This window comes from Amycolatopsis melonis (assembly GCF_040064235.1).
Classification (GTDB): Bacteria; Actinomycetota; Actinomycetes; order Mycobacteriales; family Pseudonocardiaceae; genus Amycolatopsis; species Amycolatopsis melonis.
Map to the genome: position 1 here is coordinate 56,058 of NZ_JBDZYD010000015.1, position 220,355 is coordinate 276,412.

195 protein-coding genes, 2 tRNA genes, 3 pseudogenes and 1 riboswitch (1 of these 201 only partly in view) are annotated in these 220,355 nt (G+C 71.4%); of the genes and pseudogenes, 99 read left to right on the forward strand and 101 right to left on the reverse strand.

The features are described from left to right. Positions 1-1,377: the 5' portion of a carotenoid oxygenase family protein gene (locus ABJI51_RS34980; RefSeq protein WP_348955375.1), read on the reverse strand. 96 nt of this gene lie to the left of the window's left edge; the window shows 1,377 of its 1,473 coding nt (coding positions 1-1,377); it begins with the start codon at positions 1,375-1,377; the stop codon falls past the left edge of the window. Positions 1,378-1,503: 126 nt separating this feature from the next. Between ABJI51_RS34980 and ABJI51_RS34985 the strand changes: the two genes are divergently transcribed. Next, positions 1,504-2,460, forward strand: a complete 957-nt coding sequence (locus ABJI51_RS34985) for a winged helix-turn-helix transcriptional regulator (RefSeq protein ID WP_348955376.1) — start codon at positions 1,504-1,506, stop codon at positions 2,458-2,460. Between the two features lie 71 nt (positions 2,461-2,531). Then, on the forward strand, positions 2,532-2,717 hold the full coding sequence (locus tag ABJI51_RS34990) for a DUF5302 domain-containing protein (protein WP_348955377.1): 186 nt from the start codon (positions 2,532-2,534) through the stop codon (positions 2,715-2,717). Positions 2,718-2,776: 59 nt separating this feature from the next. Here the strand turns inward: ABJI51_RS34990 and ABJI51_RS34995 are convergent, their stop codons facing one another. Continuing rightward, entirely contained in the window at positions 2,777-3,706 is a 930-nt protein-coding gene (locus tag ABJI51_RS34995; protein WP_348955378.1) for an MBL fold metallo-hydrolase, read from the reverse strand. A gap of 84 nt (positions 3,707-3,790) precedes the next feature. On the opposite strand from ABJI51_RS34995, the gene ABJI51_RS35000 reads away from it, so the two are divergent. Continuing rightward, on the forward strand, positions 3,791-4,738 hold the full coding sequence (locus ABJI51_RS35000) for a LysR family transcriptional regulator (RefSeq protein WP_348955379.1): 948 nt from the start codon (positions 3,791-3,793) through the stop codon (positions 4,736-4,738). On the opposite strand, the gene ABJI51_RS35005 is transcribed toward ABJI51_RS35000, so the two are convergent. The 5 genes from ABJI51_RS35005 to ABJI51_RS35025 form a co-directional block, all read right to left on the reverse strand. Then, positions 4,723-5,526, reverse strand: a complete 804-nt coding sequence (locus ABJI51_RS35005; protein ID WP_348955380.1) for a serine hydrolase — start codon at positions 5,524-5,526, stop codon at positions 4,723-4,725. The two genes, ABJI51_RS35000 and ABJI51_RS35005, sit on opposite strands and share 16 nt — an antisense overlap. Beyond that, positions 5,523-6,596: a Glu/Leu/Phe/Val dehydrogenase dimerization domain-containing protein gene (locus tag ABJI51_RS35010; RefSeq protein WP_348955381.1), complete on the reverse strand. Its 1,074-nt coding sequence runs from the start codon at positions 6,594-6,596 to the stop codon at positions 5,523-5,525. Before ABJI51_RS35010 ends, ABJI51_RS35005 begins: the two co-directional genes overlap by 4 nt. A gap of 166 nt (positions 6,597-6,762) precedes the next feature. Next, positions 6,763-7,956, reverse strand: coding sequence for a kynureninase (locus ABJI51_RS35015; RefSeq protein WP_348955382.1), 1,194 nt, complete (start codon positions 7,954-7,956; stop codon positions 6,763-6,765). After that, a complete protein-coding gene (locus ABJI51_RS35020) occupies positions 7,953-8,747 on the reverse strand; it encodes a tryptophan 2,3-dioxygenase (protein WP_348955383.1) in 795 nt (264 codons plus the stop codon). Before ABJI51_RS35020 ends, ABJI51_RS35015 begins: the two co-directional genes overlap by 4 nt. Beyond that, the gene (locus tag ABJI51_RS35025; protein ID WP_348955384.1) at positions 8,744-9,559 is read right to left on the reverse strand and encodes a PaaX family transcriptional regulator; all 816 of its coding nucleotides are present in this window, start codon (positions 9,557-9,559) and stop codon (positions 8,744-8,746) included. Before ABJI51_RS35025 ends, ABJI51_RS35020 begins: the two co-directional genes overlap by 4 nt. A gap of 48 nt (positions 9,560-9,607) precedes the next feature. On the opposite strand from ABJI51_RS35025, the gene ABJI51_RS35030 reads away from it, so the two are divergent. The 5 genes from ABJI51_RS35030 (at position 9,608) to ABJI51_RS35050 (ending at position 14,886) form a co-directional block, all read left to right on the forward strand. Continuing rightward, entirely contained in the window at positions 9,608-10,360 is a 753-nt protein-coding gene (locus ABJI51_RS35030; RefSeq protein WP_348955385.1) for a creatininase family protein, read from the forward strand. Continuing rightward, a complete protein-coding gene (locus ABJI51_RS35035; protein ID WP_348955386.1) occupies positions 10,353-11,873 on the forward strand; it encodes a benzoate-CoA ligase family protein in 1,521 nt (506 codons plus the stop codon). Before ABJI51_RS35030 ends, ABJI51_RS35035 begins: the two co-directional genes overlap by 8 nt. Then, entirely contained in the window at positions 11,870-12,562 is a 693-nt protein-coding gene (locus ABJI51_RS35040) for an SDR family NAD(P)-dependent oxidoreductase (protein ID WP_348955387.1), read from the forward strand. Before ABJI51_RS35035 ends, ABJI51_RS35040 begins: the two co-directional genes overlap by 4 nt. Beyond that, positions 12,559-13,386, forward strand: coding sequence for an enoyl-CoA hydratase family protein (locus tag ABJI51_RS35045; RefSeq protein ID WP_348955388.1), 828 nt, complete (start codon positions 12,559-12,561; stop codon positions 13,384-13,386). Before ABJI51_RS35040 ends, ABJI51_RS35045 begins: the two co-directional genes overlap by 4 nt. A gap of 273 nt (positions 13,387-13,659) precedes the next feature. Then, on the forward strand, positions 13,660-14,886 hold the full coding sequence (locus ABJI51_RS35050; RefSeq protein WP_348955389.1) for an HNH endonuclease signature motif containing protein: 1,227 nt from the start codon (positions 13,660-13,662) through the stop codon (positions 14,884-14,886). Between the two features lie 426 nt (positions 14,887-15,312). Here the strand turns inward: ABJI51_RS35050 and ABJI51_RS35055 are convergent, their stop codons facing one another. The 5 genes from ABJI51_RS35055 to ABJI51_RS35075 are packed head-to-tail and all read right to left on the reverse strand — an operon-like array spanning position 15,313 to position 19,078. Further along, positions 15,313-15,684, reverse strand: a complete 372-nt coding sequence (locus ABJI51_RS35055; protein WP_348955390.1) for a VOC family protein — start codon at positions 15,682-15,684, stop codon at positions 15,313-15,315. Then, complete coding sequence (locus tag ABJI51_RS35060; RefSeq protein WP_348955391.1) at positions 15,678-16,589, reverse strand: SMP-30/gluconolactonase/LRE family protein; 912 nt, start codon at positions 16,587-16,589, stop codon at positions 15,678-15,680. Before ABJI51_RS35060 ends, ABJI51_RS35055 begins: the two co-directional genes overlap by 7 nt. Positions 16,590-16,599: 10 nt before the next feature. Next, positions 16,600-17,256 carry a histidine phosphatase family protein gene (locus ABJI51_RS35065; RefSeq protein ID WP_348955392.1) on the reverse strand — a complete coding sequence of 219 codons (657 nt, stop codon included), beginning with the start codon at positions 17,254-17,256 and terminating at the stop codon, positions 16,600-16,602. After that, the gene (locus tag ABJI51_RS35070) at positions 17,256-18,329 is read right to left on the reverse strand and encodes a phosphotransferase family protein (protein ID WP_431605692.1); all 1,074 of its coding nucleotides are present in this window, start codon (positions 18,327-18,329) and stop codon (positions 17,256-17,258) included. The genes ABJI51_RS35065 and ABJI51_RS35070 overlap by 1 nt, the downstream gene beginning before the upstream one ends. Continuing rightward, positions 18,326-19,078 (reverse strand): SDR family oxidoreductase, encoded by a 753-nt coding sequence (locus ABJI51_RS35075; protein WP_348955393.1) that lies wholly within the window; start codon positions 19,076-19,078, stop codon positions 18,326-18,328. Before ABJI51_RS35075 ends, ABJI51_RS35070 begins: the two co-directional genes overlap by 4 nt. Before the next feature lie 374 nt (positions 19,079-19,452). Between ABJI51_RS35075 and ABJI51_RS35080 the strand changes: the two genes are divergently transcribed. After that, positions 19,453-20,382, forward strand: coding sequence for a hypothetical protein (locus ABJI51_RS35080; RefSeq protein ID WP_348955394.1), 930 nt, complete (start codon positions 19,453-19,455; stop codon positions 20,380-20,382). Between the two features lie 6 nt (positions 20,383-20,388). Here ABJI51_RS35080 and ABJI51_RS35085 read toward each other — a convergent pair whose 3' ends face one another. Further along, on the reverse strand, positions 20,389-22,023 hold the full coding sequence (locus ABJI51_RS35085; protein WP_348955395.1) for an acyl-CoA synthetase: 1,635 nt from the start codon (positions 22,021-22,023) through the stop codon (positions 20,389-20,391). 166 nt (positions 22,024-22,189) lie between these two features. Here ABJI51_RS35085 and ABJI51_RS35090 point away from each other — a divergent pair, with 166 nt between their 5' ends. Next, positions 22,190-23,878, forward strand: a complete 1,689-nt coding sequence (locus ABJI51_RS35090; protein ID WP_348955396.1) for a bifunctional 3'-5' exonuclease/DNA polymerase — start codon at positions 22,190-22,192, stop codon at positions 23,876-23,878. Positions 23,879-23,917: 39 nt separating this feature from the next. Here the strand turns inward: ABJI51_RS35090 and ABJI51_RS35095 are convergent, their stop codons facing one another. The 4 genes from ABJI51_RS35095 to ABJI51_RS35110 form a co-directional block, all read right to left on the reverse strand. Next, positions 23,918-25,690 carry a sialidase family protein gene (locus tag ABJI51_RS35095; protein WP_348955397.1) on the reverse strand — a complete coding sequence of 591 codons (1,773 nt, stop codon included), beginning with the start codon at positions 25,688-25,690 and terminating at the stop codon, positions 23,918-23,920. Between the two features lie 114 nt (positions 25,691-25,804). Further along, entirely contained in the window at positions 25,805-29,647 is a 3,843-nt protein-coding gene (hrpA, locus tag ABJI51_RS35100; RefSeq protein WP_431605696.1) for an ATP-dependent RNA helicase HrpA, read from the reverse strand. A gap of 168 nt (positions 29,648-29,815) precedes the next feature. Next, positions 29,816-29,938 (reverse strand): hypothetical protein, encoded by a 123-nt coding sequence (locus ABJI51_RS35105; RefSeq protein ID WP_348955399.1) that lies wholly within the window; start codon positions 29,936-29,938, stop codon positions 29,816-29,818. A 20-nt stretch (positions 29,939-29,958) separates the two neighbouring features. Beyond that, positions 29,959-31,122 (reverse strand): lactate 2-monooxygenase, encoded by a 1,164-nt coding sequence (locus ABJI51_RS35110; RefSeq protein ID WP_348955400.1) that lies wholly within the window; start codon positions 31,120-31,122, stop codon positions 29,959-29,961. An 85-nt stretch (positions 31,123-31,207) separates the two neighbouring features. On the opposite strand from ABJI51_RS35110, the gene ABJI51_RS35115 reads away from it, so the two are divergent. Further along, positions 31,208-32,368, forward strand: coding sequence for a saccharopine dehydrogenase family protein (locus tag ABJI51_RS35115; protein ID WP_348955401.1), 1,161 nt, complete (start codon positions 31,208-31,210; stop codon positions 32,366-32,368). A 1-nt stretch (position 32,369) separates the two neighbouring features. On the opposite strand, the gene ABJI51_RS35120 is transcribed toward ABJI51_RS35115, so the two are convergent. Next, positions 32,370-33,209 (reverse strand): SDR family oxidoreductase, encoded by an 840-nt coding sequence (locus tag ABJI51_RS35120; protein WP_348955402.1) that lies wholly within the window; start codon positions 33,207-33,209, stop codon positions 32,370-32,372. Next, positions 33,196-34,668 carry a flavin-containing monooxygenase gene (locus tag ABJI51_RS35125; RefSeq protein WP_348955403.1) on the reverse strand — a complete coding sequence of 491 codons (1,473 nt, stop codon included), beginning with the start codon at positions 34,666-34,668 and terminating at the stop codon, positions 33,196-33,198. The genes ABJI51_RS35120 and ABJI51_RS35125 overlap by 14 nt, the downstream gene beginning before the upstream one ends. A 66-nt stretch (positions 34,669-34,734) precedes the next feature. On the opposite strand from ABJI51_RS35125, the gene ABJI51_RS35130 reads away from it, so the two are divergent. The 3 genes from ABJI51_RS35130 to ABJI51_RS35140 all read left to right on the forward strand — a co-directional run bounded on the left by ABJI51_RS35130 (position 34,735) and on the right by ABJI51_RS35140 (position 37,027). After that, complete coding sequence (locus ABJI51_RS35130; RefSeq protein ID WP_348955404.1) at positions 34,735-35,325, forward strand: TetR/AcrR family transcriptional regulator; 591 nt, start codon at positions 34,735-34,737, stop codon at positions 35,323-35,325. Between the two features lie 230 nt (positions 35,326-35,555). Then, positions 35,556-36,383: a chitosanase gene (locus ABJI51_RS35135; RefSeq protein WP_348955405.1), complete on the forward strand. Its 828-nt coding sequence runs from the start codon at positions 35,556-35,558 to the stop codon at positions 36,381-36,383. A 56-nt stretch (positions 36,384-36,439) separates the two neighbouring features. After that, positions 36,440-37,027 carry a L,D-transpeptidase family protein gene (locus tag ABJI51_RS35140; protein WP_348955406.1) on the forward strand — a complete coding sequence of 196 codons (588 nt, stop codon included), beginning with the start codon at positions 36,440-36,442 and terminating at the stop codon, positions 37,025-37,027. Here ABJI51_RS35140 and ABJI51_RS35145 read toward each other — a convergent pair. The 3 genes from ABJI51_RS35145 to ABJI51_RS35155 are packed head-to-tail and all read right to left on the reverse strand — an operon-like array spanning position 37,017 to position 39,166. Beyond that, positions 37,017-38,003, reverse strand: a complete 987-nt coding sequence (locus tag ABJI51_RS35145) for a PHP domain-containing protein (protein WP_348955407.1) — start codon at positions 38,001-38,003, stop codon at positions 37,017-37,019. The two genes, ABJI51_RS35140 and ABJI51_RS35145, sit on opposite strands and share 11 nt — an antisense overlap. A 9-nt stretch (positions 38,004-38,012) precedes the next feature. Continuing rightward, positions 38,013-38,516 (reverse strand): metallophosphoesterase family protein, encoded by a 504-nt coding sequence (locus tag ABJI51_RS35150; protein WP_348955408.1) that lies wholly within the window; start codon positions 38,514-38,516, stop codon positions 38,013-38,015. Continuing rightward, a complete protein-coding gene (locus ABJI51_RS35155) occupies positions 38,513-39,166 on the reverse strand; it encodes a GntR family transcriptional regulator (RefSeq protein ID WP_348955409.1) in 654 nt (217 codons plus the stop codon). Before ABJI51_RS35155 ends, ABJI51_RS35150 begins: the two co-directional genes overlap by 4 nt. A 77-nt stretch (positions 39,167-39,243) precedes the next feature. On the opposite strand from ABJI51_RS35155, the gene araD reads away from it, so the two are divergent. The 3 genes from araD (at position 39,244) to ABJI51_RS35170 (ending at position 44,117) form a co-directional block, all read left to right on the forward strand. Then, entirely contained in the window at positions 39,244-40,956 is a 1,713-nt protein-coding gene (araD, locus tag ABJI51_RS35160) for an L-arabinonate dehydratase (RefSeq protein WP_348955410.1), read from the forward strand. 121 nt (positions 40,957-41,077) lie between these two features. Further along, a complete protein-coding gene (locus ABJI51_RS35165) occupies positions 41,078-42,862 on the forward strand; it encodes a VanW family protein (protein ID WP_348955411.1) in 1,785 nt (594 codons plus the stop codon). A 55-nt stretch (positions 42,863-42,917) separates the two neighbouring features. Then, positions 42,918-44,117, forward strand: coding sequence for an MFS transporter (locus ABJI51_RS35170; protein WP_348955412.1), 1,200 nt, complete (start codon positions 42,918-42,920; stop codon positions 44,115-44,117). A gap of 35 nt (positions 44,118-44,152) precedes the next feature. Here ABJI51_RS35170 and ABJI51_RS35175 read toward each other — a convergent pair whose 3' ends face one another. Beyond that, a complete protein-coding gene (locus tag ABJI51_RS35175; RefSeq protein ID WP_348955413.1) occupies positions 44,153-44,542 on the reverse strand; it encodes a hypothetical protein in 390 nt (129 codons plus the stop codon). 207 nt (positions 44,543-44,749) lie between these two features. Here ABJI51_RS35175 and ABJI51_RS35180 point away from each other — a divergent pair, with 207 nt between their 5' ends. After that, positions 44,750-46,024, forward strand: a complete 1,275-nt coding sequence (locus tag ABJI51_RS35180) for a diguanylate cyclase (RefSeq protein ID WP_348955414.1) — start codon at positions 44,750-44,752, stop codon at positions 46,022-46,024. Positions 46,025-46,068: 44 nt separating this feature from the next. Here ABJI51_RS35180 and ABJI51_RS35185 read toward each other — a convergent pair whose 3' ends face one another. Next, a complete protein-coding gene (locus ABJI51_RS35185; protein WP_348955415.1) occupies positions 46,069-47,421 on the reverse strand; it encodes a TrpB-like pyridoxal phosphate-dependent enzyme in 1,353 nt (450 codons plus the stop codon). Between the two features lie 92 nt (positions 47,422-47,513). On the opposite strand from ABJI51_RS35185, the pseudogene ABJI51_RS35190 reads away from it, so the two are divergent. Beyond that, positions 47,514-48,193 (forward strand): annotated as a pseudogene (locus tag ABJI51_RS35190) (dienelactone hydrolase family protein). Here the strand turns inward: ABJI51_RS35190 and ABJI51_RS35195 are convergent. Next, positions 48,180-48,986, reverse strand: a complete 807-nt coding sequence (locus ABJI51_RS35195) for an alpha/beta fold hydrolase (protein WP_348955416.1) — start codon at positions 48,984-48,986, stop codon at positions 48,180-48,182. The pseudogene ABJI51_RS35190 and the gene ABJI51_RS35195 sit on opposite strands and share 14 nt — an antisense overlap. Positions 48,987-49,182: 196 nt before the next feature. On the opposite strand from ABJI51_RS35195, the gene ABJI51_RS35200 reads away from it, so the two are divergent. Continuing rightward, positions 49,183-49,704 carry a DUF3313 domain-containing protein gene (locus ABJI51_RS35200; RefSeq protein WP_348955417.1) on the forward strand — a complete coding sequence of 174 codons (522 nt, stop codon included), beginning with the start codon at positions 49,183-49,185 and terminating at the stop codon, positions 49,702-49,704. Between the two features lie 6 nt (positions 49,705-49,710). Next, on the forward strand, positions 49,711-50,739 hold the full coding sequence (locus tag ABJI51_RS35205) for a hypothetical protein (RefSeq protein ID WP_348955418.1): 1,029 nt from the start codon (positions 49,711-49,713) through the stop codon (positions 50,737-50,739). Positions 50,740-50,742: 3 nt separating this feature from the next. Here the strand turns inward: ABJI51_RS35205 and ABJI51_RS35210 are convergent, their stop codons facing one another. Next, positions 50,743-51,309: a CGNR zinc finger domain-containing protein gene (locus ABJI51_RS35210; RefSeq protein ID WP_348955419.1), complete on the reverse strand. Its 567-nt coding sequence runs from the start codon at positions 51,307-51,309 to the stop codon at positions 50,743-50,745. A gap of 93 nt (positions 51,310-51,402) precedes the next feature. On the opposite strand from ABJI51_RS35210, the gene ABJI51_RS35215 reads away from it, so the two are divergent. Continuing rightward, positions 51,403-52,620 (forward strand): epoxide hydrolase family protein, encoded by a 1,218-nt coding sequence (locus ABJI51_RS35215; RefSeq protein WP_348955420.1) that lies wholly within the window; start codon positions 51,403-51,405, stop codon positions 52,618-52,620. Here the strand turns inward: ABJI51_RS35215 and ABJI51_RS35220 are convergent. Continuing rightward, entirely contained in the window at positions 52,562-53,647 is a 1,086-nt protein-coding gene (locus tag ABJI51_RS35220) for a DUF5937 family protein (protein ID WP_348955421.1), read from the reverse strand. The genes ABJI51_RS35215 and ABJI51_RS35220 overlap by 59 nt on opposite strands. Positions 53,648-53,930: 283 nt before the next feature. Here ABJI51_RS35220 and ABJI51_RS35225 point away from each other — a divergent pair, with 283 nt between their 5' ends. Beyond that, on the forward strand, positions 53,931-55,385 hold the full coding sequence (locus ABJI51_RS35225; RefSeq protein ID WP_348955422.1) for a non-reducing end alpha-L-arabinofuranosidase family hydrolase: 1,455 nt from the start codon (positions 53,931-53,933) through the stop codon (positions 55,383-55,385). A gap of 38 nt (positions 55,386-55,423) precedes the next feature. On the opposite strand, the gene ABJI51_RS35230 is transcribed toward ABJI51_RS35225, so the two are convergent. The 7 genes from ABJI51_RS35230 to ABJI51_RS35260 all read right to left on the reverse strand — a co-directional run bounded on the left by ABJI51_RS35230 (position 55,424) and on the right by ABJI51_RS35260 (position 61,216). After that, the gene (locus tag ABJI51_RS35230; protein ID WP_348955423.1) at positions 55,424-56,068 is read right to left on the reverse strand and encodes a hypothetical protein; all 645 of its coding nucleotides are present in this window, start codon (positions 56,066-56,068) and stop codon (positions 55,424-55,426) included. Next, the gene (locus ABJI51_RS35235; protein ID WP_348955424.1) at positions 56,058-56,387 is read right to left on the reverse strand and encodes a hypothetical protein; all 330 of its coding nucleotides are present in this window, start codon (positions 56,385-56,387) and stop codon (positions 56,058-56,060) included. The genes ABJI51_RS35230 and ABJI51_RS35235 overlap by 11 nt, the downstream gene beginning before the upstream one ends. A gap of 67 nt (positions 56,388-56,454) precedes the next feature. Next, the gene (locus ABJI51_RS35240; RefSeq protein ID WP_348955425.1) at positions 56,455-56,793 is read right to left on the reverse strand and encodes a hypothetical protein; all 339 of its coding nucleotides are present in this window, start codon (positions 56,791-56,793) and stop codon (positions 56,455-56,457) included. Positions 56,794-56,844: 51 nt separating this feature from the next. Continuing rightward, complete coding sequence (locus ABJI51_RS35245) at positions 56,845-58,041, reverse strand: vWA domain-containing protein (protein WP_348955426.1); 1,197 nt, start codon at positions 58,039-58,041, stop codon at positions 56,845-56,847. Further along, on the reverse strand, positions 58,041-59,213 hold the full coding sequence (locus ABJI51_RS35250) for an AAA family ATPase (protein WP_348955427.1): 1,173 nt from the start codon (positions 59,211-59,213) through the stop codon (positions 58,041-58,043). The genes ABJI51_RS35245 and ABJI51_RS35250 overlap by 1 nt, the downstream gene beginning before the upstream one ends. Positions 59,214-59,254: 41 nt before the next feature. Further along, complete coding sequence (locus ABJI51_RS35255; protein WP_348955428.1) at positions 59,255-60,532, reverse strand: hypothetical protein; 1,278 nt, start codon at positions 60,530-60,532, stop codon at positions 59,255-59,257. Between the two features lie 6 nt (positions 60,533-60,538). Next, positions 60,539-61,216 carry a hypothetical protein gene (locus ABJI51_RS35260; protein WP_348955429.1) on the reverse strand — a complete coding sequence of 226 codons (678 nt, stop codon included), beginning with the start codon at positions 61,214-61,216 and terminating at the stop codon, positions 60,539-60,541. A gap of 106 nt (positions 61,217-61,322) precedes the next feature. On the opposite strand from ABJI51_RS35260, the gene ABJI51_RS35265 reads away from it, so the two are divergent. Next, complete coding sequence (locus ABJI51_RS35265; RefSeq protein ID WP_348955430.1) at positions 61,323-61,997, forward strand: TetR/AcrR family transcriptional regulator C-terminal domain-containing protein; 675 nt, start codon at positions 61,323-61,325, stop codon at positions 61,995-61,997. A 1-nt stretch (position 61,998) separates the two neighbouring features. Here ABJI51_RS35265 and ABJI51_RS35270 read toward each other — a convergent pair whose 3' ends face one another. Both ABJI51_RS35270 and ABJI51_RS35275 read right to left on the reverse strand, forming a co-directional pair. Further along, complete coding sequence (locus ABJI51_RS35270) at positions 61,999-62,658, reverse strand: maleylpyruvate isomerase family mycothiol-dependent enzyme (protein WP_348955431.1); 660 nt, start codon at positions 62,656-62,658, stop codon at positions 61,999-62,001. Positions 62,659-62,680: 22 nt separating this feature from the next. Further along, entirely contained in the window at positions 62,681-63,031 is a 351-nt protein-coding gene (locus ABJI51_RS35275; RefSeq protein ID WP_348955432.1) for a VOC family protein, read from the reverse strand. Positions 63,032-63,104: 73 nt separating this feature from the next. Between ABJI51_RS35275 and ABJI51_RS35280 the strand changes: the two genes are divergently transcribed. After that, on the forward strand, positions 63,105-64,136 hold the full coding sequence (locus ABJI51_RS35280) for a sigma-70 family RNA polymerase sigma factor (RefSeq protein WP_348955433.1): 1,032 nt from the start codon (positions 63,105-63,107) through the stop codon (positions 64,134-64,136). Positions 64,137-64,236: 100 nt separating this feature from the next. Here ABJI51_RS35280 and ABJI51_RS35285 read toward each other — a convergent pair whose 3' ends face one another. The 3 genes from ABJI51_RS35285 to ABJI51_RS35295 form a co-directional block, all read right to left on the reverse strand. After that, positions 64,237-65,496, reverse strand: coding sequence for a vanadium-dependent haloperoxidase (locus tag ABJI51_RS35285; RefSeq protein WP_348955434.1), 1,260 nt, complete (start codon positions 65,494-65,496; stop codon positions 64,237-64,239). A gap of 110 nt (positions 65,497-65,606) precedes the next feature. Continuing rightward, positions 65,607-65,825 carry a translation initiation factor IF-1 gene (gene infA / locus ABJI51_RS35290; RefSeq protein WP_348955435.1) on the reverse strand — a complete coding sequence of 73 codons (219 nt, stop codon included), beginning with the start codon at positions 65,823-65,825 and terminating at the stop codon, positions 65,607-65,609. Next, positions 65,825-66,553, reverse strand: coding sequence for a GNAT family N-acetyltransferase (locus ABJI51_RS35295; RefSeq protein ID WP_348955436.1), 729 nt, complete (start codon positions 66,551-66,553; stop codon positions 65,825-65,827). Before ABJI51_RS35295 ends, infA begins: the two co-directional genes overlap by 1 nt. 251 nt (positions 66,554-66,804) lie before the next feature. Between ABJI51_RS35295 and ABJI51_RS35300 the strand changes: the two genes are divergently transcribed. Then, a complete protein-coding gene (locus ABJI51_RS35300) occupies positions 66,805-67,431 on the forward strand; it encodes a VOC family protein (RefSeq protein ID WP_348955437.1) in 627 nt (208 codons plus the stop codon). Here the strand turns inward: ABJI51_RS35300 and pdxR are convergent, their stop codons facing one another. Further along, positions 67,432-68,838, reverse strand: a complete 1,407-nt coding sequence (pdxR, locus tag ABJI51_RS35305; protein ID WP_348955438.1) for a MocR-like pyridoxine biosynthesis transcription factor PdxR — start codon at positions 68,836-68,838, stop codon at positions 67,432-67,434. A 48-nt stretch (positions 68,839-68,886) separates the two neighbouring features. Between pdxR and ABJI51_RS35310 the strand changes: the two genes are divergently transcribed. Together ABJI51_RS35310 and ABJI51_RS35315 are read left to right on the forward strand one after the other, a co-directional pair. Further along, positions 68,887-70,026 (forward strand): MFS transporter, encoded by a 1,140-nt coding sequence (locus tag ABJI51_RS35310; protein ID WP_348955439.1) that lies wholly within the window; start codon positions 68,887-68,889, stop codon positions 70,024-70,026. Positions 70,027-70,083: 57 nt separating this feature from the next. Further along, positions 70,084-70,878: a PIG-L family deacetylase gene (locus tag ABJI51_RS35315; protein WP_348955440.1), complete on the forward strand. Its 795-nt coding sequence runs from the start codon at positions 70,084-70,086 to the stop codon at positions 70,876-70,878. 441 nt (positions 70,879-71,319) lie between these two features. Here the strand turns inward: ABJI51_RS35315 and ABJI51_RS35320 are convergent, their stop codons facing one another. Next, complete coding sequence (locus tag ABJI51_RS35320; RefSeq protein ID WP_348955441.1) at positions 71,320-71,718, reverse strand: RidA family protein; 399 nt, start codon at positions 71,716-71,718, stop codon at positions 71,320-71,322. Positions 71,719-71,765: 47 nt separating this feature from the next. On the opposite strand from ABJI51_RS35320, the gene mtnA reads away from it, so the two are divergent. Next, a complete protein-coding gene (mtnA, locus tag ABJI51_RS35325) occupies positions 71,766-72,743 on the forward strand; it encodes an S-methyl-5-thioribose-1-phosphate isomerase (RefSeq protein WP_348955442.1) in 978 nt (325 codons plus the stop codon). Further along, positions 72,740-73,135: a hypothetical protein gene (locus tag ABJI51_RS35330; protein ID WP_348955443.1), complete on the forward strand. Its 396-nt coding sequence runs from the start codon at positions 72,740-72,742 to the stop codon at positions 73,133-73,135. The genes mtnA and ABJI51_RS35330 overlap by 4 nt, the downstream gene beginning before the upstream one ends. Here the strand turns inward: ABJI51_RS35330 and ABJI51_RS35335 are convergent. Then, positions 73,132-73,356 (reverse strand): ferredoxin, encoded by a 225-nt coding sequence (locus ABJI51_RS35335; RefSeq protein WP_348955444.1) that lies wholly within the window; start codon positions 73,354-73,356, stop codon positions 73,132-73,134. The genes ABJI51_RS35330 and ABJI51_RS35335 overlap by 4 nt on opposite strands. Next, a complete protein-coding gene (locus tag ABJI51_RS35340) occupies positions 73,350-74,528 on the reverse strand; it encodes a cytochrome P450 (RefSeq protein WP_348955445.1) in 1,179 nt (392 codons plus the stop codon). Before ABJI51_RS35340 ends, ABJI51_RS35335 begins: the two co-directional genes overlap by 7 nt. 112 nt (positions 74,529-74,640) lie before the next feature. Between ABJI51_RS35340 and ABJI51_RS35345 the strand changes: the two genes are divergently transcribed. Genes ABJI51_RS35345 through ABJI51_RS35360 form a run of 4 tightly spaced genes read left to right on the forward strand, consistent with a single transcriptional unit; the run spans position 74,641 to position 77,163 of the window. Next, the gene (locus tag ABJI51_RS35345; RefSeq protein ID WP_348955446.1) at positions 74,641-75,150 is read left to right on the forward strand and encodes a PadR family transcriptional regulator; all 510 of its coding nucleotides are present in this window, start codon (positions 74,641-74,643) and stop codon (positions 75,148-75,150) included. Beyond that, a complete protein-coding gene (locus ABJI51_RS35350; RefSeq protein ID WP_348955447.1) occupies positions 75,147-76,361 on the forward strand; it encodes a cytochrome P450 in 1,215 nt (404 codons plus the stop codon). The genes ABJI51_RS35345 and ABJI51_RS35350 overlap by 4 nt, the downstream gene beginning before the upstream one ends. Next, a complete protein-coding gene (locus ABJI51_RS35355) occupies positions 76,358-76,558 on the forward strand; it encodes a ferredoxin (RefSeq protein ID WP_431605693.1) in 201 nt (66 codons plus the stop codon). Before ABJI51_RS35350 ends, ABJI51_RS35355 begins: the two co-directional genes overlap by 4 nt. 41 nt (positions 76,559-76,599) lie before the next feature. Continuing rightward, positions 76,600-77,163, forward strand: coding sequence for a TetR/AcrR family transcriptional regulator (locus tag ABJI51_RS35360; protein WP_348955448.1), 564 nt, complete (start codon positions 76,600-76,602; stop codon positions 77,161-77,163). Between the two features lie 3 nt (positions 77,164-77,166). On the opposite strand, the gene ABJI51_RS35365 is transcribed toward ABJI51_RS35360, so the two are convergent. Next, entirely contained in the window at positions 77,167-79,902 is a 2,736-nt protein-coding gene (locus tag ABJI51_RS35365) for an FAD-binding and (Fe-S)-binding domain-containing protein (RefSeq protein WP_348955449.1), read from the reverse strand. 32 nt (positions 79,903-79,934) lie between these two features. Here ABJI51_RS35365 and ABJI51_RS35370 point away from each other — a divergent pair, with 32 nt between their 5' ends. Further along, a complete protein-coding gene (locus ABJI51_RS35370; RefSeq protein ID WP_348955450.1) occupies positions 79,935-80,762 on the forward strand; it encodes a PHP domain-containing protein in 828 nt (275 codons plus the stop codon). Positions 80,763-80,769: 7 nt separating this feature from the next. On the opposite strand, the gene ABJI51_RS35375 is transcribed toward ABJI51_RS35370, so the two are convergent. Next, positions 80,770-81,777: a Glu/Leu/Phe/Val dehydrogenase dimerization domain-containing protein gene (locus ABJI51_RS35375; protein ID WP_348955451.1), complete on the reverse strand. Its 1,008-nt coding sequence runs from the start codon at positions 81,775-81,777 to the stop codon at positions 80,770-80,772. Positions 81,778-81,857: 80 nt separating this feature from the next. Here ABJI51_RS35375 and ABJI51_RS35380 point away from each other — a divergent pair, with 80 nt between their 5' ends. From ABJI51_RS35380 to ABJI51_RS35390, 3 genes are all read left to right on the forward strand, one after another. After that, the gene (locus ABJI51_RS35380) at positions 81,858-82,313 is read left to right on the forward strand and encodes an Lrp/AsnC family transcriptional regulator (protein WP_348955602.1); all 456 of its coding nucleotides are present in this window, start codon (positions 81,858-81,860) and stop codon (positions 82,311-82,313) included. Positions 82,314-82,441: 128 nt separating this feature from the next. Further along, positions 82,442-82,714 carry a hypothetical protein gene (locus ABJI51_RS35385; protein ID WP_348955452.1) on the forward strand — a complete coding sequence of 91 codons (273 nt, stop codon included), beginning with the start codon at positions 82,442-82,444 and terminating at the stop codon, positions 82,712-82,714. Positions 82,715-82,754: 40 nt separating this feature from the next. Continuing rightward, positions 82,755-83,327, forward strand: coding sequence for a GNAT family N-acetyltransferase (locus ABJI51_RS35390; protein WP_348955453.1), 573 nt, complete (start codon positions 82,755-82,757; stop codon positions 83,325-83,327). A gap of 9 nt (positions 83,328-83,336) precedes the next feature. Here ABJI51_RS35390 and ABJI51_RS35395 read toward each other — a convergent pair whose 3' ends face one another. Next, positions 83,337-86,039, reverse strand: coding sequence for a GH92 family glycosyl hydrolase (locus tag ABJI51_RS35395; RefSeq protein WP_348955454.1), 2,703 nt, complete (start codon positions 86,037-86,039; stop codon positions 83,337-83,339). Positions 86,040-86,399: 360 nt separating this feature from the next. Further along, positions 86,400-87,029: a YigZ family protein gene (locus ABJI51_RS35400; protein WP_348955455.1), complete on the reverse strand. Its 630-nt coding sequence runs from the start codon at positions 87,027-87,029 to the stop codon at positions 86,400-86,402. Between the two features lie 498 nt (positions 87,030-87,527). On the opposite strand from ABJI51_RS35400, the gene gltB reads away from it, so the two are divergent. Continuing rightward, complete coding sequence (gene gltB / locus ABJI51_RS35405; RefSeq protein ID WP_348955456.1) at positions 87,528-92,099, forward strand: glutamate synthase large subunit; 4,572 nt, start codon at positions 87,528-87,530, stop codon at positions 92,097-92,099. Beyond that, positions 92,092-93,543: a glutamate synthase subunit beta gene (locus ABJI51_RS35410; protein WP_348955457.1), complete on the forward strand. Its 1,452-nt coding sequence runs from the start codon at positions 92,092-92,094 to the stop codon at positions 93,541-93,543. The genes gltB and ABJI51_RS35410 overlap by 8 nt, the downstream gene beginning before the upstream one ends. A gap of 58 nt (positions 93,544-93,601) precedes the next feature. Here the strand turns inward: ABJI51_RS35410 and ABJI51_RS35415 are convergent, their stop codons facing one another. After that, positions 93,602-94,474 carry an SDR family oxidoreductase gene (locus ABJI51_RS35415; protein ID WP_348955458.1) on the reverse strand — a complete coding sequence of 291 codons (873 nt, stop codon included), beginning with the start codon at positions 94,472-94,474 and terminating at the stop codon, positions 93,602-93,604. Positions 94,475-94,557: 83 nt separating this feature from the next. Here ABJI51_RS35415 and ABJI51_RS35420 point away from each other — a divergent pair, with 83 nt between their 5' ends. After that, on the forward strand, positions 94,558-95,130 hold the full coding sequence (locus ABJI51_RS35420; protein WP_348955459.1) for a TetR/AcrR family transcriptional regulator: 573 nt from the start codon (positions 94,558-94,560) through the stop codon (positions 95,128-95,130). A gap of 4 nt (positions 95,131-95,134) precedes the next feature. On the opposite strand, the gene ABJI51_RS35425 is transcribed toward ABJI51_RS35420, so the two are convergent. Next, the gene (locus ABJI51_RS35425) at positions 95,135-95,998 is read right to left on the reverse strand and encodes an NAD(P)-dependent oxidoreductase (RefSeq protein ID WP_348955460.1); all 864 of its coding nucleotides are present in this window, start codon (positions 95,996-95,998) and stop codon (positions 95,135-95,137) included. A gap of 214 nt (positions 95,999-96,212) precedes the next feature. Between ABJI51_RS35425 and ABJI51_RS35430 the strand changes: the two genes are divergently transcribed. Then, a complete protein-coding gene (locus ABJI51_RS35430; protein WP_431605697.1) occupies positions 96,213-97,100 on the forward strand; it encodes a helix-turn-helix domain-containing protein in 888 nt (295 codons plus the stop codon). On the opposite strand, the gene ABJI51_RS35435 is transcribed toward ABJI51_RS35430, so the two are convergent. Together ABJI51_RS35435 and ABJI51_RS35440 are read right to left on the reverse strand one after the other, a co-directional pair. Continuing rightward, positions 97,097-97,321 (reverse strand): hypothetical protein, encoded by a 225-nt coding sequence (locus ABJI51_RS35435; RefSeq protein ID WP_348955462.1) that lies wholly within the window; start codon positions 97,319-97,321, stop codon positions 97,097-97,099. The genes ABJI51_RS35430 and ABJI51_RS35435 overlap by 4 nt on opposite strands. Positions 97,322-97,410: 89 nt before the next feature. Further along, on the reverse strand, positions 97,411-98,397 hold the full coding sequence (locus ABJI51_RS35440; protein ID WP_348955463.1) for an ArsR/SmtB family transcription factor: 987 nt from the start codon (positions 98,395-98,397) through the stop codon (positions 97,411-97,413). 268 nt (positions 98,398-98,665) lie between these two features. Here ABJI51_RS35440 and ABJI51_RS35445 point away from each other — a divergent pair, with 268 nt between their 5' ends. Beyond that, entirely contained in the window at positions 98,666-99,298 is a 633-nt protein-coding gene (locus ABJI51_RS35445; RefSeq protein ID WP_348955464.1) for an RICIN domain-containing protein, read from the forward strand. A 220-nt stretch (positions 99,299-99,518) separates the two neighbouring features. Next, positions 99,519-100,916, forward strand: coding sequence for a Dyp-type peroxidase (locus tag ABJI51_RS35450; protein ID WP_348955465.1), 1,398 nt, complete (start codon positions 99,519-99,521; stop codon positions 100,914-100,916). A gap of 39 nt (positions 100,917-100,955) precedes the next feature. On the opposite strand, the gene ABJI51_RS35455 is transcribed toward ABJI51_RS35450, so the two are convergent. Continuing rightward, complete coding sequence (locus ABJI51_RS35455) at positions 100,956-101,855, reverse strand: ROK family protein (protein ID WP_348955603.1); 900 nt, start codon at positions 101,853-101,855, stop codon at positions 100,956-100,958. A gap of 194 nt (positions 101,856-102,049) precedes the next feature. On the opposite strand from ABJI51_RS35455, the gene ABJI51_RS35460 reads away from it, so the two are divergent. Continuing rightward, on the forward strand, positions 102,050-102,259 hold the full coding sequence (locus ABJI51_RS35460; protein ID WP_348955466.1) for a CbtB domain-containing protein: 210 nt from the start codon (positions 102,050-102,052) through the stop codon (positions 102,257-102,259). A gap of 19 nt (positions 102,260-102,278) precedes the next feature. After that, positions 102,279-103,025 (forward strand): CbtA family protein, encoded by a 747-nt coding sequence (locus ABJI51_RS35465; RefSeq protein ID WP_348955467.1) that lies wholly within the window; start codon positions 102,279-102,281, stop codon positions 103,023-103,025. 3 nt (positions 103,026-103,028) lie between these two features. Here the strand turns inward: ABJI51_RS35465 and ABJI51_RS35470 are convergent, their stop codons facing one another. Together ABJI51_RS35470 and ABJI51_RS35475 are read right to left on the reverse strand one after the other, a co-directional pair. After that, the gene (locus tag ABJI51_RS35470; protein ID WP_348955468.1) at positions 103,029-104,510 is read right to left on the reverse strand and encodes a cobyric acid synthase; all 1,482 of its coding nucleotides are present in this window, start codon (positions 104,508-104,510) and stop codon (positions 103,029-103,031) included. Between the two features lie 341 nt (positions 104,511-104,851). Then, positions 104,852-105,778, reverse strand: a pseudogene (locus tag ABJI51_RS35475) (cobalamin biosynthesis protein); the annotation flags it as partial. A gap of 36 nt (positions 105,779-105,814) precedes the next feature. Between ABJI51_RS35475 and ABJI51_RS35480 the strand changes: the two are divergent. From ABJI51_RS35480 to ABJI51_RS35505, 6 genes are all read left to right on the forward strand, one after another. Next, positions 105,815-106,417 (forward strand): bifunctional adenosylcobinamide kinase/adenosylcobinamide-phosphate guanylyltransferase, encoded by a 603-nt coding sequence (locus ABJI51_RS35480; protein ID WP_348955469.1) that lies wholly within the window; start codon positions 105,815-105,817, stop codon positions 106,415-106,417. A 12-nt stretch (positions 106,418-106,429) separates the two neighbouring features. Then, positions 106,430-107,443, forward strand: a complete 1,014-nt coding sequence (cobT, locus tag ABJI51_RS35485) for a nicotinate-nucleotide--dimethylbenzimidazole phosphoribosyltransferase (RefSeq protein WP_348955470.1) — start codon at positions 106,430-106,432, stop codon at positions 107,441-107,443. A gap of 256 nt (positions 107,444-107,699) precedes the next feature. Then, entirely contained in the window at positions 107,700-108,419 is a 720-nt protein-coding gene (locus ABJI51_RS35490; protein ID WP_348955604.1) for an adenosylcobinamide-GDP ribazoletransferase, read from the forward strand. A gap of 14 nt (positions 108,420-108,433) precedes the next feature. After that, positions 108,434-108,931, forward strand: coding sequence for an RNA polymerase sigma factor (locus ABJI51_RS35495; RefSeq protein ID WP_348955471.1), 498 nt, complete (start codon positions 108,434-108,436; stop codon positions 108,929-108,931). Beyond that, on the forward strand, positions 108,928-109,404 hold the full coding sequence (locus ABJI51_RS35500) for a hypothetical protein (protein WP_348955472.1): 477 nt from the start codon (positions 108,928-108,930) through the stop codon (positions 109,402-109,404). Before ABJI51_RS35495 ends, ABJI51_RS35500 begins: the two co-directional genes overlap by 4 nt. 36 nt (positions 109,405-109,440) lie before the next feature. Further along, the gene (locus ABJI51_RS35505; RefSeq protein ID WP_348955473.1) at positions 109,441-110,127 is read left to right on the forward strand and encodes a helix-turn-helix transcriptional regulator; all 687 of its coding nucleotides are present in this window, start codon (positions 109,441-109,443) and stop codon (positions 110,125-110,127) included. Here ABJI51_RS35505 and ABJI51_RS35510 read toward each other — a convergent pair. The 5 genes from ABJI51_RS35510 to ABJI51_RS35530 form a co-directional block, all read right to left on the reverse strand. Next, positions 110,111-110,467 (reverse strand): VOC family protein, encoded by a 357-nt coding sequence (locus tag ABJI51_RS35510; protein ID WP_348955474.1) that lies wholly within the window; start codon positions 110,465-110,467, stop codon positions 110,111-110,113. The genes ABJI51_RS35505 and ABJI51_RS35510 overlap by 17 nt on opposite strands. Positions 110,468-110,552: 85 nt before the next feature. After that, complete coding sequence (gene cobC / locus ABJI51_RS35515; protein WP_348955475.1) at positions 110,553-111,569, reverse strand: Rv2231c family histidinol phosphate aminotransferase CobC; 1,017 nt, start codon at positions 111,567-111,569, stop codon at positions 110,553-110,555. Continuing rightward, positions 111,562-112,893: a cobyrinic acid a,c-diamide synthase CobB gene (locus ABJI51_RS35520; protein WP_431605694.1), complete on the reverse strand. Its 1,332-nt coding sequence runs from the start codon at positions 112,891-112,893 to the stop codon at positions 111,562-111,564. The genes cobC and ABJI51_RS35520 overlap by 8 nt, the downstream gene beginning before the upstream one ends. Beyond that, positions 112,887-113,501 (reverse strand): cob(I)yrinic acid a,c-diamide adenosyltransferase, encoded by a 615-nt coding sequence (gene cobO / locus ABJI51_RS35525; protein WP_348955477.1) that lies wholly within the window; start codon positions 113,499-113,501, stop codon positions 112,887-112,889. The genes ABJI51_RS35520 and cobO overlap by 7 nt, the downstream gene beginning before the upstream one ends. Continuing rightward, positions 113,501-115,459 (reverse strand): putative cobaltochelatase, encoded by a 1,959-nt coding sequence (locus tag ABJI51_RS35530; protein WP_348955478.1) that lies wholly within the window; start codon positions 115,457-115,459, stop codon positions 113,501-113,503. Before ABJI51_RS35530 ends, cobO begins: the two co-directional genes overlap by 1 nt. A 67-nt stretch (positions 115,460-115,526) precedes the next feature. On the opposite strand from ABJI51_RS35530, the gene cbiE reads away from it, so the two are divergent. From cbiE to ABJI51_RS35560, 6 genes are all read left to right on the forward strand, one after another. Continuing rightward, positions 115,527-116,678, forward strand: coding sequence for a precorrin-6y C5,15-methyltransferase (decarboxylating) subunit CbiE (gene cbiE, locus ABJI51_RS35535; protein WP_348955479.1), 1,152 nt, complete (start codon positions 115,527-115,529; stop codon positions 116,676-116,678). Positions 116,679-117,234: 556 nt separating this feature from the next. Then, a complete protein-coding gene (cobM, locus tag ABJI51_RS35540) occupies positions 117,235-117,996 on the forward strand; it encodes a precorrin-4 C(11)-methyltransferase (RefSeq protein WP_348955480.1) in 762 nt (253 codons plus the stop codon). Then, positions 117,993-119,009, forward strand: coding sequence for a Gfo/Idh/MocA family protein (locus ABJI51_RS35545; RefSeq protein WP_348955481.1), 1,017 nt, complete (start codon positions 117,993-117,995; stop codon positions 119,007-119,009). The genes cobM and ABJI51_RS35545 overlap by 4 nt, the downstream gene beginning before the upstream one ends. Continuing rightward, a complete protein-coding gene (locus tag ABJI51_RS35550; RefSeq protein WP_348955605.1) occupies positions 119,006-119,725 on the forward strand; it encodes a cobalt-precorrin-6A reductase in 720 nt (239 codons plus the stop codon). Before ABJI51_RS35545 ends, ABJI51_RS35550 begins: the two co-directional genes overlap by 4 nt. Then, positions 119,722-120,381, forward strand: coding sequence for a 5,6-dimethylbenzimidazole synthase (gene bluB / locus ABJI51_RS35555; RefSeq protein WP_348955482.1), 660 nt, complete (start codon positions 119,722-119,724; stop codon positions 120,379-120,381). The genes ABJI51_RS35550 and bluB overlap by 4 nt, the downstream gene beginning before the upstream one ends. An 18-nt stretch (positions 120,382-120,399) precedes the next feature. Continuing rightward, complete coding sequence (locus tag ABJI51_RS35560; protein WP_348955483.1) at positions 120,400-123,489, forward strand: arabinosyltransferase domain-containing protein; 3,090 nt, start codon at positions 120,400-120,402, stop codon at positions 123,487-123,489. 34 nt (positions 123,490-123,523) lie between these two features. Here ABJI51_RS35560 and ABJI51_RS35565 read toward each other — a convergent pair whose 3' ends face one another. Further along, positions 123,524-127,189 (reverse strand): nSTAND1 domain-containing NTPase, encoded by a 3,666-nt coding sequence (locus ABJI51_RS35565; protein WP_348955484.1) that lies wholly within the window; start codon positions 127,187-127,189, stop codon positions 123,524-123,526. An 82-nt stretch (positions 127,190-127,271) separates the two neighbouring features. On the opposite strand from ABJI51_RS35565, the gene ABJI51_RS35570 reads away from it, so the two are divergent. Together ABJI51_RS35570 and ABJI51_RS35575 are read left to right on the forward strand one after the other, a co-directional pair. Then, positions 127,272-127,874, forward strand: a complete 603-nt coding sequence (locus ABJI51_RS35570; RefSeq protein WP_348955485.1) for a LuxR C-terminal-related transcriptional regulator — start codon at positions 127,272-127,274, stop codon at positions 127,872-127,874. A 179-nt stretch (positions 127,875-128,053) separates the two neighbouring features. Continuing rightward, the gene (locus tag ABJI51_RS35575; protein WP_348955486.1) at positions 128,054-130,030 is read left to right on the forward strand and encodes a S53 family peptidase; all 1,977 of its coding nucleotides are present in this window, start codon (positions 128,054-128,056) and stop codon (positions 130,028-130,030) included. Here ABJI51_RS35575 and ABJI51_RS35580 read toward each other — a convergent pair. The 4 genes from ABJI51_RS35580 to ABJI51_RS35595 are packed head-to-tail and all read right to left on the reverse strand — an operon-like array spanning position 130,027 to position 133,472. After that, on the reverse strand, positions 130,027-131,517 hold the full coding sequence (locus ABJI51_RS35580; RefSeq protein WP_348955488.1) for a precorrin-2 C(20)-methyltransferase: 1,491 nt from the start codon (positions 131,515-131,517) through the stop codon (positions 130,027-130,029). The two genes, ABJI51_RS35575 and ABJI51_RS35580, sit on opposite strands and share 4 nt — an antisense overlap. Beyond that, positions 131,514-132,137 carry a precorrin-8X methylmutase gene (locus tag ABJI51_RS35585; protein WP_348955606.1) on the reverse strand — a complete coding sequence of 208 codons (624 nt, stop codon included), beginning with the start codon at positions 132,135-132,137 and terminating at the stop codon, positions 131,514-131,516. Before ABJI51_RS35585 ends, ABJI51_RS35580 begins: the two co-directional genes overlap by 4 nt. Beyond that, complete coding sequence (locus ABJI51_RS35590; protein ID WP_348955489.1) at positions 132,134-133,207, reverse strand: precorrin-3B synthase; 1,074 nt, start codon at positions 133,205-133,207, stop codon at positions 132,134-132,136. The genes ABJI51_RS35585 and ABJI51_RS35590 overlap by 4 nt, the downstream gene beginning before the upstream one ends. 4 nt (positions 133,208-133,211) lie before the next feature. After that, a complete protein-coding gene (locus ABJI51_RS35595; RefSeq protein WP_348955490.1) occupies positions 133,212-133,472 on the reverse strand; it encodes a DUF6191 domain-containing protein in 261 nt (86 codons plus the stop codon). A gap of 167 nt (positions 133,473-133,639) precedes the next feature. Between ABJI51_RS35595 and ABJI51_RS35600 the strand changes: the two genes are divergently transcribed. Genes ABJI51_RS35600 through ABJI51_RS35610 form a run of 3 tightly spaced genes read left to right on the forward strand, consistent with a single transcriptional unit; the run spans position 133,640 to position 135,656 of the window. Further along, complete coding sequence (locus ABJI51_RS35600) at positions 133,640-134,566, forward strand: ABC transporter ATP-binding protein (RefSeq protein WP_348955491.1); 927 nt, start codon at positions 133,640-133,642, stop codon at positions 134,564-134,566. Continuing rightward, positions 134,563-135,414, forward strand: a complete 852-nt coding sequence (locus tag ABJI51_RS35605) for an ABC transporter permease (RefSeq protein ID WP_348955492.1) — start codon at positions 134,563-134,565, stop codon at positions 135,412-135,414. Before ABJI51_RS35600 ends, ABJI51_RS35605 begins: the two co-directional genes overlap by 4 nt. A 2-nt stretch (positions 135,415-135,416) precedes the next feature. Then, positions 135,417-135,656 (forward strand): helix-turn-helix transcriptional regulator, encoded by a 240-nt coding sequence (locus ABJI51_RS35610; RefSeq protein ID WP_348955493.1) that lies wholly within the window; start codon positions 135,417-135,419, stop codon positions 135,654-135,656. A 299-nt stretch (positions 135,657-135,955) separates the two neighbouring features. Here the strand turns inward: ABJI51_RS35610 and ABJI51_RS35615 are convergent, their stop codons facing one another. After that, the gene (locus ABJI51_RS35615) at positions 135,956-136,870 is read right to left on the reverse strand and encodes a hypothetical protein (RefSeq protein ID WP_348955494.1); all 915 of its coding nucleotides are present in this window, start codon (positions 136,868-136,870) and stop codon (positions 135,956-135,958) included. Positions 136,871-137,092: 222 nt separating this feature from the next. Between ABJI51_RS35615 and ABJI51_RS35620 the strand changes: the two genes are divergently transcribed. The 9 genes from ABJI51_RS35620 to ABJI51_RS35660 all read left to right on the forward strand — a co-directional run bounded on the left by ABJI51_RS35620 (position 137,093) and on the right by ABJI51_RS35660 (position 151,448). Next, on the forward strand, positions 137,093-139,996 hold the full coding sequence (locus ABJI51_RS35620) for a HAMP domain-containing protein (RefSeq protein WP_348955495.1): 2,904 nt from the start codon (positions 137,093-137,095) through the stop codon (positions 139,994-139,996). A gap of 1 nt (position 139,997) precedes the next feature. Next, positions 139,998-141,176: a poly-gamma-glutamate synthase PgsB gene (pgsB, locus tag ABJI51_RS35625; RefSeq protein WP_348955496.1), complete on the forward strand. Its 1,179-nt coding sequence runs from the start codon at positions 139,998-140,000 to the stop codon at positions 141,174-141,176. Then, positions 141,176-141,658 carry a poly-gamma-glutamate biosynthesis protein PgsC/CapC gene (locus ABJI51_RS35630; RefSeq protein WP_348955497.1) on the forward strand — a complete coding sequence of 161 codons (483 nt, stop codon included), beginning with the start codon at positions 141,176-141,178 and terminating at the stop codon, positions 141,656-141,658. Before pgsB ends, ABJI51_RS35630 begins: the two co-directional genes overlap by 1 nt. Positions 141,659-141,665: 7 nt before the next feature. After that, positions 141,666-142,673 carry an NlpC/P60 family protein gene (locus ABJI51_RS35635; protein WP_348955498.1) on the forward strand — a complete coding sequence of 336 codons (1,008 nt, stop codon included), beginning with the start codon at positions 141,666-141,668 and terminating at the stop codon, positions 142,671-142,673. A gap of 78 nt (positions 142,674-142,751) precedes the next feature. Further along, a riboswitch (cobalamin riboswitch) is annotated at positions 142,752-142,824 on the forward strand. A 49-nt stretch (positions 142,825-142,873) separates the two neighbouring features. After that, positions 142,874-146,437, forward strand: coding sequence for a cobaltochelatase subunit CobN (cobN, locus tag ABJI51_RS35640; RefSeq protein ID WP_348955499.1), 3,564 nt, complete (start codon positions 142,874-142,876; stop codon positions 146,435-146,437). 44 nt (positions 146,438-146,481) lie between these two features. Next, the gene (locus tag ABJI51_RS35645; RefSeq protein ID WP_348955500.1) at positions 146,482-148,332 is read left to right on the forward strand and encodes an ArnT family glycosyltransferase; all 1,851 of its coding nucleotides are present in this window, start codon (positions 146,482-146,484) and stop codon (positions 148,330-148,332) included. 35 nt (positions 148,333-148,367) lie between these two features. Next, positions 148,368-149,024 (forward strand): response regulator transcription factor, encoded by a 657-nt coding sequence (locus tag ABJI51_RS35650; RefSeq protein ID WP_348955501.1) that lies wholly within the window; start codon positions 148,368-148,370, stop codon positions 149,022-149,024. Further along, positions 149,021-150,103 (forward strand): sensor histidine kinase, encoded by a 1,083-nt coding sequence (locus ABJI51_RS35655; protein WP_348955502.1) that lies wholly within the window; start codon positions 149,021-149,023, stop codon positions 150,101-150,103. The genes ABJI51_RS35650 and ABJI51_RS35655 overlap by 4 nt, the downstream gene beginning before the upstream one ends. Positions 150,104-150,245: 142 nt before the next feature. Then, entirely contained in the window at positions 150,246-151,448 is a 1,203-nt protein-coding gene (locus ABJI51_RS35660; protein ID WP_348955503.1) for a carbohydrate-binding protein, read from the forward strand. A gap of 12 nt (positions 151,449-151,460) precedes the next feature. On the opposite strand, the gene ABJI51_RS35665 is transcribed toward ABJI51_RS35660, so the two are convergent. Continuing rightward, positions 151,461-152,552, reverse strand: a complete 1,092-nt coding sequence (locus tag ABJI51_RS35665) for a dihydrofolate reductase family protein (protein WP_348955504.1) — start codon at positions 152,550-152,552, stop codon at positions 151,461-151,463. Between the two features lie 88 nt (positions 152,553-152,640). Between ABJI51_RS35665 and ABJI51_RS35670 the strand changes: the two genes are divergently transcribed. Further along, positions 152,641-152,892 carry a hypothetical protein gene (locus ABJI51_RS35670; RefSeq protein ID WP_348955505.1) on the forward strand — a complete coding sequence of 84 codons (252 nt, stop codon included), beginning with the start codon at positions 152,641-152,643 and terminating at the stop codon, positions 152,890-152,892. A 64-nt stretch (positions 152,893-152,956) separates the two neighbouring features. On the opposite strand, the gene ABJI51_RS35675 is transcribed toward ABJI51_RS35670, so the two are convergent. From ABJI51_RS35675 to ABJI51_RS35685, 3 genes are all read right to left on the reverse strand, one after another. Beyond that, positions 152,957-154,189: an aldehyde dehydrogenase family protein gene (locus ABJI51_RS35675; protein ID WP_348955506.1), complete on the reverse strand. Its 1,233-nt coding sequence runs from the start codon at positions 154,187-154,189 to the stop codon at positions 152,957-152,959. 54 nt (positions 154,190-154,243) lie between these two features. After that, entirely contained in the window at positions 154,244-155,038 is a 795-nt protein-coding gene (locus ABJI51_RS35680; protein WP_348955507.1) for a M50 family metallopeptidase, read from the reverse strand. A 442-nt stretch (positions 155,039-155,480) separates the two neighbouring features. Then, positions 155,481-156,392 (reverse strand): DNA-3-methyladenine glycosylase family protein, encoded by a 912-nt coding sequence (locus ABJI51_RS35685; protein WP_348955508.1) that lies wholly within the window; start codon positions 156,390-156,392, stop codon positions 155,481-155,483. Between the two features lie 148 nt (positions 156,393-156,540). Between ABJI51_RS35685 and ABJI51_RS35690 the strand changes: the two genes are divergently transcribed. The 3 genes from ABJI51_RS35690 (at position 156,541) to ABJI51_RS35700 (ending at position 160,124) form a co-directional block, all read left to right on the forward strand. Further along, entirely contained in the window at positions 156,541-157,299 is a 759-nt protein-coding gene (locus tag ABJI51_RS35690) for a class I SAM-dependent methyltransferase (RefSeq protein WP_348955509.1), read from the forward strand. Positions 157,300-157,338: 39 nt separating this feature from the next. Beyond that, entirely contained in the window at positions 157,339-158,658 is a 1,320-nt protein-coding gene (locus ABJI51_RS35695; RefSeq protein ID WP_348955510.1) for a M20 family metallopeptidase, read from the forward strand. A gap of 482 nt (positions 158,659-159,140) precedes the next feature. Beyond that, on the forward strand, positions 159,141-160,124 hold the full coding sequence (locus ABJI51_RS35700) for a S1C family serine protease (RefSeq protein ID WP_431605698.1): 984 nt from the start codon (positions 159,141-159,143) through the stop codon (positions 160,122-160,124). Between the two features lie 113 nt (positions 160,125-160,237). Here the strand turns inward: ABJI51_RS35700 and ABJI51_RS35705 are convergent, their stop codons facing one another. Together ABJI51_RS35705 and ABJI51_RS35710 are read right to left on the reverse strand one after the other, a co-directional pair. Further along, on the reverse strand, positions 160,238-160,615 hold the full coding sequence (locus ABJI51_RS35705) for a DUF3224 domain-containing protein (RefSeq protein ID WP_348955512.1): 378 nt from the start codon (positions 160,613-160,615) through the stop codon (positions 160,238-160,240). 69 nt (positions 160,616-160,684) lie between these two features. Next, positions 160,685-162,229, reverse strand: coding sequence for a helicase HerA-like domain-containing protein (locus tag ABJI51_RS35710; protein ID WP_348955513.1), 1,545 nt, complete (start codon positions 162,227-162,229; stop codon positions 160,685-160,687). A 114-nt stretch (positions 162,230-162,343) separates the two neighbouring features. On the opposite strand from ABJI51_RS35710, the gene orn reads away from it, so the two are divergent. The 3 genes from orn to proP all read left to right on the forward strand — a co-directional run bounded on the left by orn (position 162,344) and on the right by proP (position 164,735). After that, complete coding sequence (gene orn, locus ABJI51_RS35715) at positions 162,344-162,952, forward strand: oligoribonuclease (protein WP_348955514.1); 609 nt, start codon at positions 162,344-162,346, stop codon at positions 162,950-162,952. 76 nt (positions 162,953-163,028) lie between these two features. Then, positions 163,029-163,104: transfer RNA gene (locus ABJI51_RS35720), tRNA-His, on the forward strand. A gap of 224 nt (positions 163,105-163,328) precedes the next feature. After that, positions 163,329-164,735 carry a glycine betaine/L-proline transporter ProP gene (gene proP, locus ABJI51_RS35725; protein WP_348955607.1) on the forward strand — a complete coding sequence of 469 codons (1,407 nt, stop codon included), beginning with the start codon at positions 163,329-163,331 and terminating at the stop codon, positions 164,733-164,735. Here proP and ABJI51_RS35730 read toward each other — a convergent pair. Then, positions 164,732-165,919, reverse strand: a complete 1,188-nt coding sequence (locus ABJI51_RS35730; protein ID WP_348955515.1) for an Ig-like domain-containing protein — start codon at positions 165,917-165,919, stop codon at positions 164,732-164,734. The two genes, proP and ABJI51_RS35730, sit on opposite strands and share 4 nt — an antisense overlap. Before the next feature lie 166 nt (positions 165,920-166,085). Here ABJI51_RS35730 and ABJI51_RS35735 point away from each other — a divergent pair. Beyond that, positions 166,086-166,158, forward strand: a tRNA-Lys gene (locus tag ABJI51_RS35735). Positions 166,159-166,388: 230 nt separating this feature from the next. Here ABJI51_RS35735 and ABJI51_RS35740 read toward each other — a convergent pair. The 4 genes from ABJI51_RS35740 to ABJI51_RS35755 all read right to left on the reverse strand — a co-directional run bounded on the left by ABJI51_RS35740 (position 166,389) and on the right by ABJI51_RS35755 (position 168,844). After that, positions 166,389-166,643 carry a hypothetical protein gene (locus tag ABJI51_RS35740; protein WP_348955516.1) on the reverse strand — a complete coding sequence of 85 codons (255 nt, stop codon included), beginning with the start codon at positions 166,641-166,643 and terminating at the stop codon, positions 166,389-166,391. A 261-nt stretch (positions 166,644-166,904) separates the two neighbouring features. Continuing rightward, complete coding sequence (locus ABJI51_RS35745) at positions 166,905-167,111, reverse strand: hypothetical protein (protein WP_348955517.1); 207 nt, start codon at positions 167,109-167,111, stop codon at positions 166,905-166,907. A 1-nt stretch (position 167,112) separates the two neighbouring features. Further along, positions 167,113-167,406 (reverse strand): hypothetical protein, encoded by a 294-nt coding sequence (locus ABJI51_RS35750; protein ID WP_348955518.1) that lies wholly within the window; start codon positions 167,404-167,406, stop codon positions 167,113-167,115. A 628-nt stretch (positions 167,407-168,034) separates the two neighbouring features. After that, positions 168,035-168,844 (reverse strand): DNA-methyltransferase, encoded by an 810-nt coding sequence (locus tag ABJI51_RS35755; RefSeq protein WP_348955519.1) that lies wholly within the window; start codon positions 168,842-168,844, stop codon positions 168,035-168,037. 700 nt (positions 168,845-169,544) lie between these two features. Between ABJI51_RS35755 and ABJI51_RS35760 the strand changes: the two genes are divergently transcribed. Beyond that, a complete protein-coding gene (locus tag ABJI51_RS35760) occupies positions 169,545-170,585 on the forward strand; it encodes an MmcQ/YjbR family DNA-binding protein (RefSeq protein ID WP_348955520.1) in 1,041 nt (346 codons plus the stop codon). A 62-nt stretch (positions 170,586-170,647) separates the two neighbouring features. Further along, positions 170,648-171,382: pseudogene (locus ABJI51_RS35765) on the forward strand (AAA family ATPase); the annotation flags it as partial. A gap of 187 nt (positions 171,383-171,569) precedes the next feature. On the opposite strand, the gene ABJI51_RS35770 reads toward ABJI51_RS35765, so the two are convergent. Continuing rightward, positions 171,570-172,733, reverse strand: coding sequence for a HigA family addiction module antitoxin (locus ABJI51_RS35770; protein ID WP_348955521.1), 1,164 nt, complete (start codon positions 172,731-172,733; stop codon positions 171,570-171,572). Beyond that, a complete protein-coding gene (locus ABJI51_RS35775) occupies positions 172,730-173,110 on the reverse strand; it encodes a hypothetical protein (protein WP_348955522.1) in 381 nt (126 codons plus the stop codon). Before ABJI51_RS35775 ends, ABJI51_RS35770 begins: the two co-directional genes overlap by 4 nt. 163 nt (positions 173,111-173,273) lie before the next feature. Between ABJI51_RS35775 and ABJI51_RS35780 the strand changes: the two genes are divergently transcribed. The 4 genes from ABJI51_RS35780 to ABJI51_RS35795 all read left to right on the forward strand — a co-directional run bounded on the left by ABJI51_RS35780 (position 173,274) and on the right by ABJI51_RS35795 (position 177,043). Then, positions 173,274-174,272 carry a CBASS oligonucleotide cyclase gene (locus ABJI51_RS35780; protein WP_348955523.1) on the forward strand — a complete coding sequence of 333 codons (999 nt, stop codon included), beginning with the start codon at positions 173,274-173,276 and terminating at the stop codon, positions 174,270-174,272. Further along, positions 174,269-174,793, forward strand: coding sequence for an HORMA-1 domain-containing protein (locus ABJI51_RS35785; RefSeq protein WP_348955524.1), 525 nt, complete (start codon positions 174,269-174,271; stop codon positions 174,791-174,793). Before ABJI51_RS35780 ends, ABJI51_RS35785 begins: the two co-directional genes overlap by 4 nt. A 15-nt stretch (positions 174,794-174,808) precedes the next feature. Beyond that, positions 174,809-175,729: an AAA family ATPase gene (locus ABJI51_RS35790; protein WP_348955525.1), complete on the forward strand. Its 921-nt coding sequence runs from the start codon at positions 174,809-174,811 to the stop codon at positions 175,727-175,729. A gap of 72 nt (positions 175,730-175,801) precedes the next feature. Beyond that, entirely contained in the window at positions 175,802-177,043 is a 1,242-nt protein-coding gene (locus ABJI51_RS35795) for an SAVED domain-containing protein (protein ID WP_348955526.1), read from the forward strand. Positions 177,044-177,126: 83 nt separating this feature from the next. Here ABJI51_RS35795 and ABJI51_RS35800 read toward each other — a convergent pair whose 3' ends face one another. Both ABJI51_RS35800 and ABJI51_RS35805 read right to left on the reverse strand, forming a co-directional pair. Further along, positions 177,127-177,462, reverse strand: coding sequence for an ATP-binding protein (locus ABJI51_RS35800; RefSeq protein ID WP_348955608.1), 336 nt, complete (start codon positions 177,460-177,462; stop codon positions 177,127-177,129). A gap of 261 nt (positions 177,463-177,723) precedes the next feature. Beyond that, positions 177,724-178,347: an ATP-binding protein gene (locus ABJI51_RS35805; protein WP_348955527.1), complete on the reverse strand. Its 624-nt coding sequence runs from the start codon at positions 178,345-178,347 to the stop codon at positions 177,724-177,726. Here ABJI51_RS35805 and ABJI51_RS35810 point away from each other — a divergent pair. Next, entirely contained in the window at positions 178,310-178,729 is a 420-nt protein-coding gene (locus tag ABJI51_RS35810) for an MmyB family transcriptional regulator (protein WP_348955528.1), read from the forward strand. The genes ABJI51_RS35805 and ABJI51_RS35810 overlap by 38 nt on opposite strands. Positions 178,730-178,783: 54 nt before the next feature. On the opposite strand, the gene ABJI51_RS35815 is transcribed toward ABJI51_RS35810, so the two are convergent. Both ABJI51_RS35815 and ABJI51_RS35820 read right to left on the reverse strand, forming a co-directional pair. Then, complete coding sequence (locus ABJI51_RS35815) at positions 178,784-179,686, reverse strand: NADP-dependent oxidoreductase (protein WP_348955529.1); 903 nt, start codon at positions 179,684-179,686, stop codon at positions 178,784-178,786. After that, positions 179,683-180,564: an NmrA/HSCARG family protein gene (locus tag ABJI51_RS35820; RefSeq protein ID WP_348955531.1), complete on the reverse strand. Its 882-nt coding sequence runs from the start codon at positions 180,562-180,564 to the stop codon at positions 179,683-179,685. The genes ABJI51_RS35815 and ABJI51_RS35820 overlap by 4 nt, the downstream gene beginning before the upstream one ends. 92 nt (positions 180,565-180,656) lie before the next feature. Between ABJI51_RS35820 and ABJI51_RS35825 the strand changes: the two genes are divergently transcribed. Next, positions 180,657-181,430, forward strand: a complete 774-nt coding sequence (locus ABJI51_RS35825) for a helix-turn-helix transcriptional regulator (protein WP_348955532.1) — start codon at positions 180,657-180,659, stop codon at positions 181,428-181,430. A 638-nt stretch (positions 181,431-182,068) separates the two neighbouring features. On the opposite strand, the gene ABJI51_RS35830 is transcribed toward ABJI51_RS35825, so the two are convergent. From ABJI51_RS35830 to ABJI51_RS35850, 5 genes are all read right to left on the reverse strand, one after another. Further along, positions 182,069-183,661 (reverse strand): glycoside hydrolase family 28 protein, encoded by a 1,593-nt coding sequence (locus tag ABJI51_RS35830; protein ID WP_348955533.1) that lies wholly within the window; start codon positions 183,659-183,661, stop codon positions 182,069-182,071. Further along, positions 183,658-184,653, reverse strand: coding sequence for a LacI family DNA-binding transcriptional regulator (locus ABJI51_RS35835; RefSeq protein WP_348955534.1), 996 nt, complete (start codon positions 184,651-184,653; stop codon positions 183,658-183,660). Before ABJI51_RS35835 ends, ABJI51_RS35830 begins: the two co-directional genes overlap by 4 nt. A 476-nt stretch (positions 184,654-185,129) precedes the next feature. Then, positions 185,130-186,170, reverse strand: coding sequence for an amidohydrolase family protein (locus ABJI51_RS35840; RefSeq protein ID WP_348955535.1), 1,041 nt, complete (start codon positions 186,168-186,170; stop codon positions 185,130-185,132). A gap of 14 nt (positions 186,171-186,184) precedes the next feature. Next, positions 186,185-186,895: a TetR/AcrR family transcriptional regulator gene (locus ABJI51_RS35845; RefSeq protein ID WP_348955536.1), complete on the reverse strand. Its 711-nt coding sequence runs from the start codon at positions 186,893-186,895 to the stop codon at positions 186,185-186,187. Further along, a complete protein-coding gene (locus ABJI51_RS35850) occupies positions 186,879-188,132 on the reverse strand; it encodes an FAD-dependent monooxygenase (RefSeq protein ID WP_348955537.1) in 1,254 nt (417 codons plus the stop codon). Before ABJI51_RS35850 ends, ABJI51_RS35845 begins: the two co-directional genes overlap by 17 nt. A 216-nt stretch (positions 188,133-188,348) precedes the next feature. Here ABJI51_RS35850 and ABJI51_RS35855 point away from each other — a divergent pair, with 216 nt between their 5' ends. Then, on the forward strand, positions 188,349-189,008 hold the full coding sequence (locus ABJI51_RS35855; protein WP_348955538.1) for a G1 family glutamic endopeptidase: 660 nt from the start codon (positions 188,349-188,351) through the stop codon (positions 189,006-189,008). A 39-nt stretch (positions 189,009-189,047) separates the two neighbouring features. Here the strand turns inward: ABJI51_RS35855 and ABJI51_RS35860 are convergent, their stop codons facing one another. The 7 genes from ABJI51_RS35860 to ABJI51_RS35890 form a co-directional block, all read right to left on the reverse strand. Continuing rightward, positions 189,048-189,857: a family 3 encapsulin nanocompartment shell protein gene (locus ABJI51_RS35860; protein WP_348955539.1), complete on the reverse strand. Its 810-nt coding sequence runs from the start codon at positions 189,855-189,857 to the stop codon at positions 189,048-189,050. Beyond that, a complete protein-coding gene (locus ABJI51_RS35865) occupies positions 189,854-191,098 on the reverse strand; it encodes a DegT/DnrJ/EryC1/StrS family aminotransferase (protein ID WP_348955540.1) in 1,245 nt (414 codons plus the stop codon). Before ABJI51_RS35865 ends, ABJI51_RS35860 begins: the two co-directional genes overlap by 4 nt. Positions 191,099-191,123: 25 nt before the next feature. Continuing rightward, on the reverse strand, positions 191,124-191,894 hold the full coding sequence (locus ABJI51_RS35870) for an SDR family oxidoreductase (RefSeq protein WP_348955541.1): 771 nt from the start codon (positions 191,892-191,894) through the stop codon (positions 191,124-191,126). Beyond that, the gene (locus ABJI51_RS35875) at positions 191,894-192,784 is read right to left on the reverse strand and encodes a sulfotransferase (protein WP_348955542.1); all 891 of its coding nucleotides are present in this window, start codon (positions 192,782-192,784) and stop codon (positions 191,894-191,896) included. Before ABJI51_RS35875 ends, ABJI51_RS35870 begins: the two co-directional genes overlap by 1 nt. 2 nt (positions 192,785-192,786) lie before the next feature. Further along, complete coding sequence (locus tag ABJI51_RS35880) at positions 192,787-193,968, reverse strand: radical SAM protein (protein WP_348955543.1); 1,182 nt, start codon at positions 193,966-193,968, stop codon at positions 192,787-192,789. Between the two features lie 195 nt (positions 193,969-194,163). Further along, positions 194,164-195,639 (reverse strand): MFS transporter, encoded by a 1,476-nt coding sequence (locus tag ABJI51_RS35885; protein WP_348955544.1) that lies wholly within the window; start codon positions 195,637-195,639, stop codon positions 194,164-194,166. Continuing rightward, a complete protein-coding gene (locus ABJI51_RS35890) occupies positions 195,636-197,273 on the reverse strand; it encodes an AMP-binding protein (protein WP_348955545.1) in 1,638 nt (545 codons plus the stop codon). The genes ABJI51_RS35885 and ABJI51_RS35890 overlap by 4 nt, the downstream gene beginning before the upstream one ends. A gap of 196 nt (positions 197,274-197,469) precedes the next feature. On the opposite strand from ABJI51_RS35890, the gene ABJI51_RS35895 reads away from it, so the two are divergent. Both ABJI51_RS35895 and cysC read left to right on the forward strand, forming a co-directional pair. Then, complete coding sequence (locus ABJI51_RS35895) at positions 197,470-198,402, forward strand: ATP-grasp domain-containing protein (protein WP_348955546.1); 933 nt, start codon at positions 197,470-197,472, stop codon at positions 198,400-198,402. 1 nt (position 198,403) lies between these two features. Continuing rightward, positions 198,404-198,940, forward strand: coding sequence for an adenylyl-sulfate kinase (cysC, locus tag ABJI51_RS35900; RefSeq protein ID WP_348955547.1), 537 nt, complete (start codon positions 198,404-198,406; stop codon positions 198,938-198,940). 69 nt (positions 198,941-199,009) lie between these two features. On the opposite strand, the gene ABJI51_RS35905 is transcribed toward cysC, so the two are convergent. From ABJI51_RS35905 to ABJI51_RS35935, 7 genes are all read right to left on the reverse strand, one after another. Beyond that, complete coding sequence (locus ABJI51_RS35905) at positions 199,010-200,371, reverse strand: glycoside hydrolase family 10 protein (RefSeq protein ID WP_348955548.1); 1,362 nt, start codon at positions 200,369-200,371, stop codon at positions 199,010-199,012. Positions 200,372-200,771: 400 nt separating this feature from the next. Next, complete coding sequence (locus ABJI51_RS35910) at positions 200,772-201,122, reverse strand: UBP-type zinc finger domain-containing protein (protein ID WP_348955549.1); 351 nt, start codon at positions 201,120-201,122, stop codon at positions 200,772-200,774. 50 nt (positions 201,123-201,172) lie between these two features. After that, entirely contained in the window at positions 201,173-202,963 is a 1,791-nt protein-coding gene (locus ABJI51_RS35915) for an RICIN domain-containing protein (protein WP_348955550.1), read from the reverse strand. A 196-nt stretch (positions 202,964-203,159) separates the two neighbouring features. Then, entirely contained in the window at positions 203,160-204,602 is a 1,443-nt protein-coding gene (locus ABJI51_RS35920; protein ID WP_348955551.1) for an arabinofuranosidase catalytic domain-containing protein, read from the reverse strand. A gap of 28 nt (positions 204,603-204,630) precedes the next feature. Continuing rightward, positions 204,631-205,659 carry a LacI family DNA-binding transcriptional regulator gene (locus ABJI51_RS35925; protein WP_348955552.1) on the reverse strand — a complete coding sequence of 343 codons (1,029 nt, stop codon included), beginning with the start codon at positions 205,657-205,659 and terminating at the stop codon, positions 204,631-204,633. Positions 205,660-205,751: 92 nt separating this feature from the next. Then, on the reverse strand, positions 205,752-207,125 hold the full coding sequence (locus ABJI51_RS35930) for an RICIN domain-containing protein (RefSeq protein WP_348955553.1): 1,374 nt from the start codon (positions 207,123-207,125) through the stop codon (positions 205,752-205,754). 177 nt (positions 207,126-207,302) lie between these two features. After that, positions 207,303-208,046: a FadR/GntR family transcriptional regulator gene (locus ABJI51_RS35935; RefSeq protein WP_348955554.1), complete on the reverse strand. Its 744-nt coding sequence runs from the start codon at positions 208,044-208,046 to the stop codon at positions 207,303-207,305. Between the two features lie 314 nt (positions 208,047-208,360). On the opposite strand from ABJI51_RS35935, the gene ABJI51_RS35940 reads away from it, so the two are divergent. The 8 genes from ABJI51_RS35940 to ABJI51_RS35975 are packed head-to-tail and all read left to right on the forward strand — an operon-like array spanning position 208,361 to position 220,310. Further along, on the forward strand, positions 208,361-209,701 hold the full coding sequence (locus ABJI51_RS35940) for an ABC transporter substrate-binding protein (RefSeq protein ID WP_348955555.1): 1,341 nt from the start codon (positions 208,361-208,363) through the stop codon (positions 209,699-209,701). After that, positions 209,698-210,582 carry a carbohydrate ABC transporter permease gene (locus ABJI51_RS35945; protein ID WP_348955556.1) on the forward strand — a complete coding sequence of 295 codons (885 nt, stop codon included), beginning with the start codon at positions 209,698-209,700 and terminating at the stop codon, positions 210,580-210,582. The genes ABJI51_RS35940 and ABJI51_RS35945 overlap by 4 nt, the downstream gene beginning before the upstream one ends. Then, positions 210,572-211,441, forward strand: coding sequence for a carbohydrate ABC transporter permease (locus ABJI51_RS35950; RefSeq protein ID WP_348955557.1), 870 nt, complete (start codon positions 210,572-210,574; stop codon positions 211,439-211,441). Before ABJI51_RS35945 ends, ABJI51_RS35950 begins: the two co-directional genes overlap by 11 nt. 28 nt (positions 211,442-211,469) lie before the next feature. Further along, complete coding sequence (locus ABJI51_RS35955) at positions 211,470-213,383, forward strand: DUF8034 domain-containing protein (protein WP_348955558.1); 1,914 nt, start codon at positions 211,470-211,472, stop codon at positions 213,381-213,383. Between the two features lie 16 nt (positions 213,384-213,399). Next, positions 213,400-215,745 (forward strand): RICIN domain-containing protein, encoded by a 2,346-nt coding sequence (locus ABJI51_RS35960; protein ID WP_348955559.1) that lies wholly within the window; start codon positions 213,400-213,402, stop codon positions 215,743-215,745. Positions 215,746-215,756: 11 nt separating this feature from the next. Further along, the gene (locus ABJI51_RS35965; protein WP_348955560.1) at positions 215,757-217,232 is read left to right on the forward strand and encodes an arabinofuranosidase catalytic domain-containing protein; all 1,476 of its coding nucleotides are present in this window, start codon (positions 215,757-215,759) and stop codon (positions 217,230-217,232) included. Positions 217,233-217,243: 11 nt separating this feature from the next. Next, positions 217,244-219,214 (forward strand): alpha-L-fucosidase, encoded by a 1,971-nt coding sequence (locus ABJI51_RS35970; protein ID WP_348955561.1) that lies wholly within the window; start codon positions 217,244-217,246, stop codon positions 219,212-219,214. A 10-nt stretch (positions 219,215-219,224) separates the two neighbouring features. Further along, the gene (locus ABJI51_RS35975) at positions 219,225-220,310 is read left to right on the forward strand and encodes an RICIN domain-containing protein (protein WP_348955562.1); all 1,086 of its coding nucleotides are present in this window, start codon (positions 219,225-219,227) and stop codon (positions 220,308-220,310) included. Positions 220,311-220,355 lie beyond the last annotated feature (45 nt).

The following is a 220,355-nucleotide window of genomic DNA, read 5'->3' on the forward strand; positions in this document are numbered from 1 at the left end:
GGCAGCGAGGTCGGTGGCGTCGAAGATGTCCAGTTCCGAGCGGCCCTCCCGCTCGTCCTGCACGAACGTCACCAGATACCCGTCCGCCGAATCGACGGGTGCTCCTTCGCGGGGTGCGAACGGAGCCTCGCTGCCCCACCGGCCGGGACCGAACCGGTATTCGGTCTTGACGCCGGCAAGATTGTCGTAGCGCACCAGCCCGTCGAACTTCAGCGTCGACTCGGGCGAGATGTGCACCGTGTAGGAGTACCGGTTCCGCCTGCCGACGCCGCGGGCGTCGACGGTCGGGAACTCGGTGTTGTCGTCGTCGAGCGGCGCCTCGCGGCACGCTCCGGTCCGCAGGTTGAAGCGGTAGCGGTGCAGGGACGCGTCCAGCCGCAGGTAGGACAGCATCTTCGCGAGCGGGGTCCGTGCGTCGGCGCGGGGTTGCGGGCGCTGCACGCGGCAGACGTCCAGGACGACTTCCTCGCCCTGCTCCCAGGCGTTGACGACGTGGTAGATGTAGCACGGGCTCGCTTCGAACCAGCGGATCTGGCTACCGTCTCCGTAGCGTGGCAGGACGCCGAACCGGCTCGGCATCGCGCGGTCGAAGTGCAGCTTGTGCCGCCCCTGTTTCGCCGCCTCCACGTCCTGGACCAGCGGCAGGTCCATCAGCACGGCGTAGTGCTCGGTGATGGCCATGTCGTGCGGCAGGCGCGGGCCGGGCAGCTCGATCTCGGTGCTGGTCGCGACGCGGCCGTCGGCGCTGATCACGCCGTAACGCAGGTACGGCGGGCGCGGGCCGTAGTCGAACCAGAACAGCTCGCCGGTCGCCTCGTCCACCTTCGGGTGGGCCATCATGTCGCCGACCAGCGTGCCGAGGAAGTCCTCGGCACCCAGCGTCTCCAGCGAAAGCGGGTCGACCGCGTACGGCGAGCCGCAGAGATACCAGGTCGCGAGGATCCGGCCGCGGTGGAAGACCAGGTCGGTGTTGGCGTTGTCCTTGAGGTTCAGGCCGTGGGCGTTGCCGAAGGGGTTGCCCTTCGGGTTCTCCATCACGCCGGTCCAGAGTGCCTTGCCCGCCGCGGACTCCGCTTCGAAGGCCCTGGTGCGGATCCAGCGGTTGCGGTAGCGGGCCCTGCCGTTCTCCAGGTGGACGGCGTGGATCATGCCGTCGCCGTCGAACCAGTGGTAACGGCCCTGCGGGGCGAACCGCGGGTTCGGGCCGTTGCGCAGGTAGACGCCGTTGAGGTCCTTGGGGATTTCGCCGATGACCTGCAGGTCCGCGGCGTCGATCTCGGTGCCGACGGGGGCGTAGACGCCGAGCAGGTACGGGTTGGCCTCGGCCGTGTCCGCCGCACTGGCCACCATCAGCGGCTGGTCGGAGGTGCTGGTCATGAGGCTGCTCCCTGGCTGCGCGGGCTGATGGAGACGAGACTATGATTTGTGTACCCAGGTGTCAATAGGCTTCTTTTGGTGTAGTCAGGTACGCTGGCGCCGCTGAGCAACGAGGGGAATGAACGGGTGACCGAAGCGACCGCACCCCGGATCCGGCCCGCGGGCGATCCGCTGCGGAGAGCACTGGAGCTGGTCGGCGACCAGTGGACGCTGCTCATCCTGCAGAGCCTGTTCCTGCGCTTCCGGCGCTACGAGGAACTGCGCCTGCGGCTGGGGATTTCCCCGACCGCGCTGTCGGGACGGCTGCGGGACATGGTGAACGCGGGCATGCTCACCCGCGTGCCGTACCGCGACGCCCGGCGCACGCGGCACGAGTACCGGCTCACCGAGCGCGGCCTGGAGCTGTGGCCGCTGCTGATCTGCATCTGGGCGTGGGAGCGCGAGTGGGTCGAAGGCCGCCGCGAGGTGCTGCCGACGCTGATCCACCTCGACTGCGAGCTGGCTACATCAGCGCCCCTCGGCTGCGCGGCCTGCGGGCGCCGCGTCGACGCCCGGGACGTCCGCGCCGAGCGCCTCGACAGCACCGGCGTCGCGGCCGCGACGGCGTCCAAGCGCTTCCGCCGCAAGGACGCGGATTCCCTGGCAGGCGACCCGCTGATGTTCTTCCCCGACACGATGGAGCTGCTCGGCGACCGCTGGTCGACCGGGCTGCTGGTGTCGGCGCTGCTGGGCTGCCGGCACTTCTCGGAGTTCGAACGCGAGCTGGGCATCGGCCCGAGCGTGCTGTCGGCCCGGCTGAGCAAGCTGGTCGAGGTCGGCGTGCTGCGCACGGGCACGGCGAAGACCCGCACCGACGCCCGCGACTACCGCCTGACGGCCAAGGGGCTGGCGTTCTTCCCGGCGCTGGCGTTCATCGCGGAGTGGTCGCGCGGGTTCGAGGTGGCGGGCCAGGAGCCGGACATCACGCTCCACCACGTCGAATGCGGCAACCGCCTGAGGCCGATGCTGCTGTGCGACCACTGCGGCCGCCCGCTGACCCGCACATCCGTGCAGTTCGGCGGCGTGCCGTCCCCGAAACGCTGAAATCGACTCGCCAACCGGGAGCGCGGCTGGAAGGCTGGAGTGGTCACACGTCGTCGTTTTCGGAGGTAGTCATGAGTGAACCGGACCCGTCGCCCAGCGGCGAGGAGGACGACGTCAAGCGCAAGTTCCGCGAGGCACTGGAGCGCAAGCAGGCCCACGCGCGGGCGGGTGCCTCCCACGAGAACGGCGGCGGCAAGAACCAGCACGCCCACGGCCCGGCGGCGAACAAGCGGACCTTCCGCCGCAAGAGCGGCTGAGCCTCCCGGCAACGTCCGTGAAGGCCACCTCGACTTCCTCGAGGTGGCCTTCACGCACTTCAAGGGGTGAACGAGCCCAGGTGGTCCAGCACCACGAACCGGCTGGCCGGGCTCGCCGCGGTGACCGCCTTGCGCAGCGGTTCCAGCCCGCCCGCGTCCTTCACCTGCCCCAGCGGCAGGTCGAAGTCGTCCCAATGGGTGGCCGCCACGTATCGCGGGTGGCCCAGCGTCCGCAGCAGGCGCGGGACGTAGTCCGTCACCTTCGCGCCGCCCGGTGGGACCAGCAGCACGTCCGGCCGCAGGCCCGCCAGCTCCGCCTCGACGTAGTTCGACCCGCCGAGGTCCAGCACGCTCGCCCCGCCCCCGGACACCAGGTACGCCAGCGTGCCTCCCTCCACCAGGTCCTCGATGACACGCGGCCGGTCGCGGCGGGACAGCGGACGCGTGCCCGGGAACGGCACCTGGGCCCGGCTGCCGGTGGCCGAATGCAGGGAGCGCAGCACCCGGATCGAGTAGCCGTCGAACGTCAGGTCCTCGCCGCCAGTGGCGATCGCCAGCTGGTCCTCCGGTGCGCCCAGTGCCGCCATGAGACTCAAATGCGTCTCGGTGCCGATGACCGTCGCTCCCGTGCGCTTCGCCAGGTAGGGGACGTCGGCGAGGTGGTCGTAGTGGCCGTGCGTCACCAGGATGTGGTCCGCGCGCAGGTCCCCGTGGTCGAGGTGGTGGTCGATCAGCGCCCGGTCGACCGACAGCGGCGTGCGCGGGTCCGCGCCCGCCGGGGTGTAGGTGCCCGTCTTGAAGCGGGTCAGCCACGGATCGATGAGGATCGTCTTCGTGCCGGCGCGGATCTCCCAGCCGTTGTTTCCCCACCAGCGCAACGTCATCTGTGACGGCGCGGGTGCCGCCGAGGCGACCGGGACCCCGGCGAGGATCGACGCCGCGGCCGCGCCCGCGCCGAACAGGCCGCGCCTGCTGATTCCTGTGTCCATGCCGGACACCCGACCACGGGCCGGGCCGCGCTGTCCAAGATCGGTCCGTCGGCATGTCGATATCGGGACGGCTATCGTCGCAGCGTGGACCATCTCCGTTCGCTGCGGTACTTCCTCGTCGTCGCCGAAGAACTCCACTTCGGCCGCGCCGCCGAGCGGCTCGGGATCGCGCAGCCGCCGCTGAGCCAGCGCGTGAAGCGGCTCGAAGCCGAGCTGGGCGCGAAGCTGTTCGACCGCGGCCGCCGCGTCACGCTCACCGAAGCCGGCGAAGTGCTCCGCACCGAAGCACGCGACCTGCTCTCCCGCTGGGAACGCATGACGGCGCTCGTCGCGAAGGCCGACCGCGGCGAGCTGGACGCCCTGCGCGCGGGCGTCCCGCCGGAGCTGCCCGGCCGGCTGCTCGCCGCGATCCTCACCGAGTTCGCCGCGCGGCACCCGGCCGTCCGGCTCGACCTGCAGGAGCTGACCACCGCCGAGCAGACGCGGCTGCTGGCCGACCGCCAGCTCGACGCGGGACTGCTGCAGCTGCCGGTGGACGTCATCGGCCTCGACCTCGGCCCGGCGATCGACACCCCGCTGGGCGTGGTGCTCCCCCGCGATTCCCCGCTGGCACGCCGCGCGCGGCTCGCGCTGGCCGACCTCGCGGGCGAAGGCCTGGTGCACGCGCCGCGCGCCGCCGCGCCGGGCAGTTACGACGCGCTGCTGCGGACGTGCTGGGACCACGGGTTCCGCCCGGCGTCGATCCGGCACGCCCGCAACCCGGAGTTCGTGCTGGGCCTGGTGCTGGCCGGGCACGGCGTGGCGTTCGAGCCGGACGTCCGCAAGGAGCCGCGGGTGGTCTGGCGGCCGCTGGAGGGCGAGGTGCTGCGCGCGCGGACGGCGTTCGCGTGGCCGTCGTCGAGCCCGCACCCGCAGGCGGCGAGCCTGGCCGAGATCGCCGCGGGAGTGCTGCGGGACGACGGCGTCTCGCGGCTCGTTCCACCGGACCCGGGCGGCGCGAGGCCGTGGGACGTCTTCTACGACCGCAGCTGATCGACCGCCGCGCGCGCCGCGTCGCCGATCGCCCGGTCGATGTCCGGGCGCCGCAACGTCTCCGCCCCGCCGACCGTGAAGACCGCGATCGCGTAGGCGTCGCCGTCCGGATAGGTCGCGACGCCGATTTCGTTGCGGATTCCCGGCATCGTGCCCGTCTTGCCCGCCACCGCCACCTCCGGCGGGAACCCCGCGGCCAGCCGGTGCCAGCTGACCTGCGCCGCCATCCACGCCAGCACCTGGGCGCCGGGACCGGGGTCGTGCCACATCGCCGACAGCAGCGTCGTCATCTCGCGCGGCGTCGTCGACGACGTCCGCAGCGGGTCCAGCGCCCGCAGCGGCCGCCCGGCCCCGGTGTCCTCGATGATCGTGCGCAGCAGCTCCCGCGGCGGGCCGAGGACGGACGTCCGTGTCAGGCCCAGCTCCGCCAGCAGGGACCGGACGTTCTCCACGCCGACCCGGTCGAACAGCAGGTCCGCGGCCGTGTTGTCGGACACCGAAAGCGCCAGCAGCGCCGCGTCGCGCAGGCTGTACTCGGCGTCGTCGGCGAAGCCCGCCGAGCCGGTGCCGCCGAGGCGGTCCGCCGCGGACGCCCGAACCCGGTCGGTCGGGTCGAGCTGCCCGGCCGTCACCTGACGCGCGAACTCCAGCGCCAGCGGCACCTTCACCACCGACGCCAGGACCACGGGCGCGTCGGCGTCCACCCCGATCGCGTCGGCCGAACCGAGACGGCGGGCGTGCAGGAAGCCCCGCACGCCCGCCGCCGCGAAGATCTCCTCGAGACTCACACGGTCATGATGGACCGCAGCCGCCCGACCTCCGCCATGCGCCGCTCGGCCAGCCGGTCGGCCGCCGTCGCCGGGGGCACGCCCTCGGTGTCGGCCAGCGCGTAGACCGCCTTCGTCGTGTCGTAGATGGCCGTGGTCTTGCGCTTCGCGCGCGCGAAGTCGAAGCCGTGACGCTCGTCGTCGACCTGGATCACGCCGCCCGCGTTGACCAGGTAGTCCGGCGCGTACAGGATGCCGCGGTCGGCGAGCTGCTTGTCGATGCCGGCGTGCGCGAGCTGGTTGTTCGCCGCGCCGCAGACGATCCGGGCGCCCAGCACCGGCACGGTCTCGTCGTTCAGCACGCCACCGAGGGCGCACGGCGCGAAGACGTCCAGTTCCGTGCGCAGCAGGGTGTCCACATCGGACACGACGCGGACGCCGGGGTGCGCCGCGCGGGTGCGCTCGATCGCCGGGGCGTGGACGTCGGTGATCGTCACCTCGGCGCCCGCCTCCACGAGGTGCCCGACGAGGATGTGCCCGACCTTGCCGACGCCGGCCACGCCGACGCGCTTGCCCGCCAGGTCCGGGCTGCCCCAGACGTGCTCGGCCGAGGCCCGCATGCCCTGGAAGACGCCGAACGCGGTGAGCACGGACGAGTCGCCCGCCCCGCCGTCCTCGGGCGAGCGGCCGGTCACGAACCGGCACTCGCGGGCCACGATGTCCATGTCCTGCACGTACGTGCCCACGTCGCACGCCGTGATGTAGCGGCCGCCCAGGGACTGCACGAAGCGCCCGTACGCGCGCAGCAGCGCTTCGGACTTGAGCGTCTTCGGGTCGCCGATGATGACGGCCTTGCCGCCGCCGAGGTCGAGCCCGGCCAGCGCGTTCTTGTACGCCATGCCCTTGGACAGCGCGAGCACGTCGTCGAGCGCGTCCGCTTCGGTGGCGTAGGGGTGGAAACGCGTCCCGCCCAGAGCGGGGCCGAGCGCGGTGGAGTAGATGCCGATGATGGCCTTGAGGCCACTGGCCTGGTCGTGGCAGTACACGACCTGTTCGTGCCCGGTGCCCCGGGCGAACACTCCGTCGGTCACGGTGGTGACTCCTTTGTCTCCCGCGCCCGGTTTCGTGGCCGGGACGCGCTCCAAGGTTTCCGGGAAGGCGGGGCGGAGGTCGTCCGCCCGAGTGCTTTTCCCGCCGACCAACCTAGATCCCTTCCGTCCGCCGGACCAGTGCAGGTCCCGCGATACGGACGGGTAGTCAGCCGCGGACCACCTTGCCCAGCGTCGCCATGGCGGTCTCCAGCTGGGTGTCGGAGAGGTACGGCGCCGGCCCGAAGCGCAGGTGGGCGCCCCGGCTGTCGGTGCGGACGCCGTGGGCGGCCAGCGCCTCCTGCAGCCCGGCGGCGTCGGCGCAGCGCAGCGAGAGGAAGCCGCCGATCATGCCCAGCGGGGTCTCGCGGTCGCGGGTGACGACGTCCTCGGGCAGCTTCAGGTCGTCGAACACCGCCGCGAGCAGGCCCACCTGGTGCTGCGACACCTGGCGCAGGAACTCCGGGGTCAGCCCCTGCTCGGCGAAGAACCGCTGGACCCGGACGCCGCGGTAGTGGCTGGCCGGGTCGTAGGTGGCGCCGGCGAACCGGTCGCCGCCGGTCGCGTACGGCACCGCGCCGGGGTGCCGCTCGTCGGCGAGCGCGCCGAACTCGGCGAACCAGCCGGTGATGACCGGCCGCAGCTCCTGGGCGTGCGCGGGCAGCCGCAGGAAGCAGTTCCCCTCGCCGAGCTGCAGGTACTTGTAGCCGCCGCCGAGCACCCAGGCGTTGGTGAGCCCGAGGTCGTGCAGCGCGAACGGCACGACGCCGAGCGCGTGGTAGGCGTCGACGACCAGCTCGATGGACTTGCCGCGGCAGACGTCGGCCAGGTGCGCCAGCCCGGGCACCAGCCTCGACGTCTCGAACAGCACCGCCGACACGAGCACGGCGGCGGTGTTGCCGTCGACTTCGGCGGCGACGCGCTCGGCCAGCGTGGGCACCGGGTCCAGCGGCACCCGCACGACCTCGACGCCCTCCTCCTCCAGCCGGGCCAGCTGACGGCGGAGGGTGTGGAACTCGCCGTCGGTGGTGACCAGGCGTGGCCTGCGCGGCAGCTCCATCGCCGACAGGAACCGCAGCACCAGGTCGTGCGTGCTCGCGCCGAGCGCGTACTCGCCGTGCGGGTCACCGAGCAGCAGGCGGAAGCCCGCGCGCAGCTCGTCGGCCTTCGCGAAGGCACGTTCCCACTTCTCGTCGACGTCGCGCGCGGCGTCCGCGAAGGACTCGAGCAGACCCTCCTCGGCGACGTCCGGCCACGCCTGGTGCGAATGCCCCGACAGCAGCAGGCGCTCGCGCACCGCGAAGCGGGAATAGTGCGGCGCCAGTGCGTTGTCGTCCGCGCGCAGATCGTCCAAGGTGGTCACAGTCGGCTCCGTACTGCCCAGAGATCCGGGAACATCGGCTGGAAGAGCGTGGTGCGCAAGTACGCGGCGCCGGATGAGCCTCCTGTCCCGGTCTTGTCGCCGATGGTGCGTTCGACCATCTTCACGTGCCGGTAGCGCCACTCCTGCATCCCTTCGTCGAGATCGACCAGACATTCCGCGACGACCGACGGTCCGCCGTCGTCGCTGTACACGTCCAGCAATATCGCCTGCAGGGCCGGCGACGGCTCCACCGGTCGAGTGACGTCTCGATCACACTCGACGGAATAGCCAGAAGCCTTGAGATACGCGAGAAAAGAGTCGAACAACGACGGCCGCGTCATCGCTTCGGCAATGCGTTTCCGCTGCTCGCCGCCTTCGGGATAGTGCGCGAAGACCCGCTCGTCGCGTCGTCCCAGCACCGCTTCCAGCTCGCGGAACTGGGCCGACTGGAAGCCGCTCGAAGCGTCCAAACGGGCGCGGAAGCTGGTGAACTGGCTCGGTGTCATGGTTTCCAGCACGTCGATCTGCGCGACGGCGACCTTGAGGATGGTCAGGATCCGGCGCAGCGTGCGGATGGAGTGCGCGGTGTTGCCCGCTTCGAGGTTGCGCTGCAGGAATTCCGCCTCGTGCAGGATCTGCTTGAACCACAGTTCGTACACCTGGTGGATCACGATGAACAGCAGCTCGTCGTGTTCGTCGGACCGCATGCGCTGGGCGTTGAGCACTTCGTCCAGCGCGAGGTACGAGGTGTAGCTCAAGGCTTCCTGCGTTGCCTGACTGGGTTCGGTCATCCTCGGGTCACCTCGTCGAAATGGCGCTGCGCGGGGTCCGCGAGCGCGGTGTACAGATCGTGGAACAACTCGACCGCGGCCGCCCGGCGTTCCGGTGCGGGCACCAGGCCGGCGGGCAGTTCCGGGTCGAGCGAGGGGAACAGGCGGAAGGTGTGCACCAGCCGCGTGCGCACCTCGAAGGCTTCGGCGTCCGAGACGTCCTTGCCCGCGTACCCGCCGAACTGGCCGACGAACGCGGCGTACCGCGCGGCCAGGTCGTCGAGGTCCCACGCCCGGCCGGCGAACCGGCGGACGTCCAGCGCGGCCGACGGACGCCCGAGCAGCAGCCCGGCGTGCTCGGTGACGTCCAGTTCGCCGAGCAGGGCGACGACCTCGGCCTCGCGGTCGTGCGGGGCGATCCAGGTGCCGTCCTGGTACGGCCCGAACCCGAGGAACCGCAGCCGCCGGACCAGGCGTTCCCTGGCCTGGCGGCGGCTCTCCGGGATGCTCTGCCACAGCACGGTCCACTCGCCGGCAGCACGCTCACGGCGGCCGAGGGAGAAGATCCGGCGATCGCCGTCGGCGAGCAGCGCGACCGTGCGCCGGGTCAGCGAGTAGTGCACCGTCCGGCCTTCGCGGTGCCGCTGCAGCAGGCCGCGGCGCACCAGGCGGGTCAGCGCGATCCGCGCGGCGCCGTCGGAGAAGCCCAGCTCGGCGAGCACCGCGACCAGGCCGCCCGACCACACCCGGCGGGTCTCGCGCGGGTGCACGTAGCTGCCCAGCAACGTCACGACCAGCTCCTGAGGGCCGGTTTCGAAGGCGTCTGCGGGCATGCGGGCAACTCTATACACCTCAGGCCGCTGCGGTGTAGCTTGAGTTGCGTGACGTACTTCGCGGACCTCACCTCGCCGCAGGTCGCCGCGCTGGCTTCGGGCGGGCGCGTGCCGGTGCTGCTGCTCCCGCTGGGCGCGATCGAGCCACACGGCCCGCACGCGCCGCTGGGCACGGACCCGCTGATCTCCCGCGGCATGTGCGAGCGCGCGGCTTCCCGCCTGGCCGCCGACGACGAAGTCCACGTCCTGGTCCTGCCCGAGGTCCCCTACGGCGTGACGCGGTTCGCGGCCGGGTTCGCCGGCGGCGTCCACATCGGCGAGGAGACCCTGCACTCGCTGATCGTGGACATCGGCGCGGCGCTGATCGGCCAGCGGCTCCGCCGGATCCTGCTGGTCAACAACCACTTCGAGCCCGCGCACCTGGTCACGCTGCGCCGCGCGGCGGAGACGCTCAACTTCGCCTACGACGGCCGCGTCGCACTGCTCGACCTGGTCCGGCGGCGGCACGCGCAGCGGCTCACCGACGAGTTCCGTTCGGGCGAGTGCCACGCCGGGCGGTACGAGACGTCGCTGGTGCTGGCCGACCGGCCGGAACTGGTCGACCAGCCGCTGATGCGGACGTTGCCGCACGTGCCGGTCAGCCTCGCCGCCGCGCCGTCCGAAACGGACTTCCGGCAGCTGGGAATGCCCGACGCCTACTGCGGCGCCCCGGCCGAGGCGACCGCCGAAGAAGGCGACGAGACGTTCTCGACCCTGACCGACCTGCTGGTGGAAGCGATCCGGGAGCTGGCCCGTGAGTGAGCCGTTCAACCTCGCCACGTACTTCCTCGACCGGCACGTGACCTCGGGGCGGGGCGACCGGACCGCCCTGCTCGTCGGCGACCGCAGGATCAGCTACGCGGAACTGGCACGGCTGGCGAACCGGATCGGGAACGTGCTGCTCGACGCCGGTGTCCGAAGAGGACAGCGGGTGCTGCTGGCGCTGAGCGACGGCGACGAGTTCGTCGCGACCTGGTACGGCGCGCAGAAGATCGGCGCGGTCACCGCCGAGGTCTATCCGTTCCTGCAGCCCAAGGACTACGCCTACTACCTCGGGTACACCGAGGCCGTCGCCGTGATCGCGGACGCCGTCACGCTGCCCGCGTTGCGCTCTGCGGGTGCTTCCGGGTTGCTCGTCACCGGCGTCCCCGAAGACGAGCTGCTGCCGGGCGAGCGTCCACTTCGGACGTTGGCTGACGCCGCGCCGGACACGTTGGAAGCGGCACCGACCACAGTGGACGACGTCGGGATCTGGAAGTTCACCACCGGCAGCACCGGCGCGCCCAAGGCGTGCGTGCATCCGTTGCGCAGCCCGCTGGAAAGCTTCGAGCGGTACGCCGTGCAGGTGCTGGGACTGCGGGAGGACGACACTGTCCTGGCCGTGCCGAAGCTCTTCTTCGGCTACGCACGCGATCTGGTGGCGTTGTTCCCGTTCGGCGTCGGCGCGGCCGGGATCGCGTTCCCCGAACGCAGCACCGCGGACCTGATGTTCGAGCTGATCGCCCGCTACCGGCCGACCGTGCTGGTCAACGTGCCGACGATGATGAGCGCGATGGTCGCCCACCCGGCCGCGGCGGAGCAGGACCTGAGCTGTCTGCGAATGACGACGTCGGCGGGCGAGGCGCTGCCTTCGGAGCTGCACCGGAAGTGGGACGCGACGTTCGGCGTGCCGGTGGTGGACGGGATCGGCTCGTCCGAGGCGTACCACATCTATTTGTCGAACCGGCCCGGTTCCGCGCGCGTCGGCACGCTCGGCACGCCGGTTCCCGGCTACACCGCGCAGGTCGTCGACGAACTCGGGAACCCGTTGCCGGACGGGGAAATCGGGCCGCTGCGGGTGACCGGGCCGACGATCGCGCTGGAGTACTTCGGCGACCCGGAGAAGTCCGCGCGGACGTTCGACGGCGACACGCTGACCTCGGGCGACCTGTTCAGCCGTTCACCGGACGGCTACTTCCGCCACCACGGCCGCGCGGACGCGCTGCTGAAGGTCGGCGGCGTGTTCGTCGCGCCGGGCGAGATCGAGGACTGCCTGCTCGGGCACGCCGACGTGGTGGACTGCGCGGTGGTCGGGCACGACGTGGACGGCCTGGTCGTGCCGCGCGCGTACGTCGTGCTGCGATCCGGCGCCTCGATGACCGCCGCGCAGCTGCAGGAGCACGCGAAAGCCCACCTGGCCAAGCACAAGTACCCCCGCGAGGTGGTCTTCATGACGGAACTTCCCCGCACGGCCAACGGAAAGCTCGACCGGCGCGCACTGGCGGGCCGCGCATGAGCCGCCTGGTCGTGGTCACCGGCGGCACGCGCGGCATCGGCGCGGCGATCGCGGACCGGTTCCGCTCACAGGGCGACACGGTGCTCGCGCCCGGCCGGGCCGAGTGCGACGTCACCGACGAGGACGCCGTCGCGGCCTACTTCGCGTCGGCGGGCCCGGTGGACGTCCTGGTGAACAACGCCGGGATTTCGTCCAGTGCCCCGGTTTCCCGCACCTCACTGGACGACTGGCGGGCGCAGTTCGAGGTGAACGCGACCGGCGCTTTCCTCTGCACGCGCGCGGTCTTGCCCGGAATGCGCTCCCGCGACAGCGGCCGGATCGTGACAGTGGCTTCGACCGCTTCGCACGTCGGCTACCGTTACACGGCAGGGTATACGGCGTCCAAGCACGCGGCGGTGGGTTTCATGCGTGCGGTGGCGGCGGAGCTGGCTGGCACGGGTGTCACGGCGAACGCGGTGTGCCCGGCGTTCGTCCGCACGGACATGACGGCGTCCTCGGTGGCGCGGATCGTGTCGCGCTCGGGACGGTCCACTTCGGACGCGGAGGCGGCGCTGGCGGCGGCGTCCCCGCTGGGCCGGCTGCTGGAGCCGGCGGAAGTGGCGTTCGCGGTGACTTTCCTGGCGGCCCCGGAGGCCGCCGCGATCAACGGCCAGACCCTCGTACTCGACGGCGGAGGAATCCAGTCATGAGCCCGTTCCGCGCAACCGCCCCGCTGACGAAGGAGTGGGAGCACTTCGGTTTCGAGGTGTCCGACGGGGTGGCGACGGTGACGTTCACCCGCCCGGACAAGCTGAACGCGCTGACGTTCGACGTCTACGCGGACCTGCGCGACCTGGTGCTGGAGCTGCCCCAGCACGAGGACGTCCGGGTATTGGTGATCACCGGCCAGGGCCGCGGGTTCTGTTCCGGCGGCGACGTCGAGGAGATCATCGGCGAGCTGCAGAAGTTCGAGACGGCCCGGCTGCTGGAGTTCACGCGCATGACGGGCGCGGTGGTGAAGGCGCTGAGGGAGTGCCCCCTGCCGGTGATCGCGGCGGTCAACGGCGTGGCGGCGGGCGCGGGTTCGGTGATCGCCCTGGCAAGCGACTTCCGGCTGCTGGCGGAGTCGGCGAAGTTCGCGTTCCTGTTCACGAAGGTGGGCTTGGCCGGGGCCGACATGGGATCGGCGTATCTGTTGCCGCGCCTGGTGGGTTTGGGCCGGGCAACGGAGCTGTTGATCCTGGGCGACAAGATTTCGTCTTCGCGGGCCGCGGAAATCGGTCTGGCGTCCCAGGTGGTCCCGGACGCGGAGCTGCCTTCCGCGACGACGGCGTTGGCACGACGGCTGGCGGACGGCCCGGCTTTGGCTTATGCGACAACGAAGGTGCTGCTGACGCGCGAGCTGGACATGGACCTGGGAAGCGCGATCGAGCTGGAGGCGATCACGCAGGCGTTGCTGATGACGGCGAAGGACCACAAGGAGTTCTACGCCGCGTGGACGGCAGGGCGGGAGCCTCGCTGGACGGGCCGGTAGGGACTCCACGAAGCCGCGTTCGCCGATGATGCCGGCGGGCGTAGGCAGTGGACCTGGTGGTCCGGCGCTCGGGCATGGCGGCCTTGCCCGCCGATACCCGGCTCCGCCGCGCCGTCGGCTGCCGGTCAGAGCCACAGAGGGAGGCCGTCCTGGCTTTCAGCCGCTGACATGTTCGCCAGAACTGGTTGTCTTGGCCTTACATCCCCGTTGGTCCATTGTGGACTACCCGATCGTGTGATGATGTTCGAACGCGTGTTCGGCTAACGTGGGGGCATGGCCGACACCGGGCAGACCTCAGCAGCGTGGCAGCTCTCCGACGAGCAGCTCGCCACAGCACTGTGCGCTGCCGAGAAATCTCTCCGGGCCGCGTACGCCCGGCACCTGGACCTGGTGGCCGAGGCCGAGCGGCGAGGCCTGGGACGTGCCTCCGGCTGCCGGGACACCGCAGGATTCCTGGTCAGTGCTTCGCGTCTGTCCTGGGATGACGCCCGGACCCGGGTTGTCCTGGCCACCACGGAATTCGCTGGAGTACGGGCCGCCCTGGCCGCTGGGGACATCAGCCCCGATCACGCGCTGGAGATCGTCAAGGTCCTGCGGCAGGCTCCCGCCACGCTGTCGGTGGGACGGCTGGCCTCGGATGAGGTGACGTTGCTGGAGCTGGCACGGCAGGCGATCCCGTCGACTGTGCGGAAAGCCGGGCAGCGTCTGCTGGCCTACTGGGACCTCGACAGCAAAGAACCCACGGCTCGGGAGCACGAGCTGGCCCGGCCACGACGGGAATTCCGCTACTGCTGGACCCGCGACGGACGGATGAAGTTCTCCGGCGAATTCGACCCCGAAACCGGCCGCCTCGCCGAAGACCTCTTCATCCCCCTGGCCAAACCCGACCCGGCGGACGAGCACGGCAACCCCGACCCCCGCACCCTGTCCCAGCGGCAGGGAGACGCGGTCGCGGCGATCTTCGACCTCGCCGCCCGCGCCGACAGCCTCCCCGTCAAAGCCGGGGAACGCGCCGTCGCCACCGTGACGATCCGCCATGAGGACCTGCTGCGCGACTCCGGGCTGGTCACCCTCGACGACGGCCGGGCTGTGCCGGTCTCGCAGCTACGGCGGTGGCTGTGCGACGCCAAGATCTACCCCGCCGTCCTCGGCGGCGAAGGCCAGGTCCTCGACCTCGGCAGATCCGCCCGCACCGCCACCCCCGCCCAGCGACGAGCCCTCGCCATCCGGGACCGGGGCTGCACCCGCCCGGGCTGCCCACGGGGCCCGAAATGGACCACACCCCATCACGTGATCTTCTGGGCCACCCAAGGCGGCAAAACCAACATCAACGACCTCGCCCTCGTCTGCGAACGCTGCCACCAGCTCATCCACCACGGAGGCTGGGACATCCAAATCCACCACGGGGTCGTGTACTGGGTGCCCCCGGCCTGGGTCGATCCCCAGCGAAGACCCATCCGCAACACCGCCCACGACCCACCCCAACACCAAGCAGCCTGACCGGCCGGGACGGCCGAGACACCAACCGGTGCCTCGGCCACCCGGCATGCCTACAGTTTGGTGTCGAATTCCAGCATGGCGCTGTTGACAACATCGGGCCGCGAAGGCCAGCGGCGGGCCACCCTTTTGCCCTGCGCCCCTGGTCTCGCTGGGCAGCGTCGCTCAACAGGGCCGGAGAATGTTGTTCACAGCATCCGGCCCCAGCCGGGGGCAAGAACTCCCCCGCCTCGATCGCTCGCGTCGGCAGATTGCGTTCCTGATCCCGCCGGTGCGAGGTAGCGCTCGTGGAAACTCTCGGCCATGCCGCGGGCGTTCCCGGACGAGCGCTCGTCACCGGTGCCTCCCCTGGCCCGGAGCTGGTCCTCGCCCGCTAACTGATCCAGCGTGCCGCTCGGCACGGCCCATCCGTCCCGCCGGTCGTCGCAGTCACGGCACCACTTCGGCGAGGCCGATCAGGTTGCCCTCACTGTCGCGGAACCACGTCGCCCGCTCGCCCCGGCCCTTGCTCGGGTAGTTGCCCTCGATCTCGACGACGTCACTCTCGAACACGACCCCGCGTTCCTGCAACGCCGACACCGTCGCGTCGAGGTCGTCCACATAGAACGCCACCTGGGTGAAGGACCCGTCGGAGACCCCGGTCGACGCGTACAGGCAGAACACGCCCGACGCGCCTTCGTACCTCAGGCCGCCTTCGCGTTCCTCGACCGGCTCCAAGCCCAGCTTCTCGCGATACCAGCGCCGGGCCCGGTCGAGGTCCTGGGTCGGCAGGCGGGCTTCGAACCGAAACCTGGTCAGCACGACGTCACCGCCACCGCGTTCTCCTCCAGCGACCCGAAGTACAGCTTCCCCTGCCACTCCCGGACCCCCACGAGCATGTGGAATCCGGGGATCTCGCCGCGGAAGGAGCGGGACACCGTTCCGTCCGCCGCCACTCCCAGCACCCCCACCTCGCGGCCCGGCCTTGGCTGGAGTGACGTCGGCAGCGCACGGATTCCCGCGCGCAGGAACGGCGGCAGCCGGCGGGCCACGTCCAGCGCCGCCACCCGGGGCGATGCCTGGGTGATCCAGATCAGCCCGTCCGTTCCGGTCGAGATGTTGTCCGGGAAGCCCCACAGGTCGTCGGCCAAGACGTCGGTGCGACCGTCCGAAAGCCACACGCGGGATACCCGGAACGCGCCCGTTTCCGCCACCGCCACGAACGACTCGTCCGGGGCCAGTGCCACGCCGTTCGCGAACTGGAGGCCGTCGCGCAGCAGGTCGATCGTGCCGTCCGGGGACCTGCGCAGCAGGCGGCCGCCCGCCGTCTGCTCGATCAGGTCGTCGCGCCAGTTGTCGATGCCGAAGCGGCGGGACGAATCCGTGAAGTACACCGTCCCGTCCGAGGCCACCGCCGCGTTGTTGCAGAACACGAAGTCCAGTCCCAGCGCCGACGTCGCCAGCACCGACGGCGTGCCGCCCGCCAGCGGCACCACCAGCAGGCCCGCCCGCGCGTCGCAGATCAGCAGCTCGTCCTCGCCGTACAGCTCCAGGCCCAGCGGGCGGCCGCCCGTGTCGGCGATGACGTCGATCCGGCGCCCGTCCGGAGACAGGCGCAGGATCCGGCCGTCGTCGACGCCGGTGTAGATCCGGCCTTCGCCGTCGACCACGACGTCCTCCGGGCCGTGGCCGTTGACCGGCAGGAGCGTGACCTCGCCGAACCGCATCGGGTGCCTCCTAGCGATAGGTGAGCAGCTGGGCCGCGTCGGCCTCGAAGTGCGGGTGCTCGTTGAACGACAGCAGGGTGACGCCGCCGCGGCCGGACACCAGCTTCGTGATCCCGCCGTTGACCGTGACGCGGTTGAGCTTGAGCAGCCCGGCTTCGGGCGTGCCCATCAGCAGGCCGCAGATCGTGGCTATCACGCCGCCGGAGGTGAACACGACCGCGTGCTCGCCCTTGCCCAGCGACGCGACCAGATCGGCGAGCGCGTTCCGGCAGCGGGCGAGGAACGACGGCCACGTCTCCGCGCACGGCCCGGCGGCCCCCGCCGACGTCCACGCCGTCAGCGCCGCGTCGAGCACCCCCTGGTACGCCCGGGAATCCTCCTGCGGCGCGCCGCCGGCGTGGTACCGGGCGATGTCGACGTGGTCGTACTCGTTCCAGCGTGGGTCCTCGACCACCGGGACGTCGGTGCCGAGCACCTTCAGCGCCGTCGCCGCGGTGTCGCGCTGCCGCGCCAGCGTGCCCGACAGGATCCGGCTGAAGGACACCTCGCGCCGCAGCAGTTCCGCACCGACCACAGTGGACTGCTCGAAGCCGCGCGGGGACAGCGCGTCGTAGTCGGCCGCGCCGAACGACGCCTGCCCGTGCCGGACCAGGTAGATCGCGCCCACTACGGCCGCCCCTTCGCGATGATCGCGCGGCAGCGCCGGTCCAGGTAGCCGACGAACTGCCAGAAGTCCTTGAACGCCGGGTTGCGCGTGGCGCCGTCGCGGTAGCGGCGGTACAGCTGCTGGAGCACCGCGGCGAGCCGGAACAGCCCGTAGACCTCGTAGAACCGCCAGTCGCCGATGTCGAGGCCGGTCTTCTCGGCGTAGCGCGCGACGAACTCCTCGCGCGTGAACATGCCGGGCAGGTGCGTCGGCTGGCGGCGGCTCGCGTGCATGGCGTCGTCGTCATCGGCCTGCACCCAGTAGGCCAGCATGCTGCCCAGCTCCATCAGCGGGTCGCCGAGCGTGGCCAGCTCCCAGTCGAGGACGCCGGTGATGTTCAGCGTGCGCGGGCCGTCGAGCACCAGGTTGTCGAGCCGGTAGTCGTTGTGGATCAGGCAGATCTTCACTTCGGCGGGCTGGTTGTCCGCCAGCCAGGTGCGCACCTCGGCGAAGTCGCCGACGTCGTCCGTGCGCGCCGCGACGTACCGCTGCGACCACCCGCGGATCTGCCGCTCGACGTAGCCGGTCCCCTTGCCGAGATCGGTCAGCCCGGCCCGTTCGACGTCGACGGCGTGCAGGTCCACCAGCCGGTCGACGACCCTGCCGGACAGCTCGCGGGCCTGCTCCGCGGTCAGCGTCATGCCGTCGGGCAGGTCGCCGCGCAGGATCAGGCCGTCGAGCTTCTCCATGACGTAGAAGTCGCCGCCGAGCACCGCGGGGTCGTCGCCGAACGCGACCATCCGCGGCACGTACGGGAACACCGGCGCCAGCGCGTGCTGCACGCGGTACTCGCGGCGCATGTCGTGCGCCGAGGCGGCCTTGTGGCCCGCGGGCGGGCGGCGCAGGATCAGCTCGCGATCGGGGTAGGTCAGCAGGTACGTCAGGTTCGACGCGCCGCCGGGGAACTGCCGGACCTGCGGCGGCTCGTCCCCCAGCCCCTCGACCTTCCCGCACAGCCAGGCGTGTACGGCGGCCGAGTCGAAGGCGTCCTCCGTTCGGACCTCTACAGTGCTGTTGATGACGCTGCTGTTCATGCGAACTTCCGCAGCAGGCCACCGGGGACGAGGCGCATGACGACGCTCAGCGGCACCCACGGCCACGCCGGGACGTAAGCGCGGGCAGGCTCCGCCTCGATTGCCTTGGCCAGCGCTTTCGCGCCGTGTTCGGCCTTGGCCAGCAACGGGTTCCGGCCCGCCCGGTCGTTCATCTCCGACTCGATGTAGCCGGGCCGCACGTCGGTGACGGCGATGCCCTTCGGCTTCAGCTCGATCCGGGCGCCGTCGACGAATGCCGAGATCCCGGCTTTCGACGCGGCGTACGCGGTCAGGTTGCCCGGGAAGCCGCGCAGCGCGCTGAACGACGAGATCACCGCGAGGTGCCCGGCGCCCTGGGCCCGGAAGATGCCGGCGGCGGCCTCGATCTGCGCCGCGGCGGCGACGAAGTTGACTTCGAGGGTCTGGCGGTTGGCGTCGAACCGGCCCTTGCCGACCGGCTGCCCCTTTCCGAGCCCGGCGTTCACAATCACCCGGTCGAGGGAGCCCAGGTCGGCGCGGAACTCCTCGAAGACGGCGAACACGCGGTCGTGGTCGGTGACGTCCAGGGTGCGCGTGACGACCTTGATCCCGGGGTGCGCCGCGGTCAGCTCGGCGGCGAGCTTCTCCAGCCGCTCGGTCCGCCGCGCGCACAGCGCCAGGTTGCGCCCCTTCGCCGCGAACTGCCGGGCCATGCCTTCGCCCAGGCCACTGCTGGCACCGGTGATCAGGATGTTCTTCCGGAGCGTCATGCCCGGGATGCTACCCGGAGGTACTACCCGGCAGTAATAAAGAGCCGGTGGCCCGGCGCTGGGGGCGTCGCCGGGCCACCGGTCATCGCGCGGCCACACCGGCCGGTCGCACAACGCGGCCGGGTGAACCGGAGCCGGAACCGTTTTCACGGCCGGTACCGCCCGCACCCGGATGGGCCGTGAGGGGAGGCGGGGCCACCGGCGCGGGCAAGTCATACAAGCGCGTCCGCCCAGGCCGGGGCAATGGTTCACAGTTGCCAGTACTAGCCCGTTCGCCCGAGTGATCTCGGCGAACAGGCCCGCTGAGGACGGCCGGGATGCTGCTAACGTGCTCGTGTCGGAGCGTCGGGGGACGGCACGGGGCGGAATCAGCAATGGCGGGCAGCACGGCGGGTGACGGCCGGGAGGGTGAGCGCACCGCATTCGCGACGCAGCTGCGTGCGGCCATTGCCGGCAGCGGGTTGTCGCTCGACCGGATCCAGGCGCGGCTGCGGGCCCGCGGCGTCGTCGTCAGCGTCACCGCGCTCAGCTACTGGCAGTCGGGCAAGCGCCAGCCGGAACGCCAGAGCTCGCTTTCGGCGGTCCGCACGCTCGAAGAGATCCTCGGCGTGCCCGCCGGGTCCCTGCTCGGCCTGCTGCCGCCACCCCGGCCGCGTGGCGGCGCCGGACGGCGGCACGGCGGCGGGGAAACCCTGGCGTTCCCGCGCGAGGTGCTCCAGCCGCTGCTGGACAAGGTGGGCGCGCCGCACGCACTCGACCGCGCGCACCCGCTGAAGCTGGTCGGCCTGCACGACCTGTGCGAGATCGCCGCGGACGGCGGCCAGCGCGCGGTGACGGCGCGGGCGGTGCTCCAGTCGGCCGCCGACGGCCAGGACCGCTGGCTGCTGGTCTACACCCAGGACGACCCGGCGGCGGGCCCGCCGCAGCTGCACGCGGTGCGCAACTGCCGGGTCGGCCGCTGCGAGGTCGACGAGGCGCACGGCCTCATCGTCGCGGAACTGGTCTTCGACCAGCCGATCGACCGGGGCGAGACGCACCTGATCGAGTACACGCTGACCAACAGCGGGCCGCCGTACCCGGAGTGCCGCAACACCCACTATCGCGAGTTCCGCCGCCAGGTGCGCGAGTACCTGCTGGAGGTCCGCTTCGATCCCGGCTCGGCACCGGAGCGCTGCTGGCAGTACTCCCGCAACGGCACGACGGGCACGGTCAGCCGCCGCCGGCTCAGGCTCGACGGCGAGGGTGGCGTGCACGCGGTGGCCCTGGACTTCGGCCCCGGTGTGTTCGGCATCGACTGGGACTGAGAGCGCTCAGGACAGCTTGGTGCGCAACACCTTCCCGGTGGCGTTGCGCGGCAGCTCGTCGAGGAACTCGACGTCCCGTGGCACCTTGTACCGCGCCAGGTTCGCCTTGACGTACTCGCGGACCTCGTCGGCGTCCAGCGAGGACCCCTCGGCCCGCACCACGAACGCCTTCAGCCGCTGCCCGAACTCCGGGTCCTCGACGCCGATCACCGCCGCCTCGATCACGTCCTCGCGCTCGACCAGGAGGTTCTCCACCTCGATCGGGAACACGTTCTCGCCGCCGGAGACGATCATCTCGTCGTCGCGGCCGTCGATGAACAGCAGGCCGTCTTCGTCGAAGTGGCCGACGTCGCCGCTGGAGAGCAGGCCGTCGATGATCTCCTTGTGGCGGCCGTCGGTGTAGCCGCCGAAGCTGAGCCCGCTGCCGACGAACACCCGGCCGGTCACGTTCGGCTCGGTGATCCTGCGGCCCTTTTCGTCGTACAGCGCCACCTTGCAGCCGACCGGCGGGCGGCCGACCGTGCCGGGGGCCTTCGCCCAGTCCTCCGGCGTCGCGACGGTCGCCACGGCCACCTCGGTCGAGCCGTAGAGGTTGTGCACCACCGGGCCGAACGCCTCGGTGGCCCGGTTGCCGAGGTCCGGCGACAGCGCCGAGCCTGCCACGAAGATGATCCGCAGCGACGACGTGTCGTACTTTTCGCGGACCCCCTTCGGCAGGTCGACGATGCGCTGCAGCATGGTCGGCACCAGCACGAGCGCGGTGCAGCGGTGCTCGGCCACGCCGCGCAGCGCCTCCTCGGGGCTGAACTTCCGGCGCATCACGACCTTCGAGCCGAGCGCGAAGGACAGGATGAACTGCGAGAGCCCGGTGCCGTGGAACAGCGGCGCGCCCATGTACGTGGCCTCGTTGGCGCGCAAGGGGATCCGGTCGAGGAACTGCGCCGACGCCAGTGCCGAGGTGTGCGGCCGCGGCGCGCCCTTCGGCGTGCCGGTCGTGCCGCTCGTCAGCAGCACGAAACCGCCCGGCTTGGCCGGCGCGGGCCACGGCCGGTCGTCGGTGCTGGCGATGATCTCGCTGAGCACCGGCACGTCCCGGTCGGTCAGGTCGCTGCCGGGCTCCACCCAGGCGAGGTAGCGGTCGACGTCTTCGCCGATCGCGTCGAGCAGGCCGGTGAACTCCTGGTCGTACACCAGCGCCGAGACGCCTTCGCGCTTGGCGACGTCGGCCAGCTGCGGCTTCGCGAAGCCGGTGTTCATCAGCAGCAGGCGGACGCCGAGCTTGCCCGACGCGGCCATCGTGAGCACCAGGCCGCGGTGGTCGCGGCAGAGCGCGGCGACGACCTGGCCGGGTTCGATCCCGCGCTCCGACCACGCCCTGGCCAGCGCGTTCGACTGGTCGTCCAGCTGCTTGTAGGTGAGCGGGCCCAGCTCGTCGACGATGCCGACGGCGGTCGGGTCGCGGCGGGCGGAGATGTGGTTCGCGCCGGCGAACGGGCCGAACTTCCGCAGCGCGACCAGCGAGCGGAGGCCCTCGTCGACCCGGGGGAAGGGCACGAGGCCCGCCCGCCGCATCACGTCGACGCTGCGCACCGTCTCGGTCACCTTGTCCGCCACCTGCGTGGCGAGCTCGGCCAGGCTCATCCAAGCACCTCCGTTGCTGCGGGAAGAGTGCCCACGCCGACGGCGGGCGTACCGGCGGTATGGGAGCTACTGGAGAGTAAACCAACCTGCGCCGAACGCACCAGCCACGCGTGCTCCCGAACTTGCCGGCCACAAAACTGTCGGTGCCGATCGGCACAATGTCTTCGTGCTGGTGATCGCGGGGCGGGAGGAGGACGGGAGCTTCACGGTGCATGCCCGTGACCAGGCGGTGACGGGCCTGGACGAGGCGGGTTTCGTGGCACGGGCGCGCGAGCTGGAGGCGTCGCTCGAGCCGCGGTGGGTGTTCCCCTCGGTCGAGACGACGTACCCGGTGCTGCTGGCGGGCGGGCTGCGGGTGCGCCGGTGTCACGACCTCGCGCTGGCGGAGGGGCTGCTGCTGGCGTACGAGGGCCGCGAGGAGCAGTCGCGGAGCCTGCGCGCGGCCTGGGCCAGGGCGAACGGCGAGGAGCCCCCGCCGGACACGGCGGCGGTCGAGCTGGCGCAGCCGACGTTGTTCGAGACGCGCGTGCCGACGCTGCCCGAGGGCGTGACGGTCGTCACGGCGGTCCGGCGGGTGCTCGCGGAGCAGGAGCGGCGGGTCGCCGCGGCCGAGCACCCGGACCGGCTGCGGCTGCTGCTGGCCGCGGAGTCGGCGAGCGCGCTGGCCGCGGCGGAGATGTCGGCCGACGGGCTGCCGTGGCGGGCGGACGTGCACGAGGCGCTGCTGGCGTCGCGGCTGGGCCCACGGGTGCCGCCGGGGCAGCGGCCGAAGGCGCTGGTCGAGCTGGCGGCGAAGATCAGCGAGGCCTTCGGCGGGCGGCCGGTCAACCCGGACTCGCCACCGAGCGTGGTCCGGGCGCTGGCCCGCGAGGGCATCGAGGTCCCGGCGGCGCGGAAGTACCTGCTGAAGGGCATCGACCACCCCGCGGTCGCGCCGCTGCTGGAGTACAAGGAGCTGGCGCGGCTGTTCACCGCGAACGGCTGGGCGTGGCTCGACGAGTGGGTGTCCGGCGGGCGGTTCCGGCCGCACTACGTCGTCGGCGGGGTCGTGTCCGGGCGGTGGGCCAGCCGCGGTGGCGGGGCACTCCAGATCCCGAAGGTGCTGCGCACCTGCGTCCGGGCGGATCCGGGCTGGAAGCTGGTGGTGGCGGACGCGGCCCAGCTGGAGCCGCGGGTGCTCACGGCACTGTCGGGCGACCGGCGCCTGGCCGACGTCGCGGCGGCGACGGACCTGTACGCGCGCCTGGGTGAGGCGCTGTTCTCGGGCGCCCGCTGGGTCCCGGCGGCGAACGACGACCGCGACGACCGTGCCCGCGCGAAGATCGCGATGCTGTCGGCCATGTACGGCGGCACGTCCGGTGAGGCGGGGCCGCTGCTGGGCCTGCTGCGCCAGCGTTTCCCGGACGCGGTGTCCTATGTGGAGCGTGCGGCGCAGGCGGGTGAGCGCGGCGAGCGCGTCCGGTCACGGCTGGGCCGGACGTCCCCGGCGCCGTCGGCGGCGTGGCGCGCCCTGACGGGCGGCCTCGCCTCGGACGAAGCCGCCGAGCTGAAGGCCCGCCGCGCCTCGCGCGGCTGGGGCCGCTTCACGCGGAACTTCGTGGTCCAGGCGAGCGCGGCCGACATGACGGCGGTGATGCTCGCGACGCTCCGCCGGCGCCTCCCGGCCCCGGCTCACCTGGTGTTCTTCCAGCACGACGAGGTCATCGTGCACACCCCGGCCGAGCTGGCAGGCGAGGTGTCGGCCGCGATCACCGACAGCGTGACGGAGGCGGCGAGAATGCTGTTCGGCCCGGCCTGCCCGGTCCGCTTCCCGATGCAGACGGCCGCGGTCGACAGCTACGCCGACGCGAAGTGACCCGTGCCGGCCGCTCCCCCGGCCGGCACGGGCCGTGCATCACGGGAACATCGGCAGGGTCTGCGTTCCGACGTCCTGGTTCGGCAGGGTGCGGCCCGGGTTGCCGCGGAAGTCGGTCCAGCACGGGTGGAGCCGGAAGTCGGCGCCGACCGCTGCCGCGGTGTAGTCGCCGATGAACACGCCCTGCAGTTCCTTGCCCGTCACCGCGCCGGTCGAGACGAACTGGACCTGCGGGTTCGCCGTCTGCGTCGTGATGCGCCGGATCGGTGCCGCGCCCACGGCGCCGCCCCAGCCGGTCGCGTACGCGTAGTCGAGCCCGATGCCGCCCGGGTCGTACGCACGCGTGTAGAACGTCACCACCACGCGTCCGGCCAGCGCCGCGACCGCCGGGAACACCTCGTCGGCGCCCGTGCCGATCTTCACCGGCGCCGACCAGCCGTGCCGTCCGTCGGAGCCGCTGAGGAACGCGTCGCCGTTCGTCTTCACCGAGTCGCCGTCGCGGTAGACGCCGTTGCGGTCGTCGGCCCAGGTCACCCACAGGTGGTCGGTGACCCGGTCGTAGGTCAGCTGCGGGAAGCTGTTGACCCGGAAGTTCTCGCCGGTCAGCGCGTTGTTGGCGACGTCTTCGTCGACCGGGAAGTCGAAGTCGAGCGCCACCTCCGTGTGCCGGAACGTCCGGCCGCCGTCGCGCGAGGTCGCCACGACGACCGCGTCGTGGTCGGCAGGCTGGTCGCACGCGGCCGTCGCGCAGACCGACGTCTCGTAGGCGATCTGGAGCGTCCCGTCGCGGGTGACCACCGGGTTCGAGCCGCTGCCGAACGGCGTGATCCCGCCGTGGAAACCGGTCAGCGACGGCGAAACGCGGCGCATCGGCGACCACGTCCGGCCGGAGTCGGTCGACTTCGACAGCACGATCGGCGACTCGGTGAACTGGCCGTCGGCGTCGTAGGTGAACTGCGTCCAGGTTACGTAGACCTCGCCGGTCACCGGGTCGGCGGCAATCCATTCCTTGTCGTTGAAGATGTTCGTCGGTGTCGGCGTGCCCGCCGGGGTCACGCCGTCGAGGTGCAGGATCGCCGGGTCGCCGAAGCTGCGCCCACCGTCGTGGGACACGGACACGGCGATCCCGCTGGCGAGCTGCTGGTCGTCCGGCACGGCGGCCCGGCTGAACACCAGCGTCGCGTAGTAGACGGTGTTGTGCGGCCCGAACGCGACGGCCGGATCCCCGGCGGCGTCCATATAGGACAGTGGCGCGGCGGCGCCGGTCGGGTAGTCCAGGTGCGGCAGCTGGACGTTCGTCCAGGTCCGCCCGCCGTCGAACGAGGTGTAGGCGAAACCGCCGGAGTCGTTGCGCGACTCGCGGGTGTTGTACAGCCGGTAGTCGTTGGCGCCGGCGACGATGTTGCGCGGGTTCTCCGGGTTGACGGCGATGGTGGTTTCGTTCTGGGCAGTGCTGCAGCCGGTCTGGCTGCCGGTCGGGACGATGGTGTCCCCGTCGATGACGTCGGTGTTCGGCGCGAGCGGCCGGTAGGGGTTCGGCTTGCCGATGTAGGTCTGGCAGAGCGCGGACAGCGCGGGATCGTCGCCGTCCTCCTCTTCCTCCTCGGCAAAGCGTTCCTTGAGCAGCGGATTGGGAACGTCGTGCCGCGGCTCGCCGTCGATCTTGTGCTTGCCATGCCCGGAATCCACGGGCGGCGGCGAACCCCCGGCCGAGGCATACGCGGCGGGCGCGAGCACACCGGTGAACGGCAGCAGAAGCGCAGCGCAGGCAATGGCGATTCTTCGCTTGGCGGACGAAACACCCAAGGACATCGGACGGTCCTTTCCCAGGAGGGTCTCCAGCCGCCCCAGGCTTGACGCCCGCCCGTCCCCGGTCAACCGACGGAAGTTCGAAGCCGGACATACCGGCACCACCGCCGCATAACGTCAGGCGAGGGCGTCGTCGATGGCCTTCGTGATCCGCTTCAGCGACACCGGATGCGCTGTTCCCAGCGTCTGGGCGAAGAACGAAACCCGCAGTTCCTCGATCATCCACCGGACTTCGTTCAACGCCGGTGACGACGTGCCCGGCGGCAGCGTCGCCAGTGCGTCCGCGTACTCCCCGGTGATCCACGCGATGTCCGCCGTGCGCTGGAGGTCGCGGGTCGGCTCGGTCGGCAGTTTCTCCAGCCTCCGCGAGATCCCTTGCAGGTAGCGCACCACGTGCCGCAGCCGTGAAGCGCCCGTGGCCGTCACGAAACCCGGGTAGACCAGGCCGTCGAGCTGGGCGCGGATGTCCGACAGTGACTCCGCCGGGCCGCGGGCCGAGGTCAGCTGGACCTCGACGTCGTTCGCCGCGCGGAGGATCTTCTCCACCTCCGTCAGGACGTCCAGGATTGCCGGGTTCAGGCCTTCGCGGACCTTGGCCAGCAACGCCTGGAAGCCCGCTTCGTCCCAGGCCGGGCCGCCTGCCGCCGTCATCAGGGCGTCCACCGCGCAGTCGACGCAGTCCTCCAGCAGCGCCGCGACGCTGCCGTGCGGGTTGCGGTTGAGCACCAGCTTCGACGAGTTCGACAGCGAACGGGTGATGAACTTCATCGGCGAGTTCAGGTTCAGCCGCAGCATCCGCCGCGTGCCCGCCCACATCGCGTGCCGCTGCTCGGCCGGGGTGTCCAGCAGCCGGACCGCCACCGTCGCGCCCTCGTCGACCAGTGCCGGGTACGCCTTGACGTCGTGGCCGCGCTGCGTCGACTCGAACACCTTCGGCAGGGAACCGAACGACGGCTTCGTCAGCCCTGCCTTCTCCAGCGTGTTGGCCGCCTTCGAGATCGTCGCGCGGACCTTCGGAGCCAGCTTGCGTTGCAGCGCCTCGATGTCCTTGCCCTCGGCCACCTTCCGGCCGCGCTCGTCGACCACCCGGAACGTCATCTTCAGGTGCTCCGGCACCGACGACAGGTCCCAGTCCGCGTACGGCACCGTCACGCCGCGCAGCGCGCGCAGCTCGCGGCCCAGCACCTCCAGCAGCGGACCGTCCGAAGGGGACACTCGCGAAAGGACTTCACGGGCGGTGTCCGGGGCCGGGACGAAGTTGCGGCGCAACGCCTTCGGCAGCGACTTGATCAGCTGCGTCACCAGCTCGGCGCGCAGGCCCGGCACCTGCCAGTCGAACCCGTCGGGGGTGACCTGGTTCAGCACCGGCAGCGGGACGTGCATCGTGACGCCGTCGGCGTCCGCGCCCGGCTCGAACTGGTAGGTCAGCTTGAAGACCTGTGTGCCCTGGGTCCACGAGTCCGGGTAGTCCGACTCGAGGACACCACCCGCGGACTCGTTGATGAGCATGGACTTTTCGAACGACAGCAGGTCCGGGTCCGCGCGCTGCGCCTTCTTCCACCAGCTGTCGAAGTGCCGCACGGACACCACATCCGCCGGGACGCGGGCGTCGTAGAACTCGTACAGCGTCTGGTCGTCGACCAGGATGTCGCGCCGCCGGGCCCGGTTTTCCAGGTCCTCGACCTCTTCCAGCAGCGCCCGGTTCTCGGCGAAGAACTTGTGCCGGGTCTGCCAGTCCCCCTCGACCAGCGCGTGCCGGATGAACAGCGCGCGCGACAGCTCCTGGTCGATCCGGCCGTAGTTGACGCGGCGGTCGGCGACCAGCGGGACGCCGTAGAGCGTCACCTTCTCCGTCGCCATCACCGCACCCTGCTTGCGTTCCCAGTGCGGTTCGGAATAACTGCGCTTGACGACGTGCTGGGCCAGCGGCTCGACCCACTCGGGCTCGATGCGGGCGTTGACCCGCGCCCACAGCCGCGACGTCTCGACCAGCTCGGCCGACATCACCCAGCGCGGCTGCTTCTTGAACAGCGCCGAGCCGGGGAAGATGCCGAACCGGGCGCCGCGCGCGCCCAGGTAGTCGCCCTTCGCCGGGTCCTTGAGCCCGATGTGCGACAGCAGCCCGACGATCAGCGACGTGTGCACGCGCTGCGGGTCGGCCGGTGTCGTGTTCAGCGAGATGCCGAGCGGTTTCGCCAGCTGGCGCAGCTGGCTGAAGATGTCCTGCCATTCGCGCAGCCGCAGGTAGTTCAGGTACTCGGTGCGGCACATCCGGCGGAACTGGTTGCCGGACAACGCCTTCTGCTGCTCGGCGACGTACTCCCACAGGTTCAGGTAGGCGAGGAAGTCCGACGTCGGGTCGGCGAACCGCGCGTGCTGGGCGTCCGCCGCCTGCTGCTTGTCCGCGGGCCGCTCGCGTGGGTCCTGAATGGACAGTGCGGCGGCGATGATCATGACTTCGCGGACGCAGCCGTTCTTCGCCGCCTCCAGGACCATCCGGCCCATCCGCGGGTCGACCGGCAGCTGCGCGAGCTTGCGGCCAACGTCGGTCAGGCTGCGGTCGGTCACGCTGCGGTCGGACCCGGTGCTGGCGAACGCGCCCAGCTCCTGGAGCAGGCCGATGCCGTCGCTGACCTGGCGGCGGTCGGGCGGCTCGACGAACGGGAACGCCGCGATGTCGCCGAGGCCGAGCGAGGTCATCTGCAGGATGACCGACGCGAGGTTGGTCCGCAGGATCTCCGGATCGGTGAACTCGGGGCGGCTTTCGAAGTCCTCTTCGGAATAGAGCCGGATGCAGATGCCGTCGGACGTGCGGCCGCAGCGGCCCTTGCGCTGGTTCGCCGACGCCTGCGACACCGGTTCGATCGGCAGCCGCTGCACCTTGGTGCGGTGGCTGTAGCGGGAGATCCGCGCCGTGCCCGGGTCGACGACGTACTTGATGCCCGGCACGGTCAGCGACGTCTCGGCGACGTTCGTCGCGAGCACCACGCGGCGCCCGGTGTGCCGCTGGAACACGCGTTGCTGGTCGGCCGCCGACAGCCGCGCGTACAGCGGCAGGACCTCGGTGTTGCGCAGGTCGGCGCGGTTGAGCGCGTCGGCGGTGTCGCGGATTTCGCGTTCGCCGGAAAGGAAGACGAGGATGTCGCCGGGTCCTTCGGCGCACAGCTCCTCGACGGCGTCGAGGATGCCCTGGGTCTGGTCGCGCTCGTCGTCGCCATCGGGATCGTCGGGGTCGACGAGCGGGCGGTAGCGCACCTCGACCGGGTAGGTCCGGCCGGAGACCTCGACGATCGGCGCGTCGTCGAAGTGCTTCGAGAAGCGTTCCGGGTCGATCGTCGCCGAGGTGATGATGACCTTGAGGTCGGGGCGGCGCGGCAGCAGCTGCTTGAGGTAGCCGAGGATGAAGTCGATGTTGAGGCTGCGCTCGTGGGCCTCGTCGATGATCAGCGTGTCGTACTGGCGCAGCGAGCGGTCGGTCTGGATCTCGGCGAGCAGGATGCCGTCGGTCATCAGCTTGACCAGCGTGTCCTGGCCGGACTGGTCGGTGAACCGCACCTTGTAGCCGACGGTCTCGCCCAGCTCGGTCTTCAGTTCACTGGCGATCCGGTCGGCGACGGTGCGGGCAGCCAGCCGCCGCGGCTGGGTGTGCCCGATCTGGCCGCGGATGCCGCGGCCGAGTTCGAGGCAGATCTTCGGCAGCTGCGTGGTCTTGCCCGACCCGGTCTCCCCCGCGACGATGACGACCTGGTGCCGTTCGATGGCGGCCGCGATCTCGTCCTTGAGCTTGCTGACCGGCAGCTCTTCGGGATAGTCGATCTTGGGCACGCTGGCACGCCGCGCCTGCACCCGCAGCTCGGCGGCGTCGATGTCGGCGGCGATCTGCTGCAGGACGGCATCGCGGTTGCGGGCCTTGCGGGCACCGTCGAGCCGCCGGCGCAGCCGCAGCTCGTCGCGCGGCATCAGCTCGGGCAGGCGCGCACGCAGCGCGGCGAAGGGGGATGGCGTGGACATTCTCGGACCAAGGATAGCCGTGCGTGACGAACCGGGCTCCCGAATATCCGGCTTGCGTGACCGGGCGCACCTCCGGGGCGGCCCGAGCGCCCCAAGGCCACCTTGGGGCGCTGGGGCTCAGCTCTGGCCGGGCTGCTGCGGCGGCTGGCCCTGGACGGGCTGCTGCGGCTGCGGCGCCGCCTTGGCCCGGCCGGTGAGCACCGCGACGGCGATCAGCGCGAGGCCGGCGACGCCCAGCACGGAAATTCCGATTCGTTACCTCACGCCCGCTGCAGCGACTCCGGTCCCAGATCGGCCAGGCGGCGGTGCCCGGACAACCCCATCGTCAGGTCGAAGTCCGCCAGCAGGCTGCGCAGCACGTGCCGGACGCCTTCCTCGCCCGCGTGGGCCAGGCCGTACACCCACGGGCGTCCCACCAGTACCGCGCGGGCTCCGAGGGCCAGGGCCTTGAGGACGTCCGCTCCCGTGCGGATGCCCGAGTCGAACAGCACCTCCATGCGGTCGCCCACCGCCGACACGATGCCCGGCAACGCCTCCAGTGCCCCGATTGCGCCGTCCACCTGGCGGCCTCCGTGGTTGGACACCACGATTCCGTCCATGCCCGCCTCCGCCGCGCGGCGGGCGTCCGCCACGTGCTGGATTCCCTTCAGGACGATCGGGCCGTCCCAGTGCTCGCGCAGGAACGGCAGCTGGTCCCACGTGCGGTCCGTTCCGGTCACCAGGCCGATCCAGCGCAGGATCGCCATCGTCGGGTCCTCCTCCGGCGTCTTCTCCAGCAGGCCGCGGAACACCGGGTCGGTGAACGGGACCGCGCAGCCGTCGCCGCGCAGGAACGGCAGGTACGCCTGGTCCAGGTCGGACGGCCGCCACGCCAGGGTCCACGTGTCCAGCGTGACCACCAGTGCCGTGTAGCCCGCCTTCTTCGCCCGGTCCAGCAGGCTCGCGCACACGTCCGTGTCGCCCGGCCAGTACAGCTGGAACCAGCGCGGACCCTCGCCATTCGCCGCGGCGACGTCTTCGATGCTCGTCGACGACGCCGTCGACAGGATGAACGGCAGGCCCAGTGACGCCGCCGCGCGCGCCGTCGCCGGCTCGGCGTCCGGGTGGACGATCGACTGGACGCCCACCGGGGCGACGGCCACCGGGGCGGGCAGGCGGGTGCCGAGCACCGTCGTGGCCAGGTCGCGGTCGGTCGCGCCGGTCAGCATGCGGGGCACGATGCGCCAGCGGTCGAACGCCTCGCGGTTGGCGCGCGCGGTCGCGCCCGACCCCGCCGCGCCCGCGACGTAGGAGAACGGCCCGGCCGCCATGATCTCGCGGGCCGAGGACTCCAGCTTCGTCGCGTCGGTCGAGCACGGCGGCAGCTGACCACCGAGTCCCTGCAGGTAGAGCTCGTTCTGGTAGCTGCCGAAGCGTTCGGTCACGGGTGCCTCCTCGCCGTCGAGGGGGACTGTACCCGCCGGTAGCCACACCCGGCACGGGATGTGACCGGCGGGTAACCTGAGCGACATGCGCACCTATGACGTGGTCCTGTTCGGCGCCACCGGGTTCACCGGCGGCCTGACCGCCGAGTACCTGGCGCAGCACGCGCCCGCGGGCCTGCGCTGGGCGCTGGCCGGGCGCAACCGCGGCAAGCTCGAAGCCGTCCGGGCGCGGCTGGCGGCGATCGACGACCGGCTCGGCACGCTCGACCTGCTCGTCGCCGACTCCGGCGACCCGGCTTCGCTGCGGGCGGTCGCGGAAGCCACGAAGGTCGTGATCACCACCGTCGGCCCGTACCTGACGCAGGGCGAGCCGCTGGTCGCCGCGTGCGCCGAGGCGGGCACCGACTACGTCGACCTCACCGGCGAGTCCGAGTTCGTCGACCGGATGTACCTCGCGCACGACCGGCGTGCCCGCGAGACCGGCGCGCGGCTGGTGCACGCGTGCGGGTTCGACTCGATCCCGCACGACCTCGGCGTGTGGTTCACCGTGCAGCAGCTGCCCGAAGGCGTGCCGCTGCAGGTGGACGGCTATGTCCGGGCCAGCGGGATGCCTTCGGGCGGCACGTTCCTCAGCGTCCTGACGATCCTGTCGCGGCTGCCGGCCGGTGCCCGCGTGGCCCGCGAGCGCGCGGCGGCCGAGCCGCGGCCCGCCGGACGGTTCACGAGGGCGCCGCTCGGCCGCCCGCACCGCGTTGCCGGGGCGGGCTGGTGGGCGGTGCCGCTGCCGACGATCGACCCCGAGGTCGTCCGCCGGTCGGCCGCCGCGTCGGAGCGCTACGGCCCGGACTTCACCTACCGGCACTTCGCCGCGGTGAAGCACCTGCCGGTGCTGGCGGGCGGCGCGCTCGGGCTCGGCGCGCTGTTCGCGGCGGCGCAGGTGCCGCCGGCCCGGCGCGGGCTGTCCCGGCTGCTGGCGCCCGGCAACGGCCCGAGCCCGCAGCGGCGCGCCCGGTCGTGGTTCTCGGTGCGGTTCGTCGGCGAGGGCGGTGGCTCGCGCGTGGTGACGGAGGTGTCCGGCGGCGACCCGGGCTACGACGAGACGGCGAAGATGCTGGCGGAGTCGGCACTCTGCCTGGCGCTGGACGACCTGCCGGAGACGGCGGGCCAGGTGACCCCGGCGACGGCGATGGGTGGCGCGCTCGTCGACCGGCTTACCAAGGCAGGCCTGCGGTTCGCGACGCTCTGAATCACTTGACCTGCGCCGAAATCCGCCTGACGTAGGCCGCACGGGCCACCGGGTCCAGCTCCCGCAGTGCCCGGTCGTCGCCGAGCAGGCGGCGCGCGAACGTCAGCACCGGCTCCGGCGTCACCGCCGCGAGCAGGTCCCAGCCGGCGAGCCAGCGCGGCACCGCCGTTTCCGCGCGGCGGGTGCGCAGTGTGCCGGCGATGGCGCGGGCGACGTCCTCGGGGTCCACTGTGGGCAGTGCGCCGCCCAGCCGGACGCCGGAGGCCAGCTCCGTGCGGACCGCGCCGGGCAGGACCGCGCTGACGCTCACCCCGGTCGCCGCGTACTCGCGCCGCACCGCCGCCGTCAGGCCGACCGCGGCGAACTTGCTCGCGTTGTACACCGCCATGCCCGGCAGCGGGATCTTGCCCGCCATCGACGCGACGTTGACGACGTGCCCGCGGCCGCGGCCGATCATCCCCGGCAGCACCGACCGCAGGCCGTGGACCAGGCCCTGCACGTTGACCTCCAGGGTGGTCCGCCCGACCGCGTCCGGCTCTTCGAGGAAGTCGCCGAGCGGCATCACGCCCGCGTTGTTGACCAGGACGTCGATCCGCCCGAACCGCTCGGTCACCGCCGCGGTGAACGCGTCGAAGGACGCGCGGACGGTGACGTCGAGCGGGAACGCGTGCACGCCGGGCACCTGCCCGGCGGGGGCGTGGTCGAGGTCGCCGACGCAGACCGTCGCGCCCCGCGCGGCGAACTCGGCGGCCGTGGCACGGCCGATGCCGCGCGCGCCGCCGGTGACGGCGACGACCGCGCCGCGCACGCCGATCGCCGGGTAGCGGTCACCGGTGCGCATGCACCCTCCCGATCTCGTAGTCGGCTTCGGCGAAGGACCCCACCTGCGCCCGCAGCCGCCCGGTGGAGAACGGCCAGCTGAAACTGTTGCGGCCGTTGCCGTCGGTGTAGTAGCTGGAGCAGCCGCCGGACTGGTAGACCGTGCCCGGCAGGGCCGCCTGGACCTCGGCGTTGAACGCCGCCTGGACCTCGGGCCGGACCGACAGCGACGCCCAGCCCGAACGCAGGGTGCGGGTCACCGCGGCGACGGTGTGCCGCAGCTGTGCCTCCAGGATCATGAACGCCGAGCTGTGCCCGGTGCCGAGGCTCGGGCCGAGCAGCAGGTAGAGGTTGGGGAAGCCGGCGACCGTCGTGCCGAGGTAGGCCTGCGGGCTGCCCTGCCAGTGGTCGTCGAGGCTGCGGCCGTCGGCGTCGAACACGCGCGCCGACACCGGCATGTCGAGGATGTGGAAGCCGGTGCCGAAGATGATCGCGTCGACCTCGGCCGACGTCCCGTCGGCGCCGAGCACGCGATGGCCTTCGACCGCCCGCACCGCGGTCGGATGAACGTCCACAGTGGACGCCGTAAGGGAGCGGTAGTACGTATTCGACATCAGCAGGCGCTTGCAGCCGAGTGTGTAGTCCGGCGTCAACGCCGCCCGCAGCGCGGGATCCCGGACCGCCAGGCGCAGGTGTGCCAGGCCGATCTTCTGCACCTGCCGCAGCAGCCACGGATGCCGGAAGCCGAAGCCGAGCGTCTCCATCGCGCCGTATTCCGCGCTGCGCAACGCCCGCTGCAGGGCCGGGAACCGCCGGAGCAGGAACCGTTCGACGCCCGGGACGGGGTGGTCCGGCTTCGGCAGCACCCACTGCGCGGTGCGCTGGAACAGGTGCAGGCGGCCGACGCGCGGCACGATCTCGGGGACGAACTGCACCGCGGACGCGCCGGTGCCGACCACCGCGACGCGCTTGCCGGTCAGGTCGTAGCCGTGGTTCCAGCGCGAGGAGTGGAAGACCTCGCCGGGAAAGTCCTTCAGCCCGGGCAGATCCGGGATCTTCGGCTCGTGCCACGGCCCGGTGCCCGCGACGAGGATCCGGGCGGAGTAGGGCCCCTGCGACGTCTCCAGCTCCCACCGGGACTCCCCGGCGTTCCACTGCGCACGCGTCACCTCGACGCCATACCGGATCTTGCCGGTGACGCCGAAGCGCTCGGCCGTGTCCTGCAGGTAGGCCCGGATCTCGGCCTGGCCGGCGAACGCCCGCGACCACTGCGGGTTGGGCGCGAAGGAGTACGAGTACAGCGCGGACGGGACGTCGCAGGCGCAGCCGGGATAGGTGTTGTCGCGCCAGGTCCCGCCGAGTGTGCCCGCCTTCTCCAGCACGGCGAGGTCGTCGACGCCGGACTGGCTGAGCCGGATGGCGGCACCCAGCCCCGACGCCCCGGCACCGATGACGAGGACCGCGAAGTGGCGTTGTTCCATTCTCGGAGACTAACAGTATTCGAATACCATCGGTACCCCAATCTCCGGGGTCGCTAGAGTTGCCCCATGGCCCGACTCACCCGCGCGGAAAGCCAGGCGCGCACGCGCGAACAGCTCGTCGAGACCGCCAAGCAGCTGTTCCTGCGCGACGGCTACTCGGTGACCTCGCTGGAGAAGGTCGCGGACGAGGCCGGGTACTCGAAGGGCGCGGTGTACTCGAACTTCCGCAACAAGGACGAGCTGTGCCTTGCCGTGCTCGACCGCATCCACGACGAGCAGGTCGCGCTGGTGGCGCAGGCACTCGAGGGCGCGGACGGGATCGACGGGCTGCTCGCGGCGTTCCAGACGTGGGCCGAGCGCAGCATCGGCGACGAGGCCTGGACGGCACTGGAGGTCGAGTTCGCCACGAACGCCCGGCGCAACCCGCACGTGCGCGCCGAGCTGGCGGACCGCGACAAGGCCATCCGCGACGCCATCGCGGGCCTGCTCACCGGGTACGCCGAGCGGTTCGGGATCACGCTGCCGATGCCTGCCGACGACGCCGCGACGGCGCTACTCAGCCTGGGCATCGGGCTCGGCGTGCAGCGCGCGATCGACCCGACGATCCCGGTGAGCGTGCTGCCGGACGTCATCCGCCTCTTCGCGGGCATCCGCTGACCGCACGCTGCGCCGGGCCCAGCCCCGGAATTCACTACATCCGCCGCCCCGGCCCAAGGCAACGTCCTTTCCGGACTCATCGCGGTGGTCTGGACCGTTCACGGACCTGAACGCTTTTCGCCTCTTGCCGAGCTTGCTGACCCTTCGCTACCGTGTCGCTACGCCGCAGCTCCACCCACACCACCGAAAACCCGCCGTGGACTTCCATGGCGTACGGGAAGGGTCTCCCCATGAGCAAGAAGTTGCGGCCGGTTCTCCTCGGCGCGGCCGCGGTCGCCGCCCTCGCGATCGGCACCCCCGCCTTCTCCGCCGCCGCACCCGCGCCGCTGAGCGCGTCCGTGCGCGCCACCGGGGACCTGGCGGCCCCGGCCAAGAAGGAAATCGCGATGAAGCTCGTGTCCAGCGCGGAAAACTCGTCGCTGGACTGGAAGGCGCAGTACAAGTACATCGAGGACATCGGCGACGGCCGCGGCTACACCGCGGGCATCATCGGGTTCTGTTCCGGCACCGGGGACATGCTCGAACTGGTCGAGGCCTACACCGACGCCGTGCCGGACAACCCGCTGGCGAAGTTCCTTCCCGCGCTGCGCAAGGTGAACGGCACCGACTCGCACGCCGGCCTCGGCACGCCGTTCGTCAACGCCTGGAAGCAGGCCGCGGCGACCAGCGCGTTCCAGACGGCGCAGAACAACGAGCGCGACCGCGTCTACTTCAACCCGGCCGTGAACCAGGGCAAGTCCGACGGCCTGAGCACGCTCGGCCAGTTCATCTACTACGACGCCATCGTCATGCACGGCCCCGGCACCAGCACCGACAGCTTCGGCGGCATCCGCCGGACGGCGATGCAGAAGGCGAAGACCCCGGCACAGGGCGGCAACGAAACGACCTACCTCAAGGCGTTCCTCGACGCCCGCAAGGTCGTCATGAAGAAGGAAGAGGCGCACGCCGACACCTCGCGCGTCGACACCGAGCAGCTGAAGTTCCTCAACGAGGGCAACTTCGACCTGCACACCCCGCTGAAGTGGAAGGTGTACGGAGACTCGTACACGATCAACTGAAACCACGATCAACTGAAACCACCCGCGCCGCGCGTGGCGCCGTTACGCTTTCCGGCATGCCCAGGAAAGCATCCGGCGCCACGCCGTCCGCGGGCCAGGTGGTCCGCGTGGTCGCCGACCGGGCGGGCGCGGCCACCGCCGTCCTCACCACCTGGGAGCGCACCGGCGCCGGCTGGATCCGCGCGCACGGCCCGATCCCCGCGTACGTCGGGAAGAACGGCGTCGGGCAGGCGAGCGAGTCGACGTCCCGCACCCCGGCGGGGGTCTGGCCGCTGACCGAGGCGTTCGGCACCGAACCGGCGCGGACGCGGCTGCCCTACCGCACGGTCACCACCTCGGACTGGTGGGTCTCCGACGTGCGGTCCCCGTACTACAACACGCACTACTCGTGCGCGCCCGGCACGTGCCCGTTCGACGAGGCCGCCGGCGAGAACCTCGGCGAGGCGGGCCCGGTCTACGCACACGCCGTCGTCATCGACTACAACCGCACGCCAGTCGTGCCGGGCGCGGGCTCGGCGTTCTTCCTGCACGTCACCAACGGGCAGCCGACCGCGGGCTGCGTCGCGATCCCCGGCGCGGACCTCGCGGCGATCCTGCGCTGGCTCGACCCGGCCCGGCACCCGGTCATCGAGATCAGCGGCTGAGCAGCTCGTCGGCCGTGCGCGTGTTGATGATCCGCTCCGGCCCGATGCCCGCCTCGATCGCGCGCTCGCAGCCGTAGCCCAGCCAGTCCAGCTGGCCGGGCGCGTGCGCGTCGCTGTCGATGGCGAACTCGCAGCCGATCTCCGCGGCCAGCCGCAGCAGCCGCATCGGCGGGTCCAGCCGTTCCGGGCGCGAGTTGATCTCCACCGCCACGCCGCTCTCGCGGCACGCCGTGAACACCTTTTCGGCGTCGAACTCCGACTCCGGGCGGCCGCGCCCGACGACCAGCCGCCCGGTGCAGTGGCCCAGGACGCGCACGTGCGGGTTGCGGACCGCGGCGAGCATCCGGCGGGTCATGTCGCGCGCGGGCATCCGCAGCTTCGAGTGCACGCTCGCGACCACGAAGTCCAGCTGCCCCAGCAGTTCCTCCTCCTGGTCGAGGGAGCCGTCGTCGAGGATGTCGACCTCGATGCCGTGCAGCAGCCGGAACGGCGCCATCAGCTCGTTGGCCTTGGCGACGATCTGCATCTGCGTCCGCAGCCGGTCCGGCGACAGCCCGTTCGCCACGGTCAGCCGCGGCGAGTGGTCGGTCAGCACCATCCACTCGTGCCCGACGTCCCGGCCCGCGACGGCCATCTCGCCGATCGGGCTGCCGCCGTCCGACCAGTCCGAATGGGTGTGGCAATCACCCTTGAGCGCCGACCGCAGCGGCTCGCCGTCCGGCAGCTTCTTCTCGACGAGCTTGCCCCGGTACGCCGGTTCGCGCCCGGCCAGCACGTCCTCGATGACCCCGGCGGTGGCCTTCCCGATGCCGGGCAACGACGTCAGCGTGCCGTTCTCGGCCAGCCGGGCCAGCTGCTCGGCACCGGTCTTGTCGACGGTCGCGGCCGCGTTCCGGAACGCCCGCACGCGGTAGGTCGGCTCCCCCGCGCGTTCGAGCTGGAACGCGATCTCCCGCAACGCCCATGCCGGATCCATGGGACCTGTCTACCCCCTCGGGGGCAGTCGATGCAGCTCGACGCCGGTCAGCGTGCCGTTTTCGATCCGGCACGTCTGGTACGTGCAGTACGGCTGACGGCGGCGGTCGGTCGGCGAACCCGGGTTGAGCAGCCGCAGCCCGGCCGGGGTGACCGTGTCCCACGGGATGTGGCTGTGCCCGAAGACGAGCACGTCGGTGTCCGGGAACTGTGTGTCGCACCGCCGCTCGCGGCCCTGCTTGGCGCCGGTTTCGTGGATCACGGCCAGCCGGACGCCGTCCAGCTCCGCCCGCGCGATCTCCGGCAGCCGCGCCCGCAGCGGCGGGCCGTCGTTGTTGCCGTACACGCCGATCAGCCGCTTGCTGCGCGCCTCCAGCTCGTCGAGCAGGGCGACGTCGACCCAGTCGCCGGCGTGCACGACGACGTCGGCGGCCGCGACCTCCGCCCACACCTGCGCCGGCAGCTCGCGCGCCCGGGCGGGCAGGTGCGTGTCGGAGATCAGCAGCAGCTTCATCCGATGGCCTGCAGCACCCGGTCGAGGAACCCGCCGATGTGCTCCTTGAGCAGCGCCGCGGCGCCCTCGGCGTCGCCCTTCTTCGCCGCGGCGAGCACCGCCTTGTGCTCGGCCTGCTCCTTCTTCCAGCTGGGGCTGGCCTCCCAGCCGACGACGCTGATCAGCGCCGCGCGGTCCTTGAGGTCGTCGAGGATGCTGATCATCAGCGGGTTGCCGCAGCCGCGGTAGAGGGCGCGGTGGAACCGGCGGTTGAGCAGGCTCAGCGCGGCCTGGTCCTTGTCCGCGATCGCGGTGGCCGCCTCCTTGAGCGCCTCCGTCGCGTCGTCGAGCAGGGCCGGGTCACGCTGCTCGACCGTCCGCCGGACCGCCTCCGGTTCGAGGACCATCCGCACGTCGTAGACCGACTTCGCCAGCTCGGCGTCGACCTTCACCACCGAAGCGCCCTTGTACGGGCTGAACGTCACCAGGCCGGAGTTGGACAGCACCTTGAGCGCCTCGCGCACCGGCGTCTTCGACACGCCGAGCCGCGCGGCCAGCTCCGCTTCGACCAGCGGCTGGCCGGGCAGCAGCTCGCGGGTCAGGATGCCGCGGCGGATCTCCTCCAGGACCACTTCGGTCCGCGAGGCGGGCAGGCTGAACGTCCCGGTCATGGCGTGCTCCTCGGTCGGGCTCGGAGCCCATTGAACCAGGCCCCGCAGATCATATATCAGATGCCATACTGGATTCCATGAAGCGACCCGAGGAGCTTCGCAGCCACCGGTGGTACGGCGGCGGCGAACTGCGCAACTTCAGCCACCGCGCCCGCAGCCGCCAGCTCGGCTACAACCCCGAAGAGCACCTCGGCAAGCCCGTCATCGGCATTCTCAACACGTGGTCGGACATCAATCCGTGCCACATGCACCTGCGCGAACGCGCCGAGCAGGTCAAGCGCGGCGTGTGGCAGGCGGGCGGCTTCCCGCTGGAGTTCCCCGTCGCGACGCTGTCGGAGACCTACCAGAAGCCGACGCCGATGCTCTACCGCAACCTGCTGGCCATGGAGACCGAGGAGATCCTGCGGTCCTACCCGATCGACGGCGCGGTCCTGATGGGTGGCTGTGACAAGACCACCCCGGCGCTGCTGATGGGCGCGGCCAGCGCCGGCCTGCCCGCGATCTTCGTCCCGGCCGGGCCGATGCTGCGCGGGCACTGGCGCGACGAGGTCCTCGGCAGCGGCACCGACATGTGGAAGTACTGGGACGACCGGCGGGCCGGGCTGATCGGCGACGCGGAGCTGTCCGAACTGGAACGCGGGCTGGCCCGCTCCCCGGGGCACTGCATGACGATGGGGACGGCCTCGACCATGACCTCGGCCGCCGAAGTGCTCGGCCTGACCCTGCCGGGCGCCGCGTCGATCCCCGCGGTCGACTCGGCCCACCACCGGATGGCCGCGGCGAGCGGCGCGCGGATCGTCGGCATGGTGTGGGAGGACCTCACCATCACGCAGGTGCTGGACAAGCGCGCGTACGAAGACGCGATCACCACCGTGCTCGCCCTCGGCGGCTCGACCAACGCCGTGATCCACCTGATCGCGATGGCGGGCCGCAGCGGCATCCCGGTGTCCCTCGCCGACTTCGACACGATCGCCCGGCGCGTCCCGGTGCTGGCGAACATCCGGCCCGGCGGCGACTGGCTGATGGAGGACTTCTACTACGCGGGCGGCCTGCCCGGCCTGCTCTCCCGGCTGACCGACCTGCTCCACCCGGAGCGGCTCACCGTCACCGGCCGCACGCTGGGCGAGAACCTCGCGCAGGCACGCGTGCACAACGACGACGTCATCCGGCCGCGCGGCAACCCGGTCGCCGCCGAGGGCGGGGTGGCGGTCCTGCACGGAAACCTGGCGCCGTCGGGCGCGGTGATCAAGCACCTCGCCGCCGAGCCGCACCTGCTCACCCACACCGGCCCGGCGGTGGTGTTCGACAACTACGCGGACCTGAAGAAGCGTATCGAGAATCCGGCGATCACCGCGGACTCGGTCCTGGTGCTGCGTGGTTCCGGCCCGCTCGGCGGCCCCGGCATGCCGGAGTACGGGATGCTGCCGATCCCCGCGCACCTGCTCGAACAGGGTGTCCGCGACATGGTCCGGATCTCCGACGCGCGGATGAGCGGCACGAGCTACGGCGCGTGCGTGCTGCACGTGGCCCCCGAGTCGCATGTGGGCGGCCCGCTGGCGCTGGTCCGCGACGGCGACCTGATCACGCTGGACGTGCCGTCGCGGACCCTGCGGCTGGAGGTGTCCGATGCGGAGCTGGCGCGGCGGCGTGCGGAGTGGACACCGCCGGCGCCGCGGTTCGAGCGTGGGTATGGCGCGCTCTACAGCGAACACATCACCCAGGCCGACGAAGGCTGCGACTTCGGCTTCCTGGCCCGCGCGGGCCACAATCCGGAGCCCGACGCGGGGTGAGCTTCACCGATCCGTGACCGGTTCCTCCCCCGTTAGGGCGAGTGATCCGGCTTGTCCGGGTGCCCCGTACGCTGGGCCCCGTCACCGGCGCGACCCGGCGCCGCGTTGAAGGGGTGGAGAGTTGCCGTACGAACCGCGCTGGCCCGAGTCACACGGTGAGCAGACGGACGTCCTGCCGGTCGTCCGGCCCGAACCGGATCCGGCGGGCACACCCCCGAAGCGGCGGAACCTGCGCACGGCGGGCTGGATCGCGGGCGGCGTCTTCGGCCTGCTCGTCGCGATCTACGGCGTCGACCTGCTGGTCAGCCAGGGCAGCGTCCCGCGCGGGGTGACCGTGGCCGGTGTCGACGTCGGCGGCATGGACCGCGACGCCGCCGAGCAGGAGCTGCGCGGCCGGATCGAGCCGCGGCTCACGCGGCCGCTGGCCGTCACCGCGGGCGACGTCCAGGGCTCGCTCTCCCCGACGCTCGCCGGGCTGCACCTGGACTGGGCCCAGACCCTCGACCAGGCAGGCGAGCAGCCGCTGAACCCGTTCACGCGCCTGGCTTCGCTGTTCTCCAGCCGCGAGGTCGGCGTCGTCAGCCACGCCGAGGACGCCAAGCTCGCCGCCGCACTCGACGCGCTGCGCGGCCAGGTCGACCGCGATCCGGTCGAGGGCACCGTGAAGTTCGAGGGCGCGAACCCGGTCGCCGTGCCACCGAAGGCCGGGCAGAAGCTCGACGTCCCTGGCGCGACCGCCGCCGTCCTCGCGAACTGGGCGCACGGGCAGACCCTGGCGCTGCCGGTGACCAGCACGCCGGTGCGCACCACGCCCGAGGGCGTCCGGGCCGCGCTGGACGGGTTCGCGCGGCCCGCCGTCTCCGGCCCGCTGCTGGTCAAGGGCGAGGGCAAGAACGCCACCGTGCCGCCGGAGGCGATCGCCGCGGCCATCACCTTCGAGCCCGCCGAGGGCGGCGGGCTGACCCCGAAGATCGACAACGCCAAGATCGCCGAATCCGCCGGTCCGCAGCTGAAGTCCACCGAGAAGGAGGGCAAGGACGCGACCGTCGTCTTCGAAGGCGGCAAGCCCGCGGTCGACCCGTCCACCGACGGCCGGACCATCGACTGGGACCCCAGCCTCAAGCCGCTGCCCGACGTGCTGAAGAAGACCGACGGCCGCGAGGTGCCCGCGATCTACAAGGACAGCCCGGCGAAGGTCACCACCGAGCAGGCGAACCAGCTGGGCATCAAGGAGGTCGTCGGCGAGTTCACCACCGGCGGCTTCGCACCCGAGTCCGGCGTCAACATCCGCGTCGTCGCGCAGAAGGTCAACGGCGCGATCGTCAAGCCCGGGGAAACGTTCAGCCTCAACGGGTTCACCGGCCCGCGCGGCAAGGCGCAGGGATACGTCGAGGCAGGCGTGATCAAGGAGGGCGCGCCCGGCCGCGAGGTCGGCGGCGGCATCTCGCAGTTCGCGACCACGCTGTACAACGCGGCGTACTTCGCGGGCATGAAGGACGCCGGCCACAAGGAACACAGCTACTACATCAGCCGCTACCCCGCCGCGCGCGAGGCGACGGTGTTCCAGAACCCGGACGGCGCCAGCGTCATCGACCTCAAGTTCACCAACGACTCGCCGACCGGCATCGCGATCCAGACCATCTGGACGCCGTCGTCGATCACCGTGAAGCTGTGGGGCACCAAGCGCTACACCGTCGAGTCGATCCCCGGCGCCCAGGTCAACCAGACCGAACCGCAGGCAAAACCGGGCCCGGCGGAGAACTGCCACGCCTCGAACGGCGCGCCCGGGTTCACCACGACCGACACCCGCGTGATCAAGGACGCCGCGACCGGCCGCGAGATCAGCCGCTCGACCCGGACGGTCCACTACAACCCGCAGCCGAAAATCACCTGCGGCACCGAGTAAAGCACCTCCGAACGGCCGTTCACGGTGGGCGTCCGCGCCGGTACCGTGAGTGCCCATGACGGCACGGGCAGTCGGCTTCCGCGACGTCCTCGCGGTGACGGAGTTCCGCGCGCTGTTCTCGGCGCAGCTGGTCACGGTCACCGGTGACCAGCTGGCCAGGGTCGCGCTGTCGATCCTGGTGTACGACCGCACGAACTCGGCGGGCTGGGCCGCGCTGACGTACGCGCTGACGTTCCTGCCCGACCTCGTCGGCGGGCCGCTGCTGTCGGGGCTGGCCGACCGGCACCCGCCGCGGACGGTGATGATCGCCGCCGACGTCCTGCGCGCGGCCGCGGTGGCCGTCATGGCGCTGCCCGGCCTCCCGCTGCTCGCGGTGGCGGCCCTGCTGGTCGGCGTCCAGCTGGTCAACCCGGTGTGGAACTCGGCGCGGGCCGCGCTGCTGCCGCAGGTGCTGCCCGGCGAGACGTTCGTGCCGGGGATGGGCCTGCTGATGATGCTCGTGCAGGCGGGACAGGTCGCCGGGTTCGCGCTGGGCGGGCTGCTCGTGGCGGTCACCGGCACCGGCGGCGCCCTACTCGCGGACGCGGCCAGTTTCGCGGTGTCGGCGGCGTTCCTGTTCGGCGGGGTGCGGCCGCGGCCGCCGCGCGCCGACCCCGGGATCCGCTGGTGGCAGCACGTGCGCGCGGGCTGGACGGTGGTCGTCGGCGACCGGCGGCGGCTCGCGCTGGTCGCACTCGGGTGCGTGTCCGGGATCTACATCGCCGGCGAGGCGATCGCCGCGCCGTACGCCGCCGAACTGGGCGGCGGCGCGGTCGTGGTCGGCCTGCTGCTCGGGACGTTCGCGCTGGGCAACGTCCTCGGGATGGCCGCGCTGTCGCGGATCCCGCCGTCCCGGCGGGCGCGGCTGCTCGGCCCGCTGGCCGTGCTGGCGTGCGCGGCGCTGCTGGGCTGCGCGCTGCGGCCGAACCTCGAAGGGACGCTGACGCTGTTCACGCTGTGCGGGGTGGCCAGTGCGTACAACCTCGTCGCGAACACGACGTTCGTGCAGCTGACGCCGGACGCCCAGCGGGCGCAGGCGTTCGGCTTCGCGCTGACCGCGCTCCGGGTGTCGCAGGGCGTGGGCGTGGTGCTCGCCGGGCTGGCGGCCGAACGCTTCGCCCCGCACGGTGTCGTCGCGGCCGCGGGCGCGATCGGCGTCGGGGCCGCGCTGGGCGCGACCGTGTTGTGGCGGCGGGCGCAACCGGACTCCCGGTGACCGGCATCGTCGCGACGCCGGTCACCGGGCACCGGTCAGGACCGCGTCCAGTCGGTCGGGATCTGCCGCGGGGTCCAGTCCGTCGGCATCTCGCGGACGGTCCAGTCCGTCGGGCACTGTGGCAGCGGTCCGGCGACGCCGGGACGGGTCCACTCGGTCGGCATCTCGCGGGGGGTCCAGTCGGTGGGGGCCTGCCGCGGGGTCCAGTCGGTCGGGCACTGCGGCAGCGGTCCGGCGACGCCGGGGCGGGTCCACTCGGTCGGCATCTCGCGGGCGGTCCAGTCGGTGGGGATCTGCCGCGGGGTCCAGTCGGTGGGGATCGCGCGGGTCCAGTCGGTCGGCAGCTGCCGGGTCCAGTCGGTGGGCCGCTGCGCGCGGCGGCGGCGGGACGGGACGGCGGTGCCGGTGGGCAGGAAGTGCGTCATGATTTCTCCTGTTCCTAACGGGTTGGCACGGTGGGTGACCGGACCGTAGCCTGACCGGCCTAGTGACACACCGCGTTCATTCGATTACAGTGACGAATTCCGCGAAGAGTTTCCGTTCCGGGAAGAGGGCGTTTCGTGGGATTGTCCGGGTCCCGAGGGCGAATGCCCAGCTCAGAACCTCCACGATCGGGTATCCGTACGTGGCCGATGTGGAAGCTGTCCGCTCCGGTGCTCGGCTACGTTCTCATTGTCGACGCACTGGCGCTGGTCGTGGTCTTCGCGACGGCGCGGCTGGTGCCGGTCACCACCCAGTCGCTGGCCTGGTGCGGCCTGATCCTGGCAGGCGAGATCGTGCATCTCGAAGCGGCGCAACGCATCGAGCGCATCCGCGAGCTGGCCGCCGACGGCCGTCCGCACATGCACCTGCAGTCGATCTGGATCTTCGCCGGGCTGCTCCTGCTGCCCCCGCCGCTCGCCACGCTGGTCATCGTCGTCAGTTACGCCCATTCCTGGGTCCGCGTCTACCAACGCCGCGGTGTCATTCACCGGAAAGTGTTCTCCGGCGCGACGGTGATCCTCGCCTGCGCCGCCGCGGGCGCCGTGCTGTGGACCGGCACCGGGCGGCTCGCGCCGTTCCTGCCGTCACTGGACGGCTTCGGCGGGATGACCGCGCTGCTGGCGTCCGGGATCGTCTACTTCGGCCTCAACTACGTGCTGGTCATCCTCGCGATCCTGATGAGCAACCCGGGCAAGCCGCCGCGGCAGGCGTTCGGCAACCCGTCCGACGTGCTGATCGTGCTGGCCGCGGTCGGCGTCGGCTGCGGCATCGCGCTGGTGATGACGGTCCGGCCGTGGCTGCTGCCGGTGCTCATGGTGACGCCGGTGGCGCTCCACATCGGCCTGCTGCTGCCGCAGTTCCAGGCGGCCGCGCGCACCGACTCCAAGACCGCGCTGCTGGCCCCGGAGTTCTGGGTCCAGCTGGCCCGCAGCGAGCTGGCCCGCGCCGCGGAGCTGTCCTCGACCGCGGGCGTGCTGATGATCGACATCGACCACTTCAAGGCCATCGACGACGGCAACGGCCACCTGGCGGGCGACGAGGTACTGCGCGCGGTGGCGGCGGCAATCCAGGGCTCGGTCCGCGGCGGCGACTACGTCGGCCGCTTCGGCGGCGACGAGTTCGTGGTCCTCCTCCCGGGCGCGACGACCACGGAGATCACGGCCATCGCCGACCGCATCCGCACGGCGATCGCCCGCGTCGAGGTCCCGGTCCCGGTGATCCGCCCGGGCAAGCCGGAGGTGATCGCCGGCCTGACGGCCTCGATCGGTGCGGCGGTCTACCCGGAAACGGCCACGGAGTACACGATCCTCCTGCAGGCAGCCGACGACGCGGTCTTCGAGGCCAAGGCAGGCGGCCGCGACCGCGTCGTCCTCGCCACGGCCCGCACGGAACTGACCCGCCCCGAAATCCCCGACGTCCTCTGACCTTCGCGCGCGCCTCCGGTCAGCGGTCGACCACTCGACGCTCCTTACGGCAGGGTCGCGAGGGAATCGGCCAGGGTCGCGTCGGACAGGTCGTCGTCCACCATGTCCCCGGCCAGGTAGGCGCCGTAGGCGGGCAGGTCGAGGTGCGCGTGGCCGCACAACGCCGTGAGGATCACCTTCTCCTCCCCGGTTTCCTTGCAGCGCAACGCTTCCCGGATGCAGGCCGCGAGCGCGTGGGTCGGCTCCGGTGCCGGGATGATGCCCTCCGCACGCGCGAACCGCACGCCCGCCGCGAAGCACTCCTGCTGGCCGATGGCCACCGCCTCGATCAGGCCCAGCTCGTAGATGTGCGAAATGAGCGGGGACATCCCGTGGTAGCGCAGGCCGCCCGCGTGGATCGGGTCGGGGATGAAGCCGTGGCCGAGCGTGTGCATCTTCAGCAACGGCGTCAGCCCGGCCGTGTCGCCGAAGTCGTAGGCGTACCTCCCGCGCGTCAGCGACGGGCACGCGGCCGGCTCGACCGCGCGGATCACCGGGTTCATCCGGCCGGCCAGCTTCTCGCGCAGGAACGGGAACGCGAGCCCGCCGAAGTTCGAGCCGCCGCCCGTGCAGCCGACCAGGACGTCCGGGGTGTCGCCGGCCAGCTCGAACTGCTTGAGCGCCTCCTCGCCGATGACCGTCTGGTGCAGCAGCACGTGGTTGAGCACACTGCCCAGCGCGTACCGCGTGTTCGGGTCCTGCGCCGCCTGCTCGACCGCCTCGCTGATCGCGATGCCGAGGCTGCCGGTCGAATCCGGGTGCTCGGCGAGGATCGCCTTGCCGGACTCGGTCAGCCCGGACGGGCTCGGGTGCACCGTCGCGCCGAACGTCTCCATCATCAGCTTGCGGTAGGGCTTCTGGTCGTAGGACGCCCGCACCTGCCAGACCTCGCACTCCAGCCCGAACTGCGCGCAGGCGAACGCGAGCGCGCTGCCCCACTGGCCGGCGCCGGTCTCGGTGGTCAGCCGCGTGACGCCTTCGGCCGCGTTGTAGAACGCCTGCGGCACAGCGGTGTTCGGCTTGTGCGAGCCGACCGGGCTGACGCCCTCGTACTTGTAGTAGATCCGGGCCGGGGTGCCCAGCGCCTTCTCCAGCCGGCGCGCGCGGAACAGCGGCGACGGGCGCCAGAGCCGGTAGACCTCCCGGACTTCCTCGGGAATGTCGACATAGCGCTCCGCGGTCACCTCCTGCGCGATGAGCGCCTGCGGGAACAGCGGGGCGAGGTCGTCCGGGCCGACGGGCTCGCGGGTGCCGGGGTGCAGCGGCGGCGGTGGCGGCTCGGGCAGGTCGGGGACGACGTTGTACCACCGGGCCGGGAGATCGGCTTCGTCCAGGACGTACTTGGTCTTCTCGGCCATCGGACCTCCTTGGTCGGCATCCTCAACGTAGGCCGCCATCGGCTCCGGAGCCAGTACGGTGACCGGGTGGAAACTGCGGAAAGGACGTACCGATGACCGTTCCCCTCCCGATCTGGCACCCGCCGTCCGGCCGCGGCCCGGGCCTGGTGGTGATCCAGGAGATCTTCGGCCTGGACGACTACCTGCGCTCGGTCGCCGCGGACCTCGCCGAGGCCGGGTATGTGGTGGTGGTTCCGGAGCTGTTCCACCGGATCGCGCCGGGCTGGTCGTCCACCCACGACGAAGAAGGCGTCGCCGCGTCGATGAAGGTGGCGTCCGGGTTCGATCCGGCGCAGGGGCTGGCCGACGTCCTGGCCGCCGTGGCGCACCTGCGGAGCCTGCCGTCGGTGACGGGCGGCGTCGGCGTGCTCGGCTTCTGCCTGGGCGGCTCACTGGCCTTCGTGGCGGCGGCCGAGGGCGACCCGGACACGGCGGTGTCGTTCTACGGCTCGACGGTGGCGGCATCGATCGCGGACCTCGGCCGGGTCACGTGCCCGATCCAGTTCCACTTCGGCGGCCAGGACCCGTACATCCCGCGTTCGGACGTGGCGGTGGTCGAGGCCGCGGTGGCCACGCACCCGGGCGCGGAGATCCACGTGCAGGAGGAGGCAGGCCACGCTTTCCACAACCACGTGGCCCCGATGTTCCACCACCCCGAAGCCGCGGCGCGGGCATGGAGCTGACCACGGACTTCCTGCGGCGAACGCTCCCGGCGGAGGTCACGCGGCCGTGAGGAACTCGCCGAGCACGCGAGCGATCCGGCCGGGAGCGTTCTCGGTCGGAATGTGAGCCGCCCCCGGGATGCGCACCAGCGTCGTGTGCGGCATCTCCGCGGCGAACTTCTCGGCGAACGTCACCCTCTCGAAGCGATCGTCCTCACCCCACACCAGCAGCTTCGGCACCGGGGACCGCTGCAGTGCCGGCACGAGGTCGAGCGTGTAGCGGCTTGCGGCCGCGCGTGCCATGGCCAGCCAGGAGCGGCGGGCCCGCGGCTCGGCCCACGGGTCCACGTACTCGGCCACCCGCTGCTCGGTCGCGGCGCCGGCCAGGTCCGTCGTCGCCGCCTGGCGGCGGGCGGCGAGGAAGTTCTCCTGGTCCGGCGGTGCGGCGAGCAGCCGGGCCACGTGGGGTGCCGGCCATGAGTCGTACAGGACCGAGTTGACCAGGGCCAGCCGGGAGACTTCCAGGCCGCCGCGCGCGAGGAGGTGCTGGGCCACCGCGCCGCCGATGTCGTGCCCGGCCACCGCGACCGGGCCGGACAGCCCAGCCGCGGCGGCGAACCGTGGCACCCACGCGGCCAGGGCCGGGACCGTCGCCGTCTCCGGGGTCAGCTCACCTCCCGAGCGGCCCATCCCGGGGAAGTCGACCGCCAGGGGACGCAGTCCCGCCGCCGCGAGGCCGTCGAGCACCGGCAGCCACACGCGGCTCCAGTACGTCCCGTGCAGCAACAGCACCGCCGGGCCGTCGCCGCCCGCGGTCAGGTAGCTGATCGGTTCGCCGTCGACCTCGATCGTCTTCCGCTCCATGGGGCCCACTGTGCCCCGGGGAACCGCGGGCTGCCGAGTGCCGGATCGGACACCTGGGGGTACATTCCGGCCATCGGCCGCGGAGGAAAATAACCGACCCGCTTTCCGAAATGGCAAAACAACGCTGTAACGGCATTCTTCCCGACGTCGATGTAGCAGGCATTCCGCATCTGCCCCCGACGCAAGGTTGACTCAGTTGAGCCGAGAAATGGTCTCCGCCAAGAATGGCCGGGTCGTCTTCGGGAGCGCCGTTTCCCAGCTCGCCGAGTCACTCAATCCGCTGGGGGCGGCCGCCCGTGCCGTCGCCGAGGTTTCGGCCTGTATCACCGAGATGGGCAGGCTCAAGGTGGAAAGCAAGCGGATCGACGCCGACAGCGGAGAGCGGCTGACCGCGCTGGCCGACCGCCGGGAAGCGGTCGGCGCGACACTGCGGGAAATGCGCAACAGCGGGAAACTGGCCGGGCTCAGCGCCCGCGGCCTGCTGGAATGCATCGGCAAGGAACAGCAGTTCCTCGTCCAGACCACTTCGTTCGACGAACAGCAGCTGCACGCGAATCTGGTCGAGGTCCTCGGCAAACTGCTGGTGAACGAAACCGCGTCGGGGCGGGCGGGGCTGAGCGACCACATCGACAAGGTGCTCAACGGTTCCGGGGCACCGGACGCCGGCCGCCCACGCGGCGGCAGGCAGCAGGGACGCGGCAACGGCCGCCGGAAGTAGGGCCGCGTGAGCCGCCGGAAGTCCGGCTGCGGTTTCTGGTTCCTGGCCTGGACGTTCGGGCTTCCGTTCGCTGCGGGCGCGGTCGCGGCGGTGGTGATGGCGCTGACCGCGCCGGTCATCGTGCCCTACCTGTTCACCGCGGAGCCCGCCCAGTTCGCCGAGCACCAGGCGGGCTGGTGGGGCTTTTTCGGCGCCGCCCCGTTCGTGGCTCTGCTGCTGGTTGCCCGCAGCGCTCCCAAAAGACGGCGGAGGCGGCGCCCGCCGACCACCCGGCAACGGTGGCTCGCGGTCCGGCGGCTGCTGGTCAAGGCCGGAGTCCTGCTGCTGGTCACCGACCTCACCGCGCTGGTCCTCCTGCTCAACGGCAACGTCGCCCACGGCCCGAACGCGGCCCAGCAGACGGCCGTCCTGTTCGGCGGCAGCGGGATTGCCGCCGCGGTCACGCTGTTCGCGCTGCGCCTGTGGGACCGGTGGTTCCCGCCCGGGGAGCGCGTCAAGCCGGTCAGCATGGCCGAAGTGCAGGCGGCCACGGTCAAGGCCGAGCAGACGCTGCAGAAGGTCCGCGCGAACAACGAGCACGTCAGCCGGCTGGCCGCGGCCGTCGAGCAGCAGCTGCAGTCGGCGAGGGCGACCCTCGACTTCGCGGGCCTGTGCGAGCTGCACTGGGAGTCGCGGGGCTGCGCCGACAACGCCTACCAGTACTACGACATGAGCCGCGACGTGGCGCGCGGCCTGTCCGGCATCGTCGTGCGTGCCCGGGCCACCGTGACCATGCGGGTGCGGACCGAGGTCGACCCGGTCACCGGACGGCGGCGGCGCCCGAACCGGGCGGCGATGACCGCCGCGGCCACGAGCCTGGCGCGGACCCGGGCGCGTATCGGCGACGAGGTGAGCCAGGGCCGGACGATGGTCCGGAACCTCAACCTCAGGACGGCCGACCTCAAGTACTCGATCAGGGACAACTGCGGTGCCCGCGGCCAGCGGTGGTACGAGGAGCTGGCGGCGCGGACCGAAGCCCGCCGCCAGGCCGCCTGACCGTCACTGCCCGCCGGCCGCCTTCCTGGCGTTGAAGCGGGCCTTCTTCTGCCGGTTTCCGCAGGTGTTCATGTCGCACCAGCGGCGGGTTCGGCTCTGGCTGGTGTCGAAGAACGCGGCCCGGCAGGTCGGGGACGCGCACAGGGCCAGCCTGCCGTCCCGTTCGCCGGAGACGATGTCGATCGCGTCGGCGGCGATCACGCCCAGCGCGTCCTCCACGCGGGCCGGCGAGCTGAGCTGCCACCGCCGTTCGCCTTCGGGCGTCAGGACGGCCGCGGCCCGCCCCTGGACGCTGCGGTCGTTGATGATCCGGACCGCGGACGCGGGCAGGGGGTCCCCCACCGCCGCCGCGGTCGCCACGGCGTGGATCGCTTCCCGCAGTTCCCGCGCGAGGTCCAGCTGGGCCGGCGTGCAGGACGCCACGCCGAGGCCGTAGATGGCCAGCCAGTCGACGAACCGCTGCGGCGTCGGAATGCGCTCCACCTCGGTGCCGTGCCGCTCCGACAGGGTCCCGGTGAAGCTGGTCGCCAGCACGCTGCCGAGGCGGAAGTCGGGGTGTCCGGCGGGCATGGAACCAGCTTAGCAGGTTGCTACCGGTCGCCCGGCCGTGTTAGAACCGTCTTAGCCGGTTCACCGACGACGACCAGGAGGCGGCGACATCCCATGAACCGTCCGACCAGCGACGTACACGAATTCCAGGCCCACGCATCCGACGCCGACCTCGAGGATCTGCGCGCCCGGTTGGCCGCGGCGCGGCTGCCGGAGCCCGAGACCGTCCGCGGCGCGCCGCCCGGGCCCGGCCGGTGGGCGCAGGGCGTTCCGCTCGCCGACCTCGCCGACGTCGTGGATTACTGGCGCACCGGCTACGACTGGCGGGCGTTCGAGGCGCGGCTCGACCGGATCGGCCAGTTCCGCACGACCATCGACGGGCTCGGCATCCACTTCCTGCACCGCCGGTCCCCGCGGGCGGACGCCACTCCCCTGCTCATGACGCACGGCTGGCCGGGCAGCGTCGCCGAATTCGCCGACGTCGTCGACGCGCTGGCCGATCCGGAAGACGCGGCCGCGCCGGCGTTCCACGTCGTGGCCCCGTCGCTGCCCGGCTTCGGATACAGCGACAAGCCGGCCACCACCGGGTGGGGCATCGAAAAGATCGCGGCCGCGTGGGTGGAATTGATGGAACGGCTGGGCTATTCCCGGTTCCTCGCCCACGGCGGCGACTGGGGTGGCGTGATCACCACCGTGCTCGGCGGCCGGTTCCCGGCGCACGTGCTCGGCATCCACACGACGACGGCGGAGGCACCGCCCGGGCTGCCGCTGGACGGGCTGACCGCGGCCGAGCGTGCCTGGGCCGAGCGGACCCGCGATTTCTGGCGCAACCGCGCGGCCTATGCGAAGCAGCAGGCCGCCCGGCCGCAGACCATCGGCTACTCGCTCGTCGACTCACCGGCCGGGCTGCTCGCCTGGATCCTGGACAAGTTCGCGGAATGGAGCGACACCGACGACAGCCCGTTCGAGACGATTTCCCGCGACCGGATTCTCGACGACGTCACCCTGTACTGGCTGACGCGGACCGGCGCGTCGGCGGCGCGGATCTATTACGAAAGCCACAGTTCGCTCGATCCCGAACTCCGGGTGGACGTTCCGGCGGCGGTGACCGTTTATCCGCGGGACATCGAATTGTGCCCGCGGCCATGGGCACAGGAACGGTTCCGCCAGATCGTCCGGTGGAACGTGCCGGAAACCGGCGGGCATTTCCCGTCGCTGGAAGTGCCGGAGTATTTCGTCCGGGATCTGCGGGAAGGTCTCGCGGCCGTGCTGCTCAGCGCAGGACGGCTGCCAGCAGGTCGGTCCCCAGCGCCGTCAGCGCGGGCAAGCTGACGCTGTAGCGGACGTAACGCCCCTCGCGCCGGGTCGTGAGCAGGCCCGCCCGCCGGAGGACGGCGAGGTGCCGCGAGACCTCCGGGGCGCTCAGCGCCCAGGCGTGGGCCAGTTCCCCGGTGGTGTGCGGGCCGCGGACCAGGGTGCGCAGCAGCCGCAGCCGGACCGGGTGCGCGAGTGCCTCCAGCCGCAGCGTGACCGTCTCCAGCGCCACCGGCTCGGCCGGGTCCGGCTCGGCGACGGGGTACTGCAGCACCGGCTGCCACCCGGGTGCGTGGACCGCCACCAGGTGCGGGCGGCCGAAGACGCTGGGCAGGAAGGTGACGCCGGCGCCCTGGGCGGCGGTCGCGTTGTCCTGCAGCTTGTCGACGACGATGCTGCGGCCGTCCGGCGCCAGGGAGACGGCGCCGGAGACCGACGCGAGCGCCGCCCCGGCGCCCTGGCGCTCGAGCAGGTCGTGCTTCCGGCGCAGGTCGGCGGCGAGCTGCCCGGCGACCCCCTTCCAGGCGGCGTCGAAGAAGGCGGCGGCGCACTCTTCGAGGGTCTGCCGCACCCGCGCCCGCACGGCCGCGGGGTCCGCGAGCAGCCGTTCGGCGAAGGCCTCTTGGAGCGCGCCGCGGGCCTGGGCGAGGTCCAGGGCCCGCTCGCGCGCCGCGGCGTCGGCGAGCGGGGACGGCGCGCCGAAGTGCACGCGGTTGCTGCCGCACGTGGTGACGAGCGCGGCGGTCACGTAGGTTTCGTCGTCGAGGCGGTCGACGTCGTCCAGCTCCTCGGCGAGTGTGGGCCGGGGCCGGGCAGGGACGAGGAAGTCGGCCCGCGAGGAACGCCAGAGGAACTCCGCCTCGCGGAGCCGTTCGGCCAGCTCGGGCCGCAGCCCGGCCCGGACGTCCGCGGCCCAGCCCGCCAGCTGCGGGTGATGGTCCGGCTCGGCGAGCACGTGCAGCATCGCGGTCAGCTCGGCCAGCGGGGACGCGGCGAACCGCAGCCTCTCCGGCGGCAGCCCGGTGATGTCGATCCTCAGCGTCACCCCGTCATTCTCGCCGCCCCGGCGGCGCGGCGGGCCGCGGCCCCATCGGTGTTCTCCGCAGCCGCGATTTCCTCGCGGCGAACACACGCTGTTGTCGAATGAATTCGACAACAGCGGCCCGCGATTCCACCCCGTTGACTGCGGCTGCCGGATTGGTTACATTTTCAACAGCTTGTCTCCATCCCCGAAATCAACCATCCCCGCTTTCTGCGGGACGAATTTTTCCGCAGACATGCATGTTAGCGCTAACACTCGTACGGCATCGACGCCGAAGGAGCACTGCATGAGGTCATTGAGTCAAGCCCCCCGCGCACTGATCGCCCTGCTGACGGCCGTCCTCGCGGCCACCGCGGCGGTCGTGCTCGACGCCGGCGCGGCGTCGGCGGCGACCGTCGACACGAATGCGTGGTACGTGCTGGTCAACCGCAACAGCGGCAAGGCGATGGACGTCGCCGGCGCGTCCACCGCCGACGGGACGGCGATCACCCAGTGGTCGCGGCACGACGGCGCCAACCAGCAGTGGCAGTTCGTCGCCTCCGGCAACGGCTACTACCGGCTGAAGTCGAAGAACTCCGGCAAGGTCCTCGACGTCGCCGGCTGGTCGACCGCCGACGGCGCGAAGGTCCAGCAGTGGACCGACCTCAACGGGACCAACCAGCAGTTCAGCCTCGCCGACTCCGACGGCGGCTACGTCCGGCTGCTCAACCGCAACAGCGGCAAGGCCGTGGAGGTCACCGGCGCGTCGACCGCCGACGGCGCGGCCGTCGTCCAGTACGGCGACTGGAAGGGCGCCAACCAGCAGTGGCAGCTCGTCCGGGTGGGGGACAGCAGCTCGTGCTCGCTGCCGTCGACGTACCGCTGGTCCTCGACCGGCCCGCTGGCGACCCCGAAGGCGGGCTGGCTCGCACTCAAGGACTTCAGCAACGTCGTCTACAACGGCAAGCACCTGGTCTACGGGTCGACGACCGACACGTCGGGCGCGTACGGCTCGATGAACTTCGGCACCTTCACGAACTGGTCCGACATGGCCTCGGCCAGCCAGAACAAGATGGACATCGGCACCGTCGCGCCCACGCTGCTCTACTTCGCCCCGAAGAACATCTGGGTGCTCGCCTACCAGTGGGGGCCGACCACGTTCAGCTACCGGACGACGAGCGACCCGACCAACGCGAACGGCTGGTCGGCACCGCAGCCGCTGTTCACCGGCCAGCTGCCCGAGGGCGGGGCGCTGGACCAGACCCTCATCGGTGACGGCCAGAACATGTACCTGTTCTTCGCCGGCGACAACGGCAACATCTACCGGGCGAGCATGCCGCTGGCGAACTTCCCGGGCAGTTTCGGCTCGAACTACACGACGATCATGAGCGACACGAGGGAGAACCTCTTCGAAGCGGTCGAGGTGTACAAGGTCCAGGGCCAGAACCAGTACCTGATGCTGGTCGAGGCGATGGGGAAGAACGGCCGGTACTTCCGCTCGTTCACCGCGTCCAGCCTCGGCGGCTCGTGGACCCCGCAGGCGGCCACGGAGAGCAACCCGTTCGCGGGCAAGGCCAACAGCGGCGCGACGTGGAGCAACGACATCAGCCACGGTGACCTGGTCCGGACCAACCCGGACCAGACCAAGACGGTCGACCCCTGCAACCTGCAGCTGCTCTACCAGGGGCGTGACCCGAGCTCCGACGGCACCGACTACAACCACCTGCCCTGGCGGCCGGCGGTGCTGACCCTGCAGCGCTGATCCCGGGCCGCCGCCCGCACCCGGTGCGGGCGGCGGCCCTATCCGGCGTCGCCGCGGGCCGTGCCAGGAAGGAACACCCGCGTCACCCGCCTGACCAGCTCGTCCTCGGACATCCCGACGTCGACCTCGATGACGGGCAGGCCGAGCCGCCGCGTTTCGCCGCGGAGCCGGTCGGTGAACATCCGGTCGCGTTCGAGCAGGTTCTGGCTGGCCCGCGCCGGATCACCGGTCCGGCGCGGGATGTCCCAGCCCCGGCGGTCGAACGCCGCCCGGCGGAACTCCGGGGTCGGCAGCAGCCACACGGCCTGGCCCGGCTCGGTGAGCAGCGGCTCGACCAGCGACGGCAGCAGCCGGAACCCCTCGGCGATGACGCCGGGTTCCGTAGGCAGGGCCGCCAGGTCCTCGACGATCAGCTCGAAACCTTCGCCCCGGAACCACGGGAACGTCTCGAGCATGGTTTCCGGAGACCGCCGCACCCAGCGTTCGTCCATGCTCATGTCCAGAAACCGGGCCAGATATGGCGCATCCGCACGCGAACTGCGGGCGACGTGACCCGCCATCGCGTCATCGGTCGAGTACACGCGCATGCCCCGCTCGGCGGCGAGGCGCCGGGCGACGGTCGTCTTGCCCGCGCCGCTCCCGCCGCCGATCCAGCGGACGTGCCGCAGGCGGTCAGTCGCCATCGAGATGCAGCTCGTGTGCCTCGCGCGCCGCACATTCCCGCGCCAGGCCGAGGACCCGCCGCAGGAGATCCTTCACCGCCCGGTCGCCCGCCGCGGCGCACTCGGCGTCCACCTCGGCGATGAACTGCGGCATGTCGGCCCTGGTCAGGACGAGCGAGCGGTAGGGATCCACCCGGCCGAGCATCGGCTGCCGGCTGGCGGCACACACCTGGGCGAACCGGTCCTGCGGATCCAGCACGACGTCCACCGGGTGCAGCCGGCGGCCCTTCGGGCTGGTGCCCCGCTGCCGCACCGCCATCAGCACGACGTCGACGCCCACGTCCGTCCCCGGTTCCCGGTGATCATTCCGAACCCCGAGCCTACCGCCGGGTCCGTGCCGCGGCGACCTAGGCGCGCTCGGCACCGTCGTGGAAGACCTCGCGGAGGACTCTCGCCGCGGCGTCGCCGTCCAGCCAGCGCAGCCCGAACTGCTCGCCGTACCAGTCGAGCCGGGCCGCCGCGAGTTCCTCCTGGGCGCTCGCGGTCCCCGGATCGGCACGGTCCTCGTACCGCCAGTGATCCGGCTCCCCCGGGTCGGGCCGCGCGAAAACCATGTCGACGTAAGTGATCCGGCTCGTGACCATCTCCGGAACGGTGACGTGGAGGTAGCCTGCGAACCGGGTCCCGCCGAGGACCTCGGCGATCCGGCCGTCGAACGCGAAGCCGTCCGTCGTGTGCTGCGTCATCGTCACCTTTCTCGCGGCCCGACAGTAACTCCCTCGCCGTGGCGTCGTGGCTCAGCCCACCGTCACCACCCGTGCCCAGTCCGGAGGCCTGTCCCGCCGGTAACGCGGGTCGTCCTCGTCCACCGGACGGGCGAACAGCCCCACGACCGTCCGCGCCGGCGGTCTCGCCTCGGGCCAAGGGGTCTGGCCATCGGTCAGCGCCACGAGCACGTCCGGGCGGGGACTGCTGCGCACCGCTTCGGCGAAGCCCGTGCGCAGATCCGTGCCGCCGCCACCCACCAGCGGGATTCCCTCGGCGCGGCACAGCTGGTGCGTGACGTGCGCGGCGGCGTCGCAGGGAAGCACCGAAACCAGATCACGGCGGCCGCCGACCGCTCGGACGATGGCGGCCGTCTCGAGGAGGGCGCTGCCCAGCTCGGTGTCGCTCACCGAGCCGGAGGTGTCGACGATCACGCGGACGCGGGGCGGGCGGCGTCGCAGGCTCGGCAGGACGACTCCGGGCAGGCCCGCCGATCTGCGGGACGGCCTGCCGTAGGTGTAGTCCTCGCCGGCGCCGGACATCGCCGACCGCAGCGCCGCACCCAGCAGCTCGCGCCACGGCTGCGGCGGATGGAAGGCCTCCTCCGCCCAGCGCCGCCAGCCCAGCGGGACGTCGCCCGGCTGCCCGGTGATGCCTTCGGCGACCCGGAACCGGACCGCGTCCCGTTCCTGCGCGCTGAGCCCGTGCGCGCCGTCCTCGCCGAGGTCCCAGTCGCGCCGGAGCCCGTCGGCGCCGCTGCCGCAGTCCAGCCAGGCGAAGCCGTCGGTGCCGGGCCCGAGCCGGAACTGACGCAGGTAGTCCTCCATCAGCTGTCCCCCGCGCAGCCTGAGCAGCGCCGGGTGGACCGCGTCCCGGGGCCGGGGCAGCCCGTCGTCGAACACGTCGTCGTTGATTTCGCAGTCCGCCGCGATGTTCATCCGCAGCCGCTCCCCCGGTCCGGACAGCCCGTGCGCCGCGGCGAACCGGTCGCTGCGCCCGTGATGGTCGCGCAGCAGGTGGGACACCTCGTGCACCCAGACCCCGGCCAGCTCCGGCAGCGGCGTTCGGTCCACAAAGGACGGTGAGACGTAACACCGCCAGTGCCGGTCCACGGCCATCGTCGGGACACGCGGCGATGCCACGGTGTGCAGGGCGAACAACGCCGTCGCCAGGTACGGCCGGTGCCGCACCGCGTACAGCCGGGCGGCGAAGAGCTTCTCCTCGTCCATCAGGACGCCACCGGTTCGGCCCGCCGCGCCACCGCCACCGCGCCGGACAGCCGGTCGATCGCCGACGGCACCGGCCAGTCGTCGCGGCGCAGCGCGGCGAGCGTGGCCGCCGGGACGACGACCAGGTCCGGTGCGCCGGTTTCCAGCGCCCGCACGAGCAGCGACCACGCCGCGTCCCACCGGGACCGCTCCGGCTGACGGCGCACCGCCTCCACGACGCCGTCGAGCACGGTCTGGCGCAGGTCGCCGCGCTCGGGCAGGACCGCCGCCTGCGGGTCGGCGAGCAGCGTCTCCGGATCCGGCAGGTCCATCCGGTCCATCGCGGCCAGCAGTTCCAGGCCCGGCCCGTCGCCGACCGTGCCGCGCACCAGCAGGGACAGCACGTCCCGGGAGGTGTCCGCCGCGGTCGCGAACGCAACCAGCCGCAGGGCCATCTCCCAGCTGCGGGGCGACGGCCAGGGACCGCCGCGGCGTGCTTCGGTCGCCGGGAGCCGGTGCACGAGACCCGGCCGGGCGGTCAGCAGGCCGCACACCGTGCGGCGGGCGAACGTCACCGCGCCGGGCAGCCGGTCCGGGTCCAGCCGGGGCAGTGTCGCCTTCGGCCACGTCCCGCCCAGTCCCCGCACGACGACGTCGTGGTCGTGTGTCCACTGTAGATGGACGAACCGGTTCGCCAGCGGCGGGCTCAGTTCCCAGCCGTCGGCCGCGGAGGAACGCGGATTGGCCGCGGCCACGATCCGGATCCCCGGCGGCAGCCGCAGGGCGCCGACCCGCCGTTCGAGCACGACGCGCAGCAGCGCGGCCTGGACGGCAGGCGGCGCGGTGGACAGCTCGTCCAGGAACAGCAGCCCGCGGCCGGTCCTGGCCAGGCGCACGGCCCAGTCCGGCGGGGCCATCGGGACGCCCTGCTCCGCCGGATCGTCGCCGACCACCGGCAGCCCGGCGAAGTCGGACGGCTCGTGCACGCTCGCGATCACCGTGGTCAGCGGCAGGTCGAGGGCCTCCGCGAGCCGGTTCAGCGCCGCGGTCTTGCCGATGCCCGGCTCGCCCCACAGCAGCACCGGAAGATCGGCGGACACGGCCAGCGTCAGGGCCGCCAGCTGGTCGTCGGCACGCGGCTCGGTGGTCGTTTCGTGCAGCAGGGCGAGCAGGTCGGCGGCGACGTCAAGCATGACAGAAGACAGTTTCGATCACCTCGGGGTCGGGTCAGGGGTCAGCGAAGGGTTGCGTGGCGCGGGCGTGCCCGCAGGCCGCGACGGCGACTGTCGCGTGTGGACGGTGCAGGCGCGGTGCCCGCCAGCCCGGACCGGTACAGGCCGTGCGCGACCCGGCGGCGTACCGCCCGTTCCAGTTCGTCGCGCAAGGAGCCGTTGCGCAGCAAGGCATCCGGGCCGAGCAGCGCTTCGACGGCGGCGAGGGCACCGTCGGTGTCACCGTGGTCCAGCCGGGCCCGCACGTCCGGCAGATTCGCCGGCTGCCGGTGCGCCTCGTCGATCGCCCGCAGGCAGGGCAGTTCGGTGCCGCCGAACGCGCCGAGCAGCTGCTCGCGCCGGATCTCGCCGGGGTCGTGGTCCAGCGGTGCGAGCACCCCGTCCACCACGCCGATCCGGTGCGTGGCACCTCGGCATTCGACGAGACGCGAAACCGTTGGGCCAGCAGGGTTTTTGTCGCACCGGTCGAGTTGCAGCGCTGCCGCGACGAGCGGGTGCAGCCGACCGGCGTCGATCAGCCCGGCGTGGAGCAGCTGCAAGTCGGGCAGGACCCAGGTCGCGGCGTCGGGCAGGACCGGCAGCGCGCGGCCGCCGATCACCGCACCGGGTGTGCCCAGGTGCAGGACCAGCCGATGTCGGCGGGTGAGCCGCACGGTGACGGCGTCGCCGTCACATCCGTCCGCACGCAACAAAAGTGCCGCCTCGGCCTGCCAGCGGTCCACAGCGCACGGACCCCGTCGGGAGCCGGACCGCTCCCGCAGTTCCCCGGTTCTGCGTGCGTCCCACAGGTGACGGTGCAGATCGAGGCGGTACCGCCGATCGGGCCGAGGATGCGGATGCCGCGCCGCCGCGGGTTCGCGCCGCGACGGCGTCCACAGAGTGAGGCTGATCCGCTGACCGGCGTCCGCCCACGCCGGCGGCGTCCGGGCGACGAGGTGGGCTTCGTCGCCGTCCGCCGGGCGGTACCGGGCCAGGGAGACGGTGAGCCCCGGCCGCAGCAGGCCGTCGGGAGCGATTCTGGGAAAATGCCAGCGAAGCAGGTCGGGAGCGAGATGTCGCAGATCGGCGCGGACCTGCGCGGCCAGCTCACTGCCGCGGGCACACCGCACGGCTCGCAGGTCCAGCTCAACGTCGACCCGCGCGGCAGCACAGGCCCCGGCCCAGTCCCCCACCACCCGGCGAGCGGTCGCGGATTCGATCATCGACGGCGGCACGGCGAACTTGCGCACGCGCGCCCAGAGAAGCAGACGGGATTCTTCGTTCGCGGTGAAGGAGTGCATCAGCACTCACCTTTGGCGAACGAGACCCCCGATCCGTGTGAGTAGGTAGTCATCGCGGCCAGCGTAGCAGGATCGCCACAGCGAAACACCCAAGCCGATCAGGGCCACGCCGACCGGAACGGCCATCGGGCGGTTGAACGACTCCGGCAGGACCGCCAGCGCAACCGTGGCGACAGTGCCCACGGCGAGCAGCGCCGCGGCCCAGCGGGCGAGCACGCGCGCCCGGAAAAGGGCGATCCCGAACAGGCATCCGCCTGCGAGATAACCGATCGAGCTGGCGATGAAGACGACCTGCATCCCGCCGATCCCCTGCTTTGCGGTGCCGCCGGAAGCGACCGCGAGAAGGTCCGCGACATAGCCGGGCTCCGTGTGCGCCAGCGCGGGCAGCACCGCCGCGGCGACGACCTCGGTGCTCAGCATCAGCAGATAGCCCGCCGCGAACAACACGTAACCGAGAAACCCCGGAATTCCCGTCTGCCGGACCTGACGCAGATACATGCCGGTGATCCCGGCGAGCGCCAGCGCGGCCATGACCGCCTTCGCCGTGCTGCGGACGATCCAGCCGGTCGTGGTGACGGCCGGGACTTCCATGGCGGGATGGCCGATCTGGACCGCGATGAACAGGGTCCCCGCGAGCACGGCGGAGATTCCGGCCGCCTGCCAAAGCCGTCTTGTGGCGTTCATGTCCGTACCCTTCCCCAGGAGGTGTACGGCGTACACCTCTGCCGCACGCCAAGCTAGGCGTACGATGTACACCTGTCAAGGGCGGACCCCGGAAAGGGAACGAGCGATGCCGGACACCGGCCGGGAACGGCTCAACCGGGCCAAAGTGCTGCGCGCCGCCGTCGAGCTGGCGGACGAGGGCGGCTTCGAGGCGCTGACCATGCGCGGGCTCGCGGCCCGGCTCGGCGTCGTGCCGATGGCGCTCTACAAGCACGTCGCCGACAAGCGCGAACTGCTCGACGGCATGGTCGACCTGGTCTTCGCCGAGGTCGAGCTGCCTGACGGCGACGACTGGCGGACCGCACTGCGGACCCGTGCCTCGTCGCTGCGGCAGGCCCTGCTGGCACACCCGTGGGCAGTCGGCCGGATGGAGACGGGGACCCCCGGACCGGCGAACCTGCGCCACCACAACGCCGTGCTGCAGTGCCTGCGCCGGGACGCGGGTTTCCCCTTCCGCATGGCCGTGCACGCCTACAACCTGATGGACGCCTACGTCTACGGGTTCGCCCTCCAGGAGAAGACCCTGGCAGGCGACATCCCCGCGGAGGCGGCCCGCCGCCGGGAAACCGTCGGCGACGTGACCAAGTATCCCTACCTCGTCGAAGTGGTCACGGAACTGGCGAAGACGGGGTTCGCCTTCGCCGACGAGTTCGAGTTCGGGCTCGACCTTATCCTCGACGGCCTCGGCCGCGTGCCGTCCGGGCGGACGCCGGACGACGTCCGGCCCGGACGGGCACGGTGAGTCAGGCCATCCGGTCGCGCAGCAGCGCCACCCCGTCGCCTTCGAGGTCGTCGAGGTAGCTCGCGCGGCCGGTCATCGCCATGATCAGGGCCACGGTCGGGCCGGACACGCGGGGCCCGGACCCGGTCTCGAAGGGCCCGTCGGTGGCCACCAGCCGCAGGCCGTGCACGCGGCCCTTGGCCAGGACGACCATGTCGGAGCCACGGTAGTAGTCCGCGACCGTGGTCAGGGTGGTGATCGGATAGTCACGGTGGATGCCGAGCGGACGGCGGATGTCCTCGCCGTGCACGATCGTCTCCCCGAGCATCGCCACGGCAGGCAGCGGCGGCTTGGTCGTGCTCGTGACCACCCGGCGGAACCGCGCGAGCGTGTCGGCCGGGGTGTCGCCCAGCTGCTCGGCCAGCCGCATCGCGACCTGCCGGTCGAAGTCGAACCGGCAGCGGATCACCCCGGCCATCCACCGCACCGCGTTGAGGCTGGCGCCCGCGGTGAGATGCGCCAGCACCTCGCGGACGGTCAGCCCTGCGCACAGCGACGGCGTGGCCCACTCCCGGTCGGTGCACCCGGCGAGGTCGGCGGCGAGAGCGGCCCGTTCGGCGTGGATGAGCGGCCACGTCCCGGCCGCGGCGGGACGGCGCGTGGCCGGTTCCGGCTGCTTCATGGCGGTGCCTCCTGTGCTGCGGTCAGCGGCTGATCAGGCCGACGCGGTTGCCGTCGAGGTCGGTGAACACGGCGATGCGGCTGTCGGGCGTGTCGACCGGGGCCAGGACGCGGGTGCCGCCGAGCTCTTCGGCGCGGGCGAGCGCGGCGTCCACGTCGTCGACGGGGAAGTAGGCGACGAACCCGGTGTACGGGCTGTCCGGCCCGGACTGGCCGATCCCGCCTGCCGGACGGCCGCCGTCGTCGCCGACCAGGGCGTAGGTCTCGTCGAGGACGATGGCGGGCCAGCCGAACAGGTCCTGGTAGAAGCGGCGGGCCCGTGCGGCGTCGGGGGTGGAGATGTCGAACCAGGCGGGTCGGTGCGGCGGGGTCATCAGCGGCCTCCAAAGGGTGGGTGACGTGGTCGTTCACCGGTGAGACCGCGGCCGTGGGGCAGAATCGTCGCTTGTGGACGAAGTTTTTTCCGGACCGGCCGACGGCGCCGACCTGGCTCGCGCCCGGGACGGGGACGACGCCGCCTTCACCCGCCTGATGACGCCGTTGCGCCCGGAGCTGCACGCGCACTGCTACCGGATGCTCGGCTCGGTCCACGACGCCGACGACGCGGTGCAGGAGGCGCTGCTGCGCGCGTGGCGGGGGCTGGCCAGGTTCGAGGGCCGCAGCTCACTGCGCACCTGGCTCTACACCGTGGCCACCCGCACCTGCCTCGACCTGCTCGACGCCCGGGGAAAGCGGGCGCTGCCGGTCGATCTGGGACCGGCCAGCGAGCGAGCGGTCCTCGACCAGCTGCCCCGCACCGACGTGGCGTGGCTCGGACCGTATCCCGACGCCGGGCTCCCCCACGGCCCGGCGGAGCCGGAAACCCGCTATCAGCAACGCGAAGCCGTCGAGCTGGCGTTCGTCGCGGCGTGCCAGCACCTGCCCGGCAACCAGCGGGCGGCGCTGCTGCTGTTCGACGTCCTGGGCTTCTCGGCGGCCGACATCGCCGGGATGATGGCCACCTCGACCACCTCGGTGAACTCCGCGCTGGCCCGCGCACGCCGGATCGTCGCGCAGAAGGTCCCCGCCCGCACCCAGCAGCAGACGCTGCGCACGCTCGGCGACACCCGCCTGCGCGGCCTGGTGACGGGATTCGCCGACGCGCTGGACCGCGGCGACGCCGACGCACTGGTCACGCTGCTCACCGAGGACGTCACCTGGTCGATGCCGCCGCTGCCGCACTGGTACCGCGGCCGCACGGCGGTCACCGAGTTCGCCGTGGCCGTGCCCATGACGCTCTGCCCGAGCTGGCGCTACCGGCTGACCACCGCGAACGGCCAGCCGGCCATCGCCTTCTACGTCGGGGCGGACGCGGCAGGCCCGCACGAGGCGTGGTCGATCACGGTCCTGACCGTGCGCGACGAGCGGATCGCCGAAATCACGTCGTTCCTCGGCGCCGAGCACTTCGCGGCGTTCGGGCTGCCTGGTTCGCTCAGATGAGGTAGAGCCACCACTTCTGGCTCGCGGGGCAGCTTCCGCCAGCCGGTGGTCCCCATGGGAATGGGCGCAGAACCCGGCGGCCATCTGCTTCAGCATCGGCTCACTGTGCCAGGCAACGCGGCCGCAGAAAATGCTCCGTCAGGTAGGTGCCGACCGCCGTGCCGAGGGTGGTGCCGTCGATGTCCGCGGAGCGGAAGTGGATGCCTGCCCAAATCCGGGCGCCGACCACTTCCGCGGTCGCCTGCGAGAACCTCGCGAAGTGGCGCGTCGTGCCGCTGTCGACGCTGTAGGCGCTGAACGGGACGTCGTCGCGGCCGAAGAACGACCGGTACGCCGTCATCTGCGCCGCCGTGCGGCATGTGTGGCCGGACGGGTAGTCCGGGTTCGGCGGCGTGACCACCAGTGGCGTCCAGGCGGGGTCGGCCGTGGTGGCCGGGTTGCCGTCGGTGGCGGCCGACCGGATGGCCGTGACCGGCCGCCAGAAGTGCCAGAACTCCTTGTCGTTGGCGCAGGCGATCGCGCCGTCCGTGCCGGCGAAGTCCGCCAGTGCGTAGAGCCTGGCCGTTTCCAGCACGCCGAGCCGCTGGGTGAGCGCCAGGTCGCGCTTCATGCCCCAGCTGACCGAACGCCGGTCGTGCCACCACAGCGCCGCGTCGGTCTGGTCGGCCGTGCGGGCCGTGCTCGTCGCCGAGCCGAGCCGCTTGACCTCGGCGAAATCGCGGGCGTACGCGCGGCTCGTGACCGGCGGCGGCCCGGGCGTGCGGAACATCGCCGCGTCCGGGATCGTGAACGGCTTCAGGAAACCGACCCAGGCACCCGAGTTCTCGAAGTCCGGCGGGGTCGGGCGGTACTGACCCGGCTCGGTGCCGACGGTCCACGGCCGCGGGTCGAAGGCGCCGTCGTGCTCGCGCGCCGTGATCATGGCGGCGGCCGCCTCGCCGCCGACCCGGATGCCGCCGCGCTTCGCCGGTCCGTCCGGGATGCCGGCAAGCCACTCGTCGTACTGCTTGCGCAGTCTTTCCTGCTGGGCCGGGAAGATCGCGGCCAGCACCCGGTAGGCGGCCGTGCCGACGGCGCTGCCGGCCGACTCGCGGCCGTCGGCTCGCGGCGCGACGAGGTAGGGCTGGTACGGCGTGCCGGCGATGGCGTTCACCGCGTCGTAGACCGCGCCGCTGACCATCGCGAACCCGCGCCCGGCGACCTGCGGCGGTGCCTGGTGCGCGACGTCCCAGATCGCGGTCTGCGCGTTGAGATCCCAGACGACGACCGCGTTCGGCGCCGTGGCCGCGGCGGATGCCGGGGTGAGCGGCGCGGCGAGAACGAGAGCGCCGAAGACGGCGAGAGTGCGTGTCCTGATCATCGTCAACCCCAAGGCTTGCCGGATCGTGTCGACACCGCCACGCACCGTATCGCAGCCCGAGTCGCCGGGGCAACACGCCGCCGGGTCCGCGGACCCGGCGGCGCGCGGCGCTAGGTCCGGTACCGGAACAGGATCCGGCCCCGCCCGAGGTCGTACGGGCTCAGTTCGACCAGCACCCGGTCGAACGGCACGATCCTGATGAAGTTCTTCCGGATCTTGCCGCTGACGTGCGCGAGCACCTTGTGCCCGTTTTCCAGCTCGACCCGGAACATCGCGTTGCGGAGGCACTCGACGACGGTGCCCTCGACTTCGATTCCGCCCGATGGCATCAGCGCATCACCAGCTCGACGCTGCTGCCCGTCCGCCGGGCGCCGGCGCCTTCGAACAGCGCGATCGCGGCGACGTTGCCGTCGGTCACCTCGGCCGAAGCCGCAGGAATTCCCTTGTCGTGCAACGTCTTCAGCACGTGCGCGAGCAACGCGCGGCCGATTCCGCGACGCCGTGCCGACGTCCGCACCGCCAGCAGCCCGATCCGGGGCTGCCGGGTCACCGCCGCCAGCCGGAGCAGGGCCGCGTACTGACCGTCCACAATGGCCACTGTGCAGTTCGCCGGGTCCGGCGGTCCGGGCAGGATTTCCGCCGGACGGCCGAGCACCGGGTCGGTTTCCGTGCGCAGCAGCCGATCCAGTGCCCGCAGCGGCGCTTCGGACGGCGTTTCGAGCGTCACGCCGGGTGGGAGCGGCGCCGGATCGGGCCGCGCGGGAACGAGGTACTCCCATTCGCGGCGGCCGGTCGTGAAACCGGCCCGCTGCCAGCGGTCCACGAGATCGGTGTCCGCTTCGTCGACCACGGTGTGGAGCGGTTTCGGCAGCGCGGGCAGCATGGCCGCGGCCAGCTGGCCGAAAACCGCGCTCTGCCAGGCATCGACACTGAGGAACAGCCGCCCGTCGGGCCGGCGTGTCACCTCGCCGCGGCCGACGACGCGGTCGTCGTCCACAGCATGCCACTGCTGCTGCGCGACCCGCGTCACCACCGCGGTGGTTTGTCCAGGATTCAAGGATGTCGCCTTCCGGATTGCCTCAACGGCGCTCCCGGCGACCCTCCGTCAGCCGCCCGACCGTGACGACGAGGGGAGCACCCACATCGAAACAGCGTTCATGGGGCTCACCTCCTCGGGCCGGGTCACAGTCTCGCGGAAGGCTAGCAGGCCGCTGCCGGTCCGGCCCAGCCGTTTTCCGAAGCCGCCGCGAGCGGACCGGTCAGGAATCGAGAAGCGCCGCCCGGCACCCCGAACCTAGCGTTACCGGCATGACGAACATCGAAGCCATCACCCTGGAAGTCCCCGACCCCGCCGCCGCCGAGCGCTTCTACGCCGAGGCCTTCGGGCTCACCACCCAGCTGCGGTTCCGGGCCGCACAGGAGCCGTCCACCGGCTTCCGCGGGTTCACCCTCTCCCTCACCGTGGCGCAGCCCGCCGACGTCGACTCCCTGATCGCGACCGCGCTGGCCGCCGGGGCGACGACGATCAAGCCCGCCACGAAGTCCCTGTGGGGCTACGGCGGTGTCGTGCAGGCGCCGGACGGGACGATCTGGAAGCTCGCGACGTCCGCGAAGAAGAACACCGGCCCGGCCACCCGCGAAATCGGCGCGATCGTGCTGCTGCTCGGCGCCGCCGACGTGGCCGCGAGCAGGAAGTTCTACCTCGACCGCGGGATGGCCGTGGCGAAGAGCTTCGGCCGCATGTACGTCGAGTTCGACGCCGGGACGAGCCCGGTCAAGCTCGCGCTGTACCGGCGCAAGGCACTGGCCAAGGACGCCGGCGTCGCCCCCGAAGGCTCGGGCTCGCACCGGATCGCGGTCGGCGGCAGCGGTGCGCCGTTCACCGACCCCGACGGGTTCGCCTGGGAGACGGCCGCCGCGGCGGCGCACTCCTGATCAGCCACGCAGCAGGTCGGCGACGGCGGCGATACCCGGTTCGATCGCGTGGTCGGGGGTGTCGCCGAAGCCGAGGACCAGCCGCGGCGGCCGGGGTCCCGGTGCGCTGTGCATCGGGGCCACGCCGTACAGCCCGACGCCCCGCTCCCGCGCGCGTTCGATCACCTGCTCCTCGTCGCTGCCCGGTGGCAGGTGCACGATCGCGTGGAAGCCGGCGGCCAGCCCGGTGACGCGGAGGCCGGGCGCGTGCGCGGCCAGGGCGGCGACGAGCGTCCGGCGCCGGGCGGCGTACACCGCGCGGACCCGGCGCAGGTGCCGGTCGTAGCGCCCGGATTCGACGAGCAGGGCGAGCGCCAGCTGGTCGAGGCCGGGGCTGCCGCGGTCGGCGACGAGCTTTTCCCGCGCCAGCACGGGAACCAGCCGTTCGGGCGCGACCAGCCAGCCCAGGCGCAGGGCGGGCGCGAGTGACTTGCTGACGGTGCCGAGGGAGACGACACGGCCGGGGTCGAGGCCCTGCAGCGAGCCGACCGGCGCGCGGTCGTACCGGAATTCGGCGTCGTAGTCGTCCTCGATGAGGATGCCGTCGCGCTCCCGGGCCCAGGCGATCAGCTCGCGGCGGCGGTGCCCGGCCAGCACCACGCCCGTCGGCCACTGGTGGGCCGGGGTCACCAGCACGGCCCGCGCCCCGGTGCGGTCGAGCGCGGCGACGTCCAGGCCGTCCTCGTCGACCGGGACGGGCACGACGGCCAGGCCTGCCGCGGTCGCCTGATCGGTCGTCGACCGGATGCCGCCGGGATCCTCGACGGCCAGCGTGCCGACGCCTTCGGCGGCCAGTGCCCGCAGCACCAGCCCGAGTGCCTGTGCCATGCCGGTGCACACGACGACGTGGGCGTCGGTGGCCGCGATCGCGCGCACCCGGCGCAGGTAGGCGGCGATGACCTCGCGCACCCGCCGGTCGCCCGCCGGGTCGCCGTAGCCGAACGCGGTGTTCGGCGCGGTGCGGCAGACCTCGCGCACGGCCCACGCCCAGTCTTCGCGCGGTGCCAGGCGGAGATCGGGGACGCCGTGGCGGAAGTCGGCGATCGCGGGGCGCGCCGGCGCGAGCGCGGGCACCCGCGGCGGGCCGGCCGGGCGGGCGACCGCCGCCACCCGGGTCGCCGAGCCGGGACGGCTGGTCAGGTAGCCCTCGGCCTGCAGCTGGGCGTAGCAGTCCTGGACCAGGCCACGCGACAGGCCGAGCGCGCGGGCGAGTTCCCGGGACGAGGGCAGCCGCTCGCCACCCGCCAGCCTGCCGCCGCAGATCGCGTCGCGCAGCTGGTTCTCCAGCTGCGCCCGCAGCCCGGTCCCGCTGTCCCGGTCGATCGTCAGCAGCACCTCCGGCCCCGAACCGGCCCACTCCACCGCCACGGAACCGGACCTTACCGGTGGGCCGGCCGGCTCCTAGCGTCCTGGGACATGACCTCCGGCCTGCGGGTCCGCCCCGCACTCGTGTCCCGCGCGCTGCTCGTGCGGTTCGTCTCGATCATCGGCTCGTCGATCGGCTTCTTCCTGCCGCTGTCGGTGGTTCCGTTGTTCGCGAAGCAGGCGGGCTCGGAGACCGGCGCCGGGCTGACGACGGTCGCGCTGCTGCTGGCCACGGTGGCCGCCGAGCTGGTGACACCGCGGCTCGTCGGCCGGATCGGGTACCGGTGGGCACTGGCCACCGGGCTCGTCCTGCTCGGTGTGCCGACCCTGGTGCTCACGGTGAGCGACGACCTGGCGGTGATCGTCGCGGTGAGTGTGGTGCGCGGCATCGGCTACGCGATCGCCGTCGTGGCCGGCGGGGCCGTCACCGCCCTGCTGATCCCGGCGGAGCGGCGCGGGGAAGGGCTCGCGCTCGTCGGGATCGTGGGCGGGGTCCCCAGCCTGCTCGCCCTGCCTGCCGGGGTGTGGGCGGCCGCGCACTGGGGTTACGCGCCGGTGTTCGTGGTGACGGCCGTGGCCACGCTCGCGGCGCTGCTGTCCGTGCCGGGCCTGCCGCGGCACGCGGAAACCGCCGCGGGCGGGGACGGCGTCGTCGCCGGCCTGCGCGACCCCGTGCTGGCCCGGCCCGCGGCGCTGTTCGCGGTGGCGGCCGCGGCAATCGGGGTCCTGGTCACCTTCCTGCCGCTCGCCACGGCGGACCGGCCTGCCTGGATCGCCGCGAGCGCGTTGCTCGCCCAGCCGGCGGCGGCCACCGCGACCCGCTGGTTCGCCGGACGGCTCGGCGACCGCCACGGCCCGGCCACGCTCCTGGTGCCCGGGCTGCTGCTGACCGCCGCGGGCACGGCGGCCATCGCCCTCACCGGCACCCCGGCCGCGGTGATCGGCGGCGCGCTGGTGTCCGGAGCCGGGTTCGGCGTCCTCCAGAACGCGACCCTGACCCTGATGTACGCCCGCGCGGCGGCCGGCGGCGAGGGCGCGGTGAGCGCCATCTGGAACGCCGCCTACGACCTCGGGATGGCGGCGGGCGCGCTCGCCGCGGGACTGGTCGTCGTCCCGGCCGGGTATCCCGCGACGTTCGTCCTGACGGCCGTGGCGCTCCTGCCCGCGCTGGTGCTGGCCCGCCGTTCGTGAGCGGCTGCGCACGCAGGCGGGCGGTTTTTGTCGGTGGTGCCCGGTACCGTCGCGGACATGGCAACACTGGTCACCTTCCACGCCCACCCGGACGACGAGTGCCTCCGCACCGCGGGCGTCATGCGCAAGGCCGTCGAAGAGGGGCACCGGGTCGTGCTCGTCGTCGCCACCAAGGGCGAGGTCGGCGAAGTCCCCGAAGGCTTCCTCGCCGAAGGCGAAAAACTGGAGGACCGGCGCGTCCAGGAGTCCTACGCGGCGGCCGAGGTGCTCGGCGTCGCCCGCGTCGAGTTCCTGGGCTACCGCGACTCCGGGATGATGGGCGAACCGACGAACGACGACCCGGCATGCTTCTGGCGCGCCGACGTCGAAAAGGCGGCCGAGCAGCTGGCGGCGATCCTGCGCGAGGAGTCGGCGGCGGTGCTGACGGTCTACGACGACAACGGCGACTACGGCCACCCGGACCACATCCAGGTCCACCGCGTCGGCATGCGCGCGGCCGAGCTGGCCGGAACCCCCCGCGTCTACCAGGCAACGTTCAACCGCGAGTTCATGCAACGCGGCTTCGAAGCGGCGGTCGAGCAGGGCCTGATCCCCCCGGAGGCGGCCCCGAAACCCCCGGAGAACGTCGAGTTCGGCAAGCCGGAAGCCGAGATCACGGCGGCGGTCGACGTGTCGAAGTACGCGCCGGTCAAGCGCGCGGCCATGCGGTGTCACCCGAGCCAGATCAGCGAGGACATGTTCATGCTGGCCATGCCGGACGACGCGTTCACGTTCGCCTTCGGCACCGAGTGGTTCATCCGCGCGGGCCAGGGCCCGGGAATCACGGAGACAGACCTGATGGCCGGCCTCTGAACCCCGATACCCCGCCAATCACACGTGATGCCCCTCCAGTCACGCGAGATTCCCCTCCAATCACACGTGATGCCCCTCCAGTCACGCGAGATCCGGCTCCAATCACGTGAGATCCGCCTTCAGTCACACGAGTTCCGGCTCCAATCACGCCAGTCCCGGCTCCGATCACGCGAGTCGGTCATCCGAGTACGCGAGTCGGCCGGCTGGGTACACGAGGTCGCCGGTCGGGGTACACCTGCGCTCGGTGACCAGGCCCGGAACTCGCGTGACCAGCCACGGAACTCGCGTGATCGGGGACGTAACTCACGTGATCAGGGACGTAACTCACGTGATCGGGGACGTAACTCGCGTGATCGGGGACGTAACTCGCGTGACTGGGCGGGCATCTCGCGTGACTGGGCGGGCATCTTGCGTGATTGGTGGGGTATCACGGGCCGGGTGTCAGGCGAGGGCGGCTGTTACGTCCAGCTCGACCAGCTGGTCCGGGAAGCCGAGCCGAGCCACCCCCAGCAACGTGCTTGCCGACGTGAAGGCCGCGCCGATTTCCGAGGCCGTCAGGCGGTTCCAGACCGCCGAGAGCGTCTCGCGGTCGTCCGTTGCCACGTAGATCACCGTGCGGACCACGTCCGACGGCGTTGCGCCCGCGGCCGCCAAAGCCGTTGCCGTGTTGGCCACCACCTGGTCCGTCTGGGTGAGGACGTCGCCGGGGACGATCGTGCCGTCGGGGCGTAGCGGGCACTGGCCTGCCAGGTAGACCGTGCGGCCCGGGGCGGTGATCGTCACGTGGTGGTAGCCCGGTGGCGTGTGCATTCCGGGCGGGTTCTGCCGTTCAATGGTCACGTGCCCATCTTCACCGGCCGGGCAAGCGGAAAACCCAGGGAGGACACGTGCGCAGGACCATCGACTGGGCCGACGGCGCGATCGTCATCATCGACCAGACCGCGCTGCCTGCCGAGTTCCGGCTGCTCGAGCTGCGGACCGTCGACGAACTCGTCGACGCCGTCAAGCGGCTCGCCGTGCGGGGTGCGCCCGCGCTCGGCGCCGCCGGGGCACTCGGGGTCGCGCTGGCCGCGCGGATGGGCGGGGACGTCCGCGCGGACGCCGAGGTGATCGCCCACGCCCGGCCGACCGCCGTCAACCTCGCCTGGGGTGTCGAACGCGCGCTCGCCAAGCTCGACGAGGGCGCCGACGCCGTGCTCGCCGAAGCGCTGGCCGTGCTGACCGAAGACGAAGAACTCAACAAGACCGCCTCCCGGCACGCCGCCGACGTCGTGCTGGCCGAGTGCCCACGCCGTCCGCTGCGGCTGCTCAGCCACTGCAACGCCGGGCAGCTCGCGACCGTCGGCTGGGGCAGTGCCCTCGGGGTCGTCTGGCACCTGCACGAACGCGGTCTCGTCGAGGAAGTGCTCGTCGACGAGACGCGTCCGCTCCTGCAGGGTGCCCGGCTGACGGCCTGGGAACTCGCGCAGGCGAACGTCCCCTACCGCGTCCAGCCGGACAGCGCGGCCGCCGCCGCGATGGCGCGCGGGATGGTCGACTGCGTGCTCGTCGGCGCCGACCGGATCGCCGCGAACGGCGACGTCGCCAACAAGATCGGCACCTACGGGCTGGCCATCGCGGCCCGGCACCACGGCGTGCCGTTCGTCGTCGTCGCGCCTTCGTCCACAGTGGACACCAAGCTCGCGGACGGCGCGGGGATCGCCATCGAGGAACGCGACGCCCGCGAACTCACCGAATACGCCGGCGTCCCGGTCACGCCGCCGGGCGCGCACGCCTTCAACCCCGCGTTCGACGTCACGCCGTACGACCTGGTCACGGCCGTGGTCACCGAGCAGGGCCGGTGGACACCCGGGGAGAACCGATGAAGCGCCTGGTCGGGTTCTGGTCGCGGCGGAGAACCGCCACCCTGCCGGATGGCACCTACCGGCTCCGGAAAAGCGGGGAGGGGAAGTTCGAGCTGGGTCCCCTTTCGGCGGCCGAGGAGGCAGAAGCAGACGGCACGTTCCACTACTGGGCCATCGTGGACCGGAACTACCCGGTGACGGCGCCGTGGACCCTGGTGCGCCAGCAGGGGTACCGCGACGAACGGGAGTGCTTCAACGGCCACGTGTGGAGCCGGACCGACATCATGAACCGGATCAGGTGGGGCCGCGAAGACCGCGAGGCCGTGCTCGTCTCGGCCGAGCAGGCCGAACAGATCACGAGGTTCCTGGTCGAACGCTGGGAGTCCGTCCAGGAACCCCGGACCCACCCCTAGGGACGCGGGCCGATCTCGCGGCCGCCGTCGGTCACCGTGATCGCCATCGCCGGGCACGAGTCCGCCGCGTCGAGGACCGTTTCGTCCGCCTCGACCGTCGGTGTTGCCGGGTGTGCCACCGCGCCGTCGAGCACGAACACCTCCGGCAGCAGCGCCGCGCACATGCCCGAACCGATGCAGGTGTGCTCGTCGATCTCCACTTGCCAGCTCATGGTCACCATCCGATCGGCACCGACCGCGGTCCGCGGACGATCATCTGCGTCTTCCACACGATATCGCCGGCCAGGTGCAGCCCGGGCAGCTCGGTGACCAGCGCGCGCAGCGCCTCCTGCAGCTCCAGCCGGGCCAGCGGCGCGCCGAGGCAGTGGTGGACGCCGTGGCCGAAGCCGAGGTGGTGGTTTTCCGGGCGGTCGAAGCGCAGCTTGTCGGCGTCGTCGAACTGCAGCCCGTCGCGGTTGGCCGCGCCGACCGCCACCAGCACCGGCTCGCCCGCCCGCACCAGCACGTCGCCGACCTGGACGTCTTCGGTGGCGTAGCGCGGGAACGCGGCCCCGGCGCCCAGCGGCACGAAGCGCATCAGCTCCTCGACCGCGGCAGGCACCAGGTCCGGGTCGGCGCACAGCCGCTCCCAGTGCTCGTGCTGCTCCAGCAGGGCGTAGACGAAGTTCGGGATCTGGCTGGCGGTCGTCTCGTGCCCGGCGACGAGGATGCCGACGCACAGGTCGACCAGCTCCAGCTCGGTCAGCCGGTCCCGGACGTCGCGGGCCTCGATGAGCGCCGTCATCAGGTCGTCCCGCGGCTGCGCCCGGTGCTGGGCGATCAGCCCGCGCATGTAGTCCCGCAGCTCTTCGCGATTGCGCTCGAACTCTTCCATGGTCAGCCCGCTGGTCGACAGCGCCGCGTCGCTCCACGCGCGGAACTTCGGCCGGTCGGCGACCGGGACGCCGAGCAGCTCGCAGATCACCGCGACCGGGATCGGCAGCGCGTAGGCGTCGACGAGGTCGGCGGGCGGGCCTGCCGCCTTCATGTCCGCGATCAGCTCCGCCGCGAGCGTGGCGACGCGTGGCCGCAGCTGCTCGACGCGGCGCATGGTGAACGCCTTCGCGACCAGCGTGCGCAGCCGCGTGTGGTCCGGCGGGTCCATCTGCAGGATGCCGCCCTCCTGCACGGCAGGCGAGGTGCGCGGCGCGTCCTTCTCCTTCTCCATCGCGCGGGAGAACCGGCGGTCGCCCAGCACCAGCCGGGCGTCGGCGTAGCGGGTGGCCAGCCACGCCGGCTCCCCGTAGGGCATCTTCACCCGGACCATGCCCTCGGCTTCCCGGGCGGCGGCATAGGCCTCGTTGAGATCGAGTCCCGCGTCTTCGTTGAAGGGGTAGGTCAGCGGTGCGGTCATGTGAGAACCCCCGGCAGTTGTAAGCAGCTGCTTACAACGCTACACACCTTTCCGCCTGGATGTCACCCTGCGCCATTGCCCTGTCACGAAGACCTAGGTTACGGTGACCTAGGTGTGGATCGAGATCCTCTTGCTGTCGAAGCTGGCCGCCGAGCCGATGCACGGGTACGAACTGCGCAAGGCGGTGGAGGCGTCGACGGGCCACACCCTGTCGAACAACTCGCTGTACCCGACGCTGCGGCGCTTCGTCGACGCGGGCGCGGTGAGCCGCAGCGCCGAGGAACAGGAGGCCAAGCCGCCGCGGCACGTCTACACGATCACCGACGTCGGGCGGGAGCTGCTCCACGATCTGCTCGCCGACTTCCCGGCCGACCTGGCGCTCAACGAACCCGAGTTCCTGGCGCGCGTCGGGAACTTCGCGTGGCTGCGCGAGGAGGAACGCGCGCGGGTGCTCGAAACCCGCGAGCGGGCGCTCACCGACGAGCACGCCCGCCTCACCGCGCTCGCCGCCGGGCAGGCCGATCCCTGGAGCCGCGCCGCACTGCGGCACGTCCTGGGCAAGTTCGACGCCGAACTCCGCTGGCTCGCCGAGCTGAAAACCGATCCGAGGGAAGGCGCATGACCACCACCGAAGAGACCCCACGGCTGCCCTTCGCCCGCGCCAACGCGCTGGCGATCGCCCCGGAGTACGCAGAGCTGCGGCGGCAGGCGCCGGTGACCCGCGTGCTCACCCCCGCCGGCGATCCGGCGTGGCTGGTCACCTCCTACGAGGAGGCCAAGGAAGTCTTCCGTGACCGCCGCTTCGGGCGTTCCCACCCCGAGCCGGAACGGGCGTCGCGGATCTCCTACGCCGCGGTGCAGGACGGCCCGAGCGGCGACTTCGAGAACGAAGAGCGCGAGCACAAGCGGATGCGGCGGATGCTCGCGCCCGCGTTCTCCGCGCCACGCATGCGTGCCCTGGGCGACCGCATCGCGGAGCTGACCGACCGCTGCCTCGACGACATGCAGGCCGCGCGCGAGGCGAACCCCGGCGAGCCGGTCGACCTGACCGACTTCCTCGCGTTTCCGCTGCCGGTGCTGGTGATCTGCGAACTGCTCGGCGTGCCCTACGCCGACCGCGCGCACTTCCGCGGGCTGTCCGAGCGGATCGCGGTGATGGACGGCGGCGACGACGCGCAGGCGGCGATGGCGGAGTTCATGGCCTACATGACGAAGCTGGCCGACGCCAAGCGCGCCGACCCGCAGCCCGACGTCATCTCCGACATGGTCGCGGTCCAGGCCGACGACCCGACGTTCACCGACGAGGACCTCGCCCGGATGGGGGCGGGCCTGCTGTTCGCCGGCCACGAGACGACGTCGACGCGGATCGCGATGGGCACGTTGTTCCTGCTCAGCGACACCGCGCGCCGCGACCGCTTCGCCGCCGACCCCGAGGGCCAGGTCGACCGGACCGTCGAGGAGATCCTGCGGCTGACCGCCACCAGCGGCACCGGCCTGCTGCGCTACGCCCACGAGGACGTCGAGGTCGCCGGGACGCGGATCCGGCGCGGCGACGCGGTGCTCATCTCCAGCGACGCGGCCAACCGCGACGCGTCGGTGTTCGCCGACCCCGACGAGTTCGACCCGGACCGGACGCCGAACGTGCACCTGGCCTTCGGCACCGGCGCGCACGTCTGCATCGGCGCCAACCTGGCCCGCACCGAGCTGCGGACGGTGTTCCCGAAGCTGTTCCGCCGCTTCCCCGGCCTGCGGCTGGCCGTCGGGATCGACGAGGTCCCGGTGCGCGTCAACCGCGTGGCAGGCGGCGTCGAGCGCGTCCCGGTGGAGTGGTGAGCGTGAAGATCAGCGTCGACACCGGAAGCTGCGTCTCGTCCGGGCAGTGCGTGCTGCTCGCGCCCGGGACGTTCGACCAGGACGAGGAGGACGGCACGGTCGTCCTGCTCGCCGAAGAGCCGTCCGACGGGGAGGAGGCGGTCCGGCAGGCCGAGCTGACCTGCCCGGCCGCCGCGATCCGCCTGTCCGGCACGTAGGCCGCCGCGCCCGCGTCCCGCACCCCGGTTAACCTGCTCCGATGACGGAACAGCCCGGCCGGAAGCGGGACGCGGCCGCGACGCGGCAGGCGTTGCTGGACGCCGGCGCGAAGCTGTTCGCCGAGCGCGGCTTCGACCGGACGACCGTGCGGGACATCGCCGAGCTGGCCGGGGTCAACCAGGCACTGCTGTTCCGCTACTTCGGCAGCAAGGAAGCGCTGTTCGAGCAGGTCATCGCCCGGTCGAGCCGCGAGCACCTCGACCGCCACCCGCCGGAGCGGCTGCTCAGCGCGTCCCTGCGCAGCATGCTCGAACCCGGCGGCGACCGGAACCGTGCGCTGGAGACGTACCTGCGCTCCTCGGGCAGCGGCGACGTCGGCGCCGTGCTGCGTGAGGAGGTCGGCGCGGAGTACGCCCGGATGCTGGCCACGCTCACCGACGCCCCGGACGCCGAGCTGCGCGCGGACCTCGCGCTGGCCTGGCTGATGGGCATCGGCGTGGTCCGCGAGATCACCGGCAAGCAACCCCTGGCCGGCGCCGACCCGGACGCCATCGTGAGCCTCGTGCTCACCGCGATCCGGACGCTCCTGGAGCGCGCCGAATAGCGGTCACGGCAGGGCACGCCGCAGGAGTTCGGCCAGGTGGACCGCCTCGCGTCCCGACTCCTGGGCGATCTGCGTCCGGCAGCTGAAGCCGTCGGACACCACCACCGTTTCCGGGGCCGCCGCGCGGATCGCCGGGAGCAGCCGGTCCTCCGCCACCGCCTTCGAAACGGCGTAGTGGCCGCGCTCGAAGCCGAAGTTCCCGGCCAGGCCGCAACATCCGGCGTCCAGCGTCGTGTTCCGGACGCCCGCCGCCGCCAGCGCGGACTCGTCCGCGGCGAAGCCCAGCACCGCGTGCTGGTGGCAGTGCACCTGCGTGATCGCGTCGACGTCCAGCGCCGCGAACGGGATCGGGGCCCTGGCCAGGAGTTCGGCGAAGGTGAACGTCCGGGACGCCAGCAGCTCGGCCCGCGCGTCGCCCGGCATCAGCGCGGGCAGGTCGCCGCGGAACAACGCCGTGCAGCTCGGCTCCAGCCCGGCGACCTCGCAGCCGTCCGCCAGGTACGGCGCCAGCACGTCCAGGGTCCGGTCCAGGACGCGGCGCGCCACGCCGAGCTGGCCGGTCGACACCCACGTCAGTCCACAACAGACTCCGCGGTCCGGCAGCACGACGTCGTACCCCGCGGCCGTCAGGACCTCGTAGGCCGCGTCGAGCACCGAAGGCGTCAGGTAGTTGTTGAACGAATCCGGCCACAGCACCACCCGGCGCTCCCCCGTCGCCCGGCGCCGCAGATCCTTCCGCGACTTCGTGAACGGCTTAGGCGCGAACGACGGCAGCGAACGTTCGGCAGCGATCCCGCCGAGGCGTTTCACCAGGCGGGCCAGGGAAGACTGCCCGACGGCGTTGGCCAGGCGCGGCAGCCGGGCGCTGAGCCGCAGCCACAGCGGCAGCCAGCCCATCGAGTAGTGCGACGCCGGGCGCAGCCGCCGCCGGTAGTGCTGGTGCAGGAACTCCGCCTTGTACGTCGCCATGTCGACGTCGACCGGGCAGTCGGACAGGCAGCCCTTGCAGGACAGGCACAGGTCGAGCGCGTCGCGCACCTCTTCCGAGCGCCAGCCGTCCGTGACGACCTCGCCGTTGATCATCTCGGCCAGCAGGTGCGCCCGGCCCCGCGTCGAGTGCCGCTCCTCGCGCGTGGCCCGGTAGCTCGGGCACATCACGCCGCCGCCGCTGGTGTTGCGGCACTTGCCGACGCCGACGCAGCGGCGCATCGCCTGGCCGAAACTCCCGCGGTCTTCGGGATAGCCGAGGAACACAGCGTCCTCAATGGACGGAGGCGCCGTCCGGACACGCAGGTTCGCGTCGATCGGCCGCGGTGCCACGAGGATGCCCGGGTTCATCCGCCCGGCCGGGTCGAAGATCGCCTTGAACCGCGCGAAGACGTCCAGCATCTCCGGGCTGTACATCCGGGACAGCAGCTCCGAGCGTGCCTGGCCGTCGCCGTGCTCGCCGGACAGCGACCCGCCGTGCGCCGCGACCAGGTCCGCGGCCTCCTCCAGGAACCGCCGGAAGTCCGCGATCCCCGACGGCGACAGCAGGTCGAAGTCCAGCCGCAGGTGCAGGCAGCCTTCGCCGTAGTGGCCGTAGACGACGCTGCGGCGGCCGTGCGCGCGCATGAGGTCCTTGAACTCGCGCAGGTACGCGCCGAGCCGCTCGGGCGGGACCGCCGCGTCCTCCCAGCCGGGCCAGGCTTCCGAGCCGTCGGCCAGGCGCGTCGCCAGCCCGGCGCCCTCCTCGCGGATGCGCCACAGCCGCCGTTGCGCCGCCGGGTCGTCCAGGATCGTGAAGCCGGTGAGGTCGAGCGACGCGGCCAGCTCGCGGGCCCGCCCGGCGGGGTCGTCGCCGGCCAGCTCGACGAACAGCCACGCGCCGCCGGGCGGCAGGTCGCCCGCGCGGCCGGGCAGCATCGCGACCAGCTCGGCGTCCACGCCTTCGACGGTCAGCGGCGACCACGGCAGGATCGACGGCACCGCGTCGGCGGCCGCGATGTCGGACGGGAAACCCAGCACCGCCAGCACCCGCCGCCGCGGCAGCTCGGCCAGCTCGACGGTCGCTTCGAGCACCGTGACGCAGGTGCCTTCCGAGCCGACGAGTGCCTTGGCCACGTCGAACCCGTTCTCCGGCAGCAGGTGTTCCAGGCCGTAACCGGAAACGCGGCGCGGCCACGTCGAAAGTTCCTTGCGCAGCAACGCCAGGTTGTCCCGGACCAGCGCACGCAGCTCGTCGAAGATCCGGCCTTCGGCAGGCTCGTCGCGCCCGACGCGCAGCCGGGTGCCGTCGTAGAGCAGCACGTCCAGCGAGCGGACGACGTCGGCCGTGCGTCCCCACGCCACCGAGTGCGAGCCGCACGCGTTGTTGCCGATCATGCCGCCGAGCGTGCACCGGCTGTGCGTCGACGGGTCGGGCCCGAACCGCAGCCCGTGCGGGGCGGCGACCGCCTGCAGGTCGTCCAGCACCGTGCCGGGCAGCACCCGCGCGAGCCGCGCCTTTGGGTCGAGCGAGAGCACCCCGCCGAGGTGGCGCGAGGTGTCGATCACCAGGCCGGGCCCGCACGCGTTGCCCGCGACGCTCGTGCCGCCGCCGCGCGCGATCACCGGCAGGTCGCGGGCGCGGGCCTCGGCGACCGCGGCCACGACGTCGTCGGCGGTCCGCGGCAGCACCACGCCGCGGGGCACGTGGCGGTAGTTGGACGCGTCGGTGGTGTACAGCGCGAGCGTGGCGGCGTCGGTGAGGATCTCCACGCCGCCCATTGTGGCGTGCGACGATCCGCGGCATGACGATCGACCTGCACACGCACAGCACGGCTTCGGACGGCACGACCCCGCCAGCGCGGCTGCCGGAGCTGGCCGCCGAGGCGGGGCTGACCGTGATCGCGCTGACCGACCACGACACCTTCGCCGGGCTGGCGGCGGCGTCCCAGGCTGCTTCGGACGTGGAAGTCGTCCCCGGCGTCGAGATCTCCTGCCGCCTCGACGATGCCGAGGTGCACCTGCTCGGCTACTTCGCCGATCCCGCGAACGCGCCGCTGACGACCGAGCTGGAGCTGATCAGGACCGACCGGGACCGCCGCGGGGTGCGGATGGTCGAGCGGTGCCGTGAGCTGGGCGCGCCGATCACGCTGGAGCAGGTCCGCTCGATCGCCGCCGGCGCGGCACTGGCCCGCCCGCACATCGCGGCGGCGCTGGTGGCCGCGGGCGTGGTCGCCGACCCGGCCGCGGCGTTCACCCACGACTGGCTCGCCGACGGCGGCCGCGCCGACGTCCCGAAGCACGTGTTGTCCACTGTGGACGCCATCGCGCTGCTGCGCGCGGCAGGCGGGGTGGCGGTGCTGGCCCACCCACGTTCGGTGAAGCGCCGCGCGGCCGTCTCCGACGTGCAGCTGGCCCGGCTCGCCGAAGCCGGGCTCACCGGGGTCGAAGCGGATCACCCGGAGCACCCGCCGGAGGTCCGGGCCGAGCTGCGCGCGGTGGCCGCGGAGCTGGGCCTGGTGACCACGGGGTCCAGCGACTTCCACGGCGACCGCAAGCCGGTCCGCCTCGGCGAGTTCACCACCTCCCCCGAGGCGTTCGCTGCCCTGCGTGCGGCCGCCGGAAGTCCGTGAGGGCCGGCTACGCCAGCCGCGCGCGCACCAGCGCGTCCGCCTCCCGCAGCGGCGTGGTCCCGTTGGCCTCCGCCGCGCGGAGGAGGTCCGTGACGGTCTGCTCGATCGCCTCGACGCGGGCCAGCGCGGCGTCGTGGTCCAGGCCCTCCGCTTCCCGCGACAGCGTGTACAGAATGCCGCCCGCACTGGCGACGTAGTCCGGGATCCACCGGATGCCGCGGGCGGCCAGGTCGTCGGCGACCGTCTCGTCGGTGAGCTGGTTGTTCGCCGGGCCGACGACGAGCGGTACCTCCAGGCGGGCGGCCGTCTCCGGGTCGAGCACGCCGCCGACCGCCGCCGGGATCAGCACGTCGGCAGGCAGGACCAGGGCTTTCTCCGGCTCGGCCCAGCCCAGCCCCGCCGCCTCGGCGGCCGCCCGTTTGGCCGGGTCGACGTCGGAGACGACCACCTCGGCCCCGGCCGTCCGCAGGTGCGCCGCGAGGTGCGCGCCGACCGCGCCGTACCCGCTGATCATCACGCGGCGCCCCGCCAGGTCCGCCGGGTCCGCCGCCCGGAGCGCGGCCAGCACGCCGAGTGCCGTCGGGCCGCTGGAGGAACCGGTTCCGCCCGCGGATTCCGGGACGCAGAACGCGTACGGCGAGGCCTCGCGGAGCACCAGCATGTCCGCCGGGCCGGTGCCGACGTCCGGGCCTGCCCGGTACCGGCCGTCCAGCTCGGCGACGAGGTCGGCGTGGTCGAGCAGGACGGCCCGGCGCTCCTCCGGCGTGAGCACCTGCCCCGGCGCCAGTGCGATGACGCTCTTGCCGCCGCCGAACGCCAGCCCGGCGGCGGCGCACTTCGCCGTCATGGCGGCCGACAGGCGCAGGACGTCGCCGACGGCCTGCTCCAGGTTCGCGTAGGCCTTCATCCGGCAGCCGCCGACGGCCGGGCCGAGGCGGGTCGAGTGGACGGCGACCATCGTGGTGACGCCGGATCGACGGCCACGGCGGGCGATGAGTTCCTCATGTGCGGTCATGACGACCGAAGCTAGGGTGATCGACGGCGGACAACGTCGTCTGCCGAACGAAATTCGGCACAAGCGAGGAGACCGGGATGCTGGACGAACTTGATTCGGCGATCGTGCGGCAGCTGCAGGAGGACGCGCGGCAGACCAACCGGGACATCGCGCGCAAGGTCGGCATCGCGCCGTCGACGTGCCTGGAACGCATCCGGCTGCTGCGCGACCGCGGCGTCATCCGCGGCTACCACGCCGACATCGACCTGGCGAGCCTCAACCGCGGCGTCCGTGCGCTCGTCACGGCGCAGGTGCGGCCGCTGAGCCGGGCGGTGATCGACACGTTCCAGCGCTCGATCGCGCAGCTGCCGGAGGTGCTGTCGGTGTACGTGACCGCGGGCAGCGACGATTTCCTGATCGAAGTGACCACACCGGACATCGACGCACTGCACGCATTCCTCACCGACCGGCTGGCGTTGCGCCGGGAGATCGTCGGCTTCCGGACGTCGATCGTTTTCCGTCACCTGCGCAAGACCACGCTTGAACCGCTGGTTTAGGGGTATCCCGTAAAGGCAGGAGACTTCACCCCTAGGTGTACCCCCGAAATACCCGGGTTCGCATCCTCGGAGGCGGAAACTGTCGGTGGTGAGGCGTCTAATGAGCTCGACGGGAAGGAGGCGCCGCCATGATCACCGAACTGAACCACCGTGAGCGGGCCACGTTGAGAGCCGTGGCCGGGGGTCACGCCGAGATCAGCTGCAGCTGCGAGCCGGACCTGTTCATCGACGGCCTGGCCTGCTGCGACCAGACGACTGCACACCGGCTGGCCCGGCTCGGCCTGATCGCCCCGGCCTGCCCGGGCAAGTGCGGCGAGCGCGTGCCCGCGGTCCTCACCGAGGCCGGCTCGGCTGCACTGGATTCGGCTGCACTGGGTGAGGTCCTCGCCGTCGCCGCGTAATCACGTTGCCACGACCGAGGGACACTGCCAGCATCACCGGATGCACGTATTCCTCGAAACCGAGCGGATGATCCTCCGCCGGTTCGCCGAGAACGACGCCGACGCACTGTTCGCTCTCTACGACGACCCGGCCGTGATGAAGTACCTCAATGGGGGACAGCCGGCGGACCGCACGGAGATCGTGGAGAAGGATCTCCCCGCGTTCCTCGGTTACTACGAGCGTTTCCCCGGTTACGGGTTCTGGGCGGCGATCGAGAAGCGGACCGGCGATTTCCTGGGGTGGTTCCATTTCCGGCCGCGGCCGGAGGATCCGGTCGACGAACCGGAACTGGGGTACCGGCTGCACCAGTCCGCGTGGGGCAAGGGCTACGGCACCGAAGGCTCGGCGGCGCTGCTGGAGAAGGGCTTCACCGAACTGGGGGTCAAGCGCGTCACGGCGGCCACCATGGCGGTGAACCGGCGCTCGCGCCGCGTGATGGAGAAACTGGGGATGACGTTCGTCCGCTCGTACTTCGAGGAGTTCCCCGAGCACGAGCGGGCCCCGGGCAGCGAGCACGGCGAAGTCGAGTACGCCATCACCCGCGAGGAGTGGGCCGCGGCCCGGGGCTCCTGAGCCCTCCGCTCAGCGGTGGACCTCGAACTCGTAGATCCGGGCCGCGCCGTTGCCGTCGTTCGCCGGGGTGGTCACGTTCAGCTTCACGTACCGGGCCGACCGGGTCGCGATCGGGTGATACGTGCGGCTGGCCCGGGAACCGGTCACCGAGACGACCGTCGTCCACGTCGAGCCGTCGGGCGACGTCTGGATCGTGAACGCGCCGGTGTTCCAGCCCGTGGTCTCACCGCCGAGCCCGGCGTGCTCGACGACGAACGAGGACACGTTCTGCGCGGACCCGAGGTCCACCTGGAGGTACTTCGTGGTGGCCAGGGTGCAGAACTTGCTGTTGTTCGCCAGGCTCCCGTCGACCGCGCCGGCCGGACCCTCGGCGGAGTTGCACGGCGCCGAGCCGGTTGCCGCCTTGCCCTGGGCGAGGTTCGGGCCGAGGTCCGGCGCGGCCGGCGGTGGCGTGAACCCGTCGTTGTACGACGGCGGGACGTCCGACGCGCTCGTGCCCCACGACCCCGGTGCCGAGCCCATCGTGTAGTCCAGGGCCGACGCGCCCGCGATGTCGCCGTAGCGGATCCACGACTTCGTCGTCGCCACGCCGTTGACGCTCACGCTCTGCACGTACTGCGCGCCCTGTCCGGCGCCCGTGCCGGTGATCCGGATCGTCCCGCCCGGGCGGACGATCGACGCCGCCGGGAAGAGCGGGCCGTGCAGGGCCAGCACGTCCGCGCCCGGCGTCGCCGGGTACATCCCCAGCGCGGCGAAGACGTACCACGCCGACGTCGCGCCGAGGTCGTCGTTGCCGGGCAGGCCGCCCGGGCCGGTGGTGAACGACTCGTTCATCACGCGCCGCACCGCGGAACTGGTGCCCTGCGGGTGGGCGGCGTAGTTGTATGCCCACGGCACGCCGTGCTCCGGCTCGTTGCCGATGTAGAAGTACGGCTGGGTCAGCCCACCGTTGAGCTGCGTGAAGTGGTGGTCCAGCCGCTGGATCGCGGCCTGCGCACCGCCCATCAGGTTGATCACGCCCTGGTAGTTGTAGGGCACCATCCACGTGTACTGCGACGGGTTGCCTTCGGTGTAGCCGCTGTTGCTCGACGGCACGACCGGCCACGCCCAGCTGCCGTCGCTGCCGCGCGGCTGGACGTAGCCGGAGTCGGTGCCGAACACGTTGCGCCACCACTGGGCGCGCTGCATGTACGTGCCGTACTTCGTGGTGTCCCCGAGCGCCTTCGCGAACTGCGCCACCGCGAAGTCCGACGCGGAGTACTCGAGCGAGTCCGACGGGTCCTCGTAGATGTAGTGACGGCTGAGGTAGCCGCTTTCCCGGCCGCGGATGGCCTGGCCCTGCGTGGTGCCGCCGTTCGAACTCTTGTCCATCAGCGTCAGCGCCGCCGCGGTGTCGAAGCCGCGGACGCCGAAGGCGTACATGCTCGCCACGATGATCGGGCCGGGATCGCCGGTCATGACGAAGTGCTCGTTGCTGTTGTGCGACCACTTCGGCAGCAGCCCGCCCTGCTGCCCGTCCAGCACCATGGACTTCGCGATGTCACTCGCCTCGTCCGGGGCGAGCAGGCCGATCAGCGCGGCCCACGACCGGTAGATGTCCCAGCCCGAGTAGTTCTGGTACACGGTGTGCGACGCGGTGTGGACCGCCTGGTCGAACCCGCGGTACTGGCCGTTCGTGTCGCTGGCGATGTTCGGGTTCTGGAAGACGTGGTACAGCGCCGTGTAGAACTTCTGCAGGTCCGCCGTCGCCCCGCCGGTCACCTGGACGCGGTTGAGGACGCTGTTCCAGCTCGTGTCGGCCGCGGCGCGGACGCCCGCGAAGTCGAAGCCGGGGTTCTCGGCGGCGAGGTTCGCCTGCGCGTTGGCCAGGCTGACGAAGGAGATCCCGATCTTCGCCTGCACCACGGCGTTGCTCGAAGTGTCGAAGGTGACGTACCCGCCGGAGTTGGTGCCGCTGGTGCTCGCCGATCCGGCGTTGACGGTGCCGCCGAGCCAGGTGCCGAACCCGCTGGGCGCGCGGTCGAACTGGATGACGTAGAAGATCTGGTAGGTCTTCGACGAGCCGCAGAAGCCGCCACCGGTCACCGAACCGGTGAGCTGGCTGCCGTTGATGCTGATGCTGCCGCTGCGGTTGCCGGTGGCGCTGCGGCTGGTGTTGACCAGCAGCCGCGCGGACGTCGTGTTCGGGTAGGTCAGCTTCATGAAGCCGGACCGCTTCGTGGCCGACAGCTCGACGGTCGTGTTGTAGGTGTCGAGCCGGTTCCTGTAGTAACCGGGCGCGGCGGATTCGTTCGCCTTGGTGTAGCGGCCGGCGTACCCGGTCCAGCCGGTGCCCGGCGACGTGCCGATCGCGCCGGTGATCGGCAGCAGGCCGAGGTCCTCGTTGTTGGCGCAGCCGGCGCCGTTGAAGTGGGTGAGGCTGAATTCCTCGATGCTGCTGTCGCTGTAGCGGTAACCGGACGGCGACGCGGTCGGGGTGTCCGGGCTGAACTGCACCATCCCGAACGGCACGACGGCACCGGGATACGTGCTGCCGCCGGCACCGCCGGGCACCGGGTTGGGCGAGTTGCTGTTGTCCGTGCCGATGAAGGGATTCACGTACTGCGTGAGGGCGAGCGCCGCGGCGCCGGCGGGCGGCGGCGCGGTGAGCCCGGCGCCGAGGAAGACCGCGGCGAGCGCGGCCGCGCGAAGCCTGGACAGTGGTCTGGACATGACCATTCCTCTCCGTGCCGCGTGTTCCGCCGGGCGACAACGTTGTCAGCCGAGATGACAACGTTGTCAACTCGGCGCGAGCCGCGCGGGCAACGTTGGTGGCCGGAACTCGGTGGCACGCATGCTCCCACGCCCGCCCCGTCCCCAACACCACCGAAAGTTCCTTACGTCCCAACCGAATCCGGCACCGGACCACGCACCCCCCGTGGACCACCCACCGGAACGAAACCCGTAACTCGCGTGACGGAACCCGTAACCCGCGTGATCAGAGCCGGATCTCGCGAGTTCCGCCCTCAGTCACGCGAGTTACGGCTCCAGTCACGCGAGTTACGGGTTCCGTCACGCGAGTTACGGCTTGGGTCAGGGGACCTGGATCCAGGTTTCGCCGAGTTCCGTTGTCGCCGCTTCGCCGTTGGTCAGGTCGGCAAGCCAGCCAGCGAACGTCTCGGCCTGGCCCGGGGCCAGGCCGATCTCGAAGCGGGCCTGCTCGTCGAAACGGGTGGCGTGGAGCAAGTACGGAGACGACCGCAGGTCGTTCTCCAGCCGTCCCGCGCGGTCGTAGCTCACCGCCACCTCGACCAGGCTGAGACGCCGGTGTTCTAGTACACCAACAACTTCCAGAGCGTCCGAAACGGACTGACCGTACGCGCGGATCAGCCCGCCCGCGCCCAGCAGCACCCCGCCGAAGTAGCGGGTCACCACCGCGACCGTGTCGGTCACTTCCCGGCGGCGCAGTACTTCCAGCATCGGCGTGCCCGCGGTGCCCGCCGGTTCGCCGTCGTCGCTGGACCGTTGCGTTCGCCCGTCCGGCCCCAGAACGAAGGCGTGACAGTGGTGGCGTGCACCCGGATCCGCGCGGCGGCGGGCCGCGATGAACTCGCGCGCGGCCTCTTCCGACGTCACCGGAGCGAGCGCGCAGAGGAAGCGGGAGCGCTTCACCTCGATCTCGTGGACACCGGATCGAGCCACGGAGAGATAACGATCAGTCATCGGACGAGTCCGCCATGCACTCAGCTTCTCACCCCCGCGCCGCGCGGCGACACGCGCCCCGGACCACTTGGGACAGACGTTTCCGCAGGTCATCAGGGCTGCATACCGACGAGCGGGAGACCCAGCCCGGCATATGGGACTACCCTGGAAGCCGTCAACGTAAGCGTGGCGTTTCCCACCCGGACGCAACGACGTATGTCGATTACAGCGAATTCACACTATCGTCATAAGACCCGGCGAACCCGGGAGTAACACCGCGCGCTCCGGCCGGCCCCCCACCACAGTGGCCGTTCCGTGCGCCTGCAGGACCCGACATGTTCGGCTGCCCAGCGTTGTGCGGCCTCCCAGATGACCGCGTTCCGGACGCCATGCCCGGAGCGGCATCAACTGTTCTCGACTGACCATCGCGGTACCGGACCACTTCGTTAACCGGTTCAGCTTCGAACCACTCGATGGAGTGAGTACCGGTCGCGCCAACGCCTTGGGAGGCGGCCAGCCGTGACCCACCGTGCCAGTTCCCTTCCCCGTCGCGGGGAGCAGCTCAGCAACGCCGAGGCCGAGGGCCTCTACCGGAGCGAATACGAACACGACGCCTGCGGTGTCGCCTTCGTCGCCGACCTGACCGGACGACGCGATCATGCGATCGTCGCCAAGGCACTGGTCGCGTTGCGCAACCTGGAACATCGCGGGGCGCGGGGTGCCGAACCGGACACCGGCGACGGCGCCGGCCTGCTGATCCAGATCCCGGACGAGTTCTACCGCGAGGTCGTGGACTTCACCCTCCCCGAGCCCGGGACGTACGCCGTCGGCACGGCTTTCCTGCCCCAGGACGAAAAGCGCCGCGGGCGGGCCATGACGACCATCGAGCGCATCGCCGCCGAGGAGGACATGCGGGTCCTCGGCTGGCGCGAGCTGCCGGTGCACACCGAGCACTGCGGGCCGACCGCGGCCGAGACCATGCCGCACTTCACGCAGCTGTTCCTCACCGCGCGCCGCCCGAAGCCGGAACATTCGGACCCGCTGCACATCGAGCGCAGCGCCTTCTGCGTCCGCAAGCGCGCCGAGCACGAACTGGCCGAGGACGACGTGTACTTCCCGTCGCTGTCCTCGCGCACGATCGTCTACAAAGGAATGCTCACCGAGGGCCAGGTCGAGCGGTTCTTCGCCGACCTGACCGACGAGCGCGTCACCAGCGCCATCGGCCTGGTGCACTCCCGCTTCTCCACCAACACGTTCCCGTCGTGGCCGCTGGCGCACCCGTACCGGTACGTCGCGCACAACGGCGAGATCAACACCCTGCGCGGCAACCGCAACTGGATGGACGCCCGCGAGGCGCTGCTGGAGACCGACCTGATCCCGGGCGACCTCAAGCGGATCTACCCGGTGATCACCCGCGGCGCCAGCGACTCGGCGTCCTTCGACGAGGTGCTGGAGCTGCTCCACCTCGGCGGCCGCTCGCTGCCCCACGCCGTCCTGATGATGATCCCGGAGGCCTGGGAGAACCACCAGGAGATGGACCCGGCGCGGCGGGCGTTCTACGAGTTCCACTCGACGCTGATGGAGCCGTGGGACGGCCCGGCGCTCGTCGCCTTCACCGACGGCACGCAGATCGGCGCGGTGCTGGACCGCAACGGCCTGCGTCCCGGCCGGTACTGGGTGACCGACGACGGCCTCGTGGTGCTCGCCTCCGAGGTCGGCGTGCTGGACATCGACCCGGCGACGATCGTCCGGAAGGGACGCCTCGAACCCGGACGGATGTTCCTCGTGGACACCGCCGAGGGCCGGATCGTCGAGGACGACGAGGTCAAGAACGAGCTGGCGACCGCGCACCCGTACGACGAATGGGTCGAGGCCGGGCTCGTGCACCTCGAAGACCTGCCCGAGCGCGACCGCGAGGTCCCGCTGCACGCCGCGCTCGTCCGCCGCCAGCAGGCGTTCGGCTACACCGAGGAAGAGCTCGAAGCCATCCTCGAGCCGATGGCCCGCACCGGCGCGGAGCCGATCGGCTCGATGGGCAACGACTCGCCGCTCGCCCCGCTGTCGAGCCGGCCGCGGCTGCTGTTCGACTACTTCATCCAGCTGTTCGCCCAGGTCACCAACCCGCCGCTGGACGCCATCCGCGAGGAGCTGGTGACGGCGCTGGGCACGCAGATCGGCGCCGAGCCGAACCTGCTGGAGGGCAACGCGGCCAGCTGCCGCCGGATCGTGCTGCCGTTCCCGGTGCTCGACAACGACCAGTTCGCCAAGCTGGTGCACGTCAACGACGACGGCGACCTGCCGGAGTTCCAGGCGGTCACGGTGCTCGGGCGCTACAACGTCCACGGCGGCGGCGACGCGCTCGTCAAGCGGCTCGACGAGATCCGCGCCGAGGTCTCCGAAGCGATCGAGGACGGCGCGCGGCTGATCGTGCTGTCCGACCGCGGCGTCGACGAGAACCACGCGCCGATCCCCTCGCTGCTGCTGACCGGCGCGGTGCACCACCACCTCGTCCGCGAGAAGACGCGCACGCAGGTCGGCCTCATCGTCGAGGCGGGCGACGCGCGCGAGGTGCACCACATCGCGCTGCTGATCGGCTACGGCGTCGCCGCGGTGAACCCGTACCTGGCGATGGCGACCGTCGAGGAAATGGCGCACCAGGGCCTGATCCCGGGCGTGACGCCGAAGCAGGCGACGCAGAACCTGATCAAGGCGCTCGGCAAGGGCGTCCGCAAGACGATGTCCAAGATGGGCGTTTCGACGGTCGCGTCCTACACCGGCGCGCAGATCTTCGAGGCGATCGGGCTCGGCGAAGAGGTCATCGAGAACTGCTTCACCGGCACGACGTCCCGCCTCGGCGGCGTCGGCTTCGACACGCTCGCCGACGAAGTCGCGAAGCGGCACAAGTACGCGTTCCCGGCCGACGGCGTCCGGGCCGCCCACCGCGAGCTGGAGACCGGCGCGGACTACCAGTGGCGCCGCGAAGGCGAGCCGCACCTGTTCAACCCGCAGACGGTGTTCAAGCTCCAGCACTCCACGCGGTCGGGCAAGTACGAGATCTTCAAGGAGTACACGAAGGCCGTCGACGACCAGGCCGAGAAGCTGCTGACGCTGCGCGGGCTGTTCGACTTCAAGTACGGCAAGCGTGCGCCGGTGCCGATCGAGGAGGTCGAGCCGGTCTCGGAGATCGTCAAGCGGTTCGCCACCGGCGCCATCTCCTACGGCTCGATCTCCATGGAGATGCACCAGACGCTGGCCATCGCGATGAACCGCCTCGGCGGCAAGTCCAACACCGGTGAGGGCGGCGAAGACCCCGAGCGGCTGTACGACCCCGAGCGGCGGTCCGCGGTGAAGCAGGTCGCGTCCGGCCGGTTCGGCGTCACGAGCGAGTACCTCGTCAACGCCGACGACATCCAGATCAAGATGGCGCAGGGCGCGAAGCCCGGCGAAGGCGGGCAGCTGCCCGGCGCGAAGGTGTACCCGTGGATCGCGAAGACGCGGTTCTCCACACCGGGTGTCGGCCTGATTTCGCCGCCGCCGCACCACGACATCTACTCGATCGAGGACCTGGCGCAGCTGATCCACGACCTCAAGAACGCCAACCCGAACGCGCGCATCCACGTGAAGCTCGTGTCCGAGGTCGGCGTCGGGACGGTCGCCGCGGGCGTGTCCAAGGCGCACGCCGACGTCGTGCTCATCTCCGGCCACGACGGCGGGACCGGCGCGTCGCCGCTGTCGTCGATCAAGCACGCGGGCGGCCCGTGGGAGCTGGGCCTGGCCGAGACGCAGCAGACGCTGCTGGCCAACCGGCTGCGCGACCGGATCGTGGTGCAGACCGACGGCCAGCTCAAGACCGGCCGCGACGTCGTCATCGCGGCGCTGCTCGGTGCCGAGGAGTTCGGCTTCGCGACCGCGCCGCTGGTGGTGTCCGGCTGCATCATGATGCGCGTCTGTCACCTCGACACGTGTCCCGTCGGCGTCGCGACGCAGAACCCGAAGCTGCGCGAGAAGTTCAGCGGCAAGGCCGAATACGTCGTCAACTTCTTCGAGTTCATCGCCCAGGAGGTCCGGGAGTACCTGGCGGAGCTGGGTTTCCGGTCCATCGCCGAGGCCGTCGGCCACGCCGAGTTCCTCGACAAGCGCCGGGCGATCGAGCACTGGAAGGCCTCGGGGCTGGACCTGTCGCCGATCTTCCACGTGCCCGAGACGGCGCCTGCCGGGCTGCGGCTGCAGCAGACGAAGCAGGACCACGGCCTGGAGAAGGCCCTGGACAACACGCTGATCCAGCTGGCCGAAGGCGCGCTGAACTCCGGGGACAAGGTGCGGCTGGAACTGCCCGTCCGCAACGTGAACCGGACCGTCGGCACCATGCTCGGCTCGGAGCTGACCAAGCGGTGGGGCGGCGAAGGCCTGCCGGACGACACCATCGACGTCACCTTCACCGGCACCGCGGGCCAGTCCTTCGGCGCGTTCGTGCCCAAGGGCATCACGCTGCGGCTGTTCGGCGACGGCAACGACTACGTCGGCAAGGGCCTCTCCGGCGGGCGGCTGATCGTGCGGCCGCCGCGCGAGGCGACCTACGTCGCGGAAGAGCAGATCATCGCGGGCAACGTCATCGCCTACGGCGCGACGAGCGGCGAGATCTTCATCCGCGGCAAGGTCGGCGAGCGGTTCTGCGTGCGCAACTCCGGCGCGCTGGCCGTCGTCGAAGGCGTCGGCGACCACGGCGGCGAGTACATGACCGGCGGCCGGATGGTCGTGCTCGGCCCGATCGGGCGCAACTTCGCGGCAGGCATGTCCGGCGGCATCGCCTACGTGCTGGACCTGCCCGCGCACCGCGTCAACCCGGAGATGGTCGACCTCGACCCGCTCGACGCCGACGACGTCGACTTCCTCCGGGAAACGCTGGAAAAGCACTACAACGAAACGGAATCCGCGGTCGCGCGGGAACTGCTGGCCGACTGGGACGCGGGCGTCGACCGCTTCGGGAAGGTCATGCCGAAGGACTACAAGCGCGTGCTCGCCGCCCAGGTGCAGGCCGAGCGCGACGGGCGCGACGTGAACGAGGCGATCATGGAGGCCGCACATGGCTGACCCCAAGGGCTTTCTGACCACCACCCGCGAAGAGCCGAAGCGGCGTCCGGTCGACCTGCGGCTGCTGGACTGGCGCGAGGTCTACGAGGACTTCGCCACCACGAAGCTGGAGAAGCAGGCCGGCCGCTGCATGGACTGCGGCATCCCGTTCTGTCACCAGGGCTGCCCGCTCGGGAACCTCATCCCCGAGTGGAACACCCTGGTGTGGCGCGACGACTGGCGCGACGCGATCGAGCGGCTGCACGCGACCAACAACTTCCCGGAGTTCACCGGCACGCTGTGCCCGGCGCCCTGCGAAACCGCGTGCGTGCTCGGGATCAACGACGACCCGGTGACGATCAAGCGCGTCGAGATCTCCATCGTCGACCGCGCCTTCGCGGAAGGCTGGGTAACCCCGCAGCCCCCGGTGGCGAAGACCGGCAAGAAGGTCGCGGTCGTGGGCTCCGGCCCGTCGGGACTCGCCGCGGCGCAGCAGCTCACGCGCGCGGGCCACAGCGTCGTGGTCCTCGAACGGGCCGACAAGATCGGCGGGCTGCTGCGCTACGGCATCCCCGAGTTCAAGATGGAGAAGTTCCGCCTCGACCGCCGTCTCGCGCAGATGGAGGCCGAAGGCACGGAGTTCCGGACGTCGGTGAACGTCGGCGTGGACATCTCCGCGGCGGAACTGACTTCTTCGTACGACGCGGTCGTTCTGGCCGGTGGCGCCACCGACTGGCGCGACCTGCCGATCCCCGGCCGCGAGCTGGACGGCATCCACCAGGCCATGGAGTTCCTCCCGCCTGCCAACCGGGTCGCCGCGGGCGAGCTGGAGAAGTCGCCGTTCGACGCTTCCGGTCTGGACGTCGTCGTCATCGGCGGCGGCGACACGGGCGCGGACTGCGTCGGGACGTCGCACCGCCAGGGCGCGCGGTCGGTGACGCAGCTGGAGATCATGCCGAAGCCGCCGCAGGCGCGCTCGGACGCCCACCCGTGGCCGACGTACCCGATGATCTACCGGGTGTCCTCGGCGCACGAAGAGGGCGGCGAGCGGCTGTACTCGGTGAACACGCAGGAGTTCCTGGGCGACGACAACGGCCGGGTGCGCGCGCTGAAGCTGGTCGAGGTCCGCAACGAGGGCGGCAAGTTCGTGCCGGTCCCGGGCACCGAACGCGAGCTGCCCGCGCAGCTGGTGCTGCTGGCGATGGGCTTCCTCGGCCCACAGAAGCAGGGCCTGCTGGAGGACCTCGGCGTCGAGCTGGACGCGCGTGGCAACGTCGCGCGCGACAAGACGTTCAAGACGAGCCTGGACAACGTGTTCGTGGCGGGCGACATGGGCCGCGGCCAGTCCCTGATCGTGTGGGCGATCGCGGAGGGCCGCAGCGCCGCGGCCGGCGTCGACGCCTACCTGACCGGCCGCGACATCCTGCCGTCCCCGATCGCGCCGACGGACCGGCCGATCGCGTGAGACCCGGCGACGGCGGAGGTGTCATCGTCGCCACCTCCGCCGTCGCTGTCCCCGCCGCTCAGTCGTAGTAGCCCTTTTCGAGGTCGTCCAGCAGGCTCGGGCCGGTCGGCCGCCAGCCGAGTGCCGCCTGCGTCTCCGCGCTGGACGCCGGCTGGTCGAGCGCCACCAGGCCGCCGAGGAAGCCGAGTTCCGCCGCGGTCACGGACTCGACCGGGAGGCCGAGCCGCCGTCCGAGCACCTCGGCGACGTCGCGGATCCGCACGCCTTCGTCGCCCACCGCGTGCAGCACCGACCCCGCCGGGGCCTGCTCCAGCGCCAGCCGGAACAGGTGGGCGGCGTCCACGACGTGCACGGCGGGCCAGCGCTGGCTGCCGTCGCCGACGTACGCCGCGACGCCCTTTTCCCGTCCGAGTGCGGCCAGCCGGGCGATGAGCCCGTGGGCGTCGCCCTCGCCGTGGACCGAGCGCGGCAGCCGGACGAGGGACGCGCGCACCCCGCGTCCGGCGGATTGCAGGACGGCCCTGGCGATGTCTCCCCGGCCGGCGACCGGGCCCGCGAAGACCGAGTCGTCCCGTTCGGTCGCCGGGCGTCCGGGCACCATCGGCGTGCCCGAGGCGGCGACGAAGGGCTTGCCGTCCAGGACCGAAGTCAGGGCCTCGACGGCGGCCGCGTCGGTCCGGATCGCCGCCTCGATCCGGTCGAAGTCGTGCCCGAAGGCGAGGTGGACGACGCCGTCGGCGCTTTCGGCGCCGTGTTTCAGGACCGCGACGTCGCTGACGTCGCCGCGGAGGACTTCGGCCCCCATCGCCGCGACGACGCCTGCCGCGTCGTCCGACCTGGCGAGCCCGACGACCTCGTGGCCCGCGTCGACGAGTTCGGGTACGAGGGCGCGGCCGATCCAGCCGGACGCGCCGGTGACGAACACCCGCATGAGCTTCTCCGTTCGTGATGACACCTGGTGTCATCACCATAGCACCGTGATGACACCAGGTGTCATCGCCTAGGCTGGGGAGCATGAGCCGCTGGGAGCCGAACACGCGCGAGCGTCTGCTCGACGCCGCGCTCGACCTGTTCGGCGAGCGCGGGTACGACGACGTCACGGTCGCCGAGATCGCGGAGCGGGCCGGGCTGACGAAGCGGACGTTCTTCCGGCACTTCAGCGACAAGCGCGAAGTGCTCTTCGCGGGACAGGAGCCGCTCAGCCGGATCCTGGCCGAGACGATCGCGGGTGCCCCCGCGGCCGCGACCCCGATCGAGGCGATCGCGGCCGCGCTGACGGCCGCCGCGGAGGCCTTCGGGCCGGAACGGCGGGAGCGCGGGCGACAGGTCCAGTCCGTCGTCTCCGGGCACAGCGACCTGCGGGAACGCGAGCTGCTCAAGCACGCGACGCTCACCGGCGCGATGGCCGGAGCCCTGCGCGAGCGCGGCGTCGCGGACCCGGCGGCGAGCCTCGCGGCCGAGATCGGCGGCCTCGCCTTCTCGACCGGCTTCCACCGGTGGATCGCGCCGGGCAGCGACCGGGCCTTCGCCGAGCTGGTCCGCGAGGCCCTGGACGAACTGGTGGCGGCGACCGCCACCCTCGGCTGAGGCCCTACTTCGAAGCGAGCACCTCGATCAGGCTCGCGAAGCTGTCCGAGCCGTGCCCGGCGGCGCTTGCTTGCTCCATTGTGGACTTCAGCAGTTCCGGCAGCGCGTTGTCCACGCCACGGGCCGCGGCCGCGTCGATCAGGTGCCCGATGACCGAGATCTGCACGTCGACGGTGGCGTCGTCGCCCGGATACCGCCCCTCGTCGACCTGCGCCGCGTACCGCGTCAGGAACCGGTTCACCGTGGCCAGCCAGCGGATCGCCACCGGGGTGAACTCGGCCGCCGTCGCCTTCTCGGCCCCGACGAGCGCGGTGGCGTGCAGCCAGCCCGCCATCGCCGACCACATCAGGCCCAGCAGTGCCGCGTCGTACAGCGACGCCCGGCCGGGCTCGGTGCCGAGGTACACCGGGTCGCCCAGGGTCGCCAGCGTGGCTTCCTGCGCGTCGAAGACCGGACGCGGGCCGCTGTACAGGAACATCACGCCGGGATCGCCGACGCCCTCGGGCGTGGTCATGATCGCGCCGTCGAGGTAGTCGGCGCCCCGCGCGCCGAACCACTCCGCCGCGTCCTGCGCCTGCTCCGGGGAACCGGACGTCAGGTTGACGAACGCCTTGCCCCGCACCGCTTCCGCGTCCGGCTCCAGCAGGGCGCGCAGCACGTCGTAGTCGAGGACGCACGCGACGACCAGCGGGCTCGCCGCGATCGCCTCGGCCGGCGTGGCCGCGAGCCGGGCGCCTCGCCCGGCCAGGGGTGCGGCCTTCTCCGCCGTGCGGTTCCAGACGGTCACCGGGTGACCGCGGTCCAGCAGGGCACCGGCCAGCGCGGAACCCATGTTCCCCAGGCCGAGAACGGTCACAGACTGCTTCATTTTTTTCCTTGCTCCTTGCGGGTTTCCGATCGGCTGCCGCAAGGTTCGCAGCGCGGGCGGCCCCCGGCCAGTGACACCACTGCCGGGTACCACCAAGTTCCTGCCATACGATCGGCGCATGAGTGCCGGCTCCGTCGCCCTGGTCGTGCCCGCGGTGATCGGGCTGCAGTCGTGGGACCTCTACGAGGTGAGCATCGCGGCCACGGTGTTCGGGATGCCGCAGCCCGACCTCGCCGATCCGTGGTACGACCTGCGGCTGTGCAGTGCCGGTCCGGCGGAACCGGGCGCGCCCGGCCTGGCCTTCCGGACGACCTGCGGGCTGGACGGCCTCGCCGGCGCGGACACGGTGATCGTGCCTTCGGTCCCGGACGCGTGCGTGGAGGACGGCGCGCCGGTGTCCCCCGACCTGGTCGAGGCCCTGCGCAGCGCGTACGAGGGCGGCGCGCGGATGGTGTCCCTGTGCAGCGGCGCCTTCGCGCTCGCCGCGGCCGGGCTGCTCGACGGCCGCCGCGCGACCGCGCACTGGATGCACACCGCGCAGCTCGCCGAGCGGCACCCGCAGGTGCAGGTGGACGACTCAGTGCTCTACGTCGACGACGGCGACGTGCTGACCAGCGCCGGGATGACCGCCGGGCTCGACCTCTGCCTGCACCTGGTCCGCCGTGACCTCGGCGCGCACGTCGCCAACCAGCTGGCGCGCCGGATGGTGGTCCCCGCCCACCGGCCCGGCGGCCAGGCGCAGTTCGTCGACCTGTCGGTGCCCGAGACCGACGCCGACGGCCTGGCGCCGGTGCTGGACTGGGCGCGCGCCCACCTCGACCGCCCCCTGACGATCGACGACCTGGCCCGCCGCGCGGCGATGAGCCCGCGCACCTTCTACCGGCAGCTGCGGCGCGCCACCGGGACGACCCCGCTGCAGTGGCTGCTCACCCAGCGCCTGGGCCGGGCGCAGGCGCTCCTGGAGTCGACGGACATCCCGGTGGAGAAGGTCGCGGCGCTGAGCGGCCTCGGCACGGCGAACAACCTGCGCCACCACTTCCTCAAGCAGGTCGGGGTGTCCCCCGGCGACTACCGGCGGGCGTTCCCCCGCGCCGGGAGCTAGCGGACGCGGAGCAGCTCCCCGACCGACATCCCGCACGTCCCGGCCGGGCCACCCTCGGGCGCCGGCGTGGCGAAGTGGAAGCCGTGCGTGATGATGCGCGCGTAGACGTGGTCGACGGCGGCACGGACGTTGAACCAGAAGCCGAGGTCGTCCGAGCTGCCGCCGGCGAGCGGCTCCAGCTCGGCGGACTTCGCGTTGGCGGCGGACTCGATGGGGCTCATGCACGCTCCCGGGTGGGCTTCGATCGGGCAGGCCACGCTAACAGCGACCCTCCGGTGTGGACATCCACCGAAATGAGGAGGCCTGCGCTCTAGCTGTCGAGCAGGGCGCTGCCGAGCGGGGTGAGCGAGTGCAGCACCGTGTTGCGTTCCCGGTGCGTGATGATCAGCCCGGCCCGCCGGAGCACCGTCGTGTGCTTGCTGACCGCCGAGGGCGTGACGCCCAGCCGTGCCGCCAGCTCGGACGTCGAACAGCCGACCGCGAGGATCGTCAGCGCCGCCGCGCGGGTCGGGCCCAGCAGGTCCGCCAGTGCGTTGGCCGGCGTCTTGCGCGCTCCGCGGTCGAAGCCCGCCGGGTGCGCGGCGTGGCGGACGCACGGGTAGTGCAGCCGGGGCACGCCGCCCGGCGACGGCGGGACCAGTGCCGGGTCCACCGAGAAGTACGTCGGGACCAGCAGCAGGCCCGTGCCTTCCGAGGAGAGCGTCCCGCACACCCGGTCGTCGGTCTCCAGGACCGGGGCCGTCCAGCGCACCTTCGGGCGCAGGCCGGTCAGCAGCGCGTCGACCCCGCCGTGGAGCAGCACCTGCGTGCGCATCCCGAGGTCGGCGTCCACCTGCGCGCTGACGACGTCCCAGCCCGGCGCGAGCGCCAGGTCGTGGTAGTCCTGCAGCGCCTGGACCAGCCGCGGCAGGCCGGCGGTGTCGCCGTCGGCGAGCGCGGCCGCCCAGCCGGGCAGATCACGGTCGGCAGGCGCGGTCCGCAGTGCCGTCTTGAGGGTCACCGGACCGGTCTTCAGCACCGCCGCGAGCCCGGACTCCAGGTCGTAGCGGCCTGCCGCGGGCAGCAGGAACTCCGGGATCGGCGCGTCCGGGCGGCACAGCCACATCAGCACCGCCGCCGAGTCGCCGAGGCCCTGCCAGACCCGGTGGCGCCACCGGTTGAACGCCGCCGACGCCGCGTTCCGGCCGCCGTCGCGCCGCTGCAGCACCTGCAGGCTCGCGGCGAGCTCGCCCATCGGGTCGGCCGCGGCCGCGAGCCCGACGCGGACGAGGTCCGGCAACGTCAGCTCGATACGCACGGTTCCCCCGGGGTCGTCTGCCCCTCCATCGGGTGAAGATCTCGTTCCGTTACACACCTGACCTGCGTCTTTGCCTCTCCCGGAAATCTTCTCGACGGGGACCGGGCGGCACTGAATGATGGCTGCAGAGACCGCTTTCGGGGGTTTGACGGTCTCGGCGAGGGGGAACCGCCGGCACGACCACGCGCCGGGTCCGCTGAGGCCCGGGGACGGTTGGCGCCTGCCCGCTCCCTTCGTCGTCACGGGTGGACCGAAGATAAGGGGAACGATGACGAAGATGAAGCGCCTCATGGTGACCGTCGCCGCCACGGCGGGCCTGCTCGGCCTGATCGCCGTGCCGCAGGCAGGCGCGGCTCCCGCCGACGGCAAGGGCGTCAGCGTCTCGACGCTGTCCGGCGGGATCAAGCTGCGGCCGGCGAAGGTCGGGGCCGCGCACCGCTCGACCGCCGGGGTCGCCGGCGCGCAGGTCGCCGAGGCCGACGCGTACCTGATCGAGTCGGCCGCCTTCGGGCGCTGCTGGGACGCCGACCTGAACACGATCGGCGCCAACGGCACGAAGATGCAGCTGTGGGACTGTGACGTGTACGCCGCGAACCAGGCGTTCTACGTGACCCGGAACCCGGAGGGCTTCCTCCGCTTCCAGAACGTGCAGAGCGGCCGGTACCTCGACGCCGACCTGAACTCGATCGGCAAGAACGGCACCAAGGTCCAGCTGTGGGACTACATCGCCGGTGGCAAGAACCAGTGGTGGGCCGACACCGTCAACGCCGAGGGCTACCTGCGCCTGCAGAGCGGCGCGAGCACCCGTTACCTGACCGCCGAGGGCTCGGTGGGCGGCAACGGCACGCGCCTGCAGCTGTGGGACTTCATCGCGGGCGGCAAGACCCAGTGGTGGTCCTGACCCGGTGAACCGGTGAAAGGCGGGCCCCGGCCGGGGCCCGCCTTTTCGTTTTCCGGAGAGATTTCGCGCTCAACTTAATCTTTCGTGTGAATCCGCCGGACGGGTGGCATCTGCGGCCCTACCCACTGCACTCTGTATTCAGGGGACACGACCGGCCGAGGGGGATTCGTCCGGTCGTGCGTACCGCCGCCACGGCGGTTTCACACGGGAGGGGACCCGGATGAGTGTCGATCTGTCCACCACGCTGTCCTGGACCACGGCGGCCGGCGACGCCGCCACGATGCTCGGCGAACTGCAGCCGAACATCCTCAAGGCCCATGTCCGCGACCATCTTTCCGCGCTGTTCCTCGGTTTCGGGGACGCGGGCGAGGCGCGGGCGTTCCTCGTCGCGGTCACCGGGAAGATGAAGTCCGCCAAGGCTCACCTGGACGAGGTGGGTGCGTTCAAGACCGCGGGCACCGGGGGAACGCCGTACGTCGGCGTCGGGCTCACCGCGGCCGGGTACCGCGCCCTCGGCGTCGAGAACTTCCCGCAGGACGAGGCCTTCCTGCGCGGGATGACGGCGGCGGCGACGCGGCGGAAGCTGAACGACCCGCCGCGGTCGACGTTCGATCCGGGCTACCGCGGCGAAATCCACGCCGTCGTCCTCGTCGGCGACGCGACCGACAAGGCGATGACCGCGCGGCGCAACGAAATCCTCGGCCTGCTGCCGGACTCGGTGACGGTGCTGGCGGAGGAAACCGGGCTCGGCCGGGTCAACGCGCGCGGCGAGGGCATCGAGCACTTCGGGTACGTCGACGGCCGCAGCCAGCCGTTGTTCCTCACCGAAGACGTCGACGCGGAAAAGAACAACACCGACGGCATCAACGTGTGGAACCCGGCGGCACCGCTCGCGCAGGTGCTGGTGCCGGACACCGCGGCGCCGGATCCGGGCGTGCACTTCGGCAGTTATTTCGTTTTCCGCAAACTGGAACAGAACGTGCGGCGGTTCAAGCAGGCCGAAGCGGATCTGGCCGACACGCTCGGCCTGACCGGCGAGGACCGCGAGCGCGCCGGGGCGATGATCATCGGCCGGTTCGAGGACGGCACGCCGCTGACCACGCAGCGCGAGGACGGCGCGGAAAGCCCGGTGTCGAACAACTTCACCTACGACAGCGACCGCGCGGCGCTGAAGTGCCCGTTCCAGGCCCACATCCGCAAGACGAACCCGCGGGGCTCGGGCGGCGCCGAGGACCCGGCGGCCGAGCGGCTGCACCTGATGGCCCGCCGCGGCGTCACCTACGGTGAGCGCCCGGACGACCCGAACGCCGACCTGCCGCCCGCGGCCAGGCCGAGCGGCGGCGTCGGGCTGCTGTTCATGGCGTTCAACTCGGTGCTGGACAACCAGTTCGAGTTCACGCAGGCGCTGTGGGCGGACAACCCGGGCTTTCCGATCGTCGACGGCGTCACGCCGGGCCTGGACCCGGTGATCGGCCAGGGCGAGCGCGGGACGTCGGACTACACGGTGGAATGGGGCGGCCCGTCGCAGCGGACGGCCGAGCCGGTGCCGCAGTCGGTGACGCTGCGGGGTGGCGAGTACTTCTTCATGCCGTCACTGGCTTTCCTGCGTTCGCTCTGACCACCGGTGGCCCGGTCGAGCCGACCGGGCCACCCACCGTCACAGCTGTGCCAGCCGGTCCAGTGCCAGCAGCCCAGCTCCCAGCCGCCCTGCTTCGTCGCCCAGCTTCGCCACCCTCAGCTCCGGCATCCGCTGGAACGTCAGGTGCGCCGCCAGCCACTCCCGCACCGGCTCCAGCACGTAGTCGGCCGCGGTGAACAGGCCGCCGCCCAGGACGATCACCTCCGGGCCCAGCAGCGTCAGCAGCGTGCGGATGCCGTGGCCGAGGCCGTCGAGCGCGTCCTGCACCACCGCCACCGCCACCTCGTCGCCGCGGCGGGCCAGCTCCACCACCTCGCGCGCGCCGTCGGCCGGGCGGCCGGTGCGCTCGGTGTAGCGGCGGGCGATCGCCGCCGCCGACGAGATCGCCTCCAGGCAGCCCGTCGCGCCGCAGCCGCACTTGCCGGGGTGGCCCACGTCGATGTGCCCGACCTCGCCCGCCAGCCCGTGCGCGCGGTGGATCCGCCCGTCGAGCAGCAGCGCGGCGGCGATCCCGGTGCCGACCGGGATGAACGCCGCGTTCGTCGCGCCCTGCCCGGCGCCGACGCGGAACTCGGCGATGCCGCCCGCGGTGACGTCGTGGCCGAACGCCACCGGCAGCCCGAGCCGGTCCTCCAGCAGCTCGCCGAACGGGACGTCGCGCCAGTCGAGGTTGGCCGAGAAGTGGCAGATCCGGGTCTGCTCGTCGACGATCCCCGGCACCACGACCCCGGCCGCCGCCGGCGCGCCGGTGCCCGCCTGCTCCGCCAGCGCGGCCACGATGTCCACGACCTGCGCGGCCAGCGCCGTGCCGTCCGCGCTGCGTGCCGTCTCCGCGCGCAGCGCCGCCTGGGGCCGCAGCCGCTCATCGAGCAACGCCGCCTTGATCGTCGTCCCGCCCACGTCGAGGGCGGCCACCATTCGAGTCACCGCGGCATTGTCACATTGACGCGGCCGGAACGGCGGACCTACGCTCAACCGGCCAGACGAGGAGATTCCGGAACGCGGTGCAAGTCCGCGCGGTCGCGCCACTGTGACCCCCGCCAGGGGGAAGCCAGACCCGGACCCTCGTGACCGACCCCGATGAGGCCGCGAAAGCCCGAGGAGGCCACACCATGACCCAGACGGCAGCTCCCGCCGTTCCGCTCCCGATCCGGATCCCGGTCCGCGAGATCCTCCCCTGGGCAGGGTTCGTGGTGCTGCTCGCCCTGATCGCGCTGTACTTCGTCAGCGCCGAGCAGGGCGCCACCGCGGTGTTCGCGAACATGTACGTCCACGAGTTCGTGCACGACGGCCGGCACCTGCTGGCCTTCCCCTGCCACTGATCGGCGGGCACGCGCTCCCATGATGAAGACCCTGCTGGTCCGCGGCATGCTCGCGGGCCTGATCGCCGGCGTGCTCGCGTTCGGGTTCGCCTACGCCTTCGGCGAGCCGTCGGTGAACACCGCCATCGGGCTCGAGGAGTCCGGCGGTCACACCCATTCCCACGACGCTCCGGCGGCCGAGCACCACGAAGAAGAGGAACTGGTCCCCCGGGACATCCAGAGCACCCTCGGCCTGCTCACCGGCGTGCTGGTCTACGGCGTCGCGATCGGCGGGCTGCTCTCGCTCGCGTTCGCGTTCGCCCAGGGCCGCCTCGGTGCGCTGCGCCCGCGCGTGACGGCGTTGCTGCTCACCGGCGGCGCGTTCGCCGTGGTGTTCCTGGTGCCGTTCCTCAAGTATCCGGCCAACCCGCCCGCAGTGGGCCAGCCGGGGACGATCGGTTCCCGGACCGAGCTGTACTTCGGGTTCGTCGCGGTTTCGCTCCTCGCGGGCATCCTCGCGACGGTCTTCGGCCGCAAGCTCGCCGACCGCTTCGGGGCGTGGACCGGCTTCCTGCTCGCCGCGGCGGGCTACCTCGTCGTGATCGGCGTGGTGGCGTGGCTGATGCCGGTGGTCGACGAGGTCCCGGCGACGTTCCCGGCGTCGACGCTGTGGAGCTTCCGCACGGCGTCGGTCGGCACCCAGGTGACGTTGTGGCTGGCGCTGGGCCTGACGTTCGGCGCGTTCGCGGAGAAGGCACTGAACCGCCGGACGGCCGTCGCCGCCTGACGGTCAGGGTGCCCCGGGCGGAACGAACGGAAGCCCGCCGGGGGCGCCTGCCTCCACCAGCCCGAGCAACGCCGTCGTGTCGAGGTGTTCGCCGACGGCGTCCGCGAGCTTGTCGAGCATTTCTTCCCGCAGGTCGCCGAACCCCGGCGCGTCCGGAGCCGGGGCCCACCGGGTCCCGGCCTGGGCGGCCGCTTCGGTGAGCCACGCGCGGCGGAAGGCGTCGTTCTCGAAGGCGCCGTGCCACATCGTGCCCCACAGCGCCCCGGCCCGCACACCGTCCAGAAAGGACTCGTGCGGCCCGTCCACCGTCACCGAGCCGTGGTGGATCTCGTAGGCGCCGACCCGGGTGCCGCGCCATTCACCAACAGGGCGAGCCAGCACCTTCTCCGCGGCGAACGTCACCCGGGCAGGCAGCAACCCGAGCCCTGGCACCGTCCCCACCCCGGATTCGACGTCGTCCACAATGGACTCGGCAAGCATCTGGTAGCCCCCGCAGATGCCAAGCACCGGCCGCCCAGCGGCGGCCCGGGCCACCACAGCGACGTCGAGGCCACGTTCCCGCAGCCAGGCAAGATCCCCGACGGTGGCCCGCGACCCGGGAAGCACGACAATATCGGCCGCGGCAACCACATCGGGATCGGCGGTGAGCGTCACGGTGACGCCGGGTTCGGCGGCAAGGGCGTCGACATCGGTGGCGTTGGAGGCCCGCGGAAACCGCACAACGGCCACCCGCAGCCCAGCGCCATGGGCCTCCCGCCGCCAGCCCGCGGCGGCAAGAGCGTCCTCGGAGTCGATCCACACACGGTCGAGCCAGGGCAGAACACCGAGCACGGGCCGCCCGGTGACCTTCTCGAGACTGTCGAGGCCAGGCCGCAGCAGCCCGACGTCGCCACGGAACTTGTTGACAATCCAGCCGGCAACAAGCGCCTGGTCCTCGGCGGAAAGCAGCGCAAGGGTGCCGAACATGGCGGCCAGCACCCCACCGCGGTCGATATCGCCGACGACCACGACGGGCAGCCCGAACCGCCGCGCAAGCCCCATGTTGACATAGTCGCCACCACGAAGGTTGATCTCGGCAGGACTGCCGGCGCCTTCACAGACGACAACGTCATATCGAGCACTGAGGTCCTCTAAGGCACCAAAGGCAATCTCGGCAAGCCCGGCCCGCCCGGTGGCGTACTCCCCGGCTTCGAGGGTGCCAAAGGGTTTCCCGAGCGCAACAACATGACTGCGCCGATCACTGCCGGGCTTGAGCAAAACGGGATTCATGGCAGCCTCGGGCTCAACCCCGGCAGCCCGAGCCTGCACCCACTGAGCCCGCCCAATCTCGGCACCATCGCGGCAGACCATGGAGTTGTTGGACATGTTCTGAGCCTTGAAGGGAGCAACACGAACCCCCCGCCGAGCAAGCCACCGGCAAATCCCAGCGGTAACAAGACTCTTCCCGGCATCGGAAGTCGTCCCGGCAACCAGCAGGCCCCTCATCGGACACCCCGCAGGTTGTCCACAACCACCTCGGGAAAGGCGGAGTTGTCCACAGATCGCCGAACGGCGGTTTTCGCTGGTGGGGAGCCGGTAGACTGGGCTGGGGACGCCCCCCAGGGAGTGGCGGGGGCTGCTTTGGGGGCTGGGGCTTTCGTGGCGAGGGTTGCAGCGGGGAAGGTTTCGGCCGCTGTGGCTGCGGGAATCGCTGACCTGACGGAAGCCGCTGACCTGGCCGAAGTCGCTACAGCCGGAGCCGCAGCCGCCGCTGCAGCGGGCGCCGCAGCAGCTGCGCCCGCAGGAACCACCGACCCGGCCGAAGCCGCTACAGCAGGAGTCGCAGCGGCTATGGCGGCAGCGAAGGCGACTGCCGCCGCGCCGACCAGGCGGGACAGCCGGACCGCTCGCCTCAGGTCGGTTGGCTGCGGGTCGCGTCCTTCGCCCAGGCGGGCTCGGCTTTCGAGTTCGCCGCCGTAGCTGTTCGTTCCGCCGAGGCGGATGTGCAGTGCTCCCGCGAAGGCCGCCTCCACCTGGCCCGCGTTCGGGCTCGGGTGGCGTCCGCCGTCGCGGCGCCAGATCCGCCATGCCTCTCGCGTCCGGCCGCCCGCCAGTGGGGCGCACGCCGCTGCGAGCACTCCGCCGATCCGCGACGGCACCAGGTTCGCCACGTCGTCCGCCCGTGCCGCCGCCCAGCCGAAGTTGCGGTAGCGCGGTGAGCGGTAGCCCACCATGGCGTCCAGCGTGTTGAGCGCCCGGTAGCCGAGCAGGCCCGGCAGTCCGGCGACCGCGCCCCAGAACAGCGGGGCGACCACGGCGTCCGACGTGTTCTCGGCGATCGACTCGGTCGCCGCGCGGGTCAGCTCGGCCGAGCCGAGCGTCGTCGCGTCGCGCGCGCAGAGGTGCGAGAGCCGCGTACGCGCCGAAGGCACGTCGCCCGCTTCGAGCAGCCGGGCCATCTCGGTGCCTTCGGCGGCGAGGCCGCGTCCGCCGAGCACTACCCACGTACAGACGGCCGTCGCGCCGAAGCGCGCGAAGGGGCGTCGCCGCGTCGCCGCCTGAAGCGCGACGCCGAGTCCTACGGCCGCGCCGGCGCACAACGCCGCGTACGCGGCTCCGCGCGGCTTCGAATCGGCCCAGAGGCGGCGTTCGAGGCGGGCTGCGGCTGTCCCGAACACGGCCACCGGATGCCCCTGTCGGGGGTCACCGAACAGGGCGTCGGCGACATATCCGGTCACGAGTCCGGCCGTGGTTGTCCCTAGACGGAGTGGCACGTGGCGAACCGTAGCGCGTGCACCAGAATGCCGGGTATGACCAAGCTGACGCACCGGCTCGCCGGGTATCTCGAGACCCTGGCGCGGGCACTACGCCGGTACGGACGCGACGAAGGCAAGGTGCTGGTCCTCGGCGGGGTCCGCTCGGGGAAGTCACGGCACGCCGAGCGGCTCGTCGCCCGCCACCCGCACCTTCTCTACGTCGCGCCCGGCCTGCCCGCGGGCGAGGACGATCCCGAATGGGCCGCGCGGGTGGCCGCGCACCAGGCGCGGCGGCCGGCGCACTGGAAGACCGTCGAGACCACCGACCTGTCCGGCATCCTGCGCACGGCCACCGAGCCGCTGCTGATCGACTGCCTCGGCACCTGGCTCTCGCGCGTGCTCGACGACGTCGGCGCGTGGCGGCAGAAGCCGGGCTGGGAGCACCGGCTGGACGACCGCCTGGAGGACTTCCTGGCCGCGTGGGCCGCGGCGCGGGTGCCGGTGGTCGCGGTCAGCAACGAGGTCGGCAGCGGTGTGGTGCCCGCAACGTCGTCCGGGCGGCTGTTCCGTGATGTGCTGGGCGCACTCAACAACCGGGTGTCCGCCGACGCCGACCGGGTCGTGCTGGTCGTCGCGGGCCGGGCGCTCGACCTGTAGCTGGAGGCGCCCGTGTTCGACGTACCCGTGCCCGATCCTGCCGCCCGCGCCGCCGCGCTGGAGCGGCTCGACGGCCTGGTCAAGCCGCTCGGCGCGCTGGGCAGGCTGGAGGAGATCGCCGCCTGGCTGGCCGCGGCGCACGGCAGCGTGCCGCCGCGCCCGCTCGACGACGTCCGCGTCGTCGTCTTCGCGGGCGACCACGGCGTGTCGGCGCTCTCGGCGTATCCGCGCGAGGTGACCGCGGCGATGGTGCGGGTGTTCCTGGCCGGGAAGAGCGGCGTGAACGTGCTGGCCGCGCAGGTCGGCGCGAAGGTGCGGGTGGCCGACATCGGCGTCGACTGGGACGGCGCCGACGTGCCTGCGGCGGTCACGGCCCACAAGATCCGCCGCGGGTCGGGCTCGATCGACGTCGAGGACGCGCTCCTGCCGGGCGAGGCGCAGGCGGCCTTTGAGGCGGGCCGCGCGATCGCGCTCGAGGAAGCCGGCGCGGACGTGCTGATCCCGGGCGACATGGGCATCGGCAACACGGCGGTGTGCGCGGCGGTGGTCGCGGCCTCGCTGAACCTGCCGGCGGCCGAGGTGGTCGGCACAGGGACGGGTGTCGACGCGGCGGGCCTGGAGCGCAAGACGGCGGCGGTGTCGGCGGCCCTGGCGAGGGCGGCGGGCCGCACGGAGGACCCGTTCGAGCGGCTGACGGCCCTGGGCAGCACGTGCCTGGCGGCCACGGCGGGCTTCCTGGTCCAGGCGGCGGTCAGCGGAACCCCGGTGGTCCTCGACGGCGTGTTCTCTGGAGCGGCGGCCCTGGTGGCGCGCGACATCGCCCCCGGGGCGGAGCGGTGGTGGCTGGCCGGGCACCGCTCGACGGAGCCCTCACAGGCGTACGCGTTGAAGGCGCTCGGCCTGGAGCCGATCCTCGACTTCGGTCTCCGGCTGGGCGAAGGCAGCGGCGCGGTGCAGGCGATCCCGACCCTGCGGGCGGCGCGGGCGATCCTCGCGGAAATGGGCCTGCTGGCCGACCTGACATGACCGGCGCAGCCCCCGCCACTCCCTGGGGGGCGTCCCCTGGTCCAGTCTATCGGGACTCCGGGCCGGGAAACCGCCGTTCGGCGATCTGTGGACAACTCGGGCTTCGCCGGGCTGTCTGTGGACAACTGGCTTGGAGTGCTCAGCGGGAGCGCTCCAAGGTGGCTTTTGGTGCGCTCAACGCGACCAAGGCCGCCTTCGGTGCGTTGGGCGCGACCGCCTTGGGGTGGCTGTGAACCGCTGGGTAGATGGCGTGCGGCTGGCCGTCGGGACGCTGACCACCGTTCCAGTTCCGGCGCCGCGGGTTATCGACCGGCGGGTTGCGGGATGGGCCATGGTGCTCGGGCCCCTTGCCGCCTTTCCGCTTGCGGTCGCCGCCGGGCTTGTCGTTGGCGGTGGGCAGGCTTTGCAGCTGCCCGGTCTTGCCGTCGCGGGTCTTGCTCTCGGGGTCGTTGCGCTCGGTAGCCGGGGGTTGCACCTTGACGGGCTTGCCGACACCGCCGATGGACTCGGTGCCTCCTATGACCGGGGCAAGGCCCTCGACGTCATGCGGCGTGGTGATTCCGGGCCCACCGGGGTCGCCACCCTCGTGCTTGTCCTGCTCGTGCAGGCCGGTGCGCTCACCGGTGTGCCCAATGGGTTCGCCGCCGGTGCTGCTGTCCTCATCGGACGGTGCACGCTCTCGATGTCCTGTGCCCGCGGTGTTCCGTCGGCGCGGCCGGAAGGGCTTGGGGCCACCGTCGCGGGGTCGGTTCCTCGCGCCGCCGCGGTTGCCGTTGGAGTGGGCGCCGCCGGGCTTGCCGTTCTGCTGCCCGGGTTGCCTTGGTGGCGTGGGCCGCTAGCGGTTGTCCTTGCCTATGCTGCCGCCGCGGTGTTGCTGGGACGGTGCGTCAAGCGGCTCGGTGGCGTCACCGGCGACACCCTCGGGGCCGGGGTCGAGGTCGCCGTCGCAGCTGCTCTGCTCGTGTTGTCAACCTAGGCGCGGCGCCGGGCGTGTACCAGGAAAAGGGGGTCATCCTGGGCACCGACCTGGCGGAACTGTTCCGCACCCACCGGCCCGGCCTGGTCCGGCTGGCCGTCCTGCTGCTCGGCGACCGCGGGCTCGCCGAGGACGTCGTACAGGACGCCTTCGTCGCGCTCTTCCGGCGCTGGCCGCTCGACGACCCGGCGGGCGCCGGCGGCTACCTGCGCGTCTCGGTCGTCAACGGGGCCCGCTCCGCGCACCGGCGCGCGGCACTGCGGCTGCGGCACCGGACCGGCGACCGCGACGACGCGCCACCCGCCGACACCGGCGCCCTGCTCGGCGAAGAACACCGGGAGGTACTGGCCGCCGTGCAACGGCTGCCGCGGCGGCAACGCGAAGTGCTCGTGCTCCGCTACTGGTCCGGTCTGTCCGAAGCCGAGATCGCCGAAACGCTCGGCGTCTCGCGGGGCACCGTCAAGACCTGCGCGTCCCGCGCACTGGCGAAACTGGAAGGAGAACTCCGGTGACCGACCTCGAGAACCGCCTGCGACGCGCCTTCCATGCCCTGGCCGACACCGTCGACGTCGAGCCCGCCCCGCTCCCGGTCCCCCGGCGCCGCCTGGCCGTGCCGCTGGCAGCCGCGGCCGCGACGGTACTCGTGGCGGGCACGATCGCCGTCCTCGCCAGCCGGTCCGAACCGGCGCCTGCGCCGCCTGCCACGCCGCCCACACCCACCGCCACCCCGGTGACCCTGCCGGGCTTCGCGCTCCTGACGCACTGCGGCGTCGACGAAGCGAGGATCGGCACGAGGTACTACGAGGCCGTCACACCGCTGATCGGCCCGGCGCACAGCGCGCCGCCGGGCTGGGACAACCCATACCAGCACGGCACCATGACGCTCGATTCGCCGGACTCCGCGGTGTTCCGCGACGACCGCGGTCACGAGGTCCGCTTCCGCGTCCGCGACGGCGCGACCGCGTTCAAGCAGCTCTGCGAATAGCCGGAACTGTCGTACCCCCTTCCTAGAGTGATCCGCGTGAACCGGACCGACCGTCTTTACGCCCTCGTCGAAGAACTCCGAGCCGTCGCGCCGCGACCGCGCAGTGCGCGGTGGCTGGCCGACCGGTTCGAGGTCAGCGTGCGCACCGTCGAACGGGACATCAGTGCCCTGCAGCAGTCTGGCGTGCCGATCTACGCCGAATCCGGCCGCACCGGCGGGTACTGCCTCGACCCGGCTCACACCATGCCGCCGGTCAACCTGACGCCCGGGGAAGCCGTCGCGATGACGCTCGCGCTGCGCCGGATGCGGGGCACGCCGTTCCGTGCGGAAGCGGCTTCGGCGGCGCGCAAGCTCGTCGCGGCGATGCGCCCGGAGGACGCCGCCGCGGCCCAGGACCTCGCTGCCCGCATCCACCTGCTCGACGAAGGCACCGTCCCGCCCACGCCGCGACTGCTCGGCATCCGCCGTGTCCTGCGCATCGGGTACGCCGACCGCAACGGCGCCGTCACCCGGCGGGACGTCGAGCCGCTCGGCTACGTCGGCAAGCCCGACCACTGGTACCTCGTGGCGTGGTGCCGGCTGCGCCAGGGCGTCCGCGTCTTCCGCACCGACCGGATCACCTCCGTCACGGTGACCGCCGAGCTGCCCGCGCCCCGCCCGCTGCGCCGCGAGGACCTCGAGATCCCGTACGGCCTCGTCGAGCAGCTCAACTTGGCGGGGTGAACACGGAGAAGTGGTTGCCCGCCGGGTCGCGCAGGTGCGCGAAGGTGACACCGACGGGATTCACCACCGGCCCGCGGTGCACCCGGCCCCCAGCGGCTTCGGCGCGCCGGCACGCGGCCTCGACGTCGTCGACCAGCACGCTGAAGATCGCATAGTCCTCCGTGCCCGCGAAGAGCCCGCCGCGCGAGCCGCCGGTGTTGATCACCCGGTAGGCCGGGTCGGTGCTCGCCGCCTCGTCCTGGACGGTCTTCCAGCCGAAGACGTCGCCGTAGAAGCGTTCCGCGGCCGCCGGGTCGGCGGCGCCGATCTCGAACCACGCGACGTCGTTGATTCCGGGCATGAGCGGGCTCCTTTCGCTGTCACACCGGGCGTTTCCCGGCTGCCGCCCAGTCTCGGCGGTCACCGCGACAACCCCCTGTCGGTGTTTAGCGAACTTTCCGGAACGCGGTGAGGAACGCGTCCGTCGTGGCCCGGTCCCGGACCGCCAGCCGCAGGTGATCCGGGCCGAGGCCCGGGAACGTGTCCCCCCGGCGCACCGCGAAACCGGCTTCCCGCAGGCGGGAACGCAGCGCCGCGCCGCCCGGCACCCGGATCAGCACGAACGGCCCGCGGGGCTCACCCAGCACGGTGACGCCCTCGGCGGCCAGGCCGGACACGAGATACTCGCGGTCGGCTTCGGCCGCGACCGCCAGCTTCTCCGCCTCCTCCAAAGCGGACGGACGGCAGCACGCCACCGTCGCGACTCCGGCCAAAGTGGACACCGACCACGGCACCTGGACCGCCCGCAGCCGCGCGACGACATCCGGATCGGCGAGCACATATCCCGCCCGAAGCCCGGCCAGTCCCCACGTCTTCGTCAGGCTGCGCAGCACCACGACACCGGGATGCCCGGACGCCAGGCTCTCGGCTTCGCCGGGGACCGCGTCCAGGAACGCCTCATCGACGACCAGCAGCCGCCCGGGCCGGGCCAGCGCCAGCACCGACGCGGCCGGGTGCAGCACCGACGTCGGATTGGTCGGATTGCCGACGAACACCAGGTCGGCGCCGGACGGCACCCGCGCGGGGTCGAGCACGAAACCGTCCTCTTCGGACAGGATCACCCGCTCGACCGCATGCCCGGCGGACCGCAGCGCGGCCTCCGGTTCGGTGAACTGCGGATGCACGACCACCGCGTGACGCGGCCGGAAAGCCGACGCCAGCAAGGTGAACGCCTCCGCCGCACCCGCCGTGACCAGCACTTCCGCCGGCGACCGCCCATGCCGTGCCGCCACTGCCCCGGTCGCCTCGGCCGACGACGGATACGCGGCCAGAGAGTCCAAAGAGGACGCCAGCTCGTCGCGCAACCACGCGGGCGGCCGCGGCAGCCGGACGTTCACCGCGAGGTCCACCAGTCCCGGCCCGACCTCACGGTCACCGTGATGGTGCAGGTCGTAGTCACCCACGGGCGCGGACCCGCGCGGCGAACCGGTGAGCCAGCTCCGGATATCCGGCCCAGTGGACGTGCAGGTAGGACGCGTGCAGCGTCGGCGACGCGAAGCCGTCCAGCTGCCGTTCCCAGCCCCACGCGGCCGAAGTGCCGTGCGACGGCGTCACCTCGGTCCGGTGGAACTCGTGCCCGGTGACGCGCTGACCTGCCGTGGCCAGCAGGTTGTCCTCGACGGCGACCGCACGCCGGTAGCCGAGCTTGCCGCGGGCGGTCATCTTCGCGTCCGCCGGCACCGCGCCGACCATCGGCACGCCGTCGAGCGACTGGCACAGGTACAGCAGGCCCGCGCATTCCGCGCTGACCGGCATCCCGTCCGCGATCGCCGAGGCGACGGCCGTCCGCAACGCCGTGTTCGCCGACAGCTCGGCCGCGTGCACCTCGGGGAATCCGCCGCCGAAGTACAACCCGGCACACCCCTCGGGCAATGCCTCGTCGCGCAACGGGTCGACGTCCACAACCTCGACCCCGCAGGCGGCCAGCAGTTCAATGTTCTCAGTATAGCGGAAGGTGAAGGCCGGGCCACCGGCCGCCGCGACGGTCACCGGCGGACCGTCCACACCGGACGGTTCCCAGACCGGAACGGACAACGGCGGCGCCGCCGACGCGATCCGGACGATCGCGTCGAGATCGACGCCTTCCCCTACCCACGACGCCAGCTCGGGCAGCACGCGACGCGCGTCCGACGCCCGTTCCGCCGCCGGGACGAGCCCGAGATGACGGCTGGGAGCGTGGATCTCTTCGTTGCGGTACAACGCACCCAGCAACGGGACGCCGGTGGCTTCCAGCGCCGAGGCGATCTCGTCGAGGTGCCGCTGCGAGCCGAGCTTGTTGAGGATGACCCCGGCCAGCCGCACGCGGTTGTCGTAGTGGGCGAAGCCGAGCACGGTCGCGGCGACGCTGCGCGAGGCGGCCGAAGCGTCCACCACCAGCACCACCGGCGCGTCGAGCAGCCGCGCCACGTGCGCGGTCGAGGCGTAGCCTTCGGTGCCCAGCGCGCCGTCGAACAGGCCCATCACGCCTTCGATGACGGCGACGTCGGCGCCGCGGGAACCGTGCCGCAGCAAGGGAACCAGCCGCTCTTCGCCCTGCAGGAAGGGGTCCAGGTTGCGGGCCGGGCGGCCGGTCGCCAGCGCGTGATAACTTGGGTCGATGAAGTCGGGGCCGACCTTGTGCCCGGACACCCGGTGCCCGGCCGCGCGTAGGGCCGCCATCAGCCCGGCGGCAATCGTGGTCTTGCCGTGCCCGGACCCGGGCGCGGCGATCACCACGCGCGCTACCACTCGATCCCCCGCTGGCCCTTCTGGCCGCTGTCCATCGGGTGCTTGACCTTGGTCATCTCGGCGACCAGGTCGGCGGCCTCGACCAGCTCCGGCGGCGCGTACCGGCCGGTGATGACGACGTGCTGGTGCCCGGGCCGGGAGACCAAAGTGGACACGACGTCGCCGACGTCGAGCCAGCCCCACTTGAGCAGGTAGGAGAACTCGTCGAGGACGTAGAAGTCGTGCGTCTCGGCGGCGAGACGGCGCTTGATCTCCGCCCAGCCCTCGCGGGCGTTCTCCGCGTGGTCGTCCTCGGTGCCGGACTTGCGCGCCCAGCTCCAGCCCTCGCCCATCTTGTGCCATTCGACCGGTCCGCCCTGGCCGGTGTCCTCGTGCAGCTTGCCGAGCGCGCGGAACGCGGCTTCCTCGCCGACGCGCCACTTCGCCGACTTGACGAACTGGAACACGCCGATCGACCAGCCCTGGTTCCACGCGCGCAGTGCCATGCCGAACGCGGCCGTCGACTTGCCCTTCATCTCACCGGTGTGCACGGCGAGCAGCGGCCGGTTGCGGCGCTGGCGCGTGGTGAGGCCGTCCTGCGGCACCACCGAAGGTTTTCCCTGCGGCATCAGGCAGCCCTCCCCGTGCGCGTGCGGACGGCGTTCGCCAGCGACTCGGCGGCGACCTCGCCCAGCGGCACGTGCTCGGCGCCGAGGTGGGCGGCCAGGTCGGCGGCCAGGCCGAGCCGCATCTTGCCGCTTTCGCAGTCCATCACGATCGTCGTGACGCCGTTGAGCAGCCCGGCCGCGGCCTGGGCGCGCGCGACGGCGTCCGGGCCGCTGGTGGCGCGGCCGTCGGTGACCACGACCAGCAGCGGGCGGCGCCGCGGGTCGCGAATCTCCTCGACGCGCAGCACACGCGCGGCCTCTAGCAGTCCTTCGGCGAGCGGGGTCCGGCCGCCGGTCGGGAGGCCTTCGAGCCGGGACGCGGCCGCGTCGACACTGATCGTCGGCGGCAGCGCGAGTTCGGCGGCGTTGCCGCGGAAGGTGACCAGGCCCACCTTGTCGCGGCGCTGGTAGGCGTCGAGCAGCAGCGACAGGACCGCGGACTTGACCTCGCGCATCCGCGCCTTGGCACCCATCGAGCCGGACGCGTCGACGCAGAACAGCACCAGGTTGCCTTCACGGCCTTCGCGTAGAGCGAACCGCAGGTCTTCGGGCCGCAGCTTCAGCCCGGCACCGGCGCGGCCGCGGGCTTTCTGGTGCGGCGCAGCGGCTTTGACGGTCGCGACCAGGTGCGGCCGCCCTTCGCGGACGCTCGCGGGCTGGACGCCGACGGTGCGTCCGCTGTCGGTGATCGCCCGCGACCGGCGGCCGCGCTCACCCTCGCCCATGCCCTTGACGCGGAAGACGCGGGCCTTGAACGTCTCCCCGGCGCCGACGGTCTTCTGCTGCCCGCCGTTCTGGCTCTGCTGCGGCGCGCCTTCGCTTCCCTGAGGGACGTCCGGAGGGATGTCCTGGGGAGCTTCTTGCGGCGCCGAGCCCGAGCCGGGGCCGTCGTCCTCGGGACCGGGCTCCGGCGGCTGGGCGTCCTGTAGGGCCTGTTCCAGCTGCTCTTCGGAGATTCCCGGCGCGTCGAAGGGATTCCGGCGGCGCCGGTGCGGCAGGGCGAGCCGTGCGGCGACGCGGACGTCGTCGGTGGTCACCTCGTCGCGGCCGGCCCAGGCGGCGTGCGCGACCGCGGTGCGGGCGGTGACGATGTCCGCGCGCATGCCGTCGACCTCGAACGACGCGCAGACTTCGGCGATCTGGCGCAGTGCTTCGTCGGGGAGCTTGACCGCGGGCAGAAGCCGTTGCGCCGCTTCGATGTCCGCGGCCAGCCGGGCGTCCTCGTCGGCGTACTGCGCGGCGAAACCGTCGGGGTCGGCCTCGTAGGCGAGCCGTCGGCGGACGACCTCGACGCGCTGGTCCGGGTCGCGGCTGGAGGCGACCTCGACGGTCAGCCCGAACCGGTCCAGCAGCTGTGGCCGCAGCTCGCCCTCTTCCGGGTTCATGGTGCCGATCAGCACGAACCGGGCCGCGTGCGACACCGAGACGCCTTCGCGTTCGACGGTCGCGCGGCCCATCGCGGCGGCGTCGAGCAGGGTGTCGACGAGGTGGTCGTGCAGCAGGTTGACCTCGTCGACGTAGAGCAGCCCGCGGTGCGCGGCGGCCAGCAGGCCCGGCTGGAAGTCCGTGACGCCCTCGGCGAGCGCGCGTTCCAGGTGCAGGCTGCCGATGACGCGGTCTTCGGCGGCACCAACGGGAAGTTCGACGAGCTTGGCGGGCCGGCGGTGGCTCTTCGCGCCGTCGTGCGGGCCGTCCGGGCAGAGCGGGTCGGGAGCCGCGGGATCACAGGAGAAACGGCAGCCGTCCACGACGTCGACGCCCGGCAGCAGGCCCGCCAGCGCGCGCACCATGGTCGACTTAGCCGTGCCCTTCTCGCCGCGCACCAGCACTCCGCCGACGGCGGGCGAGATCGCGGACAGGACCAGCGCCAGGCGCAGGTCCGGCAGTCCGACGACGGCGGTGAACGGGTACGGCTTCAACAGCACTCCTCCGGTCGGCGACCGGCCGATCATCGCACAGCGCGCGCCTCGCTTAGGGTGGGAAATCGTGCGCGAAAAATCACCTCTGACCGTCGTCGGGATCGGCGCCGACGGCTGGTCCGGGCTGTCGGAGCAGGCCAGGGCCGCGGTGCTCGCCGCCGACGTCGTGCTGGGTGCGCCGCGGCAGCTGGGCTACCTGCCGGAGGGCGTCCGCGGCGAGCCGTGGCCGACGCCGCTGCTGCCCGCGCTGGACGCCGTCATCGCCGAGCACGACGGGGCCCGGATCTGTGTCCTGGCCAGCGGAGATCCGTTTTTGTCGGGGGTCGGCAGTACGCTCGTGGCACATGGATATGAGGTCGAGGCGCTGCCCGCCCTCTCTTCGGTGACACTGGCCCGGGCACGGCTGGGGTGGTCCGCCGAGGAGACCGAGGTGGTCACTCTCGTCGGCCGGTCGTCGGCCCGCGTCGCCCGGGTCCTGGCGCCACGCCGGCGAGTGCTCGTCCTGGGTGCCGACGCGACGGCTCTGCGCTCCCTGCTCACCGTGCGGGGTTATGGCGAGAGCGAGCTGATCGCGCTGGAAAACCTGGGCGGGCCCGACGAGCGCGTCTCCGACGGCTGGACCGGCGATCCCGGTCCGCTGACGGTCTTCGCGCTGGAGTGCGCGGGCCCGGCGATGCCCCTGATCGGCATCCCGGACGACGTGTACGCCCACGACGGGCAGCTGACCAAACGCGACCTTCGAGTGTCGGCGCTGGCCCGCCTCGCGCCGAGTCCCGGCGAACTGTTGTGGGACGTCGGCGCGGGCGCGGGCAGCGTCGGCATCGAATGGTCGCGGATGCACGAACTGAACCGCGCGATCGCGATCGAGCGCTCCGCGGAGCGGGCCGAACGGATCGGGCGGAATGCCCTGGACCTGGGAGTACCGGAACTGGAGGTGGTGACCGGGGAAGCACCGGATGCGCTGAGCGCGCTGCCTGCGCCGGACGCGATCTTCGTCGGAGGAGGCGTCACGGCGCCGGGCGTACTGGACGCGTGCCTGGCGACGGGCGCGCGGGTGGTGGCGCACGGCGTGACGCTGGAGGCCGAGCAGGTCCTGGCGCGCGCGTACGAGTCGCACGGCGGTGAGCTGGTGCGGATCGGCGTCGAGCGGGCGGCCCCGCTGGGCGGGTTCACCGGCTGGACGCCGGCGCGGGTCGTGACGCAGTGGAGCAGCCGATGACCGCGGTGGCGGGCGCCCACCCCGGGTGCGCTGTGCACCACACGCACGCCGTGGCTGCGGTGGCGGGCACCCGTCCCGGGCGCGGTGTGCACCACAGGCACGCCGTGGCTGCGGTGGCAAGCGCCCGCGCCGGGCGCGATGTGCACCACACACGCGCCGTGGCTGCAGTGGCGGACGCCCGCCCCGGGCACGGTCTGGGCCACACACGCGCCGTGACCGCGGTGGCGGACGCCCGCCCCGGGCACGGTGTGCACCACACACACGCCGTAACCGCGGTGGCGGGCACCCGCCGCGGGCACGGTCTGCGCCACACACGCGCCACGGCTGCGGTGGCAGGCGCCCGCCCCGGGCGCGGTGTACGCCACACGCACGCCGCGACCGCAGTGGCGGGCACCCGCCCCGGCTGCGGCGTGCGCCACACGCGCGCCGTGGCTGTCGTGGGTGTGGCCTGTGGCGTGGTTGGCTTGCGCCGCTTGGGTGCCGTGGTGCGGCCCGGCTTTGCCGGGGCGGCCGCGGGCCTGGGCGCCGCCGACCGCAGCCGTTCCGGGAGTAGCCGATGACCGTGCACTTCGTCGGCGCCGGGCCCGGCGCCGCGGACCTCATCACCGTGCGCGGCCGGGACCTGTTGGCCCGTTGCGGCGTCTGTCTCTACCCGGGCAGCATGACGCCCACGGACCTGCTCGCCTACTGCGCGCCCGACGCCGAGCTGGTCGACACCGCGAACCTCAGCCTCGAGCAGATCGTGGCCAAGCTCGTGGCGGCGCACGAAGGCGGGCACGACGTCGCGCGGCTGTGCTCCGGCGATCCGTCGCTCTACAGCGCCGTCGCCGAGCAGATGCGGCGGCTCGACGCCGCCGGCGTGCCGTACGAGGTCGTGCCCGGTGTGCCCGCCTTCGCCGCGTCGGCCGCTGTGCTGCAGCGGGAACTCACCGTGCCCGAAATCGGGCAGAGCCTGGTGATCACCCGGGTCCAGGCGCGCTCGACGAAGATGCCGTCCGGGGAAACCCTCGCCGCCTTCGCCTCGACCGGGGCCACTCTCGCGCTGCACCTGGCGATCAACCACGTCGAGCGGGTCGCCGAGGAGCTGATGCCTTACTACGGCGGCGACTGTCCCGTCGCCGTCGTCGCGCTGGCCAGCCAGCCCGGGGAAACCGTCGTGCGGGGCGTGCTCGGCGAACTGCCCGCGCTCGTGCGCGACGCCGGCATGACGCGGGCGGCCACCATCTTCGTCGGCCGGGTGCTCGCCGCCACGAACTTTCCCGACAGCTTCCTCTACTCGAGTGCCCGTGACCGGGCGAACCAGCCGGAGTCGTTGTGACCGAACTGCGCTGGGGCCTGCTGGCCGCCGGGACCATCGCCGCCCACTTCGCCGCGGGGGTCGAGGAAAGCAAGCACGGTGTGCTGGCCGCCGTCGGGGCCAGGGACGCCGGGCGGGCGCGGGACTTCGCCGCGCGCTTCGGCATCCCGAAGGCCTACGGCAGCTACGAAGACCTCCTTGCCGACCAGGACGTCGACGCCGTGTACGTCTCGACGCCGCACGCGATGCACAAGGAATGGGCCATCGCCGCGGCCGAAGCGGGCAAGCACGTCCTGTGCGAGAAGCCGCTGACGATCAACGCCACCGAAGCCGAGGAAGTCATCGAGGCCGCGCGGCGGAACGACGTCTTCCTGATGGAGGCGTTCATGTACCGGCTGCACCCGCAGACGCGGCGGCTGGCCGAGCTGATCGCCTCCGGGGCGATCGGCGAGGTGGGCGCGGTCGACACCACGTTCTCCTTCGCCGGCAACCCCGAGGAGACCGGGCGGCTGGCCGATCCGGCGCTCGGCGGCGGCGGGATTCTCGACGTGGGCTGCTACTGCACGTCGCTGGCGCGGCTGGTCGCGCAGGCCGCGACCGGCGCGGACGTCGTCGAGCCGACCGAGGTCAGCGGGATGGCCCGGCTCTCCGCCGACGGCGTCGACGAGTACGCGACCGGGCTGCTGCGGCTGCCCGGCGACATCCTCGCAACGATCTCGTGCGGGATCCGACTGGCCCGGGAGGACGGCATCCGGGTGTTCGGCTCGCGGGGCCAGATCCACGTCCCGCGTCCGGCGTGGATTCACCCGCTGCGCACCCCGGGCACGTCGGAGATCATCCTGACGCCCGCCGGCGGGCTGCCCGAAGTCATCGAGGTCGAGGCGACGCAGGGCGTCTTCGCGCGCGAGGCCGACCACGTCGCCGTGCACGTCGGCGACCGGCAGGCACCCGAGCTGAGCTGGGCCGAAACCCTCGCCAACATGCGCACGCTCGACCGGTGGCGGGAAGCCGTCGGCTACGGGCGCCGTTCGTGATCCTCGTTCTCGGGGGTACCGGCGAAGCGCGGGAACTCGCCGAAGCGCTCGTCGCCCGGGGCGTCCGCGTTGTCTCTTCGCTGGCGGGGCGCGTCGCACGGCCACGGCTTCCGGCCGGCGAAGTGCGCGTCGGCGGCTTCGGCGGCCCGGAAGGGCTCGCGGCCTGGCTGCGCGAGAACCGGGTGCGCGCGGTCGTCGACGCCACGCATCCGTTCGCCGAGCGGATCGGCACGAACGCGGCGAGAGCAGCCGAAGCGACCGGGACGCCGCTGCTGCGGCTGGCCCGGCCGGGCTGGCAGGCGGGCCCGGACGACGTCTGGCACTGGGCCGACGACCTCGCCGAGGCCGCGCGCCTGCTGCCCGGGCTGGGGAACCGCGTGTTCCTCACCAGCGGCCGCCAGGGCCTGTCCGCCTTCGCGCACCTCGACGACCTGTGGTTCCTGATCCGCTGCGTCGACCCGCCCGGGCCGCCGCTGCCGCGGCACCACGAGCTGGTCCTCGACCGCGGGCCGTACGAAGTGGCCGGGGAACGCGCGCTGCTCGGCCGGGCCGACGTCCTGGTCACCAAGGACTCGGGCGGGTCCCTGACCAGCGCGAAGCTGACCGCCGCGCGGGAGCTGGGCAAGCCCGTCCTGCTGGTCCGGCGCCCGCCGCGGCCGGACACCGAGACCGCCGAAACCGTCCCCGAAGCCGTCGAATGGGTCCTGCACCGATGAACGAACAGTTCTACGAAGTCCTGCGCAGGCGGCGTGACGTCCGCGGCGAGTTCACCGGCGCGCCGGTCCCGGAAGCCACGCTGACCAGGATTCTCGAAGCCGCGCACGCCGCGCCGAGCGTCGGGCTCACCCAGCCGTGGGACTTCGTGCTGGTCGACGACCACGCCACGCGGGAGAAGTTCGCCAAGCACGTCCACGAGGAGCGGGAGGTCTTCGCCGGGCAGCTCAGCGAAGACCGGGCGAGCACCTTCGCGAACATCAAGATCGAGGGCATCCTCGAGTCGAGCCTCGGCATCGTCGTCACCTACGACCCGGCACGCGGCGCGCCCGACGTGCTCGGCAGGCACGCCATCGCCGATGCCGGCCTGTACTCGGTGTGCCTGGCGATCCAGAACCTGTGGCTGGCCGCGACCGCCGAAGGCCTGGGCGTGGGCTGGGTGAGCTTCTACCGCGAGCCGTTCCTGAGCGAGCTGCTCGGCATCCCCGGCGGCATCCGCCCGGTCGCGTGGCTCTGTGTGGGCCCGGTCACGCGGCTGGAGACCGTCCCGGACCTGGAACGCCACGGATGGCGCAGCCGCCGTCCCCTCACCGCGGCGATACACCACGGGCGGTTCACGCCGCGTGACCCGGGGGCTGCGTCAGCGGCCGACTTCTGACCCGTTAGCGTTGCGCCGATGCGTCTGATTGCCGTAGCGCTGGGGTTGCTCTCGGCCTTGTGCGCGCTGGCTTTCCCCTTCCTGCCCGTGGTGCAGGACACGGCGGAGGTCGTCTGGCCGACCGGCAGCGACACCCGCTCCGTCAACGCGCCCTTGACCGGGTACTGGGCCCAGGAACTGCGGGCCGAGCTGCCCTGCGCGACCATCCGCTCGGTCGACGCCCGGACCAGCGGGCCGGGCCTGCTGTTCGCCACCGTGCCGGACGGGCGCACCGACCCGAAGGCCGGCAACGGCGTCGGCATGCAGCTGCGCGTCGACAACGGCGTGCTGCTGGCGTCCAGCCAGGGCCAGCAGATCGCCCAGCAGCCGCTGCCCGCCGAGAAGTGCGACGTCGAGCTGGACGTCGACGCGACGCAGATGACCCTCGCCGTCGCCGGGACGCCGATCTTCCACACCGGCGGCGACGTCCGGCCGCGCGTCGTCGGGATCTACTCCTCGATCAACTCGAGCAAGGACCCGATCGCCGGCCTGCACGTCTCGGTCGTGCCGGACACGCGATACCAGACGTCGCCGACCGCGCTGAAGATCGGCGTCGGCGTGCTCGCCGTGCTGTCGCTGATCGGCTGCCTGATCGCCACCTGGCGCCGCGACTCCGGCTTCGCGCGCCGCGCCCCGCGCTGGGCGCCGGTCGGCTGGTGGCGGCTGACGCTGCGGGACGTCACGGTGATCGTGGCGCTCGGCGCGTGGGTCTTCATCGGGCCGGTGACCTCCGACGACGGCTACATCCTCACGATGGCCCGGGTCACCGAGGCGACCGGCTACCTGACCAACTACCACCGCTGGTTCGGCGTCGCCGAGGCGCCGTTCGGCTGGTTCTACCACGTCTACGAGCTGATGACGCACGTCAGCACGGTGCCGCCGTGGATCCGGCTGCCGTCGTTCCTGCTCGGCGTGCTCAGCTGGCTGCTGATCAGCCGCGAGGTGATGCCGCGGCTGGGCACCCAGATCCGCACCAGCCGCCCGGCCAGCTGGGCCGCCGCGACCGTGTTCCTGATCTGGTGGATGCCCTACAACAACGGCGTCCGGCCGGAACCGGTGGCCGCGCTCGGCTCGCTGCTGGCGATCTGCGCGGTCGAGCGCGCGCTGGTGACGCGGCGGCTGCTGCCGCTGTGCCTCGGCCTGACCGCGGCCGGGTTCACCCTGGCCGCGACGCCGACCGGGCTGATCGCGGTGGCGCCGTTCCTGGTCGCCGCGCGCCCGCTGTTCAAGCTGGTGCGCCAGCGCGCGAACGAGAGCGGCTGGCTGCCGGTGCTCGCGCCGGTCGCCGCGGCCGGGCTGCTGGTGCTGGTCGTCGTGTTCGCCGACCAGACGTTCGCGACGGTCCAGGAAGCGACCCGGATCCGCACCCAGGTCGGCCCGAACCTGTCGTGGTTCCAGGAACTCGCGCGCTACCAGCTGCTGTTCGAAAGCCTCCCGGACGGTTCGGCGCCGCGCCGGTTCCCGGTGCTGCTGGTCGTGCTCTGCACGGCCACCTGCCTGGTCGTGCTGCTGCGCCGCGGCCGCATCCCCGGCGCGTCGCTCGGCCCGGCGCGGCGGCTGATCGGCACGACGGCCCTGTTCTTCCTGCTGCTGGCCCTGACGCCGACGAAGTGGACCCACCACTTCGGCGCGTTCGCCGCGGTCGGCGCGTCGATGGCGGCGCTGGCCGCGCTCGCGACCAGCTCGACCGTGCTGCGGTCCCAGCGCAACCGCGCGGCCTTCCTCGCCGCGCTGCTGGTCGTCGCCGCGCTCGCCGCGACCGGGCCGAACACCTACTGGTTCGTCTCCCGCCTCGGCGTCCAGTGGACGAACGTGGCGCCGTCGGTCGGCGGCATCCCGCTGTCGACGATCCTGCTGGTCGCGGCCGCGATCGCGGGGATATACGCGTTCGTGGAGAACGTCCGGGCGCACCGGCCGGGCCTGTCGCCGCAACCGCAGGAAGGCCGGCTGCGCGCGCTGCGGCTGGGGTCGTTGTCGCTGGTGGTGGTCTGCGGCCTGGTGGCGGCGGGCGAGTTCGTCACGATGGCGTGGGCGATCCACAACCAGTCCGGCAGCTACAGCCTGGGCGCGGCGAACATCGGGCACCTGTTCGGCAAGAGCTGCAACCTCTCCGACCACGTGATGGTCGAGCGCGACGCGGCGACGAGCATCCTGCACCCGCAGGCCGAGCAGCGGACGGTCAAGGAGAAGCCGCAGGAGAACTCGCCGCTGCCCAACCCCGACCAGGACAACGGCCGCGTCCAGACCGGCTTCCACACCCGCCCGGTCGACGACAAGGACCCGCTGGCCGAGCCGCCGCACGGGTTCACCCCGGACAAGGTGCCGATGTGGTCGAGCTTCCTCGACCCGGAGACGCGCGCGGGCCGGCTGCGCAGCGACTGGTACGCGCTGACGGAGAAGCCGGCGGACGGCCAGATCGTGGTGGCGACCGCGGGTGCGGCGCGACGCCCGACGTCGGTCAGCCTCGACTACGGCGTCAACACCCCCGACGGCGTGAAGATCCTCCGCAGCCAGTTCGCGCTCCCGCCGGGCGCGGGCACGGGTGGCTGGAACGACACCCGCATCAACCTGCGTGACCTCCCGCCGGAGACGAACGCGGTCCGCATCAACATCGTCGACAACGACCTCACCGAGGACGGCTGGATCGCGGCGTCCGCCCCGCGCGTCCCGACGTTCACGACGCTGACCGACCGCATCGGCTCGAAGCCGGTGTACCTGGACTGGCCCGCTTCGTTCGTGTACCCGTGCGTCCAGCCGGTGACGTCCCACGACGGGATCTCGCAGGTCCCGGCGTACCGGATCACCGCGGGCGGCCTGGCGGACGAAGCCCAGTGGGCGTCCTCGGCGAACGGCGGGCCGATCGGCTGGCTGGAGGAGCTGGCCGAGGAGCCGGAGGTGCCGAGCTACCTGATCGGCCAGCCGAGCCAGTCGTGGGGCCAGCTGCTGCAGATCGAGCCGTTCACCGAAGGCATCGCCCCGACGATCGTCCACGGCGAGAAGACGGTGCCGGGCTGGTGGTCACCCGGACCGGGCCCGCGCCAGCCGAACGGCAAGGACCCGACGCGCTAGGCCGGGCCTCAAACGCCCCAAGGTGGCGCTCGGGTCAGGGGCAGGGCGCGGTGTACGGCAGCTCCGGGAAGTACCGTTCCCACTCCGCCGCGGTGATCTTCGGGGCCGCGAGACGGCAGATCTCGGCCGCCGCGAGGTCCGGGCGGGTTTCCCACAGCTGGATTCCCGGCAGCACCGCCGTGTGGCCGTCCGGGGCGAACAGCCCTGTGGTGCCCGGCGTCGCCGGGGCCAGCTGGGCGGTCTGGACCGGGTTCTTCGGATCCGTCACGTCCCACAGCCGGGCCGTGCGGTCCGAGCCCGCCGTCACCATCCGGGTGCCCGACGGGTCGAACACGACCAGCCCGACGTCGTCGGTGTGGCCGGTCAGCGGCGGCAGCGCCACCGCGTGCGCCGGGTCGGTCACGTCCCAGCGGTGCACCGTGCGGTCGGACGTGCCCGCCGCCAGTGTCCGCCCGTCCGGGCTGAGCGCGAGCGTGCCCGCCGACCCCGTGCCCACGTCCAGGGTGGCGATGCGGTCCGGGCGGGCGCGGTCGGTCACGTCCCACAGGAAGACCGCCGACGGCACCGACCGCTGGCTGTACGCCAAAGTCCGGCCGTCCGGGGTGAAGCGGATCGACCACACCGTCCCGACGTACGGGCTCGGCAACGTGACCGGCGCCGTGAGCCGGACGGCGTCCCACAGCGCCATCGGCCCGTCGTCGTAGCCGGTCGCCAGGACCCGCCCGTCGGGGCTGAACGCCAGCGAGTACGTCTTCCGCGCCGCGGCCGAGGCCACCTGACGCGGGTGCTGCGGGTCGCTGATGTCCCACCGCTGCAGCAGTCCCTCCGCCACCGCCGTCGACGTCCCGGTGAGCACGGCGACCGCGAGCGAACGGCCGTCGCGGCTCAGTGCCGTCGCCGTCACCTGGCCGGGCAGCCCGGCGATCCGGCCGAGCAGCCGGGGCGCGGCGCCGAACGACCACAGCTGCACGTCGTCGGCGCCCTGGGCGACGAACGTCCGGCCGTCCGGGGTGAAGCCGACCGGGGTCACCGTGCGGGTCGTCAGCTCCAGCGCCGGGGCGTCGTACAGCCGGGCCGACCCGTCGCCGGACGCGGTGACCAGCGTGCGCCCGTCCGCGGTGTACCCGGCCCAGACCCCCGCGTTCGTGTGCCCGCCGAGCTGGGTGAGCTGCCGCGCCGCCGCGGGCACCGAGACGTCCCAGACACGCGCGCCCGGCTCGTCGCCGACGACGACGAGCGTGCGCCCGTCCGGGCTGAACACCGCCGTCCAGACGATGCCGTTGTCCGGCAGCACCGCCAGCGGCCGCGGGGTGCGCGGATCGGTGATGTCCCACAGCCCGACCCGGTGGTCCCAGCCGGTGGTGGCCAGCGTCCGGCCGTCGGGGCTGAACGCGGCCGCGTTGACCAGGTCGGTGTGCCCGCCGACCACCGAAAGGCGGGCCGGGTGCACCGGGTCGCGGACGTCCCACAGCTGCGTGTCGCGGTCGTTGCTCACCGCGAGCGTGCCGCCGTCCGGGCTGAGGGTGGCCTTCTCGTACTGCAGCGGCCCGGACCCGGTGAACCGGGCGAGGAGCTTCGGGGCGGCGGGGTCGGAGATGTCGGTGAGCCGGGTCGTGTCGTCCTTTCCGGCGGTGACCAGCAGCCTGCCGTCCCGGCTGACCTGGGCGCTGAAGACGGCGTCGGTGTGGCCGCGCACCAGCCCGCGCGGCACCGGCCGCCGCGGATCACGCACGTCCCAGAGCCGGAACGTGTAGCCGTCGACGGCCGTCGCGAGGACGCCGCCGCCGAGCGCCATGGGAAAGTGCGCCTTCGCGCTCTCGGGCAGCGTCGCCAGCAGCTGCGGGTGCCGCGCATCGGCGATGTCGAAGAGCTGGACGGTGCTGCTGCCGGACGGCGCGACCAGGAGGTTCCCGGCGAGCACCACCGAACCGTCGTACCCCGGCGGCCCGGCGGTCGCGATCCGCGTCGCGAACGGCGTGGCCAGCGCGCCCAGCACGCTGTCGCGCGTTTCCGGCAGCGGCGCCAGCCGGTAGGCCGCGAGGCTGAGCTGGACCGACAGCGCCGGGTTGGTCTGCCGCAGGTCGGCGGCGTCCCCGACGGCTTTGCGCGCCAGGGCGACGTTGCGCTGCTCGGTGGCGGTCCGCGTCGCGTGCACGGCGTAGCCGGTCGCGACACCTGCCAGGACGAGCAGCACCCCCAGCAGCGCGGCGAGCTGCCGCAGCCGCCGGGTCCGGCGCCGGCCGGCCTCCGCTTCGGCGGCCTCCTGCGCCCGGCCCGCGTCGAGAAAAGCCTGTTCCCGCGCGGTGAGCGCGCCCGGCGACCGGGCCGCCCACTCGGTGGCGAGCCCGAGCCGGGTGCCGCGGTAGAGGCTGCCCGGGTCTCGGTCCAGTGCCTCCCACAGGTCGGTCGCCTCGGCGAGCCGCCGGTGCAGGCGGTGGCCTTCGCGGTCCTCGGCCAGCCAGTCCTGCAGCCGCGGCCAGCTGCGGATCAGTGCCTCGTGGGCGATCTCGGCGCCGTCGTGGTCGAGCGAGAGCAGCCGCGCGGCGGCGAGCCGTTCGAGCACCTCGGCCGTGGCCGGGTCGTCGTCGAGCTCGCGGCGGGGCAGCCGGCGTTTCGTGTCTTCGGTGCCTTCGCCGGGCGCGGTGAGCCGCAGGAAGATCTGCCGGACCTTCGCCTGCTGCTCCGGCCCGAGGCTGCCGTAGACGGACTCGGCGGTGTGCGCGATGGCGTTGCGGATCCCGCCCGCGGCCTCGTACCCGGCGAGGGTGAGCGTGATGCCCTGGCGCCGCCGCCAGGTCTCCAGCAGCGCGTGGGAAACCAGCGGCAGCGCCGCCGGACGGCCTGCCGCGTCCGCCACCAGCGTCGTGACCAGCGCGGACTCCACCTGGCAGCCGTGCCGGACGGCCGGTTCGACGATGGCCGCCCGCAGTTCGTCCGCGGTCATCGGGCCGACCAGGACCTGGGCGTCCCGCAGCGCGTCGACGAGCCCGGCGTGCTGCCCGCAGTGCCCGTAGAAGTCGGCGCGGACGCCGATGACGACCTGGCTGCCGTGCGCGTCGGCGGCCCGGTCCAGCAGCGCCCCGATGAAGGAGGCACGCTCGGCGTCGTCGGTGCAGAGGGTGAAGACCTCCTCGAACTGGTCGACGATCAGCAGCCGTCCGGTGCCGGCGAGCGCGTCCGCGCACTGGGTCAGCGGATGCTCCCCCGGCGTGCGGACGACCGCCGGGCCCGGCCCGGCCAGCCCGGCGCGCAGCAGCGACGACTTCCCGGAGCCCGAGGCGCCGAAGACGCCGACGAACCGGCGTTCACGCAGTTTCGCGGTCAGCTCGGCGACCAGCTTCTCCCGTCCGAAGAACCGCTCGGCGTCACTGCGCTGGAACGCGGCCAGCCCGAGGTAGGGCGTCTCGGCTTCCGGCCCGGGCGTGCTGTCGGCGGCGAGCTGCGCGGAGACTTCGCGCCACCGCGTCTCCCACTTCTCCGTGTCTCCCCCGCACGCCCGGACGTACGCCGTGGTGAGCGCGAGGCCGGGCAGCTTGCGCCCGCCCGCGGCCTCGGACAGCGCGGCCGCCGAGTAGCCGGCGCGCGCGGCGAGAGTCCGGTAGGTCGGGCCGCCCGCCTCCGCCCGCAGCTGCCGCAGCCCGGCGGCGAACTCGACGACGCGCTCGTCCCCCGGCCCCAGCGGGCCCTCCCGTCTGGCCACCCCTGCCCCCGATCGTGTCATGGTCATTGTTCACCGGATCCGGCCCGACACTGGACAGGGATTCTGCGCTAGACACCGCTGTGTGCTGACACGCAGCCTGGGGAAACTGCTCAAGGTCGTCGCCGCCGGCGTGCCGGTGGTGCCCGCCGACGGGATCGAGGTGATCGGCTCGGTGCCGCCGGAGCCGGACGCGGTCGCCGGTGCCCTCGCCGCCGCCCGGCCGGACGTGCTCCTGCTGCGGCCCGCCGGCCGGGCCGGGCTCGCGGTGATCCGCCGGGCCGGCCACACGCCGGTGCTCGTGCTGACCCCGCCGGACGCGGGCGAGCTGGTGCTCGCCGCGATGCGGGCCGGCGCCCGCGGGTTCCTGCACGACGGCGCCGACCCGGCCGACGTCGTCCGCGCGCTGCGCGTGGTCGCGGGCGGGGCCGCGGTGTTCGGGCAGGACGCCGCCGACCGGCTGTACGCCCGGCTGACCGGGACGGCGCCGTCGCTGCCCGCCCTGACCGCCCGCGAGCGCGAGGTCCTCGGCCTGCTCGCCGACGACCTGGGCAACCTGGCGATCGCCGCGCGGCTGAACCTCGCGCCGAAGACCGTCCGCAACGTCGTGTGCGGCATCCTGGCGAAGTTCGGTACCACCGATCGGGCGGTCGTGAGCGCCCGTGCGCGTGAAGCCGGTCTACCCTGAGTGGCCCAGGGAAATTGTCGTCCTGTCAACGCAATTAATGCGCAAAAAAGGCACCGCCCGAAATATTCGATACCGGCATCGGCTCGATCACGGGACTGGTCAATCCGCATTCACGGAACTAGTTTTTCTCCGCGCCCCTCCACCGTCGCAGGGGCGACTTCCGCGAGGAGGACCAAGCCATGCGCACACCCGCGTTCCGGCTGCTCGTGCTGGCCACCACGGCCGTGACGACCGCCGGGCTCCTGTTCGGGGCCCCGGCCTCGGCGAGCGACCGCACCCCCTTGCCGGGCAGTGTCCCGGGCTGGGCGAAATCGGCCACCCGCGCCGGGGCGGCGAATGCCGCCGACAATGTCGCGTTCCGCGTCTATCTCGGCTGGGCCGGGGATGCCGCCGCGGTGGCGAGCCGCGTTTCCACGCCGGGTTCGGCGGACTACGGCCGGTTCCTGACCGCGGCGCAGTTCCGGCAGCGGTTCGCGCCGTCGCAGAACGACGTGACCGCGGTGCAGCAGTGGCTGCGCCAGGCCGGTTTCGACGTCGGCTACACCCCGGGCAACCGCCGGTACGTGCAGGCCGAAGGCACGGTCGCGCAGGCGGCGGCCGCGTTCGGCACCAGCTTCGGCGAGTTCAAGGTGGGCGGCAAGACGCTCCGCGCGCCCGAGAAGGAGCTGTCGCTGCCTGCCGGGCTGCCCGCGGGGATCAGCGCCGTTGTCGGGCTCGACGAGTCGTTCGCCCTGGTCCAGCCGTCGGCGGGACCGGCGGCGAGCCCGTCGCCCGCGTTCGTCAACGCCCCGCCGTGCTCGGCGTACTACGGCGAGAAGTCCACCGCGACCACGCCGACGCCGGACGGCATCCACGTGCCCGACGCCTACGGCCACCCGAACCCGTGGGCGCCCTGCGGCTACACGCCTTCGCAGCTGCGGAGCGCGTACGGCGTCCAGCAGGCCATCGCCGGCGGGAACGACGGCACGGGACAGACGGTGGCGATCATCGACGCCTACGCGTCGCCGACGATCCTGGCCGACGTCAACACCTACTCGAGCCGGCACGGCCTGCCGCAGCTGTCGGGCAACCAGCTCACCCAGGTGACGCCGCCGGGCGTGTACCGGCGGCCGCAGAACCCGAAGCAGGACCCGCAGGGCTGGTACGGCGAGGAGACCCTCGACGTCGAGGCGGTGCACAGCATCGCGCCGGGCGCGAACATCGTGTACGTCGGTTCGCCGAACAACTACCAGGACCTCGACGCGGCGATGAACCACGTCGTCGACCAGCACCTGGCCTCGATCGTGACGAACTCCTACGGGTTCTCGACCGAGCTGCTGCCCACTGGCTACGTCAAGCCGTTCAACGACACGCTGATCGAGGCGGCCGCGACCGGCATCGGCGTCTACTTCTCCAGCGGGGACAACGCCGACGAGACCGACGGCATCGCGGCCAACTACCCGAACGCGACGCCGGACTGGCCCGCGTCGAGCCCGTGGGTGACCGCGGTCGGCGGGACGTCACTGGGCGTCGGCGCGGGCGGCGAGTACCTGTTCGAGACCGGGTGGGAGACCGGCCGGTCGGTGCTGACGAACGGCACGTGGGTGCCGGCACCGCCGGGTGAGTTCTTCGGCGGCGCGGGCGGCGGCACGAGCCGGCTGTTCCCGCAGCCCGCGTACCAGGCCGGGGTGGTCCCGAACGCCATCGCGACGGCGAACGGCGCCCGCCCGCAGCCGATGCGCGCGGTGCCCGACGTGGCCGCGCTGGCCGACCCGAACACCGGGTTCCTGGTCGGCCAGACGCAGGCTTTCCCGGACGGCTCGGTCAGGTACAGCGAGTACCGCATCGGCGGCACGAGCCTGGCGTCCCCGCTGTTCGCCGCGTTCGTCGCGCTGGCGCAGCAGCGGGCGGGCAGCACGTTCGGCTTCGCGAACCCGCGGCTGTACGCGAAGGCGGGCACCTCGGCGTTCCACGACGTCAGGCAGCCACCGGCACCGATGGCCGTCGCCCGGGTCAACTACAACAACTCGGTCGACGCGTCGGCAGGCTACTCGGCGCCGAGCCTGCGGTCGCTGGACGCGGACGCCGTGCTGACGATCCACGTCCGCGACGGCTACGACGACGTCACGGGCATCGGAACGCCGAACGGGACGGCGTTCCTGACCGCGCTCGGCTAGTAGCTGCGTGGGGTCCAGACGACACCGCCGTCCACGCGGGTGCGGCTGGACCCCACGATCAGCAGGCAGCGCATGTCCACAGTGGACGGATCGAGGCCGCCGAGCGTGGTGACCCGGATGTCCTCCTCCTGGCCGCCGACGTCCCGCGCGACCACGACCGGCGTCGACGGCGCGCGGTGGCGCAGCAGCACCTCGATCGCCGCGACGAGCTGGGTCGTCCGTGACCGCGAAGCCGGGTTGTACAGCGCCAGCACCAGATCCGCCGCGCCCGCCGCGTCGAGCCGCTTCTCGATGATCTCCCACGGCTTGAGGCGATCGGACAGCGAGAGGACGCAGTAGTCGTGCCCGAGCGGCGCGCCGACCCGCGACGCCGCCGCCTGGGCCGCCGTCACGCCAGGGACGATCCGCACCCGCACGCCCGCGCCGTGCCCGGCGGCCAGCTGTTCCAGGACCGCCGACGCCATCGCGAACACCCCCGGGTCACCCGAGGACACGACAGCGACGCGTGCGCCGGAAGCGGCCAGCGACAAGGCTTCGACGGCCCGGTCGGCCTCGACGCGGTTGCCGGACGCGTGCCGCTGCTGCCCGGCCTTCTGCGGGACGCGGGCGACGTACGGGCCGTACCCGACGATGTGCTCGGCCGCGTCCAGTTCGGCCGCGGCTTCCGGCGTCAGCCACTCGGGCCCCGCGGGTCCGAGGCCGACGACGACCACTTCGCCGCCTTCAGCGGCAGCCGCGGGTGCCGGTGCAGGCGACTGCCGCGACGCATACGCGGGACTGGGCAGCAACGCCAGCGAGAAGTACGGAACCGTCGACGGGTCCACGTCGGCGAAGGGCTCGATCCGCTGCTGTCCCCAGGTCGCGCGTTCGACGTAGACGGCGTCGTCGAGCTTGCCCGCCTCGGCCAGTGCGTCGCGGACCGACGAGAACGTGCGGCCGAGTTTCAGCACGGCTGCGGCGTCGGTGTCGGCGAGCCGCCGGGCCAGCTCGGGCGCGGGCAGCGTGCCCGGCAGCACCGTCAGGACCTCGTCGCGCTGGACCAGCGGGCGGCCGAGCACCGACGACGCCGCGCTCACCGACGTCACCCCGGGCACGACGATGGCTTCGAACCGCCCGGCCAGCCGTTCGTGCATGTACATGTACGAGCCGTAGAAGAAGGGGTCGCCTTCGCAGAGCAGGACGACGTCGCGGCCCGCGTCGAGGTGCTCGGCGAGCCGCTTCGCGCTCAGCTCGTAGAAGTCGGCGATCGCGCCCTCGTAGCCGCCGGGGTGGTCGGTCGTCTCGGTGGTGACCGGGTAGACGAGCTTCTCCTCGATCTGCCCTTCGCGCAGGTACGGCTCGGCGACCGACCGCGCGATGCTCCGGCCGTGCCGCGCGCTGTGATAGGCGATGACGTGCGCTTCGGAGATGATCCGCGCCGCCTTGACCGTCATGAGTTCCGGGTCGCCGGGGCCGAGCCCGACGCCGTACAGCTTTCCGAGGCTCATTCTTCGGCGCTCGCCAACGCGTTGATGGCGGCGACGGCCATGGCACTGCCGCCGCGCCGCCCGTGCACCACGAGGTACGGCGCCGGAGCCCGCTTCGCCAGCTCCACTTTGGACTCCACCGCACCGACGAACCCGACCGGGACACCGATGATCGCCGCGGGCGCGCCGACGCCTTCGTCGAGGATCTCCAGCAGGCGGAACAGCGCGGTCGGCGCGTTGCCGATCGCCACGACCGAGCCGGGCAGCTTGTCGCGCCACAGCTCCAGCGCGGCGGCCGAGCGCGTCGTGCCCATCCGCTCGGCGAGCGACGGCACGCTCGGGTCCGACAGGGTGCAGAGCACTTCGTTGCCCGCGGGCAGACGGCGGCGGGTGACGCCGCTGGCGATCATCTGCGCGTCGCACAGGATCGGCGCGCCTGCTTCGAGCGCCGCGCGGCCGGACTCGACGACGTCGAGCGTGTAGCGCAGGTCGTCGACCAGATCGACCATGCCGCAGGCGTGGATCATCCGGACCGCCAGCCCGGCCACGTCGTCGGGCAGGATCGCCAGGTCCGCCTCCTCGCGGATCGTGGCGAACGAGTGCCGGTAGATCTCGGCACCGTCCCGCAGGTAGTCGATCACAGACATCCCTTCAGCTCGTCGATCGGCACCCACCGGCCGTCGATGCGATAACCGCCGTCCTCGGCGACGACGTCCACATGGGACTGCGACGGCCTGCCGCACCGCCGTTCGCAGCCGGAGAAGTGCGCACGCAGCCCGGGCCGGAACACCGCGTCGGCCCGCACGTCGGCACGCGACTTCGCGCAGCCGGGCCGTCCGATGCAGGCGGTGGTCCCCAGCGCGGTCCCGCCGAACCCCAGCCGGTCGAAGACGTCGGCGGGCACGTCCGGCAGGACCACGGACTTCCACGGGGTGACCAGGGCGGTCCCGAACTGCGCCAGCGCACGGGCCTGCCCGGCGCTCAGCTGCCCGAAGCGCGGGACGACACCCGCCGCGAAGCCGCCGTCGCGCTCGATGAGCCCGGCCGGGACTTCGGCCTCGGTTCGCGGCACCGGTGTCCCGCGCCAGGCGGGGTCGTCGAGTTCGGCGACCCGCCAGGCGGTTCCCCGGATCCGGCAGAACTCCAGCGCGACCGCCACCAGCGTGGACACGGCGTCCGCGCGCGTCACCCGGCGGCCGGTGTCGCCGCCGGCGAGCAGGAGCGTCCCGCTGCCAGGGCCGGTCGCGCGCCAGCAGACGTCGGCGCCTTCCCCGGCGACGTCGCCGCGGCCGTCGTCGAAGGCGAAGAGGAAGCGTCCGGGCAGCGCGGCGAGTTCCGGCGTCGCGCACAGCAGGTCGTCGAGCGCGGCGGCCAGGCCGCGGACGTCGGCGAGGCCGCCGCGCAGCCCGCTCAACGGCGACGCGAGGACGTTGCGGACCCGCTCGTGCGACGGCGACGGCAGCAGGCCGGCGTCGGCCAGCCGCCCGGCGAGCCCGGGCCGGGTGACGCCGCGCAGCTGGACGTTGCCGCGCGAAGTGAGGTGGAGGTCGCCGTCCCCGCACGCCTCGGCGGCGTCGGCCAGCGCCCGCAGCTGCGCTGCGGAAATCGTGCCGCCCGGCAGGCGGACCCGGGCCAATGGGCCGTCGGCGGCGTCGTGGGTGGCGAAAACGCCGGGGCACGCGTCGGCTCGCACGCGTGCTGGGGTCGGCATGAGGTCACTGTAGCTGGCGGCTTTCCGGCTCCGGCGGGTCCGAGCGGGGGCGGATCCTGGCCGTTCCGCGGTCCAGGTCCACGTCACGCCAGGGTGGCGCCCCTTCGGCGTCCTGCTCGACGAGCATCGACATCGTTTCCCGGTGTTCCAGCTCACGCCGCTTGGTGCCGTAGAGGAAGGCGGTGGTCTCTTCGAGGTAGGTCGCGGACAGCCGCGCCTTGAAGCGCGAGCCGTTCTTGCGCGGCCGCAGTTCGATCGCGGCCATGACCAGCAGGATCACCACGCCGCCCGGAAGGGCGAAGTCCCAGCCAAGTACCCATGCCCGGCGAACCGGATGACCGTGGGTCAAGTTCCCCGGGGAGTACAAGTTCGACGAGATGTAGCAGGTGTGCTACATTCGATCGCACCAGTCAGATGGGGGGAGGCACCATCATGAGAGACCCGGCGGTCCCCGCGGTCCGGGTGCGCGGGCTGCGGATGCGCTACGGCAGCAGCGACGTGCTGCACGGCGTCGACTTCGAGGCGTACCGCGGCGAGGTCGTCTGCCTGCTCGGGCCGAACGGCGCGGGCAAGACGACCACGATCGAGATCCTCGAGGGCTTCCGGATGCGGTCGGCGGGCGAGGTGAGCGTGCTGGGCACCGACCCGGCACACGGCGGCGAGGCCTGGCGGGCGCGACTGGGGGTCGTGCTCCAGTCGTGGCGCGACCACGGGAAGTGGCGGGTCCGCGAGCTGCTGGCGCACCTCGGCCGGTACTACGCGCCGTACTCGACGGACGCGCGTCCCCGGCCGTGGCCTGCCGACGAGCTCATCGCGGCGGTCGGGCTCACCGAGCACGCGGGCAAGAAGCTCAAGCACCTCTCCGGCGGGCAACGGCGGCGGCTCGACGTCGCGATCGGCATCGTCGGCCGTCCCGAGGTGCTGTTCCTCGACGAGCCGACGGCGGGGTTCGACCCGGAGGCGCGGCGGGAGTTCCACGACCTGGTGCACCGGCTGTCCGACGAGCTGGACACCACGATCCTGCTCACCACGCACGACCTCGACGAGGCCGAGAAGCTGGCCGACCGGATCCTCATCCTCAACGGCGGCCGGATCATCGCCGACGGCTCGGCCGACGAGCTCAGCCGGCAGATCTCCGGCGAGGCCGAGGTCCGCTGGAGCGTCGACGGCCACCGCTTCGTCCACTCGACGACCGAAGCGACGAAGTACGTGTACGACCTGTTCAAGCAGTACGGCGAGGCGGTCGCGGACCTCGAGGTCCGGCGCGCGTCGCTGGAGGACACCTACATGGCGCTGGTCCACCGCGCGGAGGCCGGCGGCGAGACGGAGCTCGGCCTCCAGGAAGCGGGTGCGCGATGAACGCCAGGACCGCGGCACTCCGCTCCGGGCTGGCCCGTGGCTGGATCGAGTTCAAGCAGACGTGGACCAACCTCGACGACGTGGTCGGCCAGCTCGTCTTCGTGGTGCTCTTCCTCGGCACGCTGTTCTTCATGCGCAACGCGACCCTGCCGGGCACGGCCCTGTCGCTGGGCGCGGCGACCGTGCCCAGCGTGCTCGGCGCGGGCATCGTGTTCAACGGCCTGACCGGCGCGGCGGGCTACCTGGCGGTCGACCGCGAGGACGGCACGCTGCTGCGGGCGAAGGCAACCCCGAACGGCATGCTGGGGTACCTGGTGGGGCGGACCACCGCGCTCTCGCTCCAGCAGCTCACCTCGCTGGCGGCGGTCCTGGTCCCGTCCCTGTTCGTCTTCTCCTCGCTGGCACCGGACGGCGCCTGGTCGTACCTGCACCTGCTGGGGGTGCTGCTCCTCGGGTTCTTCGCGACGATGCCGATCGGCGCGGCGCTGGGGTCGCTGACCAAGAACGCGCGGTCGACGGGCCTGATCGTGCTGCCGGTGATGGGCCTGGGCGCGATCTCGGGAATCTTCTACCCGATCATCGCCCTGCCAGGGTGGGTGCAGACGGTCGCGCAGGTGTTCCCGATGTACTGGCTGGGCCTGGGAATGCGCTCGGCCCTGCTCCCGGACAGCGCGGTCATCGTCGAGATCGGCCACTCGTGGCGGCCACTGCCGACCCTGGCGGTGCTGCTCGCCTGGTCCGTGATCGGATTGACGCTGGCGCCGATCCTGCTCCGCCGCATGGCACGGCGCGAAGCGGGTTCGTCGGTGGCCGAACGGCGGGAGAAGGCCATGCAGCGTGTGGGGTAGTGATGAGTGAGGTCGTCTACAACCGGATCGCGATGCTGCGCGCGGAGCGGTCGATCTCCCGGCGCCAGCTGGCCGAGGCCCTCGGCGTGCACTACCAGACGATCGGCTACCTGGAGCGCGGCGAGTACAGCCCGTCGCTGTACCTGGCGCTGCGGATCGCGGAGTTCTTCGAGGTGTCGGTGGAGGTGCTGTTCTCGACGAAACCATTCCCGCGGCTCGGGGACTCCGAACGCTCAGCCTGACCTGCGCACGTCGCGGCCGGGTCAGATCCGAGGGGCCGGTCAAGGTGCCGTTCTCGACCAACCCGCTCCGCCGCCCGAGCGACGCCGAGCGCTCAGCCTGACCTGCCCACCTCACGGCCGAACCACATCCGAGGGGCCGGTCAAGGTGCCGTTCTCCACCAAACCGCTCCGCCGCCCGGGCGACGCCGAGCGCTCAGCCTGACCTGCCCACCTCAGCCTCCACCGGCGCCCGGACCACGTCCGAGGGGCTGTTCTCCGTTCCCCCACCTCAGAGCCTCCGAACGCTCAGCCCCCGCACCTCACGGCCGGGCCAGCTCAGCCTCCACCAGCGCCCGCACCACGTCCGCCCGCCGGTCCGGTGACTCGCGCACCGTCCGGCTCATCTCCACGTGCAGGAACACCGTGCCCTCGGCGGCGGCCATGCGGCCCTGGACGTTCGTTGTGCCCTCCAGGCCCTTGCACCGCTCTTCCCAGGCCCGGCACACCGCCAGCCCGTCCGCGGTCAGCCGGTCCGCCGCGCGGCGGGCCGCGTCGCCCGCCAGCGTCGCTCCGGATGACAGCACGATGTCCGTCGACGGCAGGTTCTGGTCGTGGAAGCCGTGCAGCTGCACCTGCGGCAGCCGGCGTCCCGCCAGCACCGTCGCGACGACGTGGAACACCGAGTCCTCTTCGTGCGCGACGTCGGCCTTGCCGTCGTCCGCCTTCCGGTGGGCGCCCGCCACGAGCAGCACCGCGCCCGGCACCCGCCGAAACAGGTCGACGCCGAACAGCTCCGTCCGCAGGTCGAACGCCGGGTGCGGGACCTCGACCACCAGCGACGGCGGCGCCGACCGGTCGATCACGTACATCCCCCAGGCCCGTTCGGTGCCGGGGTCGGCGGTCGCGATCGTGTACGGCCGCCGGGTCGCCGGATCGACGCCGTCGCGCACCGTGAAACCGAGCTTTTCGAAATCCGCCGCCCCTTGATGATCAAGAATCGCCGCGAAACCGGCCGCCGCCGTACGACGTTCGTCGGTTTTCGGCGGGCGGTACTCCTGGTCCGCGGACAGGCCGGAGATGAACGTCGTCACCAGGGAATCCAAACCGGCCTCCGGCGCGGGCGACGCGGATTTCGGTGACTCCGCGTCATCGAGAACCAGGACGAGGGTGAGGACCAGCGCCAGGGCAACGGCCACGCCGGCCACTCCGAGCAACGTCCGCGGTCGGCTGATCACCACCCGGAGTCTACTGACGGCGGTGCACTGGACCATTGGCCGCTCTTTGTCCTCCGATGGAGGTACTTGTAACGTCACCAAAGGCAGCATTGATACTTGCACGTGACCCGAACGGGTGCATGTTCCGCTATCGGCCGTGGTGGCCGGCGATCCTCCGGGATCGCATGACTGAAAGGGCCTGGGGGGACCAGGTTGAATCGGCCGAGACAACAGGAAGATCGAGTGGCGCGGCTGCGTGCGCAGATTCCGGAAGCGGGTTTCCCGCGTGGTGCCGGGGTCGCGTCCGCCGTCGCGTTCGTTCTGCTGCTCCTGATCGCCGCCTTCACCGCGCTTTACCTCTCCACCGCCGGTCCCCTCGCCCTGATCAGGGCCAACGACGCCGGCGGCCGGGTGCCCGACGAGCTGACCGCGGGCCAGCAGCGGACGACCGCCGGGCTCGCGCAGAGCGTCGCCACTTCCGCGACGGCCGCCGCGGGCGACCTCCAGGTCGCGGCAGGCTCCAGCGTGTTCGACACCCCGGACGACACCGCACTCCTCACCCGTCTGGGTGAAACCTACGAGGACTGGCGCGGGGTCGTCGTCTACGACCCGGTCGCGCAGAAGGTGGTGGCCACCCGCGGTGAACCGGTGCCGGTGGAGACCCTGCGCGGAGTTGCCGTCGCGAACCTCACCGTCCGCCCGGTCGCCCGCCCGGGCGACACCCCGCTGGTGCTCACCGCGCTGCCGCTGACCGGGGCTCGCGCCGGCAAGCTCCTCGTCGTCTCGACGGCCCTGCGCAACACCGCCGGCACCCTGGACGAGGACACCCAGCAGCAGGTCCGGCTGGTCACCGCGGACGGCGTGGTGCTGCACACGCACGGTTCCGCCGTGGCCGCGACCGACCGGCCGGCCCAGGACCTGCTCGCCCGCGCCGCCACGGCGGCCGCCGCCGGGCAGTCCGGCGTGCTCACCGGCGCGGCCGTGACGGAGAAGGGCAAGGAGCGCGCTCCGGTCGTCTCCTACGCGCCGGTCTCCCCCGCCGGGATCGGCGGCAGCCTCGGCCTTTCGGTCGTCACGTTCAGCCGTTTCCCGGTCGAGGCGGTGCCGGTCCGCTGGCCCGGCCTCGTCCCCGCCGCGGCGCTGCTCGCGCTGGCCGTCGGCGGGTTCGTGCTGCTGCGGCGCACGGTCGTCGCGCCGATCCGCCGCCTGCGCGACGACGCGCTCGCCGTCGCGGCCGGTGAACTCGGCCACCCGGTCCGGCAGTCGCGGATCCGCGAGGTCAACCGGGTGACGGCCGCGCTGGAGCACACCCGGTCGAAGCTGCGCCGCCGCAAGCCGGAACCGGAGGTCCGCCCGCTGCTGTCGGCCCAGCTGGCCGTCGTGCTGGTCGCGCTGGCGCTGCTCGGCTGGTCGGGCGCGGTCGCCGCGACGCTCGGGCGGCAGCACGCCGAGGTCTCCCCGACGATGCTCAGCGAGCACGGCGTCCGCGTGACGCGCTCGGCCGACACGTTGCGTCGCAGTCTCACCGAAGGCCTCAACGACCTGCAGACCCTGGCGCGCCTCGGCAAGGGGAAGCAGCCGGACCAGCTGCGCGACATGCTCGGCCGGCTCGCCGGCACCGAAAGCCGGTTCCGCAGTGTCTACGTGACCGACGCCGAGGGCGCGGTGCTGGTGCAGGCCGGGCGCGAAGCACTGCGCGACCCCGGCAAGCTGCCGGGCGGCGAAGGGCTGCGCCAGCACAACACCAGCGGCCGGGTGCCGGTGGTGTACGCGTTCACGCCGCTGCCGGACTCGCCGAACGTGCTGGTCGGCGAGTACGACGTGCCGCGCATGGCGGAGCTGCTGGGCTCGGCGGGTGGCCGCGTCCGCGTCGTCGACGAGGGCAAGCGCACGATCGCCGACACCGAGGGCTACCTCGCCTTCGCGGCGCTTTCGGATCCGGCGCTGGTCAAGAACGTCGACGCGGCCCAGTCCGGCAAAGACGCCCGGGAGGCGACCCCGTCGGCCCTCCTCGCGGCGCAGCGGCTGGCCGACAAGGGCCAGGCGGCGACGTTGAAGTGGGTGGTGGTCGCGGAGCAGCCGATCGGCTCGCTCGGCCTCGCGGACAACACGGTCCGTTCGGGCGCCCGCGTCGCGGCGCTGCTGACGGCGGTGGTGGCGCTGCTGCTGTTCGCCTGGCACCTGCTGGTGGTGGTCCGGCCGCTGCGCCGCATCGGCACCGAGGCAGGCCGCATAGCGGACGGCAACACGGCCGCGGTGGTCTACCCGCAGCGCCAGGACGAGATCGGCACGGTGGCATCCTGCGTGGAGATCTGCCGCCAGGCTCTGACCGAAGGCCACAACCGCCTCGGCGAGACCCGCCGCCCCACCGGCGCGGCCACCGACGAGACGGAGCTGTTGCAGAAGATCGTCGACGAGCCGGAGCCCGAAGCCCCCGCCAAGCGGCCGAGCCCCACCGCCGAGACACCCGACCCGGCCGGACAGCGGCGCAAGACCGAAGCCCCGATCCGAGCCGAGCGCAAGGCACCGGCCAAGCGGCCAAGCCCCACCGCCGAGACACCCGAACCGGCCGGACAGCGGCACAAGAGCGCACCCCGGGCCCACGCCGAGCGCGGAACTTCGGCTGAATCCGCCGCACCCGCGCGCGCCGAGCGACCCGCAGCACCGCCATGGCGGCCAGCCGAGCCGCGACGCGACTCCCAAACCCCGCGGGCCCAACGGCCGAGCGCCCGCGTGGCAGAACCCCACCGCCCAGCCGAGCCGCAGCGCGAACCCGCAGCCGACCGGCGACGGGAGTCCCCGGCCCCCGCGCGAACCGAGCGCCGGACTCCGGCCGACCGGCGCCCCATCGACAACGCGGCCCGCGCTGACCGGCGACCCGCCGAACCCGCCGCCGACCGGCGCCAGGAGCCCCCGGCCCCGGCCCCGGCCCGAGCCGAACGCAAGACCCCGGTCGACCGGCGACCCAGCGACAACCCGGCCCGCGCCGACCGCAAACCCCTGGCCGACCGGTCCGGCGAAACTCCGGCCCGCCGTCCCGCCGAGTACCGGAAACGGCCGCAGACCCCACCCCGGATTCCCGTGCGCACCCCCGATGACAAGGCCAAGAGCGACTACCTCAGCTGGCTGGACGGGGCCGGGGTCTGACGTGACCTTCCTCTACGTCGTGCTGGTTCTGGCGTCGGCGGCGATGCTCGGGGCCGGGGTCGTCGAACAGCGGCAGCACTACAAGCACCTGCACAGCATTCCCACGCGCGTGCTCGTCAACGGCATCCGCGGGAAGTCCTCCATCACCCGGCTCTGCGCGGGCGCCCTGCGTGGGGGCGGGCTCGTCACCACCGCGAAGACCACCGGGACCGCCGCGCGGTTCATCCATCCGGACGGGAGCGAAGAACCCGTCTACCGGAAGTTCGGCATCGCCAATGTCGTCGAGCAGATCGGGATCGTGCGCCGGGCCGCTGCCTACCGGCCGGACGCTCTCGTCATCGAATGCATGGCCGTGCTGCCGGAGCTGCAGGAAATCAACCAGAGCAAGCTCATCCAGTCGACCATCGGCGTGCTGTGCAACGTGCGGGAAGACCACCTCGCCGAGATGGGCCCGACCCTCGACGACGTCGCCCGGTCGCTGTCGCGGTCGATGCCCGTCGGCGGGATCTGCCTCACCGCCGAAAAGGACCGGCTGCACATCCTCCAGGAGGAGGCCGCCAAGCGGAACTGCGAACTCATCGCAGTCGATCCCGAATCTGTCAGCGACGAGGAGATGCGCGGCTTCGGCTGGATCACCTTCAAGGAGAACGTCGCGATCGCGCTGGCCGTCGCCGAGCTGCTCGGTGTCAACCGGCGGCTGGCGCTGGAAGGCATGTGGGCCGCGCCGCCGGATCCCGGGGTGCTGCAGGTGCACCGGTACCGGGCCGGGCGGCGGCAGCTGCGGTTCGCCAACGTCTTCGCCGCCAACGATCCCGAGTCGACGTTGCTGAACATCGACCAGCTGCGCCGCCAGGGCGCGATCACCGACCCGCTGCACGTGATCATCAACTGCCGCCCGGACCGTGTCGAGCGCAACGGCCAGATGGGGGCGCTCATCCCCGAAATCGCGCCGGAGCGGGTGGTGCTGATCGGCGAGCCGACGCGCAGCGCCCGCGTCGCGATTCCCGCCGAATGGCACGACCGGGTCGTCGACCTCGGTGGGGCGCGCTCGCCGCGGGAACTGCTGCGCGGGATCGTCGGCGGCATCGAGCGGCACGCCTCGCTCGTCGCCATCGGCAACATCCACGGCCAGGGGGAACTGCTCATCGAGGAACTCGCCAAACTGGAACCGGTCGCCTGATGCTCACCACCGCACTCGCCCCCGAGGTCGCCACCGTCGGGCTCGCCATCGGCCTGCTGCTGTCGCTGGTCTGCTACCTGACGACGAACCTCTCCCCCGGCGGCATGATCACGCCCGGCTGGATCGCGCTGACCATGGTCGAGGACTACCGGCGCGCGGCGATCATCGTGCTCATGACCGCACTGACCTTCGGCGGCACCAAGCTGCTGCAGCGCATGGTGATCCTCTACGGCAAGCGGCTGTTCGCCGCGGTCGTGCTGCTCGGTGTCGTGCTGCAGACGACGTTGCTGCTGTTCCTGCAGGCCGACTTCCCGCTGCTGTTCGTGCACCAGACGCTCGGGTTCGTCGTCCCCGGCCTGGTCGCCTACCAGCTGGTGCGGCAGAAGCCGGTGGCCACGGTCCTGGCGACCGGCGGGGTGAGCCTTGCCAGTTACGCGATCCTGATCAGCGGCGTGCTGGTCGGCCTGGTTCCCACGGTGTGAGGTGAAGATGCGCAAGGCGATCCGGGCCGGTGTCCTGGCCGCGGTCATCGGCGTGTCCGGCACGGCCGCGGTGTACGTCGCCCGGCAGGACGCGGCCGAGATCACCGCGATCGCGGCGTCGGCCGCTCCCACCGGTGCCGCGGTCACCGGGGCCTACACCTACGAACGCCTGGAGAACCCGGCCCGCACGGTCGTCCGCGACTCGGCGGGCGCACAGCTGGCGTCGTTCACCGACGGCTCCCGCACGGTGCTGCTGACCGGCCGGTCGCGGACGTTCACCGAGCCGCGGTTCACCAAGGTCAGCGTCACGTCGAACGCCTGGATCCGGCTGGCGCCGCAGCCGTGGCGGGCCGGCGCGGAGAAGGAACGCTGGTTCGGCGACTGGCTGCCGAAGGCGATCGGCGACACCGACCCCGACATCCTCGCCATCGCCCTGCAGTACACCGACGGCGCGCCCGACCTGATGGCGAAGAAGCTGCGTGTCGGCGGGGACGCCAGCTTCGGCCCGGACAGCGCGGAGGGCCGCCTCGAGAAGTCCGACTTCTACGACTACCTGGGCATCGACTGGGACTTCCCGGGCGGCGTCCACGAGAAGCCCGAGCCTGCCCGCGCCCGCTCGCTCGACTGCTCGGGTTTCGTGCGGATGGTGTACGGCTACCGGGCGGGCTTCCCGCTGCTCGGCACCAACACGAAGGGCCCCGGCCTGCCCCGGCGCGCGTGGGCGCTGTCGGAGCTGGGCCCCGGCACCGAGGTGATCCGCGACGAGAAGAAGCAGGCGACGGACTTCAGCGCGCTGCAGCCGGGTGACGTGCTGTTCTTCAACCTGGAGCCGCAGCTGGGCCCGCAGGTCTCGCACACGGGCATTTACCTGGGCATCGACAGCGACGGCCACCACCGGGTGCTCTCCAGCCGCAAGGTCGCGAACGGGCCGACCTTCGGCGACGCGGGCGGGGTGTCGCTGATCGACGGCTCCGGGACCTACGCGAAGGCGTTCCGCGCGGCCAAGCGCCTCTGACCGGGGTCCGGCAACGTCACCTTGACGCCGGGTCGGCCGCACCGGAGAGTGGGAGCGATACCCACGCGTCGGCAGGTGGAGGAACCCGGTGGAAGTCCGGGGCGGTCCCGCCACTGTGACCGGAGACGCCGTCTCCGGGAGCCAGGAACTCCGGCCGGCGCGCCCGTCTACCCGGGGCGCGGACCCCGAGGAGGAACCTCGTGATCCTGCTTCTGTCCACTTCGGACACCGACCTGCTCAGCGCCCGCGCCGCCGACGGCGAGTACCGGCTCGGCAACCCCGCCCGGCTCGACGTCGCCGAGCTGCCCGCGCTGCTCGACGGCGTGAAGATCGTCGTCGCGCGGATTCTCGGCACCCCGCGGACCTGGCAGGACGGCCTGGACGCGCTGCGGGCCTCCGGCGCGCACGTCGTCGTCCTGGGCGGGGAGCAGACGCCGGACGCCGAGCTGATGAAGCTCTCGACCGTCCCGGCGGGCATCGCCGCCGAGGCCCACGCGTACCTCGCGCAGGGCGGGCCGGCGAACCTCACCCAGCTGCACCGGTTCCTCTCCGACACTCTCCTGCTCACCGGCGACGGCTTCGAGCCGCCCGCGCCGCAGCCCGCGTGGGGGGTGCTGGAACGCTCTTCGCAGGCCGAGGGCCCGGTGATCGGGATCCTGTACTACCGCGCCCATCACCTGTCCGGGAACACCGCGTTCGTGCACGCCCTCGCCGACGCGATCGAGGCCGCGGGCGGGCGCGCGTTGCCGATCTACTGTGCTTCGCTGCGTACGCGCGAGCCCGAAATGATGGCGGAGCTGGGCAAGGTCGACGCGCTGCTGGTCACGGTGCTGGCGGCGGGCGGCACGCGGCCGTCCGAGGTCGGCGCCGGCGGGGACGACGAGGCGTGGGACGTCGCCGAGATGGCCGCGCTCGACGTCCCGATCCTGCAGGCGCTGTGCCTGACCAGCGACCGCGAGACGTGGGCGGCGAACGACGACGGCCTCTCGCCGCTCGACGCGGGCAACCAGATGGCCGTGCCGGAGTTCGACGGGCGGCTGATCACCGTGCCGTTCTCCTTCAAGGAACTCGACGCCGACGGCCTGCCGCGGTACGTGCCGGACGCCGAGCGCGCGTCCCGCGTCGCGAAGATCGCCCTCGCGCATGCCCGGCTGCGGCACACGCCGACGTCGCAACGCCGGATCGCGCTGATGCTGTCCGCGTACCCGACGAAGCATTCGCGCGTCGGCAACGCGGTCGGGCTGGACACGCCCGCGTCGGCGATCGAGCTGCTGCGGCGGATGCGCGACCTCGGCTACGACCTGGGGCCGGAGGCGTTCCCCGGCGTCGAGCCGACCGGCACCGAGCAGCCCGACGGCGATGCCCTCATCCACGCGCTGATCGCCGCCGGTGGCCAAGACCCCGAGTGGCTGACCGAGGAACAACTGGCCGGGAACCCGATCCGCGTTCCCGCGGCGCGCTACCAGGAGTGGTTCGACGCGCTCCCGGCCGAACTGCGCGAAGCCATGGAGGAGCACTGGGGCCCGGCGCCGGGCGAGCTGTACGTCGACAACGGCGACATCGTGCTGGCGTCGCTGCAGAGCGGCAACGTCATCATCATGATCCAGCCGCCGCGCGGGTTCGGCGAGAACCCCGTGGCGATCTACCACAACCCCGACCTGCCGCCGAGCCACCACTACCTGGCCGCCTACCGCTGGCTGGAGGAGGAGTTCGGCGCGCACGCCGTCGTCCACCTCGGCAAGCACGGCTCGCTGGAATGGCTGCCGGGCAAGACGGCGGGGCTCTCGGCGTCGTGCGCGCCGGACGCCGTGCTCGGGAACCTGCCGCTGGTCTACCCCTTCCTGATCAACGACCCGGGTGAGGGCGCGCAGGCGAAGCGGCGGGCGCACGCGACGATCGTCGACCACCTGATCCCGCCGATGGCACGCGCGGAGTCCTACGGCGACATGGCGCGGCTGGAGCAGCTGCTCGACGAGCACGCGAACATCGCGGCCATGGACCCGGCGAAGCTGCCGGCGATCCGGCAGCAGATCTGGACGCTGATCCAGGCCGCGAAGCTGGACCACGACCTCGGCGTCGAGGAACGCCCGCACGACGCGGAGTTCGACGACTTCCTGCTGCACATCGACGGCTGGCTCTGCGAGGTCAAGGACGCCCAGATCCGCGACGGCCTGCACGTCCTCGGCGCGGCGCCGATCGGCCCGGCCCGGGTGAACCTGGTGCTGGCGATGCTGCGGGCGGCGCAGATGTGGGGCGGCAGGCAGGGCGCGGTCCCCGGCCTGCGGTCGGCGCTCGGCCTGAAGGACAACGCGCCGATGTCCGAAGTGGACGCCGTGGAGAAGACGGCGCGCGAGCTGGTCGAGGCCATGGAAATGCGGGCGTGGGACGCCACCGCCGTCGCGTCGGTGGCGCCGGATGCCGAGGTCGCGCGCGTCCTTTCGTTTGCTGCGGAGGAAATCGTCCCGAGGCTGGCGGGCACGTCCGGCGAACTCGACGCCGTGCTGCACGCCCTGGACGGCGGCTACATCCCGGCCGGGCCGAGCGGATCGCCGTTGCGCGGGCTGGTCAACGTGCTGCCGACCGGCCGGAACTTCTACACCGTCGACCCGAAGGCCATCCCGAGCCGGCTCGCCTGGGAAACCGGGCAGGCACTGGCGGATTCCCTGCTGCGCCGCTACCGCGAGGACACTGGCGGCTGGCCGCGGTCGGTCGGGTTGTCGGTGTGGGGCACCTCGGCGATGCGGACCTCCGGCGACGACGCCGCGGAAGTCCTGGCGCTGCTGGGTGTCCAGCCGGTGTGGGACGAAGCTTCGCGGCGCGTCACCGGCATCGAGGCGATCCCGCTGGCCGAGCTGGGCCGTCCGCGCATCGACGTCACCGTCCGGATCAGCGGCTTCTTCCGCGACGCGTTCCCGCACGTCATCACGCTGCTGGACGACGCGGTGCGGCTGGTGGCCGGGCTGGACGAACCGCACGACCAGAACTTCGTGCGGGCCCACGTCTCGGCGGATCTGGCGACCCACGGCGACGCCCGCCGCGCGACGACCCGCATCTTCGGTTCGAAGCCGGGCGCGTACGGCGCGGGACTGCTGCCGCTGATGGACTCCGGGAACTGGCGCGACGACAAGGACCTCGCGGAGGTGTACGCGGTCTGGGGCGGCTTCGCCTACGGCCGCGACCTGGACGGCCGCCCGGCGCGCGAGGACATGGAGAACTCCTACAAGCGCATCGTGGTCGCGGCGAAGAACACCGACACGCGCGAGCACGACATCGCCGACTCCGACGACTACTTCCAGTACCACGGCGGGATGATCGCCACGGTCCGCGCGCTGACGGGCGCGGCCCCGGCGTCCTACGTGGGCGACAGCACGTCGCCGGACGCGGTCCGCACCCGGACGCTGGGCGAGGAGACGGCCCGGGTGTTCCGCGCCCGGGTGGTCAATCCCCGCTGGCTGGCGGCGATGCGCCGGCACGGCTACAAGGGCGCCTTCGAGCTGGCGGCCACAGTGGACTACCTGTTCGGCTTCGACGCCACGGCCGGCGTGGTCGGCGACTGGATGTACGAGAAGCTGACCGAGTCCTACGTGCTCGACGAGGTGAACCAGGAGTTCCTGCGGCAGGCGAACCCGTGGGCGCTGCGCGGCATCGTGGAACGGCTGAACGAGGCCGCGGACCGCGGGCTGTGGGCGGAACCGGACCCGGAGCTGCTGGCGAAGATGCGCGAGGTGTACCTGTCGCTGGAAGGTGATCTCGAAGCCGAGTAGGCCGGAAACGCCCGGGAAACGCGGGCTTCGGTTGGGTGGCGGGCATGATCACCGCCGCTCCCCCGAAGACCCGCTCCTGGGCGCTTCCGCTCGTCTGCCTCGGCGCCGCCGTCCTCTACGCCTGGAAGATCGGCGACGGCCAGGTCGGCAACACCTACTACGCCGCCGCCGTGAAGTCGATGACGAGCGGCTTCACGAACTTCCTCTTCGGCTCCTTCGACCCCTACGGCGTCGTCACGGTCGACAAACCGCCATTGGCGCTGTGGCCGCAGGCGCTCTCCGTGCTCGTCTTCGGCTACCACGGCTGGGCGCTGCTGCTGCCCCAAGTGCTCGAAGGCGTCGCGACGGTCTTCCTGCTGCACCGGACCGTCCGGCGGTGGGCCGGGGAGAACGTCGCCCTGCTGGCCGCGGTGATCCTGGCGCTGACGCCGGTGACCGTGATCATCAACCGTGACAACAATCCCGACACGCTGCTCGTGCTGTTCCTCGTCGCCGCGGCGTACGCGCTCACCCGCGCGCTCGACGGCGGCCGGAAATGGCTGTTCTGGTGCGCTTTCTTCGTCGGATGCGGTTTCCTGACGAAGATGCTGCAGGCCTGGATCGTCGTGCCCGCCCTCGCGCTGGCGTACTTCGCCGGGACGGCCGCGCCGGTCCGGCGGCGTCTGCTCGACCTCCTCGCCGCCGGGGCCGTGCTCGCCGTCTCGTCGTTTTGGTGGATCGCCCTGTACGACTGGTGGCCCGGCGCGAAGCCGTACATGGGTGGCAGCAAGGACGGCAGCGCGTGGGACCTCGTCTTCGGCTACAACGGCTTCGGCCGCATCTCCGGACAGGGCGAGACCGGCGGCATGATGATCATGCGGAACGGGCAGCCGGAGATGTCGTCGTTCGGCGGCGATCCGGGGCCGGGCCGGATGTTCAACGACCTCGTCGGCGGGCAGATCTCGTGGCTGCTCCCGCTGGCGTTCGTCGTCCTCGCGGTGGTCGCGATCCGGCGTCCCGGGCACCACGCCGGGTGGCTGCTGTGGGGTGGCTGGCTGCTGGTGACGACCGTGGTGTTCAGCTTCGCGGGCGGCATCTGGCACCCGTACTACACGACGGCGATGGCGCCGGCGGTCGCTGCCGTCTGCGCCGCCGGGCTGGCGCTGCTGTGGCGTGACCACCGGCGGACCGTGCTCCCGGCGGCGATCGCGGTCAGCGCGGCCTGGGCGTTCGTCCTGACGTCGCGGGACACGTCGTTCCACGGCTGGACGCGCTGGGCAGTACTCGCCACGGCGGTGGCCGCGATCGCCTGGCTGGTGGTGGCGCCGGGACGGCGTGCGCTCGCCGCCGGGCTCGTGCCGCTGCTGCTGACCCCCGCGGTGTGGTCGTACGCGGCCGCGCAGAGCACGTCCGCGGGGACGCTGCCCGCCGCCGGTCCCGCCAAGGGCCCCGGGGCGATGCCGCCGCCTCCGGGGCCGGGCGGACCTCGGTTGATGCTCGCCGGAGGCAGCGACGGCACCGCGAAGCTGTCCGACGAGCAACGGCGGATCCTCGGCTACGCCCGCGCGCACGGCACCGAGATCACTCTCGCCGTGAACGCCGACGCGAGTACGGTCGCGCCGTTCCTCATCGACTCCGACGAGCTGGTGATCGGCATGGGCGGCTTCGGCGGCCGCGACGACGCGCCGTCGCTCGCGCAGCTCGACCGCTGGCTCGCCGAAGGGAAGCTGAAGTTCGTGCTGAGCGGCGCCGGCCTGCCCGGCGGGCCGCCGCGAGGTCCCGTGCAGGAAGAACGGCGGCGGTGGATCGAGCGGCACTGCACGGTCGTCGACCCGGCCGCGTACGGCGGCCGGTCCGGGCCCGGCTCCGGCCCGGTGCGGCTCGGCGGCGCGAACACGCTCTACCAGTGCCGCTAACGGCGAGGAAACACCGCCGCGGCGATCATGGCGCCATGCGGGTCCTGGTGGTGGAGGACGAGCCGATGCTGGCGGACGCGATCGCGGAATGGCTGCGCGAGGACTCCCACGCGGTCGACATCGCCCACGACGGCGGCACGGCGCTCGACCGGATCGCCGTGCACGGCTACGACGTCGTCGTGCTCGACCGGGACCTGCCGGTCGTGCACGGCGACGAGGTCTGCCGCCGGGTGGTCGCCTCCGGCGCGGCGACGCGGGTGCTGATGCTGACCGCGGCCGTGGAGATCACCGACCGCGTCGACGGGCTGTCCCTCGGCGCCGACGACTACCTGACCAAGCCGTTCGCCTTCCCGGAGCTGGCCGCGCGCATCCAGTCGCTGGGCCGCCGCTGCCGCCCGGCCGCCCCGCCGGTGCTGCGCCGGTCCGGTGTCACGCTCGATCCGGCGCGGCACGAGGTGTTCCGCGACGGGCGGTATCTCCCACTGTCCAAAAAGGAGTTCGCGGTGCTCACCGAGCTGCTGCTCGCCGACGGCGCGACGGTGTCGGCCGAGCACCTGCTGGAGAAGGCGTGGGACGAGCACGCGGACCCGTTCACCGGCGCCGTCCGGCTGACCATCCTCAAGCTGCGCCGCAAGCTCGGTGACCCGCCGCTGGTGGAGACGGTAACCGGCGTCGGCTACCGGCTCCGATGAGCCTCCGGCTGCGCCTGACGGTCCTGTACGGCGGCTTGTTCCTGCTGGCGGGCGTGGTCCTGCTGGCCGTGACGTACCTGCTGTTCACCCGGCAGGTCGGGCAGCGCGTGGCGGTGATCTCGGGCAACCCGCCGCCGGGCGCGCCCCCGCTGCCGTCGCTCGACGCCCTCGACGAGCAGGCCCGGCAGCTGCGCGCGGCGGCGGCGACGTCCCTGCTCACCCAGGGCGCGATCGCGCTGGCACTGGTGGCACTGCTGGCGGCCGCGACGGGCTGGCTGGTGGCCGGGCGCGCGCTGGCGCCGTTGCGCCGGGTCACGGACACGGCCCGCCACATCGCCGCGGCGGCGGACCCGGGCGGGCAGGAGCGCATCGCCCTGCGCGGCCCCGCCGACGAGGTGAAGGACCTCGCCGACGCGTTCGACGTCATGGTCGAGCGGCTCGACCGGTCGTTCGACGCGCAGCGCCGCTTCGTCGCGAACGCGTCGCACGAGCTGCGCACGCCGCTGACGCTGAACCGCTCGCTGGTCGAGGTGGCCATGCACCGCCGCACGGCGTCCGAGGACGTCCGGCAGCTCGGCACCAAGCTGCTGCACATCAACGCCCGGCACGAGCGGCTGATCAGCGGGTTGCTGCTGCTGGCCCGCTCGGAAAGCGCGCTGACCGAGCGCTGCCCGGTGGATCTGGCGGCGGTCGTCGCGCACGTGGTGCCCGCGGGCGTCGAGACGGACCTGGCGGAGGCCACGGCCTTGGGTGACGCGCTGCTGCTGGAGCGGCTGGCACACAACCTTGTGGAGAACGCGCTCCGGCACAACGTCGAGGACGGCTGGGTGCGGGTGGCGACCCGGACGCGAGGGGGCGCGGCCGAGCTGACGGTCGCCAACAGCGGACCGGTGATCCCGCCGGAGGAGGTGCCGGCGCTGTTCGACCCGTTCCACCGCCGGGCCCGGGTGGCCGACGAGGGCGCGGGGCTGGGGTTGTCGATCGTGCGGTCGGTGGCCCACGCGCACGGCGGAGCGGTCGTGGCGCAGGCCCGGCCGGAGGGTGGCCTGACGGTCGTCGTGTCGCTGCCGGGGGCGTGAGACCCCGGCCGTCCGTGGACCGGTTTCGGATATTCCGGCGCTTTTCGCCCACCGGCTCGCCGGACCCGACCTTCGCGTCTTGACTTCGGCAATGGTCTAGTCCAATGATCCGTCCACCTCGATTCCTCCGGGAGGACAGCTCATGCGCAGGAGCAGACTGGCCGCCATCGGGCTCGCCGCCGCCACTTTCGCCGCCACCGCCGTCAGCCTCGTGCTCGGCGCGTCCTCGGCGACCGCGGCGTTGAGCCGCAACTGGTACGCCGCGGCGCCGTACCTGATGCCCCAGAGCAACAATCCGCCCGACCCCGTGACGGTGATGAACGCGACCGGCCTCAAGGCCTTCCAGCTCGCCTTCATCCTCGCGCCCAACGGCGGCGGCTGCAGCCCCACCTGGGACGGCACCGACCCGATCACCACCGACACCACCGTCGCGGCCGCCATCGCCAGGATCCGCGGCGCGGGCGGCGACATCTCGGTGTCCGTCGGCGGCTACGGCGGGACGAAGCTCGGGCAGACCTGCGGCACCGTCGCCGCCACGGCGGCCGCCTACCAGCAGGTCGTCACCAAGTACCAGCTCAAGGCGATCGACTTCGACCTCGAAGAGCCCGAGTACGAGAACTCCGCCGCGATCGCGAACGAGCTGGGCGCCGCGAAGACGTTGCAGGCCAGCAATCCCGGCCTGTTCGTGTCGGTGACCATGCCGGGCACCGCGGCCGGCACCGGCTGGTTCGGCACGCAGCTGCTCGACCAGGCCAAGGCCATCGGGTTCACGCCGGACAACTTCTCGATCATGCCCTTCGACGGCGGTTTCAACGGCGGCTCGTCGCAGGTGTCGGCGCTGGAAGCCTTCCACGGCCTGCTCATGTCGCACCTGGGCTGGGACAGCGCGACGGCGTACGCGCACGAAGGCTTCTCCGGCATGAACGGCAAGTCCGACGCGGCGGAGATGTTCTACACCGCCGACTTCCAGACCGTGTACGACTACGCAACCGGCCACGGCCTGGGCCGCTTCACGTTCTGGTCGGTCAACCGCGACCGCGCCTGCGTCGGGACGACCGACAACGGCGTCTGCAGCAACGTCCCGCAAAACGACTGGGACTTCACGAGGTTCAGCGTCCGCTTCGCGGGCGCGACGCCGCCGCAGACAACGCCCCCGGTCACCACCACCACCTCACCGGGCGGCGGTTCGTGCACCGCGCCCGAGTGGGACCGGACCAAGGTCTACGTCAAGGACGACGTCGTCGCGCACCACGGTCACCAGTGGACGGCCAAGTGGTGGACGCAGGGCGAAGAGCCCGGCACGACCGGCGAATGGGGTGTCTGGCAGGACAACGGCGCCTGTTAGGCGTTTCGGAAGTCAGAAGTCGAGGTGGGTGTTTTCGCGCTGGACCTCCGGGGTCAGCGCGGGCACCTCGACGACGTGCCGCCCGGCCTGCCGCAGCAGCTCGGTGCCCTGCGCGTCGACGAAGACCGGCGGCTCGCGCCAGGCGAACACGACCCGCGGGATGCCGGCGTCGAGGATCAGCCGGGTGCAGCTCAACGGGTGCGAGCTGCGGTTGCTGCACGGCTCCAGCGAGCTGTAAATCGTCGCCCCGGCCAGGCGCGGATCACCGGCGCACTTGGCGAGTGCGGCCTCTTCGGCGTGGTTGAGGGGGTCGCCCTCGCCGGAGTACCCGGTCGCGATGACCTCGCCATCGGCGTCGGTGATCACCGCACCGACCCGGAAAGTGTGGCTGGGCGGGCACTTCGCGGCGAGCGCGATGGCTTCCCGCAGCCGCCGCACGTCCAGGCCGGTCGGCTCGTCGGCGGCCCGGTATTCGAGGATCGCCATGCCCTGCAGTTCGTGCGCGCTGACCAGGACGAGCGGCCGCGGGTACAGGCCGGGTCCGAGGAACCGCGGCGCGTCCGGCTGCCCGACGAACAGGGGCGCGATCGCAAGCCGCAGTTCGTCGGCGAGGCCTTCGGTGAGGAACCGGGTGTGGATGCCGCCACCGCCCTCGACCAGCAGGTTCCCGATGCCGCGGGCGCCGAGGTCGTCGAGGACGCGGCCGAAGTCGGGCGGATTCCCGGCCTCGACGACGGTCGCGACACCCTTCAGGTCCTTGGCCACTCCCGGCGGCGCGTAGACGATCTTTTCGCAGTCCCCGACGGTGAAGAACTGCGCGTCCGGGTCGAGCCCGCGGGTGGTCACGGTGACCTTGACGGGTTGTTCGGGTTTCCCCTGCGCCAGCCGCTGCCGCCGCAGCTGCGGCGACCGGACGAGCAGCCGCGGGTTGTCGGCCCGCACGGTCCCGGCCCCGACGAAGATCGCGTCCGCCTCGGCCCGCAGCCGGTCGACGACGGCGAAGTCGTCCTCAGTGGACAGCACGAGCCGCTCGGGCGAGGTGTCGTCGAGGTAGCCGTCGAGCGACTGCGCGGCGGACAGCAGGACGTGCGGCCGGGTGATCACCCCGACCAGTATGCCGTAACGCCCGCGGCCGTCCCGGCGTCCTACGACGTATCCCTGTCGAGCCCCCATCCCCCGAAAGCTGTGGATCATGACGACGCGAGGCTGGTACAAGGAACGGACGCTGACCACGGTCGACACGGTCGGCCGCGAGGTGTCGGTGACGACCGGGCTCACCCGCGACCCCGAAGGCCGCCTGGTGGCGGCCATCGCCATCAGCGACGGACCGACGGCGATCTACCGCTACTCCGGTGACCAGGGTGACCGCACCGAGCTGGTGACCAACGCCTCGGACACGGTCGCCGAGCTGCGCCGCCTCGCGAGCACCCCGCCGGCGAGCTGAAGCCGCACGTCAGACGCCGGCGGACGCGGCCCGGCTCGATCCGGGCCGGTCAGCCGGTCGTAACTCAGGCGGGCAGGACGGCGTACTGGCGGACGTAGAGGTCGGTGTAGGTCACCGGCCCGCGCGGGCCGGGAACCTTGTCCAGGTTGATGCCGGTTTCCGGGACGGCGAGGAGCTTGAAGCCGTCGAGGAGGCGGGTCGGCGCGTTCCAGAAGACCCCGGTGCCGGTGTAGCCGTCGAAGAAGGCGTCGGCCGCGGCGCGGTCCTCGGTGGCGATGCCCGCCGCCAGGCCGGACGTCCGCTCGTTGGCGATCTCGACGGCGTCGGCGAGCGCACCGACCTTGGCGACCGTGACGGTCGCCTCCCGCTCGGAGTCCAGCGCCCACTCGTACCCGATCGGGTGCTCGTGCGGCGCCAGCGACGGCGTGACGCCCCGCTCGGTGAGCGCCTCGGAGAGCGCCGGCCAGGCCTCGTCGTGGATGTCCTCGTGGATGAGCAGCAGGTTCAGCCGGTTGCAGACACCCAGCCGGTCGAGGCTGGCGTAGACCAGGTCACGCGCCTTGGTGACGTCCGCCCCGCGGTCGACGTACAGCACCCCGCCGCCGTCGGCGTGGGCGAGCGTGCGCACGCCGTGGACGGCCGCCTCGGTGGCCAGCGCCCGGGTGCTGTCACCGCTGCCGCGCAGGATGACCAGCGGCACCAGCTCCGGCAGCCGCACCAGCGCGGACGCGGCCTCCCGCTCGACCCGCGGCACGAGCTGGACGCAGTCGGCGTCGATGCCCGCCTCCGCCAGCGCCGGCGCGATGACGACCTCACGCAGCCGCTGCGCCGAGCCGAGCGCGGCCGACCCGGTGCGCAGGACCCCGGCGTTGCGCGACTTGACCAGCTGCGACGCCACGTCGACGGTCACGTTCGGCCGGGCCTCGTAGTTCGCGCCGATGACCCCGACCGGACGCCGACGCTCCACCAGCCGCAGCCCGCCGTCCAGGGTGGACACCTCGACCTCGCGCTCCTGGTGCGGGGCGCCGGCGAGCAGCCGCAGCTGCTCGGCCATGCCGGTAAGCCGGTCCGGGGTGATGGTCAGCCGGTCGAGCAGGCCGGCGCTCATCCCGTCGGCCTTCGCGCGTTCGACGTCGGCCCGGTTCGCCTCGAGGATCTCCTCACGGTGGGCAAGCAGCCGCTCGGCCATCCCGCTCAGCGCACCGTCGACGGCCTCCACACTCGCGGCGGCAAGCGACGGCGCGGCGAGTTTCGCCGCCCGTGCGCACTCCGCCACGGCCTTGGCGACCTCGTCCATCGTTCGTCTCCCTCCGCGCGACCAGCGAGAGACCAGTTTGCCGCATGGGCTCGCTCAGGTGGCCAGGGGCTCCAGCAGCCACAGGCCACCGGCAACGAGGCAGCTGATGGTCGCCACGGCGAAGACCAGCACCCACAGCACGGGCGGCACGGCCGTCAGCCGGCCCAGCTGGTCGGCGTCGGAGTCCCTGGCCTGCCCGCGCCGCCGCTTGATTTGCAGCTCGGCAACCGGACGCACCCCGCCGAACAGCAGAAACCAGGTGACGAGGTAGCTGAACGGAGCCTGCACCTCGACCGGCGCAACGAACGCAACCAGGGCAAGCACCACAGCACTGGCGACGACGGTGAACACCCCGTAGGCGTTGCGCACCATCACCAGCACGCCGAGCAGCAGCAGCGCGATCAGGACCAGGACGGTGCCGACCAGGTGAGCACCCAGCAGGCTGGCGAACACCAGCCCCAGCACCGACGGAGCCAGGTACCCGGCCATGGCGGTGAACGCCATGCCCGGCCCCTCGGGCTTCCCGCGCGAGACGGTGACGCCCGAGGTGTCCGAGTGCAGCTTGATGCCCTGCAGCCGCCGCCCGACGAGCACGGCGGCCAGGGCATGCCCGGCCTCGTGCACGATGGTGACGACGTTCCGCCCGAGCCGCCAAGGAGTCCCCCCGGCGAGCACGACCAGCAGCGCCACGCCACCGGCAACCAGGGTGATCACCGCGGGCGTCTGGGCCTCCTCGAGCAGCGACCCGGCAGGCGAAGTACCGGAGGCTGCTGCGTGGAGTGCGATCTGGAGTGCTGACAGGGCGTCACCGGACGGGCCGCTGAGCGGGGGCTGAACGGGCAAGCTCACCCGGATACCTCACCACAGGCGATATCTGGCTACTGTGAGTCCCCACCTTGGGCGCTTCGCGGGTTGTGGGATGGGGTCGTGGCGGTCTCCTTTCTGTCGGAGTTTGTCGGGGGTCGGATCGGGGCGGTGGTCGACCAAGCCGGGGTAGCGGTCGGCTCGCCCAGGCATGGTCGGGCGCCTCGGGCGTGGTCGGCGCATCCAGGGGCGGTCGGCCCGCCCAGGCATGGTCGGGCGCCTCGGGCGAGACAACTTCACCCCTGCAGCGGGCCGGGATGCCGAGGTGACCCGCCTGGAGGCTGGCCCCGAACCGCGTTAGGGGTCGGCGCGGGGGTCTCCCACCTGGAGACTGCAGCCCCAACCGCCTTAGCGGCGATGCCGGGTGGCCCGCCTGGAAGCTGGCACCCCAACCGCGGTGCGGAGGCAAGCCCGCCTGGGCGTCACGTCATCGGGACTCCCGCATCCGGGCCTCGCCCTCCACTCGGAACAGGAACGACACCCAGCTCCGGAACGGTGCCCAGGCTTCCGCGAACTCCGCCAGACCCGCCACTTCCGCGTTCGGGACGTGGTAGGCGTCCCGGAGGATCTCGTGCAGGCGGCTCTCCGCCCGGGGGAACACGTCCGGATGACCCGCGCCGCGGATCAGGATCAGTTCCGCGCTGAAGCGGCCTACTCCCGGCAGCAGCTGCAGCTCCCGCAGCGCCTCCTCCGCCGGCATCGCCCGCAGTGCTGCCCCGTCCAGGAGGCCCGCGGACGCCGCCTCGGCGACTCCGCGCAGGCGTTGCAGCTTCGGGCCGGACAAGCCCGGTAGGTACTCCACCTCCGCCAGGACCGCCGGTGGCGGGAACGAGGCCAGCGTTCTGCCGCCGACGTCCAGCTCCGTTCCGTGCCGCTCCGTCAGGCGGCGGCGCAGGCGTACTGCCTGGGGCATCCAGATCCGGTGGCTCAGCACCGCCCAGCACGCCGCCTCGTACGGCGAAGCGAACAGCACCGGGCGCAGGCCCGGGTGCAGGTCCTGCAGCAGCGCCACCACCGGATCGCGGCGCGCGACCTCCGGGAACGCCGAGCCGTCGATGTCCAGCGAGCACATCCGCCGTACCTGCTCCACCACCGCCTCCGCGCGCTCGGGCGGGCCGTGGACCTCGACCGACACCTCGCCGGGCGATCTCTGCCGCAGCAGCGCTCCCACCGGTGTCCACGTGCGCTCCAGCGGGAACGCGACCCGGAGTGCGCCGGAATCCGCTTCCGGACGGCCGGCCGGGGCGAAGCCGGTCAGGAAGCGGGCCGCCGCGGCCAGGTCGAACGCGCCGTGCACCGCGATTTCGCCGTGGGAAACGGAAATCTCCGTTGTCGTCATCTCTCCTCCTCGGATCGGGACCTTGGCTGCGACGGTAGGGAGGGGCACCGACAATTCCGGGCCGTCGAACGCCTGGTCCCGCGTTTCTTCACCCGATCGAGTGGCTCAGAACTGGCATACTGCCGGTATCCGAACTTCGGGAGAGCCCGTGCCGACCAGCCGAACCACCGCCCTCGAGCGCCTGAACGCCCTGCTCGAAACGACTGCGGAGACCCACGACGGCTACCTCGACCTGCTGGGCGCCGCACCCCAGGCCGGGCCGCCGACCGGGCTCACGCAGCGCCTGATGCGCACGACGCTGCTCCCGCAGGTCTACGAGCGGTACTGGCGCCCCGCGCTCGGCCGTGCGCTGAAGGGCCCGCTCGGGCCGAGCATGGCGGGGGAAGTCCGGCTCGCCACGAAACTCCTCCGGCTCCGCCCCGGCGACACCGTGCTCGACGTCGCGTGCGGCACCGGCCGGTTCACCCGGGCGTTCGGCGCGGCCGTCGCGCCGGACGGGCTGGCGGCCGGGCTCGACGGCGCACGCTCGATGCTCGCCAAGGCCGTCGCCGAGGGCGGCCCGGACACCGTCGCGTACGTTCGCGCGGACGCGGTGCGCCTGCCGCTGAAAACGTCCACAGTGGACGGGCTCTGCTGCTTTGCCGCGCTCCACATGTTCGCCGAACCGGAGACCGCTTTGGACTCCTTCGCGCGCGTGCTGAAACCAGGCGGCCGGATCGTGTTGCTGACCAGCGCCCGCCGTGGCTGGCAGCCCGCGCGCCTGATCGAGTCGGCCGGCGGGATCGTGAGCGGCCAGAAGATGTTCGACCGCGGCGAAATCGCGGCGGCCCTGCGGGCGCGCGGCTTCACGGAGATCACCGAAAAGTACGCCGGCGTCACGCAGATCGTCGCGGGCCGGCTGGACTGAGCACCGCGAATTGTCGGACCCCCCGGTTAGCATCGCCCCATGACCCACGCCGAACCCGTCCCGCCCGACGACAGCTACCTGCGTTCCCTGGTCGAGGCCACCGCCGACGCCGTCGCGGCAGCCGAACCGTTGTCCTCGCCCCACGACGGCGCGGACGAGGCGGCGCGCGCCGAAGTGACCGCCGCGGTCGAGCGAAGCTCACCCGATCTGGTGGCGTTGAGCCAAGATCTGCACGCCCATCCGGAGGAGGGCTTCGCCGAGCACCGCTCGGTCCGCGCGCTGGCGGACCTGCTGCATCGCCACGGCCACGAAGCGACCGTCGGCGTCGGCGGGCTCGACACCGCCTTGCGCGTCAGCACCTCCGGCAGCGGCCCGCACATCGCCGTCCTCGCCGAATACGACGCGCTGCCCGGGCTCGGCCACGCGTGCGGGCACAACATCATCTGCGCCACCGCCGCGGGCGGCTTCCTCGGCGCCGCCACCGTCGCGGACCGGCTCGGCGGCCGCGTCAGCCTGATCGGCACGCCGGCCGAGGAAGGCGGGGGCGGCAAGGAGATCCTCGCCCGCGCAGGGGTGTTCGACGACGTCGACGCGGTGATCATGCTGCACCCGTTCAGCCACGACATCGCCCTGCATCCGTTCCTCGGGCGCCGTCAGCTGGAGATGGTCTTCCACGGCATCGGCGCGCACGCATCGGCGCAGCCGTTCATGGGCCGCAACGCCCTCGACGCGGCGGTTGCCGCGTACCAGGGTGTTTCGGCGCTGCGCCAGCAGCTCCCGCAGAGCGACCGCGTGCACGGCGTGTTCACCGACGGCGGCGCCCGGCCGAACGTCATCCCGGCGCGCGCCGCGCTGCTGTTCTACCTGCGGTCGCAGACCCCGGAGACGCTGCGCGACCTCGCCGCCCGCGTGACGGCGATCGCCGAAGGCGCGGCGGCGATGACCGGCTGCGGTGTCGAGCTGATCTGGGACGCCCAGGCCGCCTACCTGCCGATCCGATTCAACACCGCGCTCGCCGGCCGCTGGTCGGCGAACCAGCTGATCACCGGCCGCAAGCCGCTGCCACCGGGCATCGTGCCGGAGTCGCTCACCGGGTCCACTGACCTGGGCAATCTCTCGTACCGGATGCCTGCGCTGCACCCGATGCTCGCCGTGTCGGGACCGACGGTCGCCTTGCACACCAAGGAGTTCGCGGCCGCGGCCGGATCGTCCACCGGGGACACCGCGGTCCGCGACGGCGCGCTGGGCCTGGCGCTGACCGCCGCGGACTACCTCGGCGACGCCGCACTGCGGCAGGCGGTGCACGACGAGTTCGAGGCGGCGGGAGGTGCGCTGGACGTCCCGTCGTTCTTCGGCTGACACCTGAGGACCGGCTGAGATTTCTCAGCTGATTCTTCTCAGCAAAGCCTGAGGGTTTTCCACAGGCTCTTCACAAGCACGGGCGCGAATCTTGTCCCATGACCGAGAACGCGAGTCGGCCCGGCCCCGCCTCAGCCGGTGGGCACCAGCCGCACCAGAGCACCCCGCAGTACGGGCCGTACGGTCAGCACGGCCACCAGCAGCAGGCCGCGCCGAACCCGCTGTTCACGCCACGGCCCGAGACGGCCCAGCCCGAAATGCCACGGCCAGGGATGGCCCAGTCCGGGATGGCGCAGCCGGGGGCGGCCCAGCCCGAGACACCCCAGCCCGGAATGGCCCAGTCCGAGACGCCACGGCCAGGGATGGCCCAGCCCGAGACGCCCTGGCCCGGAATGGAGCAGACCGGGATGGCCCAGTCCGGGATGACGCAGCCTGGGATGACGCAGCCCCGGGTGGCTCAGCCCGAGACACCCCAGCCCGGAATGGCCCAGTCCGAGATGCCACGGCCCGGGGCGGCCCAAGCCGGGATGGCCCAGGCCGGGACGACGCAACCTGACATGCCACAGCCCGGAATGGCGCAGGCGTCGGCCTTCCCGGCGCCCCAGGCGGTGAAGACCAAGCCGCGCAAGGGAAGTCGTGTTGCGCTGGTTGTCGGTGCCACCGCGCTCGGGGCCGCGCTGGTCGGGGGCGTCGGGGGTGCCGCCATCGTCGGGCTCACCACCGACTCGGCCAGTGGCGCGACGACGTCGGTGAGCACGCCTGCGGCGACCGGGCAGCAGGTCTCGAACTCGACCGCGACGGGGGATGTCAGCGCGGTCGCGGCGAAGGTGACGCCGAGCGTCGTCCAGATCAACGTCACCACCGGCCAGGGCGAGGCCATCGGCTCCGGGGTCATCCTCACCTCGGACGGCCGGATCCTCACCAACGCCCACGTCGTCGACGGCGCGCAGAACGTCGTCGTCGTCACCTCCGACGGCAAGAAGTACCAGGCCAGCGTGGTCGGGGCGGACAGCAAAGCAGACATCGCCGTGGTGCAGGCCCAGAACGCCAGCGGCCTGACCGCCGCGACCCTCGGGGACTCCAGCAAGCTGGTCGTCGGCCAGGAGGTCGTCGCGATCGGGTCGCCGGGCGGCCTGCAGAACACCGTCACCACCGGCATCGTCAGCGCGCTCAACCGGAAGCTGTCCGACATCGGGCAGGGCGAGCAGCAGCGTTCGCCGTTCAGCCGGACGGCGAACGAGAGCAGCGACGCGCCCAGCTACACCGCGATCCAGACCGACGCCGCGATCAACCAGGGCAACTCCGGCGGCGCGCTGGTCGACGCCCAGGGCAACGTGATCGGCATCAACTCGGCGCTCTACAGCCCGGCGGCGTCGGCCAACGGCGCGGCGGGCAGCGTCGGGATCGGCTTCGCCATCCCGATCAACGACGCCAAGAAGATCGTCGACCAGATCGTCAACTCCTGAACCGTGGACGGGCCGTGGTCGGGGCGGCCCGTCCCCCGCTTCGGGGAGCGGGAAGAGGCGCGAAGGCCGTTTCGAGAGTCAATCGGGGGCTCTCGAAACGGCCTTTGCGCTGCTCAGAGCGTGTACGTGAGAGTCAGGCGGTGGTCGTCCCCTTCGATCTCGATCTCGGCCGTCCCGGTGATCCCGGTCAGCTCACCCGCGCCGGAGCCGGTGAGGATCTTCACGGTCATCCCGGACTCGTCGTCGGCCGTGTGGTGCAGGACGAAGCTGCCCTTGCGGCCGTCGACCGAGACCTCGAGCCGCTCGAAGCCGACATACGCGCGCGAGGTCGCGTTGGTCGCCGTCAGGAGCTCGACCTTGCTGGTCCCCTCGACCGCTCCGGTGAACGTCTTGGCGATCGCCACCCGGGACAGGTCGTTGCCCGCGAACTCGTCGGTGGCCTGCGGCTCCCACTGGTCGACGGTGAACGACGCGGTGGCGGTGCTGGTCATGGCTGGTTCCCTCTCTTCGGTGTGGAACCACCATCGCAGCGAATCCTGACAGGTTGCGTCAGGTATTTGTCACCGCCTCCGGTTGCCGAACAGCCCGCGCGTGATCTCCCGGCCGAGCGCGCTCGCCGCGGACCGCATGAACGACTTCACGGCCGGGTTCTTCATCGCCGACTCCAGGAATCCCGGCTCGTCCTTCTCCTCAGGAGCGGGCGCGACTTCGGGAGAGGGAGAGGCAGAGGGAGAGGGAGAGGGAGCAGGAGCGGCGGCCACCTTCGCGGCGAGCTTCTCGTAGGCCGACTCCCGGTCGATCGTCTCGGCGTACTTCGCGTGCAGGTCGGACGAGGCGACGGCCGCCGACACAGCCTCGTCGCCGATCGACCCCATCTTCGACCGCGGCGCCCGCAGCCGCGTCCACGCCACCGGCGTCGGCGCACCCCGCTCCGACAGCACCGTGACGATCGCCTCACCGATGCCCAGCGACGTCAACGCCGTGTCGAGCTCGTAGAACTTCGTCTTCGGGTAGGTCTTGACCGTCTTGGCCAGCGCCGCCTGGTCGTCCGGGGTGAACGCCCGCAGCGCGTGCTGGATCCGGGCGCCGAGCTGCGAAAGCACCGCGTTCGGGATGTCCGTGGGCAGCTGCGTGCAGAAGAACACGCCGACACCCTTCGACCGGATCAGCTTGACGGTCTGCTCGATGCGTTCGAGGAACGCCTTCGACGCGTCGTTGAACAGCAGGTGCGCCTCGTCGAAGAAGAACACCAGCTTCGGCTGGTCGAGGTCGCCCTCCTCCGGCAGCTCCTCGAACAGCTCGGCCAGCAGCCACATCAGGAACGTCGAGAACAGCGCCGGCTTCGCCTGCAGGTTGTCCAGCTCCAGCAGCGTCACGACGCCCTTGCCGTCGCGAGCGCGCATCAGGTCGTGCACGTCCAGCTCGGGCTCGCCGAAGAAGTCCTCACCGCCCTGTGCCTCCAGATTGGACAGCGCCCGCAGGATCACCCCGGCCGTCGCCGCCGAGACCCCGCCGATGCCCTTGAGGTCCTCCTTGCCCTCGTCGCTGGTCAGATGCGTGATCACCGACCGCAGGTCCTTCGTGTCCAGCAGCGCCAGGCCCCGCTGGTCCGCCCAGTGGAAGATCAGCCCGAGCGTCGACTCCTGCGTCTCGTTCAGCCCCAGCACCTTCGCCAGCAGCACCGGCCCGAAACTCGTGATCGTCGCCCGGATCGGCGAGCCCTTCCCGCCGGTGCCCAGCGACAGGAACTGCACCGGGAACGCCGACCCCGCCCAGTCGTCCCCCAGCTCCTGCGCCCGCTTCGCGACCTTGTCGTTCGCCTCCCCGGGCGCGGCCAGCCCGGACAGGTCACCCTTCACGTCCGCGAGCACCACCGGCACCCCGGCCGCCGACAGCTGCTCCGCGATCAGCTGCAACGTCTTCGTCTTGCCGGTCCCGGTCGCCCCCGCCACCAGGCCGTGCCGGTTCAGCGTCGCCAACGGCAGCCGCACGGCCGCCGCCGCGTCCACCTGCCCGTCCACCACCACCGCACCCAGCTCCAGCGCGGCGCCCTCACTCACATAACCAGCGGCGATCTCGCTCGCCGGCGACTCCTGCACGGTCACTGTCCCGCTCCCCGATCTGTGTCCTGCACCACACCGAACCCGGCTCCGCGAGCGTAACGCGCCGTACGCGCAGGTAACGCCCCTCATATCCCCGTGTCGGGTTAGGGTCACCAGGTGACCGACCGCCTAGTCTGGATCGACTGCGAAATGACGGGGCTCGACCTCGGCAAGGACGCGTTGATCGAAATCGCCGCCCTCGTGACCGACGCGGAACTCAACGTCCTCGGCGAAGGCATCGACATCGTCATCCACGCCGACGAGGAAAAACTCGACGGCATGCCCGAGGTCGTCCGCGAGATGCACGCCCACTCCGGGCTCACCGAAGAAGTCCGCGCCTCCACCGTCACCCTCGAAGAAGCCGAGCGCCGCGTCCTCGCCTACATCCGCGAGCACGTCCCCGAATCGGGCACCGCCCCCCTCGCCGGCAACTCCATCGCCACCGACCGCGGCTTCATCGCCCGCGACATGCCCGCCCTCGACGCCCACCTGCACTACCGCATGGTCGACGTCTCCTCCGTCAAGGAACTCGTCCGCCGCTGGTACCCGCGCATCTACTACGCCAAGCCGGAGAAAGGCCTCGCCCACCGCGCACTGGCCGACATCCGCGAATCGATCGGCGAGCTCGACTACTACCGGCGCGTCGCCTTCGTCCCCCAGCCCGGCCCGACCAGCGAAGAAGCCAAGGCCGCGGCCGCTGAAGTGCAGGAACACCACCAGAGGTAACCCCCTGCAAACCCCGCGAGGGCACCCGCTACGATTACAGCCAACGAGGTGATCGCAAGCGGTTCCCTCGCAGATGGTGGGCGTAGCTCAGCTGGTAGAGCACCTGGTTGTGGTCCAGGAGGTCGCGGGTTCGAAACCCGTCGCTCACCCCAGAGCCCCAGTATGGTCGGAGGCCGTTGCCTCCTCCCCCATGCTGGGGTTTCGCCTTTTTGTGGGGGTCGAACCCCCACACCCCCGCCGGGGGCGCGCCCCCGGACCCCCATCCCGCTGGGTTGCGTGGGGGGTGATCCAGGCTTGTCGTTGCTCCGTTGGTGGTAGTTGTCACGGCTGGGTGGCTCAGCGTGCGGTTCTTCTTTGTTCGTTGCAGCTTGGGTGGGTGGAACCTTCAACTTCTCGGGTCAGGGGTCGGAAGAAGAAGCTGCGGTATGAGGACATCACCGTGGTTGATGGGGCGCTGCTCAAGCGGGCCGTGGGGGCCGCTGCGCTCGGTAATGCCATGGAGTGGTTCGACTTCGGGGTTTATGCGTATATTGCCGATACCATTGCCGAGGTCTTCTTTCCGGCCAGTGTGTCGCCTGGGGTTCGGCTGATCGGGACCTTTGGGGCCTTTACCGCCGCCTTCCTCATGCGGCCGCTCGGTGGACTGGTGTTCGGGCCGCTGGGGGACCGGATCGGGCGGCAGAAGGTGCTGGCCGTCACCATGATCATGATGGCCGTCGGGACGCTGTGTATCGGGCTGATTCCGTCGTACAGCTCCATTGGCGTCTGGTCGCCGATCCTGCTCGTCCTTGCACGGATGGTTCAGGGGTTCTCCACCGGTGGGGAGTACGGGGGCGCCACCACCTTCATCGCCGAGTACTCGCCCGACAAGCGGCGGGGGTTCATGGGGTCCTGGCTCGAGTTCGGGACACTTTCGGGGTACGTGCTCGGCGCGTCCGTCGTCACCGGGATGAAGGCCTGGGTGCCGCACGAGACGCTGCTCGACTGGGGCTGGCGCGTGCCCTTCCTGGTCGCCGGGCCGCTCGGGATCATCGGCCTCTACATGCGACTGAAGCTGGAGGAGACCCCGGCGTTCCAGAAGCACGCCGAGGAAGCCGAGAAACGCGGCCGCTCCGGCGAGCCGTTCTGGAAGATGTTCACCCAGTACTGGCCCGCGCTGCTCATCTGCGTCGGCCTCGTGCTCGTGTTCAACGTCACCGACTACATGCTGCTGTCGTACATGCCGACGTACCTGTCCGAGCAGCTGCACCTCGACGCCACCCACGGCCTGCTGCTGATCATCGTCGTCATGGTCGTGATGATGCTCATCATCCTGGCCGGCGGCCGGATCACCGACCACGTCGGCCGCAAGCCGGTCATGATGGCAGGCTGCCTCGGCTTCCTCGTGCTGTCCTGGCCGCTGATGCTGCTCGTCCACGACGGCGGCCTCGTCGTCACGTTCCTCGGGCTGATGGGGCTCGGCCTGCTGCTGCTCTGCTTCGAGGTGTCGATGCCCGCGGCGCTGCCCGCGCTGTTCCCGACGGCGATCCGCTACGGCGCGCTGTCCATCGCGTTCAACGTCTCGGTGTCCCTCTTCGGCGGCACGACACCGCTGGTCATGCAGTCGCTGATCGCCACCACCGGCCACGACTACTGGCCGGCCTGGTACCTGATGGCGGCGGGCGCGATCGGCGCCGTCGCGGTGTTCTTCAGCCGCGAGACGGCGAACAAGCCGCTGTGGGGTTCGGGGCCTGCCGTGTCGAGCGAGGCCGAGGCGCGGGAGCTGGTCCGCAGCTCGGGCTAGTTCGCCGCCGTCCGCCACTCGTCCCAGGACAGCTGCCAGACACTCCAGCCGTCGGTCGGCTCCAGCTTCGGGCCGCCGCTGTTCTGCACGACGACGATGTCGCCCTTCTTGGACGTGTCCATCAGCCACTTCGCGTTCTCGGTGGACAGGTTGAGGCAGCCGTGGCTGACGTTGCTGTGGCCCTGCTGCCGCACCGACCACGGCGCGGAGTGGTAGAAGATGCCGCTGTAGGACAGGCGGACGGCGTACTGGATGAAGGTGCGGTAGCCGCCGGGGCTGTCGGCCGGGACGCCGTAGGTGCCGGAGTCCATCGTGTAGCCGGTGTGCTCGCTCATGACGGTGTAGGTGCCCTGCGGCGTGTTGTGCCCGGGCTTGCCCATGGAGGTCGGCAGGGTCCTGACCTCCTTGTCGTTGACCGTGACGGTCATCTGGTGGGTCCCGCCGTCGGCGACGGCGACGAGCTTGTCGCCGACGGTGGCGCGGAAGCTCTTGTCCTCCCGGCCGTAGCTGCCACCCCCGAGCGGCTTGCCGTAGACGGCGGCGTCGACCTTGATCTTCGTGCCGCTCTTCCAGTACTCCTTCGGCCGCCAGGTGACCTGCTTGTCCCCGGACCAGCGGAAAGCGCCCTCGGTGGCCGGCTCCGCGGTGACCTTCAGCGCCTTCTCGGCCGCGGCCTTGTCGGTGACGTTGCCGGTGAAGGTGAAGACCAGCGGCAGCCCGACCCCGACGGTCTCGCCGTCGACGAGGTTGACCGAGACGCCGAGCTGCCGGGCGGGCTTCACGGTGCTGAACGACGACTCGGCGGTGACCGGCTTGCCGTCGGAGCCGACCGCGGTCGCCGTGAGCTTGTAGGTCTTGTTGTAACCGAGCGGCTCGGCGGAGTCCCACCCGCTGCCGTCCGGCCGCGCCTTCCCGGCGACGACCTTGCCGTCGGCCCCGGTCAGCTGCACGTCCCCGACCTTCCCGTCGGCAACGCTGACACTCACCGGCTCCCCGGGAGCGACGTCCTTGGCATCCTTCGCAGGACTGAGGGTGAGCACGGCAGGCTTCGGCGCGGGCTGCACGGCACTGCTCGTCTCCCGCGGAGGTTCACCCGAAGGACTGCTGCTGCACCCCGCCACGGTGAGGCCGATCACCCCCGCGGCCACCAGCAGCCGCACCGTCATGCCGGTCGAACCCCTCATGCCCACCCGCCTGTTTCGCCGTCGATGTCCGACTACAGTGTGCCCGACCAGGCCGGACACCGGGGCGGGAACGTCCGAACCCGCTTAAGGGGACCCCCCTGAAACGGGCCCGGAGAGGGGTGCTAATCTTTTCCACGTCGCCGAGGGAAGCCTCCGGCAGACACCGGCGCCATTAGCTCAATTGGCAGAGCAGCTGGCTCTTAACCAGCGGGTTCGGGGTTCGAGTCCCTGATGGCGCACTACCACTCCCCAGGTCGAAGATCTCTTCGACCTGGGGTTTTGTGTTATCCGGAATCCTTGCTTCCGCTTCCCCTCTGTCCACTGTGGTCTCCTGCGAGCCCGAGGGGAGCCCGAGAGCGCAGGCTGGGTGCAACGCCTTCCGCGGGATCGCCCCGGCCAGCTTCCTCGCAGCGTCGGCGGCGACTTCTTCGGCGACGTTGGTGTAGAGATCCATCGTGACCTTGATCGACTAGTGCCGGAGCATGTGCTGGATCACCTTCATATCCCCCCGCACCGAGAGCCAGGGTGGCGGCACCGTGGCGTAGGCCATGCAGGGTGATCGGGGCAAGCCAGCCAGCTTGATCAAGCGGGCGAACTCGTCGGCGACGTCAGCTGGATGCCGCGGGCTGCCATTCGGCTCGGTGAAGAGCAAGTCGTGGTCGCCCCAGTCGTCGCCGAGGCTGGCCTTCGCTTCGTCCTGACGGGCGAGGTGGGCTCGCAGCACCAGGACAGTATTCGGGTCGAGCGAGACGATGCCCTCTGAGGACGGGGTCTTGGGCTTGCTCTGGCCCGTCTCTCCCCCCGTACTGCACGCTCTGGTTCGCCACCTCGAGCGACGCCGCGTCCAGGTAGGTGTCCGAGCGCCGCTGACCGCAGCCCTCGCCCCGCCGCAGGCCGGTGTGGGCAATGAGGTGGAACAGCGGGTACAGCCGGTGGTTCACCGTGAAGTCCAGGAACTGTCCGGTCAGGTCACCGGTCCACACCATCACCGGATACGGCACCTCACCGGTCCGCCGCTACTTGGCGATGCGTTCCGGGTCCACAGCTTCGGCTTCGGCTGCACCGCCGGTGGCAACTCCACCAGCTTGGCGACGTTGTGGGTCAGCAGGCCCTGGTCCGCTGCCGGCCGCAGGATCGCCCGCAGCGTCTCCTTGATCCGGTGCAGCGACGTCGGCCGACCGGGCGCTGCCACTTCATTGCCGCGATCTTCCGGGGATCGCCACTGGCCGATACTCGGCGATCAGTTCGTTGCGCTCGACGATCGCCTCGAACATGGCATCCAGGTGGCCGACCCGCAGCCGGTCACGGCGGATTTTCGCCAGGTGCGGGCAGAGGTACAGCCGGACGTGGGACTCGTAGGAGCGGTACATGTTCCGGCTCACCGTGCGCTTCTTCCGCGCCAGGAACTCGTCGAACACCGCATCCATCAACGGCTGCTCCAGAACCGCCGATCCCGCCCGGACGAGACGCCGCACGGTCTCGGGCAACGGCTCCTTCTGCGAGATCAGTCCCGCGAGCCAAGTCTCCGATCTTCCGCAGCGTCTCGGTGTCACCCTCCTCGGCGATTCCGAGCAGGTCTCGCACCCGCTGCAGGCCCTTCTCGGCCTCGCTCGCGCTCTCGATCCACCGCGACGCCGTGGACGACGGTTGTCCCGTGTGTCCTTCGGCAACTCGATCTGGAAGTACCGCTGCCCATGCCGCTTGTTCGCCAGCTTCGGACACGCCTCGCCGAGCGACTTCCTGTTGTCGTCCCGGCACGAACACCGCCGGTACACCGACCCATCGGCCCCCGCGAACCTCTCCCCTCGTTCGTCAAGCACCCACCAGAGGCTTTCTCCGGGCTCGATACTCGCGCTGCGGCCACCACTCGGGGAAGCCCGAGCCCGGCAAAGATCACCGGATCAGGTGGCCAGCCCCAGCAATCGCAACAGTCCTGACGTCGGCACCCGATACCCCACACCAACCCGGAATACCGGGCAAGGAAAGAGCCACCGCGGGCCAATGCATACGCCGTTGTGCGCCGAGTCCCCAACGCTCGCGCCGCCGTCATCAGATCCACTGCCGCCGGCAGCGCGGCCACCTCCGCCAGCGTCATCGCCTGCCCCAGCTCAGCCGTCATGTCGCCGGCCTCAGGCGCCGCAACGCCACGGCGTGACACTCCGGGTTGAGGTCGATCCCGATGAACCGGCACTGATGCTCCAGTGCCGCGATACCGGTCGTCCCGCTCCCAGAGAACGGATCGAGAACGGTCCCGCCCGGACGACACCCCAGCCGCACACACCGCCGCGCGATCTCAAGGGTGCCCACAGCCGGATGATCTACTCGCCTCCGGTCAGCCGAGACCGTCCACACCGCCGTCTCGCTGCTGGTCTCATCGCGGTCTCGTCGGTCTCGAGCCAATGCGGAGATGGTCTCGTATCGGTGCGCGAACCGATCTCGGACACTCTCGGGCCGGGCATTCGGTTTATGCCATACGATCTCGCGCCACACCAGCCAACCTCGGTCCAACAGGGCAAGCGCGACCCGCCAGGGCACACCGACGAGATCCTTCGCCCGATACGACGCCCGCGGCGGCCGATGTGTCCCGTACGGAGTCCGAGACCGCTCCGCCGCTGTACGCGCAGTGGAGCAGGCCGCCACGTAATGACACCATGAACCGCCGTAGCTGTCCCCGAGGTTGAGCCACACCGTGCCTCGTGGAGTCAGCACCGGAGCGAGCTCATCGAAAAGCTCGACAAGACGGCAAACGTACTGGTCCACAGTCGATTCGACACCCAGTTGGCGGCCGATCCGATAATCACGCAGCCCCCAGTACGGCGGCGAAGTCACCACGCAGTCCACCGACTCGGCCGGCAGCTGGCGCACCACGTCGGCTGCATTTCCACTGTAGAGCGCGACTTGAGCGTCTTCATATGCCGTCTTCATGCCACCGTCCCTGCTCGGCCCAGGACCGGGACTAACTCCGGACTGTGGAAAGGATCCAGAACAACTCCCGTCGAAGGGCAGTGGGCTGCGATGCAGCGGGTCACGAAGCTGTCCCGTTCAGTGCAACGTCACCAGGGTTGTTCCCGTGGAGGAGCTTGAAAAATACGTCGGCTGCTTCACGAGCAAGAAACCCATCTCGCAGCGAGACGGGTCAGCCGCTGCGCTTGCGACGAGCGCGTTCCGCAGCAACCACCCCTCTCGTTGCAAGGCGAACACGACTCGCCATGGCAAGCCCAACAGGGAACCAGAGGAGCCCCGTCGGTCGGCGAGGATCAGCCATGTCGTACCACTGGGTCGGAGAACACGACGAACGTCTGTCCACACGTGTCGGATGCCGGCCACGACGTCGTCAACGCAAGCCTGTGACAGAACCGGCCGAGCCAGCACGCAATCCACGGAAACATCAGGCAACAGTGCGACGTATCGGGCGGCCGCTGCCACGGATTCACCAAAGACATTTGACAACAAAAATACCTCCGCGTCACTCGCTGACACGAGACACGGACACGAGAAGACGAATTAATGCACGGACTCGTCAAAGACACGATTTGGTTCGGATCGACTGTCGATGTTGCGCGACGTCCGGTCCCGGCGACTACCCCGTATGTCTCCGAACTCGGACACCGACCGCGTACGCGACGTGCTCAAAGCCGTGCGACGCGGAACCGAGATGGTGTGCAGCAACCTAAGTGTCGACGCACTGGCCGTCACCCAGGAACCCGCGCACCAAATGCCTGCAAGGGTCATCCGGCGCGCTCTCCTGGCCGCGACCGCAGGGCAGGCCGACCCCCGCGGGCTCCGCATCCGGGGCGCAAGGATCACTGGTCAGCTCGACCTGACTCACGCTTACCCGGCGATCGGCTTGGGGCTGATTAACTGCGCTTTTGACCAGGGAATCGAGCTCCAAGACGCTCACCTGCCGTGGCTGTCGCTGACCGGTAGCCATGTCCCCCAGCTCATTGCCGACCGGATGCAGACGGATGGTGTGCTCAAGCTCGACACCGGCTTCCACGTGGTCGGCAGCCACTCCCGGGGCGCCGTGTGCCTGGTCGCGGCACACATCCGAGGCCAGCTGGACATGTCGGGCGCCCATTTGGTCAACCAGTCCGGCCTCGCGCTCGGCGACCCGCACACCTACGGCACCGGCACCCAGGGGAGCTCGATGAACGCCGCCGGTGATCGGCTCCAGGAAACCGCGCGCGCCACCGCCCTCGCGTTGCCCGGAACCGACCACGGTTACCCGTTCACCGAACACCTGGACGTGTACAAGGTGCCGGCAAGATCTTCCTCATCGTCACCGACGACCCGGAGGACCAGATCATCACGGTCAAGTGCGAACCCGAACACGCTCGCGCGCAAGAGCGCCGCTATGCCACCATCACACCAGGCCGCTACCTCGACAAACGGCACTGGATCTCGCTGGGGCCCGGTCCCGGCATCACCCAGCGCCTGGTCACCGACGCGGTGCAGAACTCCTACGACCTGGTTGTCGAACGGCTGCCGCGACGCGACCGCCCCCGTGCCCAGTGAGCGCCCTCCCAGGAGAACGATGGAACCGACCCTGCCGCTCTTCGACGAGGAGCCCGCGCGGCCCCTCGCCAACCGCCTGCGCCCACGCAGCTGGAAGACGTCGTCGGGCAAGACCACCTCCTGGCCCCGGACGCCCCGCTCGGCCGCATAGTCGCCCAGCGACGCCTCGGCTCCGCCATCCCGTGGGGCCCGCCCGGCGTCGGGAAAACCACCATCGCCCGGCTCCTCGCCGACGGCAGCAACCTCGCCTTCGAACCGGTGTCGGCCACCTTTTCCGGGGTGGCCGAGCTGCGGAAGGTCTTTGCCGCCGCGGGGAAACGGCGGGGCGTCGGCCAGGGGACGCTGCTGTTCGTCGACGAGATCCACCGCTTCAACCGCGCGCAGCAGGACAGCTTCCTGCCCTACGTCGAGGACGGCACGATCGTCCTCATCGGCGCCACCACCGAGAACCCGAGCTTCGAACTCAACGGCGCCCTCCTCTCCCGCACCCAGGTCCTTGTCCTCAAACGCCTCGACGAAGCCGCACTGTCCACTTTGCTCGACCGCGCCGAGCAGCTGACCGGACGGCGGCTGCCCCTGGACGACGACGCGCGCCGCGCCCTGATCGCGATGGCCGACGGTGACGGCCGCTACCTGCTCAACATGGCCGAACAGCTGCAGGCCCTCCCCGACACCCAGCCGGTCCTGGACACCGCCGGGCTCGCCCACCACATCCAGCAGCGCGCCCCGCTGTACGACAAGGCGCAGGAAGGCCACTACAACCTGATCTCCGCGCTGCACAAGTCGATGCGCGGCTCCGACCCGGACGCCGCCCTGTACTGGCTCGCCCGCATGCTCGACGGCGGCGAGGACCCGCTGTACGTGGCCCGACGGCTGGTCCGCTTCGCCACCGAAGACATCGGCATGGCCGACCCCCACGCCGTGCAGCAGGCGCTCGCGGCGTGGGACGTGTACGAACGGCTCGGCTCCCCCGAGGGCGAGCTGGCGATCGCGCAGGCCGTCGTCTACCCGGGTGGCCTTGCGGTTCTAGTCCAGCGGCTGGTTAGCCCGCTCAAGGGCGGTCACCGGCGCCAGCAGCACCACTCACAACCTCCCTCGATCACTCGTTATGGCGCAGCACTAACCCTCGTTTGCATCACAATACATCAAACCGCACGACAGTTTTCAATTTCCTCCCAAACGACCAAGGTACGATGCCCTCATGCTGGAGGCGTCCGACAACGACACTCGGCGCGACGCCTACTTCGTGCGCGAACGCCCTGATCGTTTGCTCTGTGACCGCAGCAGAGGAGTCAAGGAATTTTTGCAGCTTTTGTTCAGGGATCAACGAATTTTGAGCAAACTTGTCAGCTTCCCTTTCCGAATCGGTCGAAGCACCTGGGACTTTGGAGTCTCCATGCAGAAACATGGGCGACAAGTCGATCTCGCCACTTTCGCCAGGCTCTATCCCGTGGTCCAGGAAGGTCAATCTCTTACCATGCAACAGGACATGCGCCAACTCGTGGAAGAACGAGAACCAGAACGTATCGTCGGTCTTGAATCGATCACTGAGCCCAATCATGACTTTGTCAGGCGCAAGCCAGCGCGTTACACCCGACAGGTGAGTATTCTTTAGTGCCGGAATGAACACGAGCGCTATACCAAGAGTCGAACACAGTCGCGGAAGCTCGACTTGCCAGGATGCGGGCTCCTGAAGTGTCAGCTTCCGCATCTGAGGTATCGACGCAATGAGTCGTTCTCGACTAAAGGGTTCGCATTCGATTCCGCGCGCTCTAACTTCACACACCCTGAGCCAGGCAGCGATCGAGTAACCGTCGCCTTCGACGAGTTCAGAACGCCGGAAGGCGAGTCGATACTCCCGCCAAGCCCGTTCCGCAACATCAGGCGACGCAACCCCAAAGAAACTCAGTATCAGCTGCAGATTGGCCAAAGACTGGCTAGTATCGCGGAGCACTCCCATTCGCTTGAGGAATGCCAATGGAAACTTGCCCACCCAACTGATTTCGCCCGCCAGTTTCCGCTGGTCTTCGACAACACTTTGATGCGTCTGCCAGATCGCTTCCAGCCTGTTCCAGGTTTCGGCAGAAATTCCGGTCGCGCGTTCGAGCCGCACCGCGATGTCGGGACTTAGGGCCACAACACCCTGGACTATCTGGTTGACATGCTTCGTAGACAGGCCGGCGCGGCGCGCAAGATCAGCTTGACTTACCCGCTGCCCATCGAGTTGCTCTTTCAGGATCTCACCCGGATGCGGCGGCGTCTCCGGACGATAGGGGTACGTGCCCGCAGGTGTTGTCATCGAAGGCTCCCCTTGGACTCGAGGGATGAAGCATCGGGGTGCTGACCGGGGGGCTCCAGCCCGACAGGCAGGACGTCGACAACGATCACCGACGTCACGGTTGTCTCGTCGGCGAGTTTCACACTTTCGTCAGCACCCTGCACAACGAGCTCGAACTTGCGACCGGCCGAAATGAACACGACCGCCCGCTGGGCGATCAACCCCGAACGCAGTCGCACTGCCGCGAACTCCCGCATCTTGGCGAGATTGGCAACTCCGCACAGTTGCCCAAGCCGGACCCAGATCAGCCGAGCTGACTCCATACCGTAAGCGGCCACTCTCGCACAGTCACTATTGCAGGTGTGCGCCAGCTCCTGCGAGCCGAACCAGACGTTCATTCGCCACCTGGACCCCGTTTTGGTTTACCTGATCAGTGCATGCTACCTTCGTCCGCCATCGGGTCGATCTTGTTTACCGATCTGGTGCATACAACTTCAGCTACGCAAGTGAGAGCCACTGCGCGGAGGGGCGCCGACGGAGTGGAACGTGAGGGAGATTCAGATGTCCGACGAGACACATGTGACCCACGCCGTCCTACGGCGGTTCGCCGAGAACTGGGTCAACGTCGCCAAGGAACAGGCAAAGCGGCGCCGCGAGCAGGTCAACCACCTGAAGGCACGCCTCGAGGTCCACGTCGCCGCAAACCCGGGCTACGACCTGGTCAAGCTGCGCGCGTCGGGCAGCACCGCCAAGCACACGTCGATCAGCAGGCGGCGTGGTGAGGGATCGGACGCGGACGTCGCCGCATACCTGCGCTGCGCGGATCCGGACATCGACGAGGCGAAGCTGCTCGAGTGGCTTTGGGAGCGCTGCCAGGAGGTCTACGGCAAGACGAAGGTCGCCGATGACTTCGTGATCTCGCAGCACGCGGTCGGGATCACGCTGCGCGGCTCGGGGTTGAAGATCGACGTCGCGCCGGTCCTCTACACCGGAGAGGAGGACGACAAGGGCTTCCTGGTCACCCGCCAAGGACAGCGCGTCCTCACCTCCGTCACCTTGCACCTGCGCTTCATCCGCGACCGGCGGAAGCTCGCCGGGCCGGGCTACCCCGAGCTCATCCGCCTGCTCAAGGCCTGGATCCGCGAGGCGAAGTCCCGGGATCCGCAGCTGCGGTGCAAGAGCTTCCTGCTCGAGCTCGTCGTCGCACACCTCTGGGACACCGGGTGGCACGGTGCCGGACTGCAGGTCGCGGACTACCCCGTCGCGTTCGAACAGGTGCTGGCCTACATCACGACCACCGGCCTGCAGACGCCGATCGTCTTCGGCGACTTCTACGCCACCGACGAGATCAGCGCGACCAGCGACCCGATTCAGATCTGGGACCCGGTGAACCCGGAAAACAACATCGCCTCCAGCTACACCGACGCCAACCGGAAGCGCCTCGTCGAGGCCGCGGCCTCAGCTCTCGATTCGGTGAGCTGGGCCGCCACGGCCCCCACCCAGGGCGCCGCATACGACGCCTGGCGCGAGCTGTTCGGCCCGTCCTTCCCGGGGGAATGACCATGACCCTCTCCATGACCCAATCCGCTTCCTTCACCATCACCGACGCCCGATACGTTGGCGCGAAGATCGGCGCCGACCTGCGCCAGCTGCGCGCGCTGTACGGGCAACCCGAGAACGCCACGAAGATCACCGACTACGTCGAGGAAGTCGCCCAGCTGCTTAACCATGGCTACCTCGACTCCGTGTCCTACGGGTTCCGCGACCCCGACACCAACCTCTGGAAGCTCCGGCTCCGCTACCGCGCCACCCTAGGCGGCCACCTTCTCGATGACGGTCCCGGCCGCCTGCCGAGGACGGCGCCTGTCACCGGCCTGCCGTTCTACTCCTTCCTCAACTACTCGACCAAGTTCCACAACCTGCCGCAGGCCAAGCGCACCGCCTTCACGACGGCACTTCCCGTCAACCGGACCACCGGCACCGAACCCGCAACCGGCACCGGCGCCACCACGCCCGGCCACGGCTACGGCCAAAAGGGCATCGGGGTCACCCGCGACGTGTTCGTCGCCCTCGACGACTAACCACAGGAGATCACCATGAGCACTCAAGACGACCTCTTCCACCCCGTCGTCGAACTCCCCGAACCGGTTCGGCAAGCGCGCTACGACCGGCTCGTCGGCCTCGACGACGTCAAACTCCGTCTCCGCAAGGAGGCGATGCTGCTCGCGACGCCAGATCGCCTGCAGGCCTGGGCCGCCACACACCACCCCGGCAGCGAGCTCGCCGCCCTGGACCTGTTCACCGACCGCGCCCCGCTGTTCGTCTTCGCCGGCGACGTCGGCTCGGGCAAGTCCGCGCTCGCCGAGTCCTTCGGCTGTGACCTCGCCGACCAGCTCGACCTCCCCGTGCTCCTGTACCGGCTCAAGCTGTCCACCCGCGGAAGTGGGCTCGTCGGGGAGATGACAACGCTCATCGGCGACGCCTTTACCCACCTCAAGGCACAGGCCGCCGCCCGGACCGGCGACCGGGCCCGGCGGGTGCTCGTGTTCGTCGTCGACGAAGCCGACGCGCTGGTCCAATCTCGAGAAGCACAGCAGATGCACCACGAGGATCGCGCCGGCGTCGATGCCTTCCTCGCCGGAGTCGACAGCCTCGCCGGAGCGGGCCTGCCGGTCCTGGTGGTCTTGTGCACCAACCGCCCCGGCACCCTCGACCCGGCCGTCATGCGCCGAGCGGCCACGACATTCACCTTCACCCGGCCGGCCACCGAGCAGCGCCGAGCCCTCCTCACCGGCGCACTGCAAGGACTGGGCCTCCGCCCGGACACCATAGAGAAACTCGTAGAGCTGACCGGCCCGAACGGTTCCCGTGCCGGCTTCACCAGCTCCGACATCACACAGCGCCTGGTGCCGGCCGCCGTCCTCGATGCCTTCCCCGACCGCTCGGTCCGCGACGAACGTCTCCTCACCATCGCCGCCGAACTCACCCCGAGCCCGGTCTTCGCCGAGCAGAACTAAGACGCCCGCCCGGCGATTGCCGCCGGGCGGTTGCGCCTCGACCCGTCCCAGCCCTGCACCGGGAGGTAGCAGATGCCCCAGATACACGACCTGGACCCGATCTTCCTCAGCTACCGACACTCGGACGGAGATGATCTGGCCGAACGCGCCGCATGGGTGTTCCGCGCCCACGGCATCCCCGTATGGCACGACCAGACCCACTTGCCACCGGGCCGCTTCCAGCGGCGGCTGCAAGAGGCCCTCGATTCGGGACTGTCCGGAGCCGTGCTCCTCGTCACCGAAGAGATGGCGCGCTCGAGCTACGTCCGGGAGTTGGAGCTACCGGCACTTCTTCGCCTGGAGGGGGATCCGGCATTCACCTTCGCCATCGGCAACACCATCACCGGCCCGGACGGCCGGCTGGACTACGGCGCCCCTGACCGTCTGCTTCCCCAGGAACTCGCCACGCTGAGCGACTTCGACCAGTTCGCAGTCCTCGACCGCACTGGGCTCGCTCGGCTGGCCGGCCAGATGGCGATCCGCCGCGTCCGCCGCGCAGCCGTCGATGACCGGCTGCATCTCGACATCCAAACCCGGACCCCCGCCTTAGGTACTCCGAAGGCGCCGCTCGCGACCCGGACCCGCCCACCTCTGCCCGGTACCAGCGTCCCGCCTGCCGAAGCCTGGGAAGACTTCGCGACGTTCCTCGGGGACCTTCCCCGCATCGTGCAGTCAGCCGGCGTTCACCACCTGCACATCACCGGCGGCGCACACCTGAGCATGGCCTTCGCGCTCGGGGCCGCGTTGCCGACCACGACCGGGCTGGCCGTCACGGTCACCGACCAGAGCGGAAACGAGTGGACGGAAAGCGGAACCCGGACCGTACCGGTCGTGCCGACCGCGATTCCCCTCGACGGTCCTCCCGAGGGTCCCGTCGCCGTGTACCTCGATCTCGTACCTGCACCGCCCAACAAGGGCTTCCGCCACTACGTCGCGAGCCGCCCCTACGCCCACGCAGTCGAGATCGCCGTGGCGCAACGCGAACCCATCCCCGCCGACGCCGGCCCCGCACTGGTGACCGAACTGCGCCGACGCATCGGCGAGATCGCCGGCAGCCGGCCCGTGCACCTGTTCATGCGCGTCCCTTTCCCGCTCGCCGTGATGCTGGGCCGCGCCTGCAACACGTTGCGGGTCACCCTCTACGAGTGGGAACGGGAAGCCGAGCCGCCGACGTACCTCGAGATGGCCACGGTCTCCGCAGGCCGCAGCGGTGGGCCCGTGGTGCCGCAGGACCGTCGCCCCGTGTCAGTGGCTAGCCAGAGTGCCCACGACTGACGGTCGGCGTGGTGAGGACAGCCGCCGGCAGCGACCGGTAGGGCTGGGTCGTGACTTTGACCTTGCCGATCCGTCCACTGTGGTCACGCACGAGGAACTCGCCTGCACGAGCACGGCGCTCCTCCTCGCCGCCGGCTGGGTTCAGCGGTGAAAAGGTCTTTGGTGACGATCTCGTGGTAGCGGGCGTCGGCAGGGTCGGCGCCGAGCCAGGCAAGTCCGTTGCGGGCGAGGCCGTCGTCGCGATGGCGGCCAAGGAACCGGACGGCGATCAGGCCGTGCAGGACATCGTCGCCGAGGTCTTGCGGGGCGTGGGAGCCGAAGGCGGCGTCGGCGCCGTGCTTGCGGCCGTCACGCACGAACTCCAGCGCGATCTGCTGGCCTTCGGGGGTGCCGGTGACGTTGTAGGCCTCGTCGCAGATGAACTCGCCCCCACCGGCCCGGTGTGAAGCAGATCTCCTTGGCGATCCCGGCGATGAGCAGGTGGAAGGCGCGGCCGAAGAACTTGCGCGGCGGGATCCGAGCCGCCATCCGCTCGTTGCTCATCTCCAACGCACTCGGCAGCGCGATCTCGTTGGTGCAGAACACCACTATGTCCGCGCCGAACAGGTCGACCGGCGCGAGGTCGGGGTCGAAGATCGGGCGGGTGATCGGGTCGCGGCGCAGCCGCTCGAGTCGGTCGGCTAGGGCGCGGGCCGCTGGGTCGCGTCCACCGTGCTTGCGCAGTGTGTCGACAAGTCGGTTGCTGGATGCGTCGGGCTGGCCGCTGACGTCGTCGAGGCCGCGTCCGAGGGCGTCCCGCTCGGCGGAGTTGGACTCCAGGTCGAGCCAGGAGGCGAAGAAGGTTTCGCGATGCCGGTACTGGACTTGCCGGCGGTGCGGAAGACCCGCAGCGGGTCGCAGGAGTGCCGCAGCTCGGCCGCGGCAAGGCGGTCGTCGAGGCTGGGGTCGATGATGTCGACGATCTGCGCATTACCGGGCAGCGCGGTGGCGACGGGTGCCCATTCGCGGCTGCGGGTCCGGTCGATGACGATTACCCGCCCGTCGAGCATCAGCCGCACGACCGCGGCGACGTTCAGGATGACCGACTTGCCGGCGCCGAGCTCGCCGATGACCGCGATGCCGCCGGAGGAGTCTTGGGTTGGCCCGTAGGTCGGGCGGCGGTGCCGGGTGATCGTGGGCTGGCTCAGCCCGATCAGCGCGCCGATCTGCCGGTCTGTGGCGATGCCGTCCCGACCGAGCGGGTCATCGAAGTAACGGGTGGTCAGGATGGTGGCGGAGTGCTCGTCGAGCCGCTCCTCCTCCACCGCCCAGGCCCACAGTTCGAGCAGTTCTTCCGACGCATCGGGCTCGGCCGGGACGGCCGCCGCCCTGCTGCGCGCCGAGGCCGGGCGCGAGCCCCGCGACCGGGCACTGCGCGAACTCGTCGGCGAACTGTCCACCCTCAGCGCCGAGTTCCGCGACCGCTGGGCCGCACACGACGTCCTGACCCACCACGACGGCGTCAAACGGCTCCAGCACCCCGACGTCGGGCACCTGGAACTGACCTTCCAGTCCCTCGACCTACCCCTGTCCGGCCGAGCCGTGCACAACCTGATCACCTACACCGCCGAACCCGGCACCGCATCCGAAGACCGGCTCAAACTCCTCGCCAGCTGGGCAGCTACTCCCCAGCCCGGGCCGCTCTGATCCGCGTTCGGCCGGGTCCGCCGCACCGGCGGGACCCTGCACGAGCTACCCCTCCTACGGCCGCAGGACGAGCTTTCCGGCCGCGTGACCGCTAGCGCTCAGCTCCTGCGCCTTCGCGGCGTCCTCCAGTGGGAGGCTCTGCGCGATGCGCACCGTGAGCTTTCCGTCGGCGGCGAGGCGGGCGTACTCGCCGAGGCGGGAACCGAACGGGGCGCCGCCGGGGGCGGAGAAAGTGACGCCCAGCTCGACGGCCTTCGGGTCGGCGATGGTGATGAGCCGGTCGGTGCCGCCGAGCAGGGCGATCGACAGCTCCAGGTCGCCTGCTCCCGCCGCGTCGTACACGGCGTCGATGCCCTGCGGTGCGGCCTCGCGGACCCGGTCGGCGAGGCCCGCGCCGTAGGCGACCGGGATTGCGCCCAGTGAACGCAGGTAGTCGTGGTTGCCGGGAGAGGCGGTGCCGATGACCGTCGCGCCGCGGGTGAGCGCGAGCTGGACACCGACGGCGCCGGTCACGCCCGCGGCTCCGTGCAGCAGGAGCGTGTCGCCTTTCCCGACGCCGAGGGCGTCGAGCACGCGGACCGACGTCTCGACCGCGACGGGCAGTGCCGCGGCGAGGTCCCAGTCGACGTCCGGGGGCTTCGGGCCGAAGTCGACGGCCAGCGCGTGCTCGGCGTACGCGCCGGTGACGGTCCAGCCCAGGACCTCGTCGCCCACCGCGACGCCGGTCACGCCTTCGCCGACCTCGTCGACGATGCCGGCCGCCTCCACGCCGGGGATCACCGGGAACGGCGGCGTCACCTGCGGCCGCCACCCGTTGCGGATCTTGGAGTCGAGCGGGTTGACCCCGGCCGCCACGACCTTCAGCCGCACCTGCCCGGGTCCCGCGTGCGGCTCGTCGACGTCGTCGAGGCGGAGGACTTCCGGGCCGCCGAACTCGGTGTAGATGATCGCCTTCATGCCCGGCTCCCGGCCACGTTCGCGGGCGCGGTCCAGCCGGTGGCGCGGATCCATCCGGGCAGGTCGAGGGTGGACGGCACCGCCGCAGGATCCGACGGGTGTTCCGCCGCCTTCGCGAACTCGCGGAACATCGCCCGGTCGAGGTCGCTGGGCAGCACGCTCAACGAGAGGGCCTCGTACCGTGCCGGGAGCCCGGCGCGCGCGCCGAACGCCGCGGCGATCCGCGGGCCCGTCAGCTCGTCGCCGACCAGCTCGACGGCTCCGCCGGGTGCCTCCGCCGTGCCGAGCAGCAGCGCGGCGGCGACCCGGCCGACGTCCCGGACCGAGATCATCTTCAGGGCGGCGTCCTCCGGCAGCGGCAGCCTCAGCACGATCTCTCCGTGCTCCAGGCTCGGTGCCACCTCCTCCATGAAGGGGGCCGGGCGAATCATCGTGGCCCGGAGGCCGGACTTCCTCAGGTACTCCTCGATCGCGTGCTTCGAGTCGTGGTGCGGCACACCCCGCTCCCGGTCCGCGCCGAAGACCGAGTGGAACACCACGTGCGGAACGCCTGCCGCGACCGCCGCGTCGACGAGCGCGGTGCCGATGCGGATCTCCGTCTCGACCTCTTCGAGGGTGTTCGCCTCCGGGGTCATGAAGCAGAACGCCTCGACCGCCATCAGCGCGGCGGCCAGTGACGCCGGGGCGTCGGTCCGGATGGCCGCCAGCTCGACGCCGCGGGCGGCCAGCGCCCGAGCCCGGCCGGAGTGCGGGTTGCGGACCAGGGCCCGCACCGTGGCCTTGCGGTCCAGCAGCGCGTCGACCACCGCGCCGCCCTGCCGTCCCGTCGCGCCGAAGACCGCGATCGTGCCGGTCGTTTTTGTGCTCTGTTGTGCCATGTCTCCACGATGGGTCCGCGGCGTCCGGGCTCACCACCGGTATCGCGCCAGGTTTTCCCGATAACCCGCCAGTGCCGGGTAGCCTCGATCACGTGTCCGACCCCAGCTTCTGCACCGTCGACGCGCCGTTGTCGGCGTCGCTGGCCCATGGCACCGGCGTGGCCGCGCACTTCCACGACCACGGTCAGCTCCGCTACGCCGCGCGTGGGGCCCTGGTCACCGCGACCCAGGTGGGCACCTGGGTGGCGCCGGCCAGCCGGATCATGTGGGTGCCGCCCTTCGCGGTGCACAGCAGCACGGCGTACGGCGAGACGGACGTCCGGGTGCTGTCGCTGCCCGTGACGCTGACCGGACAGCTGCCGTCCGAGCCGTCGGTCTTCGTCGCGAGCGCGTTGCTGCGCGAGGCCTATCTGGCGCTGATGAGCGAAGGCGAACCGCTGGAGAGTCCCCGTGCGCGGCTGCTGCTCGACGTCGTCCTCGACGAACTCGCCCGCGCCGCACCGGAGCCGCTGCGCCTCCCGGAGCCGAGCGACCGGCGTCTCAAGGCGGTCACCGACCTGCTGCACGCGGACCCGGCGAGCCCGGCGACCCTGGCCGAGCTCGGCCGCCGCACCGGTGCCGGCGAACGCACCCTGAGCAGGCTGTTCGGCAGCGAGCTGTCGATGAGCTTCCACCAGTGGCGCACCCTGCTGCGCATCCAGCGGGCACTGATCGAGCTGGGCGACGGCGCCTCGGTCACCGACACGGCGATCCGGCTGGGCTGGTCGAACCCCAGCAGCTTCATCGACGCCTTCACCGAGCTGGTGGGCCAGACGCCCGGGGGCTATCGCTCGTCGGCCCGGTCCTCCCGCAGCTCCCACGGCTGAGAGGTTGGCGGAGTAGCCGTAGTTCCTGGAAGGTGACTCCTTCCGCCACCACCCAGAGCTTCTCGCCAGCATCGGCGGCCTCGGCCGGTGCGACATTGAGCGACTTCATCGTCCACTCGCTGACGCGGCACAGCTCGTCGGAGGCGTTCGTCGCGGGCGCGGTGCGCCTCCTGCTCCCCAGCCGTGGCAAATACGGTTATTTGAGGGGTAGGCCAAAGGTGGCGCGACGGCGTCACGACCCTCGTTCGAAGGCGCGCAAAGTTCTCTAAGCGGAAATTTCATCCGGACTGTTCGTCCTATGTAGACGGACGAAAGACGGCGGGACGATTTACGCGCTCGACCTGCCGCCAACTCGACACGACACGTTTGCCTTACCTCGCCCTGACGGAGCAGCATCTGCTCAGATGCCACCCACCCGGATCGCCACAGCGCCCAGTGCGACCGTGCCGCACACGACGAGCCCGGTGTACCCGGCCAAAAATATGAGACCTTGGCGAGCGACCGCGGGCTGGGCCACACCCGGTCCAGCTGGTAGGCGGCGCCAGCAAGGGTGTCCTGGCGCGTGAATCGTCGGTGACAGGGTCCGGGACCGGCCGATGGGACGGGCTGTAGTCCCACCGGCCGGGTCGGCGTTGCGGTCAGGAGGTGGCGAAAGTGATGCCGGAGACGTAGTTGTTGATGTTCCAGCTCGCGTCCGGGTCGGTCCGGCTGGTGACGGGGTTGCCTTGGACGGTGAAGTTGGTGAAGTGAACGCCATTGATGTTGATGGTGGCGTTGCGGCCGTGCAGGTTGACCACCTTCTTCACGTCCGAGGCGATGTTGGTGAAGTAGGCGTCGCGGATCGTTGCGGTGTTCTTCGCCGGGCGCCAGGACGGCGGATTGTCCTCCTGCAGGTCGATCAGGCTGCCGGTTTGCTCGACCCGGACGTTCTCCCAGCGGATGTTGGACACGACGGCGGTGTCGACGGCGTCGATCACCATGGAGCGCCCCGCTTTGACCACGTCGAGGTTGCGGAACGTGATGCCGTCCATGGACGTGCCCTCGGTCTTGGTGCCGATCTTGGCGCACCCGGAGTTGCTGTAGCAGACGATGTTCTCGTGGGTGACGTTCTTGGTGTTGACCGTGCCGGTGGCGTTCTCGTTCTTGGTCGCCATGTTGTCGTCGCCGGTGTAGAGCAGCGCGTTGGACAACAGGCCGTTCGTCGACTCGTCGAAGTCCACACCGTCGGTTTGGTTGTACCCGGTGTTCGGCCGGTGGTTGATCACCTTGTAGTTCTTGATGGTGACCTGGTTGCTGCGGTAGACGAGCGTGTTCCAGTAGCTGGAGTCGCGGGCGATGATGCCGTCGATCGTGATGTTCGAGCTGTTGTCCATTTTGACCAGAGCCAGGTTCAGTCCCTGTGCCCGCAGTGATTTGCCGTTGCCGTCGATGACGCCGCGGCCCAGCACCTTCGCGTTGCTCACCTGGTACACCCGTAGCGCGGCGTGCTGCATGCCCTCGATGCTGACCCCGCCGCTTCCGGTGTTGAAGTCGGCCTTGTTGTTCGAGCCGTACAGGACCGCACCCGCGGCCAGGTACAGCGTCATGTTGCTTTTCAGCCAGAGCTCACCGACCAGGTACTTGCCGGCCGGAACGTACAGGACGTTGCGGGTCGCTCCGGAAGCGGCGTTGATCGCACTCTGGACCTTGGAGGTGACCAGCGTCGCCCCGGTGTTGTCGACGCCGTAGTCGGCCAGGCTCTTGACGTTGGCGTCCCCGACCTTGGGTGCGTTCGACTCGGGAGCGTCGATGAGGATGAACAGGAGGTCCTTGGTGTCGAACTGGACGATCAGGTAGTTCGGGCCGCTGTCGAAGGTGATCGTGTTGCCGCTTCGGGTGACCGCCAGTTTCCGGCTCTTGGGGCTGACGGTGTACGAGGTGAAGCTCTGGGAGACGGTGACCGAGAACCTGGCGGTGCCCGTGCCCGCCAGGGAGCAGTGCGCGTAGTTCACCTGGTTGTCGGGGGCGTACTTGGTCATCGCCTCGACGAACAGCGGTGCGCTGTCCGCGGTGACGGTGTAGAGCGAGCTTTTCGTGGCGCCGGGCAGGGCCGGCTCGGCGACGCAGCCGCCGGCCGAGGCTGTCGGTGTAGTGGCGCCGTACGCCGGTGCGGCGAGGGCGTTCGTACCGATGCCGCCGCCGACGGCGAGCAATGCGATGGCCAGCCACTTTGCCGGCAACTTCACTGTCATGAGAATTCCTTGGGGTTGGGAGCGGTGGTTTTCCGGACGACCAGTTGCATGGGCGCGGCCCTGCGCGAGCTGCCGGGGCGTTCGCGGTCGCCGAGCACGTCGACCAGGAGATCGACGGCGGTCCGGCCGAATCGCTCCTTCGGTTGACTGACGGTGGTCAGCGGCGGGTTGACGAGGTCGGCCGTGGGAATGTCGTCGAAGCCCACGACGCTGATGTCCTGTGGTACGCGGACACCACGCGCCGTGATCTGGCTGATCAGGCCGAGGGCGATCATGTCGTTGTACGCGATCACCGCGGTGACGGAAGCGGCGAGCAGGACGTCGGCGACGGCGACGCCACCCACGTAGGTGGGCGACACGTTGCCGGCCTCGACCAGTTCCAGGCCCATCGACGCGGTCAGCGTACGGAGGGCACGGGCGCGCTCGTGGTTGACCCACGAGGTCTTGGGTCCGGCGACGTAGGCGATGCGCCGGTGCCTCAGCGCGACGAGGTGGGTGATCACCTGCCGGACACCGTCGGCGTTGTCGAAGATGACCGACGGGATCCGGCCCACGCGGCGGTTGAGCATGACGACGGGAATGTCGCCGCTGACCGAGCGCAGATCTTCGTCGCCGGCCCGGGGTGCGCACAGCAGGAAGCCGTCCACCTGCTTGGTCAGGGTGTGGATCAGCTCGATCTCGGTGGCGACGTCCTCGTCGGTGTCGGCCGGCAGGACCGAGAAGTCGCACTCGTGTGCGCGGTTCTGGACCGCCTTGACCACGCCGGAGAAGAACGGGTTGGCGATGTCCGGGACGACGAGACCCAGATTGCCGGTACGGCCGGTGCTGAGCCCCCGGGCGACCCGGTTGGGGTGATAGCCGAGCTGTGCCGCGGCTTGCTGCACCCGGTCCCTGGTCGCCGCACGCACCTTGTCCGGTGTGGCGAGCGCCCGGCACACCGATGACGCGGAAACGCCGGCCAGCCGGGCCACGTCTCTGATGGTCACCGTCATGCGGCTCTCCCAACGTCACGGGGTGTGCAGCTTCACCGGCACACCAGCCGGCCGGCCGCGCGTGATCATTCTGGAACCGTTTCCGGCAGATGTCCAATGTGGGGTGGCGATGCGGAACGTACCGCGACAGTCGTCGATGAAAATTTCAATAATTTGCGGATACGATCGATCAATTCGATGAAGGGCGCGCTGGAACCGATTCCAGGAACCGCGCAACCCGAACTTGGCGGGTGGAGCTGATGAAGCGTCTCGGCTACTCGAAATGGGCAGCGCAGGGCGGCGACTGGGGTGCCGTCGTCACCACCGCGCTCGGCGCCAGGCACCCCGAGGGGCCTTGGAACAGCCCGAAATCCTGATCCGCGAAATCCGCACCGGCCTGCGCAGCCTGCGTTACTGACCACGGAAGGCGGGTCACGTCGACGGGCTGGTCCTGGCGCACGGCATCGAAATGTAGCAGCAGGGCCCGCAGGGCCGGCTCAGTGCTCGACGCCCGCGCACCAGACGCGGCTGATCGCGCGGGTGGCGCGGATGTCGGCGACCGGGTCGCCGTCGAGCAGGATCAGGTCCGCGCGCATCCCCGGCCGGACTGCGCCGCGATCGGTCAGCCCGAAGTGGTTCGCCGGCAACACGGTCGCGGCACGCAGCGCCTCCACTGTGGACAGTCCGGCGGCGACGAGCAGTTCCAGCTCGTCGTGCAGGCTCACGCCGTGCGGGACGGGGGAAGGGGAGCCCGGCGCGGTGTTCGCGTCGGTGCCGGCCAGGACGGCCGCGCCCGCGCGGTGGAGCCGGGTCACCGACGTCGCCGCGCCCTCGTAGAGCTCCGGCCGGCCGGTCGCCGTCGCGATGCCCTTCATCATCGTCAGCGTCGGCACGACGACCTTCGCCCGCGCGAGGTCCCCGTCCGCGATCGGTGGCCCGAGCGGTGCGTGCGTGACGACGTCCACGCCCGCGTCCAGCGCCATCGTGTACGCCCCGGTGTTCGCCGCGTGCGCGACGACCAGCAGCCCGGCCGCGTGCGCGGCTTCGGTCAGGGCGCGGGCCACCGGCAGCTCGGGGCCGCCGCCACCGGGTGCTTCGAGCACGATCTTGAGGTAGTCCGACCCGGCCGCGGTGCGGGCCGCGACGAAACCCGCCGCCTGCGCGGGATCGGTGACGACCGCTTCGGCAGGCATGCCGGGCATCCGGGCGTGCATCCCGCCGGGCCCGATCGCGGGCACGCCGGCGCTGCGGATGTCGGTGAGCCCCGGCTGGTCCCGCAGGCCGGCCAGCAGTGCGGCCGACGTCGTCGCCATGTCCAGGGCGGTGGTGACGCCGTACCGGGCGAACTGCTCGAGGTTCTCCCGGCCGTACAGGTGGACATGGGCGTCGATGAGGCCGGGGAGCAGGACCTGCCCGGCTCCGTCGAGCACCGGGCCGCCGGTGGCTTGGCCGGACAGGCGGGCGCCGTCGACGAAGACGGTCCGCGGTTCCGTGAGCCCGGTGCCGTCGAAGACCCGGACGTTCGTGATGGCCGTCATCGCTCACCCCTCCTTCACTTGACCGAGGCGGGGAGAGCGATGATCTCGAGTGCCGCCGCCCGGGCGGCGGCGAGGGCACGGATGCCGTCCGCGGCCGCGGCCCGGATCTGGGCGGGGGTGGCGTCCTCGGGGCCGAGCAGCGCGGTCACCGACTTGGCGATCACCGGTCCCGCCTCGGCCGGGACCGGCCGGGGCCTGCTCCGGCCGGTGATCGCGCGGAAGCCGGTGAACAGGGCGTGCAGAGCGAGTGCCTGCTCGTCGAGCGGCCAGTCGGTCCGCGCGAGGCCGTGGCCGCGCCAGATCGGGAGCACGCCGTACATCATCGCGTCCGGGCTCAACGTCTCGAGCAGCTTCGCCGCGCGCGGGTTGTCGGTGAGGGCACCGAGGAACCCGTCGTCGTCATTGTGCAGGGCGTCGACGAACGGGTGCCGGGCCGCCGTGGCCAGCATGTCCGGGACGAGCCGGGAGGGCCGGGCGAGGTCGGGGTCGGCGGTCACGGCCTCGGTGACGTCGTCGGCCAGGGCGAGGAAGTCGCGGCAGACCAGGCCGAGCAGCAGGTCTTCCTTCGTCTTCCAGTACAGGTAGACGGTGCCCTTGCCGATGTGGGCCCGGGCGGCGACCTCGGCGATGGTGACGCCCTTGCTGCCGCGGGCGAGCAGCAGCTCACCCGCGGCCGCGAGGATGCGCGCGGCCTTGGGCGAGTGGTGTTCAGGCAGGTCCGGCAACGCTGGTCCTTTCCGGAGGTCGGAGCACTTCGCCGACGATATCGGCATTCTTGTACGTGGTGATGTCGTCCACGCGCATCACGCGTTCGACGAGGCGGTTGCCGATCCGGGTCCTGGCCAGTTTCGGCAGGGCGCGGCGGAGGAGGATCTCCGGGCGGCTGTCGGCCATGAAGATCTTGCGGTCGGTGAATGCGCCGTCCTGGTAGTGGTCGATGAAGGGGCGCAGGGCGCGTTCCCATGCGGTGAGCGCGGTGCCGATGTCGGTGTGGCGTTCGAGCATGGTGCCGAGCAGGTCGGCGCCGGTGAGGCCGGCCGAGACGCCCATGCCGGCGTAGAGGGTGACGCACCAGGCGGAGTCGCCGACCAGGACGACGCGTCCGCGGTGCCACTGCGGCATGCGGACCTGCTCGACGGAGTCGAAGAGCGGGGCGTCGGCCGTTTCGAGGTGGTCGATCACGGCGCCGAGGATGGGGCCCAGCGGCCGCGGGCCGAAGGCGGCGCGGACGCGCTGCGCGGGCGGGGCGGTGAACTCGGCGTCGGCGTCGTCGGTGCGGTAGGTCAGCATGATCGTGGGGTCGTGGTCGGCGAAGGCGAAGACCCACATGGACCGGCCTGGTTCCAGCAGGATCGCGCCTTCCCCGGGGGCGAGGCCGGGCGGGGTTCCCTCGTACCGGAACGCCACGACCATGTAGCCGAGGCGGCGCAGGTGGTCTTCGTGCGGGCCGAAGACCAGTGACCGCACCGTGGACCGGAGCCCGTCGGCGCCGACGACGAGGTCGAACCGCTCGGTGACCTCGGCGCCGGTCTCGGTGTTCCGCAGGGTGACGTCGACGCCGCCGTCGTCCTGCTCGATGGCCGACGGCACGGTGGAGTAGCGGATTTCGACGTCTTCCGGCAGCACCTCGAAGGCGGCCTGTTCCGCGTCACTGCGCACCATCAGCCACGGCTGGCCGGGCAGGTCGCCGAAGCCCGTGCCCGGCCACCGCCGCCCGTTCCGGTCGAGGCTCACCGGCGGCCGCGAGGAGCCGCGGTCGTGGAGGTGCGGGGTCATCCCCAGCCGGGCGGCAGCTGCCTTGCCTGTCCCGAACAGGGCGACGAAGTAGCCGCCCGTCCGGCGCGCGGGAGCGCGTTCGACCAGCACCGGCGTCCAGCCTGCGGCGTGCAACCGGGCGGCGGTCGCGAGCCCGCTGACGCCCATTCCGACAACGAGTACACGGCGTGTGAAGGTGGCTTCCATGCCGTCAACCATACTGACCGGATTGGTCAGTTAGTCAGTCTGTGGTCCAGGTCACGTCTGCTGGCGTGAAGGCCCCTCGCCCGAGGGTCACCTTTTTGTCTGCCCTTCGGTCCGCGATGACCGGCCGTCCGCGCCGATAGCCTGAATTCTCTTTCACCGGGAGGGATAATTGTGGGAAGACGTTTTCTGCCGACAGTAGCGGCGGCGCTCGGCGGCATGGCATTGCTTACCGGTGCCGCGGCACCCGCTTCGGCGTCGGCGCTGTGCTGCGTGTTTTGGGATGACCCGTTCGCCGGGTACAGCGTGTTCAATTCGAGCGGTGTCCGGCAGGTGACCGGGACCTGGACGCAACCGGCGGCAAACTGCGCCGGCGGCCGCGCGGTCGACTTCGAGGTGACCGTCTCCAGCTTCGATCCACACGGGCCCAGCCTGTACGCCGGGGTCGGCACCAACGTCGACTGCGCTTCCGGCAGCCCGGTCTACTCGGCGTGGTACGAGGTGACCGGCTACGACAGCCGGATCCGATGGGCCGACCAGGTGACCCCTGGTGACGTTCTTCGCGGCACCGTGGACCATCTCGGCGACAAGCAGTTCCGCTTCACCCTCGAGAACCTGACCCGCGGGTGGCGCAAGGAAATCCAGGCCGCCGGACCGCGGACGCCACAAGGCACGCAGGCCGGCGTGGAGCGGCCGGCCGGCGGGTTCCCCGATTTCGGTTCGGTCCCGTTCACGAACGTGCTCCAGGACGGCCACCCGATCGGCGAATATTCACCGACTGCCGAGACGGCCGATTTCGGGATCATCGATCCGGTCGAGGTCATTCCCGGCCCGCTTTCGGACAACAAGAACTTCACCCCCAAGTTCGTGCACGCCTAGACCGCGTGTGGCCTCGCCGTCCAGGCGGGGCCACACCCGTCACTTGACCGTGCGGATCACCACGTGTTGCGGCAGGTGGACGGCCAGCCCCAGCCGTACCGAGGCCCACAGCAGGTCCTGCCCGCCGGGGCCTGCTCCCCGGCGCAGCCCGATCACCGAGTCCAAAGTGTCCAGCAAGGTGAACGCCGCGCGGAAGTCGGCGAAGATCGCCTCGTCCGCCGCCAGCATCCTGGTGCGCGACACCCGGACACCCGCCTCGGCCAGCCTGGTGAGCAGGCCGAGCCGCACCAGTTCCCAGTACAGCCGGGGATGCGTCACGATGCCGTCGCACGAACCGCCGGTTTCCTCGACCAGAGCACAGGTTTCGGTGGCCACGCGGTCGACGTCGATCGGCTCCTCGATGCGGCGGAGGCCCGGCAACGCCCGGATTCCCGTCAGCACGCCGTCGGAGCTGCCGTTGAGCAGCGCGTCGTTCTCCCGCGTGCACAGGCGGACGACCAGCCGGTGGTCGATCACCGTCGCGAGCATTGCGGGGTGCTCGGTGAGTTCGGCGGGTATCGGCAGCGACGCGGTCACCGTCGTGATCGCCGCGGTCGCGAGTGACGTCGTGAACCGCGCCTCGGGGGTCGAGCCGTAGGACGTGCCCGAGGTGTCCGGGCCGTGGTGTTCCTCGCGCAGGTAGGCCGTCGGGCCCGCCACCTCGCGCGTTTTGAGCAGATGCCGCACGGTGTATCTCGGCCGGGTCGCCGCCAGCGGGAAGGTTGCGGGAAGCGCGACGCGCAGCGGCACTTCCACGTCGCCCTCCCCGGTCAGCGCGGACGCCAGGGTTTCGCCGGGAGTGGGGGTCATCGGGGCAGCCCCGCGATCACCTTGCGGACGGCGCGCACGACGTCGGCGCAGTCGGCGTGGGTCAGGTTGGCCGACAGCGGAATGTCCACTGCCTGCTCGAGGAACCTCGCGGACCTGGGCAGCGCCCGCTTGGCCGCGGCCGGGTCGGGGAAGCAGAACCGCCAGTTCCAGAACGCGCGGACGTTGTGGTCGACGGGGTCGCCGATGTTGCGTGCGGAGATGCCCTCGGCGCACAGGGCGCGCGCGAACCGGGCGCCCGCCGCCGGGGCGGGGTCGAGGACGCGGAACATCAGCGACTCGCCGAGCAGCGCGCCGGGGGCGACGGGCTTCCGGACCGCGATGCGGGACTCCCCCGCCAGGCCGTCGGCGACCACCCGGTGGTTGCGCTGGTGCCGGGCGACGCGTTCGTCCAGCCGGGTGAGCATCGAGGTGGCCAGTGCGGCGCGGATCTCGTCGAGCCGCCAGCCGAAGATCGGGTAGTCGAGGTCGCAGACGTCGCCCGGTGGCGCGCCGGGGGTGTCGAAGTGCCGGTCCATCCTGCCCTCATATGCTCCACAGTGGACAGTCGCGCGGGCGAACAGCCGGGCGTCGTCGGTGATCAGGAACCCGCCTTCCCCGGTGTTGATCGACTTGTCCGACTGGGTGGAGAACGCGCCCGCCGCGCCGAGCGTGCCGAGCAGCCTGCCGCGCAACCGGGCGCCGAGTGCCGGCACGGCGTCCTCGACGACCGGGACGCCCAGCGGGTCGGTCAGCGCGCGCACCGCGTCGACGTCGCAGGCGAAGCCACGCATGTGGACCACGACGACGGCGCCGACGTCCCCGGTCAGCTTGCCCGCCAGGTCCGCGACGTCCAGGTTGAGGTTCGCGTCGCACTCGACGAGCACCGGTTCGTGCCCGGCGAGCCGGATCGCGGACGGTGTCGCGGCGAAGGTGAACGCGGGGCACAGCACCTTCGAACCCGGCGGCAGGCCGAGGCCCAGCAGCGCGAGCGTGATCGCGGTGGTGCCGCTGGTGCAGCCGAGCGCATGCTTCGTGCCGAAGTACGCGCACAGCGCGGCCTCGAACCGGCCCGTCTCGGTCTCCCGATGCGGCCGATGGTCGTACCGGAAGTACAGCCGCCGCCGGATGGCGTCGATGCCTGCCTGCTCGTCGGCGCCGCTGATGAAGACGTCGCCGCGGTCGTACGTCGGCCAGACGGCCGTCCGCACGGGGACGCCGCCGTCGATCGCGAGCGTCTCCACGGCGGGAAGCGAAGCTTCCAGAGGATCAATCGAGACCACGGTAGGAACCCCCATCGACGAGTAGTACTTCACCGGTGACGAAACCGGCCTGGTCACCGGCGAGAAAGGCCGCCACCGCACCGAAGTCGGCCGCGTCACCGAGCCTGCCGAGCGGAATGCCGGACACGAAACCGGCGAGCGTGGCGTCCGGGTCGGCGCCGAGCTGCCGCTCCACCGCCGGGGTGCGGTGGTATCCGGGCGCGAGGACGTTCACCGTGACGCCCGCGGCGCCGAGTTCGTGCACGAGCGACTTGGCGAACCCGAGGAGTCCCACTCGCACCACATTGGACAGTCCATAACGGGGAATGGGCTGTTTCACGGTCTCCGAAGCGATCATCAGCAGCCGTCCCCAGCCTGCCGCACGCAGGTGTGGCAGTGCCGTCAGCGCGAGCCCGATGTGCGGCAGCAGGCTGGTCTCCAGCGCGGACCGGTAGTCCGACGGCCCGAACGCCGTCACCGGCCCGGGCGGCGGGCCCGCGCCGTTCGTCACGACCACCTGCACGCCACCCAGTTCGGCCGACGTCGTGCCGACCCAGGCCGCGACGGCCGCTTCGTCGGTGACGTCGACCACCGACGCGAGCACCCGGCCCGGACCCGCGGCGTCGACCTTCGCGGCGGCGCCTGCCAGGCGATCCGGGTCGCGGCCGCAGAGTGACACGTGCGCGCCTTCAGCGGCGAGCGCCAGCGCGGTGCCGAGCCCGAGCCCGCTGGTGCCCGCGGCCACCAGCGCGACCTTGCCGCGCAACCCCAGGTCCATCACGCCACCGGATAGCCATAGCGGCCGAGCAGGGGCAACGCGAACGCCGTAGCCGTCGCCCTCGCGCGCCGGGGCAGGTCGCGGCGCCACCGGTCGTCGGGACGGACCCGGATCCGGCCCTGCGCGAACCGGTCGGGATTGCCCGTGACCGTGTGGTTCACCCCGAGGGTGGCCAGCCCGTCCGCACCGATCGGGGGTTCGGCGCGCAGGCCGAGCAGCCCGAGGACGTCCGCGAGGCTGCCACGGGGGTCGCGGACGAAGTCCTCGTACCGCAGCCGCATCGAGGCCGCCGGATTTCGCAGGCAGACGAGTTCCGACGCCGCGTTGAAGCCCGTCCAGTGCACCGTGCTGCGGGCCGGGCTCATCGCGGGGAGGTAGTCCTTGGGTCGCAGCCAGGAGCAGGCGACCGCGCGGGGGTCGCGGACCACGTGCAGGACCCGGAGATCGGGACCGGCCAGCAAGGCCGCTTCGGCGGGGAACTTCGAACTGTCCACAATGGTGTGTGCGCCGGAGACCTCCGCGATGGCGGCGTACAACCCGGTCATCCGGGCCGCCAGTTCGCGCGCGGCGGGTGACTGCCCCGCACGCAGCCTGCGCACGGTATGCCTGGTGCGCACCAGCAAGTCCTGCGCCTCGGCCCAGCGCCGGGCCGAGGCGAGCACGTCGGCGCCGCCGATCAGGCCGAGCACCTTGCTCCACAACGGACAGTCCAGGACCCGCTCGGCGCAGCCGCACAGCGTGTTCGTGCCGTCGCCGATCACGCCGTTGCGCCACAGGTAATGCAGCTCGCCGACATGGACGACGCCGTCGAGTTCGTTGAGCAGGTTGCCGATCACGGTGGTCCCGCTGCGGCACCAGCCCGTCACGTACAGCACCCGTGGCCCGGCCATGGTCAGTGCCCCGCCGGTGCGGGCAGGCCGGCGACCTTGCCGAGCCGTCCCTTCGCGTAGAGGTGATCGAGGATGGCGGCGTCCACGATGTCGCCCTGCAGCCGCGCGGCCGCCTCGTCGACACCCTCGGTCTCGTACCCGCAGTTCACCCAGCGCGAGGCGACCTTGCCGGGCTCGTACCCGGCGGTGACCGTGCCCAGGTCGTAGCCGGGCTGACCGGCGGAGTGATAGCAGCTGTAGAGGCTTCCGTCGGAGTTGACCACGGCGCCGGTCGTGCCACCGGTCTCCGCACAGAACTGGCAGTCGACGATCCGCGGCGCGCCCACGGTGAAGCCCGCGTCGATCGCCTGGCGGTGCAGGTCGGCGAGCCGGTGCCCGAGATCCGCGGAGTGCTGCATCGTCTTCTCGTAGCCGAGACCCACGTCGTAGACGAGGCTGAAGGTCATCATGAACCTGTCCGGCTCGAGCCGGTCGGCGAGCCGGCCGACGAGCCCGTCGACGCTCTTGATCGAATCTTCGTTGAGAATGACGCGCAGATGCCACTTCAGCGTGGTCTTCGCCGAGGCTTCCTCGACGTTGCGCAGGATCTGCTCGAACGTTCCCCGGCCGCCGATGGTGATCCGCGACCGGTCGTGTTCGGCCTTGTCGCCGTCGAGGGTGATCTGCACCCATTGCAGGCCGGCGTTCTCCAGCGTGGCCGCGGCCGGTGCGGTGAGCAACGTGCCGTTCGAGATCATCGCGGCGCCGGCGAGCCCGATGTCACGGCATCCGTCCAGCAGCCGCACGCACGAGTCGAGGTACATCGTCGGCTCGCCGCCGAAGAGCACGAGGTTGACCGAGGTCTTGCCCAGTTCGGCCATGCGCTTCCGGGTGAACGCCATGATGTCGGCGACCTTGGTGTCGTCGAGGTTCGAACCGGGAATCCGAAGTGGACTGCCGCCGCCCGGTTTCGGCAGCTCGGCGTTCTGGAAGCAGTACGAGCACGCGAGGTTACACTTCGTCGTCACCAGCACGGTCAGCCCGAAGACCTCGGAAGCCGGTGTCATGGCGCGGTCGCGGGCCTCGAGTGACTCGGCGGTTTCGGGCGTCGGGCGCCCGTCCGCCCCGAGCCGGTCCGGCGGCACGCGCGCCACGAAGTTCCTGCCGACCGCCCAGTACTGGGATTCTCCTTGGATCAAGCGCATATCAGGACCGCCAGCTTTCCGTACGAGGTGATGGTCGTGCCCGGTCCGGGCGGGAGAGACGAGCCGTCTCCCCCGCCCGGCGGTGTGGCCGTCCGGCTTCCTGGTGCCGTCCGGCGCGTGCTCAGCCCACGATCCGGTCGCAGGAGCAAGCTTCCTGCGATTCGAACTCGAAGACCTCGATTTCGTTCTCCATGGTCAGTCCTCCTCTCGGATTCCGTTGCCGCGTCCAGGGTCGGACCCGCTTTGTCGCGCGGCTTTTCCGCCGCGCCGCATTGTCAACACCACCAGCAGCAGGGCAAGCACCATCAGTCCACAAGCGACGGCGATTCCGCGACCGACTCCCGTGGCCAGCGCCTGACGCGCGGTCGCGCCGGTGCTGCTCGCGGTCGTCGCCCAGATGACCGTGCCCAGCACGGCCAGGCCGGTCGCGCCGCCGACCTGTTTCGCGGCGCCCAAGATTCCCGAAACCAGCCCGGACTCCCCCGGAGCCACCCCGCGCAACGCCAGTACCGTCATCGGGACGCTGCTGAAACCGAGCCCCGCGTGGATCAGCAGCGCGGGCACGAGCAACCCCGTCAGATCGGCTGTCGCGCCGCCGAGCCAGGACAGCCAGCACATTCCGGCCGCGGCGACCGCCAGCCCGGCGACGACCAGCCGGAACGGTTCGCTCCGGGTCAGCGACCACGAACCGAGCCGGATCCCGGCCACCACCACACCGGTCAGCGGGAGGTAGACCAGGGCGGTCTGGAACGGGCTGAAGCGCCAGACGTCCTGCATGAAAATGGTCAGGAAGAAATAGAGACCGAACGTCGCCGTCGTGGTCAGCGCCGACACGACGAGAATACCGGACCGAAGCCGGTCGGCAAAGATCCTCAACGGCACCAAGGCATTCCGGGTGCGCTTCTCGATCACGACGAAAGCAGCGAGAAACACGACCGCGCATGCCAACGCGGCGACGACCGTTCCGTCCTGCCAATGCGACACTCCCGAGTGGTCCGTGGCGCCCGTGATCAGGCCGTGGACCAGCAAAGTGATGCCGAGCGTGCCGGTGAGCGCCCCTGGCAGGTCCAGCCGGCCGCCGACGCCCTCGGTCCCGGCGAGCACCCGCCTGCCGATCAGCAGGACGAACACGCCGACCGGCACGTTCACCCACATCACCCAGTGCCACGAGAGGTAGGTGCCGACCAGGCCCCCTGCGAGCAGCCCGAGCGCGCCGCCCGCGGTGACGACCGCCGAGTAGATGCCGAGCGCGCGGGCCCGTGGCGGGCCTTCCGGAAAGGTCACCGCGATCAGCGACAGCGCCGTGGGCACCGCTGCCGCGCCACCGATTCCCTGCAGCGCACGGCAGACGACGAGCCACCACGGTGCGGTCGCGAATCCGCCTGCGGCGGACGCCACCGTGAAGACGAGGATGCCGGACAGGAAGACCCGCCGGTGACCGAGCAGGTCCCCGGCCCGGCCGCCGAGCAGCAGGAACCCGCCGAACGTCAGGGAGTACGCCGTGACGACCCATTCGAGCCCCGAGCCGGAGAACCCCAGCGAGCGCTGGATGCCGGGCAGCGCGACGTTCACGATCGTCGTGTCCACTTGGGACATCAGCGTCGCGGCGGAGATGACCGCCAGCGCGATGCCGGGTTTCACCGCCTGGCCCGGTTCGAGCGTCCTGGTCATGGGCGTGGCGCCGCCGCGAGTTCGAGGCGTTCGCGCAGTGGCCCGCGGAGCACCTTCCCCAGTGAGTTCTTCGGCAGCACGGCGACGAACTGCACCCGGTCCGGCCAGAACGCCTTCGCAACACCTTCGCTCGCGAGGTGGGCATGCAGCTCGGCCAGGGAGATCGCCGGGAACACCGGAACGACCACCGCGCAGACCTTGCTTCCGCCGGGGATGTCGGGATGCGGGTAGCCGACCAGCACGACCTCGGCGATGCGGGGATGGCGCTGCAGCAGGGTTTCCACCTCGAGGGTCGACACCTGCATGCCGTCCGGCCTGTTGATGATGTCGGCGCGGCGGCCGGCGATCCGGATGCCGCCGCGGCCGTCGGGCCGGGCGAGGTCGCCGGTGTCGAACCAGCCGTCAGCGTCCACACAGGAGTCGTAGTCCTCCTGCCCGCCGAGGTAGCCGAGGCACTGCGACGCGCCGCGAACCAGCAGCCGTCCCGCTTCCGCGCCGGGCTCGGTGTCGATGCGGACGTCCATCCACGGCGTCGGGCTGCCATCGCTGTGTGCGGCCCAGCCGGGCGGATCGTCCGGCCTGGTGATCGTGACCGCGCCGTTCTCGGTCATCCCCCAGAGTGCGTGCAGCTCGACGTCGAAGACCTCGCGCACGTCCGTGCTCAGCTGCGGATGGACCGGCGCCGAGCCCGTGACGATCTGCTTCAGGCTGGACGTGTCCCGTGCTTCTTTTCGTTGTGCTGCAAGAAGGTTGACGAGGAAGATCGGTGGGGTGTAGAGCCAGGTGACGTGGTGCGCCTCGATCAGGTCGCGCAGCAGGTCCATGTCGTCGGTCTGTTTCTGGACGACGCCGGTGGCGCCGAGGAACAGCGGCAGGTAGAGGCCGTAGGTCAGCCCCGCCATGGCGGTCCCGATGCCGGGCAGCGAAATGACGTCGTCCCGGGTCAGCCGGTGCGGCTCGGCCACCGCCCGCACCGCGGCGTAGAGGGTGTTCTGGCTGTGCACGACCAGTTTCATCCGCCCGGTCGTGCCGGAGGTGTGCAGCAGCTGCGCCGGTTCGTCCGGCCCGAGCCGGTCGGCCTCGGGAACCGGCGTGCGTTCTTCCCACGGTGTGTGGACGAAGAACTCGTCGAAGCCGAGCGCACCCGTCGCCGCCGCGTCGCCCACCACGACCCGGTGCGCCAACGTCTCCGGAGCGGCCTCGGCGAGCAGGGCGGCACACTCGTGTCCGCCGTATTTGTCGACTGTCACGCAAACCTTGGCACGGGTGACTTCGAGGACGTGACCGAGTTCGCGGCGGCCGACCACGGGGAAAACGGGTGCGCTGACCGCGCCGACCCGGTGACAGGCCAGGTAGAGCGGCGCCAGCAGCCACAGGTTCGGCAGGTAGCAGGCGACCACGTCACCGCGCCCGACGCCGAGTTCGCGCAGCGCCGAGGCGAAGCGCGCGACGGTGCTCGCGAGTTCGGCGTAGCTCAACGCCGTCGCCTGTCCCGCCTCGTCGTGGGCGATCAACGCGGGATGATCACCGCGGTCGCGGGCCGCGTCGGCGAGATCGTCCAGAAACGTCGAATCCCGCCACCAGCCCGCCTCCCGGAATCGAGCCGGTCCGGCCATTGTGTCCACAATGGTCACAGTCAACTCCCCCCGCGTCACGTTTCTTCCGGCGAACTTTAAGCACCACGCGCCGGATTCCGGTAGCCCGATTCGCGGAGAGTCCCCCTTCGCGACCCTTTGGGGCAGCCGAAGTCGGCCCTTTCGTCCGGTGACAGCCGGTCGCCGACCGGGGAAAGTCAGCTGATGTCCGCGGCGCCGAGACGAGGAGGCCATGATGAAGATCGGAATTCTCGGCTGGGACGACGGCGTGCTGGGCCCTGACACCCCGGGTGGCGAATACGATCCGGACGGCCCGGTGCTCGTCGAGCACGGCAGGCGCCGGGGCCACGAGACGGCCTTGTTCACCCTCGAAGACGTCACGTACGTCCCGGGCGACGAGGGCACGGAAGTCATGTTGGGTAAGCATTCCAGCCGTTCCTTCGACGCGATCATCTCGCGCGCCAAGCTCTTCGGGGACGACTGGCGTGACCGCGGGTTCGACTGGCGCGACCGGGTCGAGCGGCTGACCATGGTCAGCGAAACCCCCGGCCTGCACATGTTCGACCCGGCCGAGGTGTGGCAGTGCTCCTACAGCAAGTTCCTGACCATGCGAAAGCTCGCACTGGCCGGGTTGCCCGTGCCGCCGTGCCGGTCGGCCACCACGCCGTCCGACGTCGAAATCGCCTGCCAGGAATGGGAGGACGTCATCCTCAAGCCGTCCTATGGATATCGTGGCAAGGGCGTGACGCGCATTACCGATTTTTCCAGCCAGAAATCGGAAATTCAGGACCTGCTGGACGAACACGGCACGTTGGCGTGCGTCCCGTACTATTCGACCCAATGGGGCGAATATCGGGTCATCGTGGCGGGCGAGACCGTGCCCGAGGTGTCACTCAAGCTGCCCGCGGCGGGCGAGTGGCGGCCCCACGTCAAGCTGGGCGGCAGCTTCGAGCTGATCGACCCGCCACCCGGCCTGGCGGAACTCGCACTGCGCGCGGCCCGTGTGATGGGACTGACCCTGACCGGTCTCGACATCCTGCCGACCGCGGACGGTTTCGTCATCCTGGAGGCCAACCCCGTCACCGGCGGACTGAAGGTCTTCGGCGAGGAAATCCACCACGCAATCCTGGACGGCGTGTACGACTGGGTCGAGAAGCGGGCCGCCTGAGATGACCGTGCTGTTGACCGGCCTGCCGAGCGCAGGCAAGACCAGCCTGGCGACGGCCGCGCGAGCGACGTTGCTGGCGGCGGGCCACCAGGTCGAGATCCTGGACGGCGACGTCGTCCGCCGTGAGCTCTGGCCCGAACTCGGACTGTCGCCCGAAGACCGCGAGCGCAACCTGACGCGCATTGGTTCCGTCGCGCTTCTGTTGGCGCGCAACGGGATCACGACCATTGTCGCCGCCATCGCACCGTACGCCCACAGCCGGGCGGCGCTGCGTGCTGCGCACGCGGGCATCCCGTTCGCTGAGGTGCACATCGCCACGCCGCTCGAGGTGTGCCGCCGCCGCGACGTCAAGGGGTTGTATGCCCGGCAGGCCCGTGGTGAGATCACCGGAGTGACCGGGGTTGACGCTGTCTACGAGGAGCCTGTTGATCCCGACCTGCGGATCGACACCTCGCTCGAGGATGTCGGGGAGTCGGCGGACAGACTGGTGGACTTCATCCTCCACGGACCCGTCGGTTCGAGGGCCCGCATGGGGTGACGTCCGCTTGAACGACAAAGACGCCCCTGGGCGCGGCGACCCCGGAGGTCACCGCGCCCGGGACGTCACTCAGGATGCGCTGCAGCTGACGCTGGGCCAGTTCCAGTTACCGTTGTGCTGGATCGTCACGCCCCAGTTGTTGCCGTTGCCGTTTGGCTTGGCCACCAGGACCTGGCTGCTGGGCCACGTCGGGCTGATGTTCCACGTTGCGATGATGCGGGCCGGGCTGGGCACGTTCATCGTCACCGTCCAGTTGTTCGATCCGGTGACCGATACGTTCAGGTTGTACCGGTCGCTCCAGGACTGGCCGGCCGAAAGCGTTGCCGTGCAGCTGCCGCCGCCCGGTGTTGTGGATGTCGTTGTCGTCGTCGTGGTGGTGGGGTTCGTCGGCGTTGTCGTCGGGGTTCCGCCCGAGTTGAGGACGTTGAGGACCGAGTTGTACGCCGCCTTCTTGTTGCCGCCTCCGTCGAACAACAGCGGGCTTTCGCTGGAGCGCCACGAGTCGCTGTCGCGGACTCCCCACACCGTGATGCCGACGCAGCGGGCCACGTTCATGCACGCCTGGGTCAGCGCCGAGTACTGCGACGTCGACGCGTTCGTCACGTCGACCTCGGTGAGTGCCACGTCGACGCCGAGGGCCGCGAAGCTGGAGATCGTCGTCTGGAAGTTGCTCGGGACCGAGCTTCCGCCGGTGAAGTGGGCCTGGAGGCCGACGCAGTCGATCGGCACGCCGCGGGACTTGAAGTCCCGGACCATGTTGTACACGCCCTGGGTCTTGCCGTAGTTCCAGTTGTCGATGTTGTAGTCGTTGTAGCAGAGCTTGACCGAAGGGTCGGCCGCGCGGGCCGTGCGGAACGCGACCTCGATCCAGTCGTTGCCGGTGCTCTGCAGGTTCGACTGACGGCGGCTGCCGTCTTCGTTGAACGCCTCGTTCACCACGTCCCAGTACGCCAGCTTGCCCTGATAATGGGCCATCACCTTCTGGATGTGGTTGATCATCGCGTTGCGCAGCGTGCTGCCGCTCATGCTCTGCATCCAGCCCGGCTGCTGGGCGTGCCAGGCGAGCGTGTGGCCGCGGACCTTCGCGCCGTGGCCGACCGCCCAGTCGTAGATGCGGTCGCCCGCCGAGAAATTGAACTGGTTCTGGTTGGGCTCGGTCGCGTCGATCTTCATCTCGTTCTCGGCCGTCACCATGTTGAACTCGCGGGCCGCGATCGTGGTGTAGGCCGAGTCGCCGAGCCTGCCGCCGGCGATCGCGGTGCCGAAGTAGCGGCCCGACTGCGCCGCCGCGGCCCCCAGCGTGGCGGCCGCCGCGTCGGCGCCCGGGGCTGTCACCAGGACCGCCGCCGCCGCGGCAACGGTGGCCATTCCCGCCACGACCCGCGTGGCCGCGGACCGCCACCACCGCCCGCCCGACGCATTTCCTGCCATCCGTGGTCTCCTTCCGAGCCGCGCCCAGGACGGGCGCGTTGACCTACGGCTAGCAGCACAACACGGCACTTTCCGGCCAGGCAAAGAGTTTCGGCCGAGTTTCGAGGCGGGTGCCGGGACCGCTCTGGTCGGCGAAGTGACGGATCGGCGGCCTGGGCAGGCGGGGACTGGTCAGCGGGGCCGGGCGGTCGGTCCAGCCCGCCCGGCCCTGCAGGCCGGGCAAGCGGAGACGGTCAGCGGAGTGGCGGATCAGCAGGCCGGGGCAGGCGGGGACCGGTCGGCGGTGCAGGCGCCCGGTCCGGGCCACCGGCTCCGGCAGGCCGGGTGAGCGGGACCGGTCAGCGACGCCGGGCGGTCGGTCCAGCCCGCCCGGCCCCGGCAGGCCGGGCAGCCGGGACGGTCAGCGGTGCAGGCGCTCCGTCCAGTCCGCCGGAACCCGGTCCGCCGGGCCCGGCGCCGGCTGGTCGAGCGGACGGTGCGCCGGACCGGCCAGTTCCGGGCCGGACTCGTACATCGTCTCCTCCTCGTAGTCCCAGAACCACTCCTCGCCCGGCTCGAAGCTGCGGACGAACCGGTGGCCGGTTGCCGCCGCGTGGGCGCTTGCGTGCTGGCCCGGTGATGAGTCGCAGCAGCCGATGTGGCCGCATGCCGCGCAGCGGCGGAGGTGGAACCACCAGCCCTGGGGCTCTGCCGCCTCGCAGTCTGCGCAGCCCGCGCCGCTCGGTGGGGCCGAGGGATTCACTCCTTGCATGCCTGCTCCCCTGCTCGATGGCGCGGGAACCCACGCCGTCCGGGAAGAGGTTACGGCGCCGGTGCCTTGCCCCACAGCCGCCAGGTCTGGTTGAGGGGGCTGCTCTGGGTGACCGGGCGGCACGGCCACTGGATGAGCCGTGCACCGGCCGTGGTGGACGCTCCCTCCACGTCGACGCACTTGCCGCTGTGGCGGGCCACCAGCTGGTAGTCGTGCGGGTCGTTACCGCTGTAGGTGACCCTCCGGAGGGTGAACTGCTGGTTCGCCGCGCCGTCGGTGCAGGTGGCCTGCTGGATCGCCGCGCCGTCGGCCGTGGACGCCGCCGCCACCTCCAGGCACTTGCCCGACTGCTGGCTGACCAGCGTGTACGCCCCGGACACCGGGCGGAAGTTCCACAGCTGCTGGTCGCCGCCCTCGCACACGGACTGCTGGGCCGCGGTGTCCAGGCACTGCTGGGAATGCTGGACGACGGCGACCGACTGGAACCCGGCGTCCGACGGCGGCAGCAGCGTGACCGTGAACGTGTCGTCGGCGTTCGTGTGCGGCAGCGTGACCGTCGTGGCGTTGCCGGACAGGCCCACCACCGTGTCCTGGATCGTCACCGGGCCCGCCACCGCCGCGCCGCCGTTGTACGGGATGCGCTGGACGACCACCCGGACGCGGTTGTCCTGGACGATCCCGGCGGTCGCGTCGAGCCGGCGCAGGGCCACCGAGACGTTGCCCGTCGCGCTTCCGCCGCCGACCAGGACCTTGGCGGTTCCGTTCGCCGACGTCGCGAACGCGTCGTACGACGTGCTGGGCGTGGTTGCCGCGATCGTGCCCGTCTGCGCGCCGTAGTAGCGGTACACCCACCACTCGCCCTTGGGCTGGTGGCGTCCCGCGGAGTCGTGGACGAGCAGGTTGGCCAGGTCGTTGTGCAGGTTTCCGCCGCTCGCCCAGTTGGCGCGCAGGCCGTCGGCGCCTGCCCGCTCCAGGCGGGCGATGTACCACGCGCCGTCGCCCGGGTTCTGCTCGTTCGACGCCCCGTACTCGTTGATCTGGTAGGGACGCGGGTGCGGGATGCCGCGCGCGCCCAGCGAGGCGTTGGCCGCCGCGACGTTCGCCACCGGGTCGCCGGGCAGGGAGTGCCAGCTCACGATGTCCGGGACGGCGTTGGCGGACTTGACGAAGTCCAGGTACTGCGTCCACCAGCTGCCCGCGGTCGACGGGACGCCCGCCAGGCTCGGGCCGACGATGAGGTGAGCCGGGAACGCCGCGCGGATGCGCTGGTAGGCGCGCTGCCACAGGGCGAAGTACTGGCTCTGCGGCCGGTTCCAGAAAATCGAGATGTTGGGCTCGTTCCAGATGTCCCACTCCACCGGGGCGCCGGTCGCGCGGACGTCGGAGATCAGCCGCGTCAGGAAGGCGTCGAAGTCGCTCCAGTCGCCGTTGTCGCCGGGGAACCGGGAAATCGGGTAGCCGTCGGCGCCCCACAGGTCGTGCACGAGCAGGACGAACTGGCCGCCGAGCGCGCGGGTGCGCAGCAGCTGGGCGCGGGTGGCGTTCCACCGGCGGTCGTAGCGGCCCGACACCCAGCCGCCCGGGCTGTCCAGCTGGGCCCCGCCCGCCCGCATCGCCTGGAAGCGCACGTCGCGGTAGAAGTGGTCGGCCGGGCCGGAGGCGTTCTCGGTCATGCCGTAGATCCAGCCGGACGCACGGGCGGTCGGGGTGCCCGCGGCGACGGAGAAGTCGACGGCGATCGATTCGTCGGCGGCCAGGGCGGGCTCGGAGACGGCCACGGCGGACGCACCGGCGAGTGCTCCCGCGACGACGAAGGCGGCCAGGCTGCGCAAGAGGTCCACGGTGACTCCTCGGGCGGGGACGGCGAGGTCGAACCGGTTCGACAAGGTGTGAAGGTACGCCGGTACTGTTCCCGATGACAAGCGGCCAAAAGGAGTCGAACCGGTTCGGCGCCGGGTTCGCGGTCGGCAGGCAGCGAAGGGCACCTTCCTTGCGTCTGACGCAAGGAAGGTGCCCTTCAGCTCACCGTGGTCCAGGTCAGCGATAGCCCGCCGCGACCACGTTGGCCTGTACCGCGTTCTCCGTCGCGTCCGACGGGTAGCCCGCGACCATCGCGCCTTCGTAGAACGTGCCCGCGCTCAGGTTGGCGCCGCCGCCGGGCTTGCAGCAGTCGCCGCCGCTGCCCAGGACGATCGCGCCCTGCTTCTTCATCGGGCTGTAGCCGTTGGGCAGGTTGCCGTCCCACATCGTCGTGAGGCTGCCCGACTGCGCGTTGCTGCCCTTGAGCGCGAAGCGGGACGTGCCGTTGTTCTTCAGCATCGCCGTGACGAACTTGCTCGGCAGTGCCCGCTGGTTCGGGTTCCACGCCTGGCTGCCGCCCGGGTACAGGCCCCACTCGAGGTCGGCCTGCACCCACGGGCCGGAGCCCTGGCACCCGCCGAACCAGCACTCCGTGCCGAAGTTGATCGCGTCCATCGCGCCTGCCGCGTCGGCCTTCCTGGTCGTCTCGCTGTTGCCGTAGTCGAAGCAGCAGCCGCTGTTCACGTGGGTTCCGCTGGTCACCATGTACATGCCCTCCGGCGCGCTGCCGGTCGGCACGCCGGTCAGGTGCCCGTCACGCCAGTAGCTGTTACCCGGGTTGATGTACAGCGAGTACGCCTTCGCCCCGCCCACCGTCAGCGACTCCGACGTCGCCTTCGCCGGGCTGCTCTGGCTGGAGCCGGGAACGACGCTCGATCCCTGGTACCACAGGTCGTTCCCGTGACCGGACTGGTCGTAGACGACGGTGATCACGCACGACGTCCCCGCGCAGAACGAGTCCTGGGCCGCGGCGTCGGCGGTCCCGCCCGCCGCCAGGACCGCGATGTTGCGCGTCGTGTTGTCCGACGAACGCCGGACCTGGTAGAGGTTGCCGCTGTAGGACCCGTACAGGGCCCGGACCGTGCTGTGCGCGGCGATGCACGGCGTGCCACCCGACGCGTAGATGTCGCACGGCGCGGTGCCGGTCGGTGGCGGCGGGGTGGTCGCGAAGCTCCACCGCTGGTTGGCCTGGCCGTGACACGTCCAGAGGATCACCGGCGTGCCTGCCGCCGTGCCCGCGCCGTTGACGTCGAGGCACAGTCCCGAACCGACGCCGGTGATCGTGCCGTCGGCGTTCTGCCGCCACTGCTGGTTGGACTGGCCGTTGCAGGACCAGATGATCACGGCCGTCCCTGGCGAGGTCCCCGCGCCGGAGGCGTCCACGCAGCGCGTGCCGTTCAGCGTCCGCAGCTCGCCCGCCGCGGTGAACTCGTACGCCTGCCCCGGCCCGCCGGTGCAGACCTGGATCTCCAGCGCCGTCCCCGGCGCGTCGGTGCCGCCCCTGACGTTCAGGCACTGGCCGGACGCCGCGCTCACCAGCGGCGCCGGAGCCGCCCACGCCGGGGCCGCGCCGGTCAGCACGGTCACCACCATCGCGGCCACCAACAGGAACACGCGCACGGTCACCACCACTTCCACAGAGGGTTCGTCAGTCCGACTTGCGCAGGACCAGCTCGGTGTCGAGCACCGTGCAGCGGCGCGGCACCGAGCCGTCGATCAACGCCAGCAGCTCGCCGGTCATCCGGGCGCCCATCTCCTCGACCGGCTGGCGGACGGTGGTCAGCGGCGGATCGGTCCACCGGCTGATCGGCAGGTCGTCGAAGCCGATGACGGCGACGTCGCCGGGCACCTGCCTGCCCGCGCGGCGCAGCGCACGCAGCGCCCCGACCGCCATCATGTCCGAGGCGGCGAACACGGCGTCGACGTCGGGACGCCGGTCGAGCAGCCGGGCCATCGCGTGCTCGCCGGACGCCTGCCCGAAGTCGCCGAACACCACCAGGCCGGGGTCCGGGCGGCCGGCCCGCAGGACCGCCTGCCGGTAGCCGTGCAGCCGGTCCACGCCCGCGGTCATGTCCTGCGGCCCGGCGATCGTCGCGACGGTCTGGCGGCCCGAGTCGATCAGGCGCTGGGTCGCCAGCCGCGCCCCGCCGCGGTTGTCCACGTCCACGTACGAAAGCCCGCCCGGTGTCCCTTCGTGGACCGGGCGCCCGCCGAACACCACCGGGATGCCGAGCCAGTCCAGGTCGAGCGGGCGGCGGCCGTGCATGCCGACGACGAGCGCGCCGTCGACGTGCCCGCCTTCGAGGTACCGCTGCACCGGCGCCTGGTAGTTCTCGGTCGAGGGCACGGTGAGCAGCACGAGCTGGAGGTCCACCGCCGCCAGTTCCTTGCCGACCCCGGCCGCGATCCGCGGGAAGTAGGGATCGGTGAACATCCGCAGGACTTCTTCGCACACCACCAGCGCGATCGATCCGGTGCGGCCCGCGGCCGACCCGCGTGCCGCCCGCTGGCGGGCGTACCCGAGCGCCAGCATCGCCGACTCGACCTGACGGCGCCGCTGGGGGCTCACCCGGGGAAAGCCGTTGAGGACCCGGGACGCGGTCGCGGTGGACACCCCGGCCGCCCGCGCGACGTCGGCCAGGGTGGGGCGGAACTCGGATGACTCGGCGGAGGACACGGTGCTTCTCCCAAGACGGCTCTGTCCGGTGCAGCGAGGAAGGAGTGTCCGCCGGGATCACCCCGGCGGACACTCCGGTATACGGGTGAAACTCAGGCGCGCTGGAGCTGGAACCGCTGGTTGCCGTTGCCGGTGAACGTCCACTGGGAGATCCGGGCGCCGTCGGCGGTCGAAACCTCCCACACGTCCAGGGCGAGGCCGCTCATCCGGTTCACCAGGCTCACCGCGCCGCCGCCCTGGTCGACCACCCGCCACTGCTGGGCGGCGGAGGACGCCTGCGGCTGCTGGGTGATGTCGGCGCCGGTGTTCGAGTTCGCCGCCTGGAGCACCATGCCGCTGTGCCGGGCGCGGATCCAGTAGTAGCCGTCGCCGGTGTCGACGAAGTCGAACTGCTGGTTGAGCCCGCCGGTGGCCGACCACTGCCGCAGCTGGGCACCGGCCGCCGTCGACGAGTTCGCGATCTCCGCGAGCTTGCTGCTGTGCTGCGCGACCAGCTTGTAGTTGACACCGGTCTGGACCGGCGGGGTCGGCGGCGTGGTCGTGCCGAACTGCGTGATGAACTTCCACACCTCGCCGGAGGTCCAGGTCTGCCAGCCGTCACAGGTGCAGCCGTCCCGCGGGCCGGGGTCGTGGCCCGCGCCGTCGAACGCGGCCCAGACCACCGGGTAGCCGGCGCGGCAGCCGGAGTACGCGGTCACGATGTGGGTCAGGCTGCCGTTCGCGGGTTCGGGCGGGTTCTGCGGCGTGCACCCGTTGTTCCGGACGAACGTGTCGCGCAGCGAACGGCCGAGCGCGATGGGCAGCACGTTGTCGCGGATGCCGTGGAGCCCGATGTAGGCGACAGGCTGGGTGCCGCCGTCGCAGCCGCTGAGGTTGGCTCCGGAGTAGACGGCGACCGCGCGGAAGACCGTCGGCCGCGCGCAGGCGAGTGCGTAGCTCATCGCCCCGCCGTAGCTGAAGCCGCCGGCGAAGACCTGCGTGGTGTCGACGCACAGGGCGGCTTCGACCTGCCTGAGCATGTCGTCGATGAACGTGACGTCCTGGCCGCCCGGGTTGGCCCAGCCGTTGCCGTTGCCCTGTGGCGCCACGAAGATCGTGCCGTTGCCTGCGTTGTCGGCCAGCCGCCGCAGGCCGTAGTAGGACCAGTTGTAGCCGTCGGTGCCGCCCGAGTCGACGTCGTTGGCGGTGCCGCCGCGCCAGTGCAGGCCGACGAACAGCCGGTACTGGCGGCTGCTGTCGTAGTTGTTCGGCACCCGCAGGATGTAGTTGCGGTTCTGGCCGCCGCTGGAGATCGTGTGGTTGCCGCTGGACAGGCCGGGTGCCTTCCCGCAGCCCGCGGTGCCTGCCGCGGCCTGTGCCGGGGCGGCGGGAACGGCCGCCTGTGCCGGTCCGCCGGTGGTCAGTGCGAGCACGGCGCCGAGCGCGACGGAGGCGACGGACGCGAAGAGGGACCTATACCTCGCCATCGCGCGGCTCCCTCCGGGAATCGAACATCGTTGTTCTCCAGGGGTTCGTGGGGAAACGCAGGGGAATCGAAGATCGGTGTCACGATAGGAGCGGGCGGCCGACGGGGTCAACGCTCGGTGAAACTTACGTGACGGCAAGGAGTTCCGTTCGCGGACGTCTCTGTCCACAAAGGAATGTCAGTGGCCGAATACGCGGCGCTGGATCTCCCGCCGGTAGTCGTCCAGTGTGTTGTCGAGGTGGACCGCGACCGCCGCGGCCGCCGCGTCGGGATCGCCGTCGCGGATCGCCCGGTAGATCGCCGCGTGCTCCTCGACCGCGCCCGCGGCGTGCCCGCCGATCGAGCCGCACATGCCCATGATGTTCGACTGGCGCTGCAGGCGGCGGGCCTCGCGCACGGCCGAGACCAGGAACTGGTTGTGCGAAGCGGTGGCGATGCCGAGGTGGAACTCGTCGTCGCCCCGGTCGAACAACGCCGTCTGCCCGGTCAGGTGGCCCTGGCGGCAGGTTTCGGCGGCGCTTTCGATCGCCCGCAGTTCTGCCGGGGTGGCGTTGCCCGCGGCCAGCCTGCCCGCCGCGGTTTCCTGGATACGGCGGAACTCGAAGAGCTTGTAGACGTGATCGAGGTCGGTGGGGAGGAAGAACGCGCCCCAGCGCGCCGTGCCGAGCATGCCCTCGTCGTCGGAGACATACAGTCCACGTCCTTTGTGTGCCCGGATCCGCCCGATCGCCGAGAGGATCTTGACCGCTTCCCGCACCACGGTCCGGCTGGTGCCCAGCCGCGCCGCGAGCTCGTTCTCGGTCGGCATCCGGTCGCCGGGCCGCAGCCGCAGCTCGGCGATGAGGTGCAGGATCCGTTCGGCCGCCACCTCGTAACCGGGCCGGTACCGGGCCGGCGACGCGACTTCCTCGTCATGAGTCACGTGATGAGTATGACTTAGTTTCCGTTCGAGCCAGCACTTTACCTCGCCGGTGCCGCCCGCGGTCAAACCTCCGGGTGTGTGGTGTGAAAGTTACATCCTGTGGGTGGTGAAGCTGTCGAACGATCTCGATAAGCATGCTCATCTCTTGACGAGCGGCCGGGGCCGCTGCTCTCATGAGTCCCCGGCCGGACCGGCCGTGATCCAGCGGACCCGTTGCCGCGCAACGATGATCGAACCCGGAGCCGGCCGGGCGGCGGCGCCGGATGAGTCCGACACATTTCGCCCAGTGTGGCCACGACGGAGTGGAGTCGCTGATGATCGGCAGAACGCGCGCCGCACGGGTGATCCGGGCCGGGACGTGCCTGGCCGTGCTCGCCATGGCGGTCGTCACCGGGTGCCGCGGCGGTTCGGCGCAGCAGTCGCAGAACGGCTTCACCCCGGCCCCGCAGACCGGCGGAACCCTGACGGTGTGGGTGGATTCGACGCGGATGGCCGCCGCCCAGCTGTACCAGAAGCAGCATCCGGAGACGAAGCTCGACATCGTCGGCTACGACGGCGACGCCAACGGCTCCAACTACCTCCAGACCAAGGTGAGCCTGTTCAACCGGACCGGCGAGGGCTGGCCGGACGTCGTGTTCAGCTCGCAGAACAACGAGGTCACCTGGGCGAAGCAGGCGGGCTTCACGGCACCGCTGAACCAGGGGCTGATCCCGCAGTCCACTTTGGACCAGTGGGCGCCCGGCGCCAACGACCCGTGCACCGTCGAAGGCACGCTGTACTGCCTGCGCAACGACCTTTCCCAGACCGTGCTGTGGTACAACGCGGCGCTGATGAAGCAGTGGGGCTACCAGGTTCCGGCGACGTGGCCCGAATACCAGGCGCTGGGACAGCGGGTCGCCACCGAGCACCCCGGCTACCTGGTCGGCGCGGCGGGTGACACCTTCACCCCGGAGATCTACCTGTGGGCGGGCAAGTGCGGCGCCAACCGGATCACCGGGCCCAAGGCCGTGACGGTGAACGCCACCGGCCCGGAGTGCACCCGGATGGCCGCACTGCTCGACACGCTCGTCAAGGCCGGCAGCATGTCGACCAGCAGCGTGTTCAGCTCCGACTTCGCCAAGAACTCCGCCGACAAGATCCTGCTGATGCCCGGCCCGTCCTGGTACGGCGGCGCGTTGTTCCAGGGCAGTTTCAAGACCCCGGCGGGCCGGGTGTCCGCCGCCCCGATGCCGCAGTGGCCCGGCGATCCGCAGCCGTCGGTGGGCAACGTCGGCGGCGGGACCTGGCTGCTGTCCGCCCACAGCCACAACCTCAAGGCGGCGACGGACTTCCTGGTGTGGGTCACCACGGCCGACGACTACCAGGGCAAGCTCGCGCCCGGCTATCCGGCCTACCGGCCGGCGGCGAAGACCTGGCTGGCCAGCCAGGCGGCGTCCGGCTACTACGCCGGGGACGTCACCGGGCCGCTGCAGACCGCCGCCGGGCAGGTCTGGCCGGGCTGGGGCTACGGCCAGTTCAGCCAGGAGGCGATCTGGGCGGCCACGGTGACCCCCGGCCTGACCGCGGGCAAGCCGATCGTGTCGCTGCTGCCGGAGTGGCAGAAGTCGATCGAAGACCACGCGCGCGCCACCGGGTACGAGGTCAAGCAGCAATGAGCGCGCCGGTCGCGCAGCGACGGCGGGCCGGGCGCGCGGGCTACGCCTTCGTCGCCGCCTACCTGGCGCTGCTGATCGCCTTCGGGGTCGTCCCGACCGGATACGCCATCTCCTTCGCGTTCACCGACGCCGGCGGCGGCTTCACCGGCTTCACGAACTTCCTCACCGCGGCACGGGACTTCCGGTTCGCCGCGGCCGCCGGGCACGTCGCGCTGTACCTGGTGCTCTGGCTGGCCGCGCTGGTCGTGTTCGTGGTCGCGCTGGCCCTGCTGCTGCACCGGCTCGGCACGCGCGCCACCGGCCGGACCCTGCGGCTGCTGTACTACCTGCCGGGCGCGCTGGCCGGCGCGGCGAGCGTGCTGGTGTGGCTGTTCATGCTGGACCCGGCGGTCAGCCCGGCGGGCTTCCTGCTGCGCGGGCTGGGCTTCGGGACGTTCGGCGAGGTCGTCGCGCTCGACCACCTGCCGGTGCTGTTCACGCTCATCGCGTTCTGGACCGGTGCGGGCGGCTGGATCGTGGTGCTGTACGGGGCGCTGAACACCGTGTCCCCGGACGTCCTCGAAGCGGCCCGGATCGACGGCGCCGGCGCCTGGAAGACCGCGTGGCACATCCAGATCCCGTTGCTGCGCAAGTGGATCGTCTACATGGTGATCCTCGCCTTCGCCGGCGGCACCCAGCTGTTCGTCGAGCCGCAGCTGCTGGCGCAGGCCAGCGTCGGCGTGGCGGGCCGGGACTACTCGCTCAACCAGCTGTCCTACGACTTCGCCTTCCAGTACGACGACGTCGGCACCGCGGCCGCGATCTCGGTCGAGCTGCTGGTGGTCAGCGTGTGCGCGGCGGCGGTGTTCGTGACGCGGTCGAGGTTCTTCGATGCGGACTGACCGCGTGCGCAGGCACCTGCTGCCCGGCCTCGTGCTCGGGCTGTTCGCGCTGTTCTTCGTGCTGCCGGTGCTGTGGCTGGTGCTGGCCGCGACGAAGACCGACGACCAGCTCGTGCACAGTCATCCGCTGGCACTGGGCTCCTGGCAGGCGCTGGCGGCCAACTGGCACGCGCTCACCGTCTACCAGGGCGGGGCGATCTTCCGGTGGCTGGGCAATTCGGCGCTCTACGCGTTCTTCGCGCTCGTGATCACGTTGTGCGTGGCGGTCCCCGCCGGGTACGCGCTGGCCAAGACCCAGTTCCGCGGACGGCGCACGCTGCTGGTCACCACCCTGGTCGTGATGCTCATGCCGAACGCCACCCTCGTGGTGCCGTTGTTCCTCGAACTCAACGCCGTGCACCTCATCGGCACGATGTGGTCGGTGGTGCTGCCGTACGCGTTCTACCCGTTCGGCGTCTACCTGGCCTACATCTACTTCCACACCGCACTGCCGGAGGAACTGCTCGACGCCGCGCGGCTGGACGGCTGTTCGGAGTTCGGCGCGTTCCGCCGGGTGGCCCTGCCGCTGGCCGCGCCGGTGGTGGCGCTGGTCGGGTTCTTCAGCTTCGTGGCGAACTGGACCAACTACTTCCTGCCGTACGTGGTGCTGCCCGAAAGCGACCGGTTCCCGGTCCAGGTCGGGCTCGGCACGCTGCTGAACGACGTCCCGCAGTTCAACCCGACCGCGGCCGGGCTCGCCGTCGAGCGGCCCGTGCTGGCGCTGGCCACCCTGCTGGCGATCACGCCGGTGCTCGTCGTTTTCCTGTTCTCCCAACGGTTCCTGGTCACCGGAATGCTCGCCGGAGCCACCAAGCACTGACCCGCCAACGCGATCGGAGGACGCCGGGATGGACCCCGTGATCACGGCATCGGTGCCGCTGCTCGAACCACCGGGCTGGGCGCTGGCCCAGCGCGGCCTGTTCGACCTGCTCGACCGCGCCTGGCGCGCGTTCGAGGACGGCTTCACCGAACCGGACGGACGGCTGGCCTACCGCGGCGGGCTCGGCACGCGCGACGGGGTGGACGACTTCTACGAGACGTTCTTCAACTGGCCGCAGCTCTACCTGCTCGGCGGGGCCGACGACCTGCTGCCCGCGGCCGAGCGGCACTGGGAGGGCGTCACCCGGCAGCTGACCGAGCTGGGCATGCTGCACGACGAGTACGAACGCGGGTACGACTGGTTCCACCAGGGCGAAAGCCTGCTGCTGTTCTACTTCCTGTGCCTGGCCGCGCCGGACCGCTGGGCCGCGCGGGCCCGGCGGTTCGCCGACCTCTACGTCGATCCCGCGCACGGCAACTACGACCCGGTGCACCGGATCATCCGCCGTCCGCACAACGGCAGCGACCGGACGCGGGAGGGCCTGTTCGACGGCGTTTCGTATCCGTGGCTGCCCGAAGAGGCCCGGATGTACGGCTTCCCGCTGGAGTGGGTCCTGCCGCCCGGTGCCCAAGAGCCGCCGCGCGAGCACGATCCCCGGCTGGGCCGGGAGCTGCGCGAGCGCGCCGGCGTCGGCGACACCGCGGTCAACCTGGCCGCCACCGGGCTCGTGCTCAACGCGCTGCTGCTGACCGGCGAGCCGCGGTACCGGGACTGGATCGCCGAGTACGCCGGTGCCTGGTGCGCCCGGGCGGCCGCCAATGGCGGGATCGTCCCGGACAACGTCGCCCCGGACGGCACGGTCGGCGGGCTCATGGCGGGCCGCTGGTACGGCGGCCACTACGGCTGGTCGTGGCCGCACGGCTGGTACAGCGTCGGGCAGGCCGCCACGATCGCCGCCCTCGCGGGTGTCGCGGCCACCGGGGACGAGTCGTTCCTCGACCTGGTCCGCCCGGCACTGGACGAGATCATCGCCCAGGGCAAGGTGATGACGTTCGCCGAGGCGGACTCCAGCCTGCAGTCCCGGTGGACCGCCCAGCTCGGCCCGGACGTCCACACGCCGACCCTGCACGTCCCGTTCCGCTACGCCGACCGCGGCTGGTTCGACCACAACCCGATGATGATGGCCGTCCCGACCGCGCTGTGGCACCACTCGGCCGCCCCGGCCGACCGCGAACGGCTCGAACGGCTGCGCGCCGCCAGCGGGTACGACTGGCGGACCGTGCGGCCGTTCCGCACCAAGGAGGAGGCCGGGCACGAAGAACCGTGGCTGGCCTTCCTCGCCGGCGACGACCCCGGTTACCCCGAGCGCATCCTCGCCGCCGCGCAGGCCCAGGTCCGCCACCGCCTCGCCCGGATGGACCGCCACCGCGGCGAGGACGTCGCCGAGGCCGACATCCACCTGTGGCAGCAGACCAACCCGGTGGTCACCGAGGCGCTGGTCCAGCTGACGTGGGGTGGCCCGCAGGTGCTGTACAACGGCGGCCTGCAACAGGCCCGCGTCCGCTACCACGACGCCGGAGCGCGGCGGCCCGGGCTGCCGCCGTCGGTCGCCGCGCTGGTCTCCCGGATCGATCCCGAGGCGACCGTCGTCGACCTGGTCAACCTCGATCCCGGCACCGACCACGCGGTGGTCGTGCAGGCAGGCGCGTTCGGCGAGCACACCATCCACACCGCGCACCACACCGCCTGCGACGACCCGTCCTGGGTCGGCGGGCTCTACGACTACGGGCACACCGAGCCGCGGATCACCTCGGTGCCGACCCGGGTCGACGGGCCGTGGCTGACCGTGCGGCTGCCCCGGTCCACCACCGTCCGGCTCACCCTCCGGCTCGGCCTGCGCACCCGCACGCCGTCCTACCGCTCCCCCTTCGACACCCCGTAACCGAGAGGTCCCCGCCATGTTGCCGCGCACCATCGCCGCGCTAGCCACCGCTCTGGTGGCGACCGCGCTCGCCGCACCACCGGCCCACGCCGCGACCGTCACCATCGCCGTCTCGCCGTCCGGCAACGACGCCAACCCGGGCACGCCGGACCAGCCGGTCGCCACCCCGGCGAAGGCCCAGCAGCTGGCCCGCGCCCAGGCGGCGGGCAACACCGTCGTCGTGCAGCTGGCAGGCGGCACCTACCGGCTGTCCGCGCCGCTGTCGTTCACCAGCGCCGACTCCGGCGTCACCTGGCAGTCCGCGCCGGGGCAGACCGCGGTCCTCTCCGGCGGCAGCCCGGTCACCGGCTGGTCCGTGCAGGACGCGGGCCAGAACATCTGGGTGGCGTCCGTGCCGGCGGGCAGCGACTCCCGGCAGCTGTTCGTCGACGGCGCGCTCGCCCCGCGCGCGGCGATCCCGTTGTCCCGCAACGACGTGCAGATCACCACGACCGGGATGACGATCCGCAACTCCGCGCTGAACTACCTGGCCACGCTGCCGCAGCAGAACCGGATCGAGGTGGAGAGCCAGAACTCGTTCACCGACCGCTACGCCCCGGTCGACCGGATCAGCGGCACCACGATCACCATGCAGCAGCCCGCGTGGAACAACAACAACTGGGGCTACGACACGCTGGCCAAGCCCTTCGGCGGCGGGCAGCTGTACCTGGAGAACTCCTACTCCTTCCTCAAGAGCACCGGCCAGTGGTACCTGGACCCGCAGGCCGGGAAGCTCTACTACAAGGCACCCGGCGGCTGGGTGCCCGGCAGCCACGAGGTCGTGCTGCCGCGGCTGACGTCGCTGGTGCAGATCAGCGGCACGTACGACAACCCGGCGCGCAACCTCACGTTCAAGGGGCTGAGCTTCGAGCACACGACGTGGCTCACACCGAGCACGTCGGTCGGCTACGCCAACCAGCAGACCGGCACGTTCCTCCCGGCCGCGGCCCCGATGCCGGGTGACTTCCTGACCTCCTGCCAGTCCGGTTGCCGTCTGTTCGAGGGCGCCCGCAACAGCTGGGCGCAGGCACCCGCCGCGGTCCAGGTCTCCGCGGCCAGCGGGATCACCTTCAGCGGCAACACCTTCACCCACCTCGGGCAGGTGGCGCTGGGCATCGGCAACGACGCGAACGCCCACGCCTCCGGTGTCGGACTCGGCGCGTCGTCGATCACCGTCGACCACAACACCTTCACCGAGAACTCGGGCGGCGGCATCGTCGCCGGCGGCGTGCGGCCCGACGCGCACCACCCGTCGAACGCGGCGATGACCAACCGGGACATCACGATCTCGAACAACACGGTCAGCCGCGTGGCACTGGACTACAAGGAGATGGCGGGCATCCTGACGACCTACGTCACGCACGCGGTCATCTCGCACAACGACGTGGCCAACCTGACCTACGACGGCATCGACGTCGGCTGGGGCTGGGGCGCCAACGACCAGGGCGGCAGCCAGGACTACCGCAACCGCGGCCTGTACGACTTCCAGCCGGTCTACACCACGCCGACCACGCTGCGCGACACCGTCGTCAGCTACAACCGCGTGCACGGCACGAAGAAGCTGATGCACGACGGCGGCAGCATCTACAACCTCTCCGCCAACCCCGGCAGCTCCATCGACCACAACTACATCTACGACAACAACCGCACGGTCGGCCTGTACCTGGACGAAGGCTCCCGGTACGTGAAGGTGTCGGCGAACGTGATCCAGGACTCCGGCGTGTGGGCGTTCACCAACGCCAACAACAGCAACAACACCAGTGACAACACCTTCAGCGGCAACTGGTACAACGGCGGCGCGACGCAGGTGGCCACCGGGCCGCCGCACAACAACGTCCTGACCGGGAACGTCCAGGTCAGCGGCACCAGCTGGCCGTCGGGCGCGCAGCAGGTGATCGCCGCCGCGGGCACCGGCGGCAGCACCCCGGCCGCGACCCCGGTGCGTGCCGTTGGCGCGGGCAAGTGCCTCGACGTCAACGGCGTCTCCACCACCCCCGGCGCCCAGGTGCAGATCTGGGACTGCAACAACGGCAGCAACCAGTCCTGGACCCGCACCGCCGCGGGCGAGCTGACCGTCTACAGCGGCAGCGACCTGCGCTGCCTGGACGCCTCCGGGCAGGGCACCACCCCCGGCACGAAGATCGTGATCTGGAACTGCAACGGCGGCGCCAACCAGCGGTGGACGGTCACCGCGGCAGGCGCCATCACCGGCGTCCAGTCCGGGCTGTGCCTCGACGTCACCGGCAGCGGCACCGCGAACGGCACCCCCGTCCAGCTCGCCACCTGCACCGGCGCGAACAACCAGAAGTGGTCATTGGGCTGAAAGGACCCGCCATGTTCCTGCGCAGAAGTTCCCTCGCCAGAGCACTGCTGACCGCCGCAACGGCGCTGACGCTCGCCGCCGGGGCCGCCGTCGCCGCGGGTTCCGCCGCCCAGGCCGCCACCCAGCAGGCGTGCGACATCTACGCCGCCGGCGGCACCCCGTGCGTCACGGCGCACAGCACCACCCGCGCGCTGTTCGGCGCGTACGCCGGGCCGCTGTACCAGATCCAGCGTGCCTCGGACCAGAAGTACCTGGACATCGGCCTGCTGACGGCGGGTGGCTACGCCGACTCGGCGCCGCAGGTCACGTTCTGTGCCGGCACCCGGTGCACGATCACGAAGATCTACGACCAGACCGCCAACCACAACGACCTGCCGATCTCGTGGGGCGGGTTCTGGAAGGGCCCGGGCCCGAACGGGTCCGACATCGGCGCGGACGCGATGGCGCTGCCGGTGATGGCAGGCGGGCACCCGGTGTACGGCGTGAAGGTCACCCAGGGCGTCGGCTACCGGATCGACAACGCGAAGAACGTCCCGGTCGGGGCCCAGCCCGAGGGGATCTACATGATCACCTCGTCGAACTACGTCAACCAGTGGTGCTGCTTCGACTACGGCAGCGGCGAGATCTCCCACAACGACACCGGCAACGCCACCATGAACGCCATCTACTGGGGCACCGCCTGCTGGTTCGGCGGCTGCACCGGCACCGGCCCGTGGGTCGAGGCCGACCTCGAGAACGGCATGTACCACACTGGAACCGGCTCCAACAAGGACCCGAACAACCCCGGCGTGCACCACCCGTTCGTCAGCGCGTGGGAGAAGAACAACGGCACCAGCAACTTCACCCTGAAGTACGGCGACGCCACCACCGGCGGCCTCACCACCCCGTACTCCGGCGGGCTGCCGCGCGGGTACTCGCCGATGAAGCTGGAGCCGTCGATCCTGCTGGGCACGGGCGGCGACAACAGCAACTCCGGCGTCGGCGAGTTCTTCGAAGGGGCCGTGACCAGCGGCTACCCGAGCGACGCCACGGAGAACGCGGTGCAGGCCAGCATCACCGCGGCCGGCTACAGCACCGGCGGCGGCACGCCGACCACCGGCACCGTGCGCGCGGCGGGCGCGAACAAGTGCCTCGACGTCAACGGCATCTCCACCACGCCCGGCACCCAGGTGCAGATCTGGGACTGCAACAACGGCAGCAACCAGACGTGGACCCGCACCCCCGCGGGCGAGCTGACCGTCTACAGCGGCGGCGACCTGCGCTGCCTCGACGCCTCCGGCCGGGGCACCACCCCGGGCACCAAGGTGATCATCTGGAACTGCAACGGGCAGAACAACCAGCAGTGGACGTTCAACACCAACGGAACCGTCACGGGTGTCCAATCCGGACTGTGCCTCGACGTCACCGGCGGCGGCACCGCGAACGGCACCCCCGTCCAGCTCGCCACCTGCACCGGCGCGAACAACCAGAAGTGGTCCCTGAACTGAAAGGCCCCGCCATGACTTCGTTCCAGTTGTCCCGGCGCAGGCTGCTCGCGGTGGCCGGCCTCGCCGTGGCGGCCGACGTCCTGCGCGTGCGCACCGTCTGGGCCACCGAAGGTCCCGGCAGCTACACGCCGAGCTGGTCGTCGGTCGACCAGCACCCGCCCGCGCCGGAGTGGTTCCAGGACGCCAAGTTCGGCATCTACTACCACTGGGGCGTGTTCAGCGTCCCGGCGTTCGGCAACGAGTGGTACCCGCGGAACATGTACATCGCCGGGTCCAACGAGAACAACCACCACAAGCAGGTCTACGGCGACCCGTCGGCGTGGCCGTACCAGAACTTCATCAACGGCGCCCGCGACAAGGCGGGCAACTGGGTGCAGTTCGCGCCGAAGCTGAAGTCGGCGGGCGGAAACTTCGACCCCGCCGAATGGGCGCAGCTGTTCGCCGACGCCGGCGCGAAGTTCGCCGGGCCGGTCGCCGAGCACCACGACGGCTACTCGATGTGGAACAGCACGGCCAACGAGTGGAACTCGGTCCGCACCGGCCCGAAGCTGGACCTGCTGCGGCTGCACGCGGACGCCATCCGCGGCAAGGGCCTCAAGCTGCTGGCCGCGCTGCACCACGCGTACCACTTCACCGGCTACTACGACCACGTGCCGACGCAGCCGACGGAGTCGCTGCGCCGTCTGTTCGGCCAGAACGGCCGGGCCGCGGAAAACCAGCTGTGGTACGACAAGCTGCGCGAGGTCGTCGACGGCTACCAGCCGGACCTGGTCTACCAGGACTTCAACCTGACCCAGGTCGACGAGGCCCAGCGGCTGAACTTCCTGGCGCACTACTACAACCAGGCCGTCGCGTGGAACAAGGACGTCGTCGCCACCTACAAGGACGGGTTCAACAACCGGGGCGAGGTGTTCGACTTCGAACGCGGCGGCCCCGGGGACCTGATGACCCCGTACTGGATGACCGACGACAGCATCTCCAGCTCCAGCTGGTGCTACACCGTCGGCATCGGCTACTACTCGATGAAGGCCATCCTGCACTCGCTGCTGGACCGGGTCAGCAAGAACGGCACGATGCTGCTGAACATCGCGCCGATGGCCGACGGCACCATCCCGGCCGGGCAGCGCACGATCCTGCTCGGCATCGGCGACTACCTCAAGCGGTTCGGCGAATCGGTCTACGCCACCCGCGCCTGGTCGGTGTACGGCGAAGGGCCGACGAAGATGGGTGGCGGCTCGTTCACCACCCCGGTGGAGGGCACCGCGACCGACATCCGGTTCACCCGCAGCAAGGACAACACCGTGCTGTACGCGACCGTGCTGGGCTGGCCGGGGAGCACGCTCCACATCACGACCCTCGGCTCGAACCGGATCAACCTGGCCGGCCTCACGTCGGTGCAGCTGCTCGGCCCGGACGGCTCGGCGACCACGCTGACCGGCCGGACCCAGGACGGCTCGGGCCTGCACATCACGATGCCGTCGTCGACGCCGCCGTTCAGCGCGCCGGCGTACGTGGTGAAGATGAGGTTCTCCGGCCAGATCCCCACGCCCGGCAGTGCTCCGCTGCCGACCGGCTGGGCCAGGATCGCCAACGTCACCACCGGGCTGGTGCTCGACAGCGGCGGCAACGTCGCTTCGGGCTCGCCGCTCAAGCAGTGGAACTGGGACGGCAGCACGAACCTGCAGTGGCAGCTGACCGACGCGGGCGGCGGCTACTACCGGATCGTCAACCGCACCAACGGGATGGTCGCCGACAGCGGCGGCAACAGCGCCAACGGGGCCATCTGCGTCCAGGCGTCGTGGAACGGCGGCGTCAACCAGCAGTGGCGGCTCACGAGCCTGGGCAACGGCCGCTACCAGATCGTCAACCGCGGCACCGGCACCGCGCTCGACGGCATGGGCAACTCGGCGTCCGGGTCCACCGTCGGCCTGTGGACCCCGAACTCCAGCACCAACAACCAGTGGACCATCACCGGTGCCTGAAGGAGTAAGCATGCGAACACGGTTCAGGTGGCTCGTCGCGGCCGCGGCGGCACTGGCCGCCGTCCTGCCTGCCACCCCGGCCGCCGCCGCCGACTCGAACGGCGGAACGCGGGTGATGCCGCTCGGCGACTCCATCACCGACGGCACGCAGGTGCCCGGCGGGTACCGGATCGGCCTGTGGCAGCGGGCGACGGCGGGCGGCTACCGGATCGACTTCGTCGGGTCGCAGTCCAACGGTCCCGCTTCCCTCGGCGACCACGACCATGAAGGCCACCCGGGGTGGCGCATCGACCAGATCGACGCGAACATCGTCTCCTGGCTGCGCGCCACCACCCCGCACACGGTCCTGCTGCACATCGGCACGAACGACATCCTGCAGAACTACGACGTCGCCCGTGCCCCGGACCGGCTGTCCGGCCTGGTCGACAAGATCACCGCGACGGCACCGGACGCCGAGGTCTTCGTCGCGACGATCATCCCGATCACCGACAGCGGCCGGGAATCGGCCGCGCGCACCTTCAACGCGGCGGTGCCGGGGATCGTGCAGCGCAACCAGAACGCCGGCAAGCACGTGCACCTGGTCGACATGCACGCGGCGCTCACCACGGCGGACCTGATCGACGGCGTCCACCCGACGGCGGGCGGCTACGACAAGATGGCCGCGACGTGGTTCGCCGCGCTGCAGACGATCCCCGGCAGCCTCGGCACGCCCGGCCAGTCCACCGCCCGGCAGATCTACGGCACGCAGTCGGGCCGCTGCGCGGGCGTCCCGTCCTCGGCCGACGGCACCCCGGTCCAGCTGCAGGACTGCGCCGGGGCACCGTGGACCCCGAACGGCAGGCAGCTGACGACGGCAGGCAACAAGTGCCTGGACGCCTCCGGCCAGGGCACGGCCGACGGCACCCCGGTGATCATCTGGACCTGCTCCGGCCAGGCCAACCAGCAGTGGACGGTCAACGCCGACGGCACGATCACCGGCGTCCAGTCCGGCCGCTGCCTCGACGCCACGGGTCAGGGCACGGCGAACGGGACACGGCTGATCCTGTGGACCTGCAACCGCCAGGCGAACCAGCAGTGGACGCTGCGGGCAGGCTGACGGGTCTGCCGCGGCTTGTCGTGAGTGGTAATTCGGGTTAGAACC

Coding starts and splice junctions, on each gene's coding strand:
- ABJI51_RS34990 (WP_348955377.1), top strand. CDS start 2,532: ATGAGTGAACCGGACCCGTCGCCCAGCGGCGAGGAGGACGACGTCAAG.
- ABJI51_RS34995 (WP_348955378.1), bottom strand. CDS start 3,706: ATGGACACAGGAATCAGCAGGCGCGGCCTGTTCGGCGCGGGCGCGGCC.
- ABJI51_RS35020 (WP_348955383.1), bottom strand. CDS start 8,747: ATGACCGAACCCAGTCAGGCAACGCAGGAAGCCTTGAGCTACACCTCG.
- ABJI51_RS35025 (WP_348955384.1), bottom strand. CDS start 9,559: ATGCCCGCAGACGCCTTCGAAACCGGCCCTCAGGAGCTGGTCGTGACG.
- ABJI51_RS35040 (WP_348955387.1), top strand. CDS start 11,870: ATGAGCCGCCTGGTCGTGGTCACCGGCGGCACGCGCGGCATCGGCGCG.
- ABJI51_RS35045 (WP_348955388.1), top strand. CDS start 12,559: ATGAGCCCGTTCCGCGCAACCGCCCCGCTGACGAAGGAGTGGGAGCAC.
- ABJI51_RS35050 (WP_348955389.1), top strand. CDS start 13,660: ATGGCCGACACCGGGCAGACCTCAGCAGCGTGGCAGCTCTCCGACGAG.
- ABJI51_RS35060 (WP_348955391.1), bottom strand. CDS start 16,589: ATGCGGTTCGGCGAGGTCACGCTCCTGCCGGTCAACGGCCACGGCCCG.
- ABJI51_RS35070 (WP_431605692.1), bottom strand. CDS start 18,329: ATGAACAGCAGCGTCATCAACAGCACTGTAGAGGTCCGAACGGAGGAC.
- ABJI51_RS35075 (WP_348955393.1), bottom strand. CDS start 19,078: ATGACGCTCCGGAAGAACATCCTGATCACCGGTGCCAGCAGTGGCCTG.
- ABJI51_RS35080 (WP_348955394.1), top strand. CDS start 19,453: ATGGCGGGCAGCACGGCGGGTGACGGCCGGGAGGGTGAGCGCACCGCA.
- ABJI51_RS35085 (WP_348955395.1), bottom strand. CDS start 22,023: ATGAGCCTGGCCGAGCTCGCCACGCAGGTGGCGGACAAGGTGACCGAG.
- ABJI51_RS35095 (WP_348955397.1), bottom strand. CDS start 25,690: ATGTCCTTGGGTGTTTCGTCCGCCAAGCGAAGAATCGCCATTGCCTGC.
- hrpA (WP_431605696.1), bottom strand. CDS start 29,647: ATGCCGCGCGACGAGCTGCGGCTGCGCCGGCGGCTCGACGGTGCCCGC.
- ABJI51_RS35115 (WP_348955401.1), top strand. CDS start 31,208: ATGCGCACCTATGACGTGGTCCTGTTCGGCGCCACCGGGTTCACCGGC.
- ABJI51_RS35120 (WP_348955402.1), bottom strand. CDS start 33,209: ATGCGCACCGGTGACCGCTACCCGGCGATCGGCGTGCGCGGCGCGGTC.
- ABJI51_RS35125 (WP_348955403.1), bottom strand. CDS start 34,668: ATGGAACAACGCCACTTCGCGGTCCTCGTCATCGGTGCCGGGGCGTCG.
- ABJI51_RS35130 (WP_348955404.1), top strand. CDS start 34,735: ATGGCCCGACTCACCCGCGCGGAAAGCCAGGCGCGCACGCGCGAACAG.
- ABJI51_RS35135 (WP_348955405.1), top strand. CDS start 35,556: ATGAGCAAGAAGTTGCGGCCGGTTCTCCTCGGCGCGGCCGCGGTCGCC.
- ABJI51_RS35140 (WP_348955406.1), top strand. CDS start 36,440: ATGCCCAGGAAAGCATCCGGCGCCACGCCGTCCGCGGGCCAGGTGGTC.
- ABJI51_RS35145 (WP_348955407.1), bottom strand. CDS start 38,003: ATGGATCCGGCATGGGCGTTGCGGGAGATCGCGTTCCAGCTCGAACGC.
- ABJI51_RS35150 (WP_348955408.1), bottom strand. CDS start 38,516: ATGAAGCTGCTGCTGATCTCCGACACGCACCTGCCCGCCCGGGCGCGC.
- ABJI51_RS35155 (WP_348955409.1), bottom strand. CDS start 39,166: ATGACCGGGACGTTCAGCCTGCCCGCCTCGCGGACCGAAGTGGTCCTG.
- araD (WP_348955410.1), top strand. CDS start 39,244: ATGAAGCGACCCGAGGAGCTTCGCAGCCACCGGTGGTACGGCGGCGGC.
- ABJI51_RS35170 (WP_348955412.1), top strand. CDS start 42,918: ATGACGGCACGGGCAGTCGGCTTCCGCGACGTCCTCGCGGTGACGGAG.
- ABJI51_RS35175 (WP_348955413.1), bottom strand. CDS start 44,542: ATGACGCACTTCCTGCCCACCGGCACCGCCGTCCCGTCCCGCCGCCGC.
- ABJI51_RS35180 (WP_348955414.1), top strand. CDS start 44,750: ATGTGGAAGCTGTCCGCTCCGGTGCTCGGCTACGTTCTCATTGTCGAC.
- ABJI51_RS35185 (WP_348955415.1), bottom strand. CDS start 47,421: ATGGCCGAGAAGACCAAGTACGTCCTGGACGAAGCCGATCTCCCGGCC.
- ABJI51_RS35195 (WP_348955416.1), bottom strand. CDS start 48,986: ATGGAGCGGAAGACGATCGAGGTCGACGGCGAACCGATCAGCTACCTG.
- ABJI51_RS35210 (WP_348955419.1), bottom strand. CDS start 51,309: ATGCCCGCCGGACACCCCGACTTCCGCCTCGGCAGCGTGCTGGCGACC.
- ABJI51_RS35215 (WP_348955420.1), top strand. CDS start 51,403: ATGAACCGTCCGACCAGCGACGTACACGAATTCCAGGCCCACGCATCC.
- ABJI51_RS35225 (WP_348955422.1), top strand. CDS start 53,931: ATGAGGTCATTGAGTCAAGCCCCCCGCGCACTGATCGCCCTGCTGACG.
- ABJI51_RS35230 (WP_348955423.1), bottom strand. CDS start 56,068: ATGGCGACTGACCGCCTGCGGCACGTCCGCTGGATCGGCGGCGGGAGC.
- ABJI51_RS35240 (WP_348955425.1), bottom strand. CDS start 56,793: ATGACGCAGCACACGACGGACGGCTTCGCGTTCGACGGCCGGATCGCC.
- ABJI51_RS35245 (WP_348955426.1), bottom strand. CDS start 58,041: ATGGACGAGGAGAAGCTCTTCGCCGCCCGGCTGTACGCGGTGCGGCAC.
- ABJI51_RS35250 (WP_348955427.1), bottom strand. CDS start 59,213: ATGCTTGACGTCGCCGCCGACCTGCTCGCCCTGCTGCACGAAACGACC.
- ABJI51_RS35255 (WP_348955428.1), bottom strand. CDS start 60,532: ATGCACTCCTTCACCGCGAACGAAGAATCCCGTCTGCTTCTCTGGGCG.
- ABJI51_RS35260 (WP_348955429.1), bottom strand. CDS start 61,216: ATGAACGCCACAAGACGGCTTTGGCAGGCGGCCGGAATCTCCGCCGTG.
- ABJI51_RS35265 (WP_348955430.1), top strand. CDS start 61,323: ATGCCGGACACCGGCCGGGAACGGCTCAACCGGGCCAAAGTGCTGCGC.
- ABJI51_RS35270 (WP_348955431.1), bottom strand. CDS start 62,658: ATGAAGCAGCCGGAACCGGCCACGCGCCGTCCCGCCGCGGCCGGGACG.
- ABJI51_RS35275 (WP_348955432.1), bottom strand. CDS start 63,031: ATGACCCCGCCGCACCGACCCGCCTGGTTCGACATCTCCACCCCCGAC.
- ABJI51_RS35285 (WP_348955434.1), bottom strand. CDS start 65,496: ATGATCAGGACACGCACTCTCGCCGTCTTCGGCGCTCTCGTTCTCGCC.
- infA (WP_348955435.1), bottom strand. CDS start 65,825: ATGCCATCGGGCGGAATCGAAGTCGAGGGCACCGTCGTCGAGTGCCTC.
- ABJI51_RS35300 (WP_348955437.1), top strand. CDS start 66,805: ATGACGAACATCGAAGCCATCACCCTGGAAGTCCCCGACCCCGCCGCC.
- ABJI51_RS35310 (WP_348955439.1), top strand. CDS start 68,887: ATGACCTCCGGCCTGCGGGTCCGCCCCGCACTCGTGTCCCGCGCGCTG.
- ABJI51_RS35315 (WP_348955440.1), top strand. CDS start 70,084: ATGGCAACACTGGTCACCTTCCACGCCCACCCGGACGACGAGTGCCTC.
- ABJI51_RS35330 (WP_348955443.1), top strand. CDS start 72,740: ATGAAGCGCCTGGTCGGGTTCTGGTCGCGGCGGAGAACCGCCACCCTG.
- ABJI51_RS35335 (WP_348955444.1), bottom strand. CDS start 73,356: ATGGTGACCATGAGCTGGCAAGTGGAGATCGACGAGCACACCTGCATC.
- ABJI51_RS35340 (WP_348955445.1), bottom strand. CDS start 74,528: ATGACCGCACCGCTGACCTACCCCTTCAACGAAGACGCGGGACTCGAT.
- ABJI51_RS35350 (WP_348955447.1), top strand. CDS start 75,147: ATGACCACCACCGAAGAGACCCCACGGCTGCCCTTCGCCCGCGCCAAC.
- ABJI51_RS35360 (WP_348955448.1), top strand. CDS start 76,600: ATGACGGAACAGCCCGGCCGGAAGCGGGACGCGGCCGCGACGCGGCAG.
- ABJI51_RS35370 (WP_348955450.1), top strand. CDS start 79,935: ATGACGATCGACCTGCACACGCACAGCACGGCTTCGGACGGCACGACC.
- ABJI51_RS35375 (WP_348955451.1), bottom strand. CDS start 81,777: ATGACCGCACATGAGGAACTCATCGCCCGCCGTGGCCGTCGATCCGGC.
- ABJI51_RS35385 (WP_348955452.1), top strand. CDS start 82,442: ATGATCACCGAACTGAACCACCGTGAGCGGGCCACGTTGAGAGCCGTG.
- ABJI51_RS35390 (WP_348955453.1), top strand. CDS start 82,755: ATGCACGTATTCCTCGAAACCGAGCGGATGATCCTCCGCCGGTTCGCC.
- ABJI51_RS35395 (WP_348955454.1), bottom strand. CDS start 86,039: ATGTCCAGACCACTGTCCAGGCTTCGCGCGGCCGCGCTCGCCGCGGTC.
- ABJI51_RS35400 (WP_348955455.1), bottom strand. CDS start 87,029: ATGACTGATCGTTATCTCTCCGTGGCTCGATCCGGTGTCCACGAGATC.
- ABJI51_RS35410 (WP_348955457.1), top strand. CDS start 92,092: ATGGCTGACCCCAAGGGCTTTCTGACCACCACCCGCGAAGAGCCGAAG.
- ABJI51_RS35415 (WP_348955458.1), bottom strand. CDS start 94,474: ATGCGGGTGTTCGTCACCGGCGCGTCCGGCTGGATCGGCCGCGCCCTC.
- ABJI51_RS35420 (WP_348955459.1), top strand. CDS start 94,558: ATGAGCCGCTGGGAGCCGAACACGCGCGAGCGTCTGCTCGACGCCGCG.
- ABJI51_RS35425 (WP_348955460.1), bottom strand. CDS start 95,998: ATGAAGCAGTCTGTGACCGTTCTCGGCCTGGGGAACATGGGTTCCGCG.
- ABJI51_RS35430 (WP_431605697.1), top strand. CDS start 96,213: ATGCCGCAGCCCGACCTCGCCGATCCGTGGTACGACCTGCGGCTGTGC.
- ABJI51_RS35435 (WP_348955462.1), bottom strand. CDS start 97,321: ATGAGCCCCATCGAGTCCGCCGCCAACGCGAAGTCCGCCGAGCTGGAG.
- ABJI51_RS35445 (WP_348955464.1), top strand. CDS start 98,666: ATGACGAAGATGAAGCGCCTCATGGTGACCGTCGCCGCCACGGCGGGC.
- ABJI51_RS35450 (WP_348955465.1), top strand. CDS start 99,519: ATGAGTGTCGATCTGTCCACCACGCTGTCCTGGACCACGGCGGCCGGC.
- ABJI51_RS35455 (WP_348955603.1), bottom strand. CDS start 101,855: ATGGTGGCCGCCCTCGACGTGGGCGGGACGACGATCAAGGCGGCGTTG.
- ABJI51_RS35460 (WP_348955466.1), top strand. CDS start 102,050: ATGACCCAGACGGCAGCTCCCGCCGTTCCGCTCCCGATCCGGATCCCG.
- ABJI51_RS35465 (WP_348955467.1), top strand. CDS start 102,279: ATGATGAAGACCCTGCTGGTCCGCGGCATGCTCGCGGGCCTGATCGCC.
- ABJI51_RS35470 (WP_348955468.1), bottom strand. CDS start 104,510: ATGAGGGGCCTGCTGGTTGCCGGGACGACTTCCGATGCCGGGAAGAGT.
- ABJI51_RS35480 (WP_348955469.1), top strand. CDS start 105,815: ATGACCAAGCTGACGCACCGGCTCGCCGGGTATCTCGAGACCCTGGCG.
- ABJI51_RS35510 (WP_348955474.1), bottom strand. CDS start 110,467: ATGCCCGGAATCAACGACGTCGCGTGGTTCGAGATCGGCGCCGCCGAC.
- cobO (WP_348955477.1), bottom strand. CDS start 113,501: ATGCCGCAGGGAAAACCTTCGGTGGTGCCGCAGGACGGCCTCACCACG.
- cobM (WP_348955480.1), top strand. CDS start 117,235: ATGACCGTGCACTTCGTCGGCGCCGGGCCCGGCGCCGCGGACCTCATC.
- bluB (WP_348955482.1), top strand. CDS start 119,722: ATGAACGAACAGTTCTACGAAGTCCTGCGCAGGCGGCGTGACGTCCGC.
- ABJI51_RS35560 (WP_348955483.1), top strand. CDS start 120,400: ATGCGTCTGATTGCCGTAGCGCTGGGGTTGCTCTCGGCCTTGTGCGCG.
- ABJI51_RS35575 (WP_348955486.1), top strand. CDS start 128,054: ATGCGCACACCCGCGTTCCGGCTGCTCGTGCTGGCCACCACGGCCGTG.
- ABJI51_RS35580 (WP_348955488.1), bottom strand. CDS start 131,517: ATGAGCCTCGGAAAGCTGTACGGCGTCGGGCTCGGCCCCGGCGACCCG.
- ABJI51_RS35590 (WP_348955489.1), bottom strand. CDS start 133,207: ATGCCGACCCCAGCACGCGTGCGAGCCGACGCGTGCCCCGGCGTTTTC.
- ABJI51_RS35595 (WP_348955490.1), bottom strand. CDS start 133,472: ATGGCCGCGATCGAACTGCGGCCGCGCAAGAACGGCTCGCGCTTCAAG.
- ABJI51_RS35600 (WP_348955491.1), top strand. CDS start 133,640: ATGAGAGACCCGGCGGTCCCCGCGGTCCGGGTGCGCGGGCTGCGGATG.
- ABJI51_RS35605 (WP_348955492.1), top strand. CDS start 134,563: ATGAACGCCAGGACCGCGGCACTCCGCTCCGGGCTGGCCCGTGGCTGG.
- ABJI51_RS35610 (WP_348955493.1), top strand. CDS start 135,417: ATGAGTGAGGTCGTCTACAACCGGATCGCGATGCTGCGCGCGGAGCGG.
- ABJI51_RS35630 (WP_348955497.1), top strand. CDS start 141,176: ATGCTCACCACCGCACTCGCCCCCGAGGTCGCCACCGTCGGGCTCGCC.
- ABJI51_RS35635 (WP_348955498.1), top strand. CDS start 141,666: ATGCGCAAGGCGATCCGGGCCGGTGTCCTGGCCGCGGTCATCGGCGTG.
- ABJI51_RS35645 (WP_348955500.1), top strand. CDS start 146,482: ATGATCACCGCCGCTCCCCCGAAGACCCGCTCCTGGGCGCTTCCGCTC.
- ABJI51_RS35650 (WP_348955501.1), top strand. CDS start 148,368: ATGCGGGTCCTGGTGGTGGAGGACGAGCCGATGCTGGCGGACGCGATC.
- ABJI51_RS35655 (WP_348955502.1), top strand. CDS start 149,021: ATGAGCCTCCGGCTGCGCCTGACGGTCCTGTACGGCGGCTTGTTCCTG.
- ABJI51_RS35660 (WP_348955503.1), top strand. CDS start 150,246: ATGCGCAGGAGCAGACTGGCCGCCATCGGGCTCGCCGCCGCCACTTTC.
- ABJI51_RS35670 (WP_348955505.1), top strand. CDS start 152,641: ATGACGACGCGAGGCTGGTACAAGGAACGGACGCTGACCACGGTCGAC.
- ABJI51_RS35675 (WP_348955506.1), bottom strand. CDS start 154,189: ATGGACGAGGTCGCCAAGGCCGTGGCGGAGTGCGCACGGGCGGCGAAA.
- ABJI51_RS35685 (WP_348955508.1), bottom strand. CDS start 156,392: ATGACGACAACGGAGATTTCCGTTTCCCACGGCGAAATCGCGGTGCAC.
- ABJI51_RS35695 (WP_348955510.1), top strand. CDS start 157,339: ATGACCCACGCCGAACCCGTCCCGCCCGACGACAGCTACCTGCGTTCC.
- ABJI51_RS35700 (WP_431605698.1), top strand. CDS start 159,141: ATGGCCCAGTCCGAGATGCCACGGCCCGGGGCGGCCCAAGCCGGGATG.
- ABJI51_RS35705 (WP_348955512.1), bottom strand. CDS start 160,615: ATGACCAGCACCGCCACCGCGTCGTTCACCGTCGACCAGTGGGAGCCG.
- ABJI51_RS35730 (WP_348955515.1), bottom strand. CDS start 165,919: ATGAGGGGTTCGACCGGCATGACGGTGCGGCTGCTGGTGGCCGCGGGG.
- ABJI51_RS35755 (WP_348955519.1), bottom strand. CDS start 168,844: ATGAAGACGGCATATGAAGACGCTCAAGTCGCGCTCTACAGTGGAAAT.
- ABJI51_RS35770 (WP_348955521.1), bottom strand. CDS start 172,733: ATGACAACACCTGCGGGCACGTACCCCTATCGTCCGGAGACGCCGCCG.
- ABJI51_RS35775 (WP_348955522.1), bottom strand. CDS start 173,110: ATGAACGTCTGGTTCGGCTCGCAGGAGCTGGCGCACACCTGCAATAGT.
- ABJI51_RS35780 (WP_348955523.1), top strand. CDS start 173,274: ATGTCCGACGAGACACATGTGACCCACGCCGTCCTACGGCGGTTCGCC.
- ABJI51_RS35785 (WP_348955524.1), top strand. CDS start 174,269: ATGACCATGACCCTCTCCATGACCCAATCCGCTTCCTTCACCATCACC.
- ABJI51_RS35790 (WP_348955525.1), top strand. CDS start 174,809: ATGAGCACTCAAGACGACCTCTTCCACCCCGTCGTCGAACTCCCCGAA.
- ABJI51_RS35795 (WP_348955526.1), top strand. CDS start 175,802: ATGCCCCAGATACACGACCTGGACCCGATCTTCCTCAGCTACCGACAC.
- ABJI51_RS35810 (WP_348955528.1), top strand. CDS start 178,310: ATGGTGGCGGAGTGCTCGTCGAGCCGCTCCTCCTCCACCGCCCAGGCC.
- ABJI51_RS35815 (WP_348955529.1), bottom strand. CDS start 179,686: ATGAAGGCGATCATCTACACCGAGTTCGGCGGCCCGGAAGTCCTCCGC.
- ABJI51_RS35820 (WP_348955531.1), bottom strand. CDS start 180,564: ATGGCACAACAGAGCACAAAAACGACCGGCACGATCGCGGTCTTCGGC.
- ABJI51_RS35830 (WP_348955533.1), bottom strand. CDS start 183,661: ATGACAGTGAAGTTGCCGGCAAAGTGGCTGGCCATCGCATTGCTCGCC.
- ABJI51_RS35835 (WP_348955534.1), bottom strand. CDS start 184,653: ATGACGGTGACCATCAGAGACGTGGCCCGGCTGGCCGGCGTTTCCGCG.
- ABJI51_RS35840 (WP_348955535.1), bottom strand. CDS start 186,170: ATGACGGCCATCACGAACGTCCGGGTCTTCGACGGCACCGGGCTCACG.
- ABJI51_RS35850 (WP_348955537.1), bottom strand. CDS start 188,132: ATGGAAGCCACCTTCACACGCCGTGTACTCGTTGTCGGAATGGGCGTC.
- ABJI51_RS35855 (WP_348955538.1), top strand. CDS start 188,349: ATGGCATTGCTTACCGGTGCCGCGGCACCCGCTTCGGCGTCGGCGCTG.
- ABJI51_RS35860 (WP_348955539.1), bottom strand. CDS start 189,857: ATGACCCCCACTCCCGGCGAAACCCTGGCGTCCGCGCTGACCGGGGAG.
- ABJI51_RS35870 (WP_348955541.1), bottom strand. CDS start 191,894: ATGGACCTGGGGTTGCGCGGCAAGGTCGCGCTGGTGGCCGCGGGCACC.
- ABJI51_RS35875 (WP_348955542.1), bottom strand. CDS start 192,784: ATGGCCGGGCCACGGGTGCTGTACGTGACGGGCTGGTGCCGCAGCGGG.
- ABJI51_RS35880 (WP_348955543.1), bottom strand. CDS start 193,968: ATGCGCTTGATCCAAGGAGAATCCCAGTACTGGGCGGTCGGCAGGAAC.
- ABJI51_RS35885 (WP_348955544.1), bottom strand. CDS start 195,639: ATGACCAGGACGCTCGAACCGGGCCAGGCGGTGAAACCCGGCATCGCG.
- ABJI51_RS35895 (WP_348955546.1), top strand. CDS start 197,470: ATGAAGATCGGAATTCTCGGCTGGGACGACGGCGTGCTGGGCCCTGAC.
- cysC (WP_348955547.1), top strand. CDS start 198,404: ATGACCGTGCTGTTGACCGGCCTGCCGAGCGCAGGCAAGACCAGCCTG.
- ABJI51_RS35905 (WP_348955548.1), bottom strand. CDS start 200,371: ATGGCAGGAAATGCGTCGGGCGGGCGGTGGTGGCGGTCCGCGGCCACG.
- ABJI51_RS35910 (WP_348955549.1), bottom strand. CDS start 201,122: ATGCAAGGAGTGAATCCCTCGGCCCCACCGAGCGGCGCGGGCTGCGCA.
- ABJI51_RS35930 (WP_348955553.1), bottom strand. CDS start 207,125: ATGGCGAGGTATAGGTCCCTCTTCGCGTCCGTCGCCTCCGTCGCGCTC.
- ABJI51_RS35940 (WP_348955555.1), top strand. CDS start 208,361: ATGATCGGCAGAACGCGCGCCGCACGGGTGATCCGGGCCGGGACGTGC.
- ABJI51_RS35945 (WP_348955556.1), top strand. CDS start 209,698: ATGAGCGCGCCGGTCGCGCAGCGACGGCGGGCCGGGCGCGCGGGCTAC.
- ABJI51_RS35950 (WP_348955557.1), top strand. CDS start 210,572: ATGCGGACTGACCGCGTGCGCAGGCACCTGCTGCCCGGCCTCGTGCTC.
- ABJI51_RS35955 (WP_348955558.1), top strand. CDS start 211,470: ATGGACCCCGTGATCACGGCATCGGTGCCGCTGCTCGAACCACCGGGC.
- ABJI51_RS35960 (WP_348955559.1), top strand. CDS start 213,400: ATGTTGCCGCGCACCATCGCCGCGCTAGCCACCGCTCTGGTGGCGACC.
- ABJI51_RS35965 (WP_348955560.1), top strand. CDS start 215,757: ATGTTCCTGCGCAGAAGTTCCCTCGCCAGAGCACTGCTGACCGCCGCA.
- ABJI51_RS35970 (WP_348955561.1), top strand. CDS start 217,244: ATGACTTCGTTCCAGTTGTCCCGGCGCAGGCTGCTCGCGGTGGCCGGC.
- ABJI51_RS35975 (WP_348955562.1), top strand. CDS start 219,225: ATGCGAACACGGTTCAGGTGGCTCGTCGCGGCCGCGGCGGCACTGGCC.